The organism is Arthrobacter sp. C2, from assembly GCA_024207135.1.
Lineage (GTDB): Bacteria > Actinomycetota > Actinomycetes > Actinomycetales > Micrococcaceae > Paeniglutamicibacter.
Genome location: CP042428.1, coordinates 2,955,688 through 3,180,404, shown reverse-complemented (window position 1 = coordinate 3,180,404; position 224,717 = coordinate 2,955,688). Strand labels below are relative to the sequence as shown.

Genomic DNA, 224,717 nt, shown 5'->3' with positions numbered 1-224,717 from the left:
GTTTCCCGAGGCCGGCGCTTCGAGCGCCTGGGCAATGGCCGCCGAGAGCTCGGCGGCGGTACGGACAATGCGGGGGGCGCGGCTGGCGGAATTTGCTGGTGTGCTCACCATCCCAGCTTAGCTTTGGGACGTCGTGGCCGGTGGCCGTCGGTCCTACTTTCCCAGCGCGGCCAGGATCCCTTCGAGGGTTTGGCTGCTGATCAGGCCGCGGGCGTGGGCGCGCAGCGCGGTTGCCCGGCTCATCGCCAGGTATCCCTCCCGGGTGTCCTCGGCGATCGAGGGGTCCGAGAGCGCGGCGCGGTGCGCGGCAATGGTGTGCACGTCCCCGCGGGCCACCGGCCCGGTCAAGGCGCCTTCCCCGGAGGCCAGCGCATTTTCCAGCGAGGCGCGCATGAGCGCCGAGAGCATCCGCTCGGGTTGTTCGACGCCGATGCCGGCCAGGATCCCGGCCGATTGCCCGGCCACGGTCACCAGGTGGTTCGAGGCGTGGGACAGGGCGGCATGGTATTTCACCCGGTCATCCTCGGCGATCACCACCGGTTCCCCGCCCATTTCCACCACGAGCGCCTGGGCGATGGGCAGGACCATGTTCGAGGCGCTGACCCCGAAGACGCAGTCGGCCAGCCGCTCCAGGTCCATGCTCATCCCGGTGAAGGTCATGGCCGGGTGCACGGCCAGCCCGATGGCGCCGGCCGCCGTGGCCGGGGCCAAGACCTCGGTGCCATAGCGCCCGGCGGTGTGCAGCACCAGCTGTCCGGCCTGCCAGTGTCCGGCCACGGCCAGTCCGGAGACCAAATCCGCCAGCGCATCGTCGGGAACCGCCAGGATGACCAGTTCGGCACGGCGCAGGATCTCGGGGATTTGCAGCACCGGCACGCCGGGCAGCAGCATTTCCGCGCGCTCGAGCGAGGCGTCGGAAACCGCATGGACGCCAACGATCTGGTGCTCGGCTGCACGCAGCGCTGCGCCCAGCACGGCGCCGACCTTGCCCGCGCCAATGACCCCGACCCCCAGCCGTCCCGGCTTGCCCGTGCTTCTCATGCGTCCCCCAGCCAGTGGTTTGAATCGGTTTGCCTGCGTGCCGCCGCGGCGCGGTCGGCCTGTTCCAGGAACAGTTCCCGGCCCGAGGCGACATCGAGCTGGTGCACCAGCGGCACCACGGGCCCGGCGATCGTGGCCAGGGACAGGTCAACCACCCCGAAGCGCCTGGCCAACGGACCCTGGCTCAGCCTCAGGCCCTGGGTGCGGGCGTGCGGCACGATGGCGATGGTGCGGTGAAGCGCCCCGTTGCGCGCCACCAGTGCGGTGTCGGTCAGCGCGTAGCCCTGCCGCTTGTATGCCAGCGGCGAGAGCGGGCGGACCCGCGGCGGGGACACGACGAACCCGCCCTCGGTGCCGGAGCCGTTGATGGCGGCGGCAAAGAAATCGCGCGGAGCGGCAACGCCCGGGGCCGGAAGCACCACCGAGAGCACCGCCAGGACGTCCTCGTAGCTGCCCACCGGCAGCAGCACGCTGCGTTGCTCGGCGTCGTTGGCCGCCCCGCCGCCGATGCCCGCGACGTTCACCGCGACTCGGTACCAGCCCAGCGGCCGCCAGAAGAAGGGGGCGGTGACCTTGATGGCCTGGACCCGGCCCGGCGGCACCGTCTGGTGTCGGGTGTCCAGCAGCCCGTAGCTCAGGCGCAGCCCGTCCGCGCTGGTGGCGGCCTTGAAGTTGTATCCGGTGTTCAGGTTGTTCCACAGCGCGCCGGCCATGCCCAGGAGGGCCGGCAGCAGGTAGAAGGGGGCGAACCCCTCGATGGCGGACATGGCGATGCCCAGCCCGATGATCAGCAGCACCATCAAGATGGTCGAGGGGCGCAACAGGATGGACCCGATGAGCCGGCCCGTGGGCACCACGGCGACCACGCGCTCGCTGGCGGCCAGCGAGGCGGAAACCGAGGCGTATCCCGGTGCCGGGGCCCCGGGGGCCGCTTCCTGCGGTGCCGTCGGATCCGGCGACTGCCCCGCGATCTGGGCCGCATCCGGCTGCACGGGAAGCGCGGGCGCCGGCGGCGCGGGCGTCTTCAGCCCGGCGGCGCGGGCCAGGATCTCGTTGCGCAGCTGGTGCGCCTCGGAGAGTTTCACAAAGGCCAGGTTCATCGCGGCGGAGCCCGAGTCCGCAACGTCGAAGCGCAGCTCGGCAAGCCCGAAGATCCGGGCCACCAACGGCTGGGCGATGTCGATCGACTGGACCCGGTCGATGCGGGCCTGTCGCTGCTGGCGGAAGACCATGCCGGTGTTCACGTTGACGTGGCGATCGGTGATCTGGTACTTGGTGAACCACCAGGTGCCGAAGAAGCCCAGCAGGATCAGCAGCAGGATGCCGGCGCCGACCAGCAGCGAAACCATCAGCGGGGTCCCGGAAATGAAATCGGGCCCGGGGTTCGGTTCCTCCTCGCCGAAGAAGGAGGACAAGGTGTTCTGGCCGTAGACGAAGGCGATGGCCACCACCGCGATCCAGCCGCGCACCAGCGGGGAGACCGGGTGCACGCGGTGCCACGGCGCCGCCGGGGTGCCCTGCCCCTCGGTTTCCCCTGGACCGGGGACCGGCACGGCCCGCCCGGGAGTCACAGCCCGGCCAATCGCGATTCCCCGCGGGCCGCAAGCTGCTCGCGCAGGCGCGTGCCCTCGGCCACCGGCAAGCCGGGGATCTCCGCGGTGGCATCGGCCGCCGCGGTGTGCAGCTTGACCTTGCACAGCCCCAGCATCCGGTCGATCGGGCCCACGGCCACATCGACGAACTGCATCCGGCCGTAGGGGACCACCAGCACCTTCTGGAACATCAGACCGTGGCGCACCAGCAGGTCGTCCTCGCGCTCGGCGTAGCCGATCGCGGCGACCTGGCGGGGGATCAGCACCAGGCGGATGACCTCGACGGCCACCACCACCGCGGGGGCGGCGATCGCCAGCCACAGCGGGAAGCCGTCCCACACCCCGGTCAGCACCAGGACCAGCGGGACGCTGAGCACCAGCAGCGTGATCAACGCGCCAATGGCCCAACCCACCATGCGGACCTTGGCGTAGCTGGGGGACACGCGTGTCCATTGGATCCCGGCCGGGTCAATTGGTTCCTGCCGCATAGCCTTCCTCGTCCTTGCCCTTGGTCTTGGCCGCCGGGTCCGATGGATCTTCCGGGGGCAGCTTGCAGAACTGTTCCACAACCCATCCCACGATAACCATCACCAGCGCGCCACCGATCATCACCAAGGATGATTTCACCGCCGCGGACCCCATTCCGCCCGCCGTGAGCAGGCCCAGCAGGATCCCGGCGTGCCATCCGGCAATCGTGGAACCGGCATACACGCTGGCCTGCGCCAGCACCAGGGTCCGGGCCGCGGCAATCGGGTTCACGCGTTTCTTGGTCCGCCCGCTGGTGAACAGCTTGATGCGGATGCCCATGACCAGGGTGAGCAGGCAGGCGGCCCCCATGGTCACCAGGGAGGTCCAGTGCAGCACCGGCACCGGATAGCCGCGGGTCGTGGCAATGATCTGCAGGGCATAGCCGGCAACCACCCCGATGACCAGCACGGTGAAGACCCACAACGGCCGCAAGGAATTCATGGCCCTAGGCCCCCGCTTCGACGCGGACGATGCCGGGGGTGTCGGCCGCGGCGGCGGCAAGCGTGGTGACCGGGATCCCGGACAGCTGCGCGTCCGGTTCCATCCAGGACCACGGCAGCAGCACGAAGCCGCGTTCCGCGGCCCGCGGGTGCGGCAAGGTCAGCACCGGGTCCGAGCTGGTTTCTTCCCCGTAGGTGATCACGTCGATGTCCAGGGTGCGCGGACCCCAGCGGACCTCGCGGGTGCGGTGGTGGTCCGACTCGATCTGCTGGCAGGCGGCCAGCAGCTGGCGCGGGGCCAGCGTGGTTTCGATGCGCAGCACCAGGTTCAGGAAGTCGGGTTGCCCCTCGGGCCCGCCCACGGGCCTGGTCACCGCGGTGTCAGAGACGCGCACCAGCTCGATGCCCGCGGTGGCGGCCAGGGAGGCGACGGCGGCCTGCAGCGTTCCGGCACGTTCGCCCAGGTTGGAACCCAGGGCAAGGATGCAGGAAACCATCTGGTTCACTCCCGTTCGCGGTAAATGTGGATCGTGACGTCGGAAAAGGTCACGGTGATCGGGGCCTTGGGCTTGTGCACGATGACCTCCACCCCGGTGACGGTGCCGAAGGACGCCAGGATCGCCGCGGCGGTCTTCTCCGCCAGCGTCTCGATCAGGTCCCAGGGCCCGTCTTGGATCTGGGCCACCACCAGTTCGCCGAGTTCCCCGTAGTGCGCGGTGTCCGCGACGTTGTCGCTGGCCGCGGCCTTGCGGATGTCGGTGTGCAGGACGACGTCGAGGGTGAAGGGCTGCCCGTCGCGCTTCTCGTGCTCGAAAACGCCGTGGTGCCCGATCGCGGTGATGCCCGACAGGGTGATGGTGTCCGTGCGCATGCTGCTGCCCCGCCCGTTTCCTAGAGTGCCGGGACGCGGGCCGCGGACCAGGCGGTCGCGACCTTGACGGCATCCAGGTTGCCGGGCACGTCGTGCACGCGCACCCCCCAGGCTCCGTTGGCCGCCGCCAGGGCGCTGGTTGCCGCGGTGGCGGCATCGCGGGCCGTGGGCACCGCGGGCTTGGAATCGACGGTCAGCAGCGCACCGATGAAGCGCTTGCGGCTGGTGCCCACCAGGACGCGGTGGCCCAGGGCGGTGAAGCGGTCCAGGGCGCGCAGCAGCTCCCAGTTGTGTTCGTGGTCCTTGGCGAAGCCGAGCCCCGGATCCAGGATCAGCTGCTCGGCGGCGACCCCGGCGGCAAGGAACGTCTCGCGCAGCGCGAGCAGTTCATCGATGACCTCGGACACGACGTCGGTGTAGTTCGCCTCGGTGGTCATCGAGGCGGCGTCCCCGCGACGGTGCATCAGCACGTAGGGGGCACCGGTTTCGGCGATCAGCGCGGGCATGTCTGCCTCGTGGGTGAGCCCGGAGACGTCGTTGACGATGTGCGCGCCGGCCGTCAGGGCCGCCCGGGCGGTGGAGGTGTGCATGGTGTCGACCGAGATGATCGCCCCGGCCTTGGCCAGCGCCGTGATGACCGGAAGGATCCGGGCCTGTTCCACGGCCGGGTCCACCGGCTCGGCACCGGGGCGGGTGGACTCCCCGCCGACGTCGATGATGTCGGCCCCGCCGTAGTACATGCGCAGTCCGTGGCCGATGGCCTCGTCCGCGGTGGCGTACTTGCCTCCGTCGGAAAAGGAATCCTCGGTGATGTTCAGGATGCCCATGACCAGGGTGCGGCCAACGGGCAGGTCGGCCATGGTGCGAGCCGTTGATTTCTTGATGACCGGCAGCGGGCTGGTGGCCGGTCCGGTTCCGGGGATCGCTCCAAGCGACATGGGGTTTCCTACTTTCCGAGAATGAGGCTCATGGCCTCGGCGCGGGTGGCGGGCTCGCGAAGCTGGCCACGCACCGCGCTGGTGACGGTCTTGGCGCCCGGCTTGCGGACGCCCCGCATGGACATGCACATGTGTTCGCACTCGATGACGACCATCGCCCCGCGCGGGTTCAGGTGCTCCATGAGCGCCTCGACGATCTGGGTGGTCAACCGCTCCTGGACCTGCGGGCGCTTGGCGAAGACCTCCACCAGGCGGGCCAGCTTGCTCAGCCCCGTGACCTTGCCCTCGGGGCCGGGGATGTAGCCGACGTGGGCGGCGCCGTGGAACGGCACCAGGTGGTGTTCGCAGGTCGAATAGAAGGGGATGTCCTTCACCAGCACCAATTCGTCATGCTCGATGTCGAAGGTGGTGGCCAGGTGGTCGGCCGGGTCCTGGTGCAGGCCGGCGAAGAACTCGCCGTAGGCCTTGGCCACGCGCTTGGGCGTTTCCAGCAGGCCGTCGCGGTCCGGGTCCTCGCCGATGGCGTAGAGGATCTCCCGCACGGCCTTTTCGATGCGGACCATGTCCACGCCGCCGGCGCCCTGGGCGCTGTCGTCTTCAAATTGATCGATCTCGTTCACGCTTCCGATCCTAGCTGGTGTGTGCGTTGGGTTACGCGCCGGCCGGAGCGCCCGAGGTGCCGTCGGCTGCTTCCGCAGCGTCGTTTTCGGCCGCTTCGGAGGCGATTTCCCTCGCCGACAGCACCGGTCCGGCAGCGTGCACCGGGCGGGAGTCCTTGCTCAGCCAGACCTCGCGCTCGGGGCGCTTGGTGAGGTCGTGGAAGATTTCCTCGATCTCCTTCTGGTTCAGCGTTTCGTGCTCCAGCAGGGCCAGCGCCAGGCGGTCGAGCACGTGGCGGTTCTCCGTCAGCGCGGCGTAGGCCTCGTCGTGCGCGGTGTCGATCAGCGCGCGGACCTCCTCGTCGACCACGTTGGCCATGGCGTCGGAGTAGTCGCGGCTGGAGGGCTGCCCGTACATGGCATCCCCGGAGGAAGAGCCCAGCTTCACGGCGCCCACGCGCTCACTCATGCCGTAGTCGGTGACCATCTTGCGGGCCGTGGCGGTGGCCTTCTCGATGTCGTTGGAGGCGCCGGTGGACGGGTCGTGGAAGACAATTTCCTCGGCCACGCGCCCGCCCATGGCGTAGGCCATCTGGTCGAGCAGTTCGTTGCGGGTCACCGAGTACTTGTCGTCGTCGGGCACCACCATGGTGTAGCCCAGGGCGCGGCCGCGGGGCAGGATGGTGACCTTGGTGACCGGCGCGGTCTGGCGCATGGCCGCGGCGACCAGGGCGTGTCCGCCCTCGTGGTATGCGGTGATCTTGCGCTCGTGTTCCTTCATCAACCGGCTGCGCTTCTGCGGCCCGGCCATGACGCGGTCGATGGCCTCGTCCAGGGCGCGGTCGTCGATCAGCTGGGCGTTGGAGCGGGCGGTGAGCAGCGCGGCCTCGTTGAGCACGTTGGCCAGGTCGGCGCCGGTGTAACCCGGCGTCTTTTTCGCCACGGCCTTCAGGTCCACGTTGGTGGCCATCGGCTTGCCCTGCGCGTGGACCTTGAGGATCTGCTCGCGGCCGATCATGTCCGGTGCCTCCACCGGGATCTGGCGGTCGAAGCGGCCCGGGCGCAGCAGCGCCGGGTCAAGGACGTCGGCGCGGTTGGTCGCGGCGATCAGGATGACGTTGGTGGTGGCGTCGAAGCCGTCCATCTCGACCAAAAGCTGGTTGAGGGTCTGCTCGCGCTCGTCGTTGCCGCCGCCGATGCCGGCGCCGCGGTGGCGGCCCACCGCATCGATTTCGTCAACGAAGATGATGGCCGGGGAGTTGTTCTTGGCCTGCTCGAACAGGTCGCGGACACGCGAGGCGCCGACGCCGACGAACATCTCCACGAAGTCCGAGCCGGAGATCGAGTAGAACGGGACGCCCGCCTCGCCGGCGACGGCCTTGGCCAGCAGGGTCTTGCCGGTGCCCGGAGGGCCGTAAAGCAGCACGCCCTTGGGGATCTTGGCGCCGACGGCCTGGAACTTGCCCGGTTCACGCAGGAATTCCTTGATTTCGTGGAGTTCCTCCACGGCTTCCTCGGCACCGGCCACGTCGACGAAGGTCACCTGGGGCATGTCCTTGGTGATCAGCTTCGCCTTGGACTTGCCGAACTGCATGACCTTGGATCCGCCGCCCTGGGAACGGGACAGGATGAACCAGAACAGGCCGACGATCAGGATCATCGGGATCATGAAGCCCAGCATCGAGGTGAACCAGTTGTTCTGCACGGGCTGGTCGGTGTAGCCGGTCAGGTTGGCGTCGTTGACCGCGTCAACGACCTGGGTTCCGCGCGGGATGGAGTAGAAGAACGAGACGTTCTTTCCCTTGTCCGCGCCGTCGACGTTCAGCGGCTGCTTCAGCGTGAGGTCCACGCGCTGCTCGCCGTCGAAGATCTTCGCCTCGGAGACCTTGTCGTCCTTGAGCAATTGCATGCCCAGGGAGGTGTCGATGCGCCCGGAGTTGCCGCCCAAGAGCGTCGGCAGGAAAATCAGCAGCACCGCGGCACCCAGCAGCACCCAGACGATCCAGCTGTTAAAGATCTTTTTCGCGTTCATTGATTGGGGGTCCCTCCCCATCCCTCCTGCTTTCGGGCCCATGCCGGCCCGGGCGTCTTGGGCGACGCCGGTATCTTGCTACACGTTAATAAGTAAACGCCCTCTTCGGTACCCACGGATGGGCCAGGCGATAAGTTCCCCTTTGGGCGTAAGAACACCGATGGCCGCCCCCGGGGATCCGGAAACGGCCATGGCGCACCGCATTTTGGTGCGTGCTGCGGCGGAAGGCTGGGGTGCTGCCCGCTACTGGTAGACGTGCGGGGCCAGGGTCCCGATGAAGTCCAGGTTGCGGTAACGCTCGTCGAAGTCCAGGCCGTAGCCGACGACGAATTCGTTGGGGATCTCCATGCCGACGTATTTCACGTCGATCTCCACCTTGGCGGCCTCCGGCTTGCGCAGCAGGGTGCAGATTTCCACCGAGGCGGGGCCGCGGGACTGCAGGTTGGCCAGCAGCCAGGACAGGGTCAGGCCGGAGTCGATGATGTCCTCGACGATCAGCACGTGCTTGCCCAGCAGGTCGGTGTCGAGGTCCTTGAGGATCCGCACGACGCCAGAGGACTGGGTGCCCGAACCGTAGGAGGAAACCGCCATCCAGTCCATGGTCACGTGGGAGTGCAGGGCACGGACCAGGTCGGCCATGACCATCACGGCACCCTTGAGCACGCCGACAACCAGGATGTCCCGGCCTTCGTAGTCGGCGTCGATCCGGGCGGCAAGCTCATTGATCTTGGCCTGGATTTCTTCCTTGGTGTAGAGGACATGCGCCAAATCGGCGCTGACATCTTTCGAATCCACGAGGGCTCCTGGTTCTGGGGTCGGCAATAGACCGGTCGAGGGGAGGGCGTTTCTACCCACGGTCTAGAGTGCCACAGTCTGGAGCGCGGTGGGGAGTGCGGCACCTGGGTCTTGCCGCGTCTTGGCGGCAGGGGAACCCGCGAATGTGAGGCAATTCTCACGATCCGGGGTGCGGCAGGGCCGTGGCATCCAGCCGCAGGTGCGCCCGGGCGCCGGCCGGGAGCCGGGTCCCGGCGACGCGGGTGGCGTACACCGGGCCCTCGAGCTGGACGGGGCCGGCCGAGACCGAGCCGCACACCAGGGCATCAAGCGCGGCCAGGCGTTCGAAGTCGGGCACCGGTGCGCCCAGGCGTGCCACGGCCAGGCGCAGTGCGCGCGAGCGCAGGGGACCGGGCAACGCGCGCAGGCGCTCGAGGTCCAACGTGAGCACCGCAGCGGGTCTGTCGTCGGCGACCGGCAGCGCGGCATCGTCCAGCGCGGTTTGTGCCAGCCCGTCGAGGTACTGCGCGTCGGCGCGCGCCAGCGCCGCGGTGCGCGCCAACGCGGCGGGAATGGAGTCGCCCAGCACCTCCCGCAGCACCGGCATCAGCTCGTGCCGCACCCGGTTGCGCAGGTAGCGCGGATCGGTGTTGGTCGGGTCTTCCCAGTAGGCGAGGCCCTCGTGCCGGCAGATCTCCTCGATGTCCGTCCGGGACAGGGACAGCAGCGGGCGCAGGTAGGGGCCGCGGGCCGCCGGCATCCCGGCCAGCGAGAGCGTCCCGGATCCCCTCCCCAATCCGAGCAGCACCTGTTCTGCCTGGTCGTCGAGGGTATGGCCGAGCAGCACATGGTCGGCCCCGGCCTGCCTCAGGCCTTGCTCGAAGGCCGCATAGCGGGAGGAACGGGCCGCTTGCTCGCTGCCGCCTGTCACCCGGACCTCGAGCACCAGCACCGGGTCCAGGCCCAGGGCGCGGCACTGGTCCGCGGCCCGCAGCGCCACACGGTCGCTGCCTTCCTGCATGCCATGGTCCACGATGAGGGCACCGGCGCGGATCTCGCCCTTGCGGTGCAGGAACGCGGCCGCTGCGGCCAGCGCCAGCGAGTCCGCCCCGCCACTGCAGGCCACCAGCACGCTTGCACCCCGGGGCACCATGGCACGGATCGCGTTGCGGGCATCGGCCAGCACGCGCGGCAGCTTCCCGCCCATCGACCTGCCTCTCCTTCGGAGGGGTTGTTCCTAGTTGTTGTGGGGTGTTTCGGTTCCGGCAGCGGTGCCGGGGCCTTCCATGCGCGCCACCCACTGCTCCGGGTGGTGCACCTCGTGCTCGGTGGGAAGGTTTTCCGGACCCTCCCAGACCTTGTTGAAGCCCTCCATGCCCATGAGCTTCACGGCCCGGGTGACGAAGCGCTGCCCGTCGGCGTACTGGCGCATCTTCGCATCCAGCCCCAGCAGCTTGCGCAGCCATTTTTCCAGCGCCGAACGGTCCTTGCCGCGGGAGCCGAAGCGCTGGCGGATGGTGCGCACGCTGGGCACGATGGAGGAATCCACCGCGTCCATCACCACGTTGGCGTGGCCCTCGAGCAGCGACATCACCGCGGTGATGTGCGAGAGGATCGCCTTTTGCTCCCCGGTGCGCAGGCCGGCCAGCAACCCGCCCCCGGAGGCGAAGTCGTCGGCCGCTTCTTTCGTGTCGGCCGTCTTTTCCAGCGCCTTCTTCCCGCGGATGACCTCGGAGGCGGCGGCGCGCAGCCGCTCGCCCAGCGCCTCGGGTTCGGCCAGCAGCGAGGCCAACAGCTCTGCGATCTTGGACTGCAGGTGCGCCCGCAGCCACGGGGCCGCGGCGAATTGCACCCGGTGGGTCTGCTCGTGCAGGGTGACCCAGAGCCGGAAGTCGTCGACATCGACCTTCAGTTCCCGTTCGATCGCCACGATGTTCGGCGCCACCAGCATCAGCCGCCCGCCGGCCGGCAGGTCATCGCGCAGCAGCCCCGCGAAGGGGTCGTACTGGCCCAGGACCTTGGAGGACATGAAGGCCAGGATCGCGCCCATCTCCACGCCGGTCGCGGTGGCGGAGAGCACCTGGGTGGCCTCGGAAATCTTCTCCCCGCGCGTCTTGGCCAGGTGCTCCATGGCCGGGGCCAGCATCGCCTCGAAGCTTTGGGTGTTCGCCTTGGCCCAGCCGGGCCGATCGACGATGAGCACCTGCGAATCGCGCAGGTCTGCGGCGGCCGCCAGGCCGGTGATCCGGTGCACGTGCCCGACCGATTCGTCGGCCTTGGCGCGCAGGTCCGCGACGACCTCGGCAATCTGTGCGGGGGTGAGGACCGGGCCGGCGCCAACCAGCTTGGCCGCGGTGGTGGCGGCGAGGTCCCAATTGATCAGCCGGAAATCGGTGGTGTCCATGCTTTCCATCCCATCACGCTTTTGGCCCGTGCGGCGGGATTGCGCGCTAGGCAAAAAATCCCTGGCCCGGCGGCGGGCCGGGTTGGAGGGCTCAGCGGCAGCCGCAGCCGGTCAGCGCCGCCGCGGCCGCATCGAGCAGGCCCTTGTGCGGCGCGATGGTCCGGTCGTTGGTGTGCACGAAGAAGGAAAAGGCCAGCACCCGCCCATCCCGGGTCACGGTGAGCCCGCTGAGGCTGGAGACCTCCATGAGCGATCCGGTCTTGGCGCGCACCACCCCGCGGGTGCCGCCGGAACCCAGCCGCGAGGCCAGGGTGCCGGTGGCACCGGCGACCGGCAGCCGGTAGCTGAGGTTGCGCAGTGCGGCGTGCTCGGAGGTGGCGGCGTATTCCAGGGCGCGGGCCAGGGTCAGCGGGGTGACCCGGGTAGCCCCGGCCAGCCCGGAGGTGTCCACCAGGTGCATGCCGGTGGTGTCGATGCCCAGCCCGGCGATGGTTTGCGCCACGGCGGCCGCCCCGTGGGAATAGTCCCCGGGCTGCTCCTGGGCTACGGCCACCAGCCGCCCCAGCACCTCGGCGACGTAGTTGTCCGAGACCTCCAGCATGAACCGCACCTGCTCCCCGACGGTCGCCGAGGCCACCGACGCCAGCTCGGTGCCCGGGGTTCCGGGCTCGGCCCGCACCACCTCGGCGGCAACCTGCATCCCGCCCCCGGCCGCGGCCACGGCCGCCCGAAGCTCCTTGGCAAACACCGTTGCGGCATGCATGCCCGGATCGGCCACCCGTGGCGCGTTCGCATCCCGGGTGGCGCGGGCCCCGTACATGGCGATCGGCGAGATCGGGGAGATGTTGTGCGTGGTCACCAACGAGGCGTCCCAGTCGGGGTTCAGCGCCGCACCGGCAAAGAGCGACTCGTCCAGCTCGACGCGCACCGTCTCTCCCGCCTGGCCAGCGGCACGGGCCTTGCGCAGCGCGGTGGCCGTGCGTTGTGCCAGCGTTCCCAGCCCGGCCCGGCCGCTGATGGACTCCGAGTCGCCCCCGGCCCCCAGCAGCACGTCTCCCCCGCCGACCAGCACCACGGTGTTCGGGTCCTTGAGCATCGCCGTGGTGGTGAAGCGGTGGTCCTCGCCGATGTCCTGGGTGGCCGCGATGGCCGTGAGCACCTTCAGGCTCGAGGCCGGGATGCCCGGCTGCCCTCCGGAGCGCGAATACAGTTCCTCGCCGCCGGCCACGTCGATGACGCTCGCGGTGACAGTGGTGCCGTCCCCGCCGGAGGACAGCGCGGCATCCAAGACGGTTTTCAGGGCCGCCGGGTTCGGGGCCGGGGCCGCGGGGTCAAGGTGCGGCAGTGCCGTGGGGTCGGCGGCGGCCAGCAGAGCGGGTTTCTGTGGTTCCGGAGCCGGCTCCGCAGCGGCGCCGGGGAACGCCACCGGGACGACAAAGAATGCCACCAGGCCCATTACCAGGCCGGCAACCAACACCGCAATACCCAGGCGCAGGAATTGGAGCGCTTGTTTCATCCGGCATCCTTAGAAATCGTCGTAGTCCCCGTGCGCCATATACCCTTAAGCGCAGTTACCTAAGACTAGACGGCAATCGGATGCGCCCGCTTCCGGACGTGCCACTGGTCACGAAAGCGAGGAGACCTTTCATGAGCCATGACGTCACCATCGAGATCCCAGCCGGATCGCGCGTGAAGTACGAGATCGACCACGAGACCCACCGCCTGCGCCTGGATCGTGTTCTCTTCACCTCCATGCAGTACCCGACGCACTACGGTTTCTTCGATGACACCCTGGGCGAAGACGGCGACCCGCTGGACGCACTGGTCTTCATCCCGGGCGTGGACCTGTTCCCGGGCGTCGTGGTGGAGTCCCGCCCGATCGCCGTGTTCAACATGACCGACGACGGCGGCGGAGACGCCAAGCTCGTGTGCGTCCCGGCCGACAAGCGCTTCGACCACATCCAGGAATTCGAGGACCTCGACGGCTGGCTCATCAAGGAAATCGAGCACTTCTTCCTGCGCTACAAGGACCTGGAGCCGGGCAAGTGGGTCAAGGCCGAGGGCTGGGAGGGCCGCGCAGCGGCCGAGGCCGAGCTCGAGCGTTCGATCGAGCGCTTCAAGGCCCAGGCCTAACCGCTCCGGGGCAATCGCCCAAAGGTTGGGTCCGAAAGTTGCGCCACCGGCGCGATGTTCGGATCCAACCTTTTTGCTTTCCCGCACATGCTGTCCGGACCTGCCTCCACAGGTCCCCGGCACCCTTCCGCGCCCCGCCGTCCCCGCGGCGCACACTGGTGCCATGGAAACACGCCAGCTTATCGACGCCCTCACCACCACCGGTGGCGAGCCGGGACACCCAGTGTCGCCGGTCGACAAGCTGCGCCTGCTGGCAGCCCTGGAGTTGCGGACCGCGGCCCTCGCCGCCGAACTGGCCGCCGAGACCACCTCCCCCGCCCAGGCAGCGCTGCTCGCCCACACCGTCGAACGCGCCCACCAGCGAGGCGAAATCACCCAGCTTCGCGCCGCCCGCGCCGCCCAACGCACCCTGGTCCAGGACCTGGGGCCCGAGTCCCTGGACGAAGTACGCGCCATCGCCGCCGACCCATCCGCGTTCATCGCCGGGAACCGGGAACTGCCCGCGGACCCGGCCACCGCCCCGACCGGCATCATGCCGTTCCAGGACACCGCCGGATTCCTGGAACACGACCTGCGCATCCCCCGCACACTGGCCCTGCACCGCCTGCACGCCGCCAACTGCCTGCTGCCGGGCACCGATGTCCACGGCAACCCCAGCGGACCGCGCTACCCCAGGCTCGCCGAGACGCTGGAGACCGGGGCCTCACGCCTGGGACCGGTCGCCTCCGCGGCCCGCCGGCTCGACACGCTTTCCCACGCCATCGCCCGCCAGCTCTCCCCCGGGGACCTCGCCGCCCGGATCGAGGAGCAGGTCGCCGGTTCCGTGGCCGCCGGCATCCCGAAGGACACCAGCCGGCTGCTGGCGGGCATCGGCGATGAACTCGACGACTCCCCCGACGCCGGGCAGCCCCCGTCGCCGGCGGAAATCCGCGAACGGACCGGCATCACCGTCACCAAACGCACCCGGCACTACACCTACATGTCCGCCTGCATGCGCAACGCCGACGCCGAGGTCTTCCTCTCCCACTTCGCCGCCGCCGACAATCCCCGGACCCTGGCCGGCAACCGCCAGGGGCTCACCGCCTCGGCCACCGGCATGTCCCCCACCGCCGGGAACGGCACCGGGAACCCCGACACCACCGCCGCAGCCACCGGAAACGGCGCGGGAAACCCCGGAACCACCACGGATGGCACCGGCCAGGCACCCGGGCCCGAACCGGGCACCGCCATGGCTCCCCCGGGCGGCCCGGATTGGTTCACCCGCCCCGGAAACGCCGAAACATTCCCGGACCCGGACCCCGGCTCCCCTCCGGGACTCGGACCGGACGGACTCACCACGGCCCAGCGACACCTCCAGCTGCTGCTCAACCTCATGCGGGCACCGCAGGGCGCCTTGCCCCGGGGCACCACCGGGCTGCCCACCGCCCAGCTGGTCATCCACTGCCGCCTCGAAACCCTCCTGGGCCTTGCCAAGGGCAACGGCTGGAGCGCCAACGGACTGGAAATCCCCATTGGCGAGATCCGCCGGCGACTGGCCACCGACGGCGCCATCCCGATCGTGCTGGGCGGGCAAAGCGAGGTCCTCGACGTCGGGCGGGAAATGCGGCTGGCCAACGACACCATCCGGCGCGCCGTGCTGGCCCGCGACGGCGGCTGCTTCTACCCCGGCTGCAGCGTCCCGCCCGAACACCTGGAGATGTGCCACATCGATGGCTGGGCGGCCGGCGGAGGCACCAGCGTCGCCGGGCTGACCCCCGGATGCACCTGCCACCACCACATGGCCGACAACGGCCTGCTGCAACTGCTGATCCACAACGGGCTCCCCCACGTCCTTTTGCCCAGGCACTTGGACCCCGAGCAGATCCCACGCCGCAACTCCTACTGGCCGCAAAACCAAACCACCCTCTTCTAGGAAAACGCGGCCCCGAAAGGCCGCCCAAGACCCTCGATTCGGTGCCGCAGGCCACATCATGACGGGAAATTTTCCCACTCGCAGGTTGTGCGACATGCTGGATGCATGACCAAGCCAGCCCAACGTGAACTTGCCCAGTTGACCCCGCTCGCGCAGTTGAGGGCCGGACGGCTTCCGCTGCGCCTCATCCAGCTCTTTGTGGGTCTCACGTTGTTTGGCGTGGCGATGGCCGGATTCGTCCGTTCGGGTCTCGGGCTGGCCCCGTGGGACGTGCTCCACTACGGCGTCACCCTGCACACCGGGCTCAGCCTGGGCACCGTGGTGATCATCTTCGGGTTCATCGTGCTGCTGCTCTGGATCCCGTTGCGGCAGATGCCCGGCCTGGGCACCATCGCCAACGTCATCTGGCTTGGCATCGCTGCCGACATCGGGTTGGCGTTCATTCCCGAGGCCCATGGCCTGCCCGCACAACTGGCCATGTTCATCGGCGCACTGCTGGTGAACGGACTCGGGGGCGGGCTGTACATCGGCAGCCAACTTGGCCCGGGCCCGCGCGACGGATTGATGACGGGACTGCATGCGCGCACCGGAATCAGCCTGCGCGTGGCGCGCACCGGCGTCGAGGTCATCGTGCTGGCCATTGGCTGGCTGCTGGGCGGCATCGTCGGATTCGGAACCGTCCTGTACGCCGTGGCCATTGGACCGGTCACCCAGCTTTTCCTGCGCTTCTGCATCATCGAGCTCCGCACGCAGGCTCCCGCAGCGGAAGTCCCCACAACCGCCCCGTAGCACCGCAACCGCCGGCGGCCACCTCGCGGCCGCATGGAAACCCGCGTTCATCCAGACGAACGCCGGGTTTCGCTGCATAATTGGGAATGTGTATGTCGTAACCCTTAAACAACGCGATCGACGCGCCGACGGCGACCTCGGCGATGAAATGCTGCGCACCCTCTCGCACGTCCCGACGCTTGCGCCGTTCCAGCGCTCCGGCCCCGCCGTGCTGGTCGGGGTCCCCGAGCGTGCCGAGGACGCGGTTGACGCGGTGCTGAGGGCGCTGCGCAGCCACCACTGGGTGGTCGGCCTCGGCGTGGGCAGCCTGTACGAACCGGTGCCCCGCGAGGCGCAATACCTCCAGGGCACCGCGCTGGGTTATGCGCACACGGCCGTGGAGCGTTCCGAGCACACCGGGGAACGGATACCACTGAGTGTCGTCGGCCCCGAGGCGGCCATCGCCGGCGAGGCCGAGGCGGTGCTGCGCCTGCTCGGGCAGATTGTCAGCACCCGCAGCGCCGCCGAGTGGGCCGTGCTCGACCTGCTCACCCCGGGGGTGCGCGGCCAGCAAAAGCATGTCGCCGCCGAGCTGGGCATCAGCGCCCAGGCCGTTTCCAAGGCAGTGGTCCGCTCGGCATGGGTCGAGGAGTGGGCGGCGCGGCCCGCGGCCGCCCGGTTGCTGCATTGGAGCGAAACCCCCGACGCCCCGGCCGGGACCTAGCCCGCCGGGAATCCCCGGTTCCCTAGTCAACCAGTGGTTCTGGCCGTAGTATCGGCGATACTGATGACCCGCACGCCGGGACCGGTGACACGGCCCCGCACGATGGCACGAGGAGCAAACGATGGTTCCGGAAATTAATTGGATCGCCGTAATTGTGGCCACGATTTCGACCATGGTGGTCGGCAGCATCTGGTACACCCCGAAGGTTTTCGGCAACTATTGGATGCGGGTGGCCAAGGTGACTCCCGGCAGCGGCAAGAGCGCCGTCGTCCCGATCCTGGTGACCCTCGTCGTCAGCTTCATCAGCGCCTGGGTCCTGGCCGGGGCGACGTACCTGTCCTTTGACTTCTATGGCGGGTCCTACCTCACCAACGCGCTGCTGACAGCACTAATCCTCTGGGGCGGGTTCACCGCCGCACGCTTCATCACCCACGACGCCTTCGAGGGCCGGCCCGTGGGGCTGACCGCGTTGAACTGCCTCCACGAGCTGGTGACATTCCTGGTGATGGGCGTGGTCATCGGCCTCTTCGCCATCTGAGATCGGCAGAGCCGGAAGGCAACGCTACTTCGTCGCGGACGGGGACGGCAGCGGGTCCTGCTCGAACTCGAGCCACCCGATCGTGTACTTCCCGCCGCGCTCGAACACGTCGAAGCGTTCCCCTTCCGGGTGGCTGGGCGTGCTCAGGGTCAGTTCGGACCACTGCCCCATGGTCGAATCCGGCACGGGCTTCACCGTGAAATCGGCCGCGACCCCCAGGTCCTTCAGCTGCGCCGCCAGTCGATCGAATTGCTCCCCGACGGTGTCGGTCCCGCCCGTGGTGGTCACCCGGCAGACCTCGACCTGGTCCCCGGCCAGCGTGGAGGCCACCAGATGGTCCATGGCGTCCTCGATGCTCGGCTCCCCGGTGTTGCAGATGACGTCCGGGGAGGTGCACCCGGCCAGCAGCGCCGCGGCACCGAGCAGGGACAGGGCAAGGGTTCCGGCGCGTTTCATGGGTTTAAGCATAGCCAGTCGAATCGCCCGGGGCGGTCGGCGCCGTTGTGTGCCGCGCGACGGGCGGGCATCCCGGGCGCACGAGACGTGCGACGGGCCGCCGAACGCAAGGCCCGGAACCCGCTCGGCAAAAACACCGATTGGATAAAATATCGGCGGCTTCTTTCCCCAAAGAATTCCGCCTGCACCAAGGGGCCCTGGCGATTTCCGGTCGGCACCCGGGCTTTTCCTTCCCGAGGCCGGTGCGTCTCCTGCACTGCCGCCGTGGACAGGGCACTTGGGAGGTGTTCCGCCGGAGCCGGGGAACTGCGGGGCCGTTAACGCGGCGGATCGCCGCTCGCAGGCGGGGAGGATTCCCCGGCGCGGGCGACGATCCGTCGGTGCGGCTGTTGGCCGGGCGTGCTCAGGCGCGGACGGCCTCGCCCAGGATCTCCTGCAGCACCGTTGCCAGCCCGTCGTCGTCCACACCCGCGGCAATCTCGTCGGCCACGGCCTTGACCTCGTCCGGGGCCTGGCCCATGGCCACGCCGCGGCCTGCCCAGGCGAGCATCTCGATGTCGTTGCGGCCATCGCCCACGGCAATGGTTGCCCCGATGTCGAACCCGTGCTTCTCGCGCAGCACCTCAAGGCCGCTGGCCTTGGTGACGCCCTCGGCGGCGATGTCCAGCCAGGCGGTCCAGCCCACGGAGTAGGTGACACCGGACAGGCCCATGGCGCCGACTGCCTCGCCGAATTCCTCGGCGGTCGAGTCGGTGGAGAAGACCACCAGGCGCACCGCGGTGGCCGCGAGCATCGCATCGAGCGGCACCGGGGTGGCGACAACGCCGAAGCTGGCATCCTGGAAGCGTTCGGTGGAAAGGAATTGCCCCTGGTCGTCTTCCAGTGCGTACTTGGCGGTGGGCATCGCCTTGACCAGCGCGCGCAGGGCGGGGGCCGGGTCGAAGGTCTTGCGTTCGACGACCTCGTAGCCGTCCTCCAGGGACAAGTCGATGCGGGCGGTCACCCCGCCGTTGCAGCACACCGCGTAGCCGCTTTCGATGCCGAGCATCTGGATGACCGGCAGGGTCGCCCCGAGCGAACGGCCGGTGGAAATAACGACCTCGTGGCCCGCCGCGACGATGGCGCGCGCCGCGTCCTTGACCGCTTGGCTCATTTCCCCGTCGTGGTTGACCAGGGTGCCGTCGACGTCAAGGCAGATCATGTAGGTTTCGGTTGCTTCTGACCGGTCTTCGATGCCGGTTCTTGTCATAACTGTCATTCATCCAGTGAAGCATCAAATTCCGGTTCCCGACATGAGCCAACCCACAATGTGTCCTGAACGATGGGTGAACCTCCCCCGAACCCGCGGTGCCGCCGGGGCGGGAATGCGCACCAAACGCCGAAGGGGGATGCGGCATCGTCCGCATCCCCCTTCGGGTTCTTCCGGCGCACGTGGCGCGGTGTCCTACAGGACGGGAAGCACTTCCATGCCACCCAGGTACGGGCGCAGCGCCACCGGCACGTTCACGGTGCCGTCGGCGTTCTGGTGGTGCTCCAGGATCGCGACAATCCAGCGCGTGGTCGCCAGGGTGCCGTTGAGCGTTGCCACCGAGCGGGTCTTGCCCGGCTTGCCGTCGGCGCCGGTTTCGCGTTCGCGGATGTTCAGGCGGCGGGCCTGGAAGGTGGTGCAGTTGGAGGTGGAGGTCAGCTCGCGGTACGCGTCCTGGGTCGGGACCCAGGCCTCGCAGTCGAACTTGCGTGCCGCGCTCATGCCCAGGTCCCCGGCCGCGGTGTCGATGACGCGGTAAGGCAGCTCGACCTTGGCGAGCATTTCCTCTTCCAGGGCCAGGAGCTTGGCGTGTTCGGCCTCGGATTCCTCCGGGGAGCAGTAGACGAACATCTCGAGCTTGTTGAACTGGTGCACGCGGATGATGCCGCGGGTGTCCTTGCCCGCGGAACCGGCCTCTCGGCGGTAGCAGGAGGACCAGCCGGCGTAGCGGGTCGGTCCGGCCGACAGGTCAAGGATCTCGTTGGCGTGGTAACCGGCCAGGGCCACCTCGGAGGTGCCCACCAGGTACAGGTCGTCGCGCTCGAGCTTGTAGATCTCGTCGTCGTGCTCGACGTCGAAGCCGGTGCCCTTCATGGTCTCGGGGCGGACCAGGGTCGGGGTGATCATCGGGATGAAGTCTTTTTGCAGGGCCAGGTCCAGGGCCATGTTCATGAGCGCGATTTCCAGCCGGGCGCCGACGCCCTTGAGGAAGTAGAAGCGCGAGCCCGAAACCTTGGCGCCGCGTTCCATGTCGATCGCGCCGAGCAATTCGCCGAGCTCGAGGTGGTCGCGCGGTTCGAAGCCCTCGGCGGCGAAATCGCGCGGGGTGCCCACGTGCTTGACGACGGTGAAGTCGTCCTCGCCGCCGGATGGCACGCCATCCAGGATCAGGTTGGGGATGGAGCGCTGCAGCGCGCTGTAGGCCGCGGCTGCCTCGTCGGAGGCCGCCTGGGCGGCCTTCACGTTCTGCGAGAGCTCCTTGACCTCGGTGAGCAGGGCCTGCTTTTCCTCGCCCTTGGCCGCTCCGACCCTCTTGCTGAAGGCATTCTGTTGGGCACGCAGCGCCTCAAAGGATGCAATCGACTCGCGGCGCGCCGAATCGGCGGCCAAAATCGCATCAATCAGGGACTCATCCGCCCCGCGGGCGCGCTGCGAAGCGCGGAAGGTATCTGGATTTTCACTGAGTAGTTTTACGTCGATCACGCCCTAAGCCTAGCAATGCCCGTTAGTCTGGGGAGACTATGCAACGCAATCGACTCTTTGCCCTGATCAGCGCCGGTGCCGCGGGCACGGCCGCAACGATTAGCTGGCTCTCCGTGCGCCGGCTTGTCGACCGCAACCGGCCGGCCTCCCTGGCGCCCGTGGTCGGCGTCGCCACCTCGGCGCTCAAGGTCGCGCTGGTGGTGAATCCTTCCAAGTCAGGCACCGATGAAGCAATCTCCGCGGTTCAGCACGTGTGTGCCGAGGCGGGCTTGGTGGAGCCTTTGGTGCTGGAGTCCACGGTGGAGGATCCGGGCCAGGGGGCCGCACGCCAGGCGCTGGAGGCCGGATGCGATGTGGTCATCGCCGCGGGCGGGGACGGAACGGTCCGCGCCGTGGCGGAGGTCCTGCGCGGCACCGAGGCAACCCTCGGGCTGATTCCGCTGGGCACCGGGAACCTGCTGGCCCGCAACGTCGAGGTGCCCCTCGAGGACATCGGCACCGCCGCCTTCGGGGCCGTCCGCGGCCCGGTGCGCACCATCGACACCGGCTCGGTCACCCTGAACCACGTTGACGGGAGCAGCAGCGAACACGCGTTCCTGGTGATCGCCGGGATCGGCACGGATGCCGACGTCATGGACGACACCAACGAGGAGCTCAAGGCCAAGGTCGGCTGGCTGGCGTACTCGGAGGCCGGTTTCCGGCACCTGCCGGGCAAGCGCAAGAAGATCTCGATCGCGCTGGACGGCGGAAACGAGCAGACGCGTAGCGTGCGCTCGGTGCTCTTCGCCAACTGCGGGAAGCTGCAGGGCCTGGACCTGGTTCCGGAGGCCAAGATCGACGACGGCGTGCTGGACGTGGTGGTGCTCAGCCCGCGCAGCGCCGCCGGCTGGGGCTGGATCTTCCTCAAGACGGCCTTCAGGGCACGCGGGGCCATCCCGGTGATGGGCTTCTACCCCAGTGCCTCTTTGACATTGAGGTGCCACGAACCCATGAACACGCAGATCGACGGCGACGGCACGGGGCTCGTAAACGGATTGAGCGTTTCGGTGAAGCCCGCGTCGCTGAAGATCCGGCTGGCCTGACACCGCCGGAGATCCGGTCTCGCGGCGGTGCCCGGCCCTGTTGCTGCCGCTAGTTTGCCAGGCGGGACTTGAGCCCGGAAACCCACTGCTGCGCCTTGGAGAACGCGTCGTCGGAGTTGTGCGCATCCACGGAGGAGGACAGGCCCTGGGCCGCCGGGTAGGACCCCAGGAAGCGCAGGTCGGGGCAGACCCGGTGCAGGCCGGTCAGTGCGTCAGCCACGCGTTGCTGGGCCAGGTGCCCGTCGACGTCCACGGAGAAGAAGTACTTTCCCATGCCCTCGCCGGTGGGACGCGACTCGATGCGGCTGAGGTTCACCCCGCGCACCACGAACTGTTCCAGGATGTCCATCAGGGCGCCCGGTCGGTCCTCTGCCAGCGGCAGGATGACGGTGCTCTTGTCCACGCCGGTCGGTGCCGGGATCGGGCCCGGGCGGGTCACCAGCACGAAACGGGTGACGGCGCCGGCGTTGTCCTCGATGCCGGTGCGCAGGATCTTCAGCCCGCGTTCCTCGGCGACCAGCGGCGAGCAGATCGCCGCGTCGTGGGTGGTCTCGTCGTCCAGCAACCCCAGGGCGCCGGCAGCGGTCGAGGATGCCGGGACGAATTCCGCTTGCGGAATGTTTGATTCGGCCCAATTGCGGCATTGCGCCCAAGCGTGCCCGTGGGTGGACACGGTGCGGATCTGCTCGATGGAATCGATGTTCTGGCGCACGGCCAGCACGAAGGTGATGGTCACCAGGGCCTCGCGCATGATTTGCAGGGCCTCGCCGGTGGCGATGGCATCGAGCGTGGTGGTGACCCCGCCCTCGACCGAATTCTCGATCGGGACCATGGCCGCGTCGGCCTCCCCGGTGCGGACCATCTCCAGGGCGGCATTCACGTTCGCTGCCGGGATGCGCTTGGAATCCCTCGCGTCGGGAACCTGCAGCAGGGCGGCCTCGGTGAAGGTCCCCGCGGGACCCAAATAGGTATAGATCATCGGACGTTGGGCTCCTGGCCGTTTTCGCTCTTGAGTGCCAGCCCGGCTTCCAGCCAGGCCCCGGACCCGCCCGCGATGTTGAACGCGGTGTAGCCCAGCGAGACCAGCCACGCGGCGGCCTGCGCCGAGCGTCCGCCGGTGCGGCAAATGATGTAGGTGTCTTCGTCCGGGTCGAGTTCCTCGTAGCGGACCGGAAGCTCGCCCAGCGGAATGTGGATGGCCCCGGCGGCGTGCCCCTCGGACCATTCGTACTCTTCGCGAACATCCAGGATCAGTGCGCCGGCAGGCACCTGGTCTACTGAAACCGTTTCAAAATCACTCATGGCTCTCCCTTGGCTCGCCCGATTCCCTGTTGGCATCCAGCCTAGCGCCCGGGGGTGTTCGGCCACCGCCTCGGTGAAGCGGATGTTGCGCCCCTCGAGCGGGACGTTTCACCGGGGCAAACGGGCGCAACGGGACCGCAACACCCAACCCGTACTAGTCTCAAGTCAGGCCCAAGCCCGCTTCCTCCCACAGGCAATGCCCAATGGCGGGCGCCACCGGTGGCCACATGCTTGCAAAGGAGTCCATGATGACCGAGATATCCGAGCTGACAGCGCTGGAACTTCGCGATGCGCTGCGACACGGGGAAGTGGGGGCCCGCGAGGCCGCCGCGCACTTCCTGGAACGCATCGAGGCGCTCAACCCCACCCTGGGATCCTTCGTCACCGTCACCGCCGAGCAGGCCATGGACGCCGCAGCGCATGCGGACGAGGCCCTTGCCGCTGGGCACGCCCCGGGCATGCTCCACGGCATGCCGCTGGCCTACAAGGACCTGCTCGATGTGGCCGGGGTGCCCACCGGCTACGGGACCGCGGCATTTGAACCGTCCCCTGCGCAGAAGGATTCCCCGCTGGTGGCGACGTTGTCGCGGGCCGGCGCAATCTCGCTGGGCAAGACCCAGGTGCCGGAGTTCGGGCTGAGCTGCCACTCGGAAAACGACGTGGCACCGCCCGCCCGCAACCCGCTGGACCCGACCCGCTCCGCCGGGGGTTCAAGCGGCGGGGAGGCCGCGGCCGTGGCCGCCGGCATGCTGCCCTTCGGCCCCGGCAACGACGGCGGCGGATCGGTGCGCATCCCGGCCTCGGCCTGCGGGCTGATCGGGCTCAAGCCCGGACTCGGAACCATCCCCAGCGACATCCTCGATGGCACCATCGACACCTTCGGGGCACCGCGGCTCACGGTTTCCGGGCCGCTGGCGCGCACCGCGCTGGACGCGGCCCTGCTCATGGACGCGATGGTCGACCCCCAACGGGACGCCTACCTGGAGTCGCTGGGCGAGGGAGCCGTGGATGCGCTGCGCGGGCTGCGCGTCGGGGTCAGCACCGCCAGCCCCTTCTCCTCGGCGTATGCAATCAAGCTCTCATCCGACGCCCATGGGGCGCTGGATGCGGGCATCAAGTCCCTGCGCGCCCGGGGCCACCACCTCGAGGAGGCGGAAATCTTCTACGACGGCGCCTACCCCGAAACCTTTGCCACGGTGTGGACCAGCGGGCTGGCTGCAGCGCCGATCCCGCCGGGCAGCGAGGCGAAGCTGGGGACCCTGGCCCGGTCCTTCCGCGAACGCGCCACCGCGCGCGAGCACCGGACCAGCGTGGAGGCCGCCGCCCGGCTGACGGAAATCGCCGCGGACTTCCGCACCCAGTGGGGCCGCTACGACGTGGTGCTCACCCCGGCGATGGCGTTCGCTCCCCCGGAAATCGGTTTCTACACTTCGCAGGACGCCGACACCGACTACATGCGCCAATGCCAGTACACGCCCTACACCTCGATGGTGAATGTCTCCGGGCTTCCGGCCATCACCGTTCCGACGTTCACCACCGCCGAAGGGTTGTCGATGGGCGTGCAAATGATCGGCAGGGCGGGCTCCGAGGCCATGCTGCTGGCACTGGCAGCCCAGCTGACCAGAATGTGAGATTGGTCTACAAAGTAGGCATGGCGCACGTCACGGGCGAAAAATTGAATGCATGTCTATATCCACCCCGCTGAAGGACCGATCCTCGACCGGATTCTTCGGCCACCCCAAAACGCTCTCGAACCTGTTCAGCATCGAGATGTGGGAACGCTTCTCCTTCTACGGGATGCAAGCGATCCTGGCGTACTACATGTACTTCTCCGTCGTCGACGGCGGGCTCGGCCTGTCCAAGGACCTGGCGCTCTCCCTGGTCGGTGCCTACGGCGGCGCCGTCTACCTGAGCACAATCCTCGGCGCCTGGCTCGCGGACCGCCTGCTCGGCTCCGAAAAGGTCCTGCTGTCCTCGGCGTTCATCATCATGGCAGGCCACATCGCCCTGGCCGCGCTGCCCGGCGCCCTGGGACTGGCCATCGGCCTGGTCCTGGTTGCCGTGGGCTCCGGCGGGCTCAAGGCCAATGCCACGGCCTTGGTCGGTTCCCTGTACTCCAGGGAAGACACCCGCCGCGATGCCGGGTTCTCGATCTTCTACATGGGCGTGAACATCGGCGGCCTGCTCGGCCCGCTGCTCACCGGCTTCCTGCACCAGCGCTGGGGCTTCCACATCGGCTTCGCCGCCGCCGCCGTCGGCATGGCCGTTGGCGTGGGGATCTACATGATGGGCCGCAAGGACCTTCCGGCGGCCGTCCACGTGGTGGCCAACCCGCTGCCGGCCGGCGCACGCAAGAAGTACGCGCTGTACCTGGTGGCCTTCATCGTCGTGGTCGTGGCGCTCTTCGCGCTGAAGATCGTCACCCCGGCAACGCTGGCCAACGCCATCGCGCTGGCCGTCATCGCGGCCTCCATCATCTACTTCACCCTGATGCTGCGCTCCAAGCGCGTCACCACCGTGGAGCGCAAGCACGTGCTGGCCTTCATCCCGCTGTACATCGCCTCGGCCGCGTTCTGGGCACTGTTCCAGCAGCAGTTCACGTTCATCGCCGTGTACTCGGAGGAACGCCTGGACCGCACCATCTTCGGCTGGGAAATGCCCGCTTCCTGGGTCCAGTCGATCAACCCGGTGTTCATCATCGTGCTCGCCGGCGTCTTCGCCACCCTGTGGACCAAGCTCGGCACCCGCCAGCCGGGCACCGTGGCGAAGTTCTCCGCCTCGCTGATGATCGTCGGCATCGCGTTCCTGGTCTTCATCCCGCTGGAATCGCTGGAGAAGACCCCGCTGCTGGCCCTGGTCGGGATCCTGCTGCTGTGCACCCTGGCCGAGCTGCTGCTGAGCCCCATCGGCCAGTCGGTGACCACCAAGCTGGCCCCGGCCGCCTTCGGCACGCAGATGATCGCGCTGTTCTTCCTCTCGGTGTCCCTGGGCACCACGCTGGCCGGAATCCTGGCCGGCTTCTACACCGAGGGCAACGAGATCACCTACTTCCTGGCCCTGGGCGGCACCGCGATCGTGCTGGGCATTGCCCTGCTGCTGTCCGCACCGGCACTGAAGAAGCTGATGGGCGAGGTCCGCTAGGACCTTCGCGCGCACTTCCCGCATAAAAAACAGCGGCCGCACCCGGCATCCAAGCCCGGGTGCGGCCGCTGTTTTCACGTGGCCTCAAAGGGGTTTGCGCTACCAGGAACCCATCGAGGCGGAAAACACGGTGATGAGGAAAAGCGTCCCCAGCAGGATGAACCCCAGCATCAGGTAGCCGGTCACCAGCCCGGCAATGGCGATCCCGCGCATGTGGGGTTCCCGCTTCAACGCCAGGTGGCCGCAGATGACCGCCGCAATCTGGGGAAGAATCAGCATCCCGCCGGTGAGCACCGCGATGATTCCGGTCACCAGCGACACGATCGCCAACGCGCCCGCCGGCTGCTGGACCGGCATCGGGTATCCGGGTTGGGGGTAGCCCTGTGGCGGGTACTGCTGCGGGTGGCCGGGCTGGGCGCCCGCCCGTTGACCGGTGTGCTGCCCGGCGAATCCGTACCCGCGGCCGTTCGGGGCCCCGGCAACCGGCGGCGCGTCCAACGGCATGTCCAGGTACGGGTTGCGCGGCGGTGCCGCGTGCGGGTTCTGCGACCAGCGCGGGTCGCTCGGATCGTCAAACGACGGCTCCGCCGCGGGCTCGTGCCCGCCGTCTTCGTCCTTGGCCATGGGTTCCTTCCCCTCCAGCTACCGGCCCCGCACTGAACGGAGGTTCGTGCAGCCAGGCGCGGCTTCTGGCTCCCCAGCTTAGCGACGATCACGGACCGCGCCCAACCCCTGTTCGGGACCCGCGCGAAGCCCGCCGGAGCCAGCCACCGCGGGCGCAGCCATCGAGCCGGGACGCGTCCGTTGATCACGTGGCCGACGACCAGCCCGAATACCGCAGGGGCGGGCATGCGGCTCGCGCCGCAGGGACAGGTGCCCGCAGGCTATCGCCGCGACCCGGGGGGAACTGGCAACATGCCAAAGGGAGGAATCCACTCGCGCCCGCCGCCAGGGAAACCACGGCAAGCTTCCGGCTCCGGCTGGCCTCCCGCACGGGGTGGCCGGGCAGCTGCCCGCCCTGCGGCCGTCCGGGCCCCGGCAATCGGTGGCGCTTCCAACGGCATCTGCCCGAAGGGGTTGCGGGGAGGTGCCTCGTGCGGGTTCTGCGACCAGCGCGGATCCTTCGAGGCGGCACCAACTCGCCCCAAGCGTGGCGTTCGCGCCTGGCCACAGCGCGCTCACAACGGCTGCTCAGGATCCGGTGGGAGAGTTGGCACCATGGACAAGGAACCCCAACCTCCAGCCGCAAAACCCCACCCCCGGCACCACGCGGTGCCACCGTACCTGCTGGTGTCGATGGCCGCCTGCGACGGGGCATGGGAAGCCCCGACGGCGATGCGCGACTTCATCGCGCTCCCGCCGGCCGAAGTCGACCGGGAGCTTCCGGACGCACACGGCGAATCTGCGGGCCCGGGCCGCGAAACCCGCCGCCGCATCGCCACCCGCGCACGCCGGACACTGCTGCTTGACCAGGCACTGCTGCACGAGCGGGCCACCACGCACACCGACATCGCCCGCCTGCTGGACCCCGCCGGACGCCTGGTGCGGGCCATTTCCGACGCACAGGGAGCCGAGACCACCCCCGGAACCGCCGCGCGCACCGAGGGCCAGGACCCGGGGCAGGATCCGGACGCGAACCGCGCCTACGACGGGCTGGGCGAGGTCTACGAGTTCCTCGCGGACATGTTCAAGCGCTCCAGCCTCGACGGCGCCGGGCTGGTGCTTCGCGGCACCGTGCACTACGGGCAGCACTACGACAACGCGTTCTGGGACGGCACCCAAATGGTCATGGGCGACGGGGACGGGGAGGTCTTCAACTCCTTCACCTCCTCGCTGTCGGTGATCGCGCACGAGCTGGGGCACGGGCTGCTGCAATACACCACCAACCTGGACTACCGGGGCCAGTCCGGCGCGCTGAACGAGTCGATCGCCGATGTCTTCGGCGCCTTGGTGGAGCAGTTCGTGGCCGGCGACGACGCGGCGTCGGCCAGCTGGCTGATCGGCGCCGGCCTGTTCACCGACGCCGTCCAGGGCGTGGCGCTGCGTTCCATGGCCGCCCCGGGCACCGCCTACGACGACCCGATCCTGGGCAAGGACCCGCAGCCGGCAACCATGGCCGGCTACGTGGACACGGCCGAGGACAACGGCGGGGTGCACCTGAACTCCGGCATCCCCAACCACGCGTTCCACCTCTTCGCCACCGCGCTGGGCGGCAACGCCTGGGAAACCGCCGGGTCCCTGTGGTTCAACGTGATTGCCACCCGCTCATTGCCGCAGGACGCGGACTTCGGCACCTTCGCCGAACAGACCCTGCTCCAGGCCCGCCGCGACCACGGAGCCGGCTCCTCCGTCGAGCGGGCCCTGGCCGAAGCCTGGGACGCCGTCGGGGTCGAACCCGTCGTCCGGGAGGCCGTCCATGGCTGAGAACCGCGACGATGTGCTGGTCATCCGCGTGGCCCGCTCCGGCGGGGTCGCCGGGATTCCCCGCACCGGGATCCTGGAACTCCACGCGCAGGACCCCGGGCACGAACAGGAAGCCTCCTGGATCAGCATCGCCCGCGACGCCCTGGATGAGCTGCGGGCGCTGGAGCAGGCCAAGGCACCGTCACCGGTGCGCGATGCGTTCACCTGGTCGCTGAGCATCGACGGGGAAGACCATTCGGTGCCTGACACCCTGCTCACCGGCCCGGCCCGGACCCTGGCCGAACACGTCATTGCGCTCCCGCGCCGCTGAATGCCCGACGCCCAACGACGTGGGCGGGGCGCCGTCGGGCAATCAATGAGAAACTGGTGCCATGGCCCATCCTCGCGCCGGGACCCCGGCACTGCCCCAAGACCTGATCGACCTTTCAGCGGTGCGCGACGCGTACTTCGACATCCACCCGGATCCGTCCGACCCCGCACAGCGCGTGGCCTTCGGCACCTCCGGACACCGCGGCACCTCGATGAACGGCTCCTTCAACGAGGACCACATCGCCGCCATCACCCAGGGAATCGTCGAATACCGGCGCGCCGCGGGCATCACCGGCCCGCTGTTTGTCGGCAAGGACACCCACGCGCTCTCGGATCCCGCACAGGACACGGTGCTGGAGGTGCTGGCCGGCAACGACGTGCCGATCCTCGCCGACGCGCGCACCGGCTGGACCCCCACCCCCGCCCTGAGCCACGCCATCCTGGCGCACAACGCCAACCCCGATGCGCCGCGCGCCGACGGCATCATCATCACCCCCTCGCACAACCCGCCGGCCGACGGCGGGCTGAAGTACAACCCGCCGCACGGCGGACCGGCCGACACCGATGCCACGTCCTGGATCGCGAACCGCGCCAACGAGCTGCTGGAGGCCAAGCTGGACGGGGTCAAGCGCACCTCGCTGGGCGCCGCGCGCCTGGGTGGCAAGATCGGTGCCTTCGACTTCCTCGCCTCCTACGTCGACGACCTGCCCTCGGTGCTGGATCTCGACGCGATCCGCGCCTCGGGGCTGCGCATCGGCGCGGACCCGATGGGCGGTGCCGCGGTGGACTACTGGGGCGCGATCGCCGAGCGGCACCGGCTGGATTTGACCGTGGTGAACCCCGGGGTGGACCCGCGCTTTGCGTTCATGACCCTGGACACCGACGGGAAGATCCGCATGGATTGCTCCTCGGCCCACGCGATGGCCTCGCTGGTCGCCGCGCGCGACGCCTATGACATCTCCACGGGCAACGACGCGGACGCCGACCGCCATGGCATCGTCACCCCGGATGCCGGGCTGATGAACCCCAACCACTTCCTGGCCGTGGCCATCGAATACCTCTACACCCACCGCACCGGCTGGTCCACGGACGCCGGGATCGGCAAGACCCTGGTGTCCTCCTCGATGATCGACAGGGTGGCCGCGAAGCTTGGGCGCACCCTGGTGGAGGTCCCGGTGGGCTTCAAGTGGTTCGTGCCGGGCCTGCTGGACGGAACCGGTGCCTTCGGCGGCGAGGAATCGGCCGGTGCCTCGTTCCTGCGCCGCGACGGGCGCACCTGGACCACCGACAAGGACGGGATCCTGCTGGCGCTGCTGGCCAGCGAGATCACCGCGGTCACCGGCTCTTCCCCGTCCAAGCACTACGCGGCGCTGGCCGCCGAGCACGGGGCCCCCAGCTATGCGCGCCTGGACGCCGCCGCGGACCGGGACCAGAGGGCCCGTCTGGCGAACCTGTCCGCCAGCGACGTCACCGCCGATTCGCTGGCCGGTGAAAAGATCACCGCGCGGCTGACCGAGGCGCCGGGCAACGGGGCAAAGATCGGCGGGCTGAAGGTCACCACCCAAAACGCCTGGTTCGCCGCGCGCCCCTCGGGCACCGAGGACAAGTACAAGATCTACGCCGAGTCGTTCCTGGGCGCCGAGCACCTGGCCCGGGTGCAGGACGAGGCCAGGACCATCGTGGACACCGTCCTGGGCTGAGCCAGGTGGTGCGGGGCGGGCGCGGCCACACCGCACCCGCCCCGAAACAGCCGACCACCTACAGGTATGCGATCCCGGGCATGTCTACATCAGGCGTTTGATGATCTTTGACTTGGCCCAGGTGTACGGCGGGTAGACGGCCTTGAGCGTGTCCACCACCGTGGTCTTGCCCATCACCGCGCGCATCTGCGAGAGCCGCTCGAACCCATGCCGCCCGTGGTAGGCACCCATGCCGGAGGCTCCCACGCCCCCGAACGGAAGCGAGGGGACGGCCAGGTGCAGGCTCGGCGCGTTGTGCACGATGGCCCCGGCGCGCACCTGGTCCCCGAAGGACGACTGCAGCCGCGGGTTCTCGGAAAACAGGTAGGCGACCAGCGGGGTGGGACGCGCGTTGATGAAGCGAACGGCGGCATCGAAGCTGTCCACCGCGATGACCGGCAGGATCGGGCCGAAGATCTCCTCGCGCAGCAGGGCCGAGTCCGGGTGCACGTTGGTGATCACCGTCGGTTCGATCTGCAGCGTGTCCTCGTCGTACCCGCCTCCGACGACCACGTCCCCGTCGCCCAGCATGGCCACCAGGCGCTGGAAGTGCGCCGTGTTCACGATCCGCCCGTAGTCGCGGCTGGCCAGCGGATTCTTCCCGTAGAACCCCGTGATGGCCTTTGACAGCTGCTTTTCCAGGTTCCGCGCCGCGTCCCCCACCGCCAGCACGTAGTCCGGCGCCACGCAGGTCTGCCCGGCATTCATGAACTTCCCGAACGTCAGCCGGCGGGCGACCGCCGCCGAGGACCCGTCCATGACCACGGCCGGGGACTTGCCGCCCAGCTCCAGGGTCACCGGGGTCAGGTGCTCGGCCGCCGCGCGGGCCACGATCTTCCCCACGCGTTCCCCGCCGGTGTAGAAGATGTGGTCGAAGTGTTGTTCCAGCAGGACCTTGGAGGTCGACGCGCCGCCCTGGACCACGGCGCACGCCCGCCGGTCCATGAATTGCGGAACGAGCCGCCCGAGCAGCGCGCTGGTGGCCGGGGCCAGCTCCGAGGGCTTGAGCACCGTGACGTTGCCGGCGGCAATGGAGGCGACCAGCGGGGCGAGGATCAATTGCAGCGGGTAGTTCCAGGCACCGATGACCAGCACCACGCCCAGCGGCTGCGGCTCGATCTTGGCTGCCGCCGGGTGCAGCGCGAGCGGGATCTTGACCGCCTTGGACTCCATCCATTCGGAGAGGTGCAGCTGCGCGTGGTCGATTTCGGCACGCACCATGTCGACCTCGGTCATCCTCGCCTCGACCCCGCTCTTGCCCAGGTCATCGGCCAGCGCATCGACGAAGTCCTGCTCGTGCGCCTCCAGCATCCGCTCCAGGGCCTTGAGCTGGGAGGCGCGGAAGCGCCGCGGGTGGGCCAGCCGGGTGGCGACCACGTCGTGCATCGAAGCGACGATCTCCACGATGTTTTCAGGCGACTCGGGCACCACCGGCGGCAGCTCGAGCTCGCTCAGTGCGCGCGACTCGCGCGGCGCGGTGGATGGATGCGGATTCTCGGTGATGCCCATGCCTAGAGCGTATACGGCGTGCGCGTGGGCCGCGACAGGCCGCGACGCGCAGTTGACGCCCCGCCCGTGCGGTGGGATAGGCTCGCGCCTAGTGACACGGGGTGTCGGCGCGCCAGCGATCCGACTGAGATAAGACCCGTAGAACCTGAACTAGTTCGTACTAGCGGAGGGATGTTGCTCATGGGATCCATGGCGCCTTCAATTGTTTTTTCACCCGGCGAGCTCGCCGATGCCCTGGGCGCGCTGCGGGCCTCCACCCCCTTGGTGCAGGTGTTGACCAACACCGTGGTCACCAACTTCACCGCCAACGTGCTGCTGGCCGCCGGGGCCTCCCCCGCGATGGTCGACGTGCCCGGGGAGGCCGGCGGATTCGCGTCGGTGGCCTCCGCGGTGCTGGTGAACCTGGGCACCCCCCATTCCGAGCAGCGCGCCGCCATGGCCGAGGCGGTGGCCGCCGCCAACGCCGCGGAAACCGGCTGGGTGCTGGATCCGGTGGCCGTCGGGTCGCTGCGCGTGCGCACCGACTTCGCCCTGGGACTGCGCGATGCCTCCCCCACGGTGATCCGCGGCAACGCCTCGGAGATCATGGTGCTCGCCGAGGCCGGGTCCGGCGGGCGCGGGGTGGAGGCCACCGACACGGTCGATTCGGCCGCCGCCGCGGCCCGCTCCCTGGCCTTGCGCAGCGGCGCCGTGGTGGCCGTCTCCGGGGAGGCGGACCTGGTGACCGACGGGGCGCGCACCATCTACGTTCATGGCGGAAGCAAGATGCTCACCCTGGTGACCGGCGGCGGGTGCGCGCTGGGCGCGATCTGCGCGGCCTTCCTGCCCGTGGTCCGGGACCCGCTGTTGGCCACCGTCGCGGCCCACGCGTTCTACTCCGCCGCCGCCGAACGGGCCGCAGCGGCAAGCTCGGGGCCGGGAAGCTTCGCTGTGCATTTCCTCGACGCCCTGCACGCGCTGGCCCCGGCCGACCTCGCGGCCACGGCGGTGCTGTCCTGATGGCCTCCGGAATCTACCTGGTCCTCGATTCGAATTCCACCGCCGGACGCCCGCTGGAAGACATCGCCGCCGCAGCGGTGGCCGGCGGGATCACCACGATCCAGCTGCGCTGCAAGGACCTGCCCGCCGGGGAATTCGTCGACACCGTGGAAAGCTGCGCCAAGCACACCTCCGGGCGGGCCACCCTGCTGGTCAACGACCGCGTGGACGTGTACCTGGCCGCACGGGCCCGCGGCGCCGACGTGCAGGGCGTGCACATCGGCCAATCCGACATCCCCGCGGACCTGGTCCGCACGCTGATCGGGCCGCACGCCGTGCTCGGTCTTTCGGCCTCCACCGCCGACGAGATCGACGCGGCCAACGAACTCAACGCGCTTGCCCCGGGCACCATCGACTACCTGGGCGTCGGCGCCGTGCATGCGACCCCGACGAAGAAGGACCACCCGGAGCCGCTGGGCTACGGGGGCCTGGCCGCCGCCGTGGCCCGCAGCAACGCACCCGTGGTCGCCATCGGCGGGCTCGACGCCACCGACGTCCCGGCCGTTGTGGCCTCCGGGGCCGCCTCGATGGCCGTGGTGCGGGCGATCTGCGCCGCGGATGACCCGCGCACCGCAACCGCCGACCTGATCAGCCTCTGGGAAGGGGAAACGCCATGAACACCATGAATTCCACCAAGAACATCCTGTCCATTGCCGGCTCCGACCCCTCCGGGGGCGCCGGGATCCAGGCCGACCTGAAGTCCATCGCGGCCGCCGGCGGCTACGGGATGGCGGCGGTCAGCGCGCTGACCGCCCAAAACACCCGCGGCGTGCGCGCCGTGCACGTGCCCCCGGCCGGATTCCTCACCGAGCAGCTGCTTGCGATCTCCGAGGACATCTCCATCGACGCGATCAAGATCGGGATGCTGGCCAACGCCCAGGTCATCGACGAGCTGGGAACCTGGCTGGCCACAATCCGCGGTGCCGCCGGCGCCCCCGGCGGACGCGTGCCGGCCGTCGTGCTTGACCCGGTGATGGTGGCCACCAGCGGGGATTCGCTGCTGGATGCGGCCGCCGATGCGGCGCTGCGCCGGCTCTTCATCCATGCCGACGTGATCACCCCCAACATCCCCGAGCTCGCGGTGCTGGCCCGCGGCCCCGAGGCCACCGACTGGGACTCGGCGGTGTCCCAGGCACGCATGCTCGCGGCGGAATACGACGTGCTGGTGCTGGCCAAGGGCGGGCACCTGGCCACCCAGCGCTGCCGCGACGCGCTCATCGACGCCGGCGGGGTGCTGCTAGAGGTCGAATCCGAGCGCCACGCCACCGGCAACACGCACGGCACCGGCTGCTCGCTCTCGGCCGCACTGGCCACGCATTACGCGCGCACCGGGAACTGGGGCACGGCGCTGCGCCGTGCCAAGGACTGGCTGTCCGATGCCATCTCCCGCGCGGACGAGCTGTCCGTCGGATCCGGGCACGGCCCGGTCAACCACTTCGCCGCGCTCTGGGACGGGGTGCGCCCGGCGCAGGCCGGGGACCCGCTGGCGCAGTGGTGGGAACGGATCGCCCCGATCCGCGCGGGCATCGACGAGCTGGGCTTCATCCGCGCCCTGAAGGACGGGTCGCTGGCTCGGGCCCACTTCGAGGACTACCTGGGCCAGGACGCCCTGTACCTGCGCACCTATGCGCGGTCCATGTCGCGGGCCGCGGAACTGGCCCCGGACACCGCCTCGCAGCGCTTCTGGGCGGCGGCCGCCAGCGGCTGCCTCGAGGAGGAGCTGAAGCTGCACCGCGGGCGGCTCGACGAACGGGTCCCGGAGCCCTCGGCAACCACCACCGCGTACCTGAACCACCTGCTGGCCGCCGGGGACGACTATGCGGTGCTCACCGCCGCGTTGCTGCCCTGCTTCTGGATCTACCAGGACACCGGCACCCGGTTGGCCGCGGCCAACCACGACCGCCACCCGTACGCCGACTGGCTGGCCACCTATTCCTCCCCGGAGTTCGACGCCGCCACCGCGGCGGCCATCGACCTGGTGGCCGCTGTGCACGCGGGCGCCGATGCCCGCACCCGGGCGGCGATGTGGCGTGCGTTCGAGGCCTCCAGCGCCCACGAGCTGGCGTTCTTCGCGCAGACCGCCGCCGACGCCCCGGAGGCGGCAGCGGGACCCCGGCGCGCGTCCGGGCACCTTGCCCCGGACGCCGCCGGGCACGGCGAACCGGTCGCTGCCCGGTAGCCGCGCGGGGGCGGGACGTGCCGGGGGCACCGGCCCCGGGCGGCGGGCGGGTAAAATGCACGAGGGGGTTTTGCGCTGTGCACCGCGCGCCCCCGACGCCCGACTCCCGCCCCTTCCCGGAAGGCCCCACCCCATGAGCAACCGATTCGGCATCGGCTGGCGCCTGCACGGCGACGGCAAGTCCATCTCCCCCGGAACGGTGGTGGCCCCCGACGAGCGCCTCGCCTGGCCGCAGACCGTCGGCGTGGGCGTCCAGCACGTCATGGCGATGTTCGGCGCCACGGTGCTGGTGCCGACCATCACCGGTTTCCCGGTCACCACCACGCTGCTGTTCACCGGCGTCGGAACCCTGCTGTTCCTGATCATCACCGCGGGCCGCGTGCCCTCCTACCTGGGGTCCTCCTTCGCGTTCATCGCGCCGGTCACCGGGGCCATGGCCACGCACGGGATGGGCGGTGCCCTGGGCGGCATCGTGATGGCCGGGGCCTGCCTGTTCATCGTGGGGCTCATCGTGCAGAAGGCCGGAACCGGCTGGATCCACGCACTGATGCCCCCGGTGGTCATGGGCACCATCGTCGCGCTGATCGGGTTGAACCTGGCCACCACCACCACGGACAAGATCACGCAGGTGCCGCTGACCACCTTCGCCACGGTGCTGGCCATCGTCATCACCACGGTGCTCTTCCGCGGGATGCTCGGGCGCCTGTCGATCCTGCTGGGCATCATCGTCGGCTACCTCGCCGCCTGGGCGCAGGGCCAGGTCGATTTCTCGGCCATCGGCCAGGCCGCCTGGTTCGGGCTGCCCGACTTCGCCGCACCCACCTTCCACATCGAAACCCTGACGCTGTTCCTGCCGGTGGTGTTCGTGCTGATCGCCGAGAACGTGGGACACGTCAAGACCGTGGCGCTGATGACCGGGCGCGAGCTGGACGACGTGAACGGCCGGGCGCTGATGGCCGACGGCACCGCCACCATGATCGCCGGGTTCGGCGGCGGCTCGGGCACCACCACCTACGCGGAGAACATCGGGGTCATGGCTTCCTCGCGCGTCTACTCGACGGCCGCATACTGGATCGCGGGCACCGTGGCCATCGCGCTGGCGTTCTTCCCGAAGTTCGGCGTGCTGATCAATACCATCCCGGCCGGGGTTGCGGGCGGCGCGGGCATCGTGCTCTACGGGATGATCGCCATCGTCGGCGCCCGGCTCTGGGTGCAGAACAAGGTCGATTTCTCCAACCCGATCAACCTGATGACCGCTGGCACCGGGCTGATCATCGCCATCGCGCTCTTCGGGGACAACGTCCTGTCGATCGGCACCATGGACTTCGGCGGCATCGCCCTGGGCACCGCAGCCACGCTGGTGGTCTTCCACCTGATGCGTTCCATCGCCAAGGTGCGCGGCACCGAGCCGACGGAGATCGAGGCCATCGGCGGGGCCACGCACTCCAAGCTCGGCTAGCGGGAGGCAACCCGCACCGGGCGGGACCCCTCGCGGGGGTCCCGCCCGGTTTTTCGTGCCGCGGCCGCGCCGGCACGCTACCCGATGATGGTGATCGGCGGCTCGTTGGCCAGCTCCTCCTCGTGGGTCAGCTTCTTGATGCTGGAGGTCAGCGGGGAACCGTCGTCGCGCTGCAGCGCAAAGACCGCCTCGATGGACGGCTCGCCCCGAAGCACCGGGCCCTGACCGTGCAGCTGGACGGACACCACCGGGTGCTGCGGGGACACCGCATGCCCGGCTCCGCGCACCGAGAAGTGCACCTCGTCGTCCCCGGCCCGCAACGAGGCGGTCAACGCGTCAGCGGTGAGGTGGAAGTGCACCGAGGAGTCGTTGCGGCGCAAATTGAATTCCAGGCCCTCCCAGTCCTCGGGCAGCCGCGGGTCAAAGAGCCAGGCCCCGGTGTCGTCGCGCAGCCCGGCAAAACCATAGACCAGCGCCGCCCACACCCCGCCGGTGGAGGCCACGTGCACCCCGTCGGCCGCATTGCCGTGCAGGTTCAGCAGGTCCACGTTCAGTGCGTGCTCGAAATAGTCGTAGGCCAGGTCCCGGTAGCCGACCTCCGCGGCGAGGATCGCCTGCACCGTGGCCGAGAGCGTGGAATCCCCCGTGGTCAGCGGATCGTAGTAGTCGAAGTCGGCGCGTTTCTGCTCCGCGGAGAAGTCCGAGGAACGCAGCCACAGCGCCAGCACCGTGTCGGCCTGCTTGAGCACCTGGAAACGGTAGATCACCAGCGGATGGAAGTGCAACAGCAGCGGCCGGTGCTCCGGACCGGTGCCCGGCATGTCCCAGACCTCGCGGTTCAGGAACCCGGCGTCCTGCGGGTGGATGCCCACGGTCTCGGAGAACGGGATGAACATCGCCGCGGCCGCATCGCGCCAGTCCCGCACCTCGGAGTCACCCAGGCCCAGTTCCTCGACGATGCGCGCGTGGTCCTCGGGGAATTCGCGCGCCAGGTAGCCCACCAGCTCGACCGCGTAGCTCAGGTTGAAGCGCGCCATCACGTTGGTGAAGGTGTTGTCGTTGACCACCGCGGTGTACTCGTCCGGGCCGGTGACCCCGTGGATGTGGAAGCTGCGCCCCTTGTTGGTCTCGCGCCAGAACCCCAGCGAGTTCCACAGCCGGGCGGTCTCCACCACGATTTCCGCGCCGCCCCCCAGCAGCAGCCCGGTGTCCCCGCTGGCGCCCACGTAGCGGGCCAGCGAATACACCACGTCCGCATTGATGTGGTACTGCGCGGTGCCGGCCGGGTAGTAGGCGCTGGCCTCCTCGCCGTTGATGGTGCGCCACGGAAAGAGGATGCCGTGCTCGTTCAGCGTCGCCGCGCGGCGCCTGGCCGCGGGGATCATCGAGACCCGCGCGCGCAGCGCATTGCGCGCCCATTGCGGGTTGGTATAGGTCAAAAACGGCAGCACGTAGATCTCGGTGTCCCAGAAGTAGTGCCCCGAGTAGCCGGTGCCCGAGACCCCCTTGGCGGAGATCCCCAGCCCGTCGGAGCGGGCCGAGGCCTGCGCCAGCGAGAACAGGTTCCAGCGGACGGCGCGCTGCAGCAGCGGGTCAGCCGCGTGCACCACCACGTCGGAGTTCTCCCAGAACGCCGTGAGGAACTCGCGCTGGGCCCAGAACAGTTCGTCCGCGCCGCGCGGGACCAAGTGGCTCAGCGCGCGCACGCAGCGGCTGGTCATCTCCGCGGTGTCGTGCCGCCGCGAGGAGTGGAAGGAGGCGAACTTGTCGATGTGCAGCGCCTCGTCCTTCTCCAGGTAGGCGGAGACCGTGTGCTCGACGCGCTCGGGGGTGACGGTGGAGGACTCGACGAAGTCGCTGGTCTCCCCGGCGATGCGGGTCACGTGGGAGATCGCGGCGGCCACCGACATGTTCGATCCGCGCACGTAGTAGCTCAGCGCCGCGATCCCGTCCTTGTCCCGGGTGCCGCCGGGGAGCAGCGACGGCTCGCCGCTGCTCTCGGACTTGCGCGGGTCGAAGGGCACCTCCCCGGCGTCGGACTCCGCCGGGGTCGGGACGGGCCGGGCATTGGACTGGCCGATCAGCGCCGATTGCACGAAGACATGGGCGGGGGCGTCGAGCAGCCGCACGGTGATGCGGAACAGGGCCAGGTGCCGCTCGGAGAAGGAGACCATGGACCGGGTGCGCACCATCACCCGGTGGCCCTGGGCGGTGCGCCAGAGGGTGTCGGAGATCAGCGTGCCGTCCTTGAAGTCCAGCCGCAGCTCGTCCTTGAGGATCTCGGTGCGCCCGATCTCCAGGGCCTCGTCGTTGATGTAGACCCGCACGGTGCGCGCATCGGGGGCCGCAACCATGGTCTGCCCGGCCTCGGCGAGCCCGAACGCGGATTCGGCGTGGCGGATCTTCCAGGTCTCGTGCAGCCCGTTGATGAACATCCCCTCGGTGCTTTCCCCGATGCCCAGCGAATCCCCGCGCATACCCAAAAACCCGTTGCCCAGCGAGAAGATAGTCTGCTCCACGCCCGGGTCGATGGGACGGGGATGCTCGCGGGTGTAGGACCAGGCGTCCAGCTCCCAGTCGTCGCGGGCCTGCTGGTTGACCAGTTCGTCCAGGTCGTCGAGCACCAGGTCGGCCCCGGCGTCGCGCAGGTCCCGGTGCGGCTGGTCCCTGCCCACGCCGATCACCATCCCGAAGCCGCCTGCCGCGGCCGCCTGGATCCCGGAGATCGCGTCCTCGATGACCACGCACTCGTTGGGCGACCAGCCCAGGTCGCTGGCCGCGGCCAGGAAGGTGTCCGGGGCCGGCTTGCCGGCCAGGTTGCGCGCGGCGGCCTGCAGTCCCCCGATGACCACGGAAAAGTCGTCGCGCAGCCCCGCGGCCTCCAGCACCTCCTCGGCGTTGCGCGAGGAGGAAACCACGGCGACCTCGAGCCCCGCGGCCTGGATCTGGCGCAGGTAGTCCAGCGACCCGGGGTACGGCTCGATGCCCGTCGAATGCAGGATTGCACGGAACACCGTGTTCTTGCGGTTCCCCAGCGCGCAGATGCTGGTGCTGCCCGGCGCGTCGGTGTCGTGGCCCCAGGGAAGCTCGATCCCGCGATCCGCCAGCACCGCGGCGACCCCCTCGTAACGCGGGCGCCCGTCGACCAGCGCGAAGTAGTCGTCCTCGGTGTAGGGGCGGGTCACGCCGGCCTCCGCGAAGAAGCCGTTGAAAAGCTGCGCCCAGGCATCGCGATGAACCTCGGCCGTGGGGGTCAGGACCCCGTCCAGGTCAAAGAGCACGGCCTTGAAGTCACGGCGACGGTAAGGGGCGCCGGTGGCGAGGGCTTCACGCATGGTGTTGGATTCCCATCTCTCTGGCTGCGGCTTCGGCGCCGCGTAGGGTTCCGGCGCGAGCATGCGCCGCATTGCTTCCGTTCCGGCAGGCCCGGCTTACTCCAGCCTAGCCACCGGTTCCCCCGCCCGTGAAGCGCCCCGGGGGTCCCGGCCGTGTCGCCCGCGGCCCGCGCGGGGTGCCCGGCCGCCCCACGGCGCTTCGCTGGCCCGAAAAGATCAAGTCACTTCGCCATTGCCCGAACAGTCATGTTGCCCCAAACCCTTGAAAAACGGGTGCCGGCTCTACATGATGAGCAGTAGAAGAGCTTCGGTCCCCTGTGGGCCGCGGCCCTTCGCCTTCATGGGGGACACCACGGTGGTCCATACCGGGGAGGCCTCGTTCCCGCTGGGGCACGCCCCCGTTGGATGCCTGGCACCCCCTTGCGGCGCTCGCGGCCGACGGCTCACCGCTTCCCCTTCCTATAACGAACCGGGTGGCCGCGGCCAGCCGGCCGAGCAGGAGGAATGATGAAAACATCACGACGGGGAAAGGCGTATGCCTCGCTGGCGGGCCTGGGGGTTGCAGCCTTGGTGCTCACCGCCTGCGGCGGGGGACCGGGCGCCCCGGAAACCAGCGCCGCCAGCACCGAATCCGGTGCGGCGACGGGCAAGTCGGAGGTCACCTTGTACGGCACCATCGCCGACGCCGAGGCCAAGTTGCTGGAGCAGTCCTGGGCCGACTGGTCCAAGGAAAACAACATCAAGATCAAGTACGAGTCCTCCAAGGAATTCGAGACCCAGATCGCCGTGCGTGCCCAGGGCGGCAACGCCCCGGACCTGGCGATCTTCCCGCAGCCGGGGCTGCTGGGGGACCTGGCCACCCGCGGGTTCCTCAAGCCGGCGCCCGAGGGCGTCAAGGCCAATGTCGCCTCCGGCTGGTCCGAGGACTGGGCCAAGTACGGCACCGTGGACGGCACCCTGTACGGGGCCCCGCTGATGGCCAGCGTCAAGGGCTGGATCTGGTATTCGCCCTCCGAGTTCAAGGACAAGGGCTACGAGGTCCCCACCACCTGGCAGGGGCTGCTGGACCTGACCGCGCAGATCGAGAAAGACAAGGGCAAGGCCCCCTGGTGCGCCGGCTTCGGCTCCGGGGACGCCACCGGCTGGCCGGGCACCGACTGGGTCGAGGACCTGGTGCTGCGCCAGTCCGGGAAGGACGTCTACGACCAGTGGGTCGCCAACGAGGTGAAGTTCACCGACCCGCAGATCAAGTCCGCGCTCGATGAGGTCGGAAAGATCCTGAAGAACCCGAAGTACGTCAACGCCGGCTACGGCGACGTGGCCTCCATCAACGCCACCGAGTTCGGTGCGGTGGCCGACGTCCTGGTCAAGGGCGACTGCTCGCTGCACCACCAGGCGTCGTTCTTCAGCGGGTTCGTCACCGAGGCCGGCGGCACCGTCGGCCCGGACGCCGATCTGTGGGGCTTCGTGACCCCGTCGATGGACGGGGCCGGCAACTCGGTCACCGGCGGCGGCGAGATCGTCGGAGCCTTCAGCGACGACCCGTCGGTGGTGAAGGTGCAGGAGTACCTCTCCAGCGCCGAGTGGGCCAACTCCCGCGTGAAGCTCGGCGGGGTGCTTTCGGCCAACAAGGGCCTGGACCCGGCCAACGCGTCCGACCCGCTGCTGCAGGAGGCCGTGAAGATCCTGCAGGACCCGGCGACGACGTTCCGCTTCGACGCCTCCGACCTGATGCCCGGTTCCGTCGGGGCCGGCACCTTCTGGAAGGGCATGATCGACTGGATCAACGGCTCGGATTCCGAGACGGTGCTCAAGGCGATCGAGGCCGGCTGGCCCTCGTCCTAGGGCCTCGCGGCACCCGCGCCCGTCGGGTCCGGAGCGGTCATCCCGACTGCCCGGACCCGCCGGCGCACCACCCCACCCGGTTTCCCGGCCCGGGCATCGATGCCCGGGCCGCACGCCTCTTCCAGCATTGCCTCCGGATCGCGCGCAGGTGACCCCGCCACCGCGGGGCACCTCGGGCAGCCACCTCGAAAGGCCGGCACCGACGCATCATGACAAACTTCCTGCAATGGCTCAGCACGCTGCCCACCCTGGCGCAGATCCCGATCATCATCGGGGTGTTCTGCGCCGTGGTGCTCCTGCTGCTCTTCCTCATCGAGCTGGCCCCGCGGCGCGGGCGCAGGTTCACGATCATCCGCGCCGTCGCCTGCGTCCTGTTCCCGCTGCTGATGGTCGCGATCCTGGATTCCTACACCTGGGCCATCGTCGCCGCCGGCTTCCTGGGCTTGCTGCTCTTCTGGCTCGACTACCGCTCGCGGCACGGGGCGGGGTACATCTTCGCGCTGGTGGGCTTCCTCTCCCCCGCGCTGCTGCTGCTGGCGGCCGGACTGGTCATCCCCACGATCCAGACCACCGTGCAGTCCTTCATGAACTCCCGCGGCACCGAATTCGTGGGGCTGGAGAACTTCATCTGGATCTTCACCCAGCCCGCGGGCATCCGCACGGTGCTGAACACCATCTTGTGGGTGCTCATCGCCCCGGCGGTGTCCACGATTGCCGGGTTGGCCTACGCGGTGTTCATCGACAAGTCCCGCGGGGAGAAGTTCTTCAAGATCCTGGTGTTCATGCCGATGGCGATCTCCTTCGTGGGCGCCTCGATCATCTGGCGCTTCGTCTACACCGCGCGGCCCGCGGACTCGGAGCAGATCGGCCTGCTGAACCAGGTGATCGTCTGGGCCGGCGGGGAACCGGTGCAGTTCCTGCAGGAATCCCCATGGAACACCGTGGCGCTGATCGCCGTGCTGATCTGGGTGCAGACCGGGTTCGCGATGGTGATCCTTTCCGCGGCGATCAAGGCGGTGCCGCTCGAGCAGCTGGAGGCGGCCGAGCTTGACGGGGCCAACGGCTGGCAGCGCTTCGCCAACGTGACGCTGCCGGGCATCCGCTCCTCGCTGGTCGTCGTGCTGACCACCATCTCGATCGCCTCGCTGAAGGTCTTCGACATAGTGCGCACCATGACCGCCGGCGCCAACGACACCTCGGTGATCGCCAACGAGATGTACACCCAGTTCCGCAACTTCGAGGCCGGGCGCTCCGCGGCGTTCGCCGTGATCCTCTTCCTCATGGTGATGCCCATCGTCATCTACAACGCCCGGCAGATCAAGATGCAAAGGGAGATGCGCTGATGTCCACGCTCGCCAGAACCGAAGAGGCCCCCGCGGCAACCGATCCCGGGGTGCGGCGCGGCCGCCCGGCCGCCTCGCTGGCCAAGACCCGGCTGACCAACCGCTGGGCCACCCTTGCGGCCCTGCTCATTGCCGCGCTGTGGACCGTCCCGACCATCGGGCTGCTGGTCTCCTCGTTCCGCCCGGCGCAGCAGGTGCGCACCACCGGCTGGTGGACCCTGTTCCAGAACTGGGGTTTCACCACCGACAACTACGCCGCCGTGCTGCAGGCCGGAAACTCGCAGCTGACCATGGCCGGGTCGTTCATCAACTCGATCGCGATCACCCTGCCGGCCACCGTGATCCCGCTGGTGCTGGCCACCATGGCCGCCTACGCCTTCGCCTGGATGCGCTTCCCGGGCAAGGACCTGCTCTTCGTGCTGGTCTTCGCGCTGCAGATCGTGCCCATCCAGATGGCGCTGGTGCCGCTGCTGCGGCTCTTTGCCGCCGGGGAGCTCTTCGGGGTCCCGGTCATCGGCGCGTTCGGGCAGGCCGGCTACGCGCAGGTGTGGATCGCGCACACCATCTTCGCGCTGCCGCTGGCGATCTTCCTGCTGCACAACTTCATTGCCGAGATCCCCAACGAGATCATCGAGGCGGCCCGGGTCGACGGGGCCAGCCACGGGCAGATCTTCTTCCGGATCGTGCTTCCGCTCACGGCCCCGGCGATCGCCGCGTTCTCGATCTTCCAGTTCCTCTGGGTGTGGAACGACCTTTTGGTCGCGTTGATCTTCGCCGACGGCGCGGTCGCCCCGATCACCAAGCTCCTGGCGGAGATCACCGGAAGCCGCGGGCAGGACTGGCACCTGCTCACCGCCGGGGCGTTTGTGGCCATGATCGTGCCGCTGGCCGTGTTCTTCGCGCTGCAGCGCTACTTCGTGCGCGGGCTGATGGCCGGCTCCGCCAAGGGGTAGGCAGGCCCCGCGCAACGTGCGCCGGGACCCTCTCCCAGCAAAGCCGACGATTCACTGGCTACCATGGAACACGTGGCTCAGTGGATTAAGACTTGGACGGAAGACGGTTGGCGCGCCGAGGTGCTCTCTTGGGTGGACATGGCCTGCGAGGCATATTCCATCAAGCGTATAGATGCACTTCAAGACGCATCTTCATCGATCCGCGCGACGCACCTGCGGGTGCCCACCGACGCCGGGATGCTGTTCTTCAAGGCCGTGGCGCCCGGGCAGCTGTTCGAGCCTCCGTTGACCGCCGCCGCCGCGTCCCTGGTCCCGGACCGGTTGGTCATGCCGCTGGCGATCGACCCGGACCGCGGCTGGATGCTGTCCCCCGACTACGGCGCAACCCTCGACGAGCTGGCCACGACCCCTGAGCTGTGGGCCCGCGCGCTCGGCGCCCTCGGCGGGCTGCAGCGCGAGCTCGTGCCCAGCGAGGAGGCCCTGTTCGACGCCGGCCTGCAGATCCTGGATCCCGCATGGATCCCCGAGGAGTTCAACAACGCCCTCACCCTGCATGCCTCGCTGCCCGCGGAACACCCGCTGGGCATCCCGGCCCGCGACGCCGACCACGCCTTCGCAGCGCTCAAGGACATCGAAGAAGCTTGCGCGCAGCTCATCGCCGGCCCGATCCCGCTGAGCCTGGAGCACGGCTCCTTCGACCGCCGCCGGGTTTTCGCCCCCACCGACGAGACCTCCGCACCGCGGATCCTGAACCTCGGCGATGCGCACTGGGCACACCCCTTCGCCTCGCTGGCCCGCCCCATCGAACGGATGCGGATCGATTTCCGGGCCCCGGCCGACGACCCGCGGATCATCGCCGCCATCGGCGCGTACCTTGCCGCGTGGGACGACTACGGGTCCCCGGACGAGCTCTACGCCCTGGTGGCCCCGGCCCTGCGGATCTCCCCGCTGCACACCCACGAGACCTGGCTGCAATTGCTGGCCGAGGCCGACGAACCGGCCCTGCAGCGCTGGGCGCCGAAGGTGCTCGAACCGCTGGCCTCGCTGGCGGCCACCACGGCCTGAGCCGCGGGGTTGCCGGCCGGCGCGGTTTCAGCCGGCCGGGCGGTCCTGCGGCCAGATCCCGCGGACGGCCATGACCCGGGCCAGGACGTCGGCGTTGTCGCTCATGATCCCGTCCACGCCCATCTCCAGCAGCCGGTGCATGTCCGCTTCCTCGTTGACCACCCACACGTGGACCTGCAGTCCGGCGGCGTGGGCATGGCGGATGAAATTCGGGCCCACCACCCTCAGGGCCCCCTGCCGCTCGGGGACCTGCAGGGCCGCGACATTGCGGAACCAGGAACGCGGCAGCTGGACGAGTGGACCCAGCAGCGCCGCCGCACCGACCCCCAGCACCCCGGGGCTGGCAGCCACCGGGCCCCCGGAGGCGGCCAGCAGCCGCTGCACCATCCTGCGGCGCCGCCCGTTGAACGAGGCCACCAGCACCCGGTCTCCGGCCCCGTGCCGCCGGATCGCGCGGGCCAGCAGGTCCGCGGAGGCCGGATCCTTCACGTCGACGTTGAAGTGCGCGTGCCCGAAGCCCTCCAGCAGCTGGTCGAAGGTGGGAATCGGTTCCCCCGCCACGCGCAGCCGTGCCAGTTCGGCCGCGGTGCATTCGGAGACCTTGCGGTTGTCCCCGGCCAGCCGGCGCAGGTCCTCGTCGTGGAACACCATCAGCACCCCGTCCTTGCTGGCGCGCACGTCGGTCTCCAGGTAGCCGAAGCCCAGCTCCACGGCGGCACCGAAGGCCTTGAGGGTGTTTTCCTCGCCGTTCGGCGCGAACCCGCGGTGGGAGAACGCCAGCGCGGAGCCGGCCAGCGGCGAGCCTGCGGTGTTGCGCAGGTACGGTGCGGTCCCGGCCCGTGGTGCCTCGATCATGGTGTGCTTCCCCGTCGGTTCCGCCCGCAGGAACGGGCCTGGTTGATGTGTGCCTAGCGTGTTTCCGGTGTGCGTCCGGTCAGGATGTCCTCCAGGATGCGGGCCACCCCGTCGTCCTCGACGCCCGGGGCCAGGTTGGCGGCGGCCAGGAGCGCGCTCGGGTGCCCGGAGGCCATGGCGTATCCGTGCCCGGCCCAGGAGAGCATCCGCAGGTCGTTGGGCATGTCCCCGAACGCGACGACCTCGTCGGCGCCGATCCCCAGCGCGGCCGCATAGGCTTCCAGCGCCACGGACTTGTCCACGTCCACGTGCGCCATTTCCAGCAGCGCGACATCGAAGGCGGAGTGTGTCACCGAGACCAGGTGCGCCAGGGGCCCGGCGACCGCGGCCATGAAGGCGTCGGAGTCCCGGGTGCGGGACTTGGCCAGGAACTTCACCACGCCCGCCTCCTGCAGGTCCGCCGAGCCCAGGTCCAGCGCCCGGATTTCCCCGAGGCGTTCGGTGTCCCCGGGTTCGGCGAATCCGGCCCCCAGGTGCAGTCCGCGGGTGGTTTCCGCCGCGAAGGTGGCCGTGGGCTCGGCGTGCAGGATGATGTCGCGGACCTCGAGCAGCGCCGCGGGTTCGATGGTCGCCGCGGAGATCAGGGACTCGGATTCCAGGTCGTAGAGCACCGCGCCGTTGGAGCAGATCACGGTGCCCAGGTGGCCGAAGGCCCGGCGCACCGGGTCCAGCCAGCGCATCGGCCGGCCGGTGACGAAGACGATGTGCATCCCGGACTCGCGGGCGCGGCGGAACGCCTCGATGGTGCGGGCGGAAATGGTCCCGTCCGCGCGGATGATGGTTCCGTCCAGGTCGCTGGCGACCAGCCGCACATCCATGTCCGTTTGCCCCCACATGCCTCTGTGCTCAGGAAATTTCTTGCCGGGTCGGCGGGTTTGCGCCGGGCCGCGAGACGGTGATCGCCGCCGCGCGGGCGGCATAGTCCAGGATCTCGGTGAGCGTTCCGGTGTCCAGCGCGTGCAGGTGCTCGCGCCGTTCGCTGCCCAGCAGCCCACGGGACTCCAGGGCGGAGATCATCGCGGAGATGAACGAGTCCCCGGCGCCCACGGTGTCCGCGACATCCACCACCGGTGCGGCGGTGCGCGCCGTGCCGGCCTTCACCAGCCCCCAGGGGCCGCCGGAACCGTAGGTCGCGATGACCAGCGCCGGGCCCAGGTCCAGCCAGGCGGCGGCGGTGTCCTCGACGCTGCGGTGCGGGTAGAGCCACTCGAGGTCCGAATCCGAGGCCCGGACCACGTCGGCCAGCGCGACGAAGCGTTCGACGTCGGCCACCGCCTTGGCATGGTCGGTGACCAGCGAGGGGCGGATGTTGGGGTCGTAGGAGATCGTGGCGTGCGGGCGGGCGGCCTCGATGAGCTTGCGCACCTTGGAGGCGCCCGGTTCCACGAGCGTGGCCAGCGAACCGGTGTGCACGGCCCGGGCCTCGGCCAGCGCCGGGGTGTCGGCGGGCAGCTCGGGCAGGTCCCAGTGCATGTCGAAGGTGTAGCTGGCGGCGCCCACGGGATCCAGGATCCCGCGCGCGGTGGAGGTCGGGGCGTCGTCGGGACCGCAGATGTAGCGCACGTCGTTGGCGGCCAGCGACTGCTGGATCATCACCCCGTACTCGTCCTTGCCCCAGCGTCCGATGAAGGTGGTGGGGTGCCCCAGCTTGGCCAGGCCGACGGCGACGTTCAGCGGGCTGCCGCCGACGAAGGAGCGCGGCGCGCTGATCCCGCCGGAAAGCACGTCGACCAGGGCCTCGCCTATGACCGTCAGCACATCGGGCTCCTCATCCTTGGTTCGGGGGTGTCGACTTCAATATACCGGTCGGTAGCCAACGGCGGCGCAGCGTGTGCCGCGGCTCTCCGTCCCGCCGGCCACCTCAGCGGTGTTGCGCGGGGGCCCCTCCGAGTTCCAGCAGGGCCGCCACGCTCGCTTCCCAGGCCGGGTCCCCGGGGGTGATCAGCCCGTAGTGGTCCCCGGACAGCTCCCGGTAGGACACCGGGGCACCTGCGGCGCGCGCGCGGGCGGCGAAGGAACGGGCCAGGGCCACCGGCACGTCCGCATCGTTGCTCCCGTGCAGCATCACCAGCGGAACCGCGGGCAGGGCCCGGGCCGCGGGATCCGCGTTTTTCCACGATCCCGGGGCGGCTTCCGGGGTGGCGCCCATCAATTCGGCGGCGGCACCGTGGCTCAGGTGCAGTTCGTGGGCCAGCTGCAGGTCCAGCACCCCGGCCTGCGAGACGACGCCCTGAAGGGTCCTGCCCTCCGGCGGGCACGCCCCGGGGGCGCCGGGGGGCAGCAGGTTTCGTCCCGCGGCCCACAGCGCCAGGTGTCCTCCGGCCGAGTGCCCGATCCCGATCCGCGGCCCGTCCGGGATCCCGGCGGCGGCCAGCGCCGCATCAAGGGCATCGAGTCCCGCCGCGACATCGTGGAAGGTCTCCGGGTAGCCGCCCTGGCCCCCGGCGGTGCGCCGGTACTCCAGGTTCCAGGACACGATGCCGCGCGCGGCCAGGTCGGCGGCCAGCGGGCGGCCCAGTTCCGCGCCGTAGGCCTGCCGCCAGAACCCGCCGTGGATGATCACGGCGATGACCCGGTGCAGGCGTGTTTCGGGGAGCCACAGCTCGGCGTACTGGCTGGGGTGCGGGCCGTAGGCGTGGTGCGCCGGCGGGGCCGTAAACGGCATTAGCGGCCCGGGAACTCGGGGGCGGACTTGGCCACGAAGGCCGCGCGCCCCACCACGGAATCCTCGGTCGCAAAGGCCTTCACGAAGGAGCGGGCCTCGGCCTCCAGCCCGGCGACGACGTCCAGCCCGGCGATCTCGTTGATCGCTTGCTTCACGTTGGCCACCGCGGTTGGAGCCTTGGAGGCGATCTCGGCGACCGTGGCCAGGGCGGCCTCCAGCAGCGCCGCGTTGTCTTCCAGAATCCGGTTGACCAGTCCGATGCGCAGCGCCTCGGCCGATTTGATGCGCCGGCCGGTGTAGATCAGCTCGCGGGCCATGCCGATGCCCACGCGCTGCTGCAGGCGCACCGAACCGCCGAAGCCTGGCACCAGGCCGAGGTTGACCTCGGGCTGGCCGAAGCTGGCGTTGGCGGAGGCGTAGAGGAAGTCGCAGGCCATGGCCAGTTCGCAGCCGCCACCCAGGGCGAATCCGTTGACCGCGGCGATCACGGGAACCGGGAGGGCCTCGAGGCGCAACGTGACCTCGTGCATGCGCTTGCCGTAGGCCAGCGCCTCCTGAGGGCCCATCAAGTTCATTTCCACGATGTTGGCCCCGGCGACGAAGGCCTTTTCCCCCGCCCCGGTGATGATGATCCCGCGCACCGGCCAGTTGGCGTCGGTGCCGAGGTCGGCCAGCACGCCGGTGAGCGCGTGGAGGTCCTCGACCACGGCGGCGGCCAGCGCGTTCATCGACGCCGGCTGGTTGATGGTCACGACCAGCGCCTCGTCGCGCTGTTCAACGAGCAAAGTCCGGTAGGTCCCGAAATCCATGTGCACTCCCTTGTGATTGGCTTTGCGACCAGCGTCTCATGTTTCCCGCATCACAGGCACGGTGGCACGCGGTGGCGAAAGCGGGCGGACGGCGCCGCCGAACACGAAGGCCCGCCCGGCTCCCCCTGCGGAACGGGGAGCCGGACGGGCCTGGGCGATGCGGAAGGGAGGGATCAGCGCTTGCGGCCGCGGGAGGCGGGCTTTGCGCCGCGCTTGGCCCCGGGCCGGGACCCGGAGGCGGCTGCCTTCCTCTTGGTCTTGGCCTTCTTCGCGTCCTTGGCCGCCTCGGATTGGCTGCTCTGGCGCTGTTTGCGGGCCTCGACCGCCTGTTCCTGCTGGCGTTGGGCCACCGAGGCCTGCCGGGAGGAGTTCTCCCCGCGGCCGCGCACCACCCCGATGAATTCCTCGATGACCGGGTCGGCGGGTTCGTCCCCCACCGGTGCCAGCCAGGCGATGCCGACGCTGGTGCCGGGGACGCCTTCAAGCACCTTGTGCACCACGTCCTTGCGGTGGTGCAGGCGGGCAACGCCCATCGGCAGCACCAGCAGGCCTGCGCCCGAGGAGGCGACCTCCATGGCCATCGCGGTCCCGCCCACGGATTCGGGGTAGTCGGCCAGGTCCAGGAAGTTCTCGCCGGAGAGATCCGCGTAGGGGACCGTCTCCTCGTAGAGCTCGATGTCGTGGTCCTTGGCTGCGCAAACGACTTGGGACTCCTCGTAGAGAGGAATCACGTGGATCGCGGGGGTCTTCGGCGAGGTTCCGGTGGCAAAGCGGACGAAGACGACGTCCGATTCCCCGGTGTCCAGGCGCGCCAGGATCGCCTCCCCGTCGTAGCGCAGGGCCTGCAGCGGGTTCTGTGGATAACGTTCGTTCCACCTGGTCAGCCATTTGCCGGGCGTGACGCCCGGTACATAGGCGATTTTTAGTCCTGTCACCACCCCAGCGTACCGGTACGCTAGTGCACATGAGCGAGAAAACCCCACAGAACATGAAGCCGGCGACTGCCGCAAAGAAATTGGGCATCTACCTGCCCGCAGCTCCGGCCGAGTTCCAGGAGGGTCCGGTCACCCGGGCCGGGCTCGACGAATTGCTGGCCAACCCGCCGGCGTGGCTCGAAGACTTGCGTGCCAACGGCCCGCATCCGCGCCCCGTGGTGGCCCACAAGCTGAACGTTTCGATCGCTGGCCTGGCCCGCGCCGAAATCACCGAGGCGTTGACCACCGAACAGATCGAGGCCTTGCTCGCCGACCGTCCGGTGTGGCTGCAGGAAGAGCGCGCCTCGCTGGCCGCCGTCCGGGCAGAGGAAAAGCGTGTGCGTGACGCTGCGGCCGCCAAGGGCGACCGCAGCTAACCACGATTCAACTACGGTGCGGTGACTACTTGACCGTCTTGACGATGTAGACATCGCACGGGGCTGCGTGTGCCACGGAGGTGGCCACGGAGCCGAGCACGCGGCCCAGGCCCTTCATGCCGACGTTTCCGACCACGATCAGGGTGGCGTTGAGGCGCTCGGCCTCGGCAACCAGGACTTCCTGCGGCTTGCCGTGGGCTGCCGTTGCGGTGATCTTGGCTGTCGGCTCGGTGATGCGCAGGCCTGCGGCGCACTGCTCGGCGACCTTTCCTGCCTGCTCCGCGTCGTCCAGGATCCAGGTGTCGGTGCCGATCTTCACGACTTCGGTGTTGTCCGAGGTGTGGGCGGTCACGACGACCAGTTCGGCATCCATGTTGGAGGCGATGCGTGCCGCGCGTTCGGCGGCGCGCTGTGCTGTCTCGCTGCCGTCAACACCGACGATGATGGTTTCTGCCATGTTCTGACGCTCCTTTTGCTGTGGCCACCCGTTCGGCGGCCGTTATTTGGGTGTAAAAAACTGGTTAGGAAATATTCTGCCGCAGGAAGTCCACTGCCCGGCTCCACGCCACAGCCGCGGCCTCGGGCCGGTAGTTGCCCGACGGGTTCTCGTCGTTGTGGAAGGCGTGCGGGGCGTCGTAGTAGAAGAACGTCACCTCGGTGCCGGATTCGGCGCGGATCTGTTCTTCCTGGGCGCGTGCCCTGGCCACCGGGTAGGACGAATCCTCGTTGGCGTAATGCCCCTGGATCTTGGCGCGCACGCCCGTGTAGCTTTCCGGTACGCCCTGGCCGACGCCGTAGAAAGGAACGGCCGCGGAAATCTTCTGTCCCTGCTGCGCCGCCAGGGCCAGCACGAAACCGCCGCCCATGCAGAACCCGATGGTTCCCGCGGTCGCGCTGGTCACGGCGTCCAGGCCCAGGAGGTAGTCGACCGCCCCTGCCAGCAGCTTCGCACCGATCTCCTCGGGAAGCTGGGACATCATCTTGGCTGCCTCGGCCCCGTCGTGGGCCACCGAGCCGCCAAAAAGATCCGGTGCCAGGGCAACGAAGCCCTCGGCCGCCAGCCGGTCGGCCACGTCGCGGATGTGGTCGGTCAGTCCCCACCATTCCTGGATGACAATGACGCCGGGACCATGCCCGCCCTCGGGCAACGCCAGGTAGCCGTGCGCTGCTTGCCCTTCGGAGGGAAATGAAACGTTCTGGTGCGGTGTCTGAGACGCCATGATGCTGACTGCTCCTGCCCTACATGCTTCTTTGCCTACGGAAAAGATCGAACGACTCCCAGTCTATGCATGGGGATGTGGGCTCCTGCCCCAAATCGCCGGTGTTTGCATCACATCCGCGGCGCCGAACGCCCTGCAAGGAGGCCGGTGACACCTTTTAACGGGTTAATCCCCGCTCACGGGGTCAAATGCACCACAACCGTACTATCGTGGGTCACCCAAAACAGTGCAGCGCTAGTGATCATGGAGCCAACTCACATGTCCCATCCTCAGAGCATGACATCGCGCCTGGCGGCCGAGTTCCTCGGCACCGGCGTCCTGGTATTCGGCGGCTGCGGAGCCGCGATCTTCTCCGCCAAGGTCATTTCCTCGAACACCGTCAACATGGGGATCGGGTTCCTCGGCGTTGCCCTGGCGTTCGGCCTGACCGTCCTGGTGATGGTCTACGCGGTAGGCCACATCTCCGGTGCCCACTTCAATCCCGCTGTCACCTTTGGTGCAGCATTGGCCGGGCGCATCGAGTGGAAGGCCGTTCCCGCCTACATGATCACCCAGGTCCTCGGTGCCTCGGTCGCGGGGCTGGCACTCTTTGCCATTGCCGCCGGCAAGCACGGTTTTGATCCGGTCACCTCGGGCTTTGCCTCCAATGGCTATGCCGACCGCTCCCCCGACGGCTACTCGATGCTCTCCGCGCTGCTCGCGGAGATAATCCTCACGGCGATCTTCCTGTATGTCATCCTGGGCTCCACGGATGGGCGGGCCCCCAAGGGCTTCGCCGGGATTTCCATCGGATTGTCCCTGACGCTGATCCACCTGGTCGCCATCCCGATCACCAACACCTCGGTGAACCCCGCCCGCTCACTGGGCGTGGCATGGTTTGCCGGTCCGGCAGCGCTGGGACAGGTGTGGTTGTTCATCGTGGCGCCTTTGGTGGGAGCCGCGATCGCAGGACTCACCTATCCGCTGTTTTTCCCGAACCCCGCAATCTCCATGGCCGTGGAGATGGATCGGGGGTCGGGGACAACCAGCGCCGCCTAGGCAGGTATCCACCGGTTCCGGCGGAGGCACGGTTTGCAGGAACCGGGGCAGGCCGCCCACTGTCCATCCGTATGTGCCCCGATGAACCCTGGATGAAATTAACGAAACAACCCCCGGTCCGAAGACCGGGGGTTGTTTCTCATATGTGCGCGAGGGGGGACTTGAACCCCCACGCCCTTGCGAGCACTGGCACCTGAAGCCAGCGCGTCTACCAATTCCGCCACTCGCGCATATTCACTGCTGTTTTCGTCATTGACTTCAACAGCGAGATCAATAATATACACAGATCGCCCCGAACAACTAATCGAGGGGTACTTTGTGATCAGAGCCACTCTTCAGCAACCTTTGGAGACGGCCATTCGTTCCTGATCAGAGGGCCGGTTTCACCACATTTAGCCCCACAGAAAATGCAAGACAAGTAGTATCGAACAATGCGTAGGGCAACCATGCCCTGCGACGCAATGCCATAAACCGTGGAACCACACGCGTTAGAACCAGGAAGGGAGCGAAGCGATGGGTCTCATTGACAATGTTGAACGCGGACTTGAAAAGCTTGTCACCAGCGTCTTCCGCGGCTCCGGCAGCTCCGAAGTCAAGCCCGTCGAAATCGCTTCGCGCCTGCGCAACCAAATGGACGCGAAGTCGCTGACCATCTCCCAGGCCCGCACCCTCGCGCCGAACCACTTCATCATCCGCCTCGCGGACGAGGATTTCGCCAGGGCCCGGGAATGGGGTGCCCCCCTGGCCCGGGAGCTGTGCACCGCGGCCCTGGACCACGCCAAGAGCCAGGGCTACACCCTGCAGGGCGCCGTCGAGGTTAATTTCCGCAAGGATCCCGAACTCAAGCCGGGAGGCTTCGAGATCGATGCCACCACCTCGGATGCCTCAACCCCCGAGGTCCACAACACCCCCGCCGCACCACCGGCCCCGTCCGCTCCGCCCCGCGCTGCGGCCAGGATGCAGCCCGTGCTGGACATTTCCGGCCAACGCTATGCCCTGAACCACCCCAGCATCGTCCTGGGACGCTCGGCAGACACCGACATCCCCATCGAGGATCCGGGGGTCTCGCGCCGGCACCTGAAGATCGAGCAGCGCGGCCCCTCGACCTGGGCTGTTGACCTGGGGTCCACCAACGGAAGCTTCGTCAACGGACGGAAGATCGTCGGCGAGACGGAGCTGCATGACGGTTCCAACATTGCCATGGGGCAGACGCGCATCATCTTCCGACTCGTCCCCCAATCGCAAGGAGACCGTGCGTGAACGACCTAGTGTTCACCGTGCTGCGGCTCGGATTTCTCATTTTGCTGTGGCTGCTGGTCCTGAGCATCGTCGGCGCGCTTCGCCGCGACCTCGCCATCGGCAGCAAGGCCCGCGTGGGCGCACCGACCGCCCGGGAGATCCGCAAGGACCCTTCGCTGGCGCCTCCGCCCGAGGTCCCCGCCAAGCAGCAAGCCAAGACCCTGGCCATCCTCGAAGGCCCGCTCACCGGCCTCGAGCACCAGCTCACCGCCAGTCCGATCCTGCTGGGTCGCGCCCAAGAGGCAACCATCGTGCTCGAGGACGACTACGCCTCGGGACGCCATGCGCGCCTGTTCCCGCAGGGAACCCGCTGGTTCATCGAAGACCTCGGTTCCACCAACGGAACCTTTTTGGGCGAGGCGCAGCTGACCCGCGCCCAGCCCGTTGAACTCGGCCAGAAGATCCGGATCGGCAAGACCGTCATGGAGCTGAGGCCCTAGACATGGCGTTGATGCTGAAGTTTGCGGCGCGGAGCGATGTTGGCAAGGTCCGCTCCAAGAATGACGACTCCGCCTATGTGGGACGCTACCTGGCCGTCGTGGCCGACGGCATGGGCGGACACGTCGGCGGGGACGTCGCCAGCGCCTCCACCGTGCTGGACCTCGTCCACCTGGACGTCCCCGAGACGCCCGACGCCGAAACGGTGCTGCCCGACGAGATCCAGGCCGCGAACCTGGTCCTTAACGACCTGGTCAGCGCCAATCCCAAGCTTTCGGGCATGGGAACCACCGTCACCGCCATGCTGCTCACCGGCAACGTGCTGCAATTCGCCCATATCGGCGACTCGCGTGCCTACCGCCTGAAAAACGGTGTGTTTGAGCAGGTCAGCCACGACCACACCTTCGTCCAGCGACTCGTCGACGAGGGCCGCTTGCGGCCCGAGGAAGCCGAGATGCATCCGCACAAGAACGTCCTGCTGCGCGTGCTCGGCGATTCGGATGCGAGCCCGGAACTCGACGTGAACCAGTACCCCGTCGAGGCGGGGGAGCGCTGGATGCTCTGCTCCGACGGGCTGAACGCCGTCGTTCCCGATTCCATCACCGAACGCATCATGCGCGGCACCGCCTCCCTGGAGGAAACCGTCGAGGACCTCGTCGAAACGACGCTGGCCCACGGCTCCCCGGACAACGTCACCATCGTCGTCTTCGAGGTCGTGGAGGACAACGGCGAGACCGTCCCGACCCCGAGCGAGGAATTGGTCGCCGTCGACGAACCGGCCCCGGACACCGGGCAGCTGACGATTGCCGCCGAGGGCGACCTCGAGGCCAGTGCGGCGCTGATCCGCCACGAGATGTCCAAGCGGCCCCACCTCCTGGTTGGCGCAGCCGAGCTGGCGACCCAGTCGGGCAAGATCCCGATCGTCACCCAGCGCTCGGGCGAGAAGCGCGCCGCGGCAATACTCACGCACAAGACCCCGGCCGCCCAGGCTGCGGGGGAACAGGACGACTACGAGTCCGTCTCGCGGCGCCCGCGGCGCTGGCTGGTCCCGACGTTCCTGGCCTTGATGACCCTGATCCTTGCCGCGGTGTGCGGTTGGGGCTACCTGTGGACGCAGACCCAGTACTTCGTGGGCAACCAAGACGGCCACGTGGCCATCTTCAAGGGTGTCTCGCAGGACCTCGGACCGTTGAAGCTCTCGCATGTTGACACCGTGACCGACATTCCCCTGGACGCACTTCCGCAATACACGCAGCAGCGCATTGATTCCGCTCTCCCGGCGCGGGACCTGGCGCACGCCCAGACCATGGTCGGGGAGCTGCTGGTGACAGCCAAGCAACGCTGCCCCGTGGTCGTTCCGGAAAATCCGGGTGCGGCCGGGACCTTGCCGGTCCTGCCCTCGTACTGTCAGGAGATCAAACCGTGAGCGAGTTGGAAACCGCGCCGGTCCCACGGCGCAACATGGAATTGCTCCTGCTGCTGCTGGCCCTGGCCGTCGCCATGGGTGCCTACTACCTCGTGGGCATCAACAGCGATGACGGATTGAGCCAGGAATTCATTTCCCAGGGCCTGATCCTGGTCGGGCTTGCCCTGGTCTTCCACATCGTCCTGCGCATCTGGGCGAAATATGCAGATCCGGTGATACTTCCGGTGACGGTTGCCCTCAACGGCATCGGCCTGGCCATGATCCACCGCATCGACCTGGCGAAGACCGACGACACCGCCTTCCGCCAGATCATGTGGACCGGCGTTGCCATGGTTGTGGCCATGATCGTCCTGTGGACCATCCGCGACCACCGCGTCCTGCGCCGCTTCACCTACATCGCCCTGGCGGCCTCGGTGCTGTTGCTCCTGCTCCCGCTGATCAAGGGACTGGGCGTGGAGATCAACGGTGCACGGATCTGGGTGCGTTTCTTTGGGCTTTCCTTCCAGCCCGGCGAGCTTGCCAAGATCACCCTGGCCATATTCTTTGCCGGCTATCTATCCTCCAACCGGGAACTGATCCTGTTGGCCGGCCGGAAGGTCGGCCCGCTGCAGCTGCCCCGCTCCCGGGACCTCGGCCCGATGATCGTGGCCTGGCTGGTCAGCATCGGCGTCCTGGTCGTCCAGCGCGACCTCGGTTCCTCCATCCTCTTCTTCGGGCTGTTCATGGTGATGATTTACGTCGCCACCGCTCGTGTGAGCTGGATCGTCATCGGGACCCTGATGCTGGTCGGCGGCGGAACCTTCGCCTACCTGACCATGAGCCACGTGACCCGACGGATCGACGGCTGGCTCAACGCCTTCGACCCCGACATCTACCATGCAATCGGCGGCAGCCGGCAAATCGTCGAGGGGCTCTTCGGGCTCGCCAACGGCGGGCTGATGGGCACCGGGCTGGGCAACGGTAGCCCCTACATGGTGCCCCTGGCCAACAGCGACATGATTGTCGCCTCGCTGGGCGAGGAACTTGGCCTCATTGGGATCTCCGCCATCGTGCTGCTGTATTTGATCCTGATCAGCCGCGGCATGCGTGCCGCCCTCGGCTCGCGCGACACCTTCGGCAAGCTGCTGGCCACCGGGTTCTCATTCACCCTCGGGTTGCAGTGCTTCGTCGTCATCGGCGGCGTGACCCGACTGATCCCGCTGACCGGCCTGACGACGCCGTTCATGGCCGCCGGCGGTTCCTCCCTGCTCTCGAACTGGATCATTGTCGCCTTGCTGCTGTTGATTTCCCATAATTCACGCCGCCCCATGGTTTCCGGGGTTTCGGCCACCGCGGAGGTCGCCACGAAGGCACCTCGCCGTTCGCCCGGCCTCCTTGCACCGCGAAAGGGGGCACAGCGATGAACCAAGCCATCCGCAACACCTGGATCGCCGTCATGCTGCTCTTTGTACTGAGCCTGGGTGCGCTGAGCTACGTGCAGTTCTTTGCCGCGAAGGACCTCAACGCAAATCCGTTGAACAACCGCCAGCTGTTCAAGGAATTCGATCTGCCCCGCGGTGCAATCCTGGTGGACGGCAAGCCCATTGCCGAATCGGTCGCCACCGACGGACAGTTCAAGTACCAGCGCGTCTACACCGACCCCGATTTGTATTCCCACCTGACCGGCTTCTACTCACTGGCCAACGGATCCACGCAGCTCGAATCGGTCATGAATGACGAATTGACCGGCCAGAGCCAGGACCAGTTCTTCGACAGGCTGGTCAACCTGTTCTCCGGCAAGGAGAACGAGGGTGCCTCGGTCGAGCTCACCATCGACGGCCAGCTGCAGAAATTCGTCTACGGCCTGATTCCGGACGGAACCCGCGGAACCATCATCGTCTCGGAGCCCAAGACCGGAAACATCCTGGCCATGGCCTCCAAGCCGAGCTACGACACCAATCTCCTGGCCGTGCACAGCTCCAAGCAGGCCGCGGCGAACATGAAGAAGCTCTCCGACACCAAGGACCTGAGCCCGTACCGGAACCCGGCCATCTACAACCTCATCGCCCCGGGCTCCACCTTCAAGATCTTCGACATGGTCGCGGCCCTGGAATCGGGCCAGTACACCGCCGACACGGTGCTCAAGAACCCTTCGAGCGTCATCCTGCCGGGAACCAAGACGCCGCTGAGAAACTTCTACGGCGGCAATTGCGCGGCCATCCCCGAGGCGAGCTTCGCGGAGATCGTGGCGCAAAGCTGCAACACCCCGTTCGTGCAGATGAGCGAAAAGCTGGGCAAGGCCCCCTACGAGGAGGTCACCGAACGCTTCGGCTTCGGCCAGCAGGTGAAGATCCCGCTGCGGGTGGAGCCGAGCGTCTTCCCGCCCGACCTCAGCCCCGCGGAACTCGGCCAGTCGGTCATCGGCGAATTCAATGTGCGGGCCACGGCCATGCAGATGAACATGGCGGCCATGGGCATCGCCAACGACGGGGTGATCATGGAACCGAACCTGATCAAGCAGGTCATCGCCCCGGACCTGCGGGTGCTCTCCGAAAGCAAGCCCAAGGAATTCAGCACCGCGACCAGCAAGGACATCGCAGACCAGGTCACCGACCTGATGCGCGGTCCGGTCAAGCGCGGCACGGCCGTCCGGGCGCAGGTTCCGGGACTGGACGTCGCCGCGAAGACCGGAACCTCGGTGGTTCCCTGTACGACCGATCCTTGCGGCCCACCTCTGGTGAACTCCTGGATCACCGGGTTCGCCCCGGCGGACGACCCGCAGGTGGCTGTGACAATAGTTTTTGAAAAGATTGATTTCAAGACTGGTTCCTCGTTGACCAGTCCCAACCTGAAGAAGATTCTAGAGGCGGTGTTCAACCAGTGAGGCCAATTTCCGGTATCACCCTGGGCGGTCGATACAAGCTGACCGACCGTATTGCCATAGGTGGCATGGGTGAGGTGTGGAGGGCCAGGGACCAGGTCCTTGGCCGCCTGGTGGCAATCAAGATCCTCAAGGAGGAATACACCGGGGATCCCGGGTTCCTCCAGCGCTTCCGCGTCGAGGCGCGCCACACCGCACTGCTGAACCACAACGGCATCGCCAGCGTCTTCGACTACGGGGAAGAAGAGGGTTCCGCCTACCTGGTCATGGAGCTGGTTCCCGGCCAGCCGCTGTCGACCATCATCGAACGCGAGCGCGTGCTCTCTCCCGACCGCACCCTGTCGATCATTTCGCAGACCGCCAAGGCGCTTGCCGCCGCCCACATCCAGGGACTGGTGCACCGCGACGTGAAGCCGGGCAACCTGCTGATGCTCCCCGACGGACGAGTGAAGATCACCGACTTCGGCATTGCCCGCATTGCCGACCAGGTCCCGCTGACGGCCACCGGCCAGGTCATGGGCACCGCCCAGTACCTCGCCCCGGAGCAGGCCACCGGCCAGCAGGCCACCGGCAGCTCCGACATCTATGCCCTGGGCGTGATCGGCTACGAATTGCTTGCCGGACGTCGCCCGTTCACCGGCGAATCGCAGATCGCCATCGCCCTGGCCCAGGTCAACGACACCCCGCCGCCGCTGCCGGAAAACATTCCGGTGCCGGTGCGCTCGCTGGTGATGTCGATGCTGGCCAAGGACCCGGCCGACCGGCCGGCCGACGCCGAGTCCCTCGCGGTGGCAGCAGACGCCATCCGCGCCGGAAACCCGGAGACTGCGACGCTCGCCGTGCCCGGCATGCTGCTCTTCTCGGGCTCCGATGCCGCCACCCAGGCCATCAGCCAGACGCCGATCACGCAAGGCAACGCGACTGTTGCCCTTCCCCCGGTCGACCCGACGGTTGCCGGGCCGGCACCGGCCACCAATGCCCTGCCGCAGGTTCCCGCGCCGCAGGCACAGGACGACGAGCAGAACTTCGATTCCTTCATGGGGGCATCCCAGCAGTGGGAGGAAGAACCCGTTGGCGTCCACGAGCAGGAGGTCGCCGACCGGCGCACCCCGGCCAAGAAGGGCCGCAGCCCCTGGACCACACCGCTGATCGCGCTGATCGCCCTGGTGATCCTCGCGATCCTCGGAGCCTGGCTGCTGCCCATGCTCACCGGAAACAAGACCCCGGAAAGCAGCCCAAGCATCACGACCACGGCCCCGACCACGGAATCCTCGTCACCCAGCACCGAGCCGAGCGAAACCGAAACCACGCCGACCCGATCGAGCGCCCCGACCAGCACCGCCCCGTCCACCGTGACGGTGTCCCAGAACGAATTCCTGGGCAAGGACTACAAGGATGCCACCGCGACCCTGAAAGGCCTAGGCTTCACGGTGGAGTCCGTGGGCAAGGAAAGCTCCGAGGCTGCGGACACTGTCATCAAGGTTTCCCCCGTCGGCGAGCTGCCCGTCGGATCCACCGTGACGCTGACCTATGCCGTCCCGGCAAAGGTCTCGGTGCCCGATTTGTATGGCAACGACGGCGAGCAGGCCGCCGCGGCGCTGACAGCGCTGGGCCTTGTGCCCAACGAAGGGGAGGCCCAGGAAAGCCCGCTGGCCAAGGGAACCGTGATCGGCCAAAGCGTGCCTGGCGGCACCAAGGTCGAGCCCGGCTCCACGGTCACCTACATCCTGTCCCTGGGTCCGTCGGAGCCCACCCCGTCCACGACCGCGCCTTCGAGCCCGGCCGCTGAGACCTCGGCACCTGCCGCGGACGGTCCCGGCAAGGGCAAGGGCCAATCCACGGGCCCGAGCCCGTCGACGGATTAGGCGATGACGGTGGTTTCACAGTGACCGAGGAACGGATTCTCAACGGCCGCTACGTCGTGAAGGAGCTCATTGGGCGCGGCGGCATGGCCGACGTGCACCTGGGCATCGACCAGGTCCTGGGGCGCAAGGTCGCCATCAAGCTCCTGCGTGCCGAAATGGCGCGCGACCCCATGGTGCAGGCGCGCTTCCGGCGCGAGGCCAAGGCCGTGGCCGGGCTGAACCACCCCAACATCGTGTCAGTCTTCGACACCGGCGAAGAGGAACAGGTGGTTTCCGGTTCGACCGTTGAGCTGCCCTTCATCGTGATGGAGTACGTCCGCGGGCGCACCCTGCGGGACCTCATCAAGTCCGGGGAAATGACCCGCGAGCAGGCCATCAAGTATGTCCTGGGGGTGCTGGAGGCGTTGGAGCATTCCCATTCCATGGGGATCGTGCACCGCGACATCAAGCCGGCCAACATCATGGTCACCGAACGCGGCAACCTCAAGGTCATGGACTTCGGCATTGCCCGCGCCCTGGCCGACTCCGCCAGCACCATGACCCAGACGCAGACGGTCGTGGGCACCGCCCAGTACCTTTCCCCGGAGCAGGCCCGCGGCGAGGCCGTGGACGCCCGCACCGACCTGTACTCCACCGGCTGCCTGCTCTACGAACTGTTCAGCGGACGGCCTCCCTTCACCGGGGATTCGCCGGTCTCGGTCGCCTACCAGCACGTGGGCGAGCATGCTCCGGCCCCCAGCACCCTGGTGCCCGAGCTGGACCCGATCTTCGACGACGTGGTGCTCAAGGCCCTGGCCAAGGACCGCGAGGACCGCTACGACGATGCCGCCGCGTTTGCCAAGGCCCTTGCCAACGCCCGCGCCGGGATTGCCCTGGCCCCGGAGGAACTCACCGCGCCGATGCCCCAGTCCCAGGCCCAGGCCGAGGAGCAGGCGACGGTTGCCGCGCTGGCCGCCCCTGGATTCCCCTCGCCGGGGTCCCCGGCCACCGGCGCCCAGGCACCGCTGACCCACACCGGCTATCTGGAACCGGTGCCCGGGGACGAGCGCTGGGACGCCGGTCCGATGTGGGAACAGAACCTGCGGCGCGAACGCGACGAGCAACGGTCGAAATCCAGGCGCACCTGGACCATTGCGATTTCGCTGGTCCTGGCCCTCGCCCTGGTGGTTTCCGGCCTCTTTTTCTACAATTGGATGCGTGCGGAGGCGGAACGCAACGCCCCCGTCACCATTCCCAACCTGGTCGAGATGACGCAGGCCAAGGCCGAGGCGTCACTGACCGAGCTGCAGCTGGTGTCCAAGGTCGAGACGGTCTTCGACGACGACGTCAAGAGCGGGCTCGTCGTGGAAACCGATCCCGCCGCCACCAGGGATGTCCGCAAGGGTTCCACGGTGCGCCTGATGGTTTCCAAGGGGCCCGAGTCGCGGGTCCTGCCCGCGGGGCTCGCCGGCCAATCCGAGGCCGGGGCCCGCCAGGCCTTGCAGGACCTGGGCTTTGAGATCGGTTCGGTCTCCCGGGTCAACGATCCCTCGATCCCCACCGACTGGCTGGTGAACACCGAGCCGAAGCTGGGCAAGACCGTCAAGGTCGGCACCACGATCGATCTGGTCCTTTCCACCGGGCTGGTGGAGGTTCCGCGGCTCATCGACATGACGGTTCCCGAGGCCACCGAGGCGCTGGAGGATCCGAAGGTCGGTCTGCGCATCGAAGTCCTCGAGGAGGAGAACGCGGTGGTGAAACCCGGGACGATCATCGCGCAGAAGTCCTCCACGGGTGATGTCAGCACTTCCCCGCAGGGCGGCACCATCACGGTCACGGTTGCCGTGAAGCCGGCCGAGCCCGAACCGACGGACACTTCCTCCGAGGCGCCCTCGACCTCGGGGCAGCCGCCGGAAACCACGCCCACGCCAAGCGGCCAGGCCACACCGAGCCCCACACCGACCCCGTAGCGGGGGCGAAGCCCGGTTCCAGCAAGAAGGGTCCCTGACCGTGAATGATCTTCACGGGCAGGGACCCTTCTTCTTCTGGCTGCGGGTCTTGTCTCAGGCCCCGGCATCCCGGATCAGCGGGCTGAGCGTTGACGCATGCGCGGCCGCCCCGGCCAGGCCCAGGGATTCGAGCCAGTTGCCCAGCATCTGGTAGCCGCCCTCGGTGAGCACCGACTCGGGGTGGAACTGCACGCCCCACAGGGGCGCGTCGCGGTGGGCCAGTCCCATGATGACCCCGTTTTCGGTCTCGGCGGTGATTTCCAGGATCTCCGGGATGCTCGATCGCACGGCAGCCAGCGAGTGGTACCGGGTGGCCGTGAACGGGCTGGGGATGTGCGCGAAGACCGGGTGCCCGTGGTGGAAGACCGGGGAGGTCTTGCCATGCATCAGTTCCTCGGCGTGCGTGACAACCCCGCCGTAGGCCTCGGCGAGGGCCTGGTGGCCCAGGCAGACCCCGAGCATCGGCTTGCGCTGCTGCCCGCACCACTTGATCACCTCGATGCAGACACCGGCCTCGGCCGGGGTGCCGGGCCCGGGGGAGACCAGGACCCCGTCGCGTGCCTGCGCCAGTTCAGTGACCTCGGCCAGGGACAGGTCGTCGTTGCGGATCACGGTGGTCTCGGCGCCCAGCTCCTGCAGGTACCCCACCAGGGTGTAGACAAAGCTGTCGTAGTTGTCGATCACCAGGATCTTGGGGGCGTTCACAGCAGCATCAGGCCAATCGTTGATTCGGTCCAGGGGCTGTACTGGCTCAGCCACGGGAAGACATAGTTCATCAGCAATAGTACGACGCCGGCGACCAGCGCCAGTGCCAAAATGATGCGGAACCACAGGGGACCGGGCAGGGTCCTGAAAATCCATGCGTACATGTGTCCGTGTCCTACTTTTCCATCGTCTTTTTCACCAGGTCGGCGATTTCCGCCGGGGGACCGGCATCGGCCGGACGCCAGGATTCCAGCTCCGCGTAAGCGATGATGCGCATGCGGGTGGTGAATGGCGGGTGGCAACTGGTCATCGTCAGCATCGAGGTCGTGGGCTTGGCACCCGGGTCGTGCGGCACCGGCAGCAGCACCTCGCCCTGCGAGGGGTGCACGATCTCGGTGTCGCGCCATTCATAGGTGTAGAAGCCCTTGCGGGTCTGCAGGTAGATCTTGTCCCCGGCCTGGAACTTGTCGATGTTCCAGAACACCTGGCCGTGCGTCTGGCGGTGCGCGGCCACGGCAAAGTTCCCGAGCTCGCCGGGCTCCTGGGTGTCGGGGTAGTGGCCGATGCCGACGTTGTTGAGCACGTCCATGCCCACGCCGTTGGTCACCGGGTGCGCGAAGTTGCTGCCGAAGCGCGGGATGTAGAAGACGCCGAAGGTTTCCCCGTCGGGGATCTCGGTGATGGGGGCCGGGCCAAAATCCTTTTCCGGAGCGCTGGTTCCGTCCCCCGGGCCAACCTGGAGGCCTTGGACGAATTCCGAGGTGACTTGCGTCTGCGCACGGTCCGCGTCGATGTTGGTCCACCACAATTCCCAGCCGACAAAGAGCAGCAGGATGATGCCAAGGGTGATGAGGGTTTCACCGAACCCGCCCAGCAGGCGTTGGCCCACCGTTGGCCTGGTCCGCGCCCGCACTGCGGATCGAGTCATGCGAAGTTCCCTCACTGCCACGTGGGACGCCGCGATACCCGGCGGCGTCCAGTTTGAGCGGATAGTATTGGATCAAAGCGTGACGTTGGGAAGCAGTTCCCTGACGACACACACTTACCTAGCCTACCGTTTCGACACGTGCCCGTTGGATCGTGCCGGCGGCAGAAGACCCAAGGAGCAGCAGTGCCTGAATCCAAGACCCGTCGGAAGAACCGCAAGCCACAGGGCGGCAGCGACACGGCGGCCTACGACAAGCCGATGCCCAAGTGGTACAAGCCGGTCATGTTCGGCCTGATGATCCTGGGTCTCATCTGGATCATGGTCTACTACCTTGCCCAGACCGCGTTTCCGATCCCCGGCATCGGCGGTTGGAACATCGTGATCGGCTTCGGCATTGCCATGGTTGGTTTCTTCATGACCACGGGGTGGCGCTAGCACCCGGCCTTCGGGCCCGCAACGCAACCCACCACCCGACCACCGGCCGGTCCTAGAAGACACCGATGGCCTGTCCGCCCCGGGCCCTGCCGCAGGCGGCCGCGTTCCCTGTCCCGGGTTCCCTCCCCAGGGAACGCCGGCGGCTCCCGCGGGAATTTCCTTCCAAGGCCCGGCAACTTAGCCCCGCCGCGTGCGCCGTTCACGCCAACTTCCAGAAAGGCACGCCAAACACCCATGGTTCGCCACGATCTTGCCGGTACCCCCTCGGCCACTGCCACTTCCAAGCTTTCCCCGAAGCGCCTGTACGGCTTTCTGGCCGCCGCAGAAATGGTCACCTGGGCGTTGCTGATCATCGCCATGGTCATCAAGTACGGCGTGGGACCGGAAATCTACGTCCGCATCTTCGGCATGTTCCACGGCGTGGTGTTCATTGCCTACGGCCTGGTGACCATCTTCGTCTGGGCCAACGAGCGCTGGAGTGCCGGTCGCGGCATTCTTGGGCTGGCCTCCGCGGTCGTTCCCTTCGCCACCCTCCCCTTTGAGCGGGCGATGTTGCGACGCGGGTTGCTCAGCGACACGTGGCGCCTGGCCCCGGGCGGGGACACCCCGCGGGGCCCCATCGAGAAGATCCAGGCCCTTGCCCTGCGCCGCCCCTGGCTGGCGGCGGTGGCAGGCATCGTTCTGGTGGCCGCCATCACCGCGGTGTTGCTGTTCATCGGCCCTCCCGGCGGAGGGAACTAGCACCACTTCGATGGTGCACCGGGTACTGCTCAAGCGGTTTCCGGCGCCAGGTGCTTGGCACGTACATAGACTTCCTTGCGCACCGTCGCCACGATCCGGCCCGATTCGTCGAAGATGTCGACGGCGAACCATTTCGTGGCCTTCCCGTCCCTGGCCACCGCTTCCTTGAGCTGTTCCAACTGGGCCTGGCCCAGTTCAAAACGACATGCCAGGGTCCCGCTTCCGGGCTTTCGGAAATCGATCTCGCCGCTCTTGTCCCACACGATGTGTCCGGGACCGATGTTGTGCAGGATCATCATCATCCAAAACGGATCGGTCATGGCGAACAGTGATCCGCCGAAGTGGGTTCCGACGTAGTTCATGTTCCAGGGGCGTTGGCGCAAGACGACCGTCGCACTGCGCCAGTCGGCGGAGATGTGCTTGACCTTGATGCCGGCGCCCCAGAACGGCGGCCAGAGGGACATCCCGTGCCGCACCACCCGGGGGTTTCCCGCGATCCTTGGCACGGCCGTTCGCAGGGCGTTGAGGATCGAGGCCGCGGTCCTGGGCCTGGCGGTGTTCCGGCTGCTCATGGGCCCAGCCTAGCCGCGGAGGTTACCTGGCAGTAGCTTCTTTTGCCCCGGCCTTATGGCTCCCGGTCCAGCCCTGCGTCCCGGGCCGCTTCCAGGACCAGCGCCGTGAGCAGGTCCAGGGCCTTGGAGGGGACCTTCCACCGTTGCCAGTAGAGCCGCACCTCGCTGGTCCATGACGCGTGGAGGCTGACCAGCGAACCGTCGTCGGGTTCCTGGATCTCGGGAATCATGCCCCACCCCAGCGAGGCCGCCACCGAGGCAACATAGACGCGTGAGTCCGGGACAAAGTGCTCCACCGGCGCGACCGCGCGGGTGGAGCCAACGATCTTTCGGCGCAGCCCCCGTTGCAGGCCATCGGTGCGGTCGAAACTCACCATGGGCGCGGCCGCAAGTTCGGCTCGGTGGTCGTTCCCCGGCAGCCAGCGGTCCCGGAATCCGGGGGTGGCCATCGCCCGGTAGCGCATGGCTCCCAGGTGCACCGAGGAGCATCCCTGGACCGGGGTGCTTTTGGTGGTCACCACGCCCATGACCTGGCCCGAACGAAGCAGCTCCGTGGAATGTGCCTCGTCGTGCCGCAGGATCTCGCAGGTCATCAGTTCCTGGTCCGCCAAGCCCCGGAGCACCGGGACGAACCAGCTGGCCAGGGAATCGGCGTTCACGGCAATGCTGAGCTCGGTTCGGCGGGGAACATGGCCGTCGGCGGATTCAAGCCCGAGCGCCCGGTGCGCCTCGGTGGAAAGCATGTGGATCTCGCGCGCCAACCGGAGCAGGACGTCCCCGCTTCCGGTGGTGCGGATGGGTCGCGAGCGAATGAACAGCACGCTTCCGGCCTGCCTTTCCAGGGCCTTGAGCCGTTGGCTCACCGCGGAGGCCGTGATGTTCAGTTCCCCTGCCGCACGTTCCAGCGTTCCTGCTTCGATGACGGCCTTGAAGGTCTGCAGTTGTTCCGCGGGGAAGTCCATAGTTAGCGATCCTAATGGACACTAAGATTCTTTAGCTCGACACGTCTTTGGCGGAACGCCTAGTCTCGGTTGGTGATGTTCTTCCCCTTTGTATCCGGCCTGGCCACGGGCCTGTCGCTGATTGTTGCCATTGGCGCCCAGAACGCGTTTGTCTTGCGCCAGGGCATCCGACGTGAACATGTTCGCACGACGGTGTTGATTTGCCTGGTGTCCGATGCCCTGCTGATTTTCGCCGGAATTGCCGGGCTTGGCGCCCTGCTGGCGGTGGCCCCGTGGTTCATTTCCGTCGCCCGGGCCGGCGGGGCTGCATTCCTGCTTGCCTATGCCTACTTTGCGGCCCGCCGGGCCTTCAGCCCGCTGGGGATGGAAGCCAGCACCGCGGCGACCCCGACCCCGCGCCGCACCGTCGCCCTCACTGCCCTTGCCCTGACGTGGCTCAATCCCCATGTGTACCTGGATACCGTGATCCTGCTCGGCTCCATCGCCTCGGCCCAAGGCGAGACCGGGCGCTGGGTCTTCGGCACCGGCGCGGCCTTGGCCAGCGTGCTGTGGTTCACCGGACTGGGCTTCGGCGCGCGCTACCTGCGGGGGTTCTTCGCCAACCCGAGGTCCTGGCGGGTTCTCGATGCCGTCATCGCCACCCTGATGGCCGTGCTGGCCGTGTCGCTGTTGCTGCCGCTTCTGGGCTGATGGCCCGCAGGGCCCTGCCTTCCGCGGTGCCCGTGGTGTCTCAGAGCTCCGCGACGGCCTTTCGGTAGACCGTCCCACGGCGGACCACCTTGAAACCCAGCCGTTCGTAGAGCCCCAGGGCCCCCGTGGGGCTCTGGGCATCCACCGACAGGTCCACCTTGGTGAATCCGTCGCCGAAGGCCGCAGCGACCACCGTGGAGAGCGTCCATGCCGCATACCCGAGGCCCCGCGCGGCCCGCGCGGTGCCCACGCGGGATATGTACAGCTCCTTGCCAACCCATTCGGCGCCCAGCACGTGGCTGAGCGCGCGTGCCGGCCGGTCCTCTCCGTGCCCCTCGAGCAGGACCCGGGAATAGTTGGTCCTGAAAGAACGCGCACCCGTCATGGCCACCCACTCATCCGTGCTTTTGGGGGCCGAGCCCCAATGGTCGGCAAACGCCTCGTTGTCCAGGAGCCTGACGGCCTCGGCGATGCCGGGGGAGTATGGAACCAGCACGGTGTCCTCCGGGACGCTGGCCGGCCGTCGATGGGGCCGGAAATCTCCCGGCACCAGGGTCATGTCCTGAAAAAAGCGCGCCGGCTCATAACCGCGTGCCACCGCCATCGCTCCGGCACTGTGCCCCGGGGCGTTTCCCCACACGTCAATGGTGTAATCGACGCCCGGGTGCCGTTGGGCCATTTTTTCCCCGGCCCTGGCTTCAAGAACGTCCATGACCAAGGTTCCATGGCCTTGGCGCCGGTATTCGGGTGCGATTCCACCGCCAATGGAAACGCGTCCGCGTCCGTCGCGCAGCTGCTCCCCGAGCCGGAGCTGCCCGAACCCCACCATGGTGTCCTTGTCCCACAACCCGAGGGTGTCTCGTGCCGGATCGACGCCCGGCTCGTTGAGCTCCTCCAACAAATCTTCGGCTTCGTAGAATTCATCCGTATCGTCGACTGCCGCCAATTTGTTGGTCAGTTCGGTCCACGCACCGACGTGCTCGAGGTGGATCCAGTTCTGGTGCATCGAAGTTCTCCCGCGGTGTTGTGGATTCGCTCGGCGCGCTTGCACGCCAGCTGAAATCCAGCTTTCCAGTTTTCTGCCGTGCTGCACAGGTGGACGCGACCACGGAACCGGTCGAAACTTAGGAACATGCTGTGCACGAAGGTTATCCACAGGTGGGGATAAGGCTGTGGGTTTCGCCCCTTTTGCACCTACATCATCGTCCTGGCGCGGTTTCGACCATTGTGAATTACATGTGCGTAAGTTATTAACACTGTGGATAAGGAGTGTGGACAACGCGCCGGGGCGGGGCCGAGAACCCTCCCGCTTCCGCGTATTCACGCGGATTAGTTCATACTTTCGAAGATTACTCACGGCCGATGTTCGAACGGCGCAAAGCGACCCTGCACAGGTTGTGCACTAAGTTATCCACAGGTGTGGATGAAATTGTGCATATTCATTGAAAGCTGTCCAAAACCAGAGCGGACCGGCGTCAGCGCGGGCGCTGGAGCCGGTCCGTTGCAGGTGAATTACATGGTTGTGAGTTATTAACAGTGTGGATAACCCATGTGGACAACTTTTGTCCCGCTAGTGCCGATCTGGCTATCCAACTCGAACGTTGACGGCCCCGTACAAAGTCAAGGCCACCAGCAACAACACCAGCAAGGCGGTGCCTGCCCATTGCATGGCGGCCTGCCTGGGGCCCTTGGGCGAATAAGCCATGACGGCCGCCACTGCCGCGCCCAGGACCATCCCACCGACATGGGCTTCCCAGGCGATGCCCGGGAAAATGAAGCCGATGGCCAGGTTGATGACGATCAGGATGACGATCTGCATCGACTGGACGCCACGCGAACGCAAGAGCACGAACATTGCCGCGAACAGCCCAAAGACCGCACCCGAAGCGCCCAGGACCGGGACACGGGGATCCGTGATCAGCAGCACCGCAACGGATCCGCCCAACCCGGCCACCAGGTACAGGGCCAGGAAGCGCAGCCGTCCCAGCATCGGTTCGAGCACGCGTCCGCAGATGTACAGCGCGTACATGTTGAAGGCGATGTGCCCGATGAAGGAAGTGGAGTGGGCAAAGATCGAGGTGATCATCCGCCACGGCTCGGGCTCGAAGTATCCGCTGGTGTACAGTCCCGCGTAAACCAGGTGGTTGGTGAAGCTCGGGATCGTCATCTGCAGCGCGAAGACCACGGCATTGATGGCGATCAGCACATAGGTGACGATCGGCCGGCCGTCGGTGGCCTTGCCGCCGAAGACGGTCCGGGTGCCGGGGATCTGTTTGTTGGCTTCGCGCACGCAATCCACGCATTGGGTTCCGACCGCGGCAGTCACCTGGCATTCCGGACAGGCCGGGCGGGAGCACCGCTGGCAGGTGACATAGGAGATCCGGTCGGGATGCCTGGGGCAGACCGGGGCCTGTGCGGCCTGGTTCGGGTTGGACAGTCCATAAGACATGGAAATGACGCTCCTGTGTAAGTACGTTCATGGCCCCGATGGCACGGGGCCGGTCTTTGGTTCCCTTGGCTCGCACCCTGCGGGAGGGCCCCGGCGCCTGGCCGGTTGCGGACTTCACCTGCCCAAGGATGCAAAACGGCCCCATCCACCCACGCCGCCCACGTCATTCACTTTGCGACCGCGAGGTGAACAACAAACGGGCGGGGCGGTCGATGGGGCCGTCCACGATCAGCGGCGCACGAGATACGCCGGAACCACGTGCCTAGACTGCCGCGACGTCGATGCTGCTGATGACGACGTCTTCCAGCGGCTTGTCGCGGCCATCGGTCGGAACGACGTTCAGTGCGTCAACCAGCTTGCGCGAGGCCTCGTCGGTGACATCGCCGAAGATGGTGTGCTTGCCCTGCAGCCAGGTGGTCGGGATCGAGGTGATGAAGAACTGGGACCCGTTGGTGCCCTGGCCCATCTGGATGCCGGCGTTGGCCATGGCCAGCTTGTACGGTTCGCGGAAATCGAGCTCGGGGTTGATCTCGTCGTCGAAGCGGTAGCCCGGACCGCCGGTGCCCTGGCCCAGCGGGTCGCCGCCCTGGATCATGAAATCGGAGATGATGCGGTGGAAGATCGTGCCGTTGTACAACGGGGTGTTGACCTTTTCCTCACCGCTGCGCGGGTCGGTCCAGGTCTGTTCGCCGGTGGCCAGGCCAACGAAGTTCTTCACGGTCTTGGGGGCGTGGTTGCCAAAAAGGTTGACGACGATGTCGCCCAAGTTGGTGTGGATGGTGGCTGTGTGCGTTGGGATTGCAGTCATGCAGTCATTCTTCCATGAGCGCTTGAACCGCCGCTGCGAATGGCTACGCGTTCAGTGAACACGGCTACACGTTTGTATATATGCCGGGCAGGTAATGGCCGCAAGCCAAGTGGAGGTCGTAGGCTGGGACGAAGCATCCGAAACGATCAAAGGGGTTCACTGTGAAGTCAGAACGTATTGCTCGAGACTTTGGTGAAAGTGTTGCCACCGGCGCCGAACAGGCCTTGGATTGGGCAGCGCCAAAGGTGGACACGGCAGTGAAGTGGGCCGTTCCGCGCATTGAAAAAGGCATCGAGACCGCAACCCCGAAGATCCAAGAGGGATTGAACTGGGCTGCCCACGAGCTGTCCGAGACCGTTGCCAAGGTCAGCCCCCTGCTCCAGGAATCCCTTGAAAAGGTGGGCCCGCGGCTCTCCGCAGCCATTGACGAGGCCACCCCGAGGGTCCAGAAGGCCGTTGACCGCGCCACCCCGGCATTGAACGAGGCCATCGAGAAGGCAGCGCCCGCGCTCAGCCACGCCCGCGATGTCGTCCTAAACGAATACCTGCCGACCGCCAACGAAAAGATCGGCCAGGCGGCCGAATTCACCACACGCAAGCTGGAGCAGGCCAAGTCCTCCGAGACGCTGCACCAGGTCGCCGACAAGCTCACGCCCAGTGCCGAAACGGTCCAGCGTCTCCATGACACGGCAAATGCAGCAGCCCAGACCGTCAGCAAGGAGATTGAAAAGGTGCAGAAGCCCGCGAAGAAGAAAAAGGGCTGGCTCGTCGTTGCCGTCATTGCCGCGGCCGGTGCCGCAGCCGTAGCCGCCTGGCGCGCGTCCAAGCCCATCGACGACCCATGGAAGACCCCGGCACCGGTGGAACCGACCACCGTCCGTGCCAGCGGACCGGTGGATGTCCCGGCAAGCGTCGAGGAGGTCCGCGAGGAAGTGGCAGCGTCAGCAGCTCAGGCCAAGGCCAATGTCGCCGAGGCAACCGAGGCCGCCAAGGATACGGTGGCCGAGGCCAAGGAGAAGCTCTCCGAGAAGGCCGAGGAATTGTCCGAGGCTGCCACCACCGCCAAGCACAAAGCCGAGGCCGCCGCCGACACCGGCAAGGCCGCCGCCGACGAGGCAGCCAACGGGGATTCCTCGCCGAAGCCGGGGCCTCGCGCCAAGAAGTAACCCGTCTTCGTGGGGTCGTACACCGATGCCATGGGAACAAGAACCAACCACAGGGCAGCACGTGCCCCGTGAGCAGCCTCCGGGAACCCGGGGGAGCCTCGGGTCAGGTGTTGCCCTGTTCCTTTGCCAGCGGCACGGTGCTGGCCGCGGCACGGGCCTGGGCGTGGCCCTGCCCCCTCACCACGAAGAACAACCCCGCAAGAATGACGACCAGCCCCGCGACGGTGCCCGCCGGCAGGACCTGTCCCAGGAACAACGCCGCCAGCAGCGCGGCACCGGGGATCTCCAACAAGATCAAGGTTGACACCGTCAGCGGCCCGAGCGAAGTCAGTAAGTGGTTCAGGGCCGTGTGCCCCAGGACCTGGGAGCACAACGCCAACGCCAGGATGCCGATCCATCCATTCAGGCCGAATCCCCATACTGGGGCGCCCGTCAGCAGGCACATCACCAGCAGCAGCACCGAGGTCATTCCGTAACAGATGGTCGTGTAGGAACTGGTGCTCATCGTGGCACGGGCCTTGGACCCGGCAAGCGTGTAGGAGGCGGCCAGGATCCCGCCGATGAGCGCCAGGCCGTCGCCGATCAGCGCCTCGGTCCCCGACCCGATGTCGAACCCGGTGATCACCACGACCCCGGCGAAGGCCAGCAGCACGCCCACACCCACGCGCCAGCCGTACTTGGTTCCGCGCAGCGACTGGAAGATGGCGATCCATGCGGCCTGCAGGCACACCAGCGCCGTGGACGCAGCCACCGTGGTCATACGGATCGAGGTCATGAAAAAGGCGAAGTGCAGGGCCAGCGAGAGTGCCGCCAGGGCGGTCCACCCCCATTCCTGGCGCCGCAGCCGGCCAAAGGTGCGGCGCTCGTTCACCAGCGCCGGAACAGCCATGACGGCCGTGCCCACGGCATTGCGCCACAGGGCCATTGAAAGCGCGGGGACGGCGGGAAACGCGGCTATGAGCGGCCCCGACGCGGCAACGCCCAGGACGCCCACGAGAGCCAGTAGAAAGGTCACCCAACCACTCTATGGGGTTTGGCGATCCCTCCTTGAAAGAGCGGTGGGACGGCAGTCCCAAAAAGGGAGGACCGAACTTAAAGCGAAAAGGCCCGGAACTTTCGTTCCGGACCTTTTCCTTCGGTGGAGACTAGGGGGGTCGAACCCCTGACCTGAAGCTTGCAAAGCTACCGCTCTACCAACTGAGCTAAGTCCCCGTATGAATTCAGTTTACCTTATCGGTACCCTGACTCCAGGTGGCCTTTTCGGCCGACGATTCCTTGTATTTCCGATAACCAATAATGCCTGCGGCTACTGCCACCAACACCAGAAATTTCCGCATGGGATTTTTCCTTTCACCTACCGGTCGGACGAGGGAATCCGTGGGCGTACCTGGACTTGAACCAGGGACCTCTTCGTTATCAGCGAAGCGCTCTAACCGCCTGAGCTATACGCCCTCTTTGTTCCCGCTGGGAACGAGATAAAACTTTACCCGAGAAATGGCCAAAGAAACAAATCGGCCCTCGAGGCACCCTTCGCAAGGGGCCCCGAGAACCGATTCTTGGCGTGTTTCCGCGAATTAATCGTCGGTCAGGGTCACACCGATGCCGCCAACCAGGGTCGAAGAGAGGTTGTAGAGCACCGCGGCGAGCATCGAGAGCGCCGTGAGCAATACCACATTCACCACGGCGATGATGGTGGCGAACGAGGCAACCTGTCCGAGGGACGCGATCTTCATCAGGTCGAAGCCGCCTTCGGTGCCGACGATCTCGCCGACCAGGCCGTTGATTGACGCGAAGATCCCGGTCAAATCGAGCACCGACCAGAAGACCACGGAAGCGACGACGGTCACGATGCCCAGGGCCACCGACAGCAGGAACGCCATCTTCAGCACCGACCAGGGGTCGACCTTGGAAATGAGCAGGCGGGCCTTGCGGACCTTGGCCTTGGGGGCCGGGCGAACCAGCTGCTGCGGGCGCGGAGCCCCGGGGCGGGGAGCGCCTGCGGGGCGCTGCTGTGCACCTGCGGGGCGCGGGGCCGTGCCCGGTCGCGGTGCTCCTGCGGGACGCTGGGCGCCTACGGGTGCCTGCCGTGGCGGTGCCGGACGGGTACCACCAGTGCCGCCCGCCGGGCGGGGCGTATTCGGGGTGCTCACGCGTTACCTCCGTCGTTGGTGGCCTCGTCGTCATGCCCAAGGTTTTCCTCGGTTCCCGCAGGGTTTTCATCACCCGGCAGGGCCTCGGAGGCCGTTTCTTGTGTCTTTTCCGCGTTCAACGGTACTGCATCTTCCTCGGGATTCTCTCCGAGGCCGCGCTCGGTGTTCTTCGCCACGGCGATGATCCGGTCCTTCTTGTCCGGCTTGGCAAAGATCACGCCCATGGTGTCGCGGCCCTTGGCCGGAACCTGCGAAACGTCGGAACGGACGACCTTGCCGCCCTCCATGACCACCAGAACCTCGTCCTCATCATTGACAATCAGTGCGCCGACCAGGTCGCCGCGGTCCTCGGCGAGCTTGGCGACCTTGATGCCGATGCCGCCGCGGGACTGCACGCGGTATTCGTCCACGGAGGTGCGCTTGGCGTAGCCGCCCTCGGTGACGACAAACACATAGGAATCCTCGGAAACCACGTCCGCGGCGAGCAATTCGTCCTCGTTGCGGAACTTCATGCCGGTCACACCGCTGGTGGCGCGGCCCATCGGGCGCAGTGCCTCGTCGGTGGCGGTGAAGCGCACCGACTGGCCCTTGCGCGAGACCAGCATCAGGTCGTCGGTCTCGGAGATCAGTTGCGCGGAGACAAGTTCGTCGCCCTCGCGCAGGTTGATCGCGATGACCCCGGCGGTGCGGTTGGTGTCGTAGTCGGTCAGGCGGGTCTTCTTGACCAGGCCGTTGCGGGTGGCGAGCACCAGGTACGGGGCATCCTCGTAGCTGCGCAGGTCAAGGACCTGGGCAATGTGCTCGTCGGGCTGGAAGGCCATCACGTTGGCCACGTGCTGGCCCTTGGCGTCGCGACCGGCCTCGGCCAGCTCGTAGCACTTGGTGCGGTACACGCGGCCGTGGTTGGTGAAGAACAGCAGCCAGTTGTGCGTGGTGGTGACGAAGAAGTGCTCCACCACGTCGTCCCCGCGCAGCTGCGCGCCCTTGATGCCCTTGCCGCCGCGGTGCTGCGAGCGGTAGTTGTCGCTCCGGGTGCGCTTGACGTAGCCGCCGCGGGTGATGGTGACGACCATTTCCTCCTCGGGGATCAGGTCCTCGACGCTCATGTCGCCGTCGTAGCCCATCAGGACCTTGGTGCGGCGGTCGTCGCCGTGCTTGTCCACGATCTCGGCAAGTTCCTCGGAGATGATGGTGCGCTGGCGCTGCGGGTCGGCCAGGATCGCCTGGTATTCGGCGATTTCCATTTCGAGCTCGTTGTGGCGGTCCTGGATCTTCTGGCGTTCCAGGGCGGCCAGGCGGCGCAGCTGCATGTCCAGGATGGCCCGGGCCTGCAGCTCGTCGATGGACAGCAGTTCCATCAACCCGTCGCGCGCGGCCTCGGTGGTGTTGGAGCGGCGGATCAGCGCGATGACCTCGTCCAGCGCGTCCAGGGCCTTGAGCAGGCCGCGCAGGATGTGCGCCTCCTCCTCGGCCTTGCGCAGCCGGTAGGCGGTGCGTCGGGCGATGACTTCCATCTGGTGGTTGACCCAGTGGCGGATGAACGCATCGATGGACAGCGTGCGCGGCACCCCGTCGACGATCGCGAGCATGTTCGCGGAGAAGTTGGACTGCAGCTCGGTGTGCTTGTAGAGGTTGTTCAGCACGACCTTGGCCACGGCATCGCGCTTGAGCACGATGACCAGGCGCTGGCCGGTGCGCCCCGAGGTTTCGTCGCGCAGGTCCGCGATGCCGGAGACCTTGCCGTCCTTGACCAGTTCGGCGATCTTCACCGCGAGGTTGTCCGGGTTGGCCTGGTAGGGCAGCTCGGTGACGACCAGGCAGGTGCGGCCCTGGAGTTCCTCCACGGAGACCACGGCGCGCATGGTGATGGAGCCGCGGCCGGTGCGGTAGGCATCCGCGATGCCCTTGGTGCCCAGGATCATCGCACCGGTGGGGAAGTCCGGGCCCTTGACGCGCAGCATCAATTCCTCGAGCAGCTCCTCGCGGGAGGCTTCGGGGTTCTCCAGGTACCACTGCACGCCGGTGGCGACCTCGCGCAGGTTGTGCGGCGGGATGTTGGTGGCCATGCCCACGGCGATGCCGGAGGAGCCGTTGACCAACAGGTTCGGGAAACGCGCCGGCAGGATGGTCGGTTCCTGGTTCTTGCCGTCGTAGTTGTCCTGGAAGTCAACGGTGTCCTCGTTGATGTCCCGGACCATCTCCATGGCCAACTGGGCCATCTTGGTTTCGGTGTAACGCGGCGCGGCGGCCCCGTCGTTGCCCGGGGAGCCGAAGTTGCCCTGGCCCAGGGCCAGCGGGTAGCGCATGGTCCAGTCCTGGATCAGGCGGACCAGGGCGTCGTAGATCGCGGTGTCGCCGTGCGGGTGGTACTGGCCCATGACCTCGCCGACCACGCGGGCGCACTTGTTGTAGGAGCGGTCCGGGCGGTAGCCGCCGTCGTACATCGCGTAGATCACGCGGCGGTGCACGGGCTTCAGGCCGTCGCGCACGTCCGGCAGCGCACGCCCCACGATGACCGCCATGGCGTAGTCAAGGTAGGAGCGCTGCATCTCGGTCTGCAGGTCGATCTGGTCGATCTTGTCGTGGCCGGTCCGGACCTCCACGGCGTCGTCGATCACCGCACCCTCGAGGGGTTCGCCGGTGCCTGAGGTGTTGTCCTGCGGGTTTTCGGGAGTCTGATCGCTCATCGATTTCTTCCTCTAGTCAAAAAGTCTGTGTCTGAAACGCGTGTCGGCGGCGGGGCTGGACTAGATGTCCAGGAAGCGCACGTCCTTGGCGTTTTGCTGGATGAAGTTTCGACGCGATTCGACGTCCTCGCCCATCAGCACGGAGAAGATCTGGTCGGCTGCGGCGGCGTCGTCCATGGTGATCTGGCGCAGCGTGCGGTGCTCGGGATCCATGGTGGTGTCCCAGAGTTCCGAGTAGTCCATCTCGCCCAGGCCCTTGTAGCGCTGGATGCCGTTGTCCTTGGGCAGGCGCTTGGCCTTCGCGGCGCCGGTGGCCAGCGCGTCGTCGCGTTCCTTGTCCGAGTACACGTATTCGTGCGGGGAGTTGGACCATTTGATGCGGTACAGCGGCGGCATCGCCAGGTACACGTAGCCGTTTTCGATCAGCGGGCGCATGAAGCGGAAGAGCAGCGTCAGCAGCAGCGTGGTGATGTGCTGGCCGTCGACGTCGGCATCGGCCATCAGCACGATCTTGTGGTAGCGCAGCTTGGCCATGTCGAATTCCTCGCCGATGCCGGTGCCGAAGGCGGTGATCATGGCCTGGACCTCCGCGTTGCCCAGGGCGCGGTCGAGGCGGGCGCGCTCGACGTTCAGGATCTTGCCGCGCAGCGGCAGGATGGCCTGGGTGTGCGGGTTGCGTCCGCGCTTGGCCGAGCCGCCTGCGGAGTCGCCCTCCACGATGAACACCTCGCACTCGGCGGGGTTCTTCGAGGAGCAGTCCGAGAGCTTGCCGGGCATGCCGAAGGATTCCAGCGGGGACTTCCGGCGCGCGTTGTCGCGGGCCTTGCGCGCGGCCAGGCGGGCCTGGGAGGCGAGCTGGGCCTTGCGGATGATGTCGCGGGCGGTGTTCGGGTTGCGCTCGAGCCAGTCGCCGAGTTCGTCGTTGACAACGCCCTGGACGAAGCCCTTGGCCATCGAGTTGCCCAGCTTGGTCTTGGTCTGGCCCTCGAACTGCGGTTCGGCAAGCTTGACGGAGATGACGGCTGTCAGGCCCTCGCGGATGTCGTCGCCGGTGAGGTTCTCGTCCTTTTCGCGCAGGATCGTCTTCTCGCGCGCGTAGCGGTTGATCAGCGAGGTCATCGCGGCGCGGAAGCCCTCTTCGTGGGTGCCGCCCTCGTGGGTGTTGATGGTGTTGGCGTAGGTGTGGACCGACTCGGAGTACGAGTTGGTCCACTGCATGGCGACCTCGACGCTGATGCCCTTGGAGGTGTCCTCGGATTCGAAGGCGATGACGTCCTCGTGGACGAGCTCGACCTTCTTGGAGGAGTTCAGGTGCTTGACGTAGTCCAGCAGCCCGTCCTTGTAGAGGTAGTCCACCACGCGGTGCTTCGGTGCGGCGTCGTTGGCTTCGTCCTCGTCGGTGGCGATCTCGTCGCCGTCCTCGGCCAGCACGCGCTCGTCGGTGAGGGTGATGCGCAGGCCCTTGTTCAGGAAGGCCATCTGCTGGAAGCGGGCGCGCAGGGTCTCGAAGTCGAAGTCGATGGTGTCGAAGATCGAGGCGTCCGGGTAGAACGTCTGGATGGTGCCGGTGGCCTCGGTGGCCTCGCCCTCGATGAGGGTGCCCTGGGGCTTGCCGCCGTCCGCGAAGGACATGCGCCAGACATGGCCCTGGCGGCGGATCTCGGTGTCCACGCGCGAGGAGAGGGCGTTGACGACGGAGATGCCCACGCCGTGCAGGCCGCCGGAGACCGCGTAGCCGCCGCCGCCGAACTTGCCGCCGGCGTGCAGGATGGTCATGACGACCTCGACGGTGGGCTTGCCCTCGGTGGGGTGGATGTCCACGGGGATGCCGCGGCCGTTGTCTTCCACGCGGACGCCGCCGTCTTCGCGCAGGGCGATCTGGATGTGGTCGCAGTGCCCGGCCAGGGCCTCGTCGACGGAGTTGTCCACGACTTCGTAGACCAGGTGGTGCAGGCCGCGCGCCGAGGTGGAACCGATGTACATGCCGGGGCGCTTGCGCACCGCTTCGAGGCCCTCAAGAACCGTGATGTCCTGGGCGCCGTAGGTGTGTTCCACCCTCCCGTTGACATGCTCTTCCGCCGGCGGGGCAGCGGGGGATTCGTCGACCTGGACGGAATCGATTGGTTCCTGGGGTGTGGTGTTATCGGTAGACACAGGTGCTACAGACTCCTCAAACAGTGGAAGGCCGAACACCGAAGGTGCCCGATCATGAACCAGCGTCTTGTCGCACTGACAAAACGCCTGTACCAATTCTACCGCGTATCGCCAAAACAATCGGACATTGACCGGCGGCAACATGCCGCCAATGGCCGCCAACCATACTTAGGAGCGATTGGTTCGGCCTCAAGTGGGGGGCTATGTGGTTTGGGCGCTGTGAGCGCGCCAGTGGGCCAGCTACGCGTTTTGGTTTTCCTAGCCGTAGGTGTCCCGCGGACCGCGGCCCTTGACCGAGCGTCCGCCGTGCCGCCAGGTGGGTGCCGCCGGCCCCAGAACCCGGATCACGGTGATCACCCCATGGCCCAGTTCCTTGTCGAAATGCTTGAGCAGTTCGTGGGAGAGCAGGCGCATCTGGGTGGCCCAGGTCGTGGAGTCGCAGCGCACCACCACGGTGGAATCCTCGAAGGACTCGGGCTTGCAGTGCGCGGCAATCTGCGGGCCCACCAGCTCGCTCCAGCGCGAGAGCACCGAGCCCACGGCCACCGGTGCGCTCCAGCCGCGGTCACGGACGATCCTGCCAAAGAGGTTGCCGATTTCCTGGGGGTCGCGCCCGTCGGTGTATTTCGCCGGTGCGGCGCTGGCCCGCCGCTTGGCCTTGCGTGCAGCGACGTTTTCCTCGAACTTGGCGGCCTTGGCCGCGTCGATCCGGGCTTCGCCGCGGCTGATTGCGGATTCGCGCATGCGGTTGAGGATGGCGCGGGATGCATCCAGCGCCTCGGGGGCATGCGGGTCCTTTTCCTCGCTCACGAGCTCACGACTCCCGGGCTGACCTTCAGGAAGGTGCCGCCGAGCTCCTCGGGCACGTCCGAGGCGACCGCGGCGGTGACGATCACCTGGTCGGCGCCGGCCACGATGGAGGCCAACCGGGTGCGGCGGGTGGCATCGAGTTCGGCGAAGACGTCGTCCAGGATCAGGATCGGTCCGGCGCCGGGGCGCGGGTCGTCCTCGCCCATGACCTTGTAGGCGGCAAGCCGCAGGGCCAGGGCCAGCGACCAGGTCTCTCCGTGGCTGGCATATCCCTTGGCCGGGGCGCTGCCCAGGGTCAGCAGGACATCGTCGCGATGCGGCCCAACCAGGGTGATGCCGCGCTCGAGTTCCTTGTCACGGGTGTTCAGCAGTGCCGCGAGGAACATTTCCTCGAGTTCCTCCGCGGTGGCGTCAAGCAGCACGGCCGGGGCCACCCTGAAGGTGCCGTCCTCGCGGGCCGGGGCATCGGCGGGGGAGTCCTCGGCATCGAAATCGGCCATCACCGTGCATTGGTAGTACGCACGGGCTTCCTTGTTGGCATCGGCCAACGACGCGTATGCGGCACCCATGTACGGGGACAACAGGCTGAGCACCTCAAGCCGCCCGCGCAGCACTCGCGCTCCGGCCCGAGCCAGGTGGGTGTCCCAGACATCGAGGGTGGATTCGTGTGCGGTGGAAAGCTTGCCGCCGGCGCGTGCCGATTTCAGCAGGGCGTTGCGCTGTTTCAAAACGCGCTCGTAGTCCCCGCGGGTGGCTGCCTCTCCCGGCCGCAGGGTAACGAGCAATTCATCCAGGAAACGGCGCCGGTTCGAGGGATCTCCCTTGACCAGGGCCAGGTCTTCCGGGGCGAAGAGCACGGTCCGCACGATGCCGAGGATGTCGCGCGCCCTCACGGGGTTGGCCCGGTTGATCCTGGCCCGGTTTGCCTTGCCGGCGGTGATTTCCACCTCGAGGGTGGTCACCAGCTTGGCGCGCTGGACCCTCGCCCGGACCAGCGCGCGGTCGGTGCCGAAACGCAGCAGCGGTGCGTCATTGGTGACCCGGTGGGACGAAAGCGTTGCAAGGTAGCCAATGGCTTCTACGATGTTGGTCTTGCCGACACCGTTGGACCCTACAAGGACGTTGGTGCCAGGTCCCAGCTCGACATCGGCTTGCGCATAGGAGCGGAAGTCGGTGAGAGAGACATGTGAGATATACACCTAAACGTCCTGCGATGGGATCGGGCGGGATGCCGTCGATCGGATGACAAAGGCTTGGTGGAAGCCGCCAAGAAAAGTTGTGTTCGGCCGCTCCGTTTGGAGCGGACGTGGAGCGGCCGAACACGAGGTTGCGGCAGGAAAGAAAACCGTGTTTTCCCCCGCAGGCAACCTAATTGGGCAAGTTTGGTAGGCGCACCGGCATGACCAGGTACCGGTACTGGTCGCTGTCCTGTCCGTCCAGGGAAGACTGGGCGGTCATCATGGCCGGCTTGGGGGCGCTGGTGAAGGAGAAGCGCACGAATTCGCTGTCGAAGGCGTTCAGGCCCTCGCTCAGGTAGGCGGGATTGAAGGCGACGGTGATTTCCTCGCCGTCGATCTGCGCCTCGATGGATTCCTCGGCCTGGGCGTCTTCGCCGGTACCGGCGTCAAGCGAAAGCTGGCCGCCGGTGAAGGAGAGCCGCACCGGGGTGTTGCGTTCGGCAACAACCGCTACGCGGCGGACCGCTTCCATGAGATCGGAGGTCCGCACCGTGGCATGGATCGGCGTGTTCTCGGGGAACAGCGAACGGATCTTGGGGTAGTCACCGTCGACAAGCAACGAGGTGGTGCGGCGGTTTCCGCTTTCGAAACCAATGAGTTCGTTGCCTTCGCCCAGCGCGATCTTCAATTCGCCGGCCGAACCCAGGGTCTTGGCGACCTCGTTCAGGGTCTTGGCCTTGACCAGTGCGGAAGTTGAAATCCCGGACTGCGACGGCTTCCAGTGGACCTCGCGCATGGCCAGTCGGTAACGGTCGGTGGCCAGGAAGGTGATCAGGTCGTCTTCGATTTCCATCTTGACGCCGGTCAGGATCGGCAAGGTGTCGTCCTTGGAGGCAGCAACAATGACCTGGTTGATTGCGTGGGCAAAGGCCTCGCCATCGACAACGCCAGTCACCTCGGGAAGCGTTGGAAGTTCCGGGTATTCGGCCACCGGCATCGTGGCCAGGTGGAATCGGCTACGCCCGCAGGTGAGTGTGACCTTGGTGCCGTCGGTCTCGATGACCGCGGTGGCGTTCGGGAGGCTGCGGCAAATTTCGGCCAGCAACTTGCCGGAAACCAGTATCGTTCCCTCGGCAGCGACATCAGCGGCAATTTCGAGGTGGGCAGAGATTTCGTAGTCGAACCCGGCCAGGGAAACGGTGCCGCCCGTTGCGGTGATCAGGATGCCTGAGAGCACCGGGGAAGGCGGCCGTTGGGAAAGTGAACGGGCGGTCCAGGATACGGCTTCGGCCAATACATCCTTTTCAACGCTGAACTTCACGAAGTGTTCCGCCTTTCACGACGAAGTCGACAGTACATGACTTGAAGCAAGCTTAGCGTCCTGAAAATCGAGACCCGGAACTGGTTCCGGGCACAAGGTGAGTTTGCAAGCTTGCTTTGTGAACCGACTGCGTTGGTTGGCAGAACTACGGCACAGCCTTCGAGCATACCGGTTTTTGGTGATCAATGAGCAAGCATCCCGGTGGTCGTTCCCGGGCAGCATCGTGGGACCGCAGAAATCCGAAGACTGCACGTTGCCGTGGACCGGCTTGGAAGTGAACGTTTCCAAGCCAGGCGCAAGGTCTCTCTAGGACAGGCTGACCAGAAGCGGTTTTTCCACGAAATCGGGTCCCGCTGTTTTCAACTGTGACGCAGCGGAACTGGAGTGCGGGCCCTGTCCGAACCTGGGGCCGGCACAGAACATTTGATGATCAATGAGACATGAACAGAGCTGGAAGCGGCAACCGAGTCATTCCCGGAAGTTCATCTCTTGGACGCCTGTCGGAAAGCCCGGGTGAAAAATGCCGGAAGAAGGCCCCTGGGTACGAAAGTGAAATGCAGCTGCAACCGAGAGGAACCGCGTCTAAGCAAGGGATTCGGGAGTATGCCAATTTCAGTTGGAAACGGTCCGTGGTCCTTGCGCAAAACTCTCCAAGGGGAATGGCCCAATTCAGGGTCATTCGGTCGATCTTGGCAGCTCGCGGCAAAAGGGGACTTGTTATCTGGATGAATAGGAAGAAAGGGGTTAGTAGTGTTAATAACCCCTGTGGATACTGTGGATAACCGTCAACGGCCGCGGGAACGTACCGATTATGCATGTGCACAACATGTGATTGGGGGTGACACTCAGTGTCACGCCCCGGTGGACAACTTTCCGCGTGGATTAAGGGATCCACAGGAGAGCATGGAGTTATCCGCAGAAGATCGAGGTCGTCCACTTAATCATCCACAGGTTTATCCACACCTGTGGTTATCGGAATTCTGGCGTCCTTAACCTTCGCGCTGCCGCTGCTTGATTCGGTTGGTCAGCTCGGTTACCTGGTTGAAAATGGCCCGACGTTCCGCCATGAGTTCACGGATCTTGCGATCGGCGTGAATCACGGTGGTGTGGTCGCGGCCGCCCAGTTCCTGGCCGATCTTTGGCAGCGACATATCGGTCAGCTCACGCAGGAGGTACATGGCGATCTGCCGTGCGGTCACCAAGGTCCGGGTCCTGGATTTGCTGGTGAGCTCTTCAATCGTGAGATTAAAGTACTCGGCAGTCTGGGCAACGATGGTCGCCGGCGTGATTTCCTGGGCGCCTTCGTCGGTGATCAAGTCCTTCAGGACCGTCTCGGCCAAGCTCATGTCCACGGTTTGGTTGTTGAGCGAGGCAAATGCAGTCACCCGGATCAACGCCCCCTCGAGCTCACGGATATTGGTGGAGATTTTTGAGGCTATGTACTCCATGACCTCGTCGGGGGCGGACAGATTCTCCGCCGTGGCCTTTTTTCGCAGAATGGCAATGCGGGTTTCAAGTTCCGGAGGCTGGATATCGGTGAGCAGGCCCCATTCAAAGCGGGAGCGCATGCGGTCTTCGAATCCGGACAGCTGCTTGGGCGGGAGGTCCGAGGTGATGACAACCTGTTTGTTGTGGTTATGCAGGGCGTTGAAGGTGTGGAAGAACTCTTCCTGGGTGGCATCCTTGTTGGCCAAGAACTGGATGTCGTCAATGAGCAGGATGTCTACGTTTCGATAAGTCTGCTTGAAGCTCGCGCCCTCGTCGTCACGAATGGAGTTGATGAAGTCGTTCGTGAATTCCTCGGAATTTACGTATCGGACCCGGATCCCGTTGTAAAGGTGGCGGGCGTAGTGGCCAATGGCATGCAGCAGGTGGGTCTTGCCCAAGCCGGAGTCGCCATAGATGAACAACGGGTTGTAGGCCTTGGCCGGGGCTTCTGCGACTGCCACCGCTGCGGCATGGGCGAAACGGTTGGAAGAGCCGATCACGAACGTATCGAAAATGTACTTGGGGTTCAGGCGGCCGAACTCCTGGGAATTCGACGGCGGGGACGGCTGCGGGAGGACATCGCTGATGCGTGCCTTGGGAACCGGCGGCAATTCAACAGGGGGAGCCGGCGCTTCTTCCGGGAGCAAATCGGAGTCGATGCTGAACGCACACCGGATATCCGATTGGAAGACGAGCTTCAACGACTGTTCAAGAGGGTCCTTGAGCTGGGTTTGGAGAACGTCACGGGTCAATTCGTTGGGGACCGCCAGCAAGAGTGTTGTTCCGATCAGCCCCTGGGGCTGCGCCAGGGCAGCGAAGGCACGCTGCATGGGCGTTACACGGTCGTCTTGTTCGATATGTCGAACTACCTGGCGCCAGGCACTGCCGACACTGTTGGTCTCGTCCGTGCTCACAATTAGGCCCCTTCGTTCTGTTACATCGACCAAACGGGCGACGAATGGGGCCCTCGACTGCCGAACCCCAACTAGATGATTCTAGCGGTCATCCACAGCGTTATGCACAGTCGGTGGATAACTTGAGGTGGATATCTCTCAGAGGCTTGCAAATCTGCATGGTTGCAAGTAAAAATTGAGATCCAGGACAAAAGCGTCAGAGCAGATATTCGAGGTTTTTGGGCGTTTATCCACCGCGGTATCCACAACCAAGATCACATAGTGCACAGGGCCCGGGTGGAACGCGAATGGGCTCAATTTGACGTACCTTCACTTGCACCCCTATCGTTGTGTAGTCCTATGTGTGCACTTTTGGCACTGTGAGGTGCCTTTGAAAGTCTTCGGATTGTCGAATGCGCGGAGCAGTCCACAAGGGCCACCTGAATACGAGCGTCGGCCTGTTCTTCCCTACTTATTAGCAACGGGCAAGGCGCATCACATGATCGTCTTGGAGTTACTACCGTGAGCAAGCGGACTTTTCAGCCGAATAACCGTCGTCGTGCCAAGAAGCACGGTTTCCGACTTCGTATGCGTACCCGTGCAGGCCGTGCCATTTTGGCAACCCGCCGCGCCAAGGGTCGCGTCGAACTTTCTGCATAACCATTAAGCACTACTGTCCTGAAATAGCGCAGGTTTTCGTGGGTTCTTTGTTTTTCAGACTCGACGCGTGACGTCGTGTTGCCAAAGAATCAACGACTGCGCCTTTCGCAGGACTTTACAGCCACTGTACGTTCCGGCGCCCGCACTGGGCGCCGGAACGTAGTGCTATATGCACGGGTTCGTTCTGAAGAACCCCAAGGCAATAACCGTTTTGGTTTTATCGTTTCCAAGGCCGTTGGCAATGCCGTGCAGCGCAATCTCGTCAAGCGACGAATGCGTGCACTGGCCGCGCAGTTCACTGCGGATGCCACCGGCCTCGATGTCGTGCTCCGGGCATTGCCTGGTTCCGCGGACATCGATTGGGACGAGCTTAGCCAGCAAGTCCGGTCCGGGCTTGGTTCGGTTGTTCCTAAGGCAGGTGCGAAGCGTGAAAAAGGATTCTAGGCCCAGAACAGGGATCCTCTGGTTCCTGATTGATATGCCCAGAAACCTCATCATCGGTTTCCTCATGGTCTATCGCAGGATCATTTCGCCGATCTACGGCGATGTTTGTCGCTATTTTCCCAGCTGCTCGGCTTACGGCCTTGAAGCGGTTACGGTTCATGGAGCCGTCAAAGGCATCGGATTAACCATCTGGCGTGTCTTAAGATGTAATCCGTTCAGCCATGGCGGGATCGATTACGTTCCCGAAGGCCGACGGATTTGGCCAGAAGGCAAGACCCCCAAGATCATGGTGTTGAATCATCCTCCGATTCCCGCCGACGAAGACGCCGCAGACGCGGCCTGAGGAGCATGACCGGTAATGAACTTCCTTGACCTGATACTGACCCCGTTTCGGTACGTAGTCTCGTGGATCCTTTGGGCCTTCCACGAACTGTTCACATCCATTGGCATGGATCCCAACTCCGGTTGGACATGGACGCTGTCCATCATCTTCCTGGTTTTGTTGATTCGAACCGCACTGATCCCTGTATTCGTGAAGCAGATCAAGGCTCAGCGCGCCATGCAGGCACTTCAGCCAGATCTACGCAAGCTCCAGGCGAAGTACAAGGGCAAGAAGGACCAGCTCTCGCAGCAGGCGATGATTGCCGAGCAGCGTGCCCTGTTCAAGAAGCACAAGACCAACCCGCTGTCTTCCTGCTTGCCGATGCTTGTCCAGATGCCGTTCTTCTTCGCGCTCTTCCGCGTCTTGAACAGTGCCTCCCAGGCCAGCGCCGCCGGTGAAAGCGTCGGCAAGCTGTCGGCCGACCACATCAAGAGCTTCGACCAGTCTTCGATCTTCGGTGCCCGGCTTTCCGAAACCTTCCTTGGCACCATCAATTCAGATGGACCGATCAATGGCGCAGTAATCGTTGTTGCCATCGTGATGATCCTGGCGATGACCGCCTCCCAGTTCATTACGCAGAAGCAGATCATGTCCAAGAACATGACGAAGGAAGCCCTCGAAGGCCCCTTCATGCAGCAGCAGAAGATCATGTTGTACATCCTGCCGCTGGTATTCGGCATCGGTGGCATCAACTTCCCGATCGGTGTTTTGATCTACTGGACGGCCACCAACGTGTGGACCTTGGCCCAGCAGTACTACGTCATTCGCAACAACCCGACTCCGGGTTCACAGGCCGAGCGCGAACTCAATGAGCGCCGCGCAGCCAAGGGCCTTCCCCCCATAGGGCAGAAGAAGGCCGACGCGGAGGCTGCGGAAGCGATCGTTGAAGAGCCAAAGGTGCAGCGCGTCCAGCCACAGCGCAAGAACAGGAAGAAGAAGTAGCCATGAGCAATGTTGAGCAGAGCGACGCTATTGAGACCACTATTCCGGCTGAGGAAACCGAAGTTCTTGATGCTGCCAGCAGCATTGAAGAAGAAGGCGACATCGCCGCGGACTACCTCGAGGAACTGCTGGACATCGCCGATCTCGACGGCGACATCGACATTGAAGTCCGTGGTGGACGAACCTATATCTCAATCGCCGGGGAGCCTGAAGACGAGGCGTCCCTGCATCGCCTGATCGGTTCCAAGGGCGAGGTCCTGGACTCCCTGCAGGAGCTCACACGACTGGCTGTCTTGACCGCGACGGGCAACCGCTCACGCCTTGTCCTGGACATCACCGGGTACCGTCAGGGACGTGCCGGCGAGCTCAAGCGTATTGCTGAGGAAGCCGTCGCGAAGGTCGAAGCGACCGGCGACGAAGTGGCCCTCGATCCCATGAGCGCCTACGAACGCAAGCTCGTTCACGATTGCGTGGGGTTGTTGGGCATGCACAGCGAGTCCGAAGGCGAAGGCCCTCGCCGCCACATCGTCGTTTCACGCGCCGACTCCTAAGCACGGAACCAAGGAACAACACGCTATGAGCAACGAAGTAGAACTTACCGCTGAAGAGAGCCAGGCCGCCCGGACCGTGTTTGGCGACCGTCTGGAGCTAGCAGAGCGCTACGTTCAGCACCTGGCCACCTCCGGCATGGAACGAGGCCTGTTGGGCCCTCGTGAAGTCCCGCGGCTGTGGTCGCGGCATGTCTTGAACTGTGCGGTCGTTGCCAATCTGATCGATGAGGGTGCCCACGTTGCCGACGTCGGCAGCGGCGCGGGGCTTCCGGGGTTGACCTTCGCTCTGGCCCGCGCCGACCTCGAGCTGACCTTGATTGAGCCGCTGGAACGTCGTTGCATCTGGTTGCACGAAGTTGTTGAGGACCTCGGGCTTGAGAACGTTACCGTGATGCGGGGCCGTGCCGAGCAGGTAGTGGAGCACGTGAATGCGGACTTCGCCACTGCTCGCGCGGTTTCGGCCTTGACGAACCTTGCCGGGCTCACCATCCCGCTGCTCCACGGCAAGGGTACCGTTTTGGCCATCAAGGGGCGCTCCGCGGCCGAGGAAGTGGACAAGGCGGCCAAGGTTATTCGCCGCCTGGGCGGAACCAAGACCGAGGTCGTGACGGTGGGGGAAGACATTCTCAGCGAACCGACGACCGTGGTGCGTATCAACGTAGGCTAGCGCAATCGCGATAGGCTGTATCAGGTGGCTCCAAGCCACCTGTTGAGTTAGTAGAGAGAACCGTTTTGAAGCGTAGCGTTAACAAGATTCCACCGTTTGCAGCGCTTTTCGCTAATTTTGGTTCATCAAACACTCAAGAACAACCTAAAACGATTGATTCAGTTGAGGTTGAAGCTGTTTCACGTGAAACAATTTTTACCGCGGCGCCGATTCTCGATGAGAGCGAAGCCGTGGAGTTAACGGATTCCGATGGGGAGGACATAGTGGTGGCGAAGGAACCTGCGACAGTGCGAAATGTTTTCGATACCACCGACGATAGTTCTCCATTGGCTAGCCAGCTTGCCAGCGAGCATAAGCGTCGCGAAAAGCTGAGCGGGAGGAAACTGCCGAAGCCAGATACCACCCGTTACATGACGGTCAGCAACCAGAAGGGTGGCGTCGGCAAGACGACCACCACGGTGAACATTGCTGCCGCCTTGGCCATTGCGGGACTCAACGTCTTGGTGATCGATATCGATCCGCAGGGGAATGCCTCGACTGCGCTGGGCATCGAACACCACGCGGACGTAGACAGCATCTACGATGTGCTCATCAATGACATGCCTTTGTCTGATGTTGTTGCCATCTGCCCGAACATCGACAACCTTACGGTCGCGCCAGCAACGATCCACCTGGCCGGTGCCGAAATTGAGCTGGTGTCCCTGGTTGCTCGCGAGCAACGGCTTCGCCGAGCACTGGAGCAATATGCCCAGTACCGGGATGCAAACGGCATGGAGCGGTTGGATTATGTCTTCATTGACTGCCCGCCAAGCCTGGGACTGCTGACGGTCAATGCGTTCGTGGCAGCGCGTGAGGTTTTGATTCCAATCCAGTGTGAGTACTATGCGCTGGAGGGACTGAGCCAGCTCCTGAAGAATATCGAGATGATCCAGAAGCACTTGAACTCGGACCTAACGGTTTCGACGATTCTCCTGACCATGTACGACGGACGGACGAACCTCGCCGCACAGGTTGCCAGTGAGGTACGTGAACACTTCCCGAACCAGGTGCTCCAAGCTCTGATTCCACGAAGCGTTCGGATCTCAGAGGCTCCCAGTTACCAGCAGACCGTCATTACGTACGATTCGAGTTCCACCGGTGCCCTTTCGTATTTGGAAGCAGCCGCGGAGATTGCGGAGCGAGGCAACAGCTAGCTTTCCCGGACCGAGCAACCCAGGTTGTTCGATCGGTGGCCGGTGTTGTGATGGTTCACAGTATTCTTTGGCCGAATGTTCTCGGAATAGGTTGTTTTAAGGATTCCGCGTCCTGAAACGGTTTCTATCACGGCATACCCCTTGACCTTGGGGGTTGGTAGGGGCAGAACCATCGCTTCTCAGCGGCGTGCGAGCCACACCCGTGAGCCGCGTCCTTAACAATCAATGGCCAGCCAGTAGAATTGCCTTGGGTCAAGGTAGTAACGGTGTCGAAAAGGAGTAACATCCAATGTCGGAAAAACGACGTGGTTTAGGACGAGGTCTAGGTGCGTTGATTTCGAGCAGCCCTGTCGTTGAGACTGAGGACGAAACGCCTAAGATTGTTTCACGTGAAACATCCAAGACGAAGACCGCGAGCTCGGCGAAGACCGCGGACCTGACAGCACCAAAGCGCAAAGCATCGGGAACCGCCTCGAGCGCCAAGAAGGCTCGCCCCGTGGACATGTTCTTTGTCCCCGGAAAGACCGAGGAAGAAGTCGCGGCCGAGAAGTCTGCCTCCACAACCTCTCCGTCCGCTGCGGCAAAGAAGCGTCGTGCTCAGATGCCGGGCCTCATTGCATCCTCAGGTCGAGCAGGGGAGGTCGACGTGGTTGAACCTGTCGACAACAACCTCGTTGACGTACCTGGTGCCAGTTTCGCTGAGATAGCCGTTGATAAGATCCACCCAAACCGCAAGCAGCCCCGTTCCTACTTCGATGAAGAACACATGGACGAATTGGTCCATTCCATTCGCGAGGTGGGGCTGCTGCAGCCAATTGTCGTGCGGCCGTCGCGAGAGAACGACAAAGAGCCCTATGAGATTGTCATGGGTGAGCGCCGCTGGCGGGCCACCCAGGCAGCCGGCCTGACCACGATTCCAGCGATTGTCCGGGAAACCCAGGACGATGATCTTCTTCGTGACGCCTTGCTGGAAAACCTGCACCGTTCGCAGCTCAATCCGCTCGAAGAGGCGGCCGCTTACCAACAGCTGCTGAGCGAGTTTTCCTGCACCCAGGAAGTCCTGTCGGAGCGTATTGGTCGCTCCAGGTCCCAAATCTCCAACACCATTCGACTCATGAAGCTACCCGCTCTTGTGCAGCGCAGAGTTGCAGTAGGAGTTATCTCCGCCGGGCACGCGCGCGCTCTGCTGGGGCTGGCCGATGTGGTTGAGATTGAAAAGTTGGCTCAGCGAATCGTCAATGAGGGCATGTCGGTGCGTGCCACGGAGGAAGCCGTCGCCATGAGCGATGGTCAACAAAAACCGCGGAAGGCGGCCGCGCCAAAGCAGACGCAGCGCCACGAGCGCCTCGATTTCTTGGCAACGTCACTTTCTGATCGGTTGGATACAAATGTCAAAATCTCGCTCGGGGCCCGGAAGGGTCGAGTAAGCATTGAGTTCGCCAGCGTTGACGACCTGAACCGCATCATGGGGGTTTTGTCGCCGGAAGCAGAAGCCAAGTAGCCGTGGCCCTCGAACTAGATTGCAGTGTTTCACGTGAAACACTGCAATCTTGATTTAACGTGGCATCCAGCTGACGTTGGCGCCGACGGGATCGATTTTGCATCCTAGTCGGCCAGTTTCCAGATAGCCGCGGCGCTCGCGTGGTTGAAGCCGGGCATTTCCGTCCAACCGGGTCGTCACCTCCGCCCATGTGGGCCAGGCAGACGCCTGGCGGAGGGCTCAGGGCACCTGCGCCCTCCCGCGGGTCCTCAGTGGCATCCTGAGGCCCCTGAGAGCCCCGTGAGAGGGCTGGGGAGTGGCCTTGGTGGATAAGCAGTCAATGTCTGGGCAGAAATGCTCCTCTAGACACCGAGGGCTCATGGGATTGGTGACTTCGAGGCTCCCTGCTGATTCCAGATCCCGTCCTATTGGGAACCGCTAGCCTGGGTAGGTCTTCATTGTCTGAGATCCCTGCAAGGCACCTTAGATGTCGTGGATATTTGCTCCTGTGGGAGCCATCGATCTTGTTGGTGGGGACCACGCCCGGAAAACACAAATATTCCACCTTGGACACCACCGGTGGCCTTGCTGGGAGCCACGTTGTCGTCGGTAGATGTCCGAGCCGATGCAGTGAGCCGTCCCGGCCTTGAGACGGAAGTGTTGCCCGGGCCGGGCCGATGGGCACGGTGGATTTCCGGAAGCGCATACGGCTTCCATCCTGCCGGCGATGGATGGGCTGCTCTCGGAGCGCACAGGCGGGAAGCGTCTCCAAGTGCTGCCCGAGCCCATGGAGCACGGCTGCTGCTCGACGGTGCTCTGTCCGCTGTACCTGAGGAAGGACTGGCTCCAGCGGATCGGCTCCGGCATCGACGTCGGCGTGGTTATCGACATCATCGTGCACGAGAGCATCTTGATCGGCATCTGAAGTAGCAAAGGGCGCGAGAAGATCGGCGCCGTTCAGCATGGCAGGACGTGTTGGAAGCCAGTCGCTCCCGTTCAAGCAGCCGCCATCCCCCGAACGGCAAAGTCGGTGGCCCCCGTTAAGACGGAGCATTCGATAGCGGGCGCGCGACGAAGCCGTAGCACGCCTGGGTGCATCGGATAGCACCTTCGCGACGTCCGACGGGCTGGCCGGCGACATCAACCACCCGGGGTCGCTGACTTTGCGCCGGCACCCAGCAAACGGCCACGCGAGCCGCCGACACGTGGCCGGGCATTCCAGCCGAGTATCTCGGACCTCGCTCGGGGCCGACGCCGTTGGACCGCGGGGGAGCGTCGGCACGCCGCGGGCTCCGTGCGTGACTCATCGGATGCCGTCGGCACAAGCCTTGGCGGCCAGCAACTGCCGGCATGTTGCCTGCCCCGACCGCAGTCGATGGCGTCCTGGCTTGTGCCGGGCCTTCGGCGTTCCCGAGGATCTCCGGCGGCCACGGGGCAGCCGGACGCCAAGTGTCGGCCCACCGCTGAGCACCGGTTGAGGGGCAACGCCTCAGGCCACCGACCTGCCAAGGGCTCGGCTCCTCCGGGTGCAGTTGTGTGGTGCGGTTCCCGACCATGGAACCACCTGCGGCCGAGGCTAATCCAGGTGCTTTCCGATGCCCGCACAGCTGCTGGCCGTTCGACCCACGTGCGCTACCGAAAGCCTCGTCTCAACAGTCCCAACGAGAGTAGTGAGTGGTCCCCCAAGCGCCGAGTACTCAGAATCCTTTTCACACGAGGCACCTGGGGACGATGGCAGTATTGCTAGCGTCAAGATCGCCATTGTTAGCTCCCGCGCGGTGTTCCGGTATATCCGATGTGGTTCGCACCTTTGATATCGTAAATTTCCCAAGAGCTGGTGTTGACCCAGCCACGTTTTGGACGTCGATCTGGTTGGCGGGTGCATCTATTTGGCCGACTACGAGCAGAGTCTGACAGTCGTACAGCCGCTGCAGATCGGGTCACCGGCGTGGACACCTTGGCCACGATTAGTCTGCAAATCTTCTGTCGATCAGGATCACGCCAAGACGATGCATGGTGAGGCACCTTTGGGTGATCGTGTGATAGCTCGTTTTCCATGCTGTACCACTCGAGCAGGTGTTGTGCCTCGGCCAGGGCGTTTTTCCTTGACCATACTCCCGTGCAAGGGCCAGAATCGCGCTGGACATCAGAATCGTTCGCAGGGCGGTATTGAGGCATGGCGGTGTCTGATGAGGAAAGTGACCGAATGACAAAGTACCTGATCTCGTTCGACGGTGAGGCCATGATGTTCCGCGAGCACCACTACGACTGGGTGGTCCGCGATGCGCCTGCCGTCATAGGCGAGGCCAAGACAGCAGGCGTGTACATCTTCAGTGGTGGGATCGATGGGGACGTCGGCCCGGTGCTCGTGGCCGTCGACGGCACCGTTGCCGAGGGCGCCCACCTTGGGCACAAGGTGCGGAATGGCGGCTACAGCGTTCTCGACCTGTCATCGCGTGAAGCCACACTTGAATGGGTAGGCATGATTGCCGTCGCATGCCGCTGGGCCCAAGAGAATCGGTAGTTCCAAAACGACCCGGCAAGCTGACCGAGGTAACCTTTCAACGTCGGTTGTGCATAGGGCTCCACCATTGGTCGATTGGCACCCTGTATCGGGAGAATATCCCAGAGCGACGGCATGTCACCGGTCCACCCATAGATCGGCGCCAGTTCGTATTGCCTCGCGTATGCGGCTCGCTCATCCATCTCCGGTTGAGTTTAGGTCTCTCGAAGAACGGCGCCATCTCTGGGAGCCTGACGATGGCGTCGGTTCGCACGATACGACGGGGCCGGCAAAGAAATCCTTTGGGCCGGCGGATGCGCCCCACACGGGGGCGCAAGCGGAGCCGGAAGACCTGGGAATACATTGGTGCCAGGATCTTGAATCTCACTTCAACGCATGAGTACAGCCAACGCCGTCAGGGGGAGACGTGCCCGCAACGTAGGCGTCCCGGATGAAACTGCGTGGACGCTAGTCGGATCCTGGGATCAAATGTTTCACGTGAAACGCAGTCTCGTGGACGCAGGGGTTGGCATGGAACGTATTACTGTTTGCATGCGACCACCCTGGACCGAATGAAACCGTCAATGTTTCAACCATACGCAGAGGTACATCCCTGGCAGGTCACGTACCCATGGAAACTGAACCAACCAATCCAATTGATGGGGGAGTGCGAATACGAACTGTAGCTCCCAAGCTTGAGATTCAGTTCGAGTACCATCTACGAAGGGAATCTGTTGGTATCGGTTCGGTTCAGGGAGGCAAGGCAGACCGTCAGCACCAAATGGCAAGGTGCGAGTCTGGTTCCCTCCACGAAAAAGAATCCCGCAAATGTTGATTGGTAGCCGTCATTCACGGTCCTTCGACCTGACCACAGCCTAGGCTTCCAAAATTGCGCCCTAGCCCTCATGCCCGTCGGATGGCATCTCACCGACACCAGATGTGCCATTGGCGAGGTGGTGTCCGTGCGTCAGCTGCCCTTGGGCGAACCGACAATCGGTGCGCTGAGTTAGAGGCTCTTCGGAACCGCTCCATTGGCGAACCCCGCCTTTTCGACTGCCGAGAAGACGGGGACACACCCAGAGTGTCAACCGATCGAAGAGTTGCTCGGTCAAGAGCATCTGCACGAAATCGAGGCTGCCGACGACGTGGACGTCCTCGTGCCAGTCATGCAGTTCATGTATAGCTTCACGGACATCTGGTCCGAGCAGAGTGGAGTTGTGCCATTCGAGGATCGGTGTTTGGCGGGAGGCCACGTACTTCGGAACACGGTTGAGCGATTGCGCGGTGTTCCCGTCCTACCGAGTCCAGTACGAGGCGGAAGTGTCGTAGGTCCGACGCCCATGTAGAAGGGCATCCATTTCCGGCAACCCGGAACCCACTTGTTCGTCGAGACCTCGTCGCAGAGGATCTGCCAACGGCCGATCACAGGCCGTCTTCGGCCATCTGGTTCCTGCGCAACTGCGACAAGAGCGACGGTGTCCCATGCCGCGCTCCTTACCAATCGCCCGTCGTCGCTCAGGTGGAGGAAACACATCGAGCGCGGCACAGCTATTCGTGCCGTGCAACGGGTTTCGACGGAGGGAATCGACCACACCCACCGTCGTCCGAAAATTCATCGGGCGGTCGCGGCAACAACCCTTCCCGAACGTGAGACAAAAGAGCGGAAATCGCTCGGTAGTTTCGTAGTGGGTGCAGAAATATGTTTAGAAGTCGGCGGGCCGTAAGGACCCGCAAGACGCCCCAGGGAATGGAGATAATCCGCGTTCCTGGACGTTGGTCAGTTGGAGGTGAGCGGCGCGGAACGCATGGTTCTTTTCGGTCAAACGGTTCGGTTGATCTGGACAATGTTGTGAAAGCTGAACACGAGAAACCGGTGCCCTGGGGGAGCAGCCGCCGTTGCCGTTGGGGCCACCGATATTGGTGCGAGGGCCAGCAATGCTCAATGAGGGATTCCACGGGCAGACATCGATTCCCTCCATTCCTGAACGGAACTAGTCTGTAGCCAGGTCTCGCGGTGGATGTTCGGGACCCTGAACGCGTCGACATGGCTGCCAACGTGTAGCCGCTGCAGGCCGTCCATCTGTGCGTACAGACTGCAGAACGCCGCCGACGTCGATCAGTGGCACCTTCTCCAGCCTTCGCGCAGCAGGTGGAGCGAATGCCCGCGGGGTAGGTGCTTAGGGATCACCCCTGACGTACCCTCGCAATCTGTCTGAGAGGCAGCGTGGATGCCGTCCGAGAGCGCCGTGGGCGGCTCCCAAGGACAATATGCTGCCACCCAAGAACGACAGGCAAGCACGGCGCACTCAATGCCCGCCTAACTGGGCAGGGAGCCCATCTGGTCGAAGCGCTGCCAGCCGCCGTTGGCGAGGACCAATGACCAGACGCGATCGTCGGAGAAGAATCAGACCGAGATGATGACGGAACATTGGTGCAGGACACGTCGCTCCCGGAAGACTGCGTGCAGGAAGGGAGGTGAACCGGCAACCGGCGTTGCTGTGGATAGAATCGGGTGCACGAGGCAGAACGATGACCGTCCTTCCCAAATGCCTCAGCTTAGAATCACCGGAAGCACCGCTAGGGGCGTGTCCGCGTGGAGTCTCGGACGGGGCAAAGAGGCCCCCCGAGCGCGGTGTCGACATGAGCAGTGCGGGTGGCACCCACAAAGGAAGTATTGTTGCGGGCCATTGGAACCGCGGGCTAGATGCTTGTGGGAGCAAACTTCAACCGGACTTGATGAGATGACATCCCGAGCGTGAACCAATATGTCGGATCAGGTTTCCATCTCTTCCCTGGAGCAATCGATCGTCAGTGTCGTACCAATTGCGAAACACCCAGGATGGGGATGAAGCATGAATCGAAGTGAGGATTCCAGACGCAACGAAGAACTCCTCTTGAATAGGGACCCGCCGGTCACTGGCGTGAGAGTCCGCCGGAGTTCCCGCACCTCATACTTCGTTTTCGCTTAGGGATCGCCTGTACCGATGCCCATTTCCCTGAACTGGACTCCGCGGGGCAGGGATTGAAGCCCATTCAGCCACGGGGTATAGCTGAGTTCCAGGCACTCAAAATGCTCCGCCCGACCCACGAGAAGAAGGGGGAAGCCGATCGCCCCTTCTTTCCATCCAGAAGATCGGGGACTATTGGAGAAATGCCTTGCGCCCACATCTCGAGGCAGACGAGTAGAGGATTCCCGCTTGGTACGGTCCTCTTCATGACCGGACCGTAGTGCGCTCGGCTGCAGACTACGAAGGTGATGAACCAGGCCCAGCGCACTCAGGGATTCCGAACAAGGAGTCTCCTAATCCGCAGGCAAGCCGACGACGCTGGTTCCTCCCCGCAGAGGAAACAATGAACGAGGAGGTGCTCCAGTGGGTTCCTCAGACCGGTAAACCTACCCCCGCCGCTACAGCCAGCCGGATTGATTCGGCAACCAGGAACGTTCTTCGAGGATGACTCAACATACGAATTTCGCCCGCGAATGTTTCACGTGAAACGTGGGCGAATGCGGCTAGGCATCCTTCAGGATGACGACGAATGCCGAGGGGATAGCGGCCGGGCCTCAAGAATGTTTCACGTGAAACAGGCAGACGTAGGCACCCCTGGCCTCTCACGACAAAACTGGACACTTCTCAAGCTACGGGGAGCTTGTTTCACGTGAAACAACCGGGTGTTTTCAAAAACGTCGGCCTGAGCCGTCCCCGGCCGACTGGGGAATCCTGCCCGGATCGTGTCTTGCGCCGATGGTGACATTGGCGCGCCTCCGGCGGCCCTAGCAAACAATTGCCCGTGGCCTCTTGTCCGGGAGTTCCGAGTGATTGCCTTTCGCCCAATGACGCACCCTCGCAAACGGAGGCCTCGCTTGATGCCGCGCAGCCGCAGACTCGCCCGCCAGCTGCGCCCGGTCTGACTTGATGGCACGTCTAAGGCCGCACCCAGAGGAGGCACGGAGACGGCTCGTGGCATCACGGGGAGACGCAGCCGGAAGGGGAAATCATGACAGCGCGAAGTCTCGCAGTCGCGGGTGCCCACCACAAAAGAGGTCCAGGAGAGTCGGATAGCTGCCGCGGAAACTGGCTGTGCCAGGACGAATACAGGATGCTTCGAGGGGTCAACGGCGCGACATTGTCACCAGTGGCCACCCAAGCCGGCGGAAGCCGTGATCATCAGGACCCGAAGTCCTTGCTCTGATGATGGAGGTCGATTGCCTTTTCTCGAGCGCGTGCCACCCGGTGGAACGGTGAATCTGCCCTGTGGATTGGTTGAAAAGTTGGCGCCCAGGCGGTTGGCCAGGGCCAGGGGACAGTGAGCATCGTCCAGTGGCCGAAGGGCTCAGGCAGTGCGAAGGCGGGATGCCTGGACCGACCCCGGTTCAGCCGTGGACCCAAGTTGGGCAAGTGTCCACTGGCCTGCGCCGGGAACCACTGCTGCCTGAAGCATGATGCCGCTCCGGCATTGCGAAAATAGGGCCGGTGCCGAGGATGACGGAACGACGCAGAACACCCAGATGAGTATTAGATCTGCCAGGGATCGCCAAGGACTTGGGGGAGCGCATCCGCGGGAACGGCGCCAATCTTCCCCCTTGGCGCCGCTCTGAGCGTTCGAGGCGGCCGCAGCAGCTGTCGACAACCGACGAGCCCGCGACATACACCTAACAGGCGTGGAAGGGGGCGTAGCTGCCAGCCCATGCCCACCAACGGCGGCAACGAAACCGCTGGGGAACACAATTTTCACTTCCCTGAGGCGTGGTGGTTGGTCGATCCCTCCAGGAAGCTGTCCGGAATAACCTTGTAACCCAAGGTACGGCACTGCAGAATTGTCCGCCTCGGTGGTTCCCGGCTACGCATTATCAGTCGAAGAACCGGGTCCAATGATGGAGACTGCGGTGGCTATGCGCACGCGATGATCGTGGACACGATCTTCCGCAACAGGTTTGGGATCAAACCAGGAACCGGCAACATTGGGGAATGGGCCTGCCTGGACTTCTGCCGGTAGTTGGAATCCGGACAGGACAACGGTTCCCTGCAGCAGAGAGGCTTGCTTTCAATGGCAATATCCCCAATGGGAAGCTCCATCGAAGCCAACGATTACTCACTTAGGGAGACCGGACATTCGCGGGTTCGCCCCTGAGTAATGGGCGGAGGACAAGCGCTCCGTGAACGACCCCGGCGCAAATCATCCACGCGCAGCGAGGACCCGAAACCATGCGCAAGCCGTCGAGAACGGGAGGGTTTCGTGGTCGGGCCGTTTCGGCAATCCGGTAGCGGTGCCCAGAAAACGCCACCGGAAAACGGCCGCGCCCGAGGCCGCTGAATGCACCCGGCACCACGTCGTCGTTGTCGGAATTTGCGGTCATGGTCTTTGGCCCGAAGACGCCGGTCAATGACGAAATGGTTGGTGTGAGACAACCCGGCTGGTGATGATCATGGCACGTACATCGGCACCGCGACCATGGACCATGCCTGCCCTTGAGACGGGAAAACAACTGACGAGACAAGAGCGGACCAGCTGCACCCGGGACCACGGCCTTGTCGATTCAGAGGTATCCAGCTCTGGTTGCGGCACATATTCGCGATGGACCAGTCCGTTGATCTCATTCACGGCGGGTGGTCGACGAAAGCCGCGGACGTTGGCAAAATTGCTCCGCACCTCGTATCGGAACCAAACGGAGCCAGCACTGCTGCCGGCGAAAGCCGGCCCTTCGATTCGGAGCCCGGTTAACTGGGTGCATCAAATACTCCCGAAGCAGACGGCCCGCCTGCGTTCCGGTGATCCTCTGGATTCTTTCAATTGAGAAGCAACGCATGGGCATCCATCGTGATCGCAACTGGCCCGATCGCAAGTGATAACGGTGCGAAACTAGAGTTTTCCGAAAGAACACTTATAAACAAATGATTTCATTTGTTTAAACGTCCAGCTTGTTCCAGTGTCCATCGTTGACGAGCACGACTACACCCTGGGGGAGGTGAGGGCCTTAAAAAGCTCGGTGCAGCCATCCCGAGGGAGTGGCTGCACCGAGCGGACGGAAAAGTCGCGAACCTTACAGGAAGGCAGCGAATTCCTTTTCAAGGACCGGCTTCGGCTTGGCGCCGATCGAGGTGGCAACGTGCTCGCCGCCCTGGAAGACGTAGACGGCCGGGATGCTGGTGATGCCGTACTTGGCGGCAATGGCCGGGTTGTCATCGACGTTGATCTTGACGACGTCGATCTTCTCGGAGTGCTCTGCGGCGATCTGCTCGAGGATCGGGGTCAGCTGGCGGCACGGTCCGCACCACTCTGCCCAGAAATCGACGATGACCGGCTTGGTGGCCTCAAGGACCTCAGCCTGGAAAGTTGCGTCGGTGACGTCTTTGGTCTGGCTCATGGCTTGCACCTTTCGTTAAGGTTCTCTTCCCCGTGCTGGGGAAAAAATTAGTTGGAGACTGAGACTGCGTTTGCGGTTGCTGCGGCTTCGACATCGGCAAGGTAGTGCTCGACGTCGAGGGCGGCGGCGCATCCCGAACCGGCTGCCGTGATGGCCTGGCGGTAGGAGGCGTCGATGACGTCGCCCGCGGCGAAGACGCCTGGCAGGCTGGTCTTCGAGGTGCGGCCGTCAACGGCGATCGTGCCCTCGGCGGTCAGGTCGAGGACGTCCTTGACGAGGTCGGTGCGCGGGTCGTTGCCGATGGCCACGAACATGCCGGTGATGGCGACTTCCTGCTCCGCACCGGTCTTCAGGTTGCGGAGGGACATGGCGGTGACCTTCTCGGCGCCCGAGATGCCGATGACCTCGGAGTCCCAGATGAACTCGATCTTCGGGTGTGCCAGGGCGCGGTCTGCCATGATCTTCGAGGCACGCAGGGAATCTCGGCGGTGCACCACGGTGACCTTGGAAGCGAACTTCGTCAGGAAGAGGGCTTCCTCCATGGCCGAGTCGCCGCCGCCGATGACGGCGATTTCCTGGTCGCGGAAGAAGAAGCCGTCGCAGGTCGCGCACCAAGACACGCCGTGGCCGGCCAGTCGCTTCTCGTCGGGGAGCCCGAGCTCGCGGTATGCGGAGCCGGTGGACAGGATCACTGCGTGGGCGCGGTACACGGTGCCGTCGCCCAGGGTGACGACCTTGACGTTGCCGGCCAGTTCGACGGCGGTGACGTCGTCAAAGAGGATCTCGGCGCCGAAGCGCTCGGCCTGCTTCTGCATGTTGTCCATCAGGTCCGGGCCCATGATGCCCTCGGGGAAGCCCGGGAAGTTTTCCACGTCGGTGGTGTTCATGAGCTCGCCGCCGGCGGTCACCGAACCGGCAATGACCAAGGGCTTCATGTTGGCGCGAGCCGTGTAGACGGCAGCGGTGTAGCCCGCGGGGCCGGATCCGATGATGATGACGTTGCGGATGGCGTCTTGTGCTTCTGTGGCCACGGGTGGGCAAACCTTTCATAAGTGCGGTCTTGTTTCAAACACACCGCGGGGAAGAGGGGCTATGCGGCATAACAGCGAATGCCTTGGTGGTATTCCCGGACCGGTCCGGCTAGGAGACGCGGAACTCGCCGATCTGCAGTCCGTACGGGCGTGAGGCGTTGGCTCCCGAGGCGCGGCGGGGCAGCTCGGTGACGTTCAGGAACACGTATTGCCCCTGGGCGCTGTCGCCGTCCTCGCCGCTGACCGGGACGGTGACCGTCGGACCCGTGAAGGAGCCGCTGGAGACCATCTTGGCATCGGAAAGGTTGTTGGTCTTGCCCACGCGGATCTCGAAGGAACCGCCGGAGCCGTTGAGGCCCTCCAACTGGATTTCGGAGATGTCGGACTGCTTCTTCAGCTCCACGATGAACACCATGTTGGAAGCCAGTCCGCCGAACTGCGGGGACGTGTAGGAGTAGGACTTGTACAGGCTCGCCGGGTTGCCGTCGATGGCCTTGGCCAGCGTGTTGTCGGTGTCCGAGTTGAGATCCTGGTTTCCGGGGACCATGCGCGTGATGTCCGCGATCTTCGGCTTGACCGCCTCGGCAGTGGGAGACTGCGAGGCTTCCCCGCTGGCGCTGCCTGATTCGGTGGCGCTCTGCGTGGGGGTGGCGGTGGCCACGGGCGAAGGCTTGCCTCCGCCGAGGGTGTTGTAGGCGAAAACGACGGCCAGCACCAGGACGGCGCAGAGCAATGCCCCGATCAGCAGGCGTGTGGTTTTCTTTCCGCCCTCGCCGGCTTCCTCGTCCTCGTATTCGTCGGCAAGCGGCTCCGAATAGGACTGGGCCGCCACCGGGAAGCTGGAGGGCACGCGCTGGCCCGATTCGTCGACGGTGATACCGCGGGACTTCTGCGCCGCGGCCAGGGCCGCCGCCGAGGTCACGACGGGCTCCTCGGCATGGTCCGGCTGCTCCATCCGGGTGACCTTGGATGCAGGCTTGGCAACGGGCGGAGCCGGGGGAGTGAGGGGCGCTGCCATGGTGGCAGCGGGGGCCTCGGGGGAGGGAACAACGGGGGCTGCAGGCGACGGTGCCGACGATGCGGGCACCACGGGTGCCTGTTCGGTGCTCGAACCTACCGTGGCGGGCGGCGCGACGGGCGCTGCGGCCGGGGGGACCTGCTTGCCGCGGGTGAAACGACCCTTGATGTTGTTCAGCTTCTCGTTGAGGCTGATTTCAGGAAGCCTGTCCAGCATGGCCGGACGCTGCTGTTCCTGGGCGCGCTGGTCCTCGTAGTACTCGGCGTCGTCATCGTAGCTCGCCGGCTCCGAGGAGCGGGACACGCCAAAGATCTCGGTGCCCAGGGTGTCGGTGTAGAACGGTTCGACGTACGGCGAGTCGGCCTGGACCACCAGGTCAAGAAGGTCGGCCGGCTCTGCGAGGTTGGTCACCAGATAGGTGTTGCCCTCGGAAATGCCGAGGTCGAGGACCTGCACCGCGGCGTAACGTTCACCGGTGGCGATTTCGCGCGCGCTCGTGGCCAGCTGCGAGGCATTGGCCGTTGAACCGACGAGGATGCTCACCGGACGGTTGAGCACCTGGTCGATGCCACTGAGTACCTGGTCTCCGTCTGCCGAGGTCAAGACCGATTCGGTCACCTGGTAGCGGCCGCCAAGCACGGCGCCAGCGTCGATGGGCTGCGACACGATTCCCTCCCGGGATTACTTTGCGTTGCCGGCACCCTCGTGGGTGCCCCGTTCCATGTTACCGGGCCGGGGAAGGGATTTCGTGAAGAACAAGCCCGATGTCGCCGGTGCGGCGGGCACGCGAAGCCCTTCTGCGAAGGCGCCTAGCGCCGCAGCACAGGGATCCGGCGGGCGAGCGGGCCGAGGAAATTATCCAGCTCCTCGGAGCGGATCAGCCGCAGCAAGACGATGTAGAACACGGCCATGACGGAACCGACGACGGCAATCGAGATGATGGCCGAACCAATGGAACTCCATGCGAATCCCCAGCTGTAGCCTCCCAGCAGCCACAGCACCCCGGCGCCCGCCATGCCCGAAAGGGCGGCCATCACACCGATCCTCACGTAGCTGTCGATCACCTGGGCGACTCCGTAGTCGCCGTAGCGGCGGACGACCAGGACGTGCGCAATCACCGCGGAGAGCACGTTGGTACCACCGTAGATCAGGGCCACGGCCCTGGCGATCTCCGTCGCGGGCAGGACCTGCACCGCACCGAAGGCCAGCACGACGCACAGCACGGCGATGACCGTCTGGATCAACATGGGCGTCTTGGTGTCCTCCTCGGCGAAGAAGACCCGGATCATGAAGAAGTGGATCGACTTGAACGGCAGCCCCAGCGTGGTGAGCAACAGCAGCTGGCCGATGGCGGCGCCCTGCAGCATCGCGGTGGAGGAACTTCCGGCAAACAGCCGGCCCAGCGGCCCGGCCAGCACGATGAAGGCCACAGTGGCGAAGACGATCGGCACGGCGGTGGTGCGCAAACCGCGGGAGAGCAACGGTGCGATGTCCCCGCGGCGCTTCTCGTGGAAGGCCTTGGTGAACTCGTTGAAGAGCATCGTGGCCAGGGTGAGGGCAAAGATCGAGTGCGGCAGCACGGTGATCAGCTGGGAGGTGTTCAGCGCGTACTCGCCGGGAATGTCGGCGCCGCCGAAGGGCATGCCCTCACGGGCATTGGTGGCGGCCGAGACGAACTTGGAGTTCACCAGCGAGGCGATGTTGCCGACCATCATCGAGCCCAGGGTCCAGGCGGCAAGCTTGCCCACATGGCGCAGGCCCATGCCGCGCCAGGAAAAGTCCGGGCGCAGGTTCAGCCCGATGCGGCGCAACGGCATGAACAGGGCCAGGGCCTGGACGACGATGCCCAGGGTGGCTCCACCGGCCAGCAGGGCCGTCCGGGAGGTCGTCCAGCTGTCCAGCTGGTCATTCCCGCCGCCGTAGGCGCCAAAAAGGACAATGAACGTGCCGATGGTGAGGATCTGCACCAGGTTGTTGGCCACCGGGGACCACATGTAGGCGGTGAAGCGGTTGTGGGCGTTGAGCACCTGGCCGATGACCGCGTAGACACCGTAGAAGAAGATCTGCGGCAGGCACCAGTATGCGAACGTGGTTCCCATGGCAATCATGGGTTCGGTCCAGTTGAGGGTCAGGACCTTGATCAGCGGCCCGGCCATGGAAACGAGCAGCACCGTGGCCAGGCCCATCACCACGATGGTGAGGGTCACCAGCTTGGAGGTGTACGCCGATCCGCGGTCGGAGGCCTTCGAAGCCTTGATGAGCTGGGGGACCAGCACCACGTTGAAGATGCCGCCGGCCAGCAGCATGAAGATGATCGTCGGGATGACGTTCGCCTTCTCGAAGATGTCGGCCATCGTGGTGCTCGAGCCGATGGCAACGGCCAGCAGCGCGGTGCGGATGAATCCGAGAATGCGGGAAACCAAGGTGCCAGAGGCCATCAGGGCATAGGCCTTGGATTGGCGTTGGGCCTGGTTTCCGGCCGGTGCTTGCGGGATCTTGGGTGGCGTGCCGGGGCGCGCGGGGTGCTTAGATACCTGGGACATAGTTGGGGAGTACTTCACGCGCAAGATCGGCGATGCGCCGCTCATTGGGGAAGGACAGGCGTTTGCCGAGATCCAGCAGGGGAACCCAGGCCACGTCCACGGCCTCGTGGTCGGGGTCGTTTTCAATGGTCAGTTCGCCGCCCGTGGCACGCAACAGGAAATGGTGCACGGTCTTGTGGACGCGGTAGTTGGTGACGGTGAACCAGTAGTCGACCGAGCCCAGCGGTGCCAGGATGTCACCGGCGATTCCGGTTTCTTCCTCGATCTCGCGCACGGCGGCTTCCTCGTTGGTTTCCACGCCTTCGGGGTGTCCCTTGGGCAGGCACCATTCGAGCCGACCGCCGCGGTTGTACCGGGCAATGATGGCCACCGGCAGGCTGGGAAGTGACGTATCGATGACAACGCCGCCGGCCGAAACTTCCTCCACGGTGGGGAGCGGGTGGTGCCCGGGGCTCACCTGTGCCTGCGCATGCGCCATTGACGCAGTCAACGGCGTGCGCTTCGGGGCGCTGGGAACTGGATGGGCCATGGCAACCACTCTATCGGTTCCGCGGCGCTTCGTGGCTTGCCCCGCCCGGCCTCCGCGTGTTATTCGTGTCTTCGTTACGGGGCGGTGATGTCGGCGGCGTGTGGAAGCTAACGCCGAATTGAAGTGGCCGGGATCATGGCACTATCCAGAAAGTCTGGCACCCTTAAAGAACTATGCAGCAACTACCGTCCCCCCAGGTTCTCACCGAACTATTGCCCCCCGTCATCTTTGAACTGGGACAGCGATTCGTCGACTCCGGTTTTGAACTCTCCCTGGTGGGAGGCCCGGTGCGGGACCTCTTTCTCGGCAGGGTGTCCCCGGACCTGGACTTCACCACCAGCGCCTCTCCTGACGAAACCCTGGCCGTGGTGGCCGGGTGGGCGGATGCCACCTGGGAAGTGGGACGCGCCTTCGGCACCATCGCCTTGCGCAAGGACCAGCACACCATCGAGGTGACGACCTACCGGGCCGATGCGTACGACCCGTCCTCGCGCAAGCCCATCGTCGCCTTCGGGGACAAGCTCGAAGACGACTTGTACCGCCGCGACTTCACCATGAACGCCATGGCCCTGCGCCTGCCGAACCTGGAACTGGTGGACCCCTACAACGGGGCCGTCGACCTGGCCGCCGGCGAGGTGCGCACGCCCGGGGCACCCTCGATGTCCTTCTCCGACGACCCGCTGCGCATGATGCGTGCGGCACGTTTCGCCTCCCAGCTGGGAATCGACGTGGCCGCCGACGTCCGGGCTGCCATGGCGGAAATGGCCGAACGCATCAAGATCATCTCGGCCGAGCGGGTCAGGGATGAACTGGTCAAGCTCATCAACGGCGCCAACCCGCGCGCGGGCATCGACCTGCTGGTGGACACCGGCCTGGCCGACATCGTGCTCCCGGAGGTCTCCGCCCTGCGCCTTGAGATCGACGAGCACCACCGCCACAAGGACGTCTACCAGCACTCCCTGACGGTGCTCGAACAGGCCATGGAACTGGAAAGCGATGCCGACGGACCGGTTCCCGGACCCGACTTCGTGCTGCGCTTCGCGGCCCTCATGCATGACATCGGCAAGCCGGCCACCCGCAAGTTCGAGCCCAACGGGGCTGTCAGCTTCCGCCACCACGACGTGGTCGGCGCCAAGCAGGTCAAGGCGCGCATGCGCGCCCTGCGCTTCGACAACGACTCCATCAAGGCCGTCGCCCGGTTGGTCGAGCTGCACATGCGCTTCTACGGATACGGCGATGCCGGATGGAGCGATTCGGCGGTGCGCCGCTACGTCCACGACGCCGGGGACTTGCTGGAGCGCCTGCACCGGTTGACCCGTTCCGATGTCACCACCCGCAACCGCAAGAAGGCCGACCGGCTCAGCTTCGCCTACGACGATCTCGAGGCCCGCATCGTCGAGATCAGCGAGCAGGAGGAAATGGCGGCCGTGCGCCCGGACCTCAACGGGCAGCAGATCATGGAGCTGCTGGAAATCAAGCCCGGCCCGGTGGTGGGACGCGCCTACAACTTCCTGCTGGAACGCCGCCTGGACAACGGCCCGATCGACCGGGACGAAGCGGTAACCGTGCTTCGCGAGTGGTGGGCGCAGCAGCCGGAGTCAACCGAGCAGTAGTCCGAGCAGGATTTCGGGGCCTTGTTCCGGCGTGTCGTCAGCAACACGCCGAAACGGGGTCCTTTCTTTAAAGTTTTCCCAAATTGATGTGGCGTAATGGCGCATTGTTGTGTATCGTGGAACCTGTGATTGAGAAGTCTCAATGAGACATCGAGATCGAATAGACAATATTGGCGCCAGGATTTTCTGGCATGTTCTTCCAGAAAAGGAGGTGGGAATGATGATTAATTCAATGAATTTCGGCGGCTTCTATGTGCCCCGTCATGGCTTCGGCGGCTCTACCGCCCGAGCAACTTCCCCCGCCTCCGGAACGGCGCCCTGCTAGTACTTCCCTAGCTTTTCAAAGTTCCCGAGGCTGATGAGTCATTAATCGACCAAATCCTTGAGGAACTTTCGTCATGTCTACCCAGATCTCTTCGATCACCACCCAGGCTGCTCGCTCCGCCGAACTCATATTCGCCGGACCGGAAGCGTTGCACGCCCGCACCACTCGGCCGGCCGAACAAGCCGCCTTCCGCACCTCCAACAAGGTTGAGGGGAGGTAACCACCGTGGCTGCAAAAAACCGAAAGCCAAAGAACAAGGCTTGGCTTCAGACGCAGTTCAACCCGGACAACCGGGATCGTGAACTACGTAACCACCTTCCGATGGACATGGTCTTCCGCGTGCGGTGAGTGGATTAGGATCGGGCATCCACAGCCGATCCGGAATTCGACTCATTCACCGAACAGGAGCAAGACCCATGGAAACAACTGAAACCCACAGTGCAAAGCCCGCCGGCTTCACCGGCGGGCTTTGCCTCTTAAACGAACGTTTCGCTTGGCTCTGCCGAGTCTATGTCCGTGCCCGGGTCCAGCTGCGCGCGCCAGTGGCGCAGAAACGCCAGCCCCGCATGGTCGTGGATGACCTCGTTGCCCAGGCCAAGGTCTCCGGCCGTGAGCACAGGGTACGGTTTTCCTGACGGAATTCCGTCGCCCGGGCGTACATCCACGTGGCTAACCTCATGCCCGTGCGCGGCCAGCCAATCGGCCATGGCGTAGTCCGTGCGCGAATCGCCGACGGTGAACCACGCTGTGGGCACAATCCCGTCGGAGGCCAAGAGTTCCACGGTGCGCCTGGCACCGAGATCCTTGCCCAGTGCCACCGATTCGATGTCCGTGGAAATGATGGTTGGATCCACTCGGTATTCGATCCCGCTGTTGGCGCCCGGCAGGCGGAGCTCGAGGCGCTCAACACCAAGCCCCAGACGAGTCATCGCTTTGATGGCGGCCGCGTCAAAATCAGCCTGGACGCGTCGGTAGTCGGTGTTGTCGGCGTGGATGTGCTGCTCGACGGAGACCATGGCGCGCTTGGTCTCGTCAAAAAACATGTGCGAGCTGAAGGATGAAGCCACCAGCTCGCGAATCTCTTCCGAGTAATACCCCGGAACCGCCAGTTCGTGGTCAACATGAACCTCGTCCGCGCCTGTCGAGTCGAAGGTGAACCATGTGGCACCCTTCTCGCATATCGCGTGGATCTTCAACGTCGAGGGCATTCCCGCCGCGATCATGGGCTCCATCACCTGCTGCTTGATGAAATCATCTGATCGCCCCGTGTTGAAGACCACGGGAATTCCGGAGACTGCAAGATCCAGGAGCAGCGCAATGATTTCCGGGGCGACGTCGCGGGTCACTGGCGAGGCGATCGGGCCGTCGACATCGAGAAGCAAGGCAAATGGCGGTGTTGTGGGCATGTTGTTCATTCTCCCATCGCACCGTTGCGGAACGGAATCGCCGCAAGTCCACCGTCGGATGGCTGCCGGCACGGTCGAAAAAATAGTTATCCACAGATTCGGAAAACCTGTACGACGGGGCCAATGGAATTTCTAGGATGGGTCCATGATGACGGGAAAACGGACATATGCCGTGGCAATCGGGTTGTGTTGTGTTGGATTGGCGCTCGGTTCCTGCACCCAGGGACCGGACGCCGTGGATGCGGGAGCCGCCGAATCCGGCGTTGCTGCACCGCCGGCTCCTGGGCAGGATGCTGCGGTCGAACAGGCCGAACGCCGGATCATGATGGTCAAGCCCTCGTGGAGCGTGAAGATGAAGGTGCTGGACCGCCCTCGGGTGGTCAAGGGGGTAGCGGTAGTGCTCTCTGAAGGCACGAAGGGGCTCGAACTGACCGGGTTGAAGGGTGCCACCGGGAAGAAACTCTGGAGGGTGCCGGTGGATCCGGGGTGGGTGCCCAGTGGCGTGAACATGGGAGTGGAACTCAGCAAGACCGAAAAGGGCAGGAACGTGGCATTGTTCCTGCAAAAGTCGAAACCACGCGATGGCTGGGGCGGCGATGTCTGGACCAAGCCGGTTGCCGTGGATGTCGTTTCCGGAAAGGTGCTCTACCAGGGCCCCGCACAGCTGGTCAGGTCCAGGCCGGAGGCCTGTCCGGACGGCAAAGACATGTGCTATCTCTCCCTCAAGCCGGAGATCGATGACGAGCAGCGGATGCGTGTGGACCTCGACCGCGGAATCCAGCGGACGTTGACGCCCCAGCACAAGCTGGGGGATTCCATCTTCCCGATCTCCGGAGGGGAACTCTACGTCCACTACAGCGGGAACAAGAGCAACCTCATGCGGCTCAACGGAGACAAAAAACTGTGGGGCCTGTCGTTGGCCAAGGTGATGGGACCGGCCCACACACCTGGCCAGGGGTGGACTATGGACTATTCGGAAAAGCTCGGGGTCTTCGCAGGCTGGATCGGTCGCAATTACAAGGAAACCAAGGACAAAAAGGGCAACGTTGTTGCCCGGGAGTCGGACTTCAGGCAGGAAATGATGATCGGCCTCGACGCCAAGAGCGGCAAGACCTTGTGGAAGGCCAAGGGCGCCACTACCTTCTGTCTGCCTCCCATGGGCACAACACACACGGTGCTTGATGGCGGAAAATCCTTTCCCGTCAGGTGCGTATTCGATTCGGGCATATTGAAGGAGTCCAAAAAGACCACGAGCAGGCTGGAGAACGGAAAACTGCACCTTGAGGGCTACGACCCGAGCACCGGGAAAGTCATCTGGAAGACCAAAAGCTATGTGGTGGTCACCGACGTCGATGTTGCCCATGCCCCGGACGACGGCGGGGCGAGCCTGCTCCTGGCCAAGGAAAAGAAGCCCACACTGCTCGACACCCAGACGGGAGAGACCCGGATCGTCGCCCCGGGGGAACGCTTCCTCTGCACCGATGGGGCAAATTACTCCAAGCCACGGGACGGAACCGGAGGGACGCTGCTCTTCCCGTGCGGAGCGGACGGGAAGAAGGCCAAAGGCGTCAGTGCCGGCGCCATTGACGCCCAGGGTGGCGAAGGAAGCCATGTTGTTCTTGGTTTCGCCGACACGGTCTCCGGATATCGTGTGGAGGCACGCTCCGATTAGCCCCCCACGGCCCGCATTCGGGACGTTTGCAGCATTGCGGTGATAGCTTGAAGGGGAATCAAGGAAAACCAAAAACCTTGGTCTTCCTCATCCCCCGAATACCGGGAATCCAGATAGGGGACACACGATGACAGCGACGCCTGAAACCGACATGAGTGATCTAGCGATTGCCTCACGGGCCGTGCTCAAGCCCATTTCCGAAATCGCAGCGACGGCGGGTATCCCGGAGGACGCCCTCGAGGCCTACGGCCGGTACAAGGCCAAGGTTGACCCGGCACTCTTGACGGCACGCGGCGTGAAGCCAGGAAAAGTGGTCTTGGTCAGCGGCATTTCCCCAACCCCTGCCGGTGAAGGGAAGTCCACCATGGTGGTGGGCCTGGGGGATGCACTGGCCGCCACCGGGACCAAGACCATGATTGCCCTGCGCGAACCGTCCCTGGGACCGATCTTCGGTATGAAGGGCGGAGCCACAGGCGGAGGATATTCGCAGGTCCTGCCCATGGATGAAATCAACATGCATTTCACCGGGGACTTCCACGCGATCACCAGCGCGAACAACCTGTTGATGGCGCTGATCGACAACCACCTGCACCAAGGCAATGCACTGGGCATTGATCCTCGCCGCATCACGTTCAAGCGCGTCCTGGACATGAACGACCGCGCGTTGCGCAACATCGTCATCGGCCTTGGCGGCCCGACCGAAGGCGTCCCGCGGGAAACGGGTTTCGAGATCACCGTGGCCTCGGAGGTCATGGCGGTCTTCTGTCTGGCCAACGGCCTCGAGGACCTGCGCGCCCGGCTCGGCCGCATGACCATCGGGTACACCTACGGCAAGACCCCGGTCACGGTCGATGACTTGGGCGCCGCCGGCGCCATGGCCATGCTGCTCAAGGAAGCGATCAAACCCAACCTTGTCCAGACCATGGCCGGCACGCCCGCCTTCATCCACGGAGGCCCGTTCGCCAACATCGCCCACGGCTGCAACTCGGCCATAGCCACCAACACCGCCCGCTCGCTGGCCGACGTGGTGGTGACCGAGGCCGGCTTCGGCGCGGACCTCGGTGCCGAGAAGTTCATGGACATCAAGGCCCGCTATGCGGGCTGCAACCCCGACGCCGTCGTCTTGGTCGCCACCATCCGGGCACTGAAGATGCACGGGGGAGTGGCAAGGGACGGTCTCAAGGAGGAAAACGCCGAGGCCGTGCGCCTGGGCATGGCAAACCTCGCCCGGCATGCCTCGAACATCAAGAAATTCGGGATCCAACCGGTCATCGGCCTGAACAAGTTCACCGCCGACACCGACGGCGAACTCGCGGTTGTCACCGACTGGGCCGCCGCAAACGGCATCGAATGCGCCGTGGCCGATGTCTGGGGCCAAGGCGGTGCCGGGGCCGAGGAATTGGCCGCCGCGGTCCTGCGGGCCATTGAAGCACCGAGCAACTTCGCCCCGCTCTACGAATTGGATCAGCCTGTCGAAGACAAGATCCTGACCGTGGTCCGCGAGATCTACGGAGGAGACGGTGTCGAGTACTCGGCCGGGGCCAAGCGGATGCTTGAGCAAATCCATGCCAACGGTTGGGACAACCTTCCGGTGTGCATGGCCAAGACCCAATACTCGTTCTCCGACGACCCCACGCTCCTGGGGGCCCCCGAGGGGTTCACGCTGCAAGTCCGGGACCTCATCCCCAAGACCGGTGCCGGTTTCATCGTGGCGATCACCGGGGCGATCATGACCATGCCTGGCCTTCCCAAGATCCCGGCCGCCATGCACATGGATGTCGACGAAAACGGAAACGCAGTGGGCCTGTCATAGGGCACCTGCAGCGCAGCAACGGCGAGGTGCCCTGAAACCCGCAAGAGCAAGCTTAAATGCCGAAGCCACCACAGAGGTGGCGGCTTCGGCATGTGGCCCCCGGGATGCGGGGCGCGAAGTGCTTAGCGTTCGATGTCGCCGCGGATGAAGGCCTCGACCTTTTCCTTGGCGATGTCGTCGTTGAACTGCTCCGGCGGGGACTTCATGAAGTAGGACGACGCCGAGAGGATCGGTCCGCCGATGCCGCGGTCAAGGGCGATCTTGGCGGCGCGCACGGCATCGATGATGACGCCGGCGGAGTTCGGGGAATCCCACACCTCGAGCTTGTACTCCAGGGACACCGGGGCGTCGCCGAAGTTGCGGCCCTCAAGGCGCACGAACGCCCACTTGCGGTCATCGAGCCAGGCGACGTAGTCGGACGGGCCGATGTGCACGTCGTCCGCTTCCAGCTTGGCCGAGGTGTTGGAGGTGACGGCCTGGGTCTTGGAGATCTTCTTGGATTCCAGGCGGTCGCGCTCAAGCATGTTCTTGAAGTCCATGTTGCCGCCGACGTTCAGCTGGTAGGTGCGGTCCAGGACCACGCCGCGGTCCTCGAACAGCTTGGCCATCACGCGGTGGGTGATGGTGGCGCCGATCTGGGACTTGATGTCGTCGCCCACGATCGGGACACCCGCAGCGGTGAACTTGTCGGCCCAATCCTTGGTTCCGGCAATGAACACCGGCAGGGCGTTGACGAAGCCCACGCCGGCGTCGATGCATGCCTGGGCGTAGAACTTGGCCGCCGCGTCGGAACCGACAGGCAGGTAGCAAACCAGCACGTCGACCTTGGCGTCCTTCAGTGCCGCAACCATGTCCACCGGATCGGCGGAGGATTCGGTGATGGTCTCGCGGTAGTACTTGCCCAGGCCGTCAAGGGTGTGGCCGCGCTGCACGGTGATGCCCGTGGTGGCAACATCGGCGATCTTGATGGTGTTGTTCTCGGAAGCAAGGATGGCGTCGGCCAAATCCAGTCCGACCTTCTTCTCATCCACATCGAAGGCCGCAACGAACTGCACGTCGTTGACGTGGTACTTGCCGAACTGGACGTGCATCAGTCCGGGAACGGTGGCCTGCGGGTCCGCGTCACGGTAGTACTGGACACCCTGGACCAACGACGTGGCGCAGTTGCCCACGCCTACGATTGCAACCCGAATCGGATTTTCCGACAACTTGTCTCCTCAAAATCAAAAACTTCCAGGCAGGGGAAGACCCGCCGCCCGGCACACTTTCAATGCTAAGTGAGAAGCCGTGCCGGTTATTCCCCAACGGGTGCCGCGAGGGTGCGGGCGGGCCCCCGATCAGGTCCGGGAACCCCGTTCGCTCAGCCACCAACGCCGGATCCGCAACAGCACTGCCAGCGCCGGACGCGGCAAGGTGGTGCGGACCCGCTGCCGGAAAGCGACCTCCTTCACCATTGCCAATTGCGCATCTGACGTGGTCAATGTCTGGTTCGCGGCGCGCTGCGCGTAATGCGCCAGGGCCGAGGCGAACTCCGGGCCGCGACGGTGGAAGTAGTTCTCGCGCAACCACGCACGATTCGGGAAAGAAAAGTGCAACGAAGCCGCGTCATCTAGGGTTCCGAGCAGGCCCGAACCACGGAAAACCGAGTTGAGCATCGCATCATTGAGCCCGAAGTCGGTCAGCACCAACACCGGCAGCCCGCGGTCCACCGCCTCCAGGGCCGCGGTGGAAGAGACCGTCAGCAATGCCGACCCGGGAGCCAGCGAGTTCTCCATGGGACCGGTCACGAACTCCACATGCCCGTTCCCGACCTTCCCCGCGGCGACCAGCTCCTCCCACAGGCTGTCGTAGGGGTGGGCCTCGAGGTGGGTCTGGGGTTCGCCGGCCCGGGCACGGAGCTTGGCCACGACCCGCACCGCCGGGTTCAGCCTGGCCACCTGTTCCAGGGCCAACAGGATCTCCTCGCGCTCGGCCCGCTGCACCGGGACCTTGGCCTGGGCCGCGAACACCACGGTGTCGATGGGGATTGGCGCCGGCTGCGGGAACCCCGCGGTCTTCAGGAACGGCAGCTTGGAGACCAGCACGTCGGGGCGGTGTCCGGTTTCCGCCTCGGCCAGCTGCAGGAATTCGCGGGCCTCGGCATGGGAATGCACGATGAACGCATCTCCGCTGCGCCGGTAGGCCCAGCCCTTGGTGGTTGCCGGGTAGGCGACGCCGGGCAACGCCGAGATCAGTGCGGAGGGACGCACCGTGGTGGCCCTCGAGCGCAGGAGCTTGGTGAAGAGCTCGCTGACCACCGGTCCGGTGGCCGCGGCAAAGATGATGTGCGCATCCAGCGAGCGGTAGTCCAGGGCGGCGCGCGGCAGCACCGGGATATGCACGTCCTGGAAGCAGGTGCCCGCCGTGGCCGCGGCGACCTGCTCGGGCGTGGGGGCGATGGGGGTGCGCACCAGCACCACGCGGCGGTCCCAGTCCGGCCCCAGTGCATCCAGCGTGGTGCAGGCGAGCTTGAGGTAGGAATCCGAGTCGGCCACCGCAACGATGCTGGGCCTGGAAGCGGGTGTGTTCATGTGGGCAGCAGCTCCAGGGACGAGGATAGGTGGGAACGAAGTTCTTCCGTGGCGGCGGGCTTCCACCAGGCTCCGGGAACCTGCTTGCCGATGATCCGCACGCCCGATCCGCCCAGCAACAGCCGCAACGAGGGCAGTGCGGTGGAGGGCAGGGCACGGACCACCTGGCCGCGGCGCAGGGCGCGCAGCCGCATCTCGATGGGGATGGTGTGCTCGCGCACCGCGATCTTCTGGTGCGCGGCCAGCAGCTCGAGGAATTCCGGGGACTCGCGGCGATGGGGGAAATAGGCGACCGGCCCGTCCAAGGTCAGCGAATGCAGCCAGCGGAAGTACGGGTCCGGGTGGATCAGCCCGTCGGCGGCCATCGCGGAGCCGACCACCACGGTGGGTTCGGCGATCCGCTCGGCCACCGGCTGGGTGTTCAGCCACTCGAAGCGGTGCGATTCCAGGTGTCCGCCCAGGTCGCGGAACCTGCGCGCCACCTCCGGATCCACCGGCAGGGCGGTGAAGACCAGCAGCCGGCCGGCCCGCGCCAGGGCGCGCAGCCGGTACCAGCTGGCAACCCCCAGCGCGCGGCGCGCAGGGTTGGGATTGGAGCGCGGGCGCACCAGCGCCGTCGGTTCGCTCGCCACCAGCGCCCGGATCAGCCCGAGCGTGGCCAGCCCGTCGTCGATGACCACGATTTCCTGCACCGCGATGTGGCCCAGCAGGGCGCGCTGGACCCGGCCCGAGTACGCGTCCCCGGTCACCCAGCGCCGCGCGCCGGCCGATCCCGGGGCCGGGGGCACCTGCGTGGAGGGCGCGAACTCCACGCCCGCCGGGGCTTGGGCGATCAGCGTGGACAGCGTGGCATCCAGCGTCGTGGTGCCCCCGCGCGGGTGGATGCGGCTGGAAGTGCCCAGCAGCCCGGCCCCGTGCGCCTCGATGGCGGAGAGCAGCTGCAGCGGGGATTCGACCCAGACCTCGGCGTGGCCGAAGCGGGGCCGGGCCACGGCGGAATCCGCCCGGTACTCAACGTGAGGCACGGGAGGCTCCCTCCTGCAGCGTGCGTGCCAGGCGCTGCAGCGAGCGGGTCCCGACGCGCAGCGCGCGGCGCTGCAGCCGGCGGCCCCAGTGGCGGCGCCGCCGCGGGTGCGCCCAGTGCGGGGGAAGATCCAGTGCGGCCAGCCGGCGGCGCTTGAAGTGGGCGCCGAAACGCGAATAGTTCGCCTCCAGGAACGCCGCAGCCTCCTCGCGCAGCCCGGGCAGGTTCTCGTATTGCATGCAGTAGGCGACCGCGCGCAACAGGGGCGTGAGCTCGTCGTTCGGCCCCGCTTCGGCGGGCGTTCGGAGCTTCTGGACGAGCAGGGCATCGACGATCGAGACGGGGATGCGGTTGGAATTCTGGTAGGGGCTCAGTTCCTGCAGCAGCTCCCCGGTGCCCACGGCGATGACGGGGGTGCCGAGCATGTACTTGGCGCTCATCAGTGCCGTGGAGAAGCAGGAGATGACCACCAGCGGCTTCATGAGCGTGATGACGGTTTCGGCCAGCAGGTCGGTCTGAAGGATCCGGAACCTCAGGCCCAGGGATTCGGCGCGGGCCCGCAGCTGCAGCGCGGCCGTGGGCCCCGAGCTCGGGTGCGGCTTGAAAACCACTTCCGACGCCCCGGCCTCGCGGGCGGCCAGCAGCATGCCGTGGTGCAGCTCGAGTTCCGCGGCCGCGTCGAGGATGCCCAGCGAACCCAGGTACTGGCCCACCACCAGGGCGGCGCCGGGGGGCAGATCCAGCTCGGCGGGATCCAGGCCCGCTGCCAGTTCGGCAAAGACGGCGGCCAGCGACTCGAGGCCCAGGACCTTGCGTTGCACCGGGGCCTCGAGCAGCAGCATGGGCTCCAGGCCCGGGACCAGGTCGATGTGGATGGTCTCGCGCAGGCGCTGGAGCATCTGCATCGACTGCTTGTTGCGGGTGGGGCCGTAGGACATCAGTCCGTCCGAGTGCACCGAGATCGGGGCGTCGAAGAAGATCCGGGCCATTGCCTGGGCCGGGTTCACCTGGATGGATTCGAGCACCAGGGAAACCTGCTCCTCGCCGAGGTCCCAGCGGTGGCGCAACAGCTTCTCGAAGAGCGGAAGCTCCTCGTTCCGGGGGTTGAATTGCCCGGGGCGGCGCGGCCACAGCAGCTCGCCGAGGTCCACCACGTCGTCGAAGCGCGCGGCCAGGGCATCGAACCCCGGGTTCTCCCGCAGCGGGGTGGTGATTTCGGGCATCTGGCTGCCGTTGGCCAGCACCAGGACGCGGCGGTCGGCGTCCGGGAGCAGGCCCGCATCGACCATCGCTGCCAGCGAGACGACCTGGAAGTAGGCGGAAGCCTGGACAAGTTGGATCATTTGCTTTTCCCCTTGGCCGCGGCGGAGGCCAGCAGGCCGGTCAATGTCTTGCGGCGCTTGGCGTCGATTTGGGCCAACCCGTCATCCAGCAGCGGCGCGGGTATGGCTGCGAGCCGCTGCGCAATGCCCTCGCGCAGGGACTGGCGCAGGGCGGGAGGGAACTGGGCAGAGCGGCCCAGGTGGTGGCAGGAAATGGCGAGGAACTGGCGCAACGCCTTGGGCCCGTGGGCCTCGTGCGCCGGGTCGCCCAGCACCATGTCCAGGATCCCGGCGAAGGCGTCAAGGAAGTCCAGCTGGCGGTCGTCGAAGACCTGGGTGAGCGAGCCGGGCAGCCCGCGCCGGTAGAAGATCCCGTGGGCGTTGAGCACCGCGTAGCTTTTCGCCTTCAGGGCAAGCTCCCAGAGCCAGGGCCGGTCCTCACAGGTGCGCAGCTCCTCGTTGAAGCGCGGCGCGGCGGAGCTCAGCACCTCGGCGCGGTACATGCCCGCCCAGACCAGCGGGTAGTCGATCATGGTCGCGGTGTGGATGGGCGAGATGTCCTCGGCCGGGTCCAACACGACGTTTCGGTTCGCCTGCGGCGCCCGGTACAGGGTCCGGTTCCCGCCGGTCACCCGCACGTGGTCGCAGCGCACGTAGTCCACGTCCAGTTCCTCAAGCCCTTCGGCCAGCTGCGCCAGGTGTCTGGGGGCAAACCAGTCGTCGGGATCCAGGAACACCACGAATTCGCCGCTGGCGTTTTCCAGCCCGGTGTTGCGGGCGGCGGACACCCCGCGGTTGGCCGCGTGGGTGATGATCTTCAGGCCCGGGACACGTGCGCCGAACTCCGCGGCGATCGCCGCGGTGGCATCGGTGGAGGCGTCATCGACCACCAGGACTTCCAGGTCCCGTCCCTTCAGTTGTTGACGGGCCAGGGACGCCAGGGTGTCGCCAATGAAATCCTGCTGGTTCATCGCGGGGATGATGACGCTGATGCGCCCGGGGATGCGGGACACGGCGGGGGGAATCTCGGTGGTGGAAGGCATGGGGATCTCGGGATGGTCCTTAAGTCTGGGAAAGCCGGTCGGCGGCGCTTGGCCGCCCAATGCCGTTGGGGTGCCCGCCGGAAGGCGGACACCCCAACGGTCCTGATGCTATGCGGAAAGGCTGAGGATCAGGCGTCGACGCGGCGCAGGCGGGACAGCGGTGCCAGCTCGCCCGGGAAGACCTTCTTGACGCCGTCGCCCATGGCCTGCTCGAGGATGCGGATGTCGCGGATCAGTGCCTCGAAGCCCTTCGGCTCCAGCGAGGAGGCCTGGTCGGAGCCCCACATGGTGCGGTCAAGGGTGATGTGGCGCTCGACGGTGACGGCGCCCAGGGCGACGGCAGCCAGCGAGATCTGCAGGCCGCGCTCGTGGCCCGAGTAGCCGACCGGCACCTGGTAGCGCTCCTGCAGCGTGGTGATCATGCGCAGGTTGGCCTCTTCGGGAGGCAGCGGGTAGGTGGAGGTTGCGTGCATCATGACCAGCTTGTCGGTGCCGAGGGTTTCCACGGCCTTGTCGATCTGCTCGATCGTGGACATGCCGGTGGAGAGGATGATCGGCTTGCCGGTCTCGGCCAGGGCCTTGAGCAGCTCGAGGTCGGTGACCGAGGCGGAGGCGACCTTGTGGGTCACGGCGCCCTGCTCTTCCATGAATTCGACCGAGGGCACGTCCCACGGGGAGGCGAAGGCGTGCAGGCCCTGTGCGGCGGCGTAGCGGATCAGTTCCTTGTACTGGGCGGCATCGAACTCGACGCGGTAGCGGTAGTCCAGGTAGGTCATGTCGCCCCACGGGGTGGAGCGGATCTTGTCGCGCATGTCCATCGGCGTGGAGATGTCCGGGGTGCGCTTCTGGAACTTCACGGCGTTGGCGCCGGCCTTGGCGGAGACGTCGATGAGCTGCTTGGCGATCTCCATGTCGCCGTTGTGGTTGATGCCGATCTCGCCAATGACGTAGACCTGCTGGCCGGTTCCCAGGATCTGCTCGCCGATGGCGACGGGTGCGGTTTCGGTGGTGGTGATAGTCATGGGGGACTTGCCTTTCATCGTTTGCCGGACCGTTCGGGGATTGAATGGGTGAAGGTCTCGGTGAGGATTGGTGGAAAACTGTGGGGCCTAGTGGGCCAGGGATGGTTCCAGGGGCCCGGATGCCGGGGCGGAGGCCGCCACGGTGCTTGGGGTGGTGATGCCGGCCAGGATGAGGTCGGCCGCCTCGCGGACCGCGCCGTGGCCGCCGTTGGTGGAAAGCCGGTGCCGGGCCGCGGCGTGGACCGAATCGCGGGCGTCGGCCACGGTCAGCGGCCAGCCGACCTGGCTCATGGCGTCCAGGTCGTTCACGTCGTTGCCCAGGTAGGCGACGCGTGCCGGGTCCAGGCCGCGCTCGGCGATCCATTGGTTCAGCACGGTGGCCTTGTCCGTCACGGATTGGGCGACGTCCACGCCAAGCTTGGCGGCCCGGGCGGTGACCACGGGGTTGGTTTCGGTGGAAAGGATCAGCAGGTGGATTCCGGCCTTCTTCAGCAGGGAGATGCCCATGCCGTCGGAACGGGAGACGCGCACCGCTTCGGTGCCGTCCTGGCTGAGGTAGGCGGTGTCTTCGGTGTGGACGCCGTCGAAGTCGGTGACCAGTGCGTCCACGTCGATCCCTGCGGCGGGCGTGTTGCCTGACAGCCGCCAGCGGGCCAACTCCAGGTCCGCCTCGGTGTCGATGTCGATGCCGTGCTCCTCGGGAACCCGGGCCAGGGCCAGGGACCCGAAGAAGCGATGCTCCGCCTCCAGGAACCCGGCGGTGTCCATGACGTAGAACGCCCCGGTTTCGCGGAAGCGCGGCTCGCGGTCCTGCCGGCGCGGACGCCGGGCGGCGTCGTGGCCGCTGGCATGGGCAACACCGGTCTCGTCGCAGCTCCAGTGGAACCCGTGGTCCGGGACCACCGCGAAGCTCACGTCCGCCGCTCCGCTGGCGACCGTGGTGATGGCCCCCTGCAGGTCCGCCGGGTCGATGACCGGCGAGGTGCATTGGATGAAGACGGTGATTTGGGGGAGTACGTCCAGGGTGCCCAGGGCGTGCAACAACACCGATTCGCTGCTTGCGGTATCACCGGCGATATCTGCCGGGCGGTCGATGACTGTCGCACCGTGGGCCAGGGCCTCGGCCTTGATCTCCGGGTGGTCCGTGCTGACCACGACGTCGAGAACTGACGGCGTGGCAAACGCGGATTCAATGGCCCGTGCCAACAAGGTTTGGCCGCCGATCCTGCGCAGGTTTTTTAGCTTGATCCCTTTCGATCCTCCACGTGCCGGGATGATGACCAGGGTTTTTGCTTCACTGTTCGTGCTCACAACCAAAGACGCTATCGGCGCGAATCAACCAGTTGGCCGCATTCAGGTTAACGGCAGGCGACAACTGCAAGACCAATGGGTGCGGGGCTGTTGGGGCATGGACGTAGAGTGGCTCCATGGGTGGATGCGAGGACCGAATATCGCTGCGTGGCTTGGTGCTTTCCGATGCCGCCACCATGGCGCAATGGGCAGCGGACCCGGAGTTTTGCCGCGCCGCGGGATGGTCGACGGACCTGGAGCCGCGGGCCCACCTGGAATTCCAGCGCGGCATCGTGCTCGATCCCCCGGCCGACCTGGTGCGGCTCGGAGTCGAGTTTTCCGGAGGCCTGGTCGGCTACGTGGACCTGCACGGCATCGAGCCGCGGCGTCGCGAACTGGGGTTCTTGATCGGTGAACGCCGGCTGTGGTGCAGGGGACTGGGGCGCAGGGCCGCCGCCGCGGCCCTGGAGCACGGTTTTGTCCGGTTGGGCCTGGATGAAATCTGGGCCGAGGCACTGGAAGCGAATGCTGGTTCGCTGCGCATATTGCGCGGACTCGGCTTCAGGTCCACCGGCACGGGGTGCACGGAGGACTACCTGGGCGTTCCCGGCGTGTACCGACGTTTCGCGCTTTCCGCCGGGGACTGGGCCGCTGGGGACCGGGATCCCGCACTGTATCTATGATGGAAGGGCCCAAGTATCGTCGACAGCAAGGAACAACGTGAGCGACAAAGTGCTGGCAGACCCGCTGGCCTTGGAGAACCAGGTCTGTTTCGCCCTGTCGCTGGCCTCGCGCAGCGTGATTGCGGCCTACCGGCCGGTCCTTGAACCGTTGGGCCTGACCCACCCGCAGTACCTGGTCATGCTGACCCTGTGGGAACACGAGCCGCTGTCGATCAAGGAACTGAGCGCGCTGCTTCACCTGGACCCGGGAACGCTCTCGCCGCTGGTCAAGCGGATCGAGGCGCTGGGCTATGTGCAACGCAGCCGGAGCGCCACCGACGAGCGGATCCTGCAGGTCGTCCTGACCGAGAAGGGCAGGGCCGCGCGCGAGGTGGCCCTCGAGATCCCCAAGGAAATGATGCGGCGCCTGGACGTTGACGCCGAGGAGCTCAATGCGCTGCACGGAACCATGAAGAAGCTCATTGCTGCCGCCACGAGGTCCCAGCACTAGGTCGCTCGTTCGGTCGGGAGGAGCGCCTGGCCAATTAGTTGGTGCACCAATCGTTCGAATACAATTGAAGGTGACAGCCGCGCGTCCGCGGAGAATCCGCCACGCAGCAGCAGCGCGGATCCCCACAGAAAGAGACCGAACACCATGAGCGACAAGAGACTGCCCATCGTCAAGGACACCACCGGGCTGAGCCTCGTCTACCGCGCCCTGTGGCGCCTGCAGTTCGTGGGGTTCTTCTTCTTCGGCCCTGCCGAGCTTCCCCCGCACCGCGACCCGAAGGAAAAGCTGAAGCGCGAGCGCGCCCGGAAGGTACTTGCCGCGCACGAAGCTGCCGGAACCCAGGCACCCGACGAGGTCATCGCAACCGCCAACCGCTGATCCGCGGATTTCGCGCAACCCACAGCTCGACGCAGGGGAAACGCAACTTTGTGCATGCTTTGTTGAGCCTGCGCTGCACCGGCGGCAAAACCTCAAGAGTGGCCCGAAGGCCCTTGAGCCGCCTGCGGAAAGCTTGGCGCAAGTTTGCAAAAAAGATGCTCCCTTCCTTGCAGTTCAACCCGGAGAGTTGATCCTGCACCGGCCGCTGGGGCCGGCGCAGGACTCTTCGAGGATTGCACCATGAACAAGATGACCAAAGGCGCACTCGCAACCGGCCTCGGCGTGGCCCTGCTGCTTGGCGGAGGCGGAACACTCGCCGTCTGGAACACCACGGTTGAAGCCAACGCCGGGAAGATCGTCACCGGCGACCTGCAGCTGACAGCGGGCCAGGGGACTTGGAGCAACGCTTCCGGCCAGGCAATCGACCCTGCCACCTACAAGGTGGTCCCGGGAGACGAGCTGCGCTTCTCCCAGCCCGTCACCGTGAAGCTCACGGGTGACCAAATGCGTGCCTCCCTCACCGTTTCCGACAAGCTCGGTTCCACGGCCTCCTACCTGAGCGTGGCGAACCCGGTCCTCACCGATGGACACGGTGCCACCGTTCCCGCTGAACTGCTCCCGGCATCCAGCGGCGTCTACACCGCCTCGGTGCTCGTGACGTTCCCGGCATCGACCACCGGCACCACGGGCGCCGAGGCCACCAACGACCTGGGCAAGATCGGCTTCAAGCTGGAGCAGAAGGCCCCGACGAGCCCCACTCCCTAGGCAACGAGGCAGATCCGGAACGACGGGGCACCGCAATGGGGACAAGAACCGTACTGAAAGCCGGGGCGCTTCTGGCCATCGCCGCCATCCTGGGCCTTGGCGCAGTGCAGGGCACGCTGGCCGCCTGGAATGCGGCGACCGCTTCGAAAGCCCAGACCGTCACCACCGCCCGGTTCTCCCTGTCCATCAAGGCGGCGGACGCCGCGGCGCAACAGCTGTCCGTCTCCGGGCAGGAAGTGTCGCTCCCCGGAGCCACCGGCCTGCTGCCCGGAACTTCCCGCACCACGGCCCTGACGCTGACCAACACGTCAGACGCGGGCAGCGGGTTGCTGGCGGCCACGGTGGAGGTCGGGAGCCCCAGGGCTTCCGGGGCCCTGGCGGCCTACCTCGGCACCGAGATCTACCGCGCCCAGGGCACCGATTGCTCGGTGGCCGCCGCACCAAGCCAGCTGAAGCTGGCCCAGGGCAAAAGTGCCGTGCTGTGCCTGCGCACCACGCTGGCCGGCAACGCGCCCGCAACGCTCGGGGGAGCGGGCGCGAAAATCACCTTTGTCCTGGGTTCCACCCAAGACCCCTGATCCACCCGGCCACGAATTCAATGAGGTTCCCCGCCATGACCCGGCATCCTTCGTCACCCCGATCTTCTTCCGCTTCCACGCCCCTGCGCCGGGCGGGAACCGCGGCCAGCTTCGTGCTGCTGGTGGCCGCGGCCCTGGCCGCGCTGGTGCTCGTCGTGGTTCCGCTGCTGACCGGATCCCAGACCTACTCCGTGCTGACCAGCTCCATGAAGCCGAACTACGGTCCCGGGACCCTGCTGGTCGTCAAGCCCGCACCCCATGAATCCCTGAAGGTGGGCGACGTGGTGACCTACCAGGTGGAATCCGGGCGCCCGGATGTCATCACCCACCGCATCGAGGCCATCGCCGCCGACCAGGACGGCCACCGGACGCTGGTGACCAAGGGAGACAACAACGACGTCGCCGACGAGTTGCCCGTCACCGAGGTGCAGGTCCGCGGAAAGCTGTCCTATGCCGTCCCCTATGCCGGGTTCGCGGCCAATTGGCTGGGCACCCAGGACCGCGGCGCGGCCGGCCGGATTGCCGCGGCGGGACTCATCGGGTACGGGGTGCTCACCATGATCCTCGGTCTGCGTGCCCGCCGGCGCGCGGCAACAAACAACGCCGCATCCCGCGGCCCAGACAAGGTTCCGGCATGAGGGCCGGGCGCGTGCCGGGCCTGCGCCCGGCGGCCATCGCCTTTGCGGCGGCGGTGGTCCTGGGGCTTGGTGCCACCGGTGCCCAGGCGTTGTGGTCGCTGGGGGGCACCGTCTCCACCGACGTCACGGCCGGCGCCTGGGCACCGCAGGGTGTCGTTGCCGCGACGGTGTCCTGCTCCCGCACGGACGGCAGCTCCCATTCGGACCTGACCCTTACCTGGGCCGCGGTGGATGCCTCCGGGTATTCGGTGAAAGCGGTCCGCAACGCGGTGGCCGTGGTCGAGACCACCTCGGCAACCACCGCCACGCTGCGCCTGCCACGCACCTCGCTTTCGGCCCGGGATGTGTTTGCCGTGAGCATCACGCCCAGCGCGTCCAGGCTTGAGGGCCCCGCGGCGCACATCGACGCCGTATTGACCCCTGCGGCACAGGGTGCAAGGGTCGAGTGCACGCCGGCCAAGTAGCCGGCCGCCAGCACCGGGCTACGCGCCGATGTAGGCGGCCAGGTGCTTTCCGGTCAGCGTGGAGCGATCCGCCACCAAATCCGCCGGGGTTCCCTCAAAGACGATGCTGCCGCCGTCGTGGCCGGCCCCCGGGCCCAGGTCGATGATCCAGTCCGCGTGGGCCATGACCGCCTGGTGGTGCTCGATCACGATGACCGACTTGCCCGCTTCGACCAAGCGGTCCAGCAGGCCCAGCAGCTGCTGGACGTCGGCCAGGTGCAGGCCCGTGGTCGGCTCGTCCAGGACGTAGGTCCCGCCCTTCTCGCCCATGTGCGTGGCCAGCTTCAGGCGCTGGCGCTCGCCGCCGGAGAGCGTGGTAAGTGGCTGCCCCAGGCTCAGGTAGCCCAGGCCCACCTCGACCAGCCGGGTGATGATCTTGTGCGCGGCCGGTAGCTTTGCCTCTCCTTGCGCGAAGAACTCCTGCGCCTGTGACGCCGACATCGCCAGCACCTCGGAGATGTCCTTGCCGCCCAGGTGGTACTCCAGCACCATCGAATCGAAGCGCTTGCCCTCGCACTCCTCGCAGGTGCTCGAGACCCCGGCCATCATGCCCAGGTCGGTGTAGATGACCCCGGCGCCGTTGCAGGTGGGGCAGGCGCCCTCGGAGTTCGCGCTGAACAGCGCCGGCTTCACGCCGTTGGCCTTCGCGAAGGCCTTGCGGATCGGCTCCAGCAACCCGGTGTAGGTGGCCGGGTTGGACCGCCGCGAGCCCTTGATCGCGCCCTGGTCCACCGTGATGACTCCCTCGCGGCCGGACACCGAGCCGCGGATCAGCGAGCTTTTGCCCGACCCGGCGACCCCGGTCAGCACCGTGAGCACGCCCAGCGGGATATCCACGTCCACGTTCTTGAGGTTGTTGGTGTTGGCCCCGCGGACCTCGAGCGCTTCGGACCAGGTGCGGACCGTTTCCTTCAGCGTCGCGCGGTCATCGAGGTGGCGCCCGGTGATGGTGTCCGAATCGCGCAGGCCGGCCACGGTGCCCTCGTACATCAGCTGTCCGCCGGCGGACCCGGCCTTCGGGCCCAGGTCCACCACGTGGTCGGCGATGGCGATGGCCTCGGGCTTGTGCTCGACGACCAGCACCGTGTTGCCCTTGTCGCGCAGGGCCAGAAGCAGCTCGTTCATCTTGTCGATGTCGTGCGGGTGCAGCCCGATGGTCGGCTCGTCAAAGACGTAGGTGACATCGGTCAGCGAGGAGCCCAGGTGGCGGATCATCTTGGTGCGCTGCGCCTCGCCGCCCGAGAGCGTGCCCGAGGGACGTTCCAGGGAGAGGTAGCCCAGCCCGATGTCCACGAAGGAATCCAGGGTGTCGCCGAGCGCCTCCAGCAGCGGGGCCACCGAGGGTTCGTTGAGCCCGCGCACCCACCCGGCCAGGTCGCTGATCTGCATGGCGCAGGCGTCCGCGATGGACTTGCCCTCGATCTTCGAGTTGCGGGCGTGCTCGGCCAGGCGCGTGCCGCCGCAGGCGGGGCAGGCGGTGAAGGTCACGGCGCGTTCCACGAAGGCGCGGATGTGCGGCTGCATGGCCTCGAGGTCCTTGGCCAAGTGCGACTTCTGCAGTTTCGGGATCACGCCCTCGTAGGTGAGGTTGATGCCCTCGACCTTGATCTTGGTCGGCTCCTTGTACAGCAGGTCGTGCAGCTCGTCCTTGGTGTACTTGGCCAGCTTCTTGTCCATGTCGAAGAACCCGGAACCGGAGAAGATGCGCCCGTACCAGCCGTCCATGGAGTATCCCGGGACGGTCAGGGCGCCCTCGGCCAGAGACTTGGTCTCGTCGAAGAGTGCGGCGAGGTTGAAGCCGTTGACCTGGCCGCGGCCCTCGCACTCGGGGCACATGCCGCCGGTGATGGAGAAGGAACGCCGTTCCTTGATCTTCTTCCCGCCCTTTTCGACGGTGACCGCGCCGGCCCCGGAGACCGAGGGGACGTTGAAGGAGTAGGCCTGCGGGGAACCGATGTGCGGTTGCGCCAGTCGGGAAAAGACGATGCGCAGCATCGCGTTGGCGTCGGTGACGGTGCCGACCGTGGAGCGCGGGTTGGCGCCCAGGCGTTCCTGGTCCACCAGGATCGCGGTGGTCAGCCCCTCGAGGGTGTCGACCTCGGGGCGGGCCAGGGTGGGCATGAAGCCCTGCACGAACGCGGAGTAGGTCTCGTTGATCATGCGCTGGGACTCGGCGGCGATGGTGCCGAAGACCAGCGAGGACTTCCCGGAGCCGGAGACCCCGGTGAACACCGTGAGGCGGCGCTTGGGGATCTCGACGCTGATGTCCTTGAGGTTGTTCACCCGTGCCCCGCGCACGCGGATCACCTCGTGGCTGTCCGCGGCGTGCACCGCTGCTGGCTTGTTGGCGGTCATCTCGCTGGTCATCGCTTTTCCCCTTAGTGCCGATTCCGCGTCGGCGGAACTCCCGTGCCTACACTATCGCCCCGGTGCCGGCTTGGGCTTCTTGAAAACTGCTGCACCGTACCGAATCCTGCCTGCAGCCGCTCAGCCGAGTTCCGGCAACCTGGAAAGCAATGCCCGGGCCGCCTCGGTCGGATCGTCGGCATCGGTGATCGCGCGCACCACCACGATGCGCGAGGCACCGGCGGCAACGACCTGCTCCACGTTGGGGAGGTCGATCCCGCCGATGGCGAACCACGGCTTGGCCGTGCCCAGGGACGCGGCGTGCTCGACCATTTCCAGGCCGACCGCGGCGCGCCCGGGCTTGGTCGGGGTGGCCCACAACGGGCCGACGCAGAAGTAGTCGGTGTTCGCATCGGCGGCCGCCGCGGTGATCTGCGCGGCATCGTGGCTCGAGAGCCCAACGATGGCCGAAGGGCCCACCAGGGACCTGGCGGCGCGCAGCGGCAGGTCCTTCTGCCCCACGTGGAACACCGGTGCACCGGAGAGCAGAGCCAAGTCCGCGCGGTCGTTCACCGACCACAGCTTGCCGGACTGCTCGGCCACCTCGCGCAGCACGCCGAGCAATTCCAGCTCTTGCGCGGCGTCCAGGGCCTTGTCGCGCAGCTGGATGACGTCCACCCCGCCGGCATAGGCTGCGCGCAGGAAATCGGCGAAATCCCCGCGTTCCGTGCGCGCATCGGTGCACAAATACAGGCGGGCGGAGGCGATGCCCGGAGCGGTCAAGACGGCTGCGGTGTCATCTGTGGCGGTGATGTGGCTCATATCCCCTACACTAGCTTCTGTACCGCGGGAGCCAGGAAAGCTGGCTGAGAGGGCGCCGATTGCGCCGACCGACAGACGCCGCCCGAACTCCGGGGGCGTGGAACCTGATCCGGCTCATACCGGCGTAGGGAAGGAGACCTCGATGTCGTGCACCGTGCCCGACCCCCTAAATGCACACGACTTGTCCACCGACGTGGCCGTCATCGGCGGTGGAATCATCGGCCTGGGCATCGCCCTTCAAGCCCAGCGTGCCGGGCATAGTGTCACGCTCATCGACCCGGCCCCCGGAACCGGGGCGACCTTCGCCGCGGCGGGCATGCTGGCGCCGGTCAGCGAGCTGCACTACCAGGAAGAAAACCTGCTCCCGCTGACCCTGGCCTCCGCGGCGCTCTGGCCCGGCTTCATCCAGGCACTGGCCGAAGACGGGTACCCGGAGACCGGGTTCCGCTCCACGCCCACGCTGGCCCTGGGCGCGGATGCCGCGGACCGCACGGCGCTTGCCGACCTGCGCGAGGCCCAAACTCGCCAGGGGCTCGACGTGGCGCCGCTGACCATCCGCGAGGCCCGGAAACGCGAACCGCTGCTCTCCCCGAACCTTGGCGCCGCCCACCTGATCGCCCATGACCACCAGGTCGACCCCCGGGCCGTGGCCGCCGCCATCGAGGCCCGGCTGGTCGCCGCCGGGGCGGAGGGCCAGGACCACACCGTGGTGCGTGCCCGGGCCACCGCCCTGCTGCACGAGGACCCGTTCGACACCCGGTCCCGGACCTGCGGGGTGCTGCTGGATGACGGGCGGGTTGTCCGCGCCCGTGAGGTCGTCGTCGCCAACGGAATGGGTGCCGCGGGCCTCGGCGGCCTGCCCGAGGGGCTGGTTCTGCAGCTGCGCCCGGTGCACGGGGACATCCTGCGGCTGCGCGTCCCCGCGCACCTGCAACCGCTGTGCACCGCCACGCTGCGCGGGATGGTCCGCGGGTTGCCGGTCTATGTGGTTCCGCGCAACGACGGCACCGTGGTCATCGGCGCCAGCTCCCGCGAGGACGGCTCGGCCGGCGTCAATGCCGGATCGGTGCACCAGCTGCTGCGCGACGCCCAGGTGCTGCTGCCCGCTGTCGCGGAACTCGAACTCATCGAAACCACCGCCCGCGCCCGCCCCGGAACCCCGGACAACGCGCCGCTGTTGGGCCGCGTCGCGGCAAGCGACGGAACAGAGGTGCCCGGGCTGGTCATCGCCACCGGGTTCTTCCGGCACGGCGTGCTGCTGACCCCCATAGCCGCCCTCATCACCACCCAATTGCTGGCAGGGGTGCGCGATCCCGCCTGGGACCGCTTCCGCCCCGACCGCTTCTCGCCCGCACTGCAACCCCAGGAGATTCCATGAGCACCATCCAACTCAACGGCGCCACCCACCCGCTGGCCGCCGGCACCACGCTGTCCCAGCTGGTCGCGACGGTCACCGGCCGCGAGCTGCTTCCCACCGGCAAGCCCGCTGACGGCGGCCGGCTCGGCGTTGCGGTCGCCCGCAACTCCGGGATCGTCCCGCGCAGCCAGTGGTCGGCCACGGCACTCGAACTCAATGACGACATCGAGATCGTCACCGCCGTCCAGGGCGGCTGAAACACCCCCGTATTTGACCCCGACGTTTGAGAAGGAATCGAAGCACCATGACCCAAACACTCACGCAAACCGACCCGCTGGTCATCGACGGCATCCCCCTGGGCTCCCGGCTCATCATGGGCACCGGAGGGGCACCGAGCCTGGACGGGCTGGGTGCCGCACTCGTGGCCTCCGGCACCGAGCTGACCACCGTCGCCATGCGCCGCTACAGCGCACCGGCCGCCGGCTCCACCGGAGGAACCAACCTCTTTGACCTGCTGATTGAAAACAACATCCGCGTGCTGCCCAACACCGCCGGCTGCTTCACCGCCCGCGAGGCGCTGATGACCGCCGAGCTGGGGCGCGAAGCCCTGGAAACCGACTGGGTCAAGCTCGAGGTGATCGCCGACGAGCACACGCTGCTGCCCGACGCAGTGGAACTCGTCGAGGCCACCGAGGCCCTTGTGGCACGCGGCTTCAAGGTCTTCGCCTACACCAACGACGACCCGGTGCTCGCGCTGCGCCTCGAGCAGCTCGGGGCCGCGGCCGTGATGCCGCTGGGAGCCCCGATCGGCACCGGGCTGGGGATCCTGAACCCGCACAACATCGAATTGATCGTCTCGCGGGCCTCGGTGCCGGTCATCCTGGACGCCGGGATCGGCACGGCCTCCGATGCCGCACTGGCCATGGAGCTGGGGTGCGACGCGGTGCTGCTTGCCTCGGCGGTGACCCGCGCCCAGGACCCGGTAGCCATGGCACAGGCCTTTAGACATGCGGTCATTGGTGGAAGACTGGCGGCACAAGCAGGGCGCATCCCGAGGCGCACCCACGCCTTGGCATCCTCCGCCATGGAGGGACGCCCGGATCTGTAAGAACCGGAACTCGAAGGAGCACATCATGCCCGCAAAAGACGTTCTGACCACGGAACAAGTCCATGCCAACCTCACCGCGCTGCCGCAGTGGCGCTACGGCCAAGGCGCGCTGCGCACCGCGCTGAAGTGCGAGTCCTCGGCCTCGGCGCTGGCATTGTTCGCCACCATCGGGGCCCTGGCGCAGGAAGCCAACCACCACCCGGACATCGACTGGCGCTACAACACGTTGTTCATCACGCTGACCTCGCACGACGCCGGCAGCAAGGTGACCGCACGCGACGCTGCGCTGGCCCGGTCGATTTCCGCCGAGGCGACCAGCGCGGGGGCCGACGCGAAGCCCGAGCTCCTGCACACCGTGGAAATCGCCATCGACACCGACGACGTGGATGCCATTTCGGAGTCCTGGCGCCTGGCCCTGGGCTACAAGCGGCAGGAAGACGGCAGCATCACCGATCCCTTCGGGCGCGGGCCGGGCCTCTGGTTCCAGAAAACCACCACGCCCAACGCCAACCGCTTGCACCTGGACATCACCGTGCCCTTCAGCGAAAGCGCGTCGATCCTCGACGGACTGGAAGCCACCGGGGCGAGCCTCGAGACCGGGGCGGCACCCAGGTTCGTGGTGGCCACCGATGCCCAGGGAAACCGCTTCTGCATCTGCACGGAAGAGGGCCGCGAGGTCGAATGATGGCTGCATAGCCGTTTCGGGCCAAGCTGGATATCCATTGATGCTCGCCAAATTGGTCATTGGCAACGATGGTCGATACTTTTCCGTGCCCAAATGAAAAATCATTTCACATCGTTAACAATGTCGAGCAAGGTAGGTCCCATTGACACAAGCTCTTGTCAAAAACAGCATTCTTCCGTTGCCGCCGTTGGTGGAACCGGGACCGGCGCTTTCCAGCGAGGAGCTTGAACGCTACTCCCGCCACGCCCTCATGCCCCAGATCGGGCTGGAGGGACAGCGCCGGTTGCGCAACTCCAAGGTGCTGGTCATCGGTGCCGGCGGCTTGGGATCGCCCGCATTGCTGTATCTGGCGGCCGCCGGCGTGGGAACGCTGGGCATCATCGACGACGACACGGTGGAACTGAGCAACCTCCAGCGGCAGGTGATCCACGGGGTGGCCGATATCGGCCGCACCAAGCTGGACTCGGCCCGCGACTCGATTGCCGAGCTCAACCCGGGTGTGGAGGTGGTTCTGCATCCGGTGCGCCTGGATTCCACCAACGCCCTGGAGATCTTCGCCGGCTATGACATGATCCTGGACGGTGCGGACAACTTCGCCACGCGCTACCTTGTCAACGACGCCGCGGCGCTGATGGGCAAACCCTATGTGTGGGGTTCGATCCTGCGCTTCGACGGACAGGTGAGCGTCTTTTGGGCCAAGCACGGGCCGAACTACCGCGACCTTTACCCGGAGCCGCCGGCCGCGGGCACGGTTCCGTCTTGCGCCGAGGGCGGGGTCTTCGGGATGCTATGCGCCTCGATCGGGGCGATGATGGTCACCGAGGCCGTCAAGCTGATCACCGGGGTCGGTGAAACATTGCTGGGCAGGCTTCTGGTTTTTGACGCGCTTTCTTCGCGCTGGCGCGAGCTGGGCATCGCCAAGGACCCGGAGGCGGAGCCGATCACCGAACTGGTCGACTACGAGATGTTCTGCGGGCTCGGCGCAAGTGAAGAAGAAGCTGTCGCGGACGATGCCCTGGTCTCCGTTGACGGCCTGGCCGAACGGCTGGGCAGACGGGAAGCGGGGGAGGAGGACTTCGTGCTGCTCGATGTGCGCGAGCCGGTCGAGTTCGAGATTGCGCGCATCGAAGGAGCCGTGTTGGTTCCGCTGGCCGGCATCAAGGACGGGACCGCGCTGGAGCTGATTCCGCGCGGCGTACCGCTGGTGGTGCACTGCAAGTCAGGCGTGCGTTCGGGACAGGCGCTCAAAGCCCTGGTCGCGGCCGGCTACACCGATGTGGCCCACCTGGATGGCGGGATCGATGCCTGGCTGAGGGCGGAAAGCCGGGTGCGGACCTAGGTTGGTTCAACCTCGGATCGCAGCATCGTAATGTGGTCGGTGATAATGCGCTGTTCGCCCTGCGTCCACCGCCTGGCCTGCATATCAAGCACGGCGCGTGCCTGGAGCTCGTCCATGCTCAGCAGCTTGGCCACCGCGGTGCGGGCCTCGTCCTGGGTTTGGGCTATTTCGATGGCGGAGAACACTTCTTCGCGCCGCTCGAAGGCCTGCACCATGGCTTCAAGTATGTGCAGCTCGGCGCGGGTCTTGTCGTGCGGGTCCGGTTCCATGTCGCCATCATGCCATGGACGTGGCGCACCCACTGGCCCCCTGGTGCCGCGCTGCGGGTGGCACCAAGGGAGCGTGGGGAAGGTCGGCTATCCGCGCGCGGCGCGGTTTAGGCCAGGGTGGCCGTGTCGATCACGAAGCGGTAGTGCACATCCGAGGCGAGCACCCGCTCGTAGGCCTTGTTGATGTCCTGGGCCGCGATGACCTCCACCTCGGCGGCGATCCGGTGCTCGGCGCAGAAGTCCAGCATCTCCTGGGTCTCGCGAATGCCGCCGATCATGGAGCCGGCAAACGAACGCCGGCCGGTGATCAGCGAAAACACGTTGACCGGCAGCGGCTCGGCCGGGGCACCGACGTTGACCAGGGTGCCGTCGAGACTCAGCAGCTGCAGGAAGGCACTGATGTCGATGCCTGCGCTGACGGTGTTGATGATCAGGTCGAAGGATCCGGCGAGCACCTCGAAGGTTTCGGGGTTTTCCGTGGCGAAGTAGTTCTGGGCACCGAGCTTCACGCCGTCTTCCTGCTTCTTGAGCGTCCGCGACAGCACGGTGACCTCGGCTCCCATGGCGTGGGCGATCTTCACCGCCATGTGCCCGAGCCCGCCGAGCCCGATGACCGCGACCTTCTTGCCCGGGCCCGCGCCCCAGTGGCGCAACGGCGAGTAGGTGGTGATGCCGGCGCACAGCAGTGGAGCGGCGACGTCGAGCTCGAGGGCCGCGGGGATGTTCACCACGAAGTCCTCGTTCACCACCACGGCCGTGGCGTAGCCGCCCTGGGTGATGGTGCCGTCGACGTCCGTGGCACCATAGGTGCCGGTGTTGCCCAACAGGCAGTACTGCTCCTCGCCGGCGCGGCAGTGGACGCACTCGCGGCAGGAGTTGACCATGCAGCCAACACCCACACGGTCGCCCACGGCGTGCCGGGTGACCGCGGCTCCGACCTCGGTGACGATCCCGGCGATCTCGTGGCCCGGAACCAGCGGGTACTGCTGCGGGCCCCATTCCCCGCGCACGGTATGGATGTCCGAGTGGCAGATCCCGGAGTACTTGACACCGATCAGCACATCGTGCTCCCCGACCTCGCGGCGGTCGATGCGGGTGGGGACGAGGTCTTCCGTCGCGGACGGTGCGGCGTAGGCGTTGACTTGAAGCATGGTTCTCCGTAGTGCGATAGGAAGTTTTTCACTGCGGGACGGATCCGGTGCGGGCCCGTGCGTACCTGCCGCGTGACGGCGATGGCGGCACGGTCCCATGTGGGCACCGCGTGGTGCGTCGAAACGTCCCAGTCAATCAAACCACCACGGGGACGGCCGAGGGAGGCCCTGTTGGTACACCTATCGGCGGGGCATCCCCGGATGCTCCCGTGATGCTGTCGTCGGGGCCGTCCGGAACAACGGCGCGGGGGAATCCACGCGATGCCGGCCCGGTTGGCGGGGCAGGGAATGGGGTGGTGAGACCCGAGGCAAGGTGATTGGACGCGCCCGGTCCGATGGTCTAGCGTCAAATTCATGTCGAAGGCCGAAGCTCCAACGAAAAACCAGAACCCGCTGCTCGTGCTGGGCAAGATCAGCGCAATCCTTGATTCATTCTCGCTTCGCCAGCCGGTCCTGACTCTCTCGGACATCCGGGAAAGCACCGGAATGCCCACCTCCACGGTGCAACGCCTGGTGGCGAACCTGGTCGGCCAGGGATTCCTGGATCGGGACGGCGACGCCTTCCGCATCGGCATGAAGATGGCCTACTGGGCCGCCCCGGCCACGCGCGGCAAGGAAATCCTTGACGTGATCAACCCGCTGCTGGCGGACCTTCGGGACACCACGGGAGAAACTGCCTGCCTCTTCCGCGCCGAGCAGCAGTACCGGGTGTGCGTGGGAATGGCCGAAACCAGGCATGCGCTGCGCCGCGAAATGCACCTCGGGAAGCTGGCGCCGCTTCATGCCGGATCCGCCGGGCGGGTGCTCCTGGCCTGGAACCCCGACCTGCTGGGCACGGTGCTGGATGCCCCGCTGGAGCACTTCACCGACGCGACCATCACCAGCACCGAGGATCTTCGCGACGCGATTTCCCGCACGCGCGCGGACGGCTTTGCGATCACCACCGGGGAACGGGAAAGCGGCGCCTCGGGCCTCTCGGCTCCGGTGTTCGATGCGGCGGCGGGGCTCGTCGCTGCGGTGACCATCAGCGGCCCGACGATGCGCATGCCCCGCTCCGTGTGCGAGGGGTGGATCGAGCCGCTGCTGGAGACCGCCGAGCGCATGACCCGGCTCATTGGCGGACGGTTCCCCGGGGAAACCGTGGCCTCGCGCAGCTAGCTGGCCGGCTGCCGCAGCGCGGCCTGGACCTGGACACCGGCCCTGTCCATGTCCGCCGGAGCCGAGGCCACCATCAAGTCGGCAAAGAAGTCCCGGGCCGCACCCAGGTCCTCGCCGAGCGATCCCACCACGGCAAAGACCGGCACGCGGGGTGCACGCGCAGCCACGCGCTGCAGGATCACCGAGATGATCTTTCCGCCCATGGTCTGTCCGTCGAGCCGGCCCTCGCCGACCACCACGGCGGTGGCCCGGGTCAGGTGCCGGTCGAAATCCACCGCGTCGAGCACGAACTCCGCTCCGGAGACGAGCTTGGCACCGTAATGCGACCACATGCCGCCGGAAAAACCGCCCGCGGCTCCGGTTCCGGGTGTCCCGGACGGGTCGCGGGGGAAGGAGCTCACCTGCTGCCTCAGTCTTTCGGCCAGCAGCTCCACGGTGGCCGGGTCCGCGCCCTTTTGCGGGCCGAAGATCCGTGCCGCATCCAGGAATAGCGTGGTGACATCCGAGAGCACGGTGATTTCCGCGCCGCGCAGGCCCCCGGACTCCTCGATGGCGCGCACCGCGCCGGTCCCGCCGTCGGTCGTGGCCGATCCACCGGCCGCCACCAGGATCTGCCGGGCGCCGCGGGCCACGGCCTCGGCGATCAGCTGGCCGGTGCCGTAGGTGTCGGCGGCGAAGGGATCGCGGTCCCCGGAATGGGGGACATGCAGCCCGGAGGCCTGCGCCAGCTCGACCACGGCGGTGGAACCTGCCAGGCCGAGGGTTGCGGTGACCGGTTCTCCCCAGGGGTTGCGAACCCGAACCCGGACCGGCACCGCGCCGAGTGCCGCGCACAGCGCGTTGAAGGTTCCCTCGCCGCCGTCGGCGACCGGGAGTTCCAGCGCCGTCCCGCCGGCACGCCGCACGCCGGCGGCGATGTGCCCGGCGACCTCGGCCGCGCTGAAGGTCCCCTTGAAGCTGTCCGGGACGATGAGCACGCTCATGCGTAGACCTCCGGGTTCACCGGGTGCGCGGGGACTTGCCCGGTGGCCATGGCGATGGCGTTCAGAGCGCTCAGCCGCGCCATTTCGGCGCGCACCGGCACCGTCGCGCTGCCCACGTGCGGCAGCAGCACGGTGTTGGGCAGCTGTGCCAGCCCTTCTGCCAGCTGCGGCTCGTTCTCGAACACGTCCAGCCCGGCGCCGGTGATCTGCCCCGTGGACAGAGCATGCACCAGCGCCTCCTCATCGACGATGGGACCGCGGGCAGTGTTGATGAGGATGGCCGTCCTCTTCATCCGTTCCAGCACGTCCGCGTCCACCAGGTGGTGCGTGCCGGCGTTCAGCGGAACATGCAGGGACAGGTAGTCGCTGGAGGCCACCAGCTGGGACCAGGGAACCTGGCGCACCTTGCCGGCGAACTCGCCCAGCTCTTCCTGGCTGACAACCCGGTCCCCGGGTGGGCGCGGGGCAAAGAGGATTTCCATGCCGAATCCCAGTGCCCGCCTGGCCGTGGCCCGGGCGATGCGCCCGAACCCGGCAAGGCCCAGCGTCTTGCCGGAGACGTCGGAGCCGAGCATCAACTCCGGTTCCCAGCCGGTGAAGCGTCCCTCGCGGACGAGCCTGTCCGCCTCGACGACGCGCCGCGCGGTGCCCAGGACCAGCAGCATGGCGATGTCGGCGGTGGCGTCGGTGAGCACCCCGGGGGTGTTGGCCACCGCGATCCCGTGCTTGGTGGCCGCGGCAACGTCGATGTTGTTGTAGCCGACCGCGTAGTTGGAGATGCCCTTGAGCCGGGCCCGGGCCAACAGCGGCGCATCGATCCTGTCGCGCAGCTGGGTGAGCACCACGTCATAGTCCCCGCTCGCGCACAGCGCATCGAGTTCGGAGTAGGTGGGCGGTGCATCCAGGACGGTCAGTTCCCCGGCCGAGGCCAGCATTGACGGCGCGGGCTCCGGCAGGGGCGTGGTGAGCAGGATCCGTGCCCCCACTACAGCGCACCCTCGCAGGCTGGGGCCCGGTCCGAGACGATGACCCACTCGAAGGCCGCGGCATTGGACCGCGCCCCCTGGGCCGACTTTGAGCGGTTGGGCTCGCCGAGCTCCTCCAGCAGGTCCTCGGAGAGTTCCACCAGCCCGGCGAAGGCCTGTGGATCTAGCCATTCGGGCCGGGTGGCGAAGAGGATGTCCTCGCTGGAGGTGTTGCCGCTGGCGCCGGGGGCAAATGGGCAGCCGCCCAGCCCGCCCAGGGCCCCATCCACCACACCGGCTCCGGCGCCGATGGCGGCAAGGGTGTTGGCAACGCCCAGGCCCCAGGTGTCGTGGCCGTGGTAGACGATGCGCCGTGCCGGGGTCTCGTCGCGGACCCGTGAGATCAGGCTTGCCACCTGCGCGGGGACCGCCTGGCCCAGGGTGTCGCAGATGACGATGTCGCAGGTTCCCTCCGCGCGCGGGTCGTTGGCGATGTCCAGGACCCGCTGCTCGGGCACCTGTCCGTCGAAGGGGCAGGTGAAGGACGTGGCGATGCACAGCTGGATGCGGCCGTCCACGGCCCGCGCGTACTCGATGGCCTGCGGCAGGGCGGCGAGGCTGGCCTCGGTGCTGCGTCCGATGTTCGCCTGGTTGTGGGCGTCGGAGGCCGAGAGGCAGTACTGGAAGTTGCGGATGCCGGCCGCCGCTGCCTTGGCGACGTGTCCGGGGGTGGCGACCCAGATCCAGCACTTCTCCAGTTCCTCGGCGGTCAGCGCCGCGGCGACCTCAAGGGTGTTGGCCATGGGCGGAACCAGGTCCGCCCGTGCCATGGAGCCCAGCTCGATTTCCGGCACGCCCAGGCGGATCATTTCGCGCACGGTTTCCACTTTGCGTTCTGTGGACAGCAACTTGCCGGTCAGCTGCAGGCCGTCGCGCAGGGTCACGTCGCGCAGCACGGCGCGGGGTTCAAGGGTGTGGTTCATGCCGGGGTCCTCTCGGGGTTTGATGCGTTGGCGATTTCGTCTGCGTCCATGCCCAGGAGGCCGCCGAGCACCTCCTGGGTGTGTTCGCCGAGGTCCGGGCCTAGGGTGCGGATCGGCAGCGAGGTGCCGCCGATGACCGGGACGATGCCGGGGAACCCGACGCCCTCGATGATCTCCTCGCCCGTGGAGACGTCGAAGGACTGGATCATGTTGCGGGCGGTGTATTGCGGTTCGTTGACGATGTCCGCGGCGGTGTAGATGGGACCTGCCGGGACTCCGGCGGCGTCGAGCATCCGAAGCGCCTCGGCCGAGGGCAGCATCGCGGTCCACACTCCGATGGCCGCGTCGAGTTCGATGCGCCGTTCCCAGCGTTCGGCGTTGGACTGCAGGGTCGGGTCGTTGCCCAGGTCGGGGCGCCCGATGGTTTCCATGTAGCGGCGGAAGATCGCATCCCCGTTGCCGGCCACCACGATGCTGGCGCCGTCCTTGCAGACGTAGGCGTTGGACGGGGCGATGCCCTCCATCCGGCCGCCCACCCGGGTGCGCTTGTCGCCGTAGGCCCCGAGGTCGGGGATGAGGGATTCCATCATGGAAAACATGGCTTCGTGCAGGGCCACGTCGATGACGCGTTCGCCCAGCGGCACCGTCACCGCAGTGCCGCGGCGGGTCTCGCGCTGGAAGAGGGACATGACTGAGCCGAAGGCCGCATAGAGTCCCGCGATCGAGTCGCCGATCGAGACTCCGACGCGCACCGGGGCGCGGTCGGGATCCCCCACCAGGTTGCGGAATCCGCTGAAGGCCTCGGCGACCGCGGCGAATCCGGGGCGTTCGGAGAGCGGGCCGGTCTGGCCGAAGGCGGAGATCCGGGTGATCACCAGGTCGGGGTTCGCTTCGTTGAGGACCTCGGGGCCCAGGCCCCACTTCTCCAGGGTGCCGGGGCGGAAGTTCTCCAGCAGGATGTCGCACTGCTTGACCAGTTCCAGGACCGCCGCGCGCCCGGCGTCGCTGCGCAAATCCAGCACCACGGACTTCTTGTTGCGGTTGATCGTGCGGTACAGCATGGACACGCTGCCCTTTTTCAGCCGCCAGTTGCGCAGCTCGTCTCCGGTTCCGGGGCGCTCGACCTTGATGACCTCGGCGCCGAAGTCGGCCAGCAGGCGGCCGGCGGTCGGGGCTGCAATGTAGTTGCCGAGTTCCAGGACCCGGACTCCGGCCAGGGGGGCAATATCTTTTTCAGGCAATGGGTGGACTTCCTTGGGTGTTCGAAGGGGGAGTGCTAGATGAAGATGGACAGGACCAGGACCACGAGCATGGCCACGACCGAGGCAACGGAGACCCCGAAGGTGACGGTCTTCAGTGCGCCCCTGACCGATTGGCCCAGCAGCGACTGCAGCAGCCAGAAGGTGTTCGAGGTGACGTGGACCATGAACAGCGAGCCGGCGCCGGCGGCCAGGGCGATGAGCACCGGGTCGATTCCCAGGACCGGTGCGATCGGTGCGAGCAGGCCAGCGGCAGTGATGGCGGAGAGGGTCACGGATCCCACGGCGATGTGCAGGATGGCGGCGATTCCCCAGACCACCAGCAGCGGGGCCACGGCGCTCGCCGAAAAGAAACCACCCAGGATGTCGCCGAGCCCCGCGGCTGCGACGGTGGCAGCCAGCGAACCGCCCACACCGGTGAGCAGCAGGATCTGGCCGCTTTCCTTGAAGCCCGAGGCAATGGCGTTCTCGACGCTCTTTTGGCCGACGGTGTAGCGGCCAACCAGGGTGGTGCCGATCAGGCCGATTAGCAGCGCGACCACCGGGTTGCCCATCAATTGCAGCGCGGCGATTTCCGCACCGAGGATCTCCACCAGTGCGCCGCCGGCAATGAGGGCCAGCGAGAGAAGCAGGGGGGTGAAGAGCAGGAGCAGGGGGGCTTCGCGTTGCGTGTCTTCGGCCACGGCCACGGTGCCCGGGGTCTGCCGCGGCTCCGTGGCTTCGGGCCCGGAGCCGGCAGTCGTGGACGAAATCCCGTAGGCGCCGGGACCGTGGGGCTCGCTTGGCTGGGCCTGCGGGAAGTCCTCTTCCTCGAAGATGTGTTGCTCATCGCGGTCCGCTTTCCAGAATCCGCGCTTGAACAGGAACGTCATGATGGCAATGGAAATAATGATCGTAGGCACGACGACAAGGAACCCGAAGATCAGCATTTTTCCCAGGGGGACGCCGAGCAGGCCGGCCAGGGCCAGCGAGGCAACACCGGGAACCATGAAGACAATGCCGCACTCCAGCGCGATGGCCATGGCCGCAGCCATGCGGGCCGTGCCGAGCTTGCCGATTTTCGGCGCCATGCGCCGGGCCAACGGCGCGGAGATGACCAGCAGCACATCAAGGAAGATCGACTGCAGCGCGGTGCCGATGGCCAGGGCCATCGTGTAGGGAAGGGCCTTGGGGCCGAATACGCGAAGAAGGTGCTCGACCAGGCGTCTGATGGCACCCGTCTCATTCAGGATCGAGCCCATCAGCACACCGAAGGCGATCAGCAATCCGACCTCGACCATGATCTCGCCGAAGCCGCCGGTGATGGTCTCGATGGTCTTGGTGATGCCCAGTCCGGTCGACAGGCCCAGGTACAGGGAACCGAGAACCAGGGCGATGACTGGATTGACCTTGAATCTAACGATCAGCAGCACGGTGGCCAGGACGGCCACCGCAGTGTTGATCAGAATCGCAGTTTCTGACATGAGTTGTTCCGATCGTGAAGGAGGGAGGAATTTGCCTTGATGGTGAGCTGCACCACTTCGCTCAACTCATAGTATGGGTTGATGCTCACTATGTAAACAATCGACGTTGAATTGATCGCAGGACCTGACAAGGCGGCGACCGTCCTTGGGGGACACGCCGCCGCTGGGACCGGTGCCTCCAGCTGTTCGCGGACCCGGGCCCGTGCGTTGGCGTGCGCCGCGGGCCGCCGGCGGCAGACCAGGCTTCCTGGCCGCACCGGCACCCCAAATGCGTCACAGACAACCGTGGGGGGTGCCGTCTAGAATGTCTTAGGCGCCGGAACACCCACTGCACCAAGCCGGCGTCCCGGGGCAGGCATCCAAGGATGAATGCCGGCCCTTGCACAACCCCCTCCAGGAGATCCCCCTATGCAGCGCACCATGTTCAAGTCCAAGATCCACCGCGCCACGGTTACCCATGCGGACCTGCACTACGTCGGATCCATCACCATCGACGCGGACCTGCTCGACGCTGCGGACATCCTGCCCGGGGAACTGGTCTCGATCGTCGATGTCACCAACGGCGCCCGGCTGGAGACCTACACGATCGCCGGGGAACGCGGCTCGGGCGTCATCGGCATCAACGGCGCCGCCGCCCACCTGGTCAATGTCGGCGACCTGGTCATCATCATCACCTACGCCTCCATGACCAACGCCGAGGCCCGCGCATTCAAGCCCTCCGTGGTGCACGTGGATGAAAGCAACGCCATCCGCGCGCTGGGAACCGACCCCGCCGAGGCGCTCGCCGACGGCCTCCACACCCCGCCGTTCGCCATCTTCGCCGACGCCTAAAGGGCCCGGGTAGTTCCCCTGCCGTGAAAAGCGGCATGATGGAACCATGGAGAACAGCGCCACGCACCCCTGGACCAAGAACTACCAGCCGGGCGTCCCGGCCGAGATCGAGCTGCCCACCGAATCGCTGAGCGCGATGTTCGAGCGCTCCGTCGCCGAGGCCGGCGACAGTCCCGCCACCGAGTTCTTCGGCCGGCGCACCAGCTACCGGGAGCTCGGCGAGCAGGTGGAACGCGCCGCCGAGGGCCTGCGCCTGCTCGGGGTCCGCGCCGGGGACCGGGTCGCGCTGATCCTGCCCAACTGCCCGCAGCACGTCATCGCGTTCTACGCGGTGCTGCGCCTGGGCGCGGTGGTCGTGGAGCACAACCCGCTGTACACCTCCCGCGAACTGCGCCACCAATTCGAGGACCACCAGGCCCGCATCGTCATCGCCTGGGACAAGGCCGCCGATTCCGTGCGCCAGTTCCCGCAGGACATGCGCATCGACACCGTCATCTCGGTCAACCTGCTCGAGGCGTTCCCCGCCGTGAAGCGCCTGGCCCTGAACCTGCCGCTGAAGAAACTGCGCGCATCCAAGGCCGCACTGACCGCGGCGGCACCGGGGACCATGCCCTGGAAGGACCTGCTCAAGGCCGAGCGGCTCGATGCCGCGCATCCGCGCCCGGGCGTGGAAGACCTGGCGGTTATCCAGTACACCTCCGGAACCACGGGCAACCCCAAGGGCGCCATGCTCACCCACTTCAACCTGTATGCCAACGCCCTGCAGGGCGAGGCGTGGATGGCCGGGGCCCAGGAACGCAAGGAAATCCTCTACGCGATCCTGCCGATGTTCCACGCCTTCGGCATGACCCTCTACCTGACCTTCGGCGTGAAGAAGCAGGGCCTGCTGGTGCTTTTCCCGAAGTTCGACCCGGACCTGGTCCTGGCCGCGATGAAGAAGTCCCCGGCCACCGTGTACTGCGCCGTGCCGCCGATCTATGAGCGCACCGCCATGGCCGCGAAGGAAAAGGGCGTTTCGCTGCGCTCGGCCAAGTACTGCATCTCCGGGGCCATGAACCTGCCCGGTTCCGTGGTCGAGCTGTGGGAATCGGTCTCCGGCGGCCTGCTGGTCGAGGGCTACGGCATGACCGAATCCTCCCCGGTGGCCCTGGGCAACCCGTTCCACCCGACCCGGCGCACCGGCACCATCGGGGTGCCGTTCCCCTCCACCGACATGAAGGTCGTGGACCTGGATGACCCGGCGCTCGAGGTGGCCCAGGGGGAACCGGGCGAGCTGCTGCTCAAGGGCCCGCAGGTGTTCTCCGGGTACTGGAACAACCCGGAGGAAACCGCCAAGTCGCTCACCGCCGACGGCTGGCTGCGCACCGGGGACGTGGTGACTGTCGATGCCGACGGGTTCGCCACGATCGTGGACCGCGCCAAGGAACTGATCATCACCGGCGGCTTCAACGTCTCGCCCACCGAGGTCGAATCCGTGCTGCGCGCCCACCCGGATGTGAAGGATGCCGCGGTGTTCGGCAAGCCGCTGGATCGCGGCGGGGAAATGGTGGTGGGTGCCGTGGAGCTGGAGCCCGGCACGGAGCTGGACGAGGAGGTGCTGCGGGATCACTGCCGCACCCAGCTGGCCGGCTACAAGGTGCCCAAGCGGATCGTGGTCATCGACCAGATGCCGCGCTCGATGCTCGGCAAGATCCTGCGCAAGCAGGTCCGGGAGCAGGTCAATCCGGGCCTGTAGGACCCTGCGCGAAAGCCCCGGGACGGATGCGGTCGATGCCGCATCCGTCCCGGGGCTTCGTTTGTTTGAAGGCCTACCTGGTCGCGGTGCCGTCGGCGCCGATGGAGATTTCCACGACGTCGTCGTAGACGCGGCGTTCGGTCTTCACCAGGTTGTAGTCCGCATCCAGCACCGGGAAGAGATAGACCGGGCTGAGCTTGATCTGGGCACCCGAGCCCTGCCGCGCGATGTCGATCTGCAGGTGCCCGTAGTGCAGGCCGCCGTCAACCAGCTGCGGGGTTCCACTCTCGTCGGTGGCCCAGGTCTCGGGCTGGTTGGCCGCGGCGGACCACTTCGAATGGGTGTTGAAGCGCAGCGGCTCGTAGACGCCCTCGGCGTTCTTCACCTGCAGCTCGCCGCGCAGCCCGTCGGAGGCGACGCCCACGTCGTAGGAGTGGAAGCCCCGTCCGTCGCCGTCCTCGTCGACCCAGGAGCGCTCGAACATCTCGTCGTGGCCGGAGAGCACGGCGGCCACCCCGTGCTTCTCGAAGAGCGGGGAGTACGCGCGCATGGCCGTGCCGGACTGGTTGTCGGCGTGTTCGTGGTTCGGCGGGGTGCCGTGTACGCCCGAGGAGTACGCAGCGTGGTGGAACTGGACGATGACGATCTGTCCCTGCTCGCGGGCCTCGGCCAGCTGCGCCTCGGCCCACTTCCACTGCGCTCCGCCGACGGTCATATTCGGCAGGTCCGAATCCTTGGCGGTGGTTCCGGCAAAGACCTCGGTGTACGCCTTGTCGTAGTCGGCGTCGGTGAACTCTCCCTGGGTGTCGGTGGAGAGGTTCTGGGCTGTGAGGTTGGAATCGTCGCCGGAGAAGGGTTCCCCGGAGAGCGTCCCGGTCCTGGTGTTCTCGTCCGGTTCGCCGTTGGTCGAATCCAGGGTCAGCACCGTCACCGGCCCGTGGTCGGTGCGGTAGTAGGAGCCCTTGGCCGCCGGGTTGGCGGGGTCCCCGTCGTTGTCGAAGTAGGAGAGGTACTTGTTCCGCGAGATCACCGCGGGGGACTGGTCCTCCGGCGTGCCGTAGCCGCCGTTGATCCCCGCATAGGTCTCCCAGTTCCCCAGCGCCGTCACCAGCGGGACGTTGGAGGCCAGGTCGCCGTGCTCGCCGGCGAAGTAGCCGAAGAACTCGTCCCAGGCCGGCTGGTATCCGGCGCCCTGGACCAGGTCGCCGGAGATGAGCATCAAATCCGGGTCGGCGGCCTCGATGGCCGCCATGTTTTCGCGCATCGCGGTGTCCTGGCTGAGCGGGTAGCGCAGCGTGAAGTCGCCGTAGCGGGTGGTGGAACCGAACTTCTGGGCCCAGGCCGAACCGGCTCCGGGGCGCTGCTCGGGATCTTCCGTGTACCCGTTGGCCGGGTTCAGTTCCCATTCGCGGTGCTCGACGCGGCCCATCGGTTCGGTCTCGGAGTCGGAGAACGCGATCAGCCGCAGGTCCTCCCAGGAATCGGCATCCGGCGCGGTGGTGAACGTGGCTTCGTGGAGTTTTCCGCCCTGGTTGACCGTGTAGTTGTAGTCCTTGCCGGCCTTCAGGTCCTTGACCGTGAGCGTGTGCTTGTAGTTGCTGTTGGCCTTGAGCCAGGAGCCTTTCACCAATCCGGCGATGGACTGGTCAAGTTCCTTCTGCGTGTATTCCATCAAGGGCAGGTACTCGGGAACGGAAACTAACTTGAGCTGGTTTCCGGATCCGCGGCCCTTGCCGTTTCCGATGCCCGGACCGGTGACGGTCAGCGTGCCCGGATCGGCGGTTTCACTGATCCAGCTGATGGTCATGGCGTCCGCCTTGGGATTCTGCAGGTAGGGCAGGATGCGGAAACCTGGTTGGGCGTCACGGGCGCCGATCATGGTGCTCGCCGGGGCGGGAGCGGCGCCGGCCGGTGCGGCCAACACCGGACCGGCCAAAACGGCAAGGGCCAAGGCGGCGGACAGGGACTTCTTCATGGCGTGCCTCACGGTGCGGTGGTTGGATGGCGCGGCCGGGGGAGAGCGGTGCGCGCATTTATCTTCCACGACCCGGGCCAACCTCCGGTGGCGTCCAGGTGTACGGAAGGCGACCGGGCATTGACCCTCGCGAAGTGCGCGATGGTTGCCCGCGGCGTCGCATACCCCCTTGCGGCCCGACACGCGCGGACATAGGTTTGGAGGAGTCATGGCCATTTTCTTGGGGGAGAAGCTTTGGATCACTATGAGTTCTTGGGGGTGGGGCGCTCCGCATCGCCCAATCAGATCAACGCGGCCGCAAGGTTGGCGATCTGGCGCAATCGAAGCGATGCCCGACTGACCGAGCGGATCATGGGCGCCTGGTACATCGTGGGGGACCCGGACAGGCGCTTCGATTACGACTTCTGGTTGCTGACCGGGCCGTCGCCGGGCGAGTCGTACCCGCCGGTCGAACGAGGTGTCGCCGCGTCGGACGTTGCCGAACCCCCTGTGCCTCCCGCGGCACCTGTGGCTGCTCCGCCGCGCCGGGTGACGGGTCCGTTGCCGCCCGAACGGGTGGCTGGCATTCCGGACCGGCAACTGCGCGAGGCCGAACCCGAGCCGCCGGCAACGCCCGGGCCCACGGGCACCGGGCCGGTCCCGCCGGGCGACGCACCGGCCGCAACGGCGCCGCGATTCGACCCGGAACGGCTGTCCTGGTGGGAAGAATCCTTGGGAGGGGAGGAGAAGATCGGGCCGGGCCACAACCTGCTGCGCGTGCTGGTCGTCCTGGGGCTCGTGGCCGGGGTGCTGGGATCGATGCTCATCCTGGTTGCGGCACCGGCTCCCATCGCGCTGGTGCCCATTGGGCTGTGCGCGGCCGGCCTGGTGCTGGTCAGCCGTTTCTGGCCATATGCAGCGACGCGGCGGTCGGTGGACCAACGCGTGTTTGGCGTGGGTGGCGGGGCGCTGTCCAACGGCCGGAGCCGGTTCAGGAAGGAAAACATCGCCAAGGGCGTGATTGGGGAGCGCCGCACCGCGCTGGCCCTTGAATCGCTGTTGCGCATCCCGGGAACCCGGATCTTCCACGGGCTCCGCTTTCCGGGCAGCAGCGTCGCCGACATCGACCATGCGGTGGTCAACGGGGACCGGGTGCTCTTCATCGATTCAAAGTTCTGGAAGCCGGGGGAGTACCGGTGGCTGGATGCCGACAAGCTTGGATACGTCCGTGGACGGCGCGTCGACCGGCGGGATATCCACATGGACCATGTGCAGCGCCATCCGCTGACGTCCAGCGCCGCGACAGAGGTCGGTTGCCACGTGCTGATCCACCCCAACGACGAGGGCGCGATAACGTTCACCGCCGGGGCACACATTTCCCCGACGGGAATATCGGCAACCGGAATCCAGGACGGGATCGAGATGATCGGACGCTGGCTGATGCAGGGACAAAAATGCGGGTTGGTCGACCGCTACGTGATGGCCCGGATGATCGCGCTGCTGAAGTAGTGGTTAAAGCGGTCAGGGGTGGATGCCGCAGTGCGGCATCCACCCCTGACCTGGCGGTTATTCGGCCGCAGAGTGCGTCAGGACCTGGACCTGGTCGGCAAAGGTGACGGACAGTTCCGACTCCCCGCCGGTGACGGTGGTGTCCTGGCTGCCCTCCACGTACGCCCACGGTCCGGAGGGGCACGAGCCCAGCTTCGGACCGTCGGACTCGGTCACGGAACTCGAGCCGTCCGCCAAACCGGTGAGCAGGAATCCGGTGACCTTGTCCTGCGGGTTGGTGCGGGCCTCGTAAAGCAACTCTCCGGTGGTGCCGGCCAGGACGACATGTTCGCGGTCCTGGAATTTCCCGTTCTTCGAGTTGAAGCACGACCACGTCGTGGTCGACGTGGTTTTCGCGTTCAGGGCGAATGACACGCCCTCGTGGTTGGCCTGCAGGTCGTGGTCGTTCCAGCCGAACGCGTCCTGCACGTCGCCCTTGCCGACGAATCCGACGCCGGTGGAAGGATCCACCGTCCAGACGGCCGATGCCGGGGCGGCGACAAACAAGGCCGCTGCTGCGAATCCGGACATGGCAAATAGAGCCATGGATTTCTTCATGGTATCCCCCAAGATTAAGTTATTTCCCCAATGATGCGGCCAAAATGGTCGCTGACGTGGACATTAGCAGATGGGTATGCGCCATGTAAATGGCACGGGCAATCCGCGGGGAAATCGCCCGGTTTGGAGGGCCTTGCCGGTGCAGACAGTGGTCCGGATCGCGGCTAGGCTGGGCCTCAAATACCGGAAATCCGGAGCACGGCACGCCGCACGAGTAGCAGGAGAACGGCCATGGCCTACACGCACAGCATCACCGTTTCGCTGGAGTGGGAGGAAGCAGTGGCCCGCACCAAGGAGGCCTTGGGACGACAGGGCTTCGGGGTGCTCACGGAGATTGACATGAGAGCCGTCCTGGCAACGGAGATCAGTCCGGAATCGGCCAACCGAATCGGCGACTACCTGATACTGGGTGCCTTCAACCCCCACCTGGCCAATCGCGGGCTGCTCACCGAACCCGAAATCGGGGTGTTGCTGCCGTGCAACGTGGTGGTTCGCCGGGCCGCGGACGCCACCGAAACAACGATAGAAACCATCGATGCGCAGGTCTTGGCGCGAGTCAGTGGAAACCCGGCAATACGGGAGGTCGCCTCCGACGCAGACACGCGGTTGAAGGCGGCGCTGGACCAGTTGCGCGACGCCTGAAAGCCCGCGACGGTGCCGATTGCGGCGGACCATTGAACGACGTCACGACAGCCGCCGCACCGAACATCTAGAGTTGCGGCACACAGGCCCCGGTGCCCAGAAGGGCAAGTCCCGCCCGGTCTCCATCGGCCAACGCCGTGGTTCCCACGTTGTCATCATGCATCAATTGGCCGGGGTCATCGATGTGGCCCAGCCCCACCACGTGCCCGAGCTCGTGGATGATGACCGCACGAAGAAGCGCGGGGCCCTGACGGTGCGCCAGCAACGGAGCCAGCGCGGGTGCATCGAGTTTCACCTGGCCGGCAACGTAGACATAGGGTTGCCCGGGGACGTGGGCGTAGGCGCTGCCTCCCAGTCCCGCCACGTCTCCGGCCAGGTCGGGGGTTTCCTCCGGGGTCGACCAGGCGATCAGGACTGGTGCCCAGCGCTTGCCGTAGCGCTCGGGCTGGTACTTTTTGCGTTGCTCGGTGGGGGCCTCGGTGGTGGAACCGTCGTAGATGAACCGCAACCCCGTGGCGGCGGAAATCTCGGCGACAGCCTGGTGGATGAGCGTCTCGCCGCCGACGGGGGAGCCTTCCGTGCGAATGACGTAGCGGACGGGCCGGCAGGGATCGTATGCGACGAAGTCCTGGCCGGGATCAGGGGAATCCTGCAGCCGGAACGACCCGGAGCCCGTGGCGGCCGGCGGTGTGCCCAACGGCTCGGTGGCCGCATCGACGCCGCGCGGGGGGACGTTGGAGCCGGGAACCGACGGTGCGAGTGCCGGCATGATGTGGCGCTCGAGGAGCACGGGGCTGTAGTAGAGCCCCACGAGCAGTGCGATGACCACGCCAAGGTTCCAGCTGCGCCGTGGACGTCGCAGGCGAGGACGCCTGAACGAGCTGCGGGCGGGTCTTTTCAGCGGAACGACGCTGGCATAGGGTTCCTGGCCGGCCGCCTCGTCAAGTGCCCATTGCGGAACCCGCCCGCTGGGCGAGCGCAGCGGCTGCCCGGCCCGGCCCGGCTCCCGAATCCTGGTTCCTGTTTCCACGGTTTCTGCTGCGGCATTTTCCCCCCAAGGTTGGCGCCCGTGCGGGGCTCCCCAGCCCCTGCAACACCAAGCATAGGCGGAAGACGCAAACGGGGTGGGTGGGACCCATGGTCCCACCCACCCCGTTCCCCGAGGGCTACGCCGCGAGCGCTGCTTCCTGCCGTGCCGAAACCCGTAGGCCCGACCCGTCGGCGGTGACCGCAACGGTCCCGCCTTCGGCCAGCTCGTCGCTGACCAGCAGGTCCGCGATCCTGTCGTCAAGCTCGCGGGCGATCACCCGGCGCAGCGGCCTGGCGCCGAGCTCCGGCTCGTGGCCGGCCTCGGCGATCCAGCCGACTGCAGCCTCGTCGACTTCCAACCCGATGCCGTGTGCGGCGAGCCGGGCCTCGGTGCGGCGCAGCTGCAGCCGCACGATTTCCCGCAGCTGCTCGGCCTCCAGCTTGCGGAAGAGCACCGTCTCGTCGATCCGGTTCAGGAACTCCGGGCGCATGGTCTCGCGCAGCCGGCCCATCACCTTGGCACGCAGCTCGCGCTCGGACCCGGCCCCGGAATCGGAACCGAAGCCCAGCGGGGCGCCGCGGCTGGCCAGGAACTCCGAACCCAGGTTGGAGGTCATGACTATGACCGTGTTGCGGAAGTCCACGGTGCGGCCCTGCCCGTCGGTGAGCCGGCCGTCGTCGAGCACCTGCAGCAGCAGGTTGAACACGTCCGGGTGTGCCTTCTCCACCTCGTCCAGCAGCACCACCGAGTAGGGACGCCGGCGCACGCGCTCGGTCAGCTGCCCGGCCTCGTCGTAGCCGACGTACCCCGGAGGGGCGCCGACCAGGCGGGAGACCGTGTGGCGCTCGCCGAACTCGCTCATGTCGAACCTGACCATCGCCGACTCGTCGCCGAAGAGCGAGGCCGCCAGTGCCTTGGCCAGCTCGGTCTTGCCCACGCCGGTGGGGCCCAGGAACAGGAAGCTGCCCACCGGCTTGCCCTCGTCGCCCAGCCCGGTGCGGGAACGCCGCACCGCCTTGGCGACGGCCGCCACGGCATCATCCTGCCCGACGACCCGCTCGTGCAGCTCCTCCTCGAGCCGGGCCAGGCGTCCCTTCTCGTCCTCGGTGAGCCGTGCGGCGGGGATGCCTGTGGCGCGGGCGATGACCTCGGCGATCTGCGCCTCGTCGACCACCGCCGACGGGGCCTCCGCGGTGCCCTCCTGCGCCTCGGCCAGGCGGGTGCCCAGTTCCTCGGCCTCGTCGCGCAGCTTCGAGGCGTCCTCGTAGCGTTCCTCGGCGACCGCGCGGTCCTTGGCGGCGCCGAGTTCGGCGATCCGCGATGCCAGCGCCTCGGTGTCCACGCCGGCGGGGCGCTTCAGGCCCAGCCGGGCACCGGCCGTGTCGATCAGGTCGATGGCCTTGTCCGGCAGGAACCTGTCGGTCACGTAGCGGGCCGACATTTCCACCGCGGCGCGGATCGCCGCGTCGGTGTAGGTCACCTGGTGGTGTTGCGCGTAGCGGTCCTTGAGCCCGTGCAGGATCGCGACGGCGTCCTCGATCGAGGGCTCGCCGACGGTCACCGGCTGGAAGCGGCGCTCGAGGGCAGGGTCCTTCTCGACCTTGCGGTATTCGGCCAGCGTGGTGGCGCCGATCAGGTGCAGCTCGCCGCGGGCCAGCCGCGGCTTGAGGATGTTCCCGGCGTCCATGGAGCCCTCGCCGCCGCCACCTCCGGCGCCGACCACGGTGTGCAGTTCGTCGATGAAGACGATCACCTCGCCCTCCTGCGCCGCAATTTCGTCCAGGGTCTGGGTCAGGCGTTCCTCGAAGTCGCCGCGGTAGCGGGTGCCCGCGACCATGGCCGGAAGGTCGAGGGAGACCACGCGCTTGCCGGCCAGCTGGTCCGGGACCTCGCCGGCGACGATGGCGCGAGCCAGGCCCTCGACGACGGCGGTCTTGCCGACGCCGGCCTCGCCGATCAGCACCGGGTTGTTCTTGGTGCGGCGGGCCAGGATCTCAATGGCCTGCTCGATCTCCTTTTCGCGGCCAATCACCGGGTCCAGCCCGTCCTCGGCCGCCCGGGCGGTCAGGTCCATGCCGAACTTCTCCAGCATCGGGGTCTGGCCCTTGGCGGGAGCACCGGCCTCGGAGGGCTTGCCCGGTGTCGTGCCGGAGGGCTGCTGCTCGGTGCCCTCGGCAGCTGCCTGCAAGGACTGCGGGGTGACCCCGGCGGCGCCCAGCACCTGGCCGGCGGGGGACTCGGTGTTCAGCACGAAGGCCAGGAAGAGGTGTTCGGGATCGATGTAGGTGGAGCCGAAGGCGCGGGCCACCTGGTAGGCATCCAGCAGCGCACGCTGGGCGGATGGGGTCAGCGCGGGAGTGGAATCGGAGCGCTGCGGCCCGGATTCGGGCAGGCGCTGTTCGGCGTCTCGGGCAATCGCCGCAGCGTCCGCGCCCGAGCGGCGCAGGGCCTCACCAACGGGCTCGGTCTCGAGCATCACGCGCAGCAGGTGAAGCGCGTCGATGTCGCTGTGGCCGTGTTCGACGGCGAATTGCGCGGCACGGGTCAGCACCTCGTGCGTGTGGCGGCTGAGCAGCCGGGTGATGTCGACGGGGCGCCCGAAGCGGCTGGTGCGCTGGCCTTGCAGGTAGCGCGCCAGGAAGTCCTCGAAAGAGCCGTTTCCGGCGTCGGCCGGGCCAAAGAATGCTGGCATGTTTCCTCCTATGGATACTTGAGTGCCATTGACTCAAGTTAACGCGGATGCAAACAGGATATTCCCGGCTACCCTCCCCGGAGGGTTATGTTCGCCGAGGGCGAGATGTGCACCGGGGGCTCGCTGGACGCTTGCGATTTACAGCCTTGCCTTGGCGATAGGCTCAGAATATGAACTTCGCATTCCGTCAGGTTGATGTGTTCGGTGGGGACCCGTGTCTCGGTAACCCGGTTGCCGTGCTCCTGGACGAGGAGGGGCTCGACGATGAGATGCTACGCAGGTTCTCGGTTTGGTCGAATCTGTCGGAATGCACGTTCGTGTTGCCGCCCACGGTCCCCGGAGCGGACTATCGTGTGCGCATTTTTAGCCTGAATACCGAGTTGCCCTTTGCGGGGCATCCGACGCTTGGAACGGCGCGGGCCTGGCTGGATGCAGGCGGGATCCCGGCGACTCCGGATGTTGTTGTGCAGGAGTGCGGTGCAGGCCTGGTGCCCGTGCGCATCGATGGAGATCGGCTCGCTTTCGCCGCGCCGGAACGGCTGCGCTCCGGACCCGTTGCTCCAGGCATGCTCGCTGATTTGATCGGGATCCTCGGGATCGAACCCGAGCAGGTTGTGGATGCCGAGTGGCTCGACAACGGGCCTGGCTGGGTGGGGCTACTGCTCGATAGTGCACGCACCGTGCTCGATCTGCGCCCCGACGCGTCCGGGTATCCGGGCAGGTGGGACATCGGTGTGATCGGCCCCCACCGACCGGACTCGGAAGCGGTGTTCGAGGTGCGTGCGTTCTTCACCGAGGGGGAGGAACCGCTGCGCGAGGACCCGGTGACTGGAAGCCTCAACGCCTCGGTGGCCGAATGGCTCATCGCCACCGAGCGCGCCACCGCACCGTATCTTGCCGCGCAGGGAACGGCGATGGGGCGACAGGGGCGAATTTACATCAGTGGAGAGAATGGCAAGCTGTGGGTCGGGGGACGGGCCAAGGTCGTCCTGTCCGGGTCCGCGGACCTCGAGTAGGTCGCCACCGCTCCCCACGTGCGTCTAGGGCAGAGGGAATTCTTCGGCGGCTAGTGCGAGGTGGGTTGAGGCCCAGCACCGAACGACGGGGCGGGCTTCGCTGCGGACCCTTGGCAACAGACCGGCTGGAGGAGGGTGTTTTGGGGAAGGCCATGCTCCGCCCGTATGGGGGAGTGTTGCACGTCACGGAAGGTTCGGGAATCGCGGGGGCCGCCACGCGGTTGGCTCTCATTGACGTATCAAGCACAGCCCCCGAAACAGGAGACTCCCCATATGGCAACCACAGTCCTTACCCTCGTCGGTTCGTTGCGCAACGGCTCGACCAACCGCCAGCTCGCCGAAGCCACGGCCCTGAACGCCCCCGCCGGCGTCGAGGTCAACGTCTTCGCCGGCCTGGAGAACATCCCGTTCTACAACGAGGACCAGGACATCGAGGGCCAGGTTCCCGCCGCGGCACTTGAGTTGCGCGCCGCCGCAGGTGCGGCAGACGCCCTGCTGCTGGTCTCCCCGGAATACAACGGCACCATGCCCGCCGTCCTGAAGAACGCCATCGACTGGCTGTCGCGTCCCTTCGGCAACAGCGTCGCCAAGGACATGCCCGCAGCTGTCATCGGCACCGCCTTCGGCCAGTACGGCGGGGTCTGGGCCCAGGACGAGGCCCGCAAGGCACTGAACATCGCCGGCGCCAACGTCCTGGAGGACGTCAAGCTGTCGATCCCGAACTCGGTGGTCCGCTTCGCCGAACTGCACCCGAAGGACGACGCAGAGGTCGCCGGCCAGGTCGCAGCGGTGCTCGAGGGCATCCGCGCAGTGGCCGAAAGCAACTGATTTCCGATTTCCCGCGTTGACCCGCCAAGGGTCGATGCACCACCTGTGGCGGGCACCATTTCCCAAGGTGCCCGCCATGGCTGTCTTCGGCGCCGCTATTGCCCAAGACCAAGGCAAGTAACCGTGGGGCCGGTGCCCGGGCCGCTGGTTAGGATGAACCCCATGAACGATGTGATGATGCTGCGCTTCCTGGCCGCCCCGACGGACGTGTCCGAGGACGGCACCACCGTCCAGGCCGGGCGGGTGCTCGAATGGATCGACAAGGCCGGGTACGCCTGCGCCGTGGGCTACTCCGGCGGGTACTGCGTCACCGCCTACGTCGGGAACGTGCACTTCACCAGGCCCATCGAGAACGGCGACCTGATCGAGGTCACCGCCCGGATCGTGCACACCAGGCGCAGCAGCATGCAGGTGGTCGTCACGGTCGACGCCGCCGACGTGCGCGAACGGATCTTCAAGCCGGCCATGGACTGCATCCTGGTCTTCGTGGCGATGGACGAGAACCGCCGCGCCAAGGCCGTCCCGCCGTGGGAGCCGGCAGACGCCGAAGCCGCCCAGCTGGCCCAGGGGGCCACGGCCCGCGTTGCCGCGCGTGCCGAGATCCGCGACGCCATGCGGGCCCAGGAATACACGGAGGCGGGCACCGCGCCGCGGGAGCGGTTCCGCTTCCTGGCCTCGCCCGGCGACGTGAACTGGGGCGGGAACGCGCACGGCGGGATCGTCATGCGCTGGATCGACGAGGTCGCACGGGCCTGTGCCATGGGCTGGTGCGGCGCGGACGCGGTGGCCGTCTACTCCGGGGGCATCCACTTCACCAATCCCATCCACATCGGCGACATCGTCGAGCTCGAGGCCAGGCTGATCCACACCGGCCCGCACTCCATGCACATCGCCGTGCACGTGCGGGCGCGGGACCCGCGCGACGCCCAGTGGCGCGACACGACGCAGTGCATGACCATCTTCGTCACCCGCGATGGGTCCGGGCGGGCCTCCGAGGTGCGGCAGCTGGTGCCCGCCAACGAGGAGGACAGGCGCCTGGACGCCCATGCCGTGGACCTCATCCGGCGGCGCGCGGAGCTGAGCCCGCTGCGGTTCGCCACGGCGCGCGTCTACTGAAGGCACGGTTGCGGGACCGGTGCCCTGTCACTTGCGAACAGGCGGTTCCTCTTCCCGCGAACCGTTCCGGCGCGCGCCGAGGGTTGCGGCGGCGACGGTGTCCAGCCCGGGGAGTTCCGGGGCCCCGTCCCGGGCCACCCCGGTGAGCCAGCTGAACGCCAGCCCGTCGCCGGTGACCTCCAGGATGGCCAGGTTGTTGTCGAACCAGGGACCCTTGATGAGATTCCAGCCAAACGGCGGGCTTGGCACGTTCGCCCTGCGCGCCATCCAGGCCCCGAACGGAACCGCCGGCCCAAAGGCCAGGGCCGCGGCAAAGTAGCGCAGGAAACGGGGAAGCGGGTTGCGGATCGGCGAACAGACCGCCTGCAGGATCCTGCTGCCGCCCTCGCGTTCGACCTCGGAGACGTAGGAGAAGTGAACGTCTCCGGAGAGGAACGTGACCGTCTGCGGGGCCGGTCCGCGCTTGCCGTCGGCGACCTCGGTGGCGAGCCGGGCCACCTCCTGGAAACTGCGCTGGAACGCGGCCCAATGCTCAAGGTCAAATGTCCGGCGCAACCGCTCGCCCAGCCATGCCCTGAGTCGCCGGTGGCTCCCGCTGGAGATTGCCTCGTCCCACGATTCCACGTGGTGCAGGCCCATGGGCAGCTGGAAGGGCAGCGAGGTGCCGATGAGCAGGTGGCGGAATCCGCCGCGCATGTGCTCGTCGAGCCAGTCAAGTTCCGCCGCATCGAGCAGGGCGCGCCGTTCGGGCTCGAGCTTGCGGGCTGCCCGGGAGTCCACCACGATTAGGCGCACCGCATCCCAGTCGCGGCAGTAGCTCCATCGGTAGCTTTCCGGCACGGCATCGACGCGCTCGGCGAACTCGTCCAGGTCCGCGGTCAGGTCCAGCTCGCCGGGACCGGTGTGGGCCGCGATGCGCCGCCACAGCGGATCGGCCGCACGCAGGTCGGGGGAGAGGTTTCCGAGGTGCTGGTAGATCCAGTACGAGCCGAGCCCGGAAACGATGCGCTCGTGCCACCAGCTGGTCTTCTGCATCTTGTGTTTCCAGCTCAGCGAGGAGTTCCAGTCGTCGCGGATGTCGTGGTCGTCGAAGATCATGGCGCTGGGCAGGGTCGAGAGCAGCCACCGGTTGGCCGGGTCCGACCAGGCCAACCGGTACAGGTGGGCGTATTCCTCGAAGTCCTTCAGTTCGGCCCCGGGTGCCTCCTTGATGTTGCGGCGGCTGCGGATGAATTCCTGCATCTCGTCGCTGGTGGAGTCCGCATAGACCTGGTCGCCGAGGAAGAGCGCCACATCGGGCCAGCGGTCGTGCCCGGGTGCGGCCATGGCCAGGGCGTAGGCGCGCATGGCGTCGATCCCGTGGGTGCGATTGCCGGCTTCGTCGTGGGAAACACTGGTGCGGCAGGAGCCAAAGGCCAGCCGTGGTTCCTTGGCCGGGTCCAGGGTGGCGATCACCGGGTCGGGAAACCCGTCCGCAACGGGCCAGGCAAGGGTCCCGTCCAGGTGCACCGTGTAGGGGCGTACGCTGCCCGATTCCAGTCCCGAGACCTCGACCAGGGCGTAGTGGTGGCCATGCGCGGCAAAGGTTGTGGCCTGCCAGGCGTCCGCGCCGGAACGGACCTCGACGGTGCAGGCCGCGGCGGTCTCCACCCAAATGCTGGCGGAGGCTGCGTCAACGTGGCGGAGCATCGGGCCGAGCACCAGGCCCCGATCGGGCCGGGGGCCGGAGCCGGCCGGCGTGCTTCCAATGCTCATCATTCTCTCCTGATGGTGCCAGTCACCCCAGAATGGCACAACTGAATCGTTGGGGATAGACCAGATGGCGCGCCAACGCCGTTCGCCAAGTCGCGCGCAAAAGCAGTCCGGGCACCGGTACCGGGGCGGACGGCGCATAGCATGGGCTGATGATCCCCTCCGCATACCTGCAGTCCCGCCAGCGATTCATCGCCGCCGCCCCGCACGAGGTCTTCGAGCTGCTGGCGAATCCGGCGATGCACCCGGTCATCGACGGATCCGGAACGGTGCGGGCAACAAGCGGGCAGGCGCAAAGGCTCGCCCTCGGGAGTGAGTTCGGCATGCAGATGCGTCTGGGTGTGCCCTACCGGATCAGCAACACCGTGGTCGAATTCGAGCAGGACCGGCTGATTGCGTGGCGGCACTTCAGCGGGCACCGCTGGCGCTACGAACTGGAACCCGACGGGTCCGGGACAACGGTGCGCGAAACCTGGGATGCCAGCCGATTGCGGCACAAGTGGATGCTGCGGCTGCTGGGCTTCACCCGGACCACCGGGCCGAACATGGAAAGGACCCTGGAGCGGCTGGCCGCCCAGTTCCCCGAAGGCGAACGATAGGGCAGAGGCGGGTTCGTCCTCCCTGTCGCCATCGCGCCGCGGGTCCGGAGCCGGGGCTTTGGCCGCTTGACCTACTAGGCTGAAAACCATGAGCCAGCCACCGAACCAAGGTCCGCCGAAGCCGCGGCTTGCCCCGATGCGCATCACGGTTCCGAGCCGCAGCGACGCGTTCCTGCGCAAGTTCACCGAGGTCATTGGCGGCCCGCTGGGCAGGCACAGCAGCCCGGGGCGGATCAGTCCCGGCTTTTTCACCGTCGAACGCGTGCTGGTCATCCTTACAGTCATCGCCGCGCTGCTCGCGGTGGCCTCGAAGAACGCCTGCCGGCTCAACGGCTGGGGCGGAACCAACTCCTATGCCTGGGCCTGCTATTCGGACTGGACCGCGCTCTTCTACGCCCGCGGCTTCGCCGACAACGCCTTCTCGCCCTTCGCCTCCGGTGCCCAGTTCGAGTACCCGGTGCTGATGTCGGTCGTCGCCTCGCTGACCGCCGCGCTGATCCCGCAAGGCGAATTCAACCGGGCCCTGGCCTTCTTCGACCTGAACTTCTTCCTGGTGGCCGGGCTGTGGCTGCTGGTGGTCATAGCCACCGCGCGCACCGCCGGGCGCCGGCCCTGGGACGCGGCAATGGTGGCCCTGGCCCCGGGCCTCATCCTGGCCTCCACCATCAACTGGGACATGTGGGCCGTGGCCTTCCTGGCCCTGGCCATGCTGGCCTGGTCGCGGCAGGCAGTCTTCCTGGCCGGGGTGCTGATCGGCCTGGGCACCGCGATGAAGGTCTTCCCGCTGCTCTTCTTCGGGGCCGTGATCGTGCTGGCCATCCGCACCGGGCGCTACAAGCCGCTGGGGGTGTCCCTGGCCGGGGCCGCGATGTCCTGGCTGGCGGTGAACCTGCCGCTGGCGGTGGTGAACTTCGAGGCGTGGAGCCACTTCTTCTCCTTCACCGAGGACCGCGGGGCCGGACTGTCATCCTTCTGGCACATCTGGAACGTCACCGCCGGCGTGGTGCCGGGGATGCCGGCACTGGGCGCCGGAGCCATCAACGCCCTGGCCCTGGGGCTCTTTGTGGCCAGCTGCGCGGGGATCGCCTACCTGGGGCTGCGCGCGCCGGTGGCCCCGCGGCTGGGCCAGCTGGTGTTCCTGATCGTCGCCTCCTTCATCCTGTTCAACAAGGTCTACTCCCCGCAATTCGTGGTGTGGCTGATCCCGCTGGCGGCGCTGGCCTGGCCCAAGTGGAAGGACTTCCTCATCTGGCAGCTCTTCGAGGTGCTGCACTTCTGGGCCATCTGGATGTACCTGTACGCCACCACCGCCGACATCAAGGCCTCCAACACGTTCCCCACCTCCTTCTACGTCTTCGCCGTGCTGGGGCACATGATCGCCACCGGGTATCTGATGTACCGGGTGAGCCAGTCGATGTTCGACCCCGAGCTGGACCCGGTGCGCCGGGTGGGCCAGGAAGACCCGCAGGCCGGCGCATTCGCCGGGGCGGAAGACAGATTCGTGTTGGGAGCAAGACATGGCGCATGACGCCGCAGTGATCGGGGCCGGACCCAACGGGCTGGCCGCAGCCCTCACGTTGGCCCGCGCCGGGCTCTCGGTGCGGCTCATCGAACGCAACGCAACCGTCGGAGGGGCCGCGCGCACCCGGGAACTCGGCTACCCGGGAGCGATCCACGACCTGGGCTCGGCGGTGCACCCGATGGCGCTGCTCTCCCCGTTCTTCAGGCAGATCGGGCTGCGCGAGCACGTCGACTTCGTGGTCCCGGAAATCTCCTTTGCGCACCCGCTTCCCGACGGCCGGGCCGGCATCGCCTGGCGGGAGCTGGAGCGGACCGTTGCGGCACTGGGCATCGACGGGCCGGGCTACCGGCGGATCCTGGGGCCCGTTGTCGATCGCATGGAGGGGACCGCGGAGCTGTTGCTCAACCCGCTGCTGCGCATCCCGCGGCAGCTTGGTCCGCTGGCCGTCTTCGGGCTGCGCGCCGCGCAGCTCATGGTCCCCGGGCTGGGCACCGGCCAGATGGCCGCGGCGATGATCGCCGGCTGTGGTGCCCACACCGCCGGCGGCGGGCGCGGACCGGCGGCCACCGGAGCCGGGCTCTTCCTGGCCGCTGCGGCGCACTCCGGGGGGTGGCCGATCCCCGTGGGCGGATCGCAGGCGATCTCCGACGCGCTGGCGGGCATGCTCGTTGCGGCAGGGGGCAGCATCGAGCTGGACACCGAGGTCACCGACCTGGCCCAGATACCCGAAAAGACCGTCCTGTTCGACACCTCGCCGGAGGCCATGGCCTCCATCGCGGTCAATGCCCTGCCGCAGAAGTACAGGGACATCCTCACCGGCACGCGCCGGCCCCCGGGATCCTGCCTCGTCCACTACGTGCTCAACGCCCCGGTGCCGTGGCGCAATCCGGAGCTGGCCGATGCCGGCACCATCCACCTGGGCGGCACCGCCGCGCAGATCGGGCGGGAGGAGCGCCGGGTCCGCACCGACGTCTCGGCCGCGCCCTACGCGATCGTGTCCCAACCCAGCCGCTTCGATCCAAGCCGAGCCCCGGAAGGCAGGCACGTCCTCTGGGCCTATTGCCATGTGCCCAACGGAAGCCCGGCGGACCTGACCACCGTGATGAACCGCCAGCTGGAGGCCGTGGCCCCGGGGTTTACCGACACCATCGAATACAGCGAGGCGGTCACCGCGCCGGGGTTGGCCGCGCAGAACCCCAATCTGGTCGGCGGGGACCTCTCGGGTGGGGCAACCGACATGCGCGGCATGCTGGTTCGTCCCACGCTGTCCACCGATCCGTGGCGGACTCCGGCCAAAGGGATCTACCTGGCCTCCAGCTCGTCGCCGCCGGGGCCCTCGGTACACGGAATGTCCGGCCACTTGGCCGCGCAAAGCGCGCTGCGCCACGAGTTCGGGATTCGTTTCTAGTCGTCTAGATTCGCCGGGCGAAAGTATAGGAAAATTCCTATACGCACCTATACGTTGGCATACCTCTTTACAAGTAGCTGCCCGTCTGGGTCGATATGAGCCTTCCGGAGAACCCTGTCGCGGGCCTGACCTGAGCCAGCGGAACCTCAGGGCAGGGAGCCGCCCGCCCGGCTGCGGGATGCCTGGCGCAACGCGACCAGGGTTGCGGCCGTGGCCAAGACCGGGACCAGCAGGAAGGCCGCGGATCCGGCGCTGCGGGTGTTCACGATCCCGACGATGGCTACCCACCAACAAAGGATCGCGGTGAATCCGATGGTGAGGGTCAACGTCTCCCACAGACCGCGGCGCTCGACGGGAAAGAATCCTGAACTGTGCTTGTTCGACATTGCGGTCCTCCCGAGACTCAAATTGCTTCCTTCCCCAACCACACCACGGACCAACGCCTTTGGCCAGAGGTTCTGAATCCGTCAGTTTCCGTCTTTGTCCGGTACTTTGGCGCTCTGCTGACCGGGGTCAATTCTTTGACGATTCGGGGTTGAAACGTTGAGTGGGGTCGCCGACTCTAATCGGCATAATGCTGGCGCTCGATATAGGCGCTCATGCCTGGCACGGTAAATGCGACGCGTCCATGGTCCGGTGCAAATATGAGGCCCTTTCCAATTAGTTGAGCACGCGTTGGGCCCAAGTTTTGAACGGCCGTGCCAAGTCTCGTTGCCACGGATGAGCTGGAAGAACCGTCTTCACCATCTTGTGCCATGGCGGTCAGATATTGGCGTTCCCTCGGCGTCGCACGATCCCAACGGGATGGAAAGAAGCCAGAATCAAGCCGCTGTAGTCCAATTCGCGATGCAATTTCGGCATCAACGTCAGTGAAAGGAGAATCTTGGGCGGCCTCCCACATTGCGCTTCCGAATTCCTGGATGAAGTAGGGATACCGTCCAGAAACGTTGAGCAGTATTTCCAATGCCTCCGGGGAGTACTCCTGCCCAGCTCTTGCTGCCGGAATCTGGAAAGAGTCGATCGCCTCATTCTCTTCAAGCGTTCCAATGACCCGATAATCGAAGAGGCGCTCCGCGTAGCTTCGTGCTTCGGCCAACCGTGAAGGGAGATTGGGGAGCCCGGCACCAACGACATAGAAGGGCAATTCCTCCTGCCCGGCATGATGCTGCGCCGTAACCAAAGCTGACAACAGCTCATTGTCGAGGTCTTGCATCTCGTCAATAAAAATGACGAACCCCTTGCGTAGGGAACGCATCGCCCTTGCCAAGTCCTCGGTCAAGTCCCGCAAATCGATTTCGATTTGTCCGGTAGCAGCACGGGTAGGGTCGGCTTCCACTCCAAGTGAGATTCCCTGTGCTCCCATGCTGAGACTAAATGATGTCAAGGTGCCCAGCATCTGCTTGAACTTTTCCCCGACGTATGAAGATGTGGTGTATCTCCTGGCAGCAACTTGCAGTTCCCGCGCAAGGGTTTTGCGGGTGTCGATGGAACCAGCGACGCCGGGGCGGGCTTCAAGCTTTACCTCGAGCCATTCGTGATGCCGAGCCATCCCGCGGAGCTTGTTCAGGAGCACGGTTTTCCCCACGCCGCGGAGTCCGCCGAGTATCATCCCTCGTCCTTGGTATTGCAGCTTCGTCCGAGCAAGCAATAGGTCGAAGGCCTCGATTTCACCTTCCCTGCCAGCAAGGAATGGGGGTTGCAAGCCAGAGCCGGGACTGTATGGGTTGAGGGCAGGTTCCATGTTTAGGAGTGTATAGGTAAGTGTATGGAAATTCCTACACTTACCTACACATGTTTATATACCGTTAGATGCTCGACCGTACCCGCTTCCGAGTCACGGGATCAGGGAAGTCTGGACTCAACCATTTGGTGGAGTCGGCTCGCCGGTGCGCGGCGCTACGCTGGGTGATGTGACCATTCCCGCAGCACAGCCAGGCCGAGACGCCCCGCCTCCTCCACTCGAACCCCAAACGGGCTCGGCCGGCGAAATGGTGCTGCGCGTCTTGCGCGTGGGACTGCACGTTGGCTTCGCCGCACTGCTGGGCGTCGGACTCATCCGAGTGCTGCTCTCAGAATCGAGCCCGGCCCCGCGGATCACGGCAATCGCACTGACCGCTCTGCTTGCCGCCCTTTACCTGGCAGGGACCATCCAGGAGAAACGGCATTCCGCCGCCCGGGCGCAGAGCACCGTGCGCTGGGCCAAATGGTGGCTGGCCGGGGTCGTGGTGTTGTGGCTCGTACTGCTCTACCTGCACGCCGACTACTCCTGGCTGGCCTTCCCGCTCTTCTTCCTGCACCTGCACATCCTGGGCCAGCGCCACGCCCTAGTTGCTGTCGCGCTGCTTACCGCCGCGGTCGTCACCGCCGGCTGGTACCACTCCGGATCCCTGGCCCTTCCCCAGATCCTGGGACCGGTGGTCGGCGCGATCTTCGCCGTCATCATGGGCATGGCCTACCGTGCGCTGTACACCGAGGGCGTGAACCAGCGCCTGGCCCTGGACGAACTGCGCGCCACCCGTGCGGCGCTCGCCGAGGAACAGCACCGCGCCGGGACCTTGGCCGAGCGCACCCGCCTGGCCCGCGAAATCCACGACACCCTGACCCAGGGGCTCTCGAGCATCGTGCTGGTCTCCCGCTCCGCCTCCGCGGCCCTGGCGGCAGGGGACTCCACGGCCGCGGCCGAACGGCTCGAGACAATCGGGGCGACGGCCTCCGAGAACCTGGCCGAGGCGCGCGACTTCGTCGCAGATTTGTCCTCGGCCGGCGACGGGGCCCGTTCCCTGTCCGGGCGGCTGCGCCGGCTCTGTGCCTCCGCCGAACGCACCGCCGTGGCCGCCGGCCATGGCTTCGACGTGGTTTTCCGGCAGGACGGCACCGCGACCTCGCTGCCGGCGGAGGTTTCGGCGGCGCTCTGGCGGGCGGCCCAGTCCGGGCTGGCCAACGTCGCCGCCCACGCCCACGCGTCCCGGGCCGTCATCAGCCTGGGCTACCTGCCCGACGCCGTCACCCTGGACATCTTTGACGACGGGGACGGCATGGACACCGGAGACATCCCGGCCAAGCCCCGCGCCGACGGCACCGGGTACGGTCTGGCAGGCCTGCGCGAGCGCCTGGGGCTGCTCGGTGGATCCCTGGAGATCGAATCCGCACCAGGGGAGGGGACGGTACTGGCCGTCCGCATCCCGCTCACCACCGCAGAAAGCAGTTTGTGATGCCCAACCTGAAAATCATGCTCGTCGATGACCACCCGGTGGTGCGAGCGGGCCTGCGCGCGGTGCTCACCGAACAGGGCGGGCTGTCGGTGCTGGCGGAGGCCGGCGACGGGGCAGCCGCCCTGGCCCAGCTCGAACGGCTCAAGACCCTGGGCCAGCACGTGGACGTGGTGCTGATGGACCTGCAGATGGACGGCATGGACGGGGTCACCGCCACCGCGAAGATCCGCGCCCAGGGCGGGCCGCCGGTGTTGATCCTGACCACCTACGACTCGGACGCGGACATCCGTGCGGCGCTGGATGCCGGGGCGGCCGGCTACCTGCTCAAGGATGCCCCGCTGCCCGACGTGCTGGCGGCGGTCGAGGCCGCGGCAGCCGGGGAACAGGTCCTCTCGGCGGACATTGCCGCGCGCATCACCCCCGAGGCACGTGCCAACTCCACCGACCTGAGCCCGCGCGAACTCGAGCTGCTGCAGCTGCTGGCTCGCGGGCAGAGCAACAAGGAGATCGCGGGCGAACTGTTCATCTCCCAGTCCACGGTCAAGACGCACCTGATCCACATCTACGACAAGCTCGGGGTGGACAACCGCACCGCGGCCATCGACAGGGCCCGGGGCAGCCGGCTGATCCGCTAACTAGCCGCGGCGGTCCTCGCGCGCAGCGCCTCCAGCATGAGCGGTTCCATCTTGTCCCGCAGATGGTGGTTTCCCGCCACCGAGGGATGCAGCCCGTCCGGTCCCACGAACCGGCCTAGGTCCTCGACGAGCCAGCCCTCGGCGATGGGATCAACGAATCGGGCCCCGGCTGCCTGTGCCGCCTGCTCGATCACGTCCCGCAGGGCCAGGCGCCGGGCCTCGGGGCGGGTGCTGTAGGCCGGCGGCCCGATCACCAGGAAGGTCGCGTTCGGGGCCTGCTGCCGGGCGGAGGCGTAGATTTCGGCGATGACCGGAGCCAGGTCCGCCGGGTCGTGTCGCAGGTCGTTGACCGAACCGAAGAACATCACGAGGTCGGCCTTCGGCGTCACCGCCTGTTCCACCTGCCACGCGAAGGTGGTGCCGGTGAGGCCGACGTTCAGGTAGCCGCTTCCGTTCTGTGCGATGTTGAGGATCTCCAGCGGAGGGGTGTCGTCCCGGTGCGAGGTGGCGATGAGTTGTGGCCAGGCGTTCGCGGGGCTGGTGCCGAATCCGGTGCTCAGCGAATCGCCAATGACCACCACGTTGCGCACGGCGTCCGGAACTCCCATGGTGCTGGTGGGGGACGGTTCGGCGGAACCGACCGCTTGGCAGCCGGTGAGGACCAACGCCGCAAACAGGGCCAGCAGGCCAAGGACCGCTGGCCCTTGCCTGTTCTTTCGGCGGGCCATGATCTTGTCCTTTTCCAGGCCGATGGGTTCCCAGGAACTTCCGCCCACGATGAACCACCTCAGCCCTATAGACAATATTCTTCCCGAGTCAAGGCCGCCGGGGAACCGACCGGCTCTTCGGGAGCCAGGGCGCAGTCGAGGATGCCGGACTCGGTGTTGTTCCAGGTGTGGAGCGTTCCGCGGGCTTCTTCGTTCCCGCAGGCCAAGGTGAACGGCAGTCTCGCCTCCTCGACGGCACGGTAGGTGACGATCCTGCCCTCTCCTTCGACGTCCTGGAAGGTCGTTTCCAGCGATTCAACGCCGGACAGGACTCCATCCACGGGAAAACCAATGTCCTCGCTGACCGTCCCGGTGAAACGTCCCAGGTCTTGGGAGCCTTCGTCTTCGAAGAAAATGAGCGGGCTGTAGGCTCCGTCCAGGAGTGTGGTGCCGGAGATCCCTCCCGGCCCCGTATCCACAGCCTTGACTGCGAAGACCTTCCAGCCTTCGACGAGTGCCTCTCCTGCCGTGACGACGGGATCCTGGCAGTCCTCCCAACCGGTGGGAATCGCGGAGGCCGACTGGATTGGCGCGGGGACCGAGGGGCTCGGGATCGGCACGGGTTCGGGTGCATCCAGCGGGACGCACCCGACAAGCAGCAGGGTTGCTGCCCCGAGCCAGGGGACGGCAAGGGCAGGCCTTGCCGCGCCGCGATCAGTTGCCTTCATCGATATCCCCCTGATGTTGCTCGTTGGCCCCAACCTATACCGCGGATGCGGTCGAACCCCGCAAGGTGCCTCAGTGCGCCGGCGGTGCGTTCCACGGACCGGGCTGCACCCACGGTCCGGGTACGGGGGGTGCCGGTGTGGCCACCGGCGGAACGGACCGGCGCTGGATGTTGCGCTTGTTCGCCAGCTTCACGATGACCAGGACGAACACCGAGGTGGTGATGATCGAGGCGATCAGGCTTGGCAGGTCGCTTTCGGTGGCGCTGACATCGACCAGCCCGATGGCGCCCAGGCCGAAGATGACGGAGTTGTTCACCACGTGCAGCGCGATGGCCGCTTCCAGCCCGCCGGTGCGCCAGGCCAGCCAGCCGGCTGCCAGGGCAAAGAAGCCCACATCCAGCTGCCCGTAGATGTCGTACATGTGTCCGGCCATGAACAGCGGGATGGGCAGGAGGATCGCGAAGGCGGGGTGGCGCAGCCAGCCGCCGATCAGCTGCATCAGGTATCCGCGGAACACGTACTCCTCGGCCGTGGCCTGGAACGGAACCAGGAGCAAGGTCAGGATCAGCATCATCCACATGTCCGGTGCGTTGAAGTCCGGTGCGATGCCGTGCCCGGCCATGGCATCCAGCGCAAAGGAGAGCCCGAAGCTCAATGCCAGGACCGCAAGGGCCACGGCCATGCACTGGCCCAGCCAACCCCAGCGCATGCGCCCGGTGACCGAGGTCAGCGAGCCGACCTTCTGCACGTTCATCATCCGGGTGGCCAACAGGATCACCGGAAGCATCACGACCAAGGTGGCCATGGAGAGTATGAAGACGGCCGGGTCGGACATGTCGAGGTTGGTCGTGCCCATGACGACCGCATCCATCGAGGCCTCCAGCTCCGGGTTGCCGAGCGCGACGAAAACGAAAACGATCCCCACCAGCAGCATGAGGCCCACGTACAGGCCCAGGGCGATGAGCCCCACCATGAGCAGCTTCCACCAGCGATAGGCGCCATAGGTGCGGGCCAGCCGGTGGTATTCCAGCGGTTCGGCCGGGACGGGTGCCGGGGCGGGGACCACCGGACCCCAGTAGGCGGGCTGGGCTCCGGGCTGCGGGCCGTGGGTCGGTGGCGGGTACGGCGGTGGAATCGTGTTCATGCCACCATTCTGTATCAGGCGGTGCCTTGTTTGCCTCGGCAATTCGGACGATCTTTGCGCTTCCGCCGGGGCAGGGCAACGTGGTCCTTTCGGCCGATGCCGGCACGTTGGTCCCGCCGGTAACGTTAAGCCAATGACCACAGTGAATGCAGCAACCGCCAAGGCATCGATGCCGCGCCGCATCCTTGCCCACTCGTGGCGGCTGGCCCTGGGGCTGCTGCTGGGGATCCTGGGGTTCGGGATGGTTTACGAGGGGTATTCCCCCGACAACCCCGCGGACCTGGACGCGGTGGGGCTCGTTGTCGGATTGGACATCCTCTGCGGGCTGGCGGCATTCGTGCTGTACCCGTTCCGGCACCGATTCCCCGTGCCTGTGGTGGCTGCCCTCGTGTTGCTTTCCATCCCCTCCGCAGTCGCCGCAGGCATCACCCTGATGGGAGTGGCGTCCCTGGCCACCCGGCGCAAGCCGTGGGAAATTGCCGGGATCTCGGTGCTGTTTATCGGGTCGATGCTGATCAGCGAACGCCTGGCCTCCACGGTGCTGATTCCCGTTGGCGAGGCCCTGGCCTGGTGGGAAACCACCATCACGGCCCTGGTCCTGCTCGCCGTCATGGTGCTCAGCGGCATGTACATCGGGGGACGGCGGCAATTGGCGGCCGCGCAGCGGGAGCAGCTGCACAGCGCCCAGCGGGAACGCGAAGCCCAGATCCACGCGGCCAAGGCGGACGAGCGCACCCGCATTGCCCGGGAGATGCATGACGTCTTGGCGCACCGGCTCTCGCTGGTTGCCCTGCATTCCGGTGCCCTCGAATACCGCAGCGACCTCACGCCGGAGGAAACCCGGCAAACGGCCGGCATCATCCGGGAGAATTCGCATCTGGCCCTGGGCGAGCTGCGCGAGGTGCTGGGCATGCTGCGCGACCCCAACACGCTGCGCGAGGACGAATCGGCCAGGCCGCAACCGACGCTGGAGCAGCTGGAGCAGATCCTGGCGGACAGCCGGGCCGCCGGCACCGCGGTCAACCTCGAGCTGGAGCCCGGAGCCCGGGAACGGCTGGATGCCCTGCCGCAGAGCACCGGACGCCACCTGTACCGGATCATCCAGGAAGTGCTGACCAACGCCCGCCGCCACGCGCCCCGGCAAGAGGTCAGGCTTCTGGTCGGCGGTGGCGGCGAGAGGCTGTTCCTGCGGGCAGCCAACAGGCTGGACGTCGGGCCGCGGGAAGCACCCGAGCCGGGGAGCCCTCCCAGTTCCGGCCTGGGCTTGACCGGCCTGGCCGAGCGGGTCCGGCTGGCCGGCGGGGAATTGCAGATCGAGCCGGAAGAACAAGGCGAATTCGTGTTGAAGGTGTGGCTGCCGTGGGGAACCTAGACGAAATGATCCGGATCGTGCTGGTCGATGACGAGAACCTGGTGCGCGCCGGGCTGCGCATGATCATCGAATCGGACCCGCGCATCGAGGTCGTGGGCGAATGCGCAGACGGCCGGGCGGCGGTGTCCATGGTGGCCTCGATGGCACCGGACCTGGTGCTGATGGACATCCGGATGCCGGTCATGGACGGGCTCTTGGCCAGCGAGGAGATCCTGCGGGCCGACCCGGGCCAAAAGATCCTGGTCCTGACCACGTTCAACACCGACGAGATGGTCCTGACCGCGCTGAAGATGGGTGCCAGCGGATTCCTGCTCAAGGACACCCCGCCGGCCGACCTCATGAACGCCATCAACCAGGTGGCCGCCGGGCGAACCATGCTCTCTGAATCGGTCACCAAGCAGCTGATCTCGGTGGCCGGTTCGCGCCCGGAGAGCTCGCGGCGCAACCTGGCCCTGGAGAAACTGGGCGTGCTCACCGGGCGGGAACGGGAGATTGCGGTGGCGATGGCCCGCGGCTACTCCAACCAGGAGATCGCGCAGCAGCTGTTCATCTCGCTGGCGACCGTGAAAACCCACATCGGCCGGGTGTTGGAGAAGCTGGGCATGGACAACCGCGTCCAGGTGGCGCTGTGCGTCTTCGAATCCGAGGTCCGCTAACGCCCTGCGGGCTGCGGGCCGGCCGCAGGCGTGCTCCCGGGGAGGCCTTCCTGAATCGAGGGGAGTCCGTAGTGGTCGGCGATCAGCTCCACGGTCCGGGACTGGGCGCGGCGTGAATGGCCGCCGACCACGAGCATCACCTCGTTGACGCCCGTCTGCCGGTGAAGCAGCTCCAGGCCCTGGGCCACGTCCGTGGCGGTGCCGTGCAGCGTGCGGTCGGTCCATTCGTCGAGGATTGCGCGCTCGTGCGTGTCTGCCGGGTAGGCCTCGACCTCGTCAGGGGGCAGCAGGGCAAAGGGCTTGCGCTGGAACATGCGCATCATTGCCATTGCCGAGGACGCCGACTGGCGGCGTGCCTCGGCCGGGTCGTTGTCGGCGATCGCGCCCACGCTGACCAGGCTGTACGGCTCGTCCAGCAGCTCCGAGGGCCTGAAGTTCTCTCGGTACAGCCGCATGGCCGTGGTGACGTCGGCGCTGCCGAACTGCAGGGCGAAGGCATAGGGGCGGCCGAGCTGGCCCGCCAGCTGCGCCGAGTACGGGGATGAACCCAGGATCCAGACCTCGGGATTCGTCTCGGGCCGGGGCACCCGGTTCTGCTCCGCGAGCCAGGGACCGGGCACGGCGTGGACGTCGTGGTACGGGTGCCCCTGCCCGAAGTCGTCGTTGATGAACCCGAGCAGTTCCAGCACCTGCTGGGGAAAGTCGTCGTTCGCGTTGTGGCGGCGGCGCAACGCCGCCGCGGTCTGCCCGTCGGTTCCCGGAGCGCGACCCAGGCCGAGGTCGATGCGTCCCGGGGCGAGCGACTCGAGCATGCCGAACTGTTCGGCGATCACCAGCGGTGCGTGGTTGGGCAACATCACGCCGCCGGCGCCGAGGCGGATGCGCTGCGTCTCGCCGGTCAGGCGCGCGACCATCAGCTGGGGAGAGGAGGTCACGGCACCGGGCATGGCGTGGTGTTCGGACATCCAGAAGCGCTCGAAGCCGCGCTTCTCGGCCAACTGCGCCAGCGTGATGATCTCCCCGAAGGTCTCCTGTGCCGTATGCCCCACTCCGGTGATGGCATTGTCGAGCACCGATAGGACGAAGGGCGCGTTGCCCAGGGGTCGTGACTGGATCATGGGTTCTCTCTCAATTCTCATGGAAAATATGTAACTTAAGCGTGACTCTCAGGTTAGCGTCTTATCACGGAAAAATACAACTGATACCATGAGATCTATGTCAAGGATCCCACTTCCCCCTGCCCCCGGCGCCGACGACCACCCGAGCCTCGCCCTGGTCAATAGCGCCGTGAGCCTTCCCGGCGGACACGTGGCGGACGATCTGGGCAGCCCGGCCGAAGCGACCGCGTGGCTCGTTGGGCAACGCCTGGTTCCGGCCGAAACCGCCCTGCTCGCCTATTGCCAGGACCAGCTCACGACGTTGCGCGGAAATTTGCGCACCCTCTTCACTGCCCGGGTGGTGGGCGACGCTCCCGCGCCGGAGGCAGTGGAGGCCGTGAACCGGGCGTTGGTGAAGGTGCCCAGCGCACTGCTGCTGCAGTTTGACGCCGGCAGCGGACTCCGCCGGGTCCCACGGCACCCGGTGACCCAGCTGGTCGAACACGCCATGGCCCAGATCGCGGAGGATGCGGCCGCCTTGCTGACCGGCGGCCAGGCCGAGCTGGTCGCGCAATGCGAGGCCGCGTCCTGCGACAGGTTCCTCCTGCGGACGCACGCCCGTCGATGCTGGTGCTCCACCCGCTGCGGCGACCGCGTGCGCGCGGCCCGGGCCTACGCCCGCAAGCTGGAACGGGCCCAGGCCGGCTGATTCCGGGCCCGCGGCATGCGGCGGTTTTACCGGAACTCCGGCACCCCCTAGGGGGAAACCCGTACGCCGAAAGAGTGACGGCCTCACCCCTGAAGATCATCCACTTGGGCGGCGACGCAACGAGAGATACTCCGTACCGTTGGAGACATGATCACAGCAGAGGCACTGACCAAGAACTACGGCACCAAGCGTGCGGTGGACGGCGTGAGCTTCACCGTCCAGCCGGGCAAAGTCACCGGCTTCCTTGGCCCGAACGGGGCCGGAAAATCCACCACCATGCGCATGGTCGTCGGGCTCGACCGGCCGTCTTTTGGCAACGTGACGGTCAATGGCCGCAGGTACGCCGAGCACGCAGCGCCGCTGCGCGAGGTCGGGGCCCTGCTGGAAGCCAAGTCCGTGCACAAGTCGCGCAGCGCCCGCACCCACCTTCGGGCCCTGGCGGCAACCCACTCGATCCCCAACACCCGCGTCGACGAGGTCATCGAACTCACCGGCCTGGGGGCTGTCGCTTCCAAGAAGGTCGGCGGCTTCTCGCTGGGCATGGGCCAGCGGTTGGGCATCGCGGTCGCCCTGCTGGGTGACCCGCAGACGCTGATCCTCGACGAGCCGGTCAACGGGCTGGATCCCGAGGGCGTCCTGTGGGTGCGCAACCTCGCCCGCCACCAGGCATCCCAGGGCAAGACGGTATTCATCTCCTCGCACCTGATGAGCGAGATGGCCCTGACCGCCGACCACCTGATCGTGATCGGACGCGGGCGCATCATTGCCGACGCCCCGATCGAGCAGATCATTGGCGGCAGCAACGTGCCGACCTGCAGGGTCAAGACGGACTCGGCCGAAGACCTGATGAACGCGCTGGCCGCCGAAAACGTGCACTTGACCCGGGTCGATGGCCAGACCATCCAGGTTGCCGGGCTTGATGGCCGGGCGATCGCGGCCCGCGCCCTCGACAGGCGGATCCTGCTCTACGAGTTGACGCCCGTGAAGCAGTCCCTCGAAGAGGCCTACATGGCGCTGACCCAGGACGAGGTCGAGTACCACTCCCACCTTGGCAACGAGCTTGCCGCCACGACCACCGGAAAGCAGGGCTAGCCATGAGTACCGCAACCATGAAACGACCACGTTCCGCCGCGCCCGGTGCCGCCGGAAGCGGAAAGCTCAGCTTCCCCGGAGTGCTGCGCGGCGAATTCATCAAGTTCTTCTCGCTTCCCTCCACCATGATCCTGATCCTGGCCACCGTCGTGGTGATGGTGGCATTCGCCGCACTGGGCGCATGGCTTATCGGCTGGTCCATGGGCATGGCCGCGGAGTCCCCGGAAATGGCCGCATCCATGGGGGACATGGGAGAGGTCACCGCGGCACTGCCTACCAGCGGACTGGCCTTCGCCCAGCTGATCATCGGGGCGCTGGCCGTGATGGTCATGAGCTCCGAGTTTGCCACGGGCGCAGCACGTTCAACCTTTGTCGCCGTCCCCACGCGCCAGCCCGTGTTCTGGGCCAAGACGCTGATGATCGGCATCGTTTCCGCGGTGGTGGCGACCGTGTCGATTCTGCTCTCCTTCGCCGTTGCCAAGCCCATCGCCGGAGCATATGACCTGGAGTTGGTGTTCTCTTCCGAGGCGTTGCAGCGCGCCATGTGGGTCGGCGTGCTCTACGTGGTGATGGTGTCGCTGATCGGGATGGCGCTGGGGGCCCTGCTGCGCAACTCGGCCGGAGGCATCGTCGTGCTTGCGGCGCTGTTCTTCGTCCTTCCGTTGGCCATGGGCGGATTCAGTGCACTTGCCGATTGGTTGGCCAAGGCCATGCGCTTCCTGCCGGACCAGGCAGGTGCGGCACTGATGCAGCTCCAACTGGCTCCAGGCGGCCTGGAGCAATGGCAGAACGGGCTGGTGGTCGCCGCGTGGATCGTCATCCCGCTGGTCGCCGCGGCCGTGGTGCTGCAGCGCCGCGACATCTAGAATCCGCCGATTGGTCGCTAGGCTCAAGACATGAGTGAAAACACGGCGCTGGCCTCCGGGACCCCGGAGGCCAGCTTCGCCGAGATCTCGGCGCAGCGCATCGGGCCCCTGCGTGCCTACATGCGCCGGAACCCGGTGCTGGTCAATGCCTCCGTGGTGCTCCTCTACTTCCTGTTGACCATGACGAGCCTGGTCGAATCGGTGCTTTCGGGGCACTGGGCCACCGCCGGCCTGTTGACGATCACCGGGGCCTGGTTGTACTTCCGCCGCCGCTGGCCGATGTTCGTGCTGATCATGGTGGTGCTCTTCGACTCGGCCGCAACACTGCAGGATTCCTCGTACTTCGGCGGCAGCGCCGGGTTGTGGATCGCGCTGTATGCCGCCTCCACCAAATATGCCGCCAGGCGCATGTTCGCACTGACCGCCCTGATCACCGCCCTGCAGGGACTGATCTTCGTGATCATCGGCCTGCCGGCGATGTTCACTGATTCCGCAGAGGACCAGGCCGCGCTGGCGGAAATCGGCGGACGGAACCTGATCATCACGCTCTCCCTGGCCTTCCTGCTGGGCACCAACGCCGCGGCCGTGGCGATCGGTGCCGCGGTGCGCAACCACCGCCTGCACGAGGCCGAGCTGGACAACTGGGCCAAGCGCGTCCAGACCCTGGCACGGGTGCGCGAACGCACCCGCATCGCCCGCGAGATGCACGACGTGGTCGCGCACTCGCTCTCCGTGATGATCGCACTCTCCGACGGAGCGGCGGTGGTGCTCAAGCGCGATCCCGTCCGTGCCGGGGAGGTGCTGGCCGAGCTTTCCGGCACCGGGCGGCGCGCGCTGGGGGACATGCGACGGGTCATCGGGGTCCTGCGCACCGGGGACGGGGCGCCGTTGGAGCCGCAACCCGCCGGGGGGTCGCTGGCGGAAATGCTCGCCGGATTCAAGGTGGCGGGGCTGCCGCTGCGCTATTCCACCTCCGGACCGGCGCTGCCGGACGACGCCACCTTCCAGCTGACCGTCCACCGCATCATCCAGGAATCGCTGACCAACGTGCTGCGCTACGGCCGCAACGTCACCGCGGTCGAGGTGTCCGTGGCCCGGGTGAACCGGGATGTCACGGTGCGCATCCACGACGACGGCACGCACCAGGAGGCACGCCGCGAACTGGTCGGATCGGCCCAGGGCATCCGCGGCATGAAGGAACGCGCCGCGCTCTTCGAGGGCACGCTGTACGCCGGGCCGGCCTCCGCCGGCGGCTGGAGCGTGCTGGCCAAGCTCAAGTTGCCGCACCCGACCCGCTGCCCCGAGGAAACGCCCGGGGGCCCGGGCACCCAAACTGCACCCAAGACCCAACACCAAGGATCGTGAGCAAAACCATGCCCGAAACCACCGACCAAACCACCGCGCGCATCGGGGTGCTGCTGGTCGACGACCAGCCGCTGCTGCGCATGGGATTCCGGCTCATCCTCGAGGGCGAGGATGACCTGGCGATCCTCGGTGAAGCCTCCGACGGGGCCGAGGGCGTGGCGCTTGCCGCCACGCTGAAGCCCGACGTGGTGCTCATGGACGTGCGCATGCCGGTCATGGATGGCATCGAGGCCACCGGACGCATCGTGCGCGAACACCCGGAGGCGAAGGTCATCATCCTGACCACCTTCGACCTGGACGAGTATGCCTTCGCCGGGCTGCAGGCCGGGGCCAGCGCCTTCCTGCTCAAGGACGTCGCTCCCGAGGAACTGGTCAACGCGGTGCGCCTGGTCGCCTCCGGCGATGCGGTGGTCGCCCCCCGGGTCACCGCCCGGCTGCTGGAAACCTACGTGCGCGCCGGCGGGGCCAACCGTCCCGCACCGGCCCCGGAACGCGACCCGCTGCTGGGGGACCTGACCCCGCGCGAGCTCGAGGTGCTCGGGGCCATGGCCGAGGGCCTGTCCAACGCGGAGATCGCGCACCGCTTCTTCCTCTCCGAAGCCACCGTGAAGACCCACGTGCGCCGGATCCTGACCAAGCTGCACCTGCGCGACCGCGTGCAGGCCGTGGTCTACGCGTACGAAACCGGGTTGGTCATCCCCAGCCAGGGGCTGGACTACTAAAGGACGCATGCCCATGAACTCCGAATTCCTGCGCAGCCCCTGGCTGCTGCTGGCCGTGGTGCTGGGGGTGCTCGGCGCCTTCCTGATCACGCTCTTCGCGCTGCCCGTCCCCGGTTGGGCTAGCATCGTGCTGGGGGTCGGCGCCCTCGTGGTGGCCCTGGTCCGCACCCGCTACTAGGGCCCGGAGCCGCGGCTCCACGCACGTTTTCCGGAACCGCACCGCCGGAGCCCCCGCCCGCAACCTACGTCAAGGGAACTCAATGCCCAGCGCAGCCATCGAGCACATCAACGACCTCTCCGCCTTTGTCGCGGCCTCGCCCTCGTCCTTCCACGCCGCCGCCGAGGCCGCCCGCCGGCTGGACGCGGCCGGGTTCACCGCCTTGAACGAGGCCGACGCCTGGGAGCCGGCACCCGGGCGGCACTACGTCATCCGCGACGGGGCGATCATCGCCTGGGTGCAGCCCGCATCCGCCGGCGCGACCACCGGTTTCCACGTGCTGGGCTCGCACACCGATTCGCCCTCCTTCAAGCTCAAGCCCAAGCCCACCACCGGCGCCCACGGCTGGCTGCAGGCCGGGGTCGAGGTATACGGCGGCCCGCTGCTGAACTCCTGGCTGGACCGCGAGCTGCTGCTGGCCGGGCGCCTGGTGCTGCGCGACGGCACGCAGGTGCTGGCCCGCACCGCCCCGATGCTGCGCTTCCCGCAGCTGGCCATCCACCTGGACCGCGCGGTGAACGAGGGGCTGGCCCTGGACAAGCAGCAGCACATGAACCCGGTGTGGGGGATCGGGGACCCTGCCGAATCCGACGTGCTGGCCGTGCTGGCCGCTTCCGCCGGCGTGGAGGCGGCCGACATCGGCGGCTACGACGTGGTGGTGGCCGACGCGCAGGAAGGGCAGGTGTTCGGCGGCGCGGGCGAGTTCTTCGCCTGCGGCCGGCTGGACAACCTCTCCTCGATGCACGCCTCGCTGGCCGCGCTAATCGAACACGCCGAAACCGGCGGCGGGGAGCACATCGCGGTGCTGGCCGCCTTCGACCACGAGGAAATCGGCTCGGCCTCCCGCTCCGGGGCCTGCGGCCCGCTGCTGCAGGACGTGCTCGAGCGCATCGGGCACACTCTGGGCGCCACGGGCGAGGACCGCAACCGCGCCTACGCCGACTCGTTCTGCCTCTCCGCGGACGCCGGGCACTCGGTGCACCCCAACTACCCCGGCCGCCACGACCCGGCCAACCGCCCGATGCTGGGTGCCGGGCCGCTGCTGAAGATCAATGCGAACCAGCGCTACGCCACCGACGCGGTGGGCGCGGCGCTCTTTGCCCGGCTTTGCGCACAGGCGGATGTCCCGTACCAGGAGTTCGTCTCCAACAACCAGATGCCGTGCGGCTCGACCATCGGCCCGCTGACCGCCACCCGGCTGGGCATCCGCACCGTGGATGTGGGCATCCCGCTGCTGTCGATGCACTCGGCCCGCGAGCTGTGCGGCGTGGAGGACCCGCTGCGCCTGGCCAAGATCTCCGCCGCGTTCTTCGCCGCCTGATCGGCGGCCGACGATGGGCGGGCAGATGGAGAACGGCGGGGCCGTGGCGGGACTTGGAACCAAGCCCGTCCTGGCGGGGGAAAAGGTCATCCTGCGCCCCTTCACCGAGGCGGACATCGCGGCCATGGGCCCGATCCTTGCCGATCCCGAGGTCTTGCGGCTGACCGGGTCGGTGCATTCGACCCGGGACGCCGAATCGGCGGACCCGGGCCTCGACGCCGCCACCAGAACCTGGTACGAGGGGCTCGCGGCGCGGCCCGACCGGCTTGACCTGGCGGTGGTGGATGCGGCCGGCGGGCACTGCGTGGGCGAGGTGGTGCTCAACGACCTGGATGCGGAAAACCGCTCGTGCGGCTTCCGGATCCTGCTGGGCCCCGCCGGCCGGAACAGGGGACTGGGCTCGGAGGCGACGGCGCTGCTGCTGGAGCACGCCTTCACCAATACGACCCTGCACCGCATTGCCCTGGAGGTCTACGACTTCAACCCGCGGGCCCGGCACGTCTACGAGCGCGCCGGGTTCACCTTCGAGGGCACGGCGCGGGCCGCGCTGCTCTTTGACGGGCGGTGGATCGACGCCCACGTGTTCTCCATCCTGGCCACCGACCCCCGCCCGGGCCCCGCCGCCCGTTCCTGAGCTCCGTGGCCTGCCGGCCACCGGCGCGTCACCCGATGTTCACCCGCCCGTGCTTTGCTCGCGGACATGATCGCCGAGCAAAGCACGCCACGCCGTTTCCTGCCCGAGGTCCAATCCCTGCGCGCCGTCGCGGTGCTGCTGGTCCTCGCCTACCACCTGGAGCCCCGGCTGGTGCCCGGCGGGTTCATCGGGGTCGACGTGTTCTTCGCGATCTCCGGCTTCCTGATCACCGGGCACCTGCTGCGCGAGGTGCGCCGCACCGGACGCATTGACCTGCCCGGGTTCTGGGCGGCGCGGGTGCGGCGGATCCTGCCCGCCGCGTTCGCGGTGATCCTGGCGGTGCTGGCCGCCACGCTGGTGCTGCTGCCGGCAACGCAATGGAAATCCGTGGGCGCCGCGGCGCTGGCTTCCGCGTTCTCCGTGGAGAATTGGCTGCTTGCAGCAAGCTCGGTGGACTACCTGGCCGCCGAGGAGGCGCCCACCGCCCTGCAGCACTTCTGGTCCCTCGGCGTCGAGGAGCAGTTCTACCTCTTCTGGCCGCTGCTGGTGCTGCTGGCCGTGTGGCTCGCAAACAAGTGGGTGGCCGGCCGGGCGCACGGCACGGCGGGCCGGCGGGAAGCGGCCGCCGGGTTGCCGCGCACCGGTCTGCTGCTGGTCTTCGGTGCAGTCGTCGCGGCATCCCTGGCCTATTCGATGGTGCTGGTTGCCGCGGGGAACCAGGCGGCCTACTTCGACACCGGCGCCCGGGTCTGGGAACTCGCCGCGGGCGGGCTGCTGGCGCTTTTCCTCGCCCCGCCCGAGCCCGGGACCCAGCCACTGCGCGCCCGCTGGTTCGAGGGCCGCCGGGCCCGCACCGCGTTGGCCTGGGCCGGGTTCGGGACCATCGCGGTCGCGGCCTTCGGGTACGGGCCGGGCACCGCGTTCCCGGGGCTTTCCGCGGCCATGCCGGTGGCTGGAGCGCTTGCGGTGATCCTGGCGGGGGAGACCCGCGGCGCCCTAGCCCCGCAAAAACTCCTTGAGGCCCGGCCCGTGCAATGGGTCGGGGACATTTCCTATTCGTTGTACCTGTGGCATTGGCCGGTGCTCACCTTCTTCCTGTTCCTGGCCGGACGGGAACCGGGCCCGGCCCAGAGCCTGGGGCTGCTGGTGCTCTCGTTGCTGCTCGCTGCGGCCTCCCACCGCTGGATCGAAACCCCGGTGCGAACCCTGGCCCCGCTTGCCGCCTCGAAATGGCGGGCGCTGGGTGACGGCGCGGTCGCGGTCGCGGTGGTCGCCGCGCTGGCCCTGGCGCCCGGAACCCTGGCGCAGCGGGAGACCATCGCCGCCGAACGTGCCGCCGCCACGTTACTGGCCGCCCCGCCTCCCGGCTTCGGCGCCGCGTCGATTGCCTCCGGCGCGCCGGCCTACCTCCAGGGCGTGAACCAGATCGTCCCGGTGCCAGCGGAAGCCGAGCGCGACCTGCCCGACCTGGGCGATTGCGTCCAGAAACCGCAGTCGCCCAGCACCCGCGAATGCACCAAGGGAGCGAAGGACGGCTCCCTGACCATTGCCCTGGTCGGCGACTCGCATGCCACGCACTGGTACCGGGCGCTGGAGGCCTCCGCCAAGCGCCACGGGTGGACGCTGTTGACCTACCTGAAGAACTCCTGCCCGTTCTCCTGCACCAAACGCGTCGCCGAGGCCAACGGCAGCATCTCCTGCAGCGGGGCAAACCAGGACACGCTGGAGCGCATCCTGGCACGCGGGGACGTGGACGCGGTGGTGACCAGCCACTGGGCCGGGTCCACGTTCGAAAGCGGTGCGGCCGAGGGCTTCGCCGACTACTGGGGGCAGCTCGAGGACGCCGGCATCAAGGTCTACCCGATCATCGACACCCCGCGCCCCGGGACCAGGACCTACGCGCGGGACTGCGTGGCGGAACACCCCACGGACCTGGTGTCCTGCGGGGCCCCGGAGACCAAGGCCTTCGAGGCCAACGACACCACCCGTGCCGCTGCAGCACGCGAACCACGCGTCGACGTGCTGGATTTCTCCGACCAGTTCTGCGCGGACGGATTCTGCCCGGCGGTGATCGGCAACGTGCTGGTGTACCGGGACAAGCACCATGTCTCGGACACCTACATCCGCACCCTTGCCCCGGTCTTTGACGCCCGGCTGGGCGCGTTGCTGCGTGTTGATGGATTGGGCTGAGGGCCCGCGCGAAGGGCGTGATGCACCGCACCGGACACGGTCGGGAGAATCCCTGGTTTTCCGCTAGAATGGTTGAGGCTGTTTCTGCCGCGCCCGGCAATCGGGTTGCGGCGACAGCAAATGCAAAGAACCTCCTGTTGCGGAAATGCCGTGACCGTTTAGCCCAAAGGAGGTGGGTTCACATGCGTGCTTATGAATTGATGGTGCTGATCGACCCCGAGGTCGACGAGCGAACCGTTGAACCAACCCTCGGTAAGTTCCTGGACGTTGTCCGTAACGATGGTGGAACCATCGAGAACGTTGACATCTGGGGCCGTCGCCGCCTGGCCTACGACATTCAGAAGAAGAATGAGGCCATTTACGCGGTAGTTAACTTCACCGCCACCCCCGCTACTTCCGCAGAGCTTGACCGCCAGCTGGGCCTCAATGAGACCATCATGCGCACCAAGATCACCCGCCCGGAAGAGGCAAAGGTCGTTGCAGAGTAATTCTGCTCTTCGATCTTCGTAGAACAACACTTTAGGAGGCTCCAATGGCAGGCGAGACAGTCATTACGGTTATTGGTAATTTGACCGCTGACCCGGAACTGCGTTTCACCCCGTCAGGATCGGCCGTGGCGAACTTCACCATTGCATCGACCCCGCGAACCTTCGACCGCCAGACCAATGAATGGAAGGACGGCGACACGCTGTTCCTCCGTGCGTCGGTGTGGCGTGAGGCTGCCGAAAACGTCGCTGAGACGTTGACCAAGGGCATGCGCGTCATCGCCCAGGGCCGCCTCAAGTCGCGTTCCTACGAAACCAAGGAAGGCGAAAAGCGTAACGTCACCGAGCTCGAGGTCGATGAAATCGGCCCGTCGCTGCGTTACGCCTCCGCAAAGGTCACCCGTACCCAGCGCTCCGGCGGTGGCGGTGGTGGCTTTGGTGGTCAACAGCAGAACGCCGGCGCTAACGCCGGTGGATTCGGCGGCGGCAACCAAGGTGGCGGCGGTGGATTCGGCGGCGGCAACGCAGGCGGAAACACCGGTGGCGGCTGGAATGCACCCGCGGCCGATCCATGGGGAGCTCCTGCCGGAGGAAACAACGGCGGATGGGGCAACCCGGGTTCCGACGAACCACCTTTCTAAACAAATTTATTCACCATCCCGCAGAAAATTCTGCGGGCTCCACCTGATAAAGGAGCTCCACGATGGCTAAGGCTGAACTCCGTAAGCCCAAACCAAAGTCCAACCCCTTGAAGGCCGCTGACATCACTGTCATCGACTACAAGGACGTAGCATTGCTGCGCAAGTTCATTTCGGATCGCGGAAAGATCCGTGCCCGTCGCGTTACCGGCGTTTCCGTACAGGAACAGCGCAAGATCGCACAGGCCATCAAGAACGCGCGCGAAGTGGCATTGCTGCCTTACTCCGGCGCTGGCCGCGGCTAAGGAAGGTATACCAACATGGCAAAGCTCATTCTGACCCACGAAGTTACCGGCCTTGGTGCCGCAGGCGACATCGTCGAGGTGAAGACCGGTTACGCACGTAACTACCTTCTCCCGCGCGCCTTCGCCATCACCTGGAGCAAGGGCGGTGAGAAGCAGGTTGAGTCGATCAAGGCCGCCCGTGCTGCTCGCGCCGTTGCTTCCCTGGAAGAAGCACAGGCACTTGCCGCTTCGATCTCGGCCAAGCCGGTCAAGCTGACCGTCAAGGCCGGCGCTACCGGTCGCCTCTTCGGCACCGTGAAGACCGAGGACATTGCCAAGGCTGTTGCAGCCGCTGGCTTGGGCTCGATCGACAAGCGCAACATCGAGATCAACGATCACATCAAGTCGACGGGTAACTACTCGGCGACCGTGCGTCTGCACACCGATGTCTCCGCGACCGTTGCACTGCAGGTTGTTGCCGCCAAGAAGTAATTTCTTGCGCATCCGCCGTCTTGGCTGACGGCAAACCACTGTGGACCCCGCCGTTGGCGGGGTCCACAGTGCTTTAAGGTCAGCCCGGGCCCCAGTCCCCGCGGACCGGGCTGGCCGGGGTCTGGCGCATGGCCCCGGCGTCCCGTAGCTTTGCGGCAGGAAACCGCTGCCGACCGGTTCCGCAGTCCTACCCGGGCCACGGACCCTGCCGGCCGCTCCAACAGGAAGGCACGAGCATGAAACTGACACTGACCGAATTCGTGAGCTTGGACGGGGTCTGCCAGGGCCCCGGGGCTCCCGACGAAGACACCACCGACGGATTCACGCAGGGCGGATGGTTCGTCCCGCACATGGATGCGGGGTTCGTCGACCAGGCCGCGCAATGGCTGGCACAGGCCGACGGGCTGCTGCTGGGCCGCCGCACCTACGAGGCCTTCGCACGGGACTGGCCGCAAATCACCGACCCGGACGACCCTTTCACCGCCCTGATGAATTCGCTGCCCAAGTACGTCGCTTCGCAGACGCTGGCCGAGGGAACCTGGAACCCGACGACGGTCCTCTCCGGCGACGTTGCCGCCCGGGTTGCGGAGCTCAAGGCACGGCCCGGCAGGGAACTGCAGATCCACGGCAGTGGCAGGCTCGCGGGATCGCTGCTCGCCGCGGGGCTGATCGACGAACTCCGGCTCGTGGTGGCTCCCGTCGTCCTGGGGCACGGCCGGAGGCTCTTCCCCGACGGCGGAGCGCCGGCGGGACTGCGGTTGGCCGACAGCAAGGCGACGGGAGGCGGTCTGGCCATCCTGGTCTACGAGAACTCCGGAATCCCGGACTATGCGACCTACACGGGTGCCTCGGACGTGGGCTGAACGGCCACCTTTCCCAAGATCGCCCTCGGATGTCCGCATCGCGCCAGATGATCGCAGGATCTTCGATTCTTACGCTTCATGACCTCGTGTGTCGAAACAAACTTTGACGGAGTCGCAATATTTCTCCTAACGTTAGTGGTGAATCAAGAGCGTCAACGTTCAAGCCCTGGCTTGTTGGCCGGCAACCCTCTCACGGTGGTGGGGTGCTCCAGGTGATGATTCGGCCTACCGGAACCCCGGGGGCAAGTACCGCACACCTCGCTGTTCCATGCGTGCATTTCACGCAGCAGCGAAGGTGGGCCGAAGCCGAAGGATTGAGCACCATGACACTCACCTCTGACCTCACACCAGATACCCTGCGCAACGTCTTTGCCCAGCATCCATCCGGCATTGCCGCACTCTGCGCCATCGTCGACGGGCAGCCGCAGGGAATCGTGGCCTCGTCGTTCACGGTCGGCGTATCCATGGATCCGCCGCTGGTGATGTTCGCGGTCCAGAACACTTCGAAGACCTGGCCGCTGGTGCGCACCAGCGGGCGCATCGGCGTTTCGGTGCTCAGTGAAAAGAACGAGGGCGTCTGCCGACAGATCGCCTCCAAATCCGGGGACCGCTTTGCCGGGCTTCGCCTGGATTCGACCGACGAGGGCGCACTGTTCCTGCATGACGCCACCCTGTGGCTCGACTGCTCGATCGAGCAGGAGATCCCGGCCGGGGATCATCACGTGGTGCTCCTGCGCGTGCACGGCCACCAGACGCACGACGAGACCAATCCTCCGTTGGTGTTCCACGGTTCGGCCTTCCGCCGCCTGGAGGCCCAGCAGCTGGTCTCCTGAAGGCCACCGAAACGCGAGGGCTCCCCGCCCGCCACCCCGAACCCATGATTCGGAGCGGCAGGCGGGGAGCCTTCTTCGTTGATGCGGTGCTCAGCCCTGCGGCTGGACATGGACCACGTCCATCATGTGCCGGTACCCGTCGCGGGCCAGCCGGGCCAGGACCTCGACATCGACATCGGCAAGCTTGTTTACGTACAGGCAGCCCGCTCCTCGCTTGTGCTTGCCGAGCTGAGCCAGGAGAGCCGGTGCCGTCGGTGCGTTGGTCAGCCCGTAGAGAGCCAAATTGGAGGAACGCGGTGAAAAGCCGATGGCGGCCGCATCTCCCTCGCGGCCGGACTCGTATTTGTAGTGATAGGTGCCGAAACCGACGATCGTCGGTCCCCACATGGTGGCGGTCCGGCCGCTGGCCTCTTCCATCATCTCCAGCAGGAGCTCGGCGTCAGCGCGCCGCGTCGGGTGTGGCACCGCCGCAATGAACTCGTGGGGATCAATGGATGTCGGTGCGGTCTTGTTGGCGGCCATGCGGCCCAGTATGTCAGGGCTTGGTGATGTGCATCAATGCCCGTAATCCCCAGATCCGTGGCGAGCTCCGGCGTGTCTGTGGATAGCTTGTGGGTAACTCTGGAAACGGGGGTGGATTAACCGCGGAATCTCGGGGTTTTTGTATGTATAACCCACTTTTACGCCCGTGGAGGATGTGGATAACTAGTTTGTATCCACAGGTGAGGAATCGCATAAGTACTAGTCAAAAGCCTGTAGTGATCAAATATCTTGTGTAATCCACAACGTTCTCCCCAGACTGTGCACACAACACGCCGCGAGGTTCACAGGTTATCCACACGCCTTGTGGATAACCGTGTTGGGTTTGGGGGAAAACAGGTCTATGGTGACAGTGTTCCCCACCTATTTCCACAGGTTCGTGGTGCCTTGCGGCACGTGTGAGCTTGGACCTAACGAATCGTCCGTGCTCCTTGAGACACTGGAAAGGTAATGAAGCGGAAAACCTGGGAACCCGCGCAGCTTGAAGGGAAAAGCCCGTGTCGCTAGCCAGCACCGAAACCAGCTCCGATTCACAAGGATCGGACTATGGACGCACTCCACCACAGGACCTTGTAGCAGAGCAAAGCGTCTTGGGCGGCATGATGCTTTCCAAGGACGCCATCGCTGACTGCGTCGAGGTGTTGCGAGGCCTCGATTTCTATCGCCCGGCACACGAGGCAATCTACGAAGCCATCATCGACCTTTACGGCCGCGGGGAGCCCGCCGACGCCGTCACCGTCTCGGACCTGCTGACCAAGCGCGGCGAGATCACCCGCATTGGCGGCCCGGCCTACCTGCACACGCTCATCCAGTCGGTGCCCACCGCCGCCAACGCCGGCTTCTACGCCGAGATTGTCCGCGAACGCGCGGTCCTGCGCCGCCTGGTCGATGCCGGCACCAAGATCGTGCAGCTTGGCTACTCGCAGGACGGCGAGGTTGACGCCATCGTCAACGAGGCCCAGGCCGAGGTCTACAAGGTCGCCGAACGCCGCACCGCCGAAGACTACGTGCCGCTGCGCGACATCATCGAGGGCACCGTCGATGAGATCGAATCGGCCGGCAGCCGAGGCGAGGGCGTGATCGGTGTTCCCACCGGGATCTTTGAGCTCGACGAGCTGACCCAGGGCCTGCACGGCGGCCAGATGATCGTTATTGCTGCGCGCCCGGCCGTTGGCAAAAGTACGTTTGCATTGGATTTTGCCAGGTCAGCGTCCATTAAGAACAACATGACCTCAGTTTTCTTCTCCCTGGAAATGGGACGCAACGAAATCGCCATGCGCCTGCTGTCGGCCGAAGCGAGCATCGCGCTGCAGAACCTGCGCAAGGGCACGATCCAGGACGAAGAATGGTCGAAAATCGCCACCACGATGGGCAGGCTCAACGACGCCCCGCTGTTCATCGACGATTCGCCGAACATGTCGCTGATGGAAATCCGCGCCAAATGCCGCCGGCTCAAGCAGAAGCACGACCTCAAGCTCGTGGTGCTGGACTACCTGCAGCTGATGAGCTCCGGCAAGAAGGTGGAGTCGCGTCAGCAGGAAGTCTCCGAGTTCTCGCGTGCGCTGAAGCTGCTGGCCAAGGAACTCGACGTTCCGGTCATCGCCCTGTCGCAGCTGAACCGTGGTTCGGAGCAACGTACCGACAAGAAGCCGATGATCTCCGACCTTCGCGAGTCCGGATCGATTGAGCAGGATGCGGATATGGTCATCCTCTTGCACCGTGAAGACATCTACGACAAGGAATCGGCACGTGCCGGCGAGGCCGACGTGATCGTGGCCAAGCACCGTAACGGTCCGACCAAGACCATCGTTGTCGCGTTCCAGGGCCACTACTCGCGCTTCAACAACATGGCCCAGGACGGCATGGGCTAGCTGGTTCCCTTCGGGTCGTCGTGTTCGGGCGGTTGTGCCCTCTCGCAGGGGGGCACAACCGCCCAAACCATTTCCGGCACTTTCCGGGCAGGCGACAGGCGCGGGCCTCGGCGAACTCCTTGGGGGCCCTCAGCACCGGGAGACTCTGCTTCGTGACCATGGGGCCGAAGCGCAGCGCGCCGATCCGCAGGGTGTCGGTGGTCACCGCCGGTTCGCCCCGTGTGGTGGAGCCGCGCGCCAGCCCTTACGCTCGAGGTATGTCGAGCCAGCCGAGCGCATCCAGCAGCGGGTCCCCGGCGGGCCTGCTTGCCCCGGAATACCGTTGGGTCACCGCCGGGATGTTCGCGCTGGTCTTCCTGGTGGCGTTCGAGTCGCTGGCCGTCACCACCGTGATGCCGCTGGTCAGCAAGGAACTGGATGGCGCCGCGCTCTATGCCCTGGCCTTTGCCGCGCCCATGGCCAGCGGGGTGATCGGCATGGTGGCCGCGGGGAGCTACTCCGATCGCCACGGGCCCTCCGTCCCGCTGTACGCGTCCTCGGCGCTCTTCGTGCTCGGTCTGCTCGTGTGCGGCCTGGCCCCGGACATGGAGGTACTGGTGGCCGGACGGCTGGTGCAGGGGCTCGGGGGTGGGGGCATCACGGTGGCCCTCTATGTGGTGGTGGCCCGGGTCTTTGTCCCGCGCCTGCACCCGCAGATCTTTGCGGCCTTCGCCGCCGCCTGGGTCGTTCCCTCGCTGATTGGTCCGTTCGCCGCCGGGCTCGTGGCGCAAACCATCGGCTGGCGCTGGGTGTTTCTCGGGGTCGTGGGCCTGGTGGTCCTGGCGATGGCCGCGGTCATGCCCTCGGTGCACGCGATGGGCGGTGGTGAGAATCCCGCGGCGGCCTTTAGCTGGAGGGCGCTGGGCTGGGCCGGGTTGGCGGCCGCAGCCGTGCTGGGCATGAACCTGCTGGCCCGGGCTCCGGCGCTGGGGCTGGTGCTCATGGGCATCTCGGTGCTGGTGGTGCTGGTTGCGGTGCGGCCGCTGCTGCCGCGTCGGACGCTGCTGGCCGGGCGCGGGCTGCCGGCCACGATCCTGGTGCGCGGCCTGGCCGCCGCAGCGTTCTTCGGCACCGAGGTCTATCTGCCCTATCTCCTGATGGACCGCTTCGGCCTGTCCCCGGCGGTAGCCGGCCTCTCCCTGACCGGCGGGGCCATCTGCTGGTCCATCGGCTCGGCCATCCAGGGCCGCATGGGGGAGTCGCTGGACAACGCCCGGGCCATGTCCATCGGCTCGGCCCTCGGCGTGGGCGCGATCTTGCTGGTGCTGGGAACCGCGGCGTTCCACCTGCCGGCGATCGTCGCGATCCTCGCGTGGGCCATGGGCGGGGGAGGCATGGGGCTGGTGTATCCGCGGCAGAACGTGCACATGATCGCGCTGTCCACCACCGCTAACCAGGGCTTCAACTCCTCGGCGCTGGCCGTGTCCGACTCGCTGGGCTCCGCGATGGCGTTGGCCGCCGGCGGGCTGGTCTTCGGCGCCTTTGGCGGCAACGACTCCTTCGTGGCGGTCTTCGTGTTCACCGCCGCCATCGGCGTGGCGCTGCTGGTGCTCACCCCGCGGGTGCGCAGCGGCACCGGGACTTCCGCCCGCCTGGAATCCATCGCTACGCTGGAGCCATGAGTACCCACCCCCTGCCGAAGATCTCCGCGCCCGCCTCCCGCGCCCTGGCCGGCGCCGGGATCACGACCCTGGAACAGGCTGCCGCGTACGGCCAGGCCGCGCTGCTCCAGCTCCATGGCTTCGGGCCCAGGGGCATCGGGATCCTGCGCGAGGCCCTGGCCGGGCTGGGGATGGAGCTGGCGGACTGATCCGCGCTGCGGGCTATTCCTGCGGCAGGATCCGCAGGTGCGCGCTGGTGGGCTTCACCAGGTCGGCGTCGAACTCGTGGTGCTTGAGCAGCCAGGCCTTGATGTAGGGGCAGACGGCCACGATCTTGTGCCCCTGGGCCACGGTGTCCTGCAGCGCCTGGGCGGCCAGCTTGGAGGCCAGGCCCTGTCCGGCGTAGGACTCGTCGACGACGGTGTGGAAGAAGACCCGATCGATGCCGCCGGTGGTTTCCAGCTCGCGGTAGTGGGCCGCCCCGATGGTTTTCTCGTCGTCCAGCAGCGCGTAGCGCCGGCGTTCGGGACGGTGCTCGATGCGGATCTCGCTCATGTGTTGCTTCCTTGCTGGTTGGTGGTTTTCAGGGGTTTCCGAAGAGACGGCCGAAGAAGCCCTTGGGCTCGCTGCCTTCGGCGTCGATGAACACGGCACCGAACCCGTCATAGGTTCCTCCGTGTTTTTCGGTGACGGCGTGCACGCCGCGCAACGCCTGTTCCGCGCTCCAGACGTCCAGCGGCTGTTCCCGGTAGACGCGCAACAGGTACCGGGAATTGGCGTCCTGGCCACCGGAGCGGTCGACGTCCCAGCCGGAGCGCTCGAAGTGGTCCGCGGCCTCGGTGACCTCCCGCAGCGAGCGGAAGGAAACGAAGTGTTCCATCTCGCGCTTGGCATCGAGCTGGTCGCCCAGCGCGGCGCGTTCGGCCAGCGCCCGACGCAACTTGGCCAGTTCCTCCACCAATGACATGTGGGCCTCGCTCCTTACGTTGTCCTCTTTGGGCTGCCGGCGTGCTCCGGTGATCCGCTGCGTGGCCGGTTGCTTGTTCAGTCGCGGGGCCGCAGCCTGACCATGGGCAACACCGGTGCCGGCAGGGGAGCGGGCTCGCCCGCCGGGAAGTCCCCGAAGCGCTTGGAGGTGGTGTCCCCGGGTTCCGCGCCGATCTCCGCCTGCCACTGCCTGCGGTACTCGACGACTTCCTCGTGGGTGCGACCGACGAAGTTCCACCACATCAGGATCTGCTCGTTCAGCGGTTCCCCGCCAATGAGCAGGGCGCGCACGGGTTGGGCGCCGGCGCTCAACGTAATTTCCTGGGTGCCTGGCGGCAGGTAGGCCAGGTGGTCCACGGGCAGCTCGTCGACCCCGACGCTCAGCGTCCCGGAGTCCAGCAGCACCCCGTGCTCGTGGTGGGCCTTCACCCCCAGTCGGATGGAGGCGCCGGGTTGCAGCAGGATCTCGGCGCCCACCAGCTCGGTGTGCGTGGACACCGGGGAAAGGGAGTGCAGGTCCGTGCCGCGCGGATTCGGCACCGTCAGCGAGCCGAGGAACACGCTGACGCTGAACCCGTCACCGGACATCGGCTCGGGCCGGTAGTGGGCGAAGGTCGGCGGCATGTGCCGCGCGGAATCGGGCAGCGCGACCCACAGCTGGGCGCCGTGCAGCACCGTGGTGTCGGGGGTGGAGAACTCGGAGTGGCTGATCCCGCGGCCGGCGGTCATCAGGTTCAACTCGCCGGGACGCACCATGGCATGGAACCCGGCCGAATCCCGGTGCTCGATCTCCCCGGTGAACAGCCAGGACACGGTTTGCAGCCCGGTGTGCGGGTGGCGCGGGACGTTCATCCCTCCGGTGTCGCCCACCGGGTCGGGACCGTAGTGGTCAAGGAAGCACCACGCGCCGATGAGGCTGCGCTGTTTTTGCGGCAGCGTGCGGCGCACGTCCATGGCGCGCGGCCCGCCGAGCGGGACGTTGCGCGGAACCAACAGCTCGATCCCGGCATGGGTTTTGTCTGCTCCGCAAACCATCTCGTCAGGGGCGGCCTCGAGGTTACTCATATCCCCAGCCTAGTGCCGGGGCCGGTTTTAGGCATCCCCCGCACCGCGGTGGCGGGCGGGTACGGCGGGCGGGTAATCGGTGACGGGCACCGGGTGCCCCGGCGGCGCTACTCCACGGGCGAAGGATCCCGCCCGGCACGCAGCCAGCGCAGCAGGCAGGCGAGCATCAGCACCGTGGTGCCGGCCCAGGCCGCAGCGGCGACCCACGCCCCGACCTCGCCGACGCCCACCATCACCGCGACGGACTCGCCCCGGCCAAAGGCGATGGACGCGGCCGACATCATGCCCAGCGGGAAGACGATGGCCCACAGCCCGGTCTCATAGCGCATCGGGTAGCGGCGCATCCCGTGGCGCCAGATCCCGAAGACCACCAGCAGCGGGATCCACCACATGCCAAGCGCCCACAGCATGTAGCTGGCGCCGGCGACGAACACCGCGGTGCGCACCATCACCGGGAAGTCGGCGGGCATGGCCAGCACCTTCGCGCCGGCCAGCACCGTGATCGCGGTGGCTCCCATGAAGATCCAGTAGGTGGGGCTCAGGTTTTCCGGGCGGTTGGGCCGGGTCAGCAGCCGCAGGGTCACCAAGGTGCCCACCAGCAGGTAGAGCACCAGCCCGATGCCCCAGGCGGCGACGGCAGCGGCCCCGGCCAGCTCGTTGTTGCTGCTGCGGGCGATCACCGCCAGGGCGTTGGCCATGGACTGGGTGGCGACCACCCAGAGGAACCAGCTGCCGTTGGCGTCCTGCAGGATCGGGGTGGAGCGTTCGCGCAGCAGCATCGAAGACGGTATCCCGTAGTTCAACCCCACCCAGAACACCCCGGCCACGATGGCCAGGGCCACCGCCGCGGCGGGGGTCCCCGCCATGTCGAAACCCAGGCCCAGCACGTTGGCGCCGGCCACGATGGTGAAGAACCCGAAGGTCTTGGCCGGGTCGTTGAGGTCCTTGAGCAGGGAACCCGGGTGGGAGATTGCGCGCCAGGCCAGTCCCGCGCAGAGCAGTGCCCCGGCTGCCACCGCAATCCACAGCAGCACCGAGGCCAAGGCCTCGCGGCCCACCAGGGCCAGAGCGATGGACAGGATGCCGGTGGCCATGACGAAGGAGAACGCTGCCGGCGGGAAGTCCTTGATGGCCGCATCCAGCCGCCGGTGCGCGCGCCGCAGGTGCCCGTCCGGTGCGGCGGCGGGAGGTGGCGGGATCATCGGCGGCACGCGGGCTCCTTCAGGCAAGACACCCTGCCAGAGTATCGCGGGAGCCTGCCCCGAAGCGGCTATCCGCCGGCTACCGACTGCATGATCAACACGTCCTGCCCCTCGGAGACGGTCGAATCCAGGCCTTGGAGCCTGCGGATGTTGTCCGGACCGACGAAGATGTTCACGTAGCGGCGCACCTGGCCGCGTTCGTCGCGCACCCTCCGGGCAAAGAGCGGGTAGCGCTCGCCGAGCGCATCCAGGATCGAACCCACGGTCCCGTCCTCGGGCAGCGGGACCTGCAGGCTGCGCTGGCCCTCCAGCGTGGAGGCGAGCACCGAGGGCACCTCAACGGTAATGTCCGTCATTGCCCCGCACCGTTGACCTGGGCTGCCCGGACGCTGAGCACATCGGGCAGGCGCTGGGCCACCGTGACGAAGTGCGCGCCCTCGTCGTTGCTGGCGAAGACCTCTCCGCCACGGGTGCCGAAGTACACGCCCACGGTTTCGGGGTGCTCGTCCACCGCCGCGGCGTCGCGCAACACCGCGTTCCAGTCCGCATCCGGCAATCCGGCGTGTTGTTCGCTCCAGGTGTCCCCGGCATTCGTGGAGTGGTAGACCGAGAGCCGTCCGCCCACCGGATTGCGTTCCTCGGCTGCCTTCAGCGGGATGGTCCACACGGTGCCGCCCGTGCGGGGGTGTGACAGGAACACGAATCCGAAGTCGGCCGGCAGTCCATCGGCGATGCTGTTCCACTGGTCCCCGGCGTCGTCGGTGCGGTAGACCCCGCCGTGGTTTTGCGCATAGAGCCGGTCCGGGTCTTCGGCATCGGCGGTGATGTGGTGGACGCATTGGCCGAACTCCGGGAACGGCTCGGGGAAGAAATCTGCCTTGATGCCGTGGTTCCGTGGCTCCCAGGAGGTGCCGCCGTCGGTGCTGCGGTACACCCCGCCGGTGCTCATGGCCGCGTGGATGACGTTCTCGTCCGCCGCGTTGGGCACGATGCTGTGCACCGCGGCCCCGCCGAAGCCGGCGCCCCATTCGCTGCGGTGCGGGTGGTCCCAGAGCCCTCGGTTGAGCTCGAAGTTCTCCCCGGAGTCGGTGGACTTGAAGACCGAGATCGGTTCGCATCCGGCCCACACCACCCCGGGGCGTTCGGCGGTGTCGGGGCGCAGGTGCCAGATCCGGGCCAGTGCGGTGTCGGTGTCGGCGGGGAACTTGATGGCGCCCTGCTCGGGTTCGGACCAGGTTGCGCCCTCGTCATCGCTATAGACGACGGTCGGTCCCCAGTGCCAGTCGTTGACCCCGGCCAGGATGCGGGTCCGGCCTTCCCGGGTGTCGATGGCGACGGAGGGGACCTCGAGGTTGGCGAAGTGGGGTCCGGTCAGATTCCAGTTTTCGCGGTCGGTGCTTTCGGCCAGCCAGAGGCCCTTCTTGGTGCCGATGGCCATGATGGTTCGTTGGTCGTTGTCCATGGCAAACAGTGCAACACCGCAGCGGGCTTGATTCAAGGGTTGTGGCGCACGGCTTTGCGCGAAATGACGCACTGTTGGTTTCACGGTGATTCGGTTCGGCCCGTCACGCAAGTGACACATTCGGTTCTATTTGACGGGCCCGAGCGTCATGGGCGGGCATCGGACTATGGAGGGGGCCGTCGATCGACGCCGGGAGAAAGGGCATTAGCGGGCGTGGGATCGCTGCGGTGGGTGAGGAAAATCGGCCATGTCGCATGTGCACTGGATTTCGGCTGATGTAAATTCCATCAATATTCCGCTGTGTGAAAACTAAATACTCCCTTGTGAAAGAATGTGATCCGGGTTACGTTGCTTGGAAGCTTCCCGCCGTGGGGATTCTTGAGGAATGGATGAAACCGTGAAAACAACGCCAGGTGCCACTGTGGCACGATCGGATGTTCGGCCCAAAAGGGCGCCGATCTACAAGTCGCTCTTTTTCCAGCTTGCACTTGCCGTTGTAGCAGGGGTGCTCATCGGGCACTTCTGGCCCACATTGGGTTCGGCCTTGCGGCCGCTTGGCGACGGCTTCATCATGCTGATCAAGATGATCATTGCCCCGCTGATCTTCCTGGTGATCGTCACCGGCATCGCCGCCGTCGGCGACGTCAAGGCCGTGGGCCGCGTCGGGGTCAAGGCGCTGATCTACTTCACCGGCGCAACGCTCTTCGCCCTGGTGTTCGGTCTGATCATCGGCAACATCGTCCAGCCGGGTGTCGGGCTCAACATCGACCCCGCCACCCTCGACGGCGGAGCCCTGGCGGAAAAGACCGGCGAGGCCAAGGACGCCGCCAGCTTCATCCTCGGCATCATCCCGGTCAGCGTCATCGGCGCCTTCGCCGACAACATCCTGCTCCAGGTCCTCTTCTTCTCCGTGTTCTTTGGCGCCGCCATCGTGGTCGTCGGCCAGGAACGCTGCGCACCGGTATTGAGCCTGTTCGAGATCATCCTCGAACTCATCTTCAAGATCATGAGCTGGATCATGCGGGTTGCCCCGTTGGGCGCACTGGGAGCCATGGGCTTCATCATCGGCCAGTACGGCATCGAAACCCTGGGCACCTACGCCAAGCTCATCGTCGCCTGCTACGTCGCCGCCCTGCTGTTCATCGGCATTCTGTTCATCATTGCCTGGGCCGTGGCACGAGTGCCGCTTTGGCAGTTCATCCGCTACACCCGCGAGGAATTCCTGCTGGCACTGGGCACGGCCTCGACCGAGGCGGTCATGCCCCGCATCATGACGAAGCTGACCAACGCCGGTTGCTCGCGTGCAACCACCGGCCTGGTTGTTCCCACCGGCTACTCCTTCAACCTCGACGGCGCGGCAATCTACCTCTCCATTTCGCTGCTCTTCCTGGCCCAGGCCTTCGGGCATGACCTGACCTTCGGCCAGCAGCTCGGCGCGCTCGGTGTCCTGCTGCTGACCTCCAAGGGCATGGCCGGGGTTCCCGGTTCGTCCTTCCTTGCCCTCTCGGCCACGGCCGCCGCGCTCGGGATCTTCCCGGTTGCCGGTGTCGCCCTGCTGCTTGGTGCCGACCGCATCATGGACTCCATGCGCGTGGCAGTGAACCTGCTGGGCAACTGCGTGGCAACTTTCGTGGTCGCCAAGTGGGAAGGCCAGTTCGACCGCGAGGCCATGGTCCGTGCCTTCGCCGGGGAAATCACAAACGAGGACAGCGCCATCATGCTTGGCGAAGAAGACGGATTCCGCGTCGAAGAAGAGCTGCGCCTGTCCGAGGGCGGGGAGCCGTCGCCGAAGTTCGCCGGCGGACCAACCCGTGGCTCGACCCCCAACATCCAGATGTCCCACGCGGAACGGCTGCTGGCGGCCAACGGGGCACCGGAACGCACGGAGTAACACCGACTCCTTGTGGCAAAAAGCTATCCATGCAGTGGACCGAGGCATTAGTGTCCGCTGCATGGATAGCTTTCTTAACGACGGCCCCGGCCTGGTTCTTGGCGCCTACTCCGCCGCGGTGGATGGCAAGAACCTCACGGACTACACGGGCCTTTATGCCCCAGATGTCCATGTCTACGATGCGTGGGGAAAATTCGAATACGTGGGTGCCGAGGCCTGGCAGGCGATGGCGGCCGACTGGTACGGTTCCCTGGGCACCGAAACGGTCCGGTTGGACTTCGCCGATGTCCGGGTCCTTGCCGGCGAAAAGGTGGCGATGATTTCGACCGCGGCAACGTCTACCGCGTTCTCTGCCGACCGCGGCAAGCTGCGTTCGCTGACGAACAGGATGACCATGGGACTGGAGCTGCGGGGGTCGAGGTGGCTGATTGTCCACGAGCATTCGTCCCTGCCGATCGACATGGAAACCGGCCAGGGGGTCTTCAGGTCATAGACCCCCTGTCGCACGAGGCGACCTGTTGCGCGGGACAAGCACTGCCCGGCCCCCGGGGAGCCTTTTCCGGGGCCCTTGTCTTCGGGGTCTTGCGTTGTTTCCCCTGCAGCGTGGGTGCGGTGCGGTGGATGGGGGCGCCGGTATGGAAAGCTGGATCAATGATGCCGCAGAACCCGGACAATGCCCGACGGCGGTTTGCCACCGCAGCCATGGCCGGCGTCGCCGTCTACGTCCTGGTCGACGTGGTGCTCCAGTTCCTGCCCCCGCACTACAACGTGGTCAGTGAAGCCGAAAGCAACCTGGCGGTGGGTCCGTTCGGGTGGATCATGAACCTGAATTTCCTCGGCCGAGCCGTCACCACCCTGTGTGCCATCGTTGCCATCAACCGGATCGACCAAGTCTCCGGGCTTCGACGGGCCGGGGTGCTCCTGATGGCCGCCGGGGGCCTGTGCTCGGCGGCACTGGCCTTTTTCCCGACCGACGTAGATGCCGGGTCCGGCCTGCATGCGGTGACGACGGCGGGCACCGTGCATCTCTACGTGGCCGGCGCCGGATTCCTGGCCGCGCTGGCCGGCATTTTCGTGCTGACCCGCTGGATGCGCTCCGCCCCGGAGCTGGAGAAGGCCTACCCTGCGGCGTTGATTCTTGCGGCAGTTGCTGCCGTCGGGCTCGCATCCCTGGGACTGGCAGCAGCCGTTGGGCAGGATCTGCTGGGGCTTGCCGAGCGGGTCTGTCTCGCCGGAGTGCTCGGCTGGGTGCTGGTGGTGTGCGGGGCCATCAGGAGGTTGCCCCTTAGGACCTGGCCGGCACCCACGGTTCTTCCCGGAGGGGATCCCCTGTCTGCGGGGACGGTCGATCCCGGCCGGGGGATCTTCGGTTCCTAGGCCCCGCGCGGGCCGTACATGATCAACCCGACCCCGGCCAGGGCGATCGCAGCCCCTGCGATGTCCCAGCGGTCCGGTCGGAAACCGTCCAGGAGCACCGCCCAGAGCAGGGACCCGGCAATGAAGACCCCGCCGTAGGCCGCCAGGATGCGGCCGAAGTTGGCGTCGGGCTGCAGCGTGGCGACGATTCCATACAGCCCCAGGGCAATGGCCCCGCCGCCGATCCAGAGCCAGCCGCGGTGTTCGCGGATGCCTTGCCACACCAGCCAGGCGCCGCCGATTTCCAGCAAGGCGGCAACGCCGAAGAGCACAATTGATTTCAACACGGTCATGCCGGCCATCCTTTCATCTTCTTCCAAGGGGTGTTTGCCCCCCGGAAGGAGCACGCCATTCGGCTCGCGGCTCGAATCGGGGTAACCTCGTGCGCATGGATATGGGCGAACTGGTTATTGAACGTGAATTTTCCGCACCCCGGGGTGCGGTGTGGGCGGCATTTACCGAGCCGGAAATCCTGGCCGAATGGTTCGGCCCCGAAGGCTGGGGCGTGCACGTGGATACCGTGACCATCGAGCCGCGCGTGGGTGGCGTCCAGAAGTTCGTGATGCACCTGCTGGAGGACCCGACCAAGACCTCGCCGGTGCACGCGACGTTCACCGAGGTCCGTGAGCACGAGCTGCTGGTCGGGGAGGACGGGCCGCATGAGATGACCCTGAACCTGGTCATTGAAATGCGCGTCGAGTTCGCCGACTGCCCCACGGGGACCGCGCTGCGGATCACCCAGGGGCCGCTTCCGGCCGAGGTCCTGGAACTGGCACGTGCCGGCTGGGAATCCTCGTTCACCAAGCTGGACCGGCTGTTCGCCATGCACCTTTAGCAGGCACCGCTCCTAGCCGCGGCCGATGAACGGCATCCCGGCGGCGGTGATGGTGACCTGGTTGACGGAGACCTCGGCGGGTGCGGAGGCCATGAACTCGATGGCCGCAGCGGCCTGGTCCATGTCGAAGGTGGGCTCCACCTTCCGGCTGCCGTCGGCCTGCAGCGCGCCCGAAGCTGCACCGACATCCTTCATCATTTCCGATGCGGCGTTGCCGATGTCGATCTGCGAGCAGTTGATGCCGTAAGGGCGGCCATCCAGCTCAATGGACTTGGTCAGGCCGGAGATTGCATGTTTGGTCACCGCATATGCGACGGACGCCGGGCGGGGCACCTGGGCGCTGATTGATCCGTTGTTGATGATGCGCCCGCCGCCGGTTTCCTGCATGTGCCTGAACGCGGCCCCGGCGCAGTAGATGGCGCCGCTGAGGTTGACGGCACAGACCTCTTGCCACTGCTGCGCGGTGAGCTCGCCGATGGTTGCGGCCGGCCCAAAGACCCCGGCATTGTTGAAGAGCACACCGATCTTGCCAAAGCGTTCGATTCCCGCGTTGAAAAGCTGCTCGATGGCGGTCGGGTCAGTGATGTCGGTGGGCACCACGAGGGCATGGGGGTGCCCGGCTGCACTCTGCTCAAGCTGGAGCCCGCGGCGGCCGGCCAGGACGACATTCCATCCCGCATTGAGCATCCGCCCGGTGACGGCCTTGCCGATGCCGGAGCCGGCCCCGGTGACCAGGATGGTTCGAGGTGCGGGCGCGGCATGTTCCTGGGGTGCGGTCAAGGGGATCATCCTTTGGAAATAAAACTGTCATTTTGGGCGGTTGCGGGTAGGGATCTGCCCGGGGGAGGCCTTCGGTTCCCAGACTACCGAAGCCGTTGGTGACGTGGCTGGATCTTGGAACCCTGCCGCATTGGTGGCGGCTCTTCGATGAATCCCGGTGACATGCCAACGGTGGGATCCCGTGGCCGTGCCTGGAATCCCACCGTGGTGGTCATGGTGCCTGAAAGTCGTGTGTCGGCGCCCGAACGGATAGCTTCGGCGGGGTGGCCGGCGCTAACTGCGTGCGGCGCGGAAGCGGGACCAGAAACCGATGCGAGCCTTGGAACCGCGCGGACCGCGGCTCATATCGGGGTCGAGGCCGCCGATGGGGTGGAAAATTCCTGTGCCTAGTGCCGTAGAGGGCTCCGGAACGACGCGTGGGGTTTTCTCGCTGGTTGCTTCAACGATGGGCTGGGTGATTTTCATGCGTTCCTCCTCTGAATGGCGAGATTCCAATATATGAAATCTTAATATTGCTTAGTGAAATTAAGTATGTAGGTGAATCGGCGGAAAGGCAAGGGTTCGACGTAACTTATTTCACACCGGATCGTCGCCGGCGCTGCAGGACGAGCCGAAAGTTTTTCGGCGGAGCCCTTGACGGAGCGGCTGTGATGCGGGTTACATAGTGTGAACACGAAGTTCCACCATCCAGAAACATCGAGTCGAATCCGGTTTCCAAAACCGGTTGTAAGGGTGTTCAGCCCTGGATGGTGCAAGCAACTCAAGCAGGATGAAAGAGCTGACCACCCCATGAACATTTCCCGTTTCAATTCACTCGACTCGAATGCCGCAACAGCAGTCCTTCAACCATGTGCCGACATCGTTCGCTGGGTTGAAGCCATTCTTGCTGCCCGTCCGTTTGCTTCGGTCAACGAACTCCTGGAAACCGCCGCAACTGCTGCATCCCCTTTCACCGAAGCGGAAATCGACGCGGCACTGGCCCACCACCCCCGCATCGGGGAACGTGCCGCCGGTTCCTCCGCGGAAGCGGCACTAAGCCGCGGCGAACAATCCGGGCTCGACATCGACGAGCAGGTTGCAGCAGACCTCCTGGCTGGAAACCGCGCCTACGAAGAACGGTTCTCCCGCGTCTTCCTCATTCGGGCCGCCGGACGCACCAGCGAAGGCATCCTTGCCGAACTGCACCGGCGCCTCGACAACGACCCCGCCGCCGAGGTGGCGGAAGTCGGCGAACAGCTGCGTGCCATCGCGCTGTTGCGTCTCACCTCGGCCTTCGACCCCGTCCCAGCGCGCTAGAAAGCGCCACTGGATCTTCTTCACTTCCACTCATCGAACCCCAAAGGAGTCTTTTGATGAGCGCCACCCAGACTGAACGCAGTCACATCACCACCCATGTACTGGACACCGGGACCGGGAGGCCTTCCTCCGGTGTCAAGGCCACGCTGGAAGCCAAGGCGGCATCCGGCTGGCAAGAAATCGGAACCGGGGTGACCGACCGCGACGGGCGGATCGCGAACCTCGGCCCGACACAGGTTGAAGCGGGACACTACCGGATCACTTTCGACACGGGTTCCTACTTTGGAAAGACGGGCACGGAAACCTTCTTTCCCGAGGTGGTGATCGGCTTCAGTATCAGGGACACGGCCGATCACTACCACGTACCTCTTCTTATCAGCCCGTTTGCATTTTCCACGTACCGAGGGAGCTAAACACCATGACTACATTTGCATCCGACCCGGCGACCGGCACCACGACCGGCAACAAGATCGTCTTGGGCTCGAACCAATACGGCAAGGCCGAGGTCCGACTGGTCAAGGTCACCCGCGACACCAAGCGCCACGAGATCGAGGACCTCAACGTCACCTCCCAGCTGCATGGGGACTTCCTTGCGGCCCACATCGACGGGGACAACGGCCACGTCGTGGCCACCGACACCCAGAAGAACACCGTCTACGCATTCGCCCGCGACGGCGTGGGCTCGCCCGAGGAATTCCTCGCCCGCCTGGGCAAGCACTTCACCAGCGAGTTCGACTGGGTCACCGGCGGCCGCTGGGCGGCCGAGCAGTACTTCTGGGACCGCATCCAGGACCACGACCATGCCTTCTCGCGCAACAAGTCCGAGATCCGCACCGCGGTGCTGGAAATCCGCGACGGCGAGACCTCGGTGCTGGCCGGCATCCGGGACCTCACGGTGCTGAAGTCCACGGCCAGCGAGTTCCGCGGCTTCCCGCGCGACAAGTACACGACGCTGCAGGAAACCGGCGACCGGATCCTGGCCACCGACGTGACCGCACGCTGGCGCTACAACAGCCAGGCCGCCGCCTCCGGCGGCGTCGACTTCAACGCTGTCTATGCCTCGGTGCGCGAGCTGCTGCTTGCGGGATTTGCCGCCACGCACTCCTACGCGTTGCAGCAGACGATGTTCGAGATGGGCAAGGCCGCGCTCGAGGCGCACCCGGAAATCGAGGAGATCAGGTTCTCGCTGCCCAACAAGCACCACTTCCTGGTTGACCTGTCTCCGTTCGGCCAGGACAACCCCAATGAGGTCTTCTTCGCGGCGGATCGCCCGTACGGCCTGATCGAGGCGACGATCACCCGCGAGGGTGTTCCCGCCAGCCACACCATCTGGGAAAACACGCCCGGATTCTGCTAGCCGATGAGGTTTCGGGGGTGCCGGCGCTGCCACGCGGGCACCCCCGATTCATCGCAACCATCAAGGAGTTCAGACATGAAGGCTGCGCACGTCAAAAGTACTACACTCCGTCCCGAGGACGAGCGGTTGCCCCTGGGCAAGACCATCGCCTACGGGCTCCAACACGTACTGACCATGTACGGCGGAATCATCGCGCCGCCGTTGATCATCGGCGGGGCCGCCGGGCTCACCCCCGAGCAGATCGGCGTGCTGGTGGCCAGCTGCCTCTTTGTCGGCGGGCTGGCCACGATCCTGCAAACCGTCGGCATCCCGTTCTTCGGGGCCCAGCTCCCGCTGGTCCAGGGAACGTCCTTCGCCTCGGTCTCCACCATGGTGGCCATCGTCAACGGCGACGGCGGCCTGCAATCGGTCTTCGGCGCCGTGCTTGCCGCCTCGCTGATCGGCTTCCTTGTCGCTCCCTTCTTCGCCAAGATCGTGCGGTTCTTCCCGCCGGTGGTCACCGGCGTGGTGATCACGATGATCGGGCTTTCGCTGACTCCCGTGGCGGCAAACTGGGCCATGGGCGGCAACGCCAAGGCCGACGACTACGGTTCGCTGGCCAACATCGGTCTTGCCGGAATGACGATGCTCATCGTGCTGCTGCTCTCCAAGGTCGGCAAGGCCGCGATCTCGCGCCTGTCGATCCTGCTGGCCATGGTCATCGGCACCATCGTCGCCGTGTTCCTGGGCATGGCCGACTTCTCCGCGGTGCCCCACGGGTCGATCTTCGCCTTCCCGCAGCCCTTCGCCTTCGGCTGGCCGGTGTTCGAGGTCGGCGCGATCGTCTCGATGACCATCGTTGTCATCGTGATCCTCACCGAAACCACCGCCGACATCCTCGCGGTGGGCGAGATCGCCAAGACCCGCGTCGATTCCAAGCGCATTGCCGACGGCCTGCGCGCCGACATGGCCTCCAGCGTCCTGGCTCCGGTCTTCAACACCTTCACCCAGAGCGCGTTCGCACAAAACGTCGGACTGGTGGCCATCACCGGGGTCAAGTCCCGCTTCGTGGTCACCGCCGGCGGCGGCATCCTGGTGGTGCTGGGCCTGCTGCCGATCCTCGGCCGCGTGGTCGCGGCAATCCCCACCCCGGTGCTGGGCGGGGCGGGCATCGTGCTCTTCGGCACCGTTGCAGCCTCGGGCATCCGCACCCTGGCCAGCGTCAGGTACGAGAACAACCTGAACATGATCATCGTGGCAACCTCCATCGCCTTCGGAGCGCTGCCGATCGTCAAGACCGATTTCTACGACGCGTTCCCGACCTGGTTCGCCACCATCTTCCACTCGGGCATCAGCTCGGCGGCGGTCATGGCCGTGGCGCTGAACCTGTTGTTCAACGAGTTGAAGATCGGCACCCCGAAGCGGGACGGTTCGGCCTATGCCGCCGCGCCCCCGCGGATGCTCATTGCCGAGCAGATCCCGCGCATCGTCAAGGCCGAGGAAGTCCGCGGGCTGCTCGAGGGCGACCACTTCAAGTCCGGGCGGCTCATTGACGCGGCCGGCGAGGAAATCCCGGTCGTGGACGACGAAGAATTCAGAGGCATCGTGTCGGACTACCGCAAGAGGTGCGAGGAAGCCGGCGTGCCCTGTCCGGACGAGTCCGAGTTCGTTCGTTCGGGCCCGGCTTCGCCGCCGCACCACTGAGACGCGGACACTGCCATCGCATTGAACTCCAAGGCGGTCCGGCCGGAGGCAGGGAACCAGGTTCCCCGCCTCCGGCCGGACCGCCTTGCCGTGCCGTTGCCGGCGCTAGCCCGTGGTGACGGCCAGGGCCGCGGAAAGCTGGGCCGTGGCCGCGCGCAGGTGCGGTATGGCCCGGGAGGTGAACTCGTCGGTGACGCGGGTGACGGGCCCGGAGACGGAGATGGCCATCGGCGTCGGCGCGCCCGGGACCGACATGCCCAGGCAGCGCACGCCCAGTTCCTGCTCTTCCTCGTCGATGGCGTATCCGCGGGCGCGGACCGCCTCGAGCTCGTCGAAGAGCTGGTGCATGGTTGTGATGGTCTTGGGCGTGTGGGCGGGCATGCCGGCCTGGTTGACCAGCCGCTGGACCCGGTCGTTGTCCAGCACCGCCAGGATGGCCTTGCCCACGCTCGTGCCGTGCAGCGAGGAGCGGCGTCCGACCTCGGTGATCATGCGCATTGCGTGCGGCGACTGGGCCTGGGAGATGTAGGTGACCATGTCGCCGTCGAGCACCGCGATGCTGGCCGATTCGCCCAGTTCGTTCACCAGGGTCTGGAGGATGGGCGTGGACAGGGCGCCCAGTTGGCGGTTGGCGACCTCGCCGAGGCGGATCAGGCGCGGGCCAAGGGCGTAGCGGCGGTTGTTCAGCTGGCGGACGTAGCCGATCCCGACCAGGGTGCGCAGCAGCCTGTGGATGGTGGGCAGCGGAAGCGGGGTGTCCACGGCAAGTTCGCTCAGTGCGGCCTCTCCGCCGGCCCGGCCAATGAGTTCGAGCAGCTCGAAGGCGCGCTCGACGGACTGGACGCCCGGTGTCGTCTTTGCTTCGGCCATGGAGGGGCTCCTGATGTCGGTGGTGCGCGGAAGGGGATTCCCGGTCCGGCGATCCCCCAAACGGGTGGGTTGTTAGGCCTTACGTTACCGGAGCCGGGGCCCACTTTTCCGCAATCCGGAAGTTTTCGCGGAAAATCTAGTGACGTAGTCCACAAGTAGGCTTGTAATTTCACTGCGTAGATAATAGTATCCACTATACGGAAACATTTATAGGAGGACGAAATGGCTGTTCCAAGCCCAGGCTACTCAGTGACGTTGCGTGTTGAAACGCCCGTCTCCATTACGGCGACCACCGAATTGGCTGCCGCGGTCGGCCGCGCGGGCGGCTCCATCACGGCACTCGATGTGGCCGAGTCCGGCCACGACACCATGGTCGTCGACGTCAGCTGCAACACCACCGACGCCGACCACGGGCAGATCGTCCGCGACGCGCTGAACGAGCTAGAAGGCGTCACCGTCCGAAATATTTCCGACCGCACCTTCCTCATGCACCTGGGCGGCAAGCTCGAGGTCGTCCCGAAGGTCGCCCTGCGCAACCGCGACGACCTTTCCCGGGCGTACACCCCGGGTGTGGCCCGCGTGTGCATGGCCATCGCAGAGAACCCCGAGGATGCCCGCAACCTCACCATCAAGCGCAACACCATCGCCGTGGTCACCGACGGCTCGGCCGTCCTGGGCCTGGGCAACATCGGCCCGGCCGCTGCCCTTCCGGTCATGGAGGGCAAGGCAGCGCTGTTCAAGCAGTTCGCCAACGTCGACGCCTGGCCGGTCTGCCTGGACACCCAGGACACCGAAGAAATCATCATGATCGTCAAGGCCCTTGCCCCGGTCTACGGAGGGGTGAACCTCGAGGACATCGCGGCCCCGCGCTGCTTCGAGATCGAGGCCCGCCTGCGCGAGGAACTGGACATCCCGGTCTTCCACGACGACCAGCACGGCACCGCCATCGTCACCCTGGCCGCACTGACCAACGCGCTGCTGGTGGTCGGCAAGCAGATCGACAAGGTCCGCATCGTCGTCTCCGGCGTCGGCGCCGCCGGCAACGCCATCATCCAGCTGCTGGCCGCACGCGGCGCAAAGAACATCATTGCCGCAGGCCGCAACGGAGCGATCAGTGCCGCGGATGTCTCCGCCGACCCGCACCGCCAATGGCTCGCCGAGAACACCAACCCGGAGCAGTTCACCGGAACGCTCAAGGAAGCGGTTGCCGGGGCCGATGTCTTCATCGGGGTTTCGGCCCCGAACGTCCTGGACGAGGCCGACATCGCCGCCATGAACAAGGACGCCATCGTCTTTGCCATGGCCAACCCTGACCCGGAAGTGGACCCCATCGCCGCCGGCCGCCACGCAGCAGTGGTTGCCACGGGCCGTTCCGACTTCCCGAACCAGATCAACAACGTGCTGGCATTCCCGGGCTTCTTCCGCGGCCTGCTCGATGCACGCGTCGCGGACATCACCGACGAAATGTTGTTGGCCGCAGCCGATGCCATTTCCGCCCGCGTAAGCCAAGATGAACTTAACCCGGGCTTCATCATTCCGTCCGTCTTCGACCCGCATGTGGCCGCAGACGTCGCCGAGGCCGTCGCCACCGCGGCCGCGAAAAACAAGTAGCAAGAAAGTCTGGTCCACCACCATGAGCATCACCCTGACCCACACCCCGGCCGTTGCCAAGGCCGATGAGATCCTTTCCCCCGAGGCCCTGGCGTTCGTGGAGAAGCTGCACGAAAAGTTCGCCTCCACCCGCGAGACGCTCCTCGAGGCGCGCACCGCCGCGCGCGCCGAGGTGGCCAAGACCGGAACCCTGGACTTCGACCCCGCCACCGCCGAAATCCGCAACGGCGACTGGAAAGTCGCGCCGGCACCGGCGGCCCTGCAGGACCGCCGCGTGGAAATCACCGGCCCGGCCACCCCGGCCAAGATGGCCATCAACGCGCTGAACTCCGGCGCCAAGGTCTGGCTCGCGGATCTCGAGGACGCCTCGACCCCGACCTGGCACAACGTCATCGATGCACTGGTAAACCTCACCGACGCCGCCGCCGGCACGCTGTCCTTCGAGGATGCGGGCAACGGCAAGTCCTACGCGCTGCGCACCGACGCGCCGCTGGCCACCGTCGTGGTCCGCCCGCGCGGCTGGCACCTGCCCGAGGCCAACGTGCTCATCAACGGCGCACCGGCCGTGGGCGCACTGGTCGACTTCGGCCTGCACTTCTTCCACAACGCGCGTGTGCTTGCGGAAAAGGGCCAGGGACCGTTCTACTACCTGCCGAAGATGGAGTCCCACCTCGAGTCCCGCCTGTGGAACGACGTGTTCTCCTTCGCCGAGGCCGAGCTGGGCATCGAACACGGCACGGTGCGCGCAACCATGCTCATCGAGACCATCACGGCCGCCTTCCAGATGGACGAGATGCTCTACGAGCTGCGCGACTATGCCTCGGGCCTGAACGCCGGGCGCTGGGACTACCTCTTCTCCATCATCAAGTACTTCCGCGAGGCCGGCGACGCATTCATCATGCCCGACCGCGCCGACGTGGCGATGACCGCCCCGATGATGCGCGCCTACACCGAACTGCTGGTCGCCACCTGCCACAAGCGCGGCGCCTTCGCGATGGGCGGCATGGCCGCGGTCATCCCGAACCGCCGCGAACCCGAGGTCACCGCCGCCGCCTTCGAGAAGGTCCGCGCGGACAAGACCCGCGAGGCCAACGACGGCTTCGACGGCTCCTGGGTCGCACACCCGGACCTGGTGGAAATCTGCGTCGAGGTCTTCGACTCCGTGCTGGGAGACAAGCCGAACCAGATCGACCGCCAGCGCCCGGAGGTCAACGTGACCGCCGCACAGCTGCTCGACGTCGCCTCCGCACCGGGCTCGGTCACCGAGGCCGGGGTCAACACCAACCTCTACGTGGCCGTGGCCTACACCGCCGTGTGGCTCTCGGGCACCGGCGCGGTGGCCATCCACAACCTCATGGAGGATGCGGCAACCGCCGAGATCTCGCGTTCGCAGATCTGGCAGCAGATCCACAACAAGGTCGTCGCCGCGGACACCGGCAACACCATCACCGCCGAGCTGGTCGCCAAGGCCCTGGAGACCCAGGTTGCCAAGCTGCGTACCGAGGTCAACGACGAGGAGGCCTTCAAGGCCTACTACGCACCGGCAGCCGATTTGATCGGCCGCCTGGTCTCCGGCCGCGACGAGGACTTCGAGGACTTCCTCACCCTGCCGGCCTACCGCCTGCTGAGCACCGAATTGGTGTCCAAGTGAGCATCCGGGGCGTGCTGAACGCCGCGGCCCTTGCCAAGGTCGACAGCGACCTGGCGGCCACCGACGAGCTGCTCGAAAAGGGCTACCCGGGCGACTCCGGCGTGCGCCAGCCGATCCACACCGCCTACGTCCCGGCCGACCGCTTCACCCCCGAGCTGCCAGCAGCCTGGGGAGCGGCGGCGCTGGCCGCGGCCGGCGGCGTGTCCGGACTGGAAACCCTTGCCGGGAAGCTGGGGCTGTCGCAGCCCGGCGAGCTGGCAGCGCTGGTTGCAGCGAAGCTGGGCAGCGAACCCATCGAGGATTTGCGCCTGGACTTCGAGGACGGCTACGGGGACCGCGGCGACGAAGCCGAGGACGCCGCGGCGGTTGCCGCCGCCGAGCAGGTCGCCAAGGCCGTTGCCGCGGGCGTCGCCCCGCCGTTCATCGGGATCCGCTTCAAGTGCTTCGAGGCACCCACCCGGGGCCGCGGACTGCGCACCCTGGACCTGTTCGTTTCCACGCTGGCCCGCGCCGGCGACCTCCCGCAGGGCCTGGTGCTGACCCTTCCGAAGGTCACCACCATCGCCCAGGTGAAGGCCATGGTCTTCGTCTGCGAGCAACTGGAGGCCGCCCACGGGCTGCCCGCCGGCCGCCTGCGCTTCGAGGTCCAGATGGAAACCCCGCAGCTGATCCTTGCTGCCGACGGCACCGTGCCCTCGGCCGCGCTGATCCATGCCGGGGCGGGTCGCGTTTCCTCGCTGCACTACGGCACCTACGACTACTCGGCCTCGCTGGGCATCGCCGCGGCCTACCAGTCCATGGAGCACCCGGCAGCCGACTACGCCAAGAACGTCATGCAGGTGGCCATCGCCGGCACCGGCGTGCACATGTCCGACGGCTCGACCAACATCCTGCCCCTCGGCGACCCGGAACAGGTCCAGGCGGCCTGGGCGCTGCATGCCCGGCTGGTGCGCCGCCACCTGGAACGCGGGATCTACCAGGGCTGGGACCTGCACGAAAACCAGCTGGCCACCCGCTACCTGGCGACCTACGCCTTCTACCGCGAGGGCTTCGCCGCCGCCGCGGTCCGCCTGCGCAACTACGTGCACCGGATCGAATCGGCCATCATGGATGAACCGGCAACCGCCAAGGCGCTGGCCAACTTCATCCGCCGCGGGCTGGTCTGCGGCGCGCTGACCGCCGAGGAGATCACCTCGCAGGCCGAAATTTCACTGACCACCCTTGAAGCCATCGCGCTCGCGCGAGCAACACAGACGGAGGACTCGAATGCCTAAGACCCAGACTCGTGCGGATGCAAGCTACTACACGAACTACGGAGGGCACCCGCCGCAGACCGACCTGCTCAGTGACCGCGCCATCGTCACCGAGGCCTACACGGTCATTCCGCGCGGCGTGCTGCGCGACATCGTCACCTCGGTCTTCCCGGAGTGGACCGGAACCCGGGCCTGGGTGCTGAACCGCCCGGTCGCCGGCGGCGCCACGACCTTCGCCCAGTCCATCGTCGAGGTCAACCCCGGCGGCGGCTCGGAGAACCCGGAGCCGCAGGCCGAGGTCCAGTCCTTCATCTTCGTGGTCGCAGGTTCCCTGACCGTGAGCATCAACGGCCAGACCCAGACCCTGGAGGAGGGCGGCTTCGCCTTCGCCCCGGCAGGTGCCAAGTGGTCGGCGCACAACAACGGCGTCGAGGTGGCCACCTTCCACTGGATCCGCAAGCGCTACGAGGTCCTGGCCGGAGTCGCCGCCCCGGGCCCGGTCTTCGGCAACGAGCGCGACATCGAGCCCGGAGCCATGCCGGAAACCGACGGCAAGTGGCGCACCACCCGGATGCTCGATCCCGAGGACGTGGCCTTCGACTTCGGCGTCAACATCGTCACCTTCGAGCCGGGCGCATCGATCCCGTTCGCCGAAACCCACGTCATGGAGCACGGCCTGTACGTGCTTGAGGGCAAGGCCGTCTACCGCCTGAACGCCGACTGGGTCGAGGTGGAGGCGGGCGACTACATGTCGCTGCGCGCCTTCTGCCCGCAGGCCTGCTACGCCGGCGGACCGTCGAACTTCCGCTACCTGCTCTACAAGGACCAGAACCGCCAGATCGCCTTGTAAAATCGCAAAACGAAAGCCGGGCGCGTGCGAATCCAATCATCTGCGGATTCGCCGCACCCGGCTTTTGCGTGCCTTGGCGCGGTCCGCGGCCTACCAGGCGGGCAGCACCGGCAGCGGGCCGTCGGCCTCGATGTAGCGCGCCTGGCCGCGCGCCAGCCACTCGATCAGGCCCTCGCGGTCGGACTTCACGTGCAGGGCGCCGTCGCCGATCACCCATTCGTCGCCTTCCTCGGTCACCAGGGTCATGCCCGGGGCGTCCTTGGCCCGCATGGTGCGCACCGCCGCCTCGACTGCGTTGAGCTGCGAATCCGGGTCGGCTTCCTCGATGGTCCAGGCGGTGTCCAGGTCGTGGTGGTGGACGACGACCTCGGCGATGCGCAGCGCCACGATGGAGGTGGCGGGGATGACCTTGCCGTGCAGGTCCACTTCCTCGACGGCGAGTTCGCCGGTCAGCCGTTCGGACTGCTCGGCGAAGAATTCCGCGGCCGTGCGGACCTTCTCGACCAGTTCCGCGCGGGGCAGGGCCGCGAGCGCCGCGATTTCCTCGGCGCGGGCCTCGGGCGATGCGTAGAGCTGCTGCTCGTCCCCGGTGGTGGCCCAGTCGATGAGCTTGACCAGCGAGCGGCCGTTGGAGGCGAGGTGGGCGATGACATCTGCCCGGCTCCAGCCTTCGCACAGCGAGGGGGCGGCCAATTCTTCGGCGGACAGGGTCTCGATGGTGGCCAGCAGCATGTTTGTTTCGCGGCCGAGGCGGGAGAGGTCCGAGTGCAGGCGGGCGGAGTTGATCATGTGGCCACCCTACCAACGGGCAGCCCGGCGCGGTTGCCGAAAACCCATACATATCGAACTGGTATCGACTCATATGCAGGGGGCTCCCGGAGGCAGCAGTCTTCCCGGGCCCCGGGCGCGGGGCCCTTCGCACCCTGTTTGTGTCGGCGGCGCGCGATAGGTTGGGGACATGACGGAGATGAACCCCGGGACACCAAGGCTGCAGCTCGATCCACCCGTGCCCGCCGACCGGGACGCGGTCTTCGCGATCGCCAGCGACCCGCGCACCTGGGCGCACATCCCGGGAGCGCGGAGCACCGATCCGGCACGGGTCGAGGCAACGCTGGAGATGTTTGGCACCGGCTGGCGGGAGCACGGTCTCTCGCATTGGGTCGTGCGCTTGGGGGAGGGCTGCGCCATACCGGGCCTGGAACCGGGCCGGGTGCTGGGCACCGGGGGAGTGCACCTCTTCGAGTCGGAGGCCGGAGGAAGGATCTGGAATCTCGGCTACCGGTTGGATCCGGCTTGCTGGGGCCACGGGTTTGCCTCCGAGCTTGCCCGCACGGCCGTGGCTTGCGCGGGGGAGAAGCTGGCTGAAGTGCCGGTCATCGCCCGGGTGCTCTCCACCAATCCCGCCTCCGCCCGGGTGGCGGCGAAAGCCGGGCTGGAACTTCAGTGGACGGGGGAAGCCTCGGAGAAGACGCGGGCCGCGGTGGGGCGCGAGTCGGTGCAGCGACTCATTTTCGCCGACCGGGAACTGGAACCCGGTGTTCTTGGATGGCTGGTCTCCCGCGGCTGATTGCGTCGCTTCGCGGGAGACCGGCCGGGGGAGCTATTCGCCGTCGCGCACGCGCTTGGCGAAGTTCAACACGTGCTCCTGCAGCACGGCGATGCGCCGGTGCATTTCGGCCTCGCGATCAAAGCCGATGTACGGCAACGACTTCATCATGCGGACATTGGCGGAGCATTCGAAGTTGGCGCACACGAGCATGCCGATGGTGTCGCCGTCGCGACCGGCCTGACCGCCGGCCTTGGCGTTGAAGAACACCACGTCGTTGGGCAGGTCAACATCTTCGCACCACGAGCACTGGGCCCGGTTGCGGATCTTGCCCTCGGCCTTGCGGAACATGATGCCCACGGTTGCATCGCCCAGGGAGGTGACGACGTAGCCGACCAGCGGCAGTTTCGGATCCCGCCAACCCAGGAATTCCAGGTTGGCCCAGTCCAGGGAGCCGAAGTTTTCCGGGAGGGTGATGGCCTTGCGCTCGCGCAGCGAGGCGTTGATGAAGGAGGCGCGGATTTGTTGTTCGATGAGGGGGAGCATGGAGAAAAGGTCCTGACTGTCTTGCCGCCTCGTCGCCGCAGCGCGGGCGAGGGGGCACGTTCGGGGTGGGTTTACGTGATCCGCAGGTGCAGGGGCGCAGGAAAGCGCACAAAACCTGCAGCGGATGCGGGCGCGCCACGGGGGCGCAAAAAATCACCGAAAGCGGACAGCCCTATCTCGAGCCGGCGAAAAAGACGCCGGCTACCCCCGAACGCCCGCGGGGCAGCTGGGTCGAGATCGTGATGGACATGGGAAAAAGTATACGCCCGCGCAACGGGTGCCCGTCGGCACGCGCTCAGTCGCGCAGCAGGCTCCGCAGCGGGGTCCAGCCGAGGGGAAACAGGCCGCGGATATCGGCGCGTTGCCGATCGGCCTCGGCAGACCAGCCCTGGGCGGCTCTCGCGCCGCGCTCGCCGACCGCTCCGCGGGCCACCCGGAAGCCGACGTCCTCCAGCACGGCGTCCGGTGCGCTGCCGCGGCGCACCGATGCCCGGCAGCTCCAGGCCTTGTCGTCCCACCCGCCGCCGCGCAGGCTTCGGTAGCCGCCGTAGCGGGCGGTATCCGCGTAGTCCCAGCACCATTCCCAGGCATTACCGATCATGTCGAACAGGCCGAAATCGTTGGGCTGCTTGAGCCCGACCGCTTGCGGGCCATCGAGGCCGTCGGCCGAGGTCCAGGCGATGTCAGCCAGCGGCCCGTGCGTCGGGGTGCTCGTTCCGGCGCGGGCGCCAAACTCCCATTCGGCTTCCGTGGGGAGCCGGTAGCCCTCGGCCGCCACGTTCCAGGTGACGGTATCGGTGCCGAAGGCGTAGGCGGGCTCGAGCCCCGCCAGGCGGGAAGCGGCGTTGCACCAGCGCACCGCAGCAAACCAGGTCACCGGATGCGTCGGAACGTTCGATCCCGGCCGGCCAATCGGGTCCGTCCCCTGGACTTGCGCCCATTGGTCGCCGGTGACATGGGTGTTGCCGAGTTCGAAGGGGCGCAAATGCACTTCGCGAACCGCCTCGGAACGCGCGTCGCGCATGCGAATGCTTCCGGACGGGATCGAGGCCAGGGGAATCTCCACGATTCGATCATGCCCCGGGATACGGGGAAAGGGGTAGCGGTCGGTCGCAGATGACCTCACAGGGCGGGGGCGGGATGGTTCGAGCCCGCACGCCATCCAAGGGACGCCCCGCCGGGGGAAGTGGCGCGGCGGGACGCGATGCTGTAGACCGGAGGCATGTTCATCCGGCAACTCGAGTACATGGTCGCCCTCGCGCGCGAGCGGCACTTCGTGCGTGCCGCCCAATCCTGCTCGGTCTCCCAGCCCGCCCTCTCGGAGGGGATCCGGAAGCTGGAAAAGGAACTGGATGTTCCCCTGATCCGCCGGGGCAACAAGTTCGAGGGTCTGACCGCCGAGGGCCAAGAGCTCGTCAGCTGGGCGCGCAGGATCCTCGCGGACCGGGACGCCATGAACGACGAGATCGCCGCCATGCGCACCGGGGTTTCCGGCCAGCTGCGCTTCGGCTCGATCCCGACCGCCTCGATCGCGGTGTCGCTGTTGAATGCGCCATTCTGCGATCTCCATCCCCGGGCCCGCGTCCAGGTGGTCTCCGACCTGACCTCCGGGGACGTCCTGGGCAGGCTGCGGTCCTTCGAGATCGATGCGGGCATCACCTACATCCAGGATCCGGTGCCGGAGGAATTCCGCGTGCTCCCGCTGTACCTGGAACGCCATGTGCTGCTGACCTCCAGGGGTGCCGTGACGGCGTCCTCCGCGACCTGGGCCCAGGCGGCGACGCTGCCGCTGTGTCTGCTGGCCCCAAGCATGCAGGGCCGGCGACGCATCGACGAGGTCTTTGCGGAGGTGGGGGCCGTTCCAGCGCCCCGGCTCGAAACCGACTCCGTGGCCTCGCTCTTCGCGCACGTGCAGACGGGCTCGTGGTCGACGATCGTGCCCGCGGCCTGGCTGCATGTCTTCGGGATCCCGGCCAACCTGCAGGCCGTGCCGTTGGTTGAACCCCGGCGCCCGGTGCCTGTCGGGTTGGTGACCCTGGCCCGCGACCCCGCTCCGGTGTTGGTCCGCGCCTTGCTGTCCGTGGCGGAATCGACCGATCTCACGTTCCTGGAGCACCTCCCGGCCGAAAAACCACGATAGGCAGTGCCTATAGGGGCATCGTCATTGTCTCTTTGACGCTTATGACCGGTATCGCGCACAGTTGACCCCGGGGCACGGTGCCCCAAGGTGCGGGAGGCGCAATGGCAAGGATGGCGGGGCCACGGGCCACCGAACCAGGTGGCGGTGGTGGAGCCCTCGGCGCGTTGGGGTCCCGCGCGTTCTTCGCCATGGGCCCGGCACAGGGCGACCGGCTGGCCGCCTGGCGCGTGGCGCTGGGTGTTGCCGTCCCCTCGCTGGCCCTGCTGGCAACCGGCCGCCCGGACCTGGTCATCTACGCGGTATTCGGGGCCTTCGTCGGCATGTACGGCAGGAACGAGCCGCACCAGCTGCGCGTCATCCACCAGGGGCAGGCCGCGGTGCTGCTCGTGGGCGGGACCGTGATCGGCATCGGCCTGGCAGCGGCGCATATCGGGCCGTGGACGCTGGTGGCGCTCGAGGCGCTGGTCGCGGGCGTCGTCTCGATCGTTGCCGACAAATACAGGCTCAAGCCCGGCGGCCCCTTCTTCTGCATCTTCGCCCTGGGGGCCTGCGCCTCGGTTCCGCTCGCGGTCCCGTGGTGGTGCGCCACACTCATTTGCCTTGGTTCGGCACTGTTCGCCGTGCTCGTCGGGTGGATGGGGTCGCGGAGCTGGGTGCCCGGCACCGTCCGCCCGGTCGAAGCGGCCATCTCGCCGGCGATCCTCGTCCACGCCCTGCGCTACGTCCTGGCCGTGGGCGGCGCCGGGGCCGCGGGGATACTCCTGGGCATAGGGCACCCCTACTGGGCGATGGCCGCCGGCGCGGTTCCGCTGGCCGCAGAGACCCTCGGGGCGCGCATCGTCCGCGGCATCCACCGCGTCGTGGGAACGTTGGCCGGGGTCGGGGTGACCGCACTGATCCTGCTGCCGCAGCCTCCCATCATGCTCCTGGGGCTGGCGGTGGTCGTGCTGCAGTTTCCCTCCGAGCTGTTCATGGCCCGACACTACGGGCTGGCGCTGGTCTTCTTTACGCCGCTGATCCTGGTGATGACGCACCTGGCCTCCCCGACGGATCCCGCCGTTCTCATGGCCGACCGGGCCGTGGAGACGGTGATCGGGGCCGCGTCCGGGGTGCTGGTGGCCCTGTGCATCCGCGAGCCGCGGGCGTTGCGCGCGGGCTGAAGCCGATGGCTCGGGGAAGGCAGAGCCGCAACAAAGGCATTGGCGTTCATTCCCGGGCGGGAATGAACGCCAATGCCTGGACTCTTGCGGTGCCGGAGCTAGGAGATCTCCACCTTGATGTCGGCCTTGACGTCGGCCTTGGTGATCGGCCAGCCGGTGACGACCTTCGGCCGCGGGGTCGCGTAGGTGCGCACCTTGGAGGTGCTCAGGCCCAGGCGCACCAGCGACTCGGCGATGGTCACCGCGGCGCGCACGCCGTCGACGATCGGCACTCCGGTCGCCTCGGCGACCTTGGCCTCAAGTTCCGCCATGCCGCCGCAGCCGAGCACGATGACCTCGGCCTTGTCGTTTTCCACGGCTTGGCGGGATTGCTCCACGATGGCGGCGACCGCACGTTCCGGGTCGGATTCGAGCTCGAGCACGCCCAGCCCGCTGGCGCGGACCGAGGCGCAGCGGTCGGTGAGCCCGGCCAGCTTCAGCCGGTCCTCGATCAGCGGCACCGTGCGGTCCAGCGTGGTGACCACGGAGTACTTGTGGCCCAGGAACTGCGCGGTGGAGGCCGCGGCCTCGGTGATGTCCACGACCGGGACGTCGAGCAGTTCCTGCAGGCCCTCGCGGCCGTGTTCGCCGTAGCCGGCCTGGATGACCGCGTCGTACGGTTCGGTGTAGTTCACGACCTTGTCCATCACCGCGATCGCCGCAAGGTAGCTCTCGAAGTTTCCCTCGCAGGAATCCGCGCCGAAGTTGGGCGTCAGCTCGATGATTTCGGTGCCCGGGGAGGCCGCCGAGCGGGCCGAGTCGCCGATAGACCGGGTCATGGACGCGGTGGTGTTGACGTTGAGGACCAGAATGCGCATGGGGGAATGCTCCTGTGTAGCGGTGGATCTGAGGAAGGGGTTAGGTGCCCTAGTGGGTGGGGGCGACGGCGATGTGCTCGCCGCTGACATCCTCGTGTGCCTGGCCGCGCTTGGCAATGGCCAGGTAGACGACGGCACCGAGGCCGGAGCCGATGAACCACGCGAAGGCCGAGACGGCATGCAGCGCCGGGTTGAAGGCCAGGACCAGGGCCGCGACGGCCGAGACGCCCAGGGCGAGGATCGCGCGGAAGTTCACGCCTCGGGTGAAGTAATACGTGCCCTCGGGATTGGCCCGGTACAGGTCCGGGATGTTGATCCGGGAGCGGCGCAGGATCCAGTAGTCGGCCATGATGATGCCGAACAGCGGGCCGAGCAGCGCGCCCAGGCCGCCGAGGAAGTAGGTGATGACCGCGGGGGAGTTGTACAGGTTCCACGGCAGGATCAGCAGTCCGATGACACCGGAGATGATGCCGGCGCGGCGGAAGTTCAGGTGCTTCGGGAACAGGTTCGTCAGCGCGTAGATCGGGGCGACGAAGTTGGCCATCAGGTTCACCGCGATGGTCAGGATCAGCAGTGCGGCAGAGGCCGCCAGCAGCAGGAAGGTGTTCGGGATGGCCTCGACGACGTCCGAGGGGCTGTCGATGATGGTGCCGTCGATCTTGAACTGCGCACCGGTCAGGACCACGACGATCAGGCCGAAAAGGAGCATGTTCAGCGGGATGCCGAAGAAGTTGCCGCGCACGATCGAACCCTTGGACTTGGCGCTGCGGGTGAAGTCGCAGAAGTTCAGCACGAAGGTGGCATAGATGGAGACCCACAGGGCGCCGCCGCCGAGGATCCCGATCCACATGTCGGCACCGGTCTTGGTGTCACCGGTGGACCAGGCGATCGAGCCGCCTGCCTGGATGAACATCCACACGGCCAGTGCGCCCATGGTGACAAGGATGACCGGGCCCGCAAAGGCCTCGTACTTGCGGATCATTTCCATGCCGTAGCTGACGATGACCAACTGCAGTGCCCACAGGGCCACGAAGCAGACCCATCCGAGGGTGGACAGCCCCAGGAAGAGGTTGTCGTTCAGGGTTGACGCCCCGGGGGCCACGGCGAGGACCATGACGACCAGGACCACGGAGGCCAGGTAGGTCTGGATGCCGAACCAGGCGATGGCGACGCCGCCACGGAGCAGTGCCGGAATCTGTGCCCCGCGGATGCCGAAGGCAATGCGGCTCATGACAGGGAACGGTACGCCGGTCTTCTCGCCCATGAATCCGGAGAAGTTCAGCAGGCCGAAGAGCAGCAGTGCGCCGAAGCCCAGGGCCAGCAGGATCTGCCAGCCACCCAGGCCGAGGGCGAAGAGCCCGATCGCAAACGCATAGTTGCCAAGCGAGTGGACGTCGTTGGCCCACAGCGTGAAGATGCTGTAGCTGGACCAGGTCCGGCCTGCCTTCGTGGTGGGAGCGAGGTCGCTGTTGTAGAGCGAGGCGCTAAGCCCATGGGGGTTCAGTTCGTGCAGTTCTGTCGACGGCACGCTTGGCACGGACGACGCTGTGCGCACATCTGGATGGGTCATGACTGGTCGTACCTTTCACCACAAGGGGTGTGACGGGGATTACTGCGTTGAACGATAATGGCACGGTTCCACGTAAAAGAAAAGAGTTTTCGTCTGGTGGAAACGCCGTGGAAGTGCCCACGGTGTGGCAGTTGGGCACTCCCGCCCATGTCGCGTGCCGAAAGCTGTCGACGGTGCGGCGCCCGGAGGGGATTCTGGTGCGATGCGCTTCTTGACAGTGACTCAGGCCACTCGGTAGAGTTCTCGTCAAGCAATAAACATATTTCACAATATGGAAGTTGGAACCATGAAGGAGTCGAAGATGGCCTACACCGTCAACTGTTCAATCCTGCTCACCGAGCTGCCCCTCCTGGAGCGCGCCGCTGCGGCGAAGGCCGCCGGCTTTGACAGCGTTGAATTCTGGTGGCCCTTTGCCTCCGCGGTTCCCTCCGACTCCGAGGTCGATGCCTTCATCGCCTCGATCAAGGACGCGGGCGTCACGCTCGAGGGCCTGAACTTTTTCGCCGGCGACATGCCGGCCGGGGACCGCGGCCTGGTTTCCTGGGTGGGACGCGAATCCGAGTTCCTGGCCAACATCGATGTTGTCGCCGGCATCGGCGAAGCGACCGGCTGCAAGGGCTTCAATGCCCTGTACGGCAACCGCCAGCCGGGCCTCGACGGCCAGGCACAGGACAAGCTGGCCATCGAAAACCTTCTCGCGGCCGCCCAGGGCGTCGAGCGCATCGGCGGCACGGTGTTGCTTGAACCGATCTCCGGTTCCGAGGCCTACCCGCTGAAGACCTCGGCCGACGCGTTCTTTGTCCTGGAAAAGGTCCACGCCGCCGGCGCCTCCAACGTGAAGCTGCTGGCCGACTTCTACCACCTGGCCGTCAACGGCGACGACGTCGCCGCACTGATCGAGGGCCACGCCCACGAATTCGGCCACATCCAGATCGCCGACGATCCGGGACGCGGCGCACCGGGCACCGGCACCCTCCCGCTGGGCGAATGGGTCACTCGTTCCCGCGACCTCGGCTACGCCGGAGGCGTCGCCCTGGAATACAAGGCCGCCCACGCGCAGGCCTTCAACTGGCTCATCCGCCAGTCCGCCTAACCCGCATCCCACCCTTCCGGGCCACCATTGCCCAAGCCACCAGCACACAAGTTTTCAGGAGCACGGCATGTCGAACACGCAAAAAATCGCATTCATCGGCCTGGGCATCATGGGCCTGCCCATGGCCATCAACCTGGCCAAGGCAGGCTTCGAGGTCACCGGCTACAACCGCAGCCCGGAAAAGACCGCGGAACTGGTGGCCGCCGGCGGCAAGGGCGCGGGCTCCATCCCGGAGGCCGTGGCAGGCGCCGACGTCGTCATCACCATGGTCCCGGACTCCGCGGACGTCGAAGCGGTGGTCACCGGCGAGGCTGGCGTCTTCGCCCACGCCAAGGCCGGCGCCCTGTGGATCGACAACTCCTCCATCCGTCCCGACGTCGCCGCCCGCCTGGCCGACGAGGCCCGGGCCGCCGGCATCCGCCCGCTGGATGCCCCGGTCTCCGGCGGCGAGGCCGGTGCGATCGGCGGCGTCCTGTCGATCATGGTCGGCGGCGAGCCGGCGGACTTTGCCGCTGCCGAGGCCGTCTTCAACGCCGTGGGCAAGACCATCGTGCTGGTCGGCCCGGCCGGATCCGGCCAGACCGTCAAGGCGGCCAACCAGCTGATCGTGGCGGCCAACATCCAGGCCCTCTCCGAGGCCGTGGTCTTCCTCGAGGCCTACGGCGTGGACACCGACGCCGCCCTGGAGGTCCTCGGCGGCGGGCTTGCCGGCTCCAAGGTCCTGGACCAGAAAGGCCAGAAGATCCTTGAGAGGTCATTCGAGCCCGGCTTCCGCCTGGCCCTGCACCACAAGGACATGGGCATCGTGACCTCCGCGGCCCGCGAGGCCGGGGTCGTGCTTCCGCTCGGTGCACTCGTCGCCCAGCTCGTGGCCTCCACCGTGGCCAGCGGCGACGGCGCGCTTGACCACTCCGGGCTCTTCCGCGGCGTACAACGCCTCAGCGGGTCCGCAGACGTGCCGGCCGAACCAGTGGCCGCCAACTAGCCCCACGCACCGACGGCGCCGGACCGCTTCCCTGCGGGAAACGCGCCGCCCACACCACCCGGACCGCCGCGCGGCATCCGCCGCGCGCACAGGGGCCCACCCGAACTTCACACCCTTCCCGCCGCCAGGCCCTGCCGGCGACCGGAATTGATACAAGGAGCAGTACAACATGGCAACAATGCGCGTCGTTGATGCAATTGTCTTGATTTTGGAAAAGGAAGGCGCCACCGAGGCCTTCGGGCTGCCGGGGGCGGCAATCAACCCGCTGTACTCGGCCATGCAGCGCCGCGGCACCATCCGCCACACCCTGGCCCGCCACGTCGAGGGCGCCAGCCACATGGCCGACGGCTACTCCCGGGCCACCGGCAAGATCGGGTTGTGCCTGGGCACCTCCGGCCCGGCCGGCACCGACATGATCACCGGCCTCTACGCCGCGATCGCCGATTCCATCCCGATGCTCTGCATCACCGGACAGGCGCCGACCGACAAGCTGCACAAGGAAGACTTCCAGGCCGTGGACATCGAGTCCATCGCCAAGCCGGTCACCAAGTTCGCCGCCACCGTCCTGGAGCCGGGCCTGGTCCCGGGCTACTTCGCCAAGGCCTTCCAGATCATGCGCTCGGCACGCCCGGGCCCGGTCCTGCTGGATTTGCCGATCAACGTGCAGATGGCCGCGATCGAATTCGACATCGACGCCTATGAGCCGTTGGTCCCGGACAAGCCGGCCGCCACCCGCGGCCAGGCCGAGAAGGTCCTGGACCTGCTGGTCGCCGCCAAGCACCCGATGATCATTGCCGGCGGCGGAGTCATCAACGCCAACGCCTCGGCAAAGCTCGTCGAGCTGGCCGAGCTGCTGAACATCCCGGTCTCCCCGACCCTGATGGGCTGGGGCGCCATTCCCGATGACCACCGCCTGCAGTCGGGCATGGTCGGCATCCAGACCCACACCCGCTACGGCAACGTCTCCTTCCTGGCCTCCGACTTCGTGCTGGGCCTGGGCAACCGCTGGGCCAACCGCCACACCGGTGGGCTGGACACGTACCGCAAGGGCCGCAAGTTCGTGCACATCGACATCGAGGGCACCCAGATCGGCCGGGTCTTCTCCCCGGATCTGGGGATCATCTCCGACGCCGGGGCGGCGATCGACCAGCTGCTGGCCGCCGCCCAGGACCGCAAGGCCGCCGGAACCCTGCCGGACTACTCGGCGTGGGCCGAGGAGTGCACCGAGCGCAAGGGCACGCTGCACCGCAAGACCAACTTCGAGAACGTGCCGATCAAACCGCAGCGCGTCTACCAGGAAATGAACGAGGCCTTCGGCCGCGACACCACCTACGTCTCCACCATCGGGCTGTCCCAGATCGCCGGTGCGCAGATGCTGCACGTCTACGGCCCGCGCCAGTGGATCAATGCCGGCCAGGCCGGCCCGCTGGGCTGGACCGGACCCGCGGCCCTGGGCGTGGTGCGCGGCAAGCCGAACTCCACCGTCGTCGCCCTCTCCGGGGACTACGACTTCCAGTTCATGATCGAGGAGCTGGCCGTCGGCGCGCAGTTCAAGCTGCCCTACATCCACGTGGTGGTCAACAACTCCTACCTGGGCCTGATCCGCCAGTCCCAGCGCCCCTTCGAGATGGATTACCACGTCTCGCTGGGCTTCGAGAACATCAACTCCCCGGAAACCAACGGCTACGGCGTGGACCACGTCAAGGTCGCCGAGGGCCTGGGCTGCAAGGCGGTTCGCGTGGAGGATCCCTCCAAGCTGGCCGAGGGCTTCGCCGAGGCCGGACGCCTGGCCGCCGAGTTCCAGGTGCCCGTGGTCGTGGAGGTCATCCTGGAGCGTGTGACAAACATTGCCATGGGTGCTGAACTGGATGCAGTGAACGAGTTCGAGGACCTGGCCGACGCGGCAGCGGACGCGCCGACGGCATTGACTCCGTTGGCGGCATTCGAAGGCGCCCACGCCGGCGCATCCGCCTAGGCAAGCAGACAAAGGGAAGAAACACGCAATGCTGATCGTTGTGGCACCGGACAAGTTCAAGGGAACTCTCACGGGCGCGGAGGTTGCCGCCTCGATCAGTGCCGGGCTGCGCCAGGCGCTGCCGCAGGCGCGCACTCTCACGGTGCCCGTCGCGGACGGCGGCGAGGGAACCCTCGCCGCCGCCCTGGAATGCGGCTTCGTGCAGCACCACGCGCAGGTCTCCGGCCCCACCGGGGAACCGGTCAGTGCGGCCTTCGGGCTGAAGGGGCACACCGCCATCGTGGAGATGGCCGAGGCCTCGGGCCTCGACCGCCTGGCCGGCGGGGTGAAGGACGCGATGGGCGCCAGCAGCCTGGGCACCGGCCAGCTGATCGCCGCGGCGCTGGACGCCGGGGCCACCGAGATCATCCTGGGCGTCGGCGGCAGCGCCTGCACGGACGGCGGCGCCGGCATGCTCCAGGGGCTCGGCGCGAGGCTGCTCGATTCCGCGGGCCACGAGGTGGCCCGCGGCGGCGGACCGCTGGGAACCCTGCACCGGGTCGATCTGTCAGGGCTGGATCCGCGGATCGCCGCGACCACCTTCACGCTGGCGGCCGACGTGGAAAACCCGCTGACTGGGTCCAATGGCGCGGCCTTCGTCTTCGGCCCGCAAAAGGGCGCAAGCGACGCCCAGGTCATCGAGCTGGACGCGGCGCTGGGCCGCTTCGCGCAGGGCCTGGGTGCCGCACTCGGAGGGCAGCGCATCGCCGGCATCGCGGCGTCCCCGGGTGCCGGGGCGGCCGGCGGCGTGGGCTTCGCCGCGCTGGCGGTGCTGGACGCCACCCGGCGCCGCGGCATCGACGTGGTGCTGGAACTGACCGGGCTGGAGGGCGCGCTGGAGGGCGCGGCCGCCGTGTTCACCGGCGAGGGCAGCCTGGACACCCAGTCGCTGGAGGGGAAGACTCCGGTGGGCGTCGCCCAGCTGGCCGCCGCCCGCGGCATTCCCGTCTACGCCATATGTGGACGCAACCAACTTTCCACCGAGCAGGCAACATCCGCGGGCTTCACCGCGGTACGATCGCTGCTCGAGCTGGAACCAGATGTTGCCCGTTGCATGAGTGAGGGTGGATCTCTTGTGCAACGGGCGGCAACCCTCTTGGCCGAGGAATTCCTGGCCGCCCACGCGGCCAACACCTAGGGCCGGGCTACTCTTTCCCCAACCACCATTTTCCAATGCACGAGATGTAAGGATGCGATCATGGGCAACACCGAGCTCACCGAGGCAGGCACGCCGTCACCGGAAGCAAACACAGGCACCGACTTCGATCTGGTGATCCGCGGCGAGCAGATCGTCACCGGCGCCGGCACGGTCGCGCGCGAAATCGGGGTCCGCGACGGCAAGATCGTCGCCATCGAGCCCCTGGGCAACAACCTTGCCGGCGCCACGGTCATCGAGCTGTCCGCCGAGCAGGTCCTGATCCCGGGACTGGTCGACACCCACGTGCACATCAACGAGCCCGGCCGCACCGAGTGGGAGGGCTTCGAGTCCGCCACCAAGGCAGCCGCCGCCGGAGGCGTGACCACCGTGGTGGACATGCCGCTGAACTCCATCCCGCCGACCGTCAACGTCGAGGCACTGGAACTCAAGCAGGCAGCCGCACGGCCCAAGGCGTTCGTCGACGTCGGATTCTGGGGCGGTGCCATCCCGGGCAACAAGACCGATTTGCGCGAGCTGCACGACGCCGGCGTCTTCGGCTTCAAGTGCTTCCTGCTGCACTCGGGCGTCGAGGAATTCCCCTACCTCGAACCCGACGAGATGGAAGAGGACATGACCGAGATCGTGTCCTTCGACTCGATGATGCTGGTCCACGCCGAGGATTCGCGGGCCATCGACCGCGCCCCGAACGCCGAGGGCGACCACTACGACCGTTTCCTGGCCTCCCGCCCGCGCGGCGCCGAGAACGTCGCGGTGGCCGAGGTCATCGAGCGCGCCCGCTGGACCGGGGCCCGCGCCCACATCCTGCACCTGTCCTCCTCCGACGCCCTGCCGATGATCGAATCGGCCAAGCGCGACGGCGTGAAGCTGACCGTGGAGACCTGCCCGCACTACCTCACGCTGCTGGCCGAGGAAATCCCCAACGGCGCCACCGCCTTCAAGTGCTGCCCGCCGATCCGCGAGGCCTCCAACCGGGAACTGCTCTGGAAGGGCTTGGAAGACGGGATCATCGACTGCATCGTCTCGGACCACTCGCCCTCGACCATCGACCTGAAGGACGTCGAGAACGGCGACTTCGGCGTGGCCTGGGGCGGGGTTGCCTCGCTGCAGCTGGGCCTGGCACTGATCTGGACCGAGGCCAAGCGCCGCGGCATCAAGCTCGAGACCGTGCTGAACTGGATGTCCAAGCGCCCGGCGGAAATCGCCGGCCTGCACCACAAGGGCGCCATCGCGCTGGGCAACGACGCCGACTTCGCGTTCTTCGGGCCGGAGGACAGCTTCGTGGTCGACGTGGACAAGCTGCACCACAAGAACCCGATTTCCCCGTACCAGGGCAAGGTCCTGGCCGGCAAGGTCAGCCGCACCTTCGTGCGCGGCGTCGAGGTCGACTTCAAGACCCCGCACGGCAAGCTGATCCGCCGCGGCGAGGTCTAAACACCCGCCGCCACACCCTTCCGGGCCGCCCCGGCTTCCCCCGGTTTTTCCAACGCTCTCTTTGGTCAGTGAACATGTTGGAGGAACACGGTGGTGCCGAGGCGGCCCGGTCTTTTAACCCTGGACCGGTTTGTCGGTCGCTTTATCCAAGCGCTTTACTATATGCTTGTACGGCGCGGGCTCGTCCCGCGCATCGCACCACAACGAGGTGGTGCGCGACAATCTTGATCCCGCCGAAGTCGGGCTGCGGGCAGGAAGGGACGGCAATGAACTGGAAGCAGGCGAACTTCCTGGGCATGGGGCTCTCGGGGGTGTTGACGGCCCTCATCCTGGCCGTCCTGGTCTCCAACGGCGCCGGGGGACTGCACGAGTTCCGCCTGGTCAACACCCTGCTTCTGGTGGTGTTCAGCTTCGTGGTGCTCGCCGCGGTGTTCAGCGCGCTGGGGGCAAGGTTCCTCGGGTTTTCCTCCTGCCGCAATTGCATGCTTGCCGTGGGACTGGCCTGGGCGCTCTCGGTCCCCTTGTCGGCCTGGATCAACATGGGCGGGGCCACGGCGGAGGCCTTCGAGGTGTTCCCCGGCGACTGGGGCTGGGCACTGCTGCCCGCGCTGCTTTACGCCGGGTCCATCGCCGGACTGCAACTGGCCAACCGGCGCCGCGAAGCGGATGCCGCCTCGGCCCGGTGAGCCACGGTTCGATGTGCCTTCGGCCGCGAGTTTCTGCGGCTCAGCGGCTGGTGAAGCGGGTCCGGTAGGAGGTCGGCGTCGTGGCGTAGGCCGCGATGAAGTTCTGGCGGAACGTCACGGCGCTGCCGAAGCCACACGACTCGGCAATGCGGGCGATGCTCCAATTGGTGGTTTCGAGTAATTGGCGGGCGTCGTCGAGCCGGCGGCCCAGCACCCAGCGCGCCGGAGAAAGCCCGGTGACCTCCTTGAACCTGCGGGTGAAGTTGCGCTTGCTCATGGTGGCGTGCGCCGCAAGACTCTCCACCTCGAGGTCCTGGTCCAGGTTTGCCAGCGCCCATTGGATGGTCCTGCCCAGCGGCCCGTCCAAGTCGGGATCCGGCAGCGGGCGGGCAATGTATTGCGCCTGGTCCCCGTCCCGGTGGGGCGCAACGACGATTTGGCGCGCCACCGCCGCGGCGGCCGCCGAGCCCAGGTGCGTGCGCACGATGTGCAGGCAGGCGTCAAGGGCGGAAGCGGTGCCGGCCGAGGTGAGCACGTCGCCGTGGTCTATGTAGAGGGCGGAGTCGTTGAATTCCACGGCATGTGGCTTGGCAGCCACCGCCTTGGCGCCACCCCAATGTGTGACCGCCGTGCGGCCGTCGAGCACGCCGCTGCGCGCGACCGGGTAGGCGCCCAGGCACAGCCCCGCGATCGCGGCGCCGCGTCCGTGGGAATCGCGGACCAGCCGGAGCAGGTCCCCGGACGGGTCGGGTAGCTCCGAGAGCCAGGACGGAAACACCAAGAGGTCCGCATCGGCGGCAACCTTCGGTCCGGAGACCTCGCCAATTACGTAGCCCTCGGCGCTGCGCACCGGATGCCCCGATTCGCTAAAGACCTCGGTGGTCCAGTCATCGGCCAGGCCCAGCCGGGAGACCTCGCCAAAGACGAGCAGCGGGGTCGCGAGGTGGAACATGGTGATTCCGTCAAAGGCATGGATGGCGATCTTCAGTTTGGCCCGTTTCCATCGAAGATGTGCAGATACGCCACTCACTGTACCCGAGGGCACGGTGCCATGCTGGGATGACCAACCAAACACCACGAATGGGAGCCCACCATGGCTGAACTGCGCCGCGCACTGGTCATCATCGACGTGCAGAACGACTACTTTGCCGAGGAAGGACCGCTCGCGATCCAGTACCCGGACCGCAACGAATCCCTGGCCAACATCACCCGGGCCATCGACCTGGCCGACGCAAAGGGCATGCCCATAGCCGTCGTCCAGCACCAGTACCCGGCCGGGGCACCGGTGTTCGCCGAGGGCTCCGAGGGCTGGAAGCTGCACCCGGAGATCGCCTCCCGCCGCAAGGACTCGTGGAAGCACTTGGTCAAGAGCTACGCCAGCGTCTTTGCCGGCACCGACTTCGAAGCCTGGCTGCGGGAAAACGACGTCGAGACCATCACCGTGGTCGGATACATGACCAACAACTGCGACCTGGCCACCGCGGCGGCCGCCGAGCCGCTGGGCTTCGGCGTGGAAATGCTCTCCGACGCCAGCGGCGCCATCCACCTGGCGAACGAGTCAGGCCAGGTCGGTGCGCAGCAGCTGCACGAGACGTTGATGGTGCTGCTGCACTCCAACTTCGCCACCGTCGCCACCACCGACGCCTGGGCGCAGTCCGTCGAGGGCGGAGCCGAACTGCCCAAGGGCGACCTGGGCTCCTCCGCGATGCAGGGACGAGCGGCATTCCAGCCCGTCGGCTGATGACGGCCGCTTCGTCGCACTGCGGCGAGTTGCCAAGAAAACCGTGGTGCGCAACGGGAACCAGGGCCGCAACCCGCGGTTTGCCGCGATAGGTCCTGACCCCGTTCCGCCGTCGGCGGTGCCCCTTACCGCCTGTGGCCAGGGGCACCACTGCTCCGGGGTGCGTTTACTCCGTCGGCGAGCCGGGGTTGCCGATCGGAAGCGTGCGCCACGCCCGCTTGGCCTTCCTCGGCGTCCAGTAATTGGAGGTCGTGATCCGGCGCTGGTCCAGGTCCCAGTGGGAAAGCAGGCGACGGATCTCCTGCGTGGCGGAACGCTCTCCCAACGCCAGGATCTCCACCTGGCCGTGGGCGGCCGGCAGGTCGCGCAGGGCATTGGCCAGCATGGTGCTGGTGGCGGAGGGCTCGCCCGAGCGGTGGACCCAATGCAGTGCCATGCCCGCGGGCCGGTCGATCTCGAACTCGTCCTGCGCGGAATCGACCTCCAAGATCACCTGGCCCACGGCGTTGCGCGGCAACATTTCCAGGGCCGCGGCGATGGCCGGGATGGCGGACTCGTCCCCGACATACAGGTGCTGCTCCGCCCCGGCATCCGGGCGGAACTTGCCCTTGGACTTCGAAAGCACCAGCAGGTCGCCCGATTTGGCCCCGGCCGCCCAGGAGCCACCGACGCCGTCGGTCCCGTGGACGAAGAAGTCGATTGCTATTTCACGGGCCGCCGGATCATGGCTGCGGATCGTGTATGAGCGGGAGACCGGCAGGTCCTCGCGGGCCAGGCGCCCGCGCAGTGAACGCATCTCATAGGGCGGGACCAATCCCAGGGCGGGGTTGGCGAAATGCACCTTGACGTGCTGGTCGGCCGCGCCGTTGGACTCGAAGTCGGCAAAACCCTCGCCGCCGGCAACAATGCGCACCATGCTTTGGCTCAGCCATTGGGTGCGCAGCACCTCGAGCACGATCTGCGAACCGCGCACCCGGGTGCGGACCGGCGCCGCGGTATCGGCAGGGGCTGGCCCGGCAACCGCAACCGCGTGCTGCGGTTCGGCGCCCGGCGCCGGCGGCAGCGGAGGCAGTGCACGGGGCCGTGCCTTGCGCAGCGCCTTGGTGGCCGCGGCGTAGGCGGCCCTGCCTCCGGCCTTCTCGGCGTCGCGCAACGTCGCGTCACGCAACGCCTTGGAAAGCGTGATGCCGCCGTGCCGTGCCGCGCGCTTCAGCTTCTTCTTGGCGGCTTTCCGCCCGGCCCGCCGGCCTGCCTCGACGGCGGCCTCGAAGACCCGGGCGTGTTCGCGGGCCAGCGCCGGGGGCAGCTCGCCGGGATACACCGGGTGCTTGGGGTGCTTGTGGTGCGACATCTCGAGGGCTCCTCTCGGCCGTGCGGGCATCTTGCGTATCCTCGAGTCTGGCCCGAGTGGCTCCCGGTTACAAGCGGGCCGGCCCCCTGGCGCGGCCTCTGGTGACCGACCTGTCCGGCTACCTGCCCTGGTTCATCCGC

Annotated in this window: 212 protein-coding genes, 3 tRNA genes and 2 riboswitches (2 of these 217 only partly in view); of the genes, 113 read left to right on the top strand and 102 right to left on the bottom strand. The window is 66.6% G+C overall.

Translation table 11 applies throughout. From position 1 onward, the window contains the following. The 14 genes from panC to dacB all read right to left on the bottom strand — a co-directional run. Nucleotides 1-111: the beginning of a pantoate--beta-alanine ligase gene (panC, locus tag FPY90_RS14770; RefSeq protein ID WP_071216278.1), read on the bottom strand. 828 nt of this gene lie to the left of the window's left edge; only the first 111 of its 939 coding nucleotides appear in the window; its start codon is at nt 109-111; its stop codon lies off the left edge, out of view. Nucleotides 112-153: 42 nt separating this feature from the next. Next, a complete protein-coding gene (locus FPY90_RS14765; protein WP_071216277.1) occupies nt 154-1,041 on the bottom strand; it encodes a Rossmann-like and DUF2520 domain-containing protein in 888 nt (295 codons plus the stop codon). After that, nucleotides 1,038-2,612: a PH domain-containing protein gene (locus FPY90_RS14760; RefSeq protein WP_498681795.1), complete on the bottom strand. Its 1,575-nt coding sequence runs from the start codon at nt 2,610-2,612 to the stop codon at nt 1,038-1,040. The genes FPY90_RS14765 and FPY90_RS14760 overlap by 4 nt, the downstream gene beginning before the upstream one ends. Then, nucleotides 2,609-3,121 carry a PH domain-containing protein gene (locus tag FPY90_RS14755; RefSeq protein ID WP_071216276.1) on the bottom strand — a complete coding sequence of 171 codons (513 nt, stop codon included), beginning with the start codon at nt 3,119-3,121 and terminating at the stop codon, nt 2,609-2,611. The genes FPY90_RS14760 and FPY90_RS14755 overlap by 4 nt, the downstream gene beginning before the upstream one ends. Beyond that, the gene (locus FPY90_RS14750) at nt 3,102-3,602 is read right to left on the bottom strand and encodes a DUF3180 domain-containing protein (RefSeq protein ID WP_071216275.1); all 501 of its coding nucleotides are present in this window, start codon (nt 3,600-3,602) and stop codon (nt 3,102-3,104) included. Before FPY90_RS14750 ends, FPY90_RS14755 begins: the two co-directional genes overlap by 20 nt. Before the next feature lie 4 nt (nt 3,603-3,606). Then, nucleotides 3,607-4,098, bottom strand: coding sequence for a 2-amino-4-hydroxy-6-hydroxymethyldihydropteridine diphosphokinase (gene folK, locus FPY90_RS14745; RefSeq protein ID WP_071216274.1), 492 nt, complete (start codon nt 4,096-4,098; stop codon nt 3,607-3,609). A gap of 5 nt (nt 4,099-4,103) precedes the next feature. Then, nucleotides 4,104-4,472, bottom strand: a complete 369-nt coding sequence (gene folB, locus FPY90_RS14740; protein WP_071216273.1) for a dihydroneopterin aldolase — start codon at nt 4,470-4,472, stop codon at nt 4,104-4,106. Between the two features lie 20 nt (nt 4,473-4,492). Beyond that, on the bottom strand, nt 4,493-5,410 hold the full coding sequence (gene folP / locus FPY90_RS14735) for a dihydropteroate synthase (protein ID WP_071216272.1): 918 nt from the start codon (nt 5,408-5,410) through the stop codon (nt 4,493-4,495). An 8-nt stretch (nt 5,411-5,418) separates the two neighbouring features. After that, nucleotides 5,419-5,973 (bottom strand): GTP cyclohydrolase I FolE, encoded by a 555-nt coding sequence (gene folE / locus FPY90_RS14730; RefSeq protein WP_498685601.1) that lies wholly within the window; start codon nt 5,971-5,973, stop codon nt 5,419-5,421. 88 nt (nt 5,974-6,061) lie between these two features. After that, nucleotides 6,062-8,041 carry an ATP-dependent zinc metalloprotease FtsH gene (gene ftsH / locus FPY90_RS14725; protein ID WP_498681790.1) on the bottom strand — a complete coding sequence of 660 codons (1,980 nt, stop codon included), beginning with the start codon at nt 8,039-8,041 and terminating at the stop codon, nt 6,062-6,064. A 243-nt stretch (nt 8,042-8,284) separates the two neighbouring features. Next, entirely contained in the window at nt 8,285-8,836 is a 552-nt protein-coding gene (hpt, locus tag FPY90_RS14720; RefSeq protein ID WP_071216269.1) for a hypoxanthine phosphoribosyltransferase, read from the bottom strand. Between the two features lie 157 nt (nt 8,837-8,993). Beyond that, on the bottom strand, nt 8,994-10,022 hold the full coding sequence (gene tilS / locus FPY90_RS14715; protein ID WP_498681788.1) for a tRNA lysidine(34) synthetase TilS: 1,029 nt from the start codon (nt 10,020-10,022) through the stop codon (nt 8,994-8,996). 30 nt (nt 10,023-10,052) lie between these two features. Further along, nucleotides 10,053-11,219 carry a zinc-dependent metalloprotease gene (locus tag FPY90_RS14710; protein ID WP_498681787.1) on the bottom strand — a complete coding sequence of 389 codons (1,167 nt, stop codon included), beginning with the start codon at nt 11,217-11,219 and terminating at the stop codon, nt 10,053-10,055. A 91-nt stretch (nt 11,220-11,310) separates the two neighbouring features. Then, complete coding sequence (gene dacB, locus FPY90_RS14705; protein ID WP_498681785.1) at nt 11,311-12,735, bottom strand: D-alanyl-D-alanine carboxypeptidase/D-alanyl-D-alanine endopeptidase; 1,425 nt, start codon at nt 12,733-12,735, stop codon at nt 11,311-11,313. A 131-nt stretch (nt 12,736-12,866) separates the two neighbouring features. Here dacB and FPY90_RS14700 point away from each other — a divergent pair, with 131 nt between their 5' ends. From FPY90_RS14700 to FPY90_RS14680, 5 genes are all read left to right on the top strand, one after another. Next, on the top strand, nt 12,867-13,352 hold the full coding sequence (locus tag FPY90_RS14700) for an inorganic diphosphatase (RefSeq protein ID WP_071216265.1): 486 nt from the start codon (nt 12,867-12,869) through the stop codon (nt 13,350-13,352). A gap of 163 nt (nt 13,353-13,515) precedes the next feature. Beyond that, nucleotides 13,516-15,264: an HNH endonuclease signature motif containing protein gene (locus tag FPY90_RS14695; protein ID WP_498681784.1), complete on the top strand. Its 1,749-nt coding sequence runs from the start codon at nt 13,516-13,518 to the stop codon at nt 15,262-15,264. A gap of 105 nt (nt 15,265-15,369) precedes the next feature. After that, on the top strand, nt 15,370-16,053 hold the full coding sequence (yczE, locus tag FPY90_RS14690) for a membrane protein YczE (RefSeq protein WP_071216263.1): 684 nt from the start codon (nt 15,370-15,372) through the stop codon (nt 16,051-16,053). 88 nt (nt 16,054-16,141) lie between these two features. After that, nucleotides 16,142-16,756, top strand: a complete 615-nt coding sequence (locus FPY90_RS14685) for a hypothetical protein (protein ID WP_071216262.1) — start codon at nt 16,142-16,144, stop codon at nt 16,754-16,756. A gap of 121 nt (nt 16,757-16,877) precedes the next feature. Next, entirely contained in the window at nt 16,878-17,294 is a 417-nt protein-coding gene (locus FPY90_RS14680) for a DUF1761 domain-containing protein (RefSeq protein ID WP_071216261.1), read from the top strand. 24 nt (nt 17,295-17,318) lie between these two features. Here FPY90_RS14680 and FPY90_RS14675 read toward each other — a convergent pair whose 3' ends face one another. The 3 genes from FPY90_RS14675 to serS all read right to left on the bottom strand — a co-directional run bounded on the left by FPY90_RS14675 (nt 17,319) and on the right by serS (nt 20,481). Next, entirely contained in the window at nt 17,319-17,750 is a 432-nt protein-coding gene (locus tag FPY90_RS14675; RefSeq protein WP_071216260.1) for a hypothetical protein, read from the bottom strand. Nucleotides 17,751-18,153: 403 nt separating this feature from the next. After that, on the bottom strand, nt 18,154-19,008 hold the full coding sequence (locus FPY90_RS14670) for an HAD family hydrolase (protein WP_071216259.1): 855 nt from the start codon (nt 19,006-19,008) through the stop codon (nt 18,154-18,156). Nucleotides 19,009-19,194: 186 nt separating this feature from the next. Next, nucleotides 19,195-20,481, bottom strand: coding sequence for a serine--tRNA ligase (gene serS / locus FPY90_RS14665; protein ID WP_498681782.1), 1,287 nt, complete (start codon nt 20,479-20,481; stop codon nt 19,195-19,197). Nucleotides 20,482-20,519: 38 nt separating this feature from the next. Between serS and FPY90_RS14660 the strand changes: the two genes are divergently transcribed. Continuing rightward, a complete protein-coding gene (locus tag FPY90_RS14660) occupies nt 20,520-21,563 on the top strand; it encodes a diacylglycerol/lipid kinase family protein (protein ID WP_071216257.1) in 1,044 nt (347 codons plus the stop codon). A gap of 49 nt (nt 21,564-21,612) precedes the next feature. Here FPY90_RS14660 and pheA read toward each other — a convergent pair whose 3' ends face one another. Beyond that, entirely contained in the window at nt 21,613-22,542 is a 930-nt protein-coding gene (pheA, locus tag FPY90_RS14655) for a prephenate dehydratase (protein WP_071216256.1), read from the bottom strand. Then, nucleotides 22,539-22,865, bottom strand: a complete 327-nt coding sequence (locus FPY90_RS14650) for a rhodanese-like domain-containing protein (protein ID WP_307582151.1) — start codon at nt 22,863-22,865, stop codon at nt 22,539-22,541. The genes pheA and FPY90_RS14650 overlap by 4 nt, the downstream gene beginning before the upstream one ends. A 248-nt stretch (nt 22,866-23,113) precedes the next feature. Here FPY90_RS14650 and FPY90_RS14645 point away from each other — a divergent pair, with 248 nt between their 5' ends. Both FPY90_RS14645 and FPY90_RS14640 read left to right on the top strand, forming a co-directional pair. Beyond that, the gene (locus FPY90_RS14645) at nt 23,114-24,496 is read left to right on the top strand and encodes an amidase (protein WP_498681779.1); all 1,383 of its coding nucleotides are present in this window, start codon (nt 23,114-23,116) and stop codon (nt 24,494-24,496) included. Nucleotides 24,497-24,548: 52 nt separating this feature from the next. Further along, entirely contained in the window at nt 24,549-26,006 is a 1,458-nt protein-coding gene (locus FPY90_RS14640; RefSeq protein WP_083411463.1) for a peptide MFS transporter, read from the top strand. Between the two features lie 99 nt (nt 26,007-26,105). On the opposite strand, the gene FPY90_RS14635 is transcribed toward FPY90_RS14640, so the two are convergent. Beyond that, entirely contained in the window at nt 26,106-26,630 is a 525-nt protein-coding gene (locus FPY90_RS14635; RefSeq protein ID WP_498681777.1) for a DUF4190 domain-containing protein, read from the bottom strand. Nucleotides 26,631-27,224: 594 nt separating this feature from the next. Here FPY90_RS14635 and FPY90_RS14630 point away from each other — a divergent pair. From FPY90_RS14630 to pgm, 3 genes are all read left to right on the top strand, one after another. Beyond that, complete coding sequence (locus FPY90_RS14630) at nt 27,225-28,430, top strand: M4 family metallopeptidase (protein WP_498681775.1); 1,206 nt, start codon at nt 27,225-27,227, stop codon at nt 28,428-28,430. Next, entirely contained in the window at nt 28,423-28,740 is a 318-nt protein-coding gene (locus tag FPY90_RS14625; protein ID WP_071216251.1) for a protealysin inhibitor emfourin, read from the top strand. The genes FPY90_RS14630 and FPY90_RS14625 overlap by 8 nt, the downstream gene beginning before the upstream one ends. Before the next feature lie 61 nt (nt 28,741-28,801). Further along, nucleotides 28,802-30,439 (top strand): phosphoglucomutase (alpha-D-glucose-1,6-bisphosphate-dependent), encoded by a 1,638-nt coding sequence (gene pgm / locus FPY90_RS14620; RefSeq protein ID WP_498681773.1) that lies wholly within the window; start codon nt 28,802-28,804, stop codon nt 30,437-30,439. An 84-nt stretch (nt 30,440-30,523) separates the two neighbouring features. Here pgm and FPY90_RS14615 read toward each other — a convergent pair whose 3' ends face one another. Continuing rightward, nucleotides 30,524-31,987 (bottom strand): aldehyde dehydrogenase family protein, encoded by a 1,464-nt coding sequence (locus FPY90_RS14615; protein ID WP_498681771.1) that lies wholly within the window; start codon nt 31,985-31,987, stop codon nt 30,524-30,526. 87 nt (nt 31,988-32,074) lie between these two features. Then, nucleotides 32,075-32,176, top strand: a riboswitch (TPP riboswitch). On the opposite strand from FPY90_RS14615, the gene thiM reads away from it, so the two are divergent. The 4 genes from thiM to FPY90_RS14595 all read left to right on the top strand — a co-directional run bounded on the left by thiM (nt 32,168) and on the right by FPY90_RS14595 (nt 36,663). Then, nucleotides 32,168-32,986 carry a hydroxyethylthiazole kinase gene (gene thiM / locus FPY90_RS14610; RefSeq protein WP_498681769.1) on the top strand — a complete coding sequence of 273 codons (819 nt, stop codon included), beginning with the start codon at nt 32,168-32,170 and terminating at the stop codon, nt 32,984-32,986. (Overlaps the previous riboswitch by 9 nt.) Further along, complete coding sequence (gene thiE / locus FPY90_RS14605; protein ID WP_498681768.1) at nt 32,986-33,642, top strand: thiamine phosphate synthase; 657 nt, start codon at nt 32,986-32,988, stop codon at nt 33,640-33,642. Before thiM ends, thiE (FPY90_RS14605) begins: the two co-directional genes overlap by 1 nt. After that, entirely contained in the window at nt 33,639-35,204 is a 1,566-nt protein-coding gene (thiD, locus tag FPY90_RS14600; protein WP_498681765.1) for a bifunctional hydroxymethylpyrimidine kinase/phosphomethylpyrimidine kinase, read from the top strand. The genes thiE (FPY90_RS14605) and thiD overlap by 4 nt, the downstream gene beginning before the upstream one ends. 133 nt (nt 35,205-35,337) lie before the next feature. Further along, nucleotides 35,338-36,663 carry a uracil-xanthine permease family protein gene (locus tag FPY90_RS14595; RefSeq protein WP_498681764.1) on the top strand — a complete coding sequence of 442 codons (1,326 nt, stop codon included), beginning with the start codon at nt 35,338-35,340 and terminating at the stop codon, nt 36,661-36,663. A gap of 77 nt (nt 36,664-36,740) precedes the next feature. On the opposite strand, the gene FPY90_RS14590 is transcribed toward FPY90_RS14595, so the two are convergent. Continuing rightward, nucleotides 36,741-39,998 (bottom strand): HAD-IA family hydrolase, encoded by a 3,258-nt coding sequence (locus tag FPY90_RS14590; RefSeq protein ID WP_498681763.1) that lies wholly within the window; start codon nt 39,996-39,998, stop codon nt 36,741-36,743. Nucleotides 39,999-40,505: 507 nt separating this feature from the next. Between FPY90_RS14590 and FPY90_RS14585 the strand changes: the two genes are divergently transcribed. The 4 genes from FPY90_RS14585 (at nt 40,506) to FPY90_RS14570 (ending at nt 45,204) form a co-directional block, all read left to right on the top strand. Then, nucleotides 40,506-41,843 carry an ABC transporter substrate-binding protein gene (locus tag FPY90_RS14585; RefSeq protein ID WP_139194964.1) on the top strand — a complete coding sequence of 446 codons (1,338 nt, stop codon included), beginning with the start codon at nt 40,506-40,508 and terminating at the stop codon, nt 41,841-41,843. A gap of 209 nt (nt 41,844-42,052) precedes the next feature. Then, the gene (locus FPY90_RS14580) at nt 42,053-43,186 is read left to right on the top strand and encodes a carbohydrate ABC transporter permease (protein ID WP_071216244.1); all 1,134 of its coding nucleotides are present in this window, start codon (nt 42,053-42,055) and stop codon (nt 43,184-43,186) included. Next, nucleotides 43,186-44,139 carry a carbohydrate ABC transporter permease gene (locus tag FPY90_RS14575; protein WP_071216243.1) on the top strand — a complete coding sequence of 318 codons (954 nt, stop codon included), beginning with the start codon at nt 43,186-43,188 and terminating at the stop codon, nt 44,137-44,139. Before FPY90_RS14580 ends, FPY90_RS14575 begins: the two co-directional genes overlap by 1 nt. 72 nt (nt 44,140-44,211) lie before the next feature. After that, nucleotides 44,212-45,204, top strand: a complete 993-nt coding sequence (locus FPY90_RS14570) for a hypothetical protein (protein ID WP_139194963.1) — start codon at nt 44,212-44,214, stop codon at nt 45,202-45,204. A gap of 27 nt (nt 45,205-45,231) precedes the next feature. On the opposite strand, the gene FPY90_RS14565 is transcribed toward FPY90_RS14570, so the two are convergent. From FPY90_RS14565 to FPY90_RS14540, 6 genes are all read right to left on the bottom strand, one after another. Continuing rightward, nucleotides 45,232-46,059, bottom strand: coding sequence for a glycerophosphodiester phosphodiesterase family protein (locus tag FPY90_RS14565; RefSeq protein WP_498681762.1), 828 nt, complete (start codon nt 46,057-46,059; stop codon nt 45,232-45,234). A gap of 53 nt (nt 46,060-46,112) precedes the next feature. Next, the gene (locus FPY90_RS14560; protein WP_498681761.1) at nt 46,113-46,955 is read right to left on the bottom strand and encodes an HAD family hydrolase; all 843 of its coding nucleotides are present in this window, start codon (nt 46,953-46,955) and stop codon (nt 46,113-46,115) included. Nucleotides 46,956-46,965: 10 nt separating this feature from the next. Further along, nucleotides 46,966-47,877 (bottom strand): carbohydrate kinase family protein, encoded by a 912-nt coding sequence (locus FPY90_RS14555; protein WP_071216240.1) that lies wholly within the window; start codon nt 47,875-47,877, stop codon nt 46,966-46,968. A gap of 103 nt (nt 47,878-47,980) precedes the next feature. Continuing rightward, a complete protein-coding gene (locus FPY90_RS14550) occupies nt 47,981-48,784 on the bottom strand; it encodes an alpha/beta hydrolase family protein (RefSeq protein ID WP_498681760.1) in 804 nt (267 codons plus the stop codon). After that, nucleotides 48,784-49,593 (bottom strand): enoyl-CoA hydratase-related protein, encoded by an 810-nt coding sequence (locus FPY90_RS14545; protein WP_071216238.1) that lies wholly within the window; start codon nt 49,591-49,593, stop codon nt 48,784-48,786. Before FPY90_RS14545 ends, FPY90_RS14550 begins: the two co-directional genes overlap by 1 nt. Before the next feature lie 173 nt (nt 49,594-49,766). After that, nucleotides 49,767-50,528, bottom strand: coding sequence for a substrate-binding domain-containing protein (locus FPY90_RS14540; RefSeq protein WP_139194962.1), 762 nt, complete (start codon nt 50,526-50,528; stop codon nt 49,767-49,769). A gap of 29 nt (nt 50,529-50,557) precedes the next feature. Here FPY90_RS14540 and FPY90_RS14535 point away from each other — a divergent pair, with 29 nt between their 5' ends. Further along, nucleotides 50,558-50,944, top strand: coding sequence for a DUF5997 family protein (locus FPY90_RS14535; RefSeq protein WP_071216236.1), 387 nt, complete (start codon nt 50,558-50,560; stop codon nt 50,942-50,944). Nucleotides 50,945-50,969: 25 nt separating this feature from the next. Here FPY90_RS14535 and FPY90_RS14530 read toward each other — a convergent pair whose 3' ends face one another. Then, a complete protein-coding gene (locus FPY90_RS14530) occupies nt 50,970-51,401 on the bottom strand; it encodes a universal stress protein (protein WP_071216235.1) in 432 nt (143 codons plus the stop codon). 64 nt (nt 51,402-51,465) lie between these two features. Beyond that, the gene (locus FPY90_RS14525; RefSeq protein WP_498681759.1) at nt 51,466-52,164 is read right to left on the bottom strand and encodes a dienelactone hydrolase family protein; all 699 of its coding nucleotides are present in this window, start codon (nt 52,162-52,164) and stop codon (nt 51,466-51,468) included. A 276-nt stretch (nt 52,165-52,440) separates the two neighbouring features. On the opposite strand from FPY90_RS14525, the gene aqpZ reads away from it, so the two are divergent. Continuing rightward, on the top strand, nt 52,441-53,202 hold the full coding sequence (aqpZ, locus tag FPY90_RS14520; protein ID WP_498681758.1) for an aquaporin Z: 762 nt from the start codon (nt 52,441-52,443) through the stop codon (nt 53,200-53,202). A 146-nt stretch (nt 53,203-53,348) separates the two neighbouring features. Here the strand turns inward: aqpZ and FPY90_RS14515 are convergent. After that, a tRNA-Leu gene (locus FPY90_RS14515) sits at nt 53,349-53,432 on the bottom strand. A 283-nt stretch (nt 53,433-53,715) separates the two neighbouring features. On the opposite strand from FPY90_RS14515, the gene FPY90_RS14510 reads away from it, so the two are divergent. Genes FPY90_RS14510 through pknB form a run of 7 tightly spaced genes read left to right on the top strand, consistent with a single transcriptional unit; the run spans nt 53,716 to nt 63,039 of the window. Beyond that, a complete protein-coding gene (locus FPY90_RS14510; RefSeq protein WP_498681757.1) occupies nt 53,716-54,462 on the top strand; it encodes an FHA domain-containing protein in 747 nt (248 codons plus the stop codon). Continuing rightward, the gene (locus FPY90_RS14505) at nt 54,459-54,941 is read left to right on the top strand and encodes an FHA domain-containing protein FhaB/FipA (RefSeq protein WP_071216231.1); all 483 of its coding nucleotides are present in this window, start codon (nt 54,459-54,461) and stop codon (nt 54,939-54,941) included. Before FPY90_RS14510 ends, FPY90_RS14505 begins: the two co-directional genes overlap by 4 nt. Before the next feature lie 2 nt (nt 54,942-54,943). Further along, nucleotides 54,944-56,365, top strand: a complete 1,422-nt coding sequence (locus tag FPY90_RS14500; protein ID WP_498681756.1) for a PP2C family protein-serine/threonine phosphatase — start codon at nt 54,944-54,946, stop codon at nt 56,363-56,365. Then, nucleotides 56,362-57,768 carry an FtsW/RodA/SpoVE family cell cycle protein gene (locus tag FPY90_RS14495; RefSeq protein WP_071216229.1) on the top strand — a complete coding sequence of 469 codons (1,407 nt, stop codon included), beginning with the start codon at nt 56,362-56,364 and terminating at the stop codon, nt 57,766-57,768. The genes FPY90_RS14500 and FPY90_RS14495 overlap by 4 nt, the downstream gene beginning before the upstream one ends. Beyond that, on the top strand, nt 57,765-59,228 hold the full coding sequence (locus tag FPY90_RS14490) for a penicillin-binding transpeptidase domain-containing protein (protein ID WP_071216228.1): 1,464 nt from the start codon (nt 57,765-57,767) through the stop codon (nt 59,226-59,228). The genes FPY90_RS14495 and FPY90_RS14490 overlap by 4 nt, the downstream gene beginning before the upstream one ends. Next, nucleotides 59,225-61,090 carry a protein kinase domain-containing protein gene (locus FPY90_RS14485; protein WP_498681755.1) on the top strand — a complete coding sequence of 622 codons (1,866 nt, stop codon included), beginning with the start codon at nt 59,225-59,227 and terminating at the stop codon, nt 61,088-61,090. The genes FPY90_RS14490 and FPY90_RS14485 overlap by 4 nt, the downstream gene beginning before the upstream one ends. 20 nt (nt 61,091-61,110) lie before the next feature. Next, complete coding sequence (gene pknB / locus FPY90_RS14480) at nt 61,111-63,039, top strand: Stk1 family PASTA domain-containing Ser/Thr kinase (protein WP_498681754.1); 1,929 nt, start codon at nt 61,111-61,113, stop codon at nt 63,037-63,039. A 93-nt stretch (nt 63,040-63,132) separates the two neighbouring features. On the opposite strand, the gene FPY90_RS14475 is transcribed toward pknB, so the two are convergent. From FPY90_RS14475 to FPY90_RS14465, 3 genes are read right to left on the bottom strand one after another with little or no spacing between them, the layout of a single operon-like run. Continuing rightward, nucleotides 63,133-63,783, bottom strand: a complete 651-nt coding sequence (locus FPY90_RS14475) for an anthranilate synthase component II (RefSeq protein WP_498681752.1) — start codon at nt 63,781-63,783, stop codon at nt 63,133-63,135. After that, nucleotides 63,780-63,947: a hypothetical protein gene (locus FPY90_RS14470; protein WP_175475537.1), complete on the bottom strand. Its 168-nt coding sequence runs from the start codon at nt 63,945-63,947 to the stop codon at nt 63,780-63,782. Before FPY90_RS14470 ends, FPY90_RS14475 begins: the two co-directional genes overlap by 4 nt. 11 nt (nt 63,948-63,958) lie before the next feature. Further along, nucleotides 63,959-64,711, bottom strand: a complete 753-nt coding sequence (locus FPY90_RS14465; protein ID WP_083411459.1) for a class E sortase — start codon at nt 64,709-64,711, stop codon at nt 63,959-63,961. Between the two features lie 183 nt (nt 64,712-64,894). Between FPY90_RS14465 and FPY90_RS14460 the strand changes: the two genes are divergently transcribed. Together FPY90_RS14460 and FPY90_RS14455 are read left to right on the top strand one after the other, a co-directional pair. Beyond that, complete coding sequence (locus FPY90_RS14460) at nt 64,895-65,146, top strand: cell division protein CrgA (RefSeq protein WP_071216224.1); 252 nt, start codon at nt 64,895-64,897, stop codon at nt 65,144-65,146. Nucleotides 65,147-65,380: 234 nt separating this feature from the next. Beyond that, entirely contained in the window at nt 65,381-65,887 is a 507-nt protein-coding gene (locus FPY90_RS14455; RefSeq protein WP_071216223.1) for a DUF3817 domain-containing protein, read from the top strand. 29 nt (nt 65,888-65,916) lie between these two features. On the opposite strand, the gene FPY90_RS14450 is transcribed toward FPY90_RS14455, so the two are convergent. Together FPY90_RS14450 and FPY90_RS14445 are read right to left on the bottom strand one after the other, a co-directional pair. Continuing rightward, a complete protein-coding gene (locus tag FPY90_RS14450) occupies nt 65,917-66,459 on the bottom strand; it encodes a DUF4442 domain-containing protein (RefSeq protein WP_498681749.1) in 543 nt (180 codons plus the stop codon). 53 nt (nt 66,460-66,512) lie between these two features. Then, nucleotides 66,513-67,421 (bottom strand): ArgP/LysG family DNA-binding transcriptional regulator, encoded by a 909-nt coding sequence (locus FPY90_RS14445; RefSeq protein WP_498681748.1) that lies wholly within the window; start codon nt 67,419-67,421, stop codon nt 66,513-66,515. Nucleotides 67,422-67,496: 75 nt separating this feature from the next. On the opposite strand from FPY90_RS14445, the gene FPY90_RS14440 reads away from it, so the two are divergent. Continuing rightward, nucleotides 67,497-68,111 (top strand): LysE/ArgO family amino acid transporter, encoded by a 615-nt coding sequence (locus tag FPY90_RS14440; protein ID WP_071216220.1) that lies wholly within the window; start codon nt 67,497-67,499, stop codon nt 68,109-68,111. A gap of 40 nt (nt 68,112-68,151) precedes the next feature. Here FPY90_RS14440 and FPY90_RS14435 read toward each other — a convergent pair whose 3' ends face one another. The 3 genes from FPY90_RS14435 to FPY90_RS14425 form a co-directional block, all read right to left on the bottom strand. After that, nucleotides 68,152-69,117, bottom strand: a complete 966-nt coding sequence (locus tag FPY90_RS14435) for a GNAT family N-acetyltransferase (protein ID WP_498681746.1) — start codon at nt 69,115-69,117, stop codon at nt 68,152-68,154. A 579-nt stretch (nt 69,118-69,696) separates the two neighbouring features. After that, on the bottom strand, nt 69,697-70,560 hold the full coding sequence (locus FPY90_RS14430) for a rhomboid family intramembrane serine protease (protein WP_071216218.1): 864 nt from the start codon (nt 70,558-70,560) through the stop codon (nt 69,697-69,699). Between the two features lie 262 nt (nt 70,561-70,822). Beyond that, nucleotides 70,823-71,368: a peptidylprolyl isomerase gene (locus FPY90_RS14425; RefSeq protein WP_071216217.1), complete on the bottom strand. Its 546-nt coding sequence runs from the start codon at nt 71,366-71,368 to the stop codon at nt 70,823-70,825. Between the two features lie 257 nt (nt 71,369-71,625). On the opposite strand from FPY90_RS14425, the gene FPY90_RS14420 reads away from it, so the two are divergent. Continuing rightward, nucleotides 71,626-72,534 carry a YtxH domain-containing protein gene (locus FPY90_RS14420; RefSeq protein ID WP_139194961.1) on the top strand — a complete coding sequence of 303 codons (909 nt, stop codon included), beginning with the start codon at nt 71,626-71,628 and terminating at the stop codon, nt 72,532-72,534. Nucleotides 72,535-72,637: 103 nt separating this feature from the next. Here the strand turns inward: FPY90_RS14420 and FPY90_RS14415 are convergent, their stop codons facing one another. The 11 genes from FPY90_RS14415 to dnaA form a co-directional block, all read right to left on the bottom strand. Then, a complete protein-coding gene (locus tag FPY90_RS14415; RefSeq protein ID WP_071216215.1) occupies nt 72,638-73,549 on the bottom strand; it encodes a DMT family transporter in 912 nt (303 codons plus the stop codon). Between the two features lie 124 nt (nt 73,550-73,673). Beyond that, nucleotides 73,674-73,746, bottom strand: a tRNA-Ala gene (locus FPY90_RS14410). A gap of 8 nt (nt 73,747-73,754) precedes the next feature. After that, nucleotides 73,755-73,871 (bottom strand): DLW-39 family protein, encoded by a 117-nt coding sequence (locus FPY90_RS14405; RefSeq protein WP_209905891.1) that lies wholly within the window; start codon nt 73,869-73,871, stop codon nt 73,755-73,757. A 41-nt stretch (nt 73,872-73,912) separates the two neighbouring features. Next, nucleotides 73,913-73,986: transfer RNA gene (locus FPY90_RS14400), tRNA-Ile, on the bottom strand. 122 nt (nt 73,987-74,108) lie between these two features. After that, nucleotides 74,109-74,684, bottom strand: a complete 576-nt coding sequence (locus FPY90_RS14395; RefSeq protein WP_071216214.1) for a DUF3566 domain-containing protein — start codon at nt 74,682-74,684, stop codon at nt 74,109-74,111. Then, nucleotides 74,681-77,371, bottom strand: a complete 2,691-nt coding sequence (gene gyrA, locus FPY90_RS14390; RefSeq protein WP_498681743.1) for a DNA gyrase subunit A — start codon at nt 77,369-77,371, stop codon at nt 74,681-74,683. Before gyrA ends, FPY90_RS14395 begins: the two co-directional genes overlap by 4 nt. 60 nt (nt 77,372-77,431) lie before the next feature. After that, nucleotides 77,432-79,525 (bottom strand): DNA topoisomerase (ATP-hydrolyzing) subunit B, encoded by a 2,094-nt coding sequence (gene gyrB / locus FPY90_RS14385; protein ID WP_071216212.1) that lies wholly within the window; start codon nt 79,523-79,525, stop codon nt 77,432-77,434. Between the two features lie 258 nt (nt 79,526-79,783). Further along, nucleotides 79,784-80,335, bottom strand: coding sequence for a DciA family protein (locus tag FPY90_RS14380; protein ID WP_071216211.1), 552 nt, complete (start codon nt 80,333-80,335; stop codon nt 79,784-79,786). Continuing rightward, on the bottom strand, nt 80,332-81,534 hold the full coding sequence (gene recF, locus FPY90_RS14375) for a DNA replication/repair protein RecF (protein WP_071216210.1): 1,203 nt from the start codon (nt 81,532-81,534) through the stop codon (nt 80,332-80,334). Before recF ends, FPY90_RS14380 begins: the two co-directional genes overlap by 4 nt. A 169-nt stretch (nt 81,535-81,703) precedes the next feature. Beyond that, entirely contained in the window at nt 81,704-82,834 is a 1,131-nt protein-coding gene (dnaN, locus tag FPY90_RS14370; RefSeq protein WP_071216209.1) for a DNA polymerase III subunit beta, read from the bottom strand. A gap of 989 nt (nt 82,835-83,823) precedes the next feature. Then, complete coding sequence (gene dnaA, locus FPY90_RS14365; protein ID WP_071216208.1) at nt 83,824-85,236, bottom strand: chromosomal replication initiator protein DnaA; 1,413 nt, start codon at nt 85,234-85,236, stop codon at nt 83,824-83,826. Between the two features lie 501 nt (nt 85,237-85,737). Between dnaA and rpmH the strand changes: the two genes are divergently transcribed. The 10 genes from rpmH (at nt 85,738) to FPY90_RS14315 (ending at nt 94,058) form a co-directional block, all read left to right on the top strand. Beyond that, nucleotides 85,738-85,875 carry a 50S ribosomal protein L34 gene (gene rpmH, locus FPY90_RS14360; protein ID WP_083411456.1) on the top strand — a complete coding sequence of 46 codons (138 nt, stop codon included), beginning with the start codon at nt 85,738-85,740 and terminating at the stop codon, nt 85,873-85,875. 75 nt (nt 85,876-85,950) lie between these two features. After that, on the top strand, nt 85,951-86,319 hold the full coding sequence (rnpA, locus tag FPY90_RS14355) for a ribonuclease P protein component (protein ID WP_498681739.1): 369 nt from the start codon (nt 85,951-85,953) through the stop codon (nt 86,317-86,319). Then, on the top strand, nt 86,303-86,662 hold the full coding sequence (gene yidD / locus FPY90_RS14350; protein ID WP_175475535.1) for a membrane protein insertion efficiency factor YidD: 360 nt from the start codon (nt 86,303-86,305) through the stop codon (nt 86,660-86,662). The genes rnpA and yidD overlap by 17 nt, the downstream gene beginning before the upstream one ends. Nucleotides 86,663-86,677: 15 nt before the next feature. Continuing rightward, nucleotides 86,678-87,643: a membrane protein insertase YidC gene (gene yidC / locus FPY90_RS14345; RefSeq protein WP_071216206.1), complete on the top strand. Its 966-nt coding sequence runs from the start codon at nt 86,678-86,680 to the stop codon at nt 87,641-87,643. A gap of 2 nt (nt 87,644-87,645) precedes the next feature. Then, a complete protein-coding gene (locus tag FPY90_RS14340; protein ID WP_083411453.1) occupies nt 87,646-88,194 on the top strand; it encodes a Jag family protein in 549 nt (182 codons plus the stop codon). 25 nt (nt 88,195-88,219) lie between these two features. After that, on the top strand, nt 88,220-88,861 hold the full coding sequence (gene rsmG / locus FPY90_RS14335; RefSeq protein WP_071216205.1) for a 16S rRNA (guanine(527)-N(7))-methyltransferase RsmG: 642 nt from the start codon (nt 88,220-88,222) through the stop codon (nt 88,859-88,861). 266 nt (nt 88,862-89,127) lie between these two features. Continuing rightward, entirely contained in the window at nt 89,128-90,054 is a 927-nt protein-coding gene (locus FPY90_RS14330) for a ParA family protein (RefSeq protein WP_498685600.1), read from the top strand. A gap of 289 nt (nt 90,055-90,343) precedes the next feature. Next, nucleotides 90,344-91,555 (top strand): ParB/RepB/Spo0J family partition protein, encoded by a 1,212-nt coding sequence (locus FPY90_RS14325; protein WP_071216204.1) that lies wholly within the window; start codon nt 90,344-90,346, stop codon nt 91,553-91,555. A 706-nt stretch (nt 91,556-92,261) separates the two neighbouring features. Next, on the top strand, nt 92,262-92,459 hold the full coding sequence (locus FPY90_RS14320) for a hypothetical protein (protein ID WP_071216203.1): 198 nt from the start codon (nt 92,262-92,264) through the stop codon (nt 92,457-92,459). Between the two features lie 1,281 nt (nt 92,460-93,740). Then, nucleotides 93,741-94,058: a YciI family protein gene (locus tag FPY90_RS14315; RefSeq protein ID WP_498681736.1), complete on the top strand. Its 318-nt coding sequence runs from the start codon at nt 93,741-93,743 to the stop codon at nt 94,056-94,058. A gap of 6,019 nt (nt 94,059-100,077) precedes the next feature. Here FPY90_RS14315 and trxA read toward each other — a convergent pair. From trxA to FPY90_RS14290, 5 genes are all read right to left on the bottom strand, one after another. After that, nucleotides 100,078-100,401 carry a thioredoxin gene (trxA, locus tag FPY90_RS14310; RefSeq protein ID WP_071216200.1) on the bottom strand — a complete coding sequence of 108 codons (324 nt, stop codon included), beginning with the start codon at nt 100,399-100,401 and terminating at the stop codon, nt 100,078-100,080. Nucleotides 100,402-100,448: 47 nt separating this feature from the next. After that, a complete protein-coding gene (gene trxB, locus FPY90_RS14305; protein WP_498681734.1) occupies nt 100,449-101,432 on the bottom strand; it encodes a thioredoxin-disulfide reductase in 984 nt (327 codons plus the stop codon). 109 nt (nt 101,433-101,541) lie between these two features. Then, nucleotides 101,542-103,116 (bottom strand): hypothetical protein, encoded by a 1,575-nt coding sequence (locus tag FPY90_RS14300; RefSeq protein WP_498681732.1) that lies wholly within the window; start codon nt 103,114-103,116, stop codon nt 101,542-101,544. A gap of 143 nt (nt 103,117-103,259) precedes the next feature. Beyond that, nucleotides 103,260-104,993, bottom strand: coding sequence for a murein biosynthesis integral membrane protein MurJ (gene murJ, locus FPY90_RS14295; protein ID WP_498681729.1), 1,734 nt, complete (start codon nt 104,991-104,993; stop codon nt 103,260-103,262). Continuing rightward, nucleotides 104,977-105,522, bottom strand: coding sequence for an NUDIX hydrolase (locus FPY90_RS14290; RefSeq protein ID WP_175475393.1), 546 nt, complete (start codon nt 105,520-105,522; stop codon nt 104,977-104,979). The genes murJ and FPY90_RS14290 overlap by 17 nt, the downstream gene beginning before the upstream one ends. A 173-nt stretch (nt 105,523-105,695) precedes the next feature. On the opposite strand from FPY90_RS14290, the gene FPY90_RS14285 reads away from it, so the two are divergent. Next, a complete protein-coding gene (locus FPY90_RS14285; protein ID WP_071213620.1) occupies nt 105,696-107,135 on the top strand; it encodes a CCA tRNA nucleotidyltransferase in 1,440 nt (479 codons plus the stop codon). 398 nt (nt 107,136-107,533) lie between these two features. Beyond that, nucleotides 107,534-107,680, top strand: coding sequence for a hypothetical protein (locus tag FPY90_RS14280; protein ID WP_175475394.1), 147 nt, complete (start codon nt 107,534-107,536; stop codon nt 107,678-107,680). Between the two features lie 256 nt (nt 107,681-107,936). Here FPY90_RS14280 and FPY90_RS14275 read toward each other — a convergent pair whose 3' ends face one another. Continuing rightward, the gene (locus FPY90_RS14275) at nt 107,937-108,866 is read right to left on the bottom strand and encodes a Cof-type HAD-IIB family hydrolase (RefSeq protein WP_286135267.1); all 930 of its coding nucleotides are present in this window, start codon (nt 108,864-108,866) and stop codon (nt 107,937-107,939) included. 145 nt (nt 108,867-109,011) lie between these two features. Between FPY90_RS14275 and FPY90_RS14270 the strand changes: the two genes are divergently transcribed. Together FPY90_RS14270 and FPY90_RS14265 are read left to right on the top strand one after the other, a co-directional pair. Continuing rightward, nucleotides 109,012-110,538, top strand: a complete 1,527-nt coding sequence (locus FPY90_RS14270) for a hypothetical protein (protein WP_139194734.1) — start codon at nt 109,012-109,014, stop codon at nt 110,536-110,538. A gap of 127 nt (nt 110,539-110,665) precedes the next feature. Beyond that, complete coding sequence (locus FPY90_RS14265) at nt 110,666-112,351, top strand: formate--tetrahydrofolate ligase (protein ID WP_071213623.1); 1,686 nt, start codon at nt 110,666-110,668, stop codon at nt 112,349-112,351. A gap of 122 nt (nt 112,352-112,473) precedes the next feature. Here FPY90_RS14265 and FPY90_RS14260 read toward each other — a convergent pair whose 3' ends face one another. The 7 genes from FPY90_RS14260 to FPY90_RS14230 all read right to left on the bottom strand — a co-directional run bounded on the left by FPY90_RS14260 (nt 112,474) and on the right by FPY90_RS14230 (nt 120,643). After that, a complete protein-coding gene (locus FPY90_RS14260) occupies nt 112,474-113,559 on the bottom strand; it encodes an inositol-3-phosphate synthase (RefSeq protein ID WP_071213624.1) in 1,086 nt (361 codons plus the stop codon). 129 nt (nt 113,560-113,688) lie between these two features. Then, complete coding sequence (locus FPY90_RS14255; RefSeq protein WP_071213625.1) at nt 113,689-114,921, bottom strand: DUF6716 putative glycosyltransferase; 1,233 nt, start codon at nt 114,919-114,921, stop codon at nt 113,689-113,691. Continuing rightward, nucleotides 114,918-115,946, bottom strand: coding sequence for a hypothetical protein (locus FPY90_RS14250; RefSeq protein WP_071213626.1), 1,029 nt, complete (start codon nt 115,944-115,946; stop codon nt 114,918-114,920). Before FPY90_RS14250 ends, FPY90_RS14255 begins: the two co-directional genes overlap by 4 nt. After that, complete coding sequence (locus tag FPY90_RS14245; RefSeq protein ID WP_071213627.1) at nt 115,933-117,288, bottom strand: polysialyltransferase family glycosyltransferase; 1,356 nt, start codon at nt 117,286-117,288, stop codon at nt 115,933-115,935. Before FPY90_RS14245 ends, FPY90_RS14250 begins: the two co-directional genes overlap by 14 nt. Further along, the gene (locus tag FPY90_RS14240; RefSeq protein WP_083411017.1) at nt 117,285-118,310 is read right to left on the bottom strand and encodes a glycosyltransferase family 2 protein; all 1,026 of its coding nucleotides are present in this window, start codon (nt 118,308-118,310) and stop codon (nt 117,285-117,287) included. The genes FPY90_RS14245 and FPY90_RS14240 overlap by 4 nt, the downstream gene beginning before the upstream one ends. Nucleotides 118,311-118,438: 128 nt before the next feature. Further along, nucleotides 118,439-119,332: an N-acetylneuraminate synthase family protein gene (locus tag FPY90_RS14235; protein WP_071213628.1), complete on the bottom strand. Its 894-nt coding sequence runs from the start codon at nt 119,330-119,332 to the stop codon at nt 118,439-118,441. Nucleotides 119,333-119,419: 87 nt separating this feature from the next. Further along, the gene (locus tag FPY90_RS14230; RefSeq protein ID WP_286135268.1) at nt 119,420-120,643 is read right to left on the bottom strand and encodes an acylneuraminate cytidylyltransferase; all 1,224 of its coding nucleotides are present in this window, start codon (nt 120,641-120,643) and stop codon (nt 119,420-119,422) included. Between the two features lie 116 nt (nt 120,644-120,759). Here FPY90_RS14230 and FPY90_RS14225 point away from each other — a divergent pair, with 116 nt between their 5' ends. The 7 genes from FPY90_RS14225 to FPY90_RS14195 all read left to right on the top strand — a co-directional run bounded on the left by FPY90_RS14225 (nt 120,760) and on the right by FPY90_RS14195 (nt 124,618). Continuing rightward, nucleotides 120,760-121,305, top strand: a complete 546-nt coding sequence (locus tag FPY90_RS14225) for a GNAT family N-acetyltransferase (protein WP_083411018.1) — start codon at nt 120,760-120,762, stop codon at nt 121,303-121,305. A gap of 37 nt (nt 121,306-121,342) precedes the next feature. After that, a complete protein-coding gene (locus tag FPY90_RS14220; protein ID WP_071213630.1) occupies nt 121,343-121,795 on the top strand; it encodes a MarR family winged helix-turn-helix transcriptional regulator in 453 nt (150 codons plus the stop codon). 144 nt (nt 121,796-121,939) lie between these two features. After that, nucleotides 121,940-122,173, top strand: a complete 234-nt coding sequence (locus FPY90_RS14215; RefSeq protein WP_071213631.1) for a hypothetical protein — start codon at nt 121,940-121,942, stop codon at nt 122,171-122,173. A gap of 240 nt (nt 122,174-122,413) precedes the next feature. Beyond that, nucleotides 122,414-122,938: an alternate-type signal peptide domain-containing protein gene (locus FPY90_RS14210; protein ID WP_071213632.1), complete on the top strand. Its 525-nt coding sequence runs from the start codon at nt 122,414-122,416 to the stop codon at nt 122,936-122,938. 35 nt (nt 122,939-122,973) lie between these two features. Further along, the gene (locus tag FPY90_RS14205) at nt 122,974-123,516 is read left to right on the top strand and encodes a hypothetical protein (RefSeq protein WP_498681720.1); all 543 of its coding nucleotides are present in this window, start codon (nt 122,974-122,976) and stop codon (nt 123,514-123,516) included. A gap of 35 nt (nt 123,517-123,551) precedes the next feature. Beyond that, on the top strand, nt 123,552-124,154 hold the full coding sequence (locus FPY90_RS14200; protein WP_071213634.1) for a signal peptidase I: 603 nt from the start codon (nt 123,552-123,554) through the stop codon (nt 124,152-124,154). Beyond that, nucleotides 124,151-124,618: a hypothetical protein gene (locus tag FPY90_RS14195; RefSeq protein WP_071213635.1), complete on the top strand. Its 468-nt coding sequence runs from the start codon at nt 124,151-124,153 to the stop codon at nt 124,616-124,618. Before FPY90_RS14200 ends, FPY90_RS14195 begins: the two co-directional genes overlap by 4 nt. Before the next feature lie 18 nt (nt 124,619-124,636). On the opposite strand, the gene FPY90_RS14190 is transcribed toward FPY90_RS14195, so the two are convergent. Beyond that, nucleotides 124,637-127,024: an ATP-binding cassette domain-containing protein gene (locus tag FPY90_RS14190; protein ID WP_071213636.1), complete on the bottom strand. Its 2,388-nt coding sequence runs from the start codon at nt 127,022-127,024 to the stop codon at nt 124,637-124,639. Nucleotides 127,025-127,144: 120 nt separating this feature from the next. Further along, nucleotides 127,145-127,825, bottom strand: a complete 681-nt coding sequence (gene thiE, locus FPY90_RS14185; RefSeq protein ID WP_175475395.1) for a thiamine phosphate synthase — start codon at nt 127,823-127,825, stop codon at nt 127,145-127,147. Nucleotides 127,826-127,967: 142 nt separating this feature from the next. On the opposite strand from thiE (FPY90_RS14185), the gene thiO reads away from it, so the two are divergent. The 5 genes from thiO to moeB all read left to right on the top strand — a co-directional run bounded on the left by thiO (nt 127,968) and on the right by moeB (nt 132,314). Further along, the gene (thiO, locus tag FPY90_RS14180; RefSeq protein WP_071213847.1) at nt 127,968-129,203 is read left to right on the top strand and encodes a glycine oxidase ThiO; all 1,236 of its coding nucleotides are present in this window, start codon (nt 127,968-127,970) and stop codon (nt 129,201-129,203) included. After that, nucleotides 129,200-129,439 carry a sulfur carrier protein ThiS gene (gene thiS / locus FPY90_RS14175; RefSeq protein ID WP_071213637.1) on the top strand — a complete coding sequence of 80 codons (240 nt, stop codon included), beginning with the start codon at nt 129,200-129,202 and terminating at the stop codon, nt 129,437-129,439. The genes thiO and thiS overlap by 4 nt, the downstream gene beginning before the upstream one ends. A 47-nt stretch (nt 129,440-129,486) precedes the next feature. Then, nucleotides 129,487-130,290 carry a thiazole synthase gene (locus FPY90_RS14170; RefSeq protein WP_071213638.1) on the top strand — a complete coding sequence of 268 codons (804 nt, stop codon included), beginning with the start codon at nt 129,487-129,489 and terminating at the stop codon, nt 130,288-130,290. A 25-nt stretch (nt 130,291-130,315) separates the two neighbouring features. After that, entirely contained in the window at nt 130,316-130,975 is a 660-nt protein-coding gene (locus FPY90_RS14165) for a 4a-hydroxytetrahydrobiopterin dehydratase (RefSeq protein WP_071213639.1), read from the top strand. Between the two features lie 142 nt (nt 130,976-131,117). Beyond that, a complete protein-coding gene (gene moeB, locus FPY90_RS14160) occupies nt 131,118-132,314 on the top strand; it encodes a molybdopterin-synthase adenylyltransferase MoeB (protein WP_071213640.1) in 1,197 nt (398 codons plus the stop codon). On the opposite strand, the gene FPY90_RS14155 is transcribed toward moeB, so the two are convergent. Continuing rightward, nucleotides 132,311-132,583 carry a hypothetical protein gene (locus tag FPY90_RS14155; protein ID WP_071213641.1) on the bottom strand — a complete coding sequence of 91 codons (273 nt, stop codon included), beginning with the start codon at nt 132,581-132,583 and terminating at the stop codon, nt 132,311-132,313. The genes moeB and FPY90_RS14155 overlap by 4 nt on opposite strands. Nucleotides 132,584-132,690: 107 nt before the next feature. Further along, nucleotides 132,691-133,734, bottom strand: coding sequence for an NAD(P)-dependent alcohol dehydrogenase (locus FPY90_RS14150; RefSeq protein ID WP_071213642.1), 1,044 nt, complete (start codon nt 133,732-133,734; stop codon nt 132,691-132,693). A 354-nt stretch (nt 133,735-134,088) separates the two neighbouring features. On the opposite strand from FPY90_RS14150, the gene FPY90_RS14145 reads away from it, so the two are divergent. Next, nucleotides 134,089-134,892, top strand: coding sequence for an IclR family transcriptional regulator (locus FPY90_RS14145; protein WP_071213643.1), 804 nt, complete (start codon nt 134,089-134,091; stop codon nt 134,890-134,892). Here the strand turns inward: FPY90_RS14145 and FPY90_RS14140 are convergent. The 5 genes from FPY90_RS14140 to FPY90_RS14120 are packed head-to-tail and all read right to left on the bottom strand — an operon-like array spanning nt 134,889 to nt 140,545. Next, nucleotides 134,889-135,875 (bottom strand): glycerate kinase family protein, encoded by a 987-nt coding sequence (locus tag FPY90_RS14140; RefSeq protein ID WP_498681713.1) that lies wholly within the window; start codon nt 135,873-135,875, stop codon nt 134,889-134,891. The genes FPY90_RS14145 and FPY90_RS14140 overlap by 4 nt on opposite strands. Continuing rightward, entirely contained in the window at nt 135,872-136,861 is a 990-nt protein-coding gene (locus tag FPY90_RS14135) for a 2-hydroxyacid dehydrogenase (protein ID WP_083411019.1), read from the bottom strand. Before FPY90_RS14135 ends, FPY90_RS14140 begins: the two co-directional genes overlap by 4 nt. Then, a complete protein-coding gene (locus FPY90_RS14130) occupies nt 136,861-137,823 on the bottom strand; it encodes a hydroxymethylglutaryl-CoA lyase-like TIM-barrel protein (RefSeq protein WP_498681712.1) in 963 nt (320 codons plus the stop codon). Before FPY90_RS14130 ends, FPY90_RS14135 begins: the two co-directional genes overlap by 1 nt. Continuing rightward, nucleotides 137,820-139,064, bottom strand: a complete 1,245-nt coding sequence (locus FPY90_RS14125; protein ID WP_071213647.1) for a CaiB/BaiF CoA transferase family protein — start codon at nt 139,062-139,064, stop codon at nt 137,820-137,822. The genes FPY90_RS14130 and FPY90_RS14125 overlap by 4 nt, the downstream gene beginning before the upstream one ends. Nucleotides 139,065-139,099: 35 nt before the next feature. Beyond that, nucleotides 139,100-140,545 (bottom strand): GntP family permease, encoded by a 1,446-nt coding sequence (locus tag FPY90_RS14120; RefSeq protein ID WP_071213648.1) that lies wholly within the window; start codon nt 140,543-140,545, stop codon nt 139,100-139,102. Nucleotides 140,546-140,953: 408 nt separating this feature from the next. Between FPY90_RS14120 and panD the strand changes: the two genes are divergently transcribed. Further along, nucleotides 140,954-141,376 (top strand): aspartate 1-decarboxylase, encoded by a 423-nt coding sequence (panD, locus tag FPY90_RS14115; protein WP_071213649.1) that lies wholly within the window; start codon nt 140,954-140,956, stop codon nt 141,374-141,376. A gap of 46 nt (nt 141,377-141,422) precedes the next feature. Next, nucleotides 141,423-143,111 carry a long-chain-fatty-acid--CoA ligase gene (locus FPY90_RS14110; protein ID WP_071213650.1) on the top strand — a complete coding sequence of 563 codons (1,689 nt, stop codon included), beginning with the start codon at nt 141,423-141,425 and terminating at the stop codon, nt 143,109-143,111. Between the two features lie 73 nt (nt 143,112-143,184). Here the strand turns inward: FPY90_RS14110 and FPY90_RS14105 are convergent, their stop codons facing one another. Next, nucleotides 143,185-145,086 (bottom strand): metallophosphoesterase family protein, encoded by a 1,902-nt coding sequence (locus FPY90_RS14105; protein WP_498681710.1) that lies wholly within the window; start codon nt 145,084-145,086, stop codon nt 143,185-143,187. 234 nt (nt 145,087-145,320) lie between these two features. Here FPY90_RS14105 and FPY90_RS14100 point away from each other — a divergent pair, with 234 nt between their 5' ends. Then, on the top strand, nt 145,321-146,574 hold the full coding sequence (locus FPY90_RS14100; protein WP_498681709.1) for a J domain-containing protein: 1,254 nt from the start codon (nt 145,321-145,323) through the stop codon (nt 146,572-146,574). A 57-nt stretch (nt 146,575-146,631) separates the two neighbouring features. On the opposite strand, the gene FPY90_RS14095 is transcribed toward FPY90_RS14100, so the two are convergent. Further along, on the bottom strand, nt 146,632-147,159 hold the full coding sequence (locus FPY90_RS14095; protein WP_139194736.1) for a hypothetical protein: 528 nt from the start codon (nt 147,157-147,159) through the stop codon (nt 146,632-146,634). A 243-nt stretch (nt 147,160-147,402) separates the two neighbouring features. Here FPY90_RS14095 and FPY90_RS14090 point away from each other — a divergent pair, with 243 nt between their 5' ends. Then, nucleotides 147,403-147,813 (top strand): DUF302 domain-containing protein, encoded by a 411-nt coding sequence (locus FPY90_RS14090; RefSeq protein ID WP_071213654.1) that lies wholly within the window; start codon nt 147,403-147,405, stop codon nt 147,811-147,813. A 67-nt stretch (nt 147,814-147,880) separates the two neighbouring features. Here the strand turns inward: FPY90_RS14090 and FPY90_RS14085 are convergent, their stop codons facing one another. After that, nucleotides 147,881-148,843, bottom strand: coding sequence for a matrixin family metalloprotease (locus tag FPY90_RS14085; protein WP_498681707.1), 963 nt, complete (start codon nt 148,841-148,843; stop codon nt 147,881-147,883). A gap of 136 nt (nt 148,844-148,979) precedes the next feature. Continuing rightward, complete coding sequence (locus tag FPY90_RS14080) at nt 148,980-151,535, bottom strand: ATP-dependent Clp protease ATP-binding subunit (protein WP_071213655.1); 2,556 nt, start codon at nt 151,533-151,535, stop codon at nt 148,980-148,982. 170 nt (nt 151,536-151,705) lie between these two features. On the opposite strand from FPY90_RS14080, the gene FPY90_RS14075 reads away from it, so the two are divergent. The 3 genes from FPY90_RS14075 to FPY90_RS14065 all read left to right on the top strand — a co-directional run bounded on the left by FPY90_RS14075 (nt 151,706) and on the right by FPY90_RS14065 (nt 154,495). Further along, entirely contained in the window at nt 151,706-152,551 is an 846-nt protein-coding gene (locus tag FPY90_RS14075) for a PhzF family phenazine biosynthesis protein (RefSeq protein ID WP_071213656.1), read from the top strand. Between the two features lie 273 nt (nt 152,552-152,824). Next, nucleotides 152,825-153,379 (top strand): NAD(P)H-dependent oxidoreductase, encoded by a 555-nt coding sequence (locus tag FPY90_RS14070; RefSeq protein WP_071213657.1) that lies wholly within the window; start codon nt 152,825-152,827, stop codon nt 153,377-153,379. A 162-nt stretch (nt 153,380-153,541) separates the two neighbouring features. Next, entirely contained in the window at nt 153,542-154,495 is a 954-nt protein-coding gene (locus FPY90_RS14065) for an acyl-CoA thioesterase (RefSeq protein ID WP_071213658.1), read from the top strand. A gap of 27 nt (nt 154,496-154,522) precedes the next feature. Here FPY90_RS14065 and FPY90_RS14060 read toward each other — a convergent pair whose 3' ends face one another. Continuing rightward, entirely contained in the window at nt 154,523-156,250 is a 1,728-nt protein-coding gene (locus FPY90_RS14060; protein WP_498681704.1) for an alkaline phosphatase D family protein, read from the bottom strand. 149 nt (nt 156,251-156,399) lie between these two features. On the opposite strand from FPY90_RS14060, the gene FPY90_RS14055 reads away from it, so the two are divergent. From FPY90_RS14055 to FPY90_RS14045, 3 genes are all read left to right on the top strand, one after another. Next, nucleotides 156,400-156,846: an SRPBCC family protein gene (locus FPY90_RS14055; protein WP_071213660.1), complete on the top strand. Its 447-nt coding sequence runs from the start codon at nt 156,400-156,402 to the stop codon at nt 156,844-156,846. Between the two features lie 88 nt (nt 156,847-156,934). Continuing rightward, nucleotides 156,935-158,374, top strand: coding sequence for a glycosyltransferase family 87 protein (locus FPY90_RS14050; protein ID WP_498681703.1), 1,440 nt, complete (start codon nt 156,935-156,937; stop codon nt 158,372-158,374). Beyond that, entirely contained in the window at nt 158,364-159,776 is a 1,413-nt protein-coding gene (locus tag FPY90_RS14045; RefSeq protein WP_071213662.1) for a phytoene desaturase family protein, read from the top strand. Before FPY90_RS14050 ends, FPY90_RS14045 begins: the two co-directional genes overlap by 11 nt. Nucleotides 159,777-159,922: 146 nt before the next feature. On the opposite strand, the gene FPY90_RS14040 is transcribed toward FPY90_RS14045, so the two are convergent. Together FPY90_RS14040 and FPY90_RS14035 are read right to left on the bottom strand one after the other, a co-directional pair. Next, complete coding sequence (locus FPY90_RS14040) at nt 159,923-160,162, bottom strand: hypothetical protein (RefSeq protein WP_071213663.1); 240 nt, start codon at nt 160,160-160,162, stop codon at nt 159,923-159,925. Between the two features lie 176 nt (nt 160,163-160,338). Further along, nucleotides 160,339-161,517, bottom strand: a complete 1,179-nt coding sequence (locus tag FPY90_RS14035) for an ATP-binding protein (protein WP_071213664.1) — start codon at nt 161,515-161,517, stop codon at nt 160,339-160,341. A 247-nt stretch (nt 161,518-161,764) separates the two neighbouring features. Here FPY90_RS14035 and FPY90_RS14030 point away from each other — a divergent pair, with 247 nt between their 5' ends. Together FPY90_RS14030 and FPY90_RS14025 are read left to right on the top strand one after the other, a co-directional pair. Next, nucleotides 161,765-162,988, top strand: coding sequence for a sensor histidine kinase (locus FPY90_RS14030; RefSeq protein ID WP_498685598.1), 1,224 nt, complete (start codon nt 161,765-161,767; stop codon nt 162,986-162,988). Then, nucleotides 162,988-163,623, top strand: a complete 636-nt coding sequence (locus tag FPY90_RS14025) for a response regulator (protein ID WP_071213666.1) — start codon at nt 162,988-162,990, stop codon at nt 163,621-163,623. Before FPY90_RS14030 ends, FPY90_RS14025 begins: the two co-directional genes overlap by 1 nt. Here FPY90_RS14025 and FPY90_RS14020 read toward each other — a convergent pair. The 3 genes from FPY90_RS14020 to FPY90_RS14010 form a co-directional block, all read right to left on the bottom strand. Further along, nucleotides 163,620-164,399, bottom strand: a complete 780-nt coding sequence (locus FPY90_RS14020) for an SGNH/GDSL hydrolase family protein (protein ID WP_071213667.1) — start codon at nt 164,397-164,399, stop codon at nt 163,620-163,622. The two genes, FPY90_RS14025 and FPY90_RS14020, sit on opposite strands and share 4 nt — an antisense overlap. Before the next feature lie 17 nt (nt 164,400-164,416). Beyond that, complete coding sequence (locus FPY90_RS14015; protein ID WP_071213668.1) at nt 164,417-165,058, bottom strand: hypothetical protein; 642 nt, start codon at nt 165,056-165,058, stop codon at nt 164,417-164,419. A gap of 70 nt (nt 165,059-165,128) precedes the next feature. After that, entirely contained in the window at nt 165,129-166,202 is a 1,074-nt protein-coding gene (locus FPY90_RS14010; protein WP_071213669.1) for a CPBP family intramembrane glutamic endopeptidase, read from the bottom strand. Between the two features lie 133 nt (nt 166,203-166,335). Here FPY90_RS14010 and FPY90_RS14005 point away from each other — a divergent pair, with 133 nt between their 5' ends. Both FPY90_RS14005 and FPY90_RS14000 read left to right on the top strand, forming a co-directional pair. Then, nucleotides 166,336-167,574 (top strand): sensor histidine kinase, encoded by a 1,239-nt coding sequence (locus tag FPY90_RS14005; protein WP_175475396.1) that lies wholly within the window; start codon nt 166,336-166,338, stop codon nt 167,572-167,574. Beyond that, nucleotides 167,562-168,230, top strand: a complete 669-nt coding sequence (locus tag FPY90_RS14000) for a response regulator (protein WP_139194738.1) — start codon at nt 167,562-167,564, stop codon at nt 168,228-168,230. The genes FPY90_RS14005 and FPY90_RS14000 overlap by 13 nt, the downstream gene beginning before the upstream one ends. Here FPY90_RS14000 and FPY90_RS13995 read toward each other — a convergent pair. Next, nucleotides 168,227-169,348 (bottom strand): LLM class flavin-dependent oxidoreductase, encoded by a 1,122-nt coding sequence (locus tag FPY90_RS13995; RefSeq protein ID WP_071213672.1) that lies wholly within the window; start codon nt 169,346-169,348, stop codon nt 168,227-168,229. The two genes, FPY90_RS14000 and FPY90_RS13995, sit on opposite strands and share 4 nt — an antisense overlap. Before the next feature lie 97 nt (nt 169,349-169,445). On the opposite strand from FPY90_RS13995, the gene FPY90_RS13990 reads away from it, so the two are divergent. From FPY90_RS13990 to FPY90_RS13920, 15 genes are all read left to right on the top strand, one after another. Then, on the top strand, nt 169,446-170,036 hold the full coding sequence (locus tag FPY90_RS13990) for a CGNR zinc finger domain-containing protein (protein WP_071213673.1): 591 nt from the start codon (nt 169,446-169,448) through the stop codon (nt 170,034-170,036). Between the two features lie 147 nt (nt 170,037-170,183). Continuing rightward, entirely contained in the window at nt 170,184-171,128 is a 945-nt protein-coding gene (locus FPY90_RS13985) for an ABC transporter ATP-binding protein (protein WP_071213674.1), read from the top strand. A gap of 2 nt (nt 171,129-171,130) precedes the next feature. Then, nucleotides 171,131-171,994, top strand: a complete 864-nt coding sequence (locus FPY90_RS13980; protein WP_071213675.1) for an ABC transporter permease — start codon at nt 171,131-171,133, stop codon at nt 171,992-171,994. Nucleotides 171,995-172,024: 30 nt separating this feature from the next. Beyond that, a complete protein-coding gene (locus FPY90_RS13975) occupies nt 172,025-173,359 on the top strand; it encodes a sensor histidine kinase (protein WP_498681699.1) in 1,335 nt (444 codons plus the stop codon). 8 nt (nt 173,360-173,367) lie between these two features. Continuing rightward, entirely contained in the window at nt 173,368-174,081 is a 714-nt protein-coding gene (locus tag FPY90_RS13970; protein WP_071213849.1) for a response regulator, read from the top strand. Between the two features lie 13 nt (nt 174,082-174,094). Next, nucleotides 174,095-174,259 (top strand): hypothetical protein, encoded by a 165-nt coding sequence (locus FPY90_RS13965; RefSeq protein ID WP_175475397.1) that lies wholly within the window; start codon nt 174,095-174,097, stop codon nt 174,257-174,259. Nucleotides 174,260-174,341: 82 nt separating this feature from the next. Continuing rightward, nucleotides 174,342-175,619, top strand: a complete 1,278-nt coding sequence (locus tag FPY90_RS13960) for a M18 family aminopeptidase (protein ID WP_498681698.1) — start codon at nt 174,342-174,344, stop codon at nt 175,617-175,619. A 25-nt stretch (nt 175,620-175,644) separates the two neighbouring features. Then, a complete protein-coding gene (locus tag FPY90_RS13955; protein ID WP_071213850.1) occupies nt 175,645-176,253 on the top strand; it encodes a GNAT family N-acetyltransferase in 609 nt (202 codons plus the stop codon). Nucleotides 176,254-176,319: 66 nt separating this feature from the next. Next, nucleotides 176,320-178,443 carry an acyltransferase family protein gene (locus FPY90_RS13950; RefSeq protein WP_498681695.1) on the top strand — a complete coding sequence of 708 codons (2,124 nt, stop codon included), beginning with the start codon at nt 176,320-176,322 and terminating at the stop codon, nt 178,441-178,443. A gap of 182 nt (nt 178,444-178,625) precedes the next feature. Next, nucleotides 178,626-178,931, top strand: coding sequence for a 30S ribosomal protein S6 (rpsF, locus tag FPY90_RS13945; RefSeq protein WP_071213679.1), 306 nt, complete (start codon nt 178,626-178,628; stop codon nt 178,929-178,931). Between the two features lie 44 nt (nt 178,932-178,975). Continuing rightward, a complete protein-coding gene (locus FPY90_RS13940; RefSeq protein WP_071213680.1) occupies nt 178,976-179,569 on the top strand; it encodes a single-stranded DNA-binding protein in 594 nt (197 codons plus the stop codon). A 62-nt stretch (nt 179,570-179,631) separates the two neighbouring features. Further along, nucleotides 179,632-179,871, top strand: a complete 240-nt coding sequence (gene rpsR, locus FPY90_RS13935) for a 30S ribosomal protein S18 (protein ID WP_007269381.1) — start codon at nt 179,632-179,634, stop codon at nt 179,869-179,871. Between the two features lie 15 nt (nt 179,872-179,886). Continuing rightward, entirely contained in the window at nt 179,887-180,342 is a 456-nt protein-coding gene (rplI, locus tag FPY90_RS13930) for a 50S ribosomal protein L9 (protein WP_113763847.1), read from the top strand. A gap of 236 nt (nt 180,343-180,578) precedes the next feature. Beyond that, nucleotides 180,579-181,205 carry a dihydrofolate reductase family protein gene (locus FPY90_RS13925; protein ID WP_071213682.1) on the top strand — a complete coding sequence of 209 codons (627 nt, stop codon included), beginning with the start codon at nt 180,579-180,581 and terminating at the stop codon, nt 181,203-181,205. 141 nt (nt 181,206-181,346) lie between these two features. Further along, a riboswitch (SAM riboswitch) is annotated at nt 181,347-181,460 on the top strand. A 68-nt stretch (nt 181,461-181,528) separates the two neighbouring features. Beyond that, the gene (locus tag FPY90_RS13920) at nt 181,529-182,038 is read left to right on the top strand and encodes a flavin reductase family protein (protein ID WP_071213683.1); all 510 of its coding nucleotides are present in this window, start codon (nt 181,529-181,531) and stop codon (nt 182,036-182,038) included. 90 nt (nt 182,039-182,128) lie between these two features. Here the strand turns inward: FPY90_RS13920 and FPY90_RS13915 are convergent, their stop codons facing one another. Then, nucleotides 182,129-182,560, bottom strand: a complete 432-nt coding sequence (locus FPY90_RS13915) for a DUF1801 domain-containing protein (protein WP_498681689.1) — start codon at nt 182,558-182,560, stop codon at nt 182,129-182,131. Nucleotides 182,561-183,075: 515 nt separating this feature from the next. On the opposite strand from FPY90_RS13915, the gene dnaB reads away from it, so the two are divergent. The 3 genes from dnaB to FPY90_RS13900 all read left to right on the top strand — a co-directional run bounded on the left by dnaB (nt 183,076) and on the right by FPY90_RS13900 (nt 186,298). Further along, nucleotides 183,076-184,449, top strand: a complete 1,374-nt coding sequence (dnaB, locus tag FPY90_RS13910) for a replicative DNA helicase (protein ID WP_071213685.1) — start codon at nt 183,076-183,078, stop codon at nt 184,447-184,449. A gap of 257 nt (nt 184,450-184,706) precedes the next feature. Next, nucleotides 184,707-186,110, top strand: coding sequence for an MFS transporter (locus tag FPY90_RS13905; protein ID WP_498681687.1), 1,404 nt, complete (start codon nt 184,707-184,709; stop codon nt 186,108-186,110). Next, a complete protein-coding gene (locus tag FPY90_RS13900) occupies nt 186,107-186,298 on the top strand; it encodes a helix-hairpin-helix domain-containing protein (RefSeq protein ID WP_071213687.1) in 192 nt (63 codons plus the stop codon). Before FPY90_RS13905 ends, FPY90_RS13900 begins: the two co-directional genes overlap by 4 nt. A gap of 13 nt (nt 186,299-186,311) precedes the next feature. Here FPY90_RS13900 and FPY90_RS13895 read toward each other — a convergent pair whose 3' ends face one another. From FPY90_RS13895 to FPY90_RS13870, 6 genes are all read right to left on the bottom strand, one after another. Next, nucleotides 186,312-186,644, bottom strand: a complete 333-nt coding sequence (locus FPY90_RS13895) for a GNAT family N-acetyltransferase (RefSeq protein ID WP_498681686.1) — start codon at nt 186,642-186,644, stop codon at nt 186,312-186,314. A 28-nt stretch (nt 186,645-186,672) separates the two neighbouring features. Then, entirely contained in the window at nt 186,673-187,056 is a 384-nt protein-coding gene (locus tag FPY90_RS13890) for a ribonuclease E inhibitor RraB (RefSeq protein ID WP_498681684.1), read from the bottom strand. Nucleotides 187,057-187,133: 77 nt separating this feature from the next. Then, nucleotides 187,134-188,141 carry a pirin family protein gene (locus FPY90_RS13885; protein ID WP_498681682.1) on the bottom strand — a complete coding sequence of 336 codons (1,008 nt, stop codon included), beginning with the start codon at nt 188,139-188,141 and terminating at the stop codon, nt 187,134-187,136. Between the two features lie 107 nt (nt 188,142-188,248). Next, nucleotides 188,249-189,343, bottom strand: coding sequence for a tellurite resistance/C4-dicarboxylate transporter family protein (locus FPY90_RS13880; RefSeq protein WP_083411023.1), 1,095 nt, complete (start codon nt 189,341-189,343; stop codon nt 188,249-188,251). 68 nt (nt 189,344-189,411) lie between these two features. Beyond that, a complete protein-coding gene (locus FPY90_RS13875) occupies nt 189,412-189,699 on the bottom strand; it encodes a MoaD/ThiS family protein (protein WP_071213691.1) in 288 nt (95 codons plus the stop codon). Continuing rightward, nucleotides 189,696-190,805, bottom strand: a complete 1,110-nt coding sequence (locus FPY90_RS13870; protein ID WP_498681680.1) for a WD40/YVTN/BNR-like repeat-containing protein — start codon at nt 190,803-190,805, stop codon at nt 189,696-189,698. The genes FPY90_RS13875 and FPY90_RS13870 overlap by 4 nt, the downstream gene beginning before the upstream one ends. 421 nt (nt 190,806-191,226) lie before the next feature. On the opposite strand from FPY90_RS13870, the gene FPY90_RS13865 reads away from it, so the two are divergent. The 3 genes from FPY90_RS13865 to FPY90_RS13855 all read left to right on the top strand — a co-directional run bounded on the left by FPY90_RS13865 (nt 191,227) and on the right by FPY90_RS13855 (nt 194,073). Then, nucleotides 191,227-192,696, top strand: coding sequence for a cation:dicarboxylate symporter family transporter (locus FPY90_RS13865; RefSeq protein WP_498685595.1), 1,470 nt, complete (start codon nt 191,227-191,229; stop codon nt 192,694-192,696). Nucleotides 192,697-192,757: 61 nt separating this feature from the next. Then, nucleotides 192,758-193,189 (top strand): YybH family protein, encoded by a 432-nt coding sequence (locus FPY90_RS13860; protein WP_498681679.1) that lies wholly within the window; start codon nt 192,758-192,760, stop codon nt 193,187-193,189. Nucleotides 193,190-193,347: 158 nt separating this feature from the next. Continuing rightward, nucleotides 193,348-194,073 (top strand): DUF998 domain-containing protein, encoded by a 726-nt coding sequence (locus FPY90_RS13855; protein WP_071213695.1) that lies wholly within the window; start codon nt 193,348-193,350, stop codon nt 194,071-194,073. Here FPY90_RS13855 and FPY90_RS13850 read toward each other — a convergent pair. Then, nucleotides 194,070-194,405, bottom strand: a complete 336-nt coding sequence (locus tag FPY90_RS13850) for a YnfA family protein (RefSeq protein ID WP_071213696.1) — start codon at nt 194,403-194,405, stop codon at nt 194,070-194,072. The two genes, FPY90_RS13855 and FPY90_RS13850, sit on opposite strands and share 4 nt — an antisense overlap. 95 nt (nt 194,406-194,500) lie before the next feature. On the opposite strand from FPY90_RS13850, the gene FPY90_RS13845 reads away from it, so the two are divergent. After that, the gene (locus FPY90_RS13845) at nt 194,501-194,947 is read left to right on the top strand and encodes an SRPBCC family protein (protein ID WP_071213697.1); all 447 of its coding nucleotides are present in this window, start codon (nt 194,501-194,503) and stop codon (nt 194,945-194,947) included. A 12-nt stretch (nt 194,948-194,959) separates the two neighbouring features. On the opposite strand, the gene FPY90_RS13840 is transcribed toward FPY90_RS13845, so the two are convergent. Next, complete coding sequence (locus tag FPY90_RS13840) at nt 194,960-195,736, bottom strand: SDR family oxidoreductase (protein ID WP_498681675.1); 777 nt, start codon at nt 195,734-195,736, stop codon at nt 194,960-194,962. A gap of 264 nt (nt 195,737-196,000) precedes the next feature. Further along, entirely contained in the window at nt 196,001-196,192 is a 192-nt protein-coding gene (locus FPY90_RS13835; RefSeq protein WP_139194741.1) for a hypothetical protein, read from the bottom strand. Nucleotides 196,193-196,516: 324 nt separating this feature from the next. Here FPY90_RS13835 and uraD point away from each other — a divergent pair, with 324 nt between their 5' ends. From uraD to FPY90_RS13815, 4 genes are all read left to right on the top strand, one after another. Further along, nucleotides 196,517-197,023 (top strand): 2-oxo-4-hydroxy-4-carboxy-5-ureidoimidazoline decarboxylase, encoded by a 507-nt coding sequence (gene uraD, locus FPY90_RS13830; RefSeq protein ID WP_498681673.1) that lies wholly within the window; start codon nt 196,517-196,519, stop codon nt 197,021-197,023. Between the two features lie 56 nt (nt 197,024-197,079). After that, entirely contained in the window at nt 197,080-197,436 is a 357-nt protein-coding gene (uraH, locus tag FPY90_RS13825) for a hydroxyisourate hydrolase (RefSeq protein WP_498681671.1), read from the top strand. A gap of 5 nt (nt 197,437-197,441) precedes the next feature. Further along, the gene (pucL, locus tag FPY90_RS13820; protein WP_498681669.1) at nt 197,442-198,380 is read left to right on the top strand and encodes a factor-independent urate hydroxylase; all 939 of its coding nucleotides are present in this window, start codon (nt 197,442-197,444) and stop codon (nt 198,378-198,380) included. A 75-nt stretch (nt 198,381-198,455) separates the two neighbouring features. Beyond that, the gene (locus tag FPY90_RS13815; protein ID WP_498681668.1) at nt 198,456-200,063 is read left to right on the top strand and encodes a nucleobase:cation symporter-2 family protein; all 1,608 of its coding nucleotides are present in this window, start codon (nt 198,456-198,458) and stop codon (nt 200,061-200,063) included. Nucleotides 200,064-200,168: 105 nt separating this feature from the next. Here FPY90_RS13815 and FPY90_RS13810 read toward each other — a convergent pair whose 3' ends face one another. Then, nucleotides 200,169-200,933 carry an IclR family transcriptional regulator gene (locus FPY90_RS13810; RefSeq protein WP_071213703.1) on the bottom strand — a complete coding sequence of 255 codons (765 nt, stop codon included), beginning with the start codon at nt 200,931-200,933 and terminating at the stop codon, nt 200,169-200,171. Between the two features lie 222 nt (nt 200,934-201,155). Here FPY90_RS13810 and FPY90_RS13805 point away from each other — a divergent pair, with 222 nt between their 5' ends. The 4 genes from FPY90_RS13805 to FPY90_RS13790 are packed head-to-tail and all read left to right on the top strand — an operon-like array spanning nt 201,156 to nt 206,298. Beyond that, nucleotides 201,156-202,544 carry an NAD-dependent malic enzyme gene (locus tag FPY90_RS13805; protein WP_498681667.1) on the top strand — a complete coding sequence of 463 codons (1,389 nt, stop codon included), beginning with the start codon at nt 201,156-201,158 and terminating at the stop codon, nt 202,542-202,544. A gap of 22 nt (nt 202,545-202,566) precedes the next feature. After that, on the top strand, nt 202,567-204,195 hold the full coding sequence (gene aceB, locus FPY90_RS13800; protein ID WP_498681665.1) for a malate synthase A: 1,629 nt from the start codon (nt 202,567-202,569) through the stop codon (nt 204,193-204,195). Beyond that, a complete protein-coding gene (locus tag FPY90_RS13795; protein ID WP_498681664.1) occupies nt 204,192-205,469 on the top strand; it encodes a DUF6986 family protein in 1,278 nt (425 codons plus the stop codon). Before aceB ends, FPY90_RS13795 begins: the two co-directional genes overlap by 4 nt. Further along, nucleotides 205,462-206,298: a bifunctional allantoicase/(S)-ureidoglycine aminohydrolase gene (locus tag FPY90_RS13790; protein ID WP_498681661.1), complete on the top strand. Its 837-nt coding sequence runs from the start codon at nt 205,462-205,464 to the stop codon at nt 206,296-206,298. The genes FPY90_RS13795 and FPY90_RS13790 overlap by 8 nt, the downstream gene beginning before the upstream one ends. Nucleotides 206,299-206,388: 90 nt before the next feature. On the opposite strand, the gene FPY90_RS13785 is transcribed toward FPY90_RS13790, so the two are convergent. Continuing rightward, a complete protein-coding gene (locus tag FPY90_RS13785) occupies nt 206,389-207,087 on the bottom strand; it encodes a maleylpyruvate isomerase family mycothiol-dependent enzyme (protein ID WP_071213708.1) in 699 nt (232 codons plus the stop codon). A 169-nt stretch (nt 207,088-207,256) separates the two neighbouring features. Between FPY90_RS13785 and FPY90_RS13780 the strand changes: the two genes are divergently transcribed. Continuing rightward, nucleotides 207,257-207,865: a GNAT family N-acetyltransferase gene (locus FPY90_RS13780; protein ID WP_498681659.1), complete on the top strand. Its 609-nt coding sequence runs from the start codon at nt 207,257-207,259 to the stop codon at nt 207,863-207,865. A gap of 33 nt (nt 207,866-207,898) precedes the next feature. On the opposite strand, the gene FPY90_RS13775 is transcribed toward FPY90_RS13780, so the two are convergent. Then, nucleotides 207,899-208,390, bottom strand: coding sequence for an FBP domain-containing protein (locus tag FPY90_RS13775; protein ID WP_498681658.1), 492 nt, complete (start codon nt 208,388-208,390; stop codon nt 207,899-207,901). A gap of 295 nt (nt 208,391-208,685) precedes the next feature. Then, a complete protein-coding gene (locus FPY90_RS13770; protein WP_498685593.1) occupies nt 208,686-209,459 on the bottom strand; it encodes a formylglycine-generating enzyme family protein in 774 nt (257 codons plus the stop codon). Between the two features lie 153 nt (nt 209,460-209,612). Between FPY90_RS13770 and FPY90_RS13765 the strand changes: the two genes are divergently transcribed. Next, nucleotides 209,613-210,530, top strand: coding sequence for a LysR family transcriptional regulator (locus FPY90_RS13765; protein WP_498681657.1), 918 nt, complete (start codon nt 209,613-209,615; stop codon nt 210,528-210,530). Between the two features lie 101 nt (nt 210,531-210,631). Beyond that, nucleotides 210,632-211,690, top strand: a complete 1,059-nt coding sequence (locus FPY90_RS13760; RefSeq protein WP_498681656.1) for an FUSC family protein — start codon at nt 210,632-210,634, stop codon at nt 211,688-211,690. Nucleotides 211,691-211,788: 98 nt separating this feature from the next. Here the strand turns inward: FPY90_RS13760 and FPY90_RS13755 are convergent, their stop codons facing one another. Together FPY90_RS13755 and FPY90_RS13750 are read right to left on the bottom strand one after the other, a co-directional pair. After that, entirely contained in the window at nt 211,789-212,547 is a 759-nt protein-coding gene (locus tag FPY90_RS13755; protein WP_498681655.1) for an aspartate/glutamate racemase family protein, read from the bottom strand. A gap of 49 nt (nt 212,548-212,596) precedes the next feature. Next, nucleotides 212,597-214,117 carry an NCS1 family nucleobase:cation symporter-1 gene (locus tag FPY90_RS13750; protein WP_498681653.1) on the bottom strand — a complete coding sequence of 507 codons (1,521 nt, stop codon included), beginning with the start codon at nt 214,115-214,117 and terminating at the stop codon, nt 212,597-212,599. A 301-nt stretch (nt 214,118-214,418) separates the two neighbouring features. Between FPY90_RS13750 and FPY90_RS13745 the strand changes: the two genes are divergently transcribed. The 6 genes from FPY90_RS13745 (at nt 214,419) to FPY90_RS13720 (ending at nt 221,485) form a co-directional block, all read left to right on the top strand. Then, nucleotides 214,419-215,210 carry a hydroxypyruvate isomerase family protein gene (locus FPY90_RS13745; protein ID WP_498685591.1) on the top strand — a complete coding sequence of 264 codons (792 nt, stop codon included), beginning with the start codon at nt 214,419-214,421 and terminating at the stop codon, nt 215,208-215,210. Between the two features lie 67 nt (nt 215,211-215,277). Next, nucleotides 215,278-216,195 (top strand): 2-hydroxy-3-oxopropionate reductase, encoded by a 918-nt coding sequence (locus FPY90_RS13740; RefSeq protein WP_498681651.1) that lies wholly within the window; start codon nt 215,278-215,280, stop codon nt 216,193-216,195. Between the two features lie 169 nt (nt 216,196-216,364). Continuing rightward, nucleotides 216,365-218,170: a glyoxylate carboligase gene (gene gcl, locus FPY90_RS13735; protein ID WP_498681649.1), complete on the top strand. Its 1,806-nt coding sequence runs from the start codon at nt 216,365-216,367 to the stop codon at nt 218,168-218,170. Between the two features lie 28 nt (nt 218,171-218,198). Beyond that, nucleotides 218,199-219,347 (top strand): glycerate kinase, encoded by a 1,149-nt coding sequence (locus FPY90_RS13730; protein WP_498681647.1) that lies wholly within the window; start codon nt 218,199-218,201, stop codon nt 219,345-219,347. A 60-nt stretch (nt 219,348-219,407) separates the two neighbouring features. Then, complete coding sequence (gene allB, locus FPY90_RS13725; protein ID WP_071213715.1) at nt 219,408-220,799, top strand: allantoinase AllB; 1,392 nt, start codon at nt 219,408-219,410, stop codon at nt 220,797-220,799. A gap of 266 nt (nt 220,800-221,065) precedes the next feature. After that, nucleotides 221,066-221,485, top strand: a complete 420-nt coding sequence (locus FPY90_RS13720) for a hypothetical protein (protein ID WP_071213716.1) — start codon at nt 221,066-221,068, stop codon at nt 221,483-221,485. Nucleotides 221,486-221,525: 40 nt separating this feature from the next. Here FPY90_RS13720 and FPY90_RS13715 read toward each other — a convergent pair whose 3' ends face one another. Then, nucleotides 221,526-222,437, bottom strand: a complete 912-nt coding sequence (locus tag FPY90_RS13715) for a GlxA family transcriptional regulator (protein ID WP_498681645.1) — start codon at nt 222,435-222,437, stop codon at nt 221,526-221,528. Nucleotides 222,438-222,578: 141 nt separating this feature from the next. On the opposite strand from FPY90_RS13715, the gene FPY90_RS13710 reads away from it, so the two are divergent. After that, complete coding sequence (locus FPY90_RS13710; RefSeq protein ID WP_498681644.1) at nt 222,579-223,226, top strand: isochorismatase family protein; 648 nt, start codon at nt 222,579-222,581, stop codon at nt 223,224-223,226. Nucleotides 223,227-223,392: 166 nt separating this feature from the next. On the opposite strand, the gene FPY90_RS13705 is transcribed toward FPY90_RS13710, so the two are convergent. Both FPY90_RS13705 and FPY90_RS13700 read right to left on the bottom strand, forming a co-directional pair. Further along, nucleotides 223,393-224,577, bottom strand: a complete 1,185-nt coding sequence (locus tag FPY90_RS13705; RefSeq protein WP_498681643.1) for a siderophore-interacting protein — start codon at nt 224,575-224,577, stop codon at nt 223,393-223,395. 118 nt (nt 224,578-224,695) lie between these two features. Next, on the bottom strand, nt 224,696-224,717 hold the end of the coding sequence (locus FPY90_RS13700) for a LysR family transcriptional regulator (RefSeq protein WP_498681641.1). 872 nt of this gene lie beyond the right edge of the window; 22 of the gene's 894 nt are visible here — the last part of the coding sequence; its start codon lies off the right edge, out of view — the gene reads right to left on this strand; its stop codon occupies nt 224,696-224,698.

What these genes read in the sequence shown, in the direction of transcription:
- FPY90_RS13715 (WP_498681645.1), bottom strand. Translation starts at nt 222,437, where the DNA reads ATGTTCCACCTCGCGACCCCGCTGCTCGTCTTTGGCGAGGTCTCCCGG.
- FPY90_RS13970 (WP_071213849.1), top strand. Translation starts at nt 173,368, where the DNA reads ATGCCCGAAACCACCGACCAAACCACCGCGCGCATCGGGGTGCTGCTG.
- FPY90_RS14450 (WP_498681749.1), bottom strand. Translation starts at nt 66,459, where the DNA reads ATGAGCAGCCGGAACACCGCCAGGCCCAGGACCGCGGCCTCGATCCTC.
- FPY90_RS14445 (WP_498681748.1), bottom strand. Translation starts at nt 67,421, where the DNA reads ATGGACTTCCCCGCGGAACAACTGCAGACCTTCAAGGCCGTCATCGAA.
- trxA (WP_071216200.1), bottom strand. Translation starts at nt 100,401, where the DNA reads ATGAGCCAGACCAAAGACGTCACCGACGCAACTTTCCAGGCTGAGGTC.
- FPY90_RS14265 (WP_071213623.1), top strand. Translation starts at nt 110,666, where the DNA reads ATGACAGCGACGCCTGAAACCGACATGAGTGATCTAGCGATTGCCTCA.
- FPY90_RS14145 (WP_071213643.1), top strand. Translation starts at nt 134,089, where the DNA reads ATGTCGAAGGCCGAAGCTCCAACGAAAAACCAGAACCCGCTGCTCGTG.
- FPY90_RS14010 (WP_071213669.1), bottom strand. Translation starts at nt 166,202, where the DNA reads ATGAACACGATTCCACCGCCGTACCCGCCACCGACCCACGGCCCGCAG.
- FPY90_RS13905 (WP_498681687.1), top strand. Translation starts at nt 184,707, where the DNA reads ATGTCGAGCCAGCCGAGCGCATCCAGCAGCGGGTCCCCGGCGGGCCTG.
- FPY90_RS13815 (WP_498681668.1), top strand. Translation starts at nt 198,456, where the DNA reads ATGAAGGCTGCGCACGTCAAAAGTACTACACTCCGTCCCGAGGACGAG.
- rpsF (WP_071213679.1), top strand. Translation starts at nt 178,626, where the DNA reads ATGCGTGCTTATGAATTGATGGTGCTGATCGACCCCGAGGTCGACGAG.
- FPY90_RS13875 (WP_071213691.1), bottom strand. Translation starts at nt 189,699, where the DNA reads ATGACGGACATTACCGTTGAGGTGCCCTCGGTGCTCGCCTCCACGCTG.
- FPY90_RS14005 (WP_175475396.1), top strand. Translation starts at nt 166,336, where the DNA reads ATGACCACAGTGAATGCAGCAACCGCCAAGGCATCGATGCCGCGCCGC.
- FPY90_RS13965 (WP_175475397.1), top strand. Translation starts at nt 174,095, where the DNA reads ATGAACTCCGAATTCCTGCGCAGCCCCTGGCTGCTGCTGGCCGTGGTG.
- FPY90_RS14560 (WP_498681761.1), bottom strand. Translation starts at nt 46,955, where the DNA reads ATGTGGGGGCAAACGGACATGGATGTGCGGCTGGTCGCCAGCGACCTG.
- FPY90_RS14425 (WP_071216217.1), bottom strand. Translation starts at nt 71,368, where the DNA reads ATGACTGCAATCCCAACGCACACAGCCACCATCCACACCAACTTGGGC.
- FPY90_RS13755 (WP_498681655.1), bottom strand. Translation starts at nt 212,547, where the DNA reads ATGCGCATTCTGGTCCTCAACGTCAACACCACCGCGTCCATGACCCGG.
- thiE (WP_175475395.1), bottom strand. Translation starts at nt 127,825, where the DNA reads ATGAGCCACATCACCGCCACAGATGACACCGCAGCCGTCTTGACCGCT.
- FPY90_RS14200 (WP_071213634.1), top strand. Translation starts at nt 123,552, where the DNA reads ATGACCCGGCATCCTTCGTCACCCCGATCTTCTTCCGCTTCCACGCCC.
- rsmG (WP_071216205.1), top strand. Translation starts at nt 88,220, where the DNA reads ATGAGCAACGAAGTAGAACTTACCGCTGAAGAGAGCCAGGCCGCCCGG.
- FPY90_RS14640 (WP_083411463.1), top strand. Translation starts at nt 24,549, where the DNA reads ATGTCTATATCCACCCCGCTGAAGGACCGATCCTCGACCGGATTCTTC.
- FPY90_RS14110 (WP_071213650.1), top strand. Translation starts at nt 141,423, where the DNA reads ATGGAGAACAGCGCCACGCACCCCTGGACCAAGAACTACCAGCCGGGC.
- FPY90_RS14170 (WP_071213638.1), top strand. Translation starts at nt 129,487, where the DNA reads ATGACCCAAACACTCACGCAAACCGACCCGCTGGTCATCGACGGCATC.
- FPY90_RS14050 (WP_498681703.1), top strand. Translation starts at nt 156,935, where the DNA reads ATGAGCCAGCCACCGAACCAAGGTCCGCCGAAGCCGCGGCTTGCCCCG.
- FPY90_RS14095 (WP_139194736.1), bottom strand. Translation starts at nt 147,159, where the DNA reads ATGGCTCTATTTGCCATGTCCGGATTCGCAGCAGCGGCCTTGTTTGTC.
- FPY90_RS13900 (WP_071213687.1), top strand. Translation starts at nt 186,107, where the DNA reads ATGAGTACCCACCCCCTGCCGAAGATCTCCGCGCCCGCCTCCCGCGCC.
- FPY90_RS14510 (WP_498681757.1), top strand. Translation starts at nt 53,716, where the DNA reads ATGGGTCTCATTGACAATGTTGAACGCGGACTTGAAAAGCTTGTCACC.
- FPY90_RS14755 (WP_071216276.1), bottom strand. Translation starts at nt 3,121, where the DNA reads ATGCGGCAGGAACCAATTGACCCGGCCGGGATCCAATGGACACGCGTG.
- FPY90_RS13880 (WP_083411023.1), bottom strand. Translation starts at nt 189,343, where the DNA reads ATGATCCCGCCACCTCCCGCCGCCGCACCGGACGGGCACCTGCGGCGC.
- FPY90_RS14315 (WP_498681736.1), top strand. Translation starts at nt 93,741, where the DNA reads ATGACAAAGTACCTGATCTCGTTCGACGGTGAGGCCATGATGTTCCGC.
- FPY90_RS14595 (WP_498681764.1), top strand. Translation starts at nt 35,338, where the DNA reads ATGAGCAACCGATTCGGCATCGGCTGGCGCCTGCACGGCGACGGCAAG.
- thiS (WP_071213637.1), top strand. Translation starts at nt 129,200, where the DNA reads ATGAGCACCATCCAACTCAACGGCGCCACCCACCCGCTGGCCGCCGGC.
- FPY90_RS13780 (WP_498681659.1), top strand. Translation starts at nt 207,257, where the DNA reads ATGACGGAGATGAACCCCGGGACACCAAGGCTGCAGCTCGATCCACCC.
- FPY90_RS14675 (WP_071216260.1), bottom strand. Translation starts at nt 17,750, where the DNA reads ATGAAACGCGCCGGAACCCTTGCCCTGTCCCTGCTCGGTGCCGCGGCG.
- FPY90_RS14150 (WP_071213642.1), bottom strand. Translation starts at nt 133,734, where the DNA reads ATGCTTCAAGTCAACGCCTACGCCGCACCGTCCGCGACGGAAGACCTC.
- FPY90_RS14165 (WP_071213639.1), top strand. Translation starts at nt 130,316, where the DNA reads ATGCCCGCAAAAGACGTTCTGACCACGGAACAAGTCCATGCCAACCTC.
- FPY90_RS14695 (WP_498681784.1), top strand. Translation starts at nt 13,516, where the DNA reads ATGGAAACACGCCAGCTTATCGACGCCCTCACCACCACCGGTGGCGAG.
- FPY90_RS14340 (WP_083411453.1), top strand. Translation starts at nt 87,646, where the DNA reads ATGAGCAATGTTGAGCAGAGCGACGCTATTGAGACCACTATTCCGGCT.
- FPY90_RS13885 (WP_498681682.1), bottom strand. Translation starts at nt 188,141, where the DNA reads ATGAGTAACCTCGAGGCCGCCCCTGACGAGATGGTTTGCGGAGCAGAC.
- FPY90_RS14255 (WP_071213625.1), bottom strand. Translation starts at nt 114,921, where the DNA reads ATGAACACACCCGCTTCCAGGCCCAGCATCGTTGCGGTGGCCGACTCG.
- FPY90_RS14525 (WP_498681759.1), bottom strand. Translation starts at nt 52,164, where the DNA reads ATGGCGTCTCAGACACCGCACCAGAACGTTTCATTTCCCTCCGAAGGG.
- FPY90_RS14405 (WP_209905891.1), bottom strand. Translation starts at nt 73,871, where the DNA reads ATGCGGAAATTTCTGGTGTTGGTGGCAGTAGCCGCAGGCATTATTGGT.
- FPY90_RS13985 (WP_071213674.1), top strand. Translation starts at nt 170,184, where the DNA reads ATGATCACAGCAGAGGCACTGACCAAGAACTACGGCACCAAGCGTGCG.
- FPY90_RS13790 (WP_498681661.1), top strand. Translation starts at nt 205,462, where the DNA reads ATGCCTAAGACCCAGACTCGTGCGGATGCAAGCTACTACACGAACTAC.
- FPY90_RS14630 (WP_498681775.1), top strand. Translation starts at nt 27,225, where the DNA reads ATGGACAAGGAACCCCAACCTCCAGCCGCAAAACCCCACCCCCGGCAC.
- FPY90_RS13890 (WP_498681684.1), bottom strand. Translation starts at nt 187,056, where the DNA reads ATGTCATTGGTGGAGGAACTGGCCAAGTTGCGTCGGGCGCTGGCCGAA.
- thiO (WP_071213847.1), top strand. Translation starts at nt 127,968, where the DNA reads ATGTCGTGCACCGTGCCCGACCCCCTAAATGCACACGACTTGTCCACC.
- FPY90_RS14670 (WP_071216259.1), bottom strand. Translation starts at nt 19,008, where the DNA reads ATGACAGTTATGACAAGAACCGGCATCGAAGACCGGTCAGAAGCAACC.
- FPY90_RS13840 (WP_498681675.1), bottom strand. Translation starts at nt 195,736, where the DNA reads ATGATCCCCTTGACCGCACCCCAGGAACATGCCGCGCCCGCACCTCGA.
- FPY90_RS14500 (WP_498681756.1), top strand. Translation starts at nt 54,944, where the DNA reads ATGGCGTTGATGCTGAAGTTTGCGGCGCGGAGCGATGTTGGCAAGGTC.
- FPY90_RS13745 (WP_498685591.1), top strand. Translation starts at nt 214,419, where the DNA reads ATGGCCTACACCGTCAACTGTTCAATCCTGCTCACCGAGCTGCCCCTC.
- FPY90_RS14035 (WP_071213664.1), bottom strand. Translation starts at nt 161,517, where the DNA reads ATGGAACCTGCCCTCAACCCATACAGTCCCGGCTCTGGCTTGCAACCC.
- FPY90_RS13980 (WP_071213675.1), top strand. Translation starts at nt 171,131, where the DNA reads ATGAGTACCGCAACCATGAAACGACCACGTTCCGCCGCGCCCGGTGCC.
- FPY90_RS13765 (WP_498681657.1), top strand. Translation starts at nt 209,613, where the DNA reads ATGTTCATCCGGCAACTCGAGTACATGGTCGCCCTCGCGCGCGAGCGG.
- FPY90_RS14235 (WP_071213628.1), bottom strand. Translation starts at nt 119,332, where the DNA reads ATGACTATCACCACCACCGAAACCGCACCCGTCGCCATCGGCGAGCAG.
- FPY90_RS14575 (WP_071216243.1), top strand. Translation starts at nt 43,186, where the DNA reads ATGTCCACGCTCGCCAGAACCGAAGAGGCCCCCGCGGCAACCGATCCC.
- FPY90_RS13915 (WP_498681689.1), bottom strand. Translation starts at nt 182,560, where the DNA reads ATGGCCGCCAACAAGACCGCACCGACATCCATTGATCCCCACGAGTTC.
- yidC (WP_071216206.1), top strand. Translation starts at nt 86,678, where the DNA reads ATGAACTTCCTTGACCTGATACTGACCCCGTTTCGGTACGTAGTCTCG.
- FPY90_RS14060 (WP_498681704.1), bottom strand. Translation starts at nt 156,250, where the DNA reads ATGAGCATTGGAAGCACGCCGGCCGGCTCCGGCCCCCGGCCCGATCGG.
- FPY90_RS14240 (WP_083411017.1), bottom strand. Translation starts at nt 118,310, where the DNA reads ATGCCTTCCACCACCGAGATTCCCCCCGCCGTGTCCCGCATCCCCGGG.
- FPY90_RS14215 (WP_071213631.1), top strand. Translation starts at nt 121,940, where the DNA reads ATGAGCGACAAGAGACTGCCCATCGTCAAGGACACCACCGGGCTGAGC.
- ftsH (WP_498681790.1), bottom strand. Translation starts at nt 8,041, where the DNA reads ATGAACGCGAAAAAGATCTTTAACAGCTGGATCGTCTGGGTGCTGCTG.
- FPY90_RS14140 (WP_498681713.1), bottom strand. Translation starts at nt 135,875, where the DNA reads ATGAGCGTGCTCATCGTCCCGGACAGCTTCAAGGGGACCTTCAGCGCG.
- FPY90_RS13860 (WP_498681679.1), top strand. Translation starts at nt 192,758, where the DNA reads ATGGATAGCTTTCTTAACGACGGCCCCGGCCTGGTTCTTGGCGCCTAC.
- FPY90_RS14490 (WP_071216228.1), top strand. Translation starts at nt 57,765, where the DNA reads ATGAACCAAGCCATCCGCAACACCTGGATCGCCGTCATGCTGCTCTTT.
- pheA (WP_071216256.1), bottom strand. Translation starts at nt 22,542, where the DNA reads ATGATCTATACCTATTTGGGTCCCGCGGGGACCTTCACCGAGGCCGCC.
- FPY90_RS14765 (WP_071216277.1), bottom strand. Translation starts at nt 1,041, where the DNA reads ATGAGAAGCACGGGCAAGCCGGGACGGCTGGGGGTCGGGGTCATTGGC.
- FPY90_RS13775 (WP_498681658.1), bottom strand. Translation starts at nt 208,390, where the DNA reads ATGCTCCCCCTCATCGAACAACAAATCCGCGCCTCCTTCATCAACGCC.
- FPY90_RS14075 (WP_071213656.1), top strand. Translation starts at nt 151,706, where the DNA reads ATGAACTTCGCATTCCGTCAGGTTGATGTGTTCGGTGGGGACCCGTGT.
- FPY90_RS14565 (WP_498681762.1), bottom strand. Translation starts at nt 46,059, where the DNA reads ATGATCGAGGCACCACGGGCCGGGACCGCACCGTACCTGCGCAACACC.
- FPY90_RS13955 (WP_071213850.1), top strand. Translation starts at nt 175,645, where the DNA reads ATGGAGAACGGCGGGGCCGTGGCGGGACTTGGAACCAAGCCCGTCCTG.
- folK (WP_071216274.1), bottom strand. Translation starts at nt 4,098, where the DNA reads ATGGTTTCCTGCATCCTTGCCCTGGGTTCCAACCTGGGCGAACGTGCC.
- FPY90_RS14275 (WP_286135267.1), bottom strand. Translation starts at nt 108,866, where the DNA reads ATGCCCACAACACCGCCATTTGCCTTGCTTCTCGATGTCGACGGCCCG.
- FPY90_RS14435 (WP_498681746.1), bottom strand. Translation starts at nt 69,117, where the DNA reads ATGCACCAGAACTGGATCCACCTCGAGCACGTCGGTGCGTGGACCGAA.
- thiM (WP_498681769.1), top strand. Translation starts at nt 32,168, where the DNA reads ATGGGATCCATGGCGCCTTCAATTGTTTTTTCACCCGGCGAGCTCGCC.
- FPY90_RS14535 (WP_071216236.1), top strand. Translation starts at nt 50,558, where the DNA reads ATGAGCGAGAAAACCCCACAGAACATGAAGCCGGCGACTGCCGCAAAG.
- FPY90_RS14530 (WP_071216235.1), bottom strand. Translation starts at nt 51,401, where the DNA reads ATGGCAGAAACCATCATCGTCGGTGTTGACGGCAGCGAGACAGCACAG.
- FPY90_RS14045 (WP_071213662.1), top strand. Translation starts at nt 158,364, where the DNA reads ATGGCGCATGACGCCGCAGTGATCGGGGCCGGACCCAACGGGCTGGCC.
- FPY90_RS14055 (WP_071213660.1), top strand. Translation starts at nt 156,400, where the DNA reads ATGATCCCCTCCGCATACCTGCAGTCCCGCCAGCGATTCATCGCCGCC.
- FPY90_RS14325 (WP_071216204.1), top strand. Translation starts at nt 90,344, where the DNA reads ATGTCGGAAAAACGACGTGGTTTAGGACGAGGTCTAGGTGCGTTGATT.
- FPY90_RS14070 (WP_071213657.1), top strand. Translation starts at nt 152,825, where the DNA reads ATGGCAACCACAGTCCTTACCCTCGTCGGTTCGTTGCGCAACGGCTCG.
- FPY90_RS14545 (WP_071216238.1), bottom strand. Translation starts at nt 49,593, where the DNA reads ATGGATTTCGGGACCTACCGGACTTTGCTCGTTGAACAGCGCGACGAG.
- pgm (WP_498681773.1), top strand. Translation starts at nt 28,802, where the DNA reads ATGGCCCATCCTCGCGCCGGGACCCCGGCACTGCCCCAAGACCTGATC.
- FPY90_RS13805 (WP_498681667.1), top strand. Translation starts at nt 201,156, where the DNA reads ATGGCTGTTCCAAGCCCAGGCTACTCAGTGACGTTGCGTGTTGAAACG.
- FPY90_RS14650 (WP_307582151.1), bottom strand. Translation starts at nt 22,865, where the DNA reads ATGAGTGATTTTGAAACGGTTTCAGTAGACCAGGTGCCTGCCGGCGCA.
- FPY90_RS14040 (WP_071213663.1), bottom strand. Translation starts at nt 160,162, where the DNA reads ATGTCGAACAAGCACAGTTCAGGATTCTTTCCCGTCGAGCGCCGCGGT.
- FPY90_RS14065 (WP_071213658.1), top strand. Translation starts at nt 153,542, where the DNA reads ATGAACGATGTGATGATGCTGCGCTTCCTGGCCGCCCCGACGGACGTG.
- FPY90_RS14645 (WP_498681779.1), top strand. Translation starts at nt 23,114, where the DNA reads ATGACCGAGATATCCGAGCTGACAGCGCTGGAACTTCGCGATGCGCTG.
- dacB (WP_498681785.1), bottom strand. Translation starts at nt 12,735, where the DNA reads ATGAAACAAGCGCTCCAATTCCTGCGCCTGGGTATTGCGGTGTTGGTT.
- murJ (WP_498681729.1), bottom strand. Translation starts at nt 104,993, where the DNA reads ATGTCCCAGGTATCTAAGCACCCCGCGCGCCCCGGCACGCCACCCAAG.
- FPY90_RS13850 (WP_071213696.1), bottom strand. Translation starts at nt 194,405, where the DNA reads ATGACCGTGTTGAAATCAATTGTGCTCTTCGGCGTTGCCGCCTTGCTG.
- FPY90_RS13990 (WP_071213673.1), top strand. Translation starts at nt 169,446, where the DNA reads ATGTCAAGGATCCCACTTCCCCCTGCCCCCGGCGCCGACGACCACCCG.
- thiD (WP_498681765.1), top strand. Translation starts at nt 33,639, where the DNA reads ATGAACACCATGAATTCCACCAAGAACATCCTGTCCATTGCCGGCTCC.
- rpsR (WP_007269381.1), top strand. Translation starts at nt 179,632, where the DNA reads ATGGCTAAGGCTGAACTCCGTAAGCCCAAACCAAAGTCCAACCCCTTG.
- rplI (WP_113763847.1), top strand. Translation starts at nt 179,887, where the DNA reads ATGGCAAAGCTCATTCTGACCCACGAAGTTACCGGCCTTGGTGCCGCA.
- folP (WP_071216272.1), bottom strand. Translation starts at nt 5,410, where the DNA reads ATGTCGCTTGGAGCGATCCCCGGAACCGGACCGGCCACCAGCCCGCTG.
- aqpZ (WP_498681758.1), top strand. Translation starts at nt 52,441, where the DNA reads ATGACATCGCGCCTGGCGGCCGAGTTCCTCGGCACCGGCGTCCTGGTA.
- FPY90_RS13845 (WP_071213697.1), top strand. Translation starts at nt 194,501, where the DNA reads ATGGATATGGGCGAACTGGTTATTGAACGTGAATTTTCCGCACCCCGG.
- FPY90_RS14290 (WP_175475393.1), bottom strand. Translation starts at nt 105,522, where the DNA reads ATGGCCCATCCAGTTCCCAGCGCCCCGAAGCGCACGCCGTTGACTGCG.
- FPY90_RS13730 (WP_498681647.1), top strand. Translation starts at nt 218,199, where the DNA reads ATGCTGATCGTTGTGGCACCGGACAAGTTCAAGGGAACTCTCACGGGC.
- pucL (WP_498681669.1), top strand. Translation starts at nt 197,442, where the DNA reads ATGACTACATTTGCATCCGACCCGGCGACCGGCACCACGACCGGCAAC.
- FPY90_RS13870 (WP_498681680.1), bottom strand. Translation starts at nt 190,805, where the DNA reads ATGGACAACGACCAACGAACCATCATGGCCATCGGCACCAAGAAGGGC.
- folE (WP_498685601.1), bottom strand. Translation starts at nt 5,973, where the DNA reads ATGGTCCGCATCGAAAAGGCCGTGCGGGAGATCCTCTACGCCATCGGC.
- FPY90_RS13720 (WP_071213716.1), top strand. Translation starts at nt 221,066, where the DNA reads ATGAACTGGAAGCAGGCGAACTTCCTGGGCATGGGGCTCTCGGGGGTG.
- FPY90_RS14660 (WP_071216257.1), top strand. Translation starts at nt 20,520, where the DNA reads ATGCAACGCAATCGACTCTTTGCCCTGATCAGCGCCGGTGCCGCGGGC.
- FPY90_RS14700 (WP_071216265.1), top strand. Translation starts at nt 12,867, where the DNA reads ATGAGCCATGACGTCACCATCGAGATCCCAGCCGGATCGCGCGTGAAG.
- FPY90_RS14270 (WP_139194734.1), top strand. Translation starts at nt 109,012, where the DNA reads ATGATGACGGGAAAACGGACATATGCCGTGGCAATCGGGTTGTGTTGT.
- FPY90_RS14080 (WP_071213655.1), bottom strand. Translation starts at nt 151,535, where the DNA reads ATGCCAGCATTCTTTGGCCCGGCCGACGCCGGAAACGGCTCTTTCGAG.
- FPY90_RS14105 (WP_498681710.1), bottom strand. Translation starts at nt 145,086, where the DNA reads ATGAAGAAGTCCCTGTCCGCCGCCTTGGCCCTTGCCGTTTTGGCCGGT.
- FPY90_RS13960 (WP_498681698.1), top strand. Translation starts at nt 174,342, where the DNA reads ATGCCCAGCGCAGCCATCGAGCACATCAACGACCTCTCCGCCTTTGTC.
- FPY90_RS14130 (WP_498681712.1), bottom strand. Translation starts at nt 137,823, where the DNA reads ATGAACCACACCCTTGAACCCCGCGCCGTGCTGCGCGACGTGACCCTG.
- FPY90_RS13855 (WP_071213695.1), top strand. Translation starts at nt 193,348, where the DNA reads ATGATGCCGCAGAACCCGGACAATGCCCGACGGCGGTTTGCCACCGCA.
- FPY90_RS14440 (WP_071216220.1), top strand. Translation starts at nt 67,497, where the DNA reads ATGTTCTTCCCCTTTGTATCCGGCCTGGCCACGGGCCTGTCGCTGATT.
- gcl (WP_498681649.1), top strand. Translation starts at nt 216,365, where the DNA reads ATGGCAACAATGCGCGTCGTTGATGCAATTGTCTTGATTTTGGAAAAG.
- FPY90_RS14625 (WP_071216251.1), top strand. Translation starts at nt 28,423, where the DNA reads ATGGCTGAGAACCGCGACGATGTGCTGGTCATCCGCGTGGCCCGCTCC.
- FPY90_RS13895 (WP_498681686.1), bottom strand. Translation starts at nt 186,644, where the DNA reads ATGAGCGAGATCCGCATCGAGCACCGTCCCGAACGCCGGCGCTACGCG.
- FPY90_RS14710 (WP_498681787.1), bottom strand. Translation starts at nt 11,219, where the DNA reads ATGGACACCACCGATTTCCGGCTGATCAATTGGGACCTCGCCGCCACC.
- FPY90_RS14195 (WP_071213635.1), top strand. Translation starts at nt 124,151, where the DNA reads ATGAGGGCCGGGCGCGTGCCGGGCCTGCGCCCGGCGGCCATCGCCTTT.
- allB (WP_071213715.1), top strand. Translation starts at nt 219,408, where the DNA reads ATGGGCAACACCGAGCTCACCGAGGCAGGCACGCCGTCACCGGAAGCA.
- FPY90_RS14015 (WP_071213668.1), bottom strand. Translation starts at nt 165,058, where the DNA reads ATGAAGGCAACTGATCGCGGCGCGGCAAGGCCTGCCCTTGCCGTCCCC.
- FPY90_RS14750 (WP_071216275.1), bottom strand. Translation starts at nt 3,602, where the DNA reads ATGAATTCCTTGCGGCCGTTGTGGGTCTTCACCGTGCTGGTCATCGGG.
- FPY90_RS14430 (WP_071216218.1), bottom strand. Translation starts at nt 70,560, where the DNA reads ATGTCTTATGGACTGTCCAACCCGAACCAGGCCGCACAGGCCCCGGTC.
- FPY90_RS13940 (WP_071213680.1), top strand. Translation starts at nt 178,976, where the DNA reads ATGGCAGGCGAGACAGTCATTACGGTTATTGGTAATTTGACCGCTGAC.
- yczE (WP_071216263.1), top strand. Translation starts at nt 15,370, where the DNA reads ATGACCAAGCCAGCCCAACGTGAACTTGCCCAGTTGACCCCGCTCGCG.
- FPY90_RS14590 (WP_498681763.1), bottom strand. Translation starts at nt 39,998, where the DNA reads ATGCGTGAAGCCCTCGCCACCGGCGCCCCTTACCGTCGCCGTGACTTC.
- FPY90_RS13975 (WP_498681699.1), top strand. Translation starts at nt 172,025, where the DNA reads ATGAGTGAAAACACGGCGCTGGCCTCCGGGACCCCGGAGGCCAGCTTC.
- folB (WP_071216273.1), bottom strand. Translation starts at nt 4,472, where the DNA reads ATGCGCACGGACACCATCACCCTGTCGGGCATCACCGCGATCGGGCAC.
- tilS (WP_498681788.1), bottom strand. Translation starts at nt 10,022, where the DNA reads ATGGGCGGGAAGCTGCCGCGCGTGCTGGCCGATGCCCGCAACGCGATC.
- gyrA (WP_498681743.1), bottom strand. Translation starts at nt 77,371, where the DNA reads ATGAGCGATCAGACTCCCGAAAACCCGCAGGACAACACCTCAGGCACC.
- FPY90_RS13920 (WP_071213683.1), top strand. Translation starts at nt 181,529, where the DNA reads ATGACACTCACCTCTGACCTCACACCAGATACCCTGCGCAACGTCTTT.
- aceB (WP_498681665.1), top strand. Translation starts at nt 202,567, where the DNA reads ATGAGCATCACCCTGACCCACACCCCGGCCGTTGCCAAGGCCGATGAG.
- FPY90_RS14120 (WP_071213648.1), bottom strand. Translation starts at nt 140,545, where the DNA reads ATGTCAGAAACTGCGATTCTGATCAACACTGCGGTGGCCGTCCTGGCC.
- FPY90_RS13705 (WP_498681643.1), bottom strand. Translation starts at nt 224,577, where the DNA reads ATGTCGCACCACAAGCACCCCAAGCACCCGGTGTATCCCGGCGAGCTG.
- FPY90_RS14225 (WP_083411018.1), top strand. Translation starts at nt 120,760, where the DNA reads ATGGGTGGATGCGAGGACCGAATATCGCTGCGTGGCTTGGTGCTTTCC.
- uraH (WP_498681671.1), top strand. Translation starts at nt 197,080, where the DNA reads ATGAGCGCCACCCAGACTGAACGCAGTCACATCACCACCCATGTACTG.
- FPY90_RS14090 (WP_071213654.1), top strand. Translation starts at nt 147,403, where the DNA reads ATGGCCTACACGCACAGCATCACCGTTTCGCTGGAGTGGGAGGAAGCA.
- FPY90_RS14190 (WP_071213636.1), bottom strand. Translation starts at nt 127,024, where the DNA reads ATGACCAGCGAGATGACCGCCAACAAGCCAGCAGCGGTGCACGCCGCG.
- FPY90_RS14280 (WP_175475394.1), top strand. Translation starts at nt 107,534, where the DNA reads ATGTCTACCCAGATCTCTTCGATCACCACCCAGGCTGCTCGCTCCGCC.
- FPY90_RS14470 (WP_175475537.1), bottom strand. Translation starts at nt 63,947, where the DNA reads ATGTACGCATGGATTTTCAGGACCCTGCCCGGTCCCCTGTGGTTCCGC.
- FPY90_RS13750 (WP_498681653.1), bottom strand. Translation starts at nt 214,117, where the DNA reads ATGACCCATCCAGATGTGCGCACAGCGTCGTCCGTGCCAAGCGTGCCG.
- FPY90_RS13950 (WP_498681695.1), top strand. Translation starts at nt 176,320, where the DNA reads ATGATCGCCGAGCAAAGCACGCCACGCCGTTTCCTGCCCGAGGTCCAA.
- FPY90_RS14245 (WP_071213627.1), bottom strand. Translation starts at nt 117,288, where the DNA reads ATGATCCAACTTGTCCAGGCTTCCGCCTACTTCCAGGTCGTCTCGCTG.
- FPY90_RS14205 (WP_498681720.1), top strand. Translation starts at nt 122,974, where the DNA reads ATGGGGACAAGAACCGTACTGAAAGCCGGGGCGCTTCTGGCCATCGCC.
- FPY90_RS14025 (WP_071213666.1), top strand. Translation starts at nt 162,988, where the DNA reads ATGCCCAACCTGAAAATCATGCTCGTCGATGACCACCCGGTGGTGCGA.
- panD (WP_071213649.1), top strand. Translation starts at nt 140,954, where the DNA reads ATGCAGCGCACCATGTTCAAGTCCAAGATCCACCGCGCCACGGTTACC.
- FPY90_RS14320 (WP_071216203.1), top strand. Translation starts at nt 92,262, where the DNA reads ATGGATGGGCTGCTCTCGGAGCGCACAGGCGGGAAGCGTCTCCAAGTG.
- FPY90_RS14455 (WP_071216223.1), top strand. Translation starts at nt 65,381, where the DNA reads ATGGTTCGCCACGATCTTGCCGGTACCCCCTCGGCCACTGCCACTTCC.
- FPY90_RS13760 (WP_498681656.1), top strand. Translation starts at nt 210,632, where the DNA reads ATGGCAAGGATGGCGGGGCCACGGGCCACCGAACCAGGTGGCGGTGGT.
- FPY90_RS14030 (WP_498685598.1), top strand. Translation starts at nt 161,765, where the DNA reads ATGGTGCTGCGCGTCTTGCGCGTGGGACTGCACGTTGGCTTCGCCGCA.
- FPY90_RS14680 (WP_071216261.1), top strand. Translation starts at nt 16,878, where the DNA reads ATGGTTCCGGAAATTAATTGGATCGCCGTAATTGTGGCCACGATTTCG.
- FPY90_RS13785 (WP_071213708.1), bottom strand. Translation starts at nt 207,087, where the DNA reads ATGATCAACTCCGCCCGCCTGCACTCGGACCTCTCCCGCCTCGGCCGC.
- FPY90_RS13835 (WP_139194741.1), bottom strand. Translation starts at nt 196,192, where the DNA reads ATGAAAATCACCCAGCCCATCGTTGAAGCAACCAGCGAGAAAACCCCA.
- FPY90_RS13995 (WP_071213672.1), bottom strand. Translation starts at nt 169,348, where the DNA reads ATGATCCAGTCACGACCCCTGGGCAACGCGCCCTTCGTCCTATCGGTG.
- FPY90_RS14550 (WP_498681760.1), bottom strand. Translation starts at nt 48,784, where the DNA reads ATGCCGTTTACGGCCCCGCCGGCGCACCACGCCTACGGCCCGCACCCC.
- FPY90_RS13740 (WP_498681651.1), top strand. Translation starts at nt 215,278, where the DNA reads ATGTCGAACACGCAAAAAATCGCATTCATCGGCCTGGGCATCATGGGC.
- FPY90_RS13925 (WP_071213682.1), top strand. Translation starts at nt 180,579, where the DNA reads ATGAAACTGACACTGACCGAATTCGTGAGCTTGGACGGGGTCTGCCAG.
- FPY90_RS14210 (WP_071213632.1), top strand. Translation starts at nt 122,414, where the DNA reads ATGAACAAGATGACCAAAGGCGCACTCGCAACCGGCCTCGGCGTGGCC.
- FPY90_RS14155 (WP_071213641.1), bottom strand. Translation starts at nt 132,583, where the DNA reads ATGGAACCGGACCCGCACGACAAGACCCGCGCCGAGCTGCACATACTT.
- thiE (WP_498681768.1), top strand. Translation starts at nt 32,986, where the DNA reads ATGGCCTCCGGAATCTACCTGGTCCTCGATTCGAATTCCACCGCCGGA.
- uraD (WP_498681673.1), top strand. Translation starts at nt 196,517, where the DNA reads ATGAACATTTCCCGTTTCAATTCACTCGACTCGAATGCCGCAACAGCA.
- FPY90_RS14580 (WP_071216244.1), top strand. Translation starts at nt 42,053, where the DNA reads ATGACAAACTTCCTGCAATGGCTCAGCACGCTGCCCACCCTGGCGCAG.
- FPY90_RS14635 (WP_498681777.1), bottom strand. Translation starts at nt 26,630, where the DNA reads ATGGCCAAGGACGAAGACGGCGGGCACGAGCCCGCGGCGGAGCCGTCG.
- FPY90_RS14615 (WP_498681771.1), bottom strand. Translation starts at nt 31,987, where the DNA reads ATGGGCATCACCGAGAATCCGCATCCATCCACCGCGCCGCGCGAGTCG.
- FPY90_RS14465 (WP_083411459.1), bottom strand. Translation starts at nt 64,711, where the DNA reads ATGACTCGATCCGCAGTGCGGGCGCGGACCAGGCCAACGGTGGGCCAA.
- FPY90_RS14585 (WP_139194964.1), top strand. Translation starts at nt 40,506, where the DNA reads ATGAAAACATCACGACGGGGAAAGGCGTATGCCTCGCTGGCGGGCCTG.
- FPY90_RS13710 (WP_498681644.1), top strand. Translation starts at nt 222,579, where the DNA reads ATGGCTGAACTGCGCCGCGCACTGGTCATCATCGACGTGCAGAACGAC.
- FPY90_RS14285 (WP_071213620.1), top strand. Translation starts at nt 105,696, where the DNA reads ATGCAGCAACTACCGTCCCCCCAGGTTCTCACCGAACTATTGCCCCCC.
- FPY90_RS13810 (WP_071213703.1), bottom strand. Translation starts at nt 200,933, where the DNA reads ATGGCCGAAGCAAAGACGACACCGGGCGTCCAGTCCGTCGAGCGCGCC.